This window comes from Pontibacter sp. T17, assembly GCF_057219875.1.
Window position 1 is genome coordinate 684,839 of the sequence record NZ_JBXVVW010000001.1, and the last position, 225,916, is coordinate 910,754.

Below are 225,916 nucleotides of genomic sequence, written 5' to 3' on the forward strand. Positions count from 1 at the left end.
CAGGAGTTCCCAACCGCCGCCGACCTTGACGCAATCGTGCCCGACCGGCCCGTCTATCTCGTCCGCGTAGACGGTCATGCCGCTGTGGTCAACACCGCCGCACTCCGCCTCGCTGGCATTTCCCGCAACACACAGGACCCCCAGGGCGGCCGCCTCCTCCGCGACGCCAAGGGCAACCCCACCGGCTTGCTTGTCGATGGCGCAATGGGCCTCGTAGGGGGGCGCCAGCCACAGCCAACCCCAGAGGCCGATTCCCTCGCCCTCGAAAAAGCAATGGCGCACCTGCGTTCCCTCGGCATCACCAGCATCCACGATGCTGGCATTCCGTACAGCACCTATAAGCTCTACCGTTCGTTTGCAACCCAGGGCAAACTCACTACCCGTATTTATGCCATGATTGGCGGTGCTGGCGAAGCCTTCGACCAGATTGCCGCCGACGGCATCCTGCCCTCCTTCGCCAACGACCGTCTCTCTGTTCAGGCCGTCAAGCTCTATGCCGATGGCGCACTCGGCAGCCGGGGCGCCGCATTGCTGCACCCCTACCACGACGAACCCGGCAAAAAGGGCCTCCTCTTCTACACCGACGCTCAGATGCAGGCAATGGTGGATAAAGTGGGCGGCAAAGGCTACCAGCTCTGCATCCATGCCATCGGCGATGCCGCCAACCGTCAGGTGCTCAATGCGCTGGCTTCCGCGCAGGAGCGGTTCCCCAGTCTTCGCAACCGCCGAAACCGTGTCGAGCACGCCCAGATTGTCGACACTGCCGATATCCCCCGCTTCCGCCAGCTCGGCCTCATCGCCTCCATGCAGCCCACCCACGCCACCAGCGACATGAACATGGCCGAAAAGCGCCTCGGCAAGCCCCGTATGAAGGGCGCATACGCCTGGCAGACCTTCCTGCGCCAGGGCACCGTCGTGGCTGCTGGCTCCGACTTCCCTGTCGAGAGCGCCAATCCCTGGCTTGGTGTCTTTGCGGCCGTCACCCGCATGGATACCCTTGGTATGCCGCCCGGCGGCTGGTATCCCAACGAAGCCCTCACCGTAGCACAGGCACTCCGCGCCTTCACCCTCGATGCCGCCTATGCGGGCCATCAGGAAAAAGCCCTCGGAAGCCTTCAACCTGGCAAGTGGGCCGACTTCATCCTCCTCGACCGCGACCCCTTCACCATCCCTGCCAAAGACCTCTGGCAAACCCTCGTACTTGAAACCTGGGTGGCAGGCCAGCCCGTCTTCCAGCGTTCCGAGTAGGTTCGCACAAAACATTGTGTAACACAGAGGCCCCCATCAGGGGGCCTTCTCGTTTTTCAGCCCACGCGTCATCCCGCGCCACCCCCACCACGTCATTTCGAGTGGAGCGAGAAATCTGCTTTTGACCTTCGCAGAAGGCCTCAACACAGCCCTTTTACCACATTCCCTCACCGCGCTGGTCATCTCGCGAGGCCCTTGGGTCGAATAGGTCAATTCAGTAAGCGGCGCAGTAAACGCAAACAGGCCCCAACGGGGCCTGTTTGGTAATCAGGGAAGCTCAACTCATGTCGTTCTGGCTCAGCCTTCCACCTGCTTCAGCAGCGACTCAATGCGCGCTTTGCGGTCGGCGGGGGCCAGCTCCAGCGACTTCTTGTACCACACGACAGCATTTTTCTTGTCGCCCATGAACTGATACCCCTGGCCCACCCAGGCATTGTAGCGGTAGTTCTTCGGCTCTTTCTTCACCAAGCCCATCAGCATCTCCAGCGCTTCGGCGTGTTTGCTCTTGTCGGCACCACTCAGGATGGTCAGCGCATGGTTGCCCATTTCAATGGGCGTGGCCATAGTCAGCGCTTTGGCTTTGGCTTCAGCAGCACCGGTGGCATTGCCTTTGCGTTCCAGAAACTGCGACTTCAGCATCAGGTTTGAAAAGTTCTCCCGCACTGCAATCGACCGGTCCAGCAGCTGGAGGGCATAGTCGTCATCCAGTTTCTCGTTGTAGAGGAACAGGGCCGCATTGTAGCCTGCTGTCCAGCCCCAGTAGGTTTCATTCCGCATCTGCTTCTTGAAGCTCGCGAGTACCTGCTCTTTGTACGCCACCGAGATCCTGACGGGTACTGCCACCTTCTCCCACCGCAGCTCCAGCGTAGTGAAGTCTTTGCCGCGTGCGGTGAATACATATTCCAGATACTCGTGGTTCTCAATCGTTCGTGGCGTTACGTCCACCCGCAGGGCGTCTTCTTTCTCGTCATAGAAGAAGCTGCCCCAGCTGTCTTTGAACTTTGAGAATATCACCGTCCAAGCTCCTTTTTCACGCGGAATCATGTGCAGGCCATAGGTGCCGGCTGCCAGCGGCTTGCCTTCTACCAGAATGTCCTCTGTTGTCGTGAAGGTCGTGTTGGCATTAGCTCCGGCACGCCACACGGCATCCCATTTTTCCAGTTGTCCAAAAATCTGCCGTCCATTTACTGAAGGGCTGTTGTAGTTCACCGTGAGCGTTGTAAATACTACCTGCTGGCTTACACTCGCTTTGGGGCTGGCATCGGGCAGCACAATTGGATATTCAAACTGCGCATGCACCTGCGGGGCGCCAGCGGCCAGGGCCAATGCCACCAGTGGGGCGCCAAAAGTGCGGATAAGTGTTTTCATCGTAGTCTTCTGAGAGTGGATTTAGCTTTCGGCGATACTAGCCATTGTGTCAATTGCATCTTATCGAACAACGTTGTTTTACGTTAACGCCTCTGTTAAAGTAGGTTAAGGCATCCTGGAGCCCTGCCGAACAACTGTTAGTACGTCTCGCGCCATTCCTGTATCTTCGGTTTCTAAACTTCCCCGAATGAACAGTATCGGTCGCTTGCTCAGCTGGATATACACTGTGTGGTTTGGCCTCGTATTCGTAGTGCTGATGGTTCTGTTTACGCCGCTTTTCCTGATCTCGGCACTATTCGGCACCCGCGCCAATCTCGTCGGCGCTACCACACTGATGCTCATCTGGTTCCGCCTGGTATGCCTCCTCACTTTCATGCGCACGCGTATTGTCGGCCGTGCCAAGGCAAAGGAAGCCGGTACCTGCGTCTGGGTTGGTAACCACAGTTCCTTCCTCGATGCCATCATCGTCAAGCTCGCCCTCCAGTACGGATTCCTTCCGCTTGGTAAAAAGGAACAGGCCAAAACCCCCATCCTTGGCCTCATCTACAGCCGTAACGTCATCCTTATCGACCGCTCCAGCGAGGCCAGCCGCAAGGAAAGCATGGACATCATGCGCCGTTACATGGAGCAGGATTACTCCATCCTCATTTTCCCCGAAGGCACCATGAACCGCACCGAGTGGCTCGTGAAGCCGTTCTACGACGGCGCCTTCCGTCTCGCCATCGAGATGCAGAAGCCCATCTGCCCCTTTGCCGTGGTGGGGGCCCGCCAGCTGATGCCCCGTGGCAGCCTCCGCGTCACGCCCGGCCTCATGCAGGTCCACTTCTGCGACCCCATTCCCACCACGGGTATGACCCTCGACGACATTCCACGTCTCCGCCAGATGACCTATGAGGCCATCTACCGCATGATGGACCTCCACTCAGGCCCCGACTTCATCGGCAAGGGCAAACCCATGCCCCTCTTCGAAAGCGCCGACAAGGAGAAACTCGCCGACGGCAAGCCTTCCAGGGCTACTTCCGCAGCCTGAAAATTCCTTCGCTCATCCACACCGCCTGTCCGCCTACGGTCACGGCTTCTACTGCGCCCTGTGTTTTTCGGGCAGTAATCGCCAACTGGCTGGGGCGTCCCATCTCGTAGCCCTGCTGCACTGTCCAGCCCAGTTCGCCGTCTGTTTCGGCATTCAGGCTGCCCAGCATCCCGGCAAAGGCTCCACAGGCACCGCCCGTGGCAGGGTCTTCCGGCACGCCAATCACCGGCGCAAACATCCGCGCCCGGTAGGTAGCAGCTTCGATAGGGGTGTAAACAAACAGCTTCTGCGCCCAGCCGGGCACCATCCATTCGTCATAGCGGGTCAGGTTCAGGCGTATGCGCCCCAGGGCCTCCAGTCCTGTCACCTCCACCATTGCAAACGGCACCCCCACCGAGGCAGCTCGCAGCGGTGTGTCGGCAAGGTCGCTTTCGGTCAGGCCCAGCACCTCTGCTGTCTGGGCACGGGTCAGGTGCAGCGGGCGCACTTCCACCGGCACGCGGTTTTCCAGTCGCGCACTTCGCAGGTATCCCTGGCTGTCTGTCGTAAATCGTATCCCAATCGGTCCTACGCCTTCTTCCACTACGATGTCGGTTGTGTCGCTGGGGTGCAGGTTCACCAGCCCCAGCCAGTTCATCACATAGGCAGATCCCACAGTGGGGTGCCCGGCAAAGGGCAACTCGGCCCCCGGCGTGAAAATCCGCAGCCGGTAGGCAGCTTCGGCGCTCGTCGGCTTCAGGAAAAAAACCGTTTCCGACAGGTTCAGCTCCCGTGCTATCTGCTGCATCTCGGCGCTGGTCAGCTGGGCATTGCCTTCGGTGTCGGTGAAAACGGCCAGCGGGTTGCCGCCGAAGGGCGTGTCGGTAAACACGTCGCAGGTCACGTAGGGTAGGCGTATCATGCTGCCAAGTTCTGTCTTCTGGCATAAAATGCAACAGGCCACCCGAAGGTGGCCTGTCAGCGTCAACCAACTCCCAATCGCAGAAACACAGCCGGGCATGGCGTCCCGGGCTGCGGCGCTGCCTCGGAGGTCAGCGGTCCAGCGTGGCCAGTTTTCCCAGCACGCGGTCTATATCCGGTAGCGCTTCGTACAGCTCCTCGAAGCTCGAAATCACAAAGTAGTGGTCCTGGTAGCGGTCTTTGTGAAAGCCAGTTGCCATCACCGTCTGTGCGTCAAACGGTATCCGCGCGGGCACCTCGCCCAGTGCGTAGGCCGTTTCGCCCACCGAGCTCAAAATACCTGCACCGTAAATGCGCAGCCCCTCCTCGCTCTGCATCAGCCCAAACTCCACGGTGTACCAGTACAGCCGTGTCAGCATCTCCAGCAGTGGCGGGTGTTGTACATACTTCAGCGCCACCTTCGCCATCCCTTCCAGAAAGGCCGCAAAGTGGGGGTCGGCCAGCAGCGGTACATGCCCAAATACGTCGTGGAACAGATCGGGCTCTTCCAGGTAGTCCAGCTGATCCATCCGTCGGATCCAGTCTGTCGCCGGGAAGATCCGCCGTGACAGCAGCTCAAAAAACAGGTCGTCGGCCACGATGCCGTCTACAGCCAGCAGCCGGAAGCCAGTCAGCGCCTCCAGGCGGTCGCTCACTGCTTCAAAGTCGGGCACGGCATCCGGCGTAAAGCCCACTACCTCCAGCTTGTTCAGGAAGGCCGGGTGCGCTTTACCCTGTAGCAGCACCGATTGCCGGGAATACAGCAGATTCCATACCTGGTGGTCCTGTGCGGTATATACAGCAGCAGGACGTTCAGCGAGGGTGGCGAATGCGGTGGCAGTTTCAGCTGCCGTTTGTTGATGCAACAGGGTTTGCATTGGAAAAGTGGGTTTGTAAATGAAGTAGGCGTTAAAAACAAAACACCCGCGTCGGAAGGCCGGCGCGGGTGTTTCGGTGTATGTGATGTTTGTTACAAACGTGTTCCGAATTCCCTGCCGGCAGGCGTACCCTTGGAATAATAGTTATAGGATACAGGAGCACAGCAAATACACATGGGCGCAACACATACAACGCCCACGCCACCCTGTAGGGCGGTAAACGCGGTGTTGAACTGGAATGCGTTTGCGGTCATGTATTACTTCAGGAATACAGCGCTAAGGTAGGGTGCGCTTTTTCACAAAAGCAAGAGTCCCTGTAAATTTTTTATTTTTGTAGTGGCATTCAGCCCTTTTGGCTGATTTGTTTACGTTTACAGTATATCCGGCGGCCACTGCTTCGGCCTGCCACGCTGTCTCCCCACAGCTCCTTCCGCTTTCAGAATGGATTACCACAAGAGCCCTACGCCGCTCGGCCTTCGCGAATACGGCCGCAGTGTACAGAACATGGTTGAGCACCTGCGCACCATCGAAGACATAGACCAGCGCACCGCCATGGCCCACGAAATTGTCCGCGTCATGGCTACCATCGCTACCCCCGACCGCGAGAAAGCCGACTTCCACAAGAAGCTCTGGGATCACCTCTACCGCCTTGCCGGATACAACATCCAGCTTAACGGCCCTTATCCCGCGCCTGCACCCGAAAGCGAACGCCCCAAATACGAGCGCCTCGCATATCATGTCCGTAAGAGCCGCTTCCGCCAGTATGGCCGCAACATCGAGATGATGATCGAAAAGGCCCTCGCGATGGAGCCCGGCCCCGCGCGTTCGCACTACGAGCGCATCGTTGCCACTTACATGAAGGTGTCGCTGCTCAGCAAGGCTGGTGGCAGCACCGTGGCCGATGGCTCTCTCTCAGATCAGGTCGTCTTCGACCACCTCGCCACGCTATCCGGCGGTCAGATCCGCCTCAACGCCAATGAGGTACAGCTCATGAGCGCCCAGCAGATCATCTCCCGCGCCAGCATCAGCAGTGCCAGCCAGCCCCTTTACACCCGCAAGAAGAAAAAGAAGGTGGTAGTGTCTGGCAGTGGAATGTCGCGCAGCAGCAGCAGCGCCATGGGCCTCAAGCGCAAGAAGCGCCGCCGCTGAGCCACTCTTCCCACTCCACGTCATTTAGAAGGTTGGCGTAGCCTTCCTGAGAAATCTGCTTTTGGCCTTCGGAGAAGGCCGCTTCGTCCAGGATTTATGCGAGGTTGCCCCGCTTCCAATTCTGTTCAAAGGAAAGTGGCAAGCCGCCTACAGGTATATTTCTCGGTACGTTCGAAAGGACGTTGTGGGTTGATGTCTCACATCCCCCAGAAACAGAAAAGCCCCGGTCATCCGGGGCTTTTGCATTACCTGTCAGGAGGTTACTTCGCGTTCTTCACGAAGCGTTCCAGCCAGCTGTCCATTTCCCACAGCGTGTGCAGGACGCTCTCGCGCGCCTGGTAGCCGTGGCTTTCGTTCGGCAGCATCACCAGGCGCACCACTGCCCCGTGGCCTTTCAGCGCGGCAAAGTAGCGCTCGCTCTGAATCGGGAACGTGCCCTGGTTGTTGTCCATCTCGCCGTGAATCAGCAGCAGCGGCGTCTTCATCTGCGGCACAAAGTTGAACGGCGACATGTCGAAGTAGATCTTCGAGGCCTCCCAGTACGAGCGGTCCTCGTTCTGGAAGCCGAAGGGCGTCAGTGTGCGGTTGTAGGCCCCGCTGCGCGCAATACCCGCGGCAAACAGCTTGCTGTGTGTCAGCAGGTTGGCCGTCATGAAGGCGCCATAGCTGTGGCCACCCACGGCAATCTTCTTGGGGTCGGCCACGCCGCGGCGTACTACCTCGTCCACAGCAGCCTGGGCGCTGCCCACCAGCTGCTGGATGTACGTGTCGTTCGGCTGGGCGCTGCCTTCACCTACGATGGGCATAGCCGGGTCGTCCAGCACGGCATAGCCACGCATCAGCCAGAACAGCGGCGAACCCCAGCTCAGGCGCGTAAAGCGGTACGGCGAGTCCTGCACCTGACTGGCAGCAGCGGCGCTCTTGAACTCCGTCGGGTACGCCCACATCAGGCAAGGCAGGGGCGAGTCTTTACCGGGCGTGAAGCCAGCCGGCAGATACAGCGTGCCCGTCAGTTCCACGCCGTCGGCACGCTTGTACTTGATCAGCTCTTTCTTCACCTGGCGCAGCTGCGGATACGGATCGGCAAAGCGCGTCAGCTGGCGCGGAGCTATGCGCTTCACCAGGTTGCGCACCCAGTAGTTCGGCACTTCCGTCAGGCTCTCCCGCGAGGTCAGGATTACCGTGCCGGCTTCGTCCAGTACGTCTACCACCGTCTCGTAGTAAGGGGCCTGCGACTGGAACAGGCGGGTCGTCTTGCCGGTCGCCAGCTCATAGCGGTCCAGGAATGGGCGGTCGCCTTCAGGGCCAGCTCCTTCGCCACTCAGCAGCATCTCTTTGCCTTTGTTTACCAGCTTGATCACCGCCCGCTTGTAGGGGCCCTGGTGCATCACGGGGCTGCCTTTGTCAGCATAACGGTCTTCCCAGGAGCGCTCAAACAGCACTTTCATGGCACCCGGCTTGGCAGGCGCAAACTGGCTCGTCCGGATCTTCGGCTGGCTCACCCAGAACTCGTTCACCATCGCCAGTTGGTCGTTGCCCCACATGATGCCCTGGTAGCGGTATTGCAGTTTCAGCAGTTCCTGCTTCGGCGCGGTAAAGGGGGCGGTCATCGTGTACACGATGTCGCGGTATTCGGTTTGCTTGGCAGGGTCGCCACCATCGGGTGCTTCGGCAAACACCAGCGTGGCGGGTGCATCGGCGCGCCAGCTGAAGCTGCGCATGCCCGGGGCCACCGCATCGCGGGCTCGGCTTTGTGCGTCGTTCAGCGGCAGGTTGGCCACGGTGGCTGCTGTTTTGCCACTACGGTCGGCTATCACCACGTCCGTTGGGAAACGGCTGGCGGGGACTGTGTAGCTGTAGGGGCGCTTCAGCGACATTACCAGCAGGTAGTTGCCATCGGGGCTCCAGTCGTTCCGCATGATGATGCCCTGAATCGGCAGGTTTTTCACGCTGCCATCCAGCGCCACTTCGGCCAGATGGGCCATGCCATGGTAGTCGAAACGCGCTTCGTCGGCAGGGTTCTTCAGCAGATCCTGAAAGGTGGGTGCCGGTGCGGCGCGGCCAGCATTCTCTTGTACGGCGGGACCAGTGGGCGTACGGTTGTCGGCTGGCGCAGGGCCACGGCTCGGCAGTACACGGCGAATCAGGATACTCTGACCACTGGGGTGCCAGCTGATGGGCGAGCCAAATGTGGCGTTCAGTACGGCCTCGGTCAGTTTGCTGGCTTTGGCGCTTGCCACGTCTATCACCCACAGTTCCAGACCAGCCTGGCGGTCGTTGTCTACTTCCTGAACAAAAGCGATATGCGTGCCCAGCGGGCTCCAGCTCACGTTCATCATGCGGGGCTCTGCGGGCAGGCCGGTTACCTCGCGGATTTCGCCCGTCGCTACGTCCTGCAGGGCAAAGCCGTTGAAGGTCGTCGCGCGGCTGGGGCCGTTCGTTCTGGGGTTCAGGCGCAGGCCAGCAATTCGCAGTTCGGGCTGGGCAATCTGCGCGATGCTCGGATAGGCCGCGCGCCGCAGGTGTAGCGCCGTTTTGCCGTCAGCACTGATCGATACCGCCGGCGTTGGGGCCGCGTCGGCCATCTGCAGAATCTCCTGTGGGGGAAGCTGATACGTAAGGGCGCCCGGCGCTTGTTGCGCATGCGCTGTGTAACAGCCCGCCGCCAGCATGCCTGCCACTGCCATTCGGAACAGGGAAGAAGTACGCATGGATTGATGGGATGGGTTAAAATCTGTCTGTCGCAACACGAGACCATACGGTCCCTGCGTTGTAAGCCAACAAAATAGCGCCGAACGCCCGCTTCTGGGTTTATCCAGCCTGTAACTTTCGGTCGTTAGAGATTTTTAACACTAGCCAGCGCCGTCTCATGGAATTCGCCAAGGGGAACAAGCCCGCCATCACCATCGCCGATACCCGCACCGCCATCGACCTCGAGGCCAAGTTCGCCCTCCTCGCCTGCTTCGATTTCGAGACTCTTCACCCCCAGCTCATCCACCTCCACACCAAGGAGTTCAGCGCTGTCTGCCCAGGCACCGGCCTGCCCGACATCGGTACTCTCGATATCGAGTACATTCCCCACAAGAAGGCGGTCGAGCTCAAGGCCCTCAAGTATTATCTCTTCTCCTGGCGCGAGGAAGGCATTTTCCAGGAGCCCGTCACCGATGTCATCTTCGACCACCTCTGGCGTGCCATGGAGCCCCGCTATTTGAAGGTTCGCATGCAGTACAACATCCGCGGCGGCTTCGATACCGTCACCACCGTCGAGAAGGGCGACCGCGCCATCCTCAACCCAGACGCCTTCCAGCGCATCTGATGAACTATCTGGGGCTTCTGCTCTTCCTTGTAGTAGGGCTGGGGTGTCAACACCCCGAGCGCAATCCCGATGCCTTTAACACCCGTTTTTCGCCCGCGCCCGACTTCCCTACCCAGGTGGGAGAGGTGCCACTGCCCGAGGGCTTTCAGCGTGTGGCCGTAGCCCCCGGCTCTTTTGGCGAATGGCTGCGGAAGCATCCCCTTGAGCCCGAAGGGACCCCCATTCACTTCTACAACGGAGAAGAAAAGCCCAATCAAGGGCAGTACGCCATTCTGAAACGCGACGTCGGCACCCGCGACCTCCAGCAGTGCGCCGATGCCGTCATCCGATTCTATGCCGAGTATCTCTGGGAAATGGGCCAGAAGAAGCGCATTGCCTTCTTTTTTACCAGCGGCCACCGGTTCAGCTGGGCGCAGTATGCCGCAGGCGTTCGTCCGGTAATTACGGGTAACAGCGTCCGGTTTTTGCAGCAGGCCAAGCCCGATTCCTCGCGGGCTGCCTTCCGCCGCTACCTCGATGTCGTCTTCACCTATGCAGGCACCCAGTCGCTCCCCAGAGAAGGCCAGCGCCTTGCCCGCTTCGAAGACCTCCTCCCCGGCGATTTTATCGTCTCCCCTGGCGCACCCGGCCATGCCGTGCTGGTGGTGGATGTCGCTGTCAATGTCAGCGGCGAAAAGCTGCTGCTTCTGGCCCAGAGCTTCATGCCTGCCCAGAGCCCTCACATCATCCTCAATTCCGAGCGCGATGACCTCAGCCCCTGGTACGCCCTGCCCGACCGGCCCGTCCGCTTCGAGACGCTTGAGTACTCGTTTGTGAACCCCACACTGGGGCGCTTCAACCTCACTCCCTGAGGCTCTTCTTCCTACGCAAACCGCTTTTCCAGCAGTACACGGCCACTGCCGCTGACCAGTGCGGGTATTTCCGGGTCGGGGCTGTTGGTGCGCCGCACAGCCTCATAGCCCAGTTTCTCGTAGGCTTTCAGGGCGCGGGCGTTGCTGTCCATCAGCAGTATCTGAGCCTTCAGCAGGTTGGGGCGTGTCGCCCTGAACTCCTGCTCCACCGCTTCTATCAGCTGGCCCAGCAGGCCCTTGCCACGGGCTTCTGCCCGCAGGTAGATCGAGTCCAGTTGCAGCGTGCCGGCTTCGCGCGGAATGTCTATCGTAGCCAGCTTTTCCATCCGCACCAGTCCTTCATGCCAGCGGGCACTGCCCACCAGAAACGACAGCAGTTGGGCTTTCAGCAGGCTGCTTGGCAGTCCGGCTTCGCCCTCCACCCAGGCGGCCAGCCCTCCCAGTAGGGTTTCCTGCCCCCCTGGGTCTTTCGATACCACCAGCCGGAAATTGGGATAGCAATATTCCTGCCCCTCTATCTCCTCGCCCGCAAGGTTCATCAGCAGCTGTTGCAGTTCCAGGTTGTTCAGGCCAAACAGCCGCTGGAAGCTCACTACCTCGGTGCCGGCGCTGTCGCTCTGCCGAATGGCTTCGGCCAGAAAAAACAGGTCGTCTTCGGTGGCAGCCCGAACGGTGATGGCGGCAGGTACTAGCATGACTGGCGGAATCGTGCCCGAAATAACGAAACACCCGCCGCTTCCGCCATCCCCCAGATGCAGTGAAAATCGGTCAACTCTTGCCGTGCTGCAACTCGCTGTGCAGTGCCAGCAGGTGCTGGTCTATCCGCTGCAGCAGGGTGCGCAGCGTTTCCTGCTCGGCCTCTGTCAGCGGGTCAAACATGTCGGCTGCCATTCGGCTCATTTCCTCGAAGGCGGCCAGTATCACCTGTTTACCACTGGGTGTCAGGGTAATGCGCTTGGCGCGCCGGTCGGCTTCGTCGGGCCGCTCGGTGGTCCAGCCGGCTTTCTGCAGCCGCCGCAGAATCTCCGTCCCCGTGGTCATCTCCGTCAGGTTGTGCTGTATCACCGCCGACTTCGTGGGGCTGCCCTCGTAATAGATACTCGCCAGAAACGTGAACTCCTCCTGGCTGCCCAGTCCCAGGTCGGCCAGCGCCGTCTTCGACAGTACCCGCCCCATCCGCCCGATTCGCCCGGCCAGTGCGGCCAGTTGTGCTGTCACTGGCAGGTGCGACGGCACACTGCCGCCCGACGGCTGTGACCCGGCTTCGGGCCATTTCGTATCCTGCACTGGTGCCGTAACTTCCGTGCTGACCGACGTATCTGCCGCTTGCTGCTGTAGCCACGCGCCAAAGCCCCCCGTCGTCGCCTCAGGGTGTTCGGCTTCGTAGGCAGCCCACAGATCTATCAGGTGCTGTAGCTTCTGGTATTTCATTCAATACAATTACGTAGCAATTTCAAATAAATTGCTTCTGTTTTGAACTAAACAGATGGGCCTCCGGTTCCGTTCTTGTTCTTCTCCTGTGGGAAACATGACAGCCCCTTCCAACGCTCCCATCGTGGCCGAGGTCCAGGCCGCCTCCAAGCAATACCGCTCGGGCGACACCCTCATCAACGCCCTCAGCCCCTCTGACCTCACCGTCCGGGCGGGCGAGCTCCTCCTCATTCTGGGGCCATCAGGTAGTGGTAAAACTACCCTGCTATCCCTGTTGGGCTGTGTCATTTACCCCACCCAGGGCCGCGTCATCATCAACGGCCAGGACGCCACCACGCTTTCCGAGCGTCAGTTGGCCAACCTCCGCCTCCAGAACATCGGCTTCGTCTTCCAGAACTTCAACCTCGTGATGCCCCTAACGGCCGAGGAGAACGTGCGCCTGCCTCTCCAGCTCTTGGGCGTACCCGCCGCCGAGGCCCGCCAGCGCGCCCACAAAGCCCTCGAGACAATGGGCATGCTGGACCGCGCCCAGAACCTGCCCAAGCAACTGTCTGGCGGCCAGCAGCAGCGCGTGGCCATCGCCCGCGCGCTGGTCACCGAGCCCAGTCTCCTGCTCTGCGACGAACCCACCGCTTCTCTCGACCCTCGCTCCATGGCAATCGTCATGGGCGAACTCCGCCGCCTCGCCGCCGCAGGCAAAGCCGTGGCCATCGTCACCCACGATATGCGCCTCCGCCCATATGCCGACCGCATCGTCTATGTCGTCGAAGGAGCCGTCACCGACCACGCTCCCGATGAAGCCTTCCATTAAGCGCCATCCACTGTCATGCTCCGCACTGTTGTTATGAAATACCCCCTGCTGTATCTGCTGCCGTCGGCGTTTGTACTGGCCGCCTGTGGCTCAAAGCCTTCCGCCGATGCCCCAGAAGGCCCGCCCCGTCAGGTGGTGCAGCCCGCCACCACCGACCACGTCGTAGCCCTCGGCCGCATCGAGCCGCAGGGGCGTATTGTCCAGCTTTCTGCCGAGGTAGCAGGCATTGTGGTGGCAGCACCCGTCGCCGAGGGACAGAAGGTAGCTGCACAGGCCGTGCTGCTGGAGCTGGACCACGACATACAGGACGCTCAGGTGCAGCAGGCCGCCAGCCGTCTTGCTACTCAGGAGGCCCAGATTGCCGCCGAGCAGGCCGCACTGGCCCGCGCTGAGGCCCAGCTTGCCAACCTCCAGCGTACGTTCGACCGCGTGCAGGCCCTGGCCGCCAAGGGCGCCGAAACCCGGCAGGCCCTCGACAATGCCCAGACCGACCTCACCGCCCAGCAGCAGGAGCGCGACCGCCTGCGCGCCCAGGCCGCTTCCGCCCGCCTCCGCCTCACCGAGCTCCGCGCCGATCTGGCCCTTGCACAGGCCCAGCGCCGCCAGCGCGCCGTGCGTGCCCAGCAGCCCGGTCAGCTCCTCCGCCTCGATGTCGTCCCCGGTGATGCCATCAGCGCCGGACAGGCTTTCGGCGAATTTGCCCCCGCTGGCCCTCTCACTGCCCTCTGCGAGGTCGACGAACTCTTTGCGGCCCAGGTATACCCCGGCGCCACAGCCTGGGTGCGCGCGCAGGGCCGACAGGATACCCTGGCGCAGGGCACAGTGGCATGGGTAGGGCCTTATTTGAAGAAAAAGTCCCTGTTCGCCGAAACCGTCGGCGATGCCGAAGACCGCCGCGTACGCGAGGTCCGCATCCTGCTTGAGGGCGATAAGCCCCTACTGCTCAACAGCCGCGTCGAGTGCCTCATCAGTCTTAAGGCACCTCAGGCACCCGCACCCGCCGCTTCCACTGACCGCTGATACCCTCACTTTCGCGCTTCCCATGCTACGCACAGCCCTCAAATTCATCGTCTACGACAGAGCCAAGAGCTTTGGGGCGCTGCTGGGCATCGTCATCAGCACCTTTCTGGTGGGCCAGCAGACGGGCATCTTCCTCTTCCTCACCAACGCCATGTCGGGCCTCATCGACAGCACTACCACCGATCTCTGGGTAGTAGACAACCGCACCACCAATGTGGCCGCCCTGGCCCCCATCGACATTCGCAAGATCCGCGAGGTCGCCAGCCTGCCTGGCGTGCGGCAGGTGCACCCGGTGGTCATCACTGGGGCGTCGGCCCGCTTCGCCGATGGCACTAGCGCGGGGGTGCAGCTCATCGGTTCCGAGGCGCCCACCTTCAGGGGTGGGCCCCTGCGCTTCTCCCGCGGCACCTACGCCGACCTCATCCCTGATGGTGCCGTCAGCTACGACCGCTACGACAGCAAGTCGCTTGGCGGTGCCACCCTTGGGGCTTCCTTCGAAATCAGTGGCCGCCGCGTTTACCTCGCCGCCGAAACGGCTGGTATTCGTGGCTTTGGCGCGCAGTTCATGTTCACCACTCTTGAGCGTGCCCGCTACCTCGGCAACTTCCCCGCCGACAAGGTCAGCGCCATCCTCGTCGACCTACAGCCCGGCGCAGACAGTGTAGCCGTCCGCGACGCCATCAACCGCACCGTCTACGGCGTGCGGGCCTGGCTCCCACGCGAGTTCGCCTCCACCACCAAGCGAACCGTACTCGGCAGCACGGGCATCGCCATCAGCATTGGCACACTGCTCATCTTCGCTGTCATCAGCGGCTTCTTCATTATTGGCCTCACGCTCTACTCCGCCGCCATCGACCGCATCCGCGACTACGGCACCCTCAAGGCCATCGGCGCCACCAACGGCTACATCACGCGCCTCATCATCACGCAGGCGCTGCTGTTTGCGGTGGCGGGCTTTCTGGTGGGCTATGTCTTCATCGAGCTGTTCCGTATAGGCGTGGGGTCGGGGGGCACCATCTTCAGCTTCACCTGGGGGCTGCGCCTGCTGTTCCTGGGCATTACCACCGCCATCAGTCTGGGCGGTGCCATTTTCGCCATCCGCCGCATCAATGGGGTCGAACCTGCCAGCGTCTTCCGTGGCTGAGGCCCATACCATCATCAACCGTATGCCGTCCATGCGTTTCTCCCATCTCCTGCCGCTGTTGGCTTTGTCGCTTGGCAGCGCCCTTTCTGCCTCGGCCCAGCCGCTTACGCTGTCCGATGCCCTGCGCACGGCCTGGCAGCAGCAGGCGCTCTATACCAGCCAGAAACTGCGCACCGCCATCACCGAGACCCAGCAGCAGGAAGCCCGCGCAGGCCGTCTGCCACAGGTCACTGCCTCGGCCGAGCTGCGCTTCAACCCCATTCTGGCCACCAGTATCGTCCCCAACTTCGCCGACCCCACGTCGGCCGAGCGCCGGGCCGTGCAGTTTGGCACCCGCTGGCAGGCCACTGCCGGGCTCACCCTCACGCAGTCGCTCTTCGACCCTGCCCTCAGGGGCCGCCTCCGCACCACCCGGCTGGATCAGCTTGCCGCTGACAACGAGGCCACCCGTCTGCGCCAGCAGGTGTACGAGGACGTCACCAAGGCGTATTATCAGGTGCAGCTCTATGATGCGCAGGTGGCCTTTGCCGCCGCCGATACCCGCCGCACCGAGGCTCTGCTGCAACAGGTAGATGCCCGCTTTGCCGAAGGCCGCGCCCTCCCCACCGACCGCGCCAACGCCCAGATTACCCATGCCAATGCCCGGCTGGCCCTGCGGCAGGCTGCCAGCAATGCCCGTCTCAGTCGTCAGTATCTGCTGTTGCAGATGGGGCTGGACACCGCCCGCGCCGCAAGCCTTCAGCTCGCCGACTCCCTGAACCCCCAGGCCCCTGACCTGCCAGCCTCCGCACCGGGGACACGCCCTGATGTGCTGGCCGCCCAGCTGGACCAGCAGCGCGCCGAGGCCAGCCTCCGCACCGAACGCCAGGGCTATTTGCCCAAACTCTCGCTGGTGGCCTATCTGGGCTCGGCGGGCTTTGCGCAGGACCTCTCGGTGTTCAACTTCGCCAACAACTGGTTTGGCACCAGCTACATAGGCGTTCAGCTGTCAGTGCCGGTGTTCGACGGTTTTGCCCGCGCCAAACGCTTGCAGGCCGAACGCCTGCGCAGCCAGATAGCCGTGGCCGAGCAGCGCCGGCTGGCTCAGCTCTCGGCCTATGAAGTGGCCAGCGCCACGCAGCAACTGGGGCAGGCGCAGGACGCTGTGGCTGTGCGCCGCGACAATCTGGTGGCCGCCACCGATGCCCGTAACGTAGTGCAGGAACGCCTGAACGCTGGCCGCGCACTTGCCACCGAGCTGCTGGATGCCGAAGCCGCCCAGCAGAATGCCCAGCAGCAGTACCTCCAGGCCCTGTACGATTACCTGTTGGCCCAGCTGCTGTTGCAGCGCGCCAGTGGTGCCGTACCCGCCGAGTAACTCCCGCCTTAAGCGTTCACTGGCCCTTGACCCACCGCCGCAAAGCGGTAACTTCGGGCTATGCGTAAGCTTATCGGACTCGTATTGGTAGCCGCTGGTGGCTACGGCGCCTACACAGGGTATCAGAAGTACAACAGCTTTGGCGAAGAGCTTTTGCGCGAGCTGTCAACGCAACCTCGTACCGAGCCCATTCTGCTCATGGTGCTGGGTGGGGTGGCCGTTCTGGCGGGCTTGTATCTGATTCTCAAGGGTAAATAGTACTTTACATCTTTCCACAATACCCCCACTCAAGGCCATGAACCTCGACGAAATCGTAAAGCAGATCAGCAGCCGCACCGGGCTGGACGAAGCCAAGTCCAAACAGGCCATCGCCATTGTGCTGGACAACATCAAGAGCAACCTCCCCGATGGCATCGCCAGCCAGATGGAAGAAGTGCTTGCAGGCAAGGGCTTCAGCTACGGCGAGTTCCTGAAGAGCAACCTGTCTGACTGGAAGGACAAGGCCGAAGACAAGCTCGAAGACCTGAAGGATGATGCCGCCGGCTTCATCAAGAAGATCTTCTAAGACCTGCGCGCATCCTTGCGCGCTTTCAGTGTAGCGGCGCGGGTGATGGCACCTGCGCCGTATTTGTTTTTAAGGCTGTCTACGGCAGTGGTAAGCGCCTGTTTTTCAGATACATCTTCCAGCAGGCTCAGCTGTGGGCCGCCTGGCACCAGGTGGCTCACCTGAATGCCCAGCAGGCGGATGGGCCGTTTCTTCTGCACGTTTTTCCGGAAGAGCGCCTTGGCCAGCGCCAGGATGTCGGCGTCGGCCTGGGTGGGCGGCATCTGCTGCTGGTGGGTGTGCGTCTCAAAGTCCGAGTACCGAATCTTCACTGTGAGGCAGGCGGCCAGGCGGGTGTCCTTGCGCAGGCGGTAGCCCACGCCCTCACTCAGGCCCACGAGCACGCTTTCCAGCAGTTCGGTGTCGGTGATGTCGGTGCCGAAGGTGGTTTCCTTGCCCACCGACTTCCGTTCGCTGTAGGGCTCTACCTCGCTTGCATACAGGCCATTGGCTTTCAGCCATATGCTTTTGCCGTTGCGCCCCAGCCACTGTACCAGCATCTCGGGCTCCAGCTGCTGGATGTCGCCGATGGTGTGCACGCCGTGTTGCAGCAGTACCTTGCCCGAGGCCTCGCCCAGCATGGGGATTTTTCGGATGGGCAGGGGCGCCAGAAAGGCTTTCTCGGTGCCGGGCAGTACCTCCCGCTGGCCGTCGGGTTTGGCGGTGCCGGTGGCAATCTTGGCTGTAGTCTTGGTGGTGGCCATGCCGAAGGAGCAGGGCAGGCCCAGTTCGGTGCGGATGCGCTGGCGAATGTGAGTGGCGTGGGCCAGCGGGTCGTGGAAGCGGTGCAGGCCGGTGAGGTCGCAGTAGAATTCGTCGATGCTGGCGGCTTCCAGTACGGGCACTTCCTCCAGCAGGATGTTGCGTACCCGCCGCGAATATTCGCCATAGAGGTGCATGTGGCCGCGCACCACGCGCACGTGGGGGCACAGTTTCAGCGCCTGGCCCGTGGGCATGGCGCTCCGCACGCCAAACGCCCGGGCCTCATAGCTGCAACTGGCCACTACTCCCCGGCCTTCGCTGCCGCCCACAATGACGGGTACGCCCACCAGACTGGGGTCCAGCAGGCGCTCCACCGACACGAAGAAGCTGTCGAGGTCCAGGTGCAGGATGCAGGGCGGGGTTGACATGGCGGGGGTTTAAGTTGGCAGGCGTACTTGTCTTTTTAGTGATTTTTCAAGTGGTTTGTGACCATGCAGTGTGTAAAACTGGGAGCATCACTCCTGCTGGCGTTCTTTTTTACAATTAACGTAGTAGAAGCCAGACAACTGGCGCTGGGGCAATCGTTCGCCATACCTCAGGATCGGCTGTTGCCGCTGGCGATGGTACATGTGCCCGAAGATAGCACCCTGCTGGTCGCACACCGGAGCCCAGAGGTAGCGGATTCCTGCTACCTGCTCTCGCGGTTCGACCAAAACTTTAAGAAACTGTGGTCGGTCAAGCTGTCGCGCCTCAGCGAAAACATCCGCATCGAGGGGCTGTACCGGGTTGGAAACGAGCTGATTGTACTTTACCGAGTACCAGACCGTATTTGGGCCACCAAAGAAGATTTCTGGATTTTCTTTTCCGAGCGCTTTGCCTTGGACGGTACACGCCGTGCGCCTTTGCGCCGCCTGTTCGACTACCCCCTGTCCGGCGGTCTCAGCCACGAGTTGTTCGTCAGCCAGGCTCCTTCAGGCAAGGTGTTGGTCTACACTCTGGCAACCAAGAAGGACAGTGCCCGGAATACCTATCTGGAGATTCCCTACTGTTATTTCGGCGAAACCGAGGCTTCGTCGTCATACGGTATCCTCAAGCATTCGGTTTCCATCTCCCATCTAGAGCAGGTGCGAATGGCGGTGGCCGATACTCATCTGTTTCTGCATCTCCGTTTGCAGAACCCCGATAAGAAATACACTGAACTGTTTCCACTTGCAACTGAAAAGCTGAACGACTTGCTTTTCGTGTATGACATGCCTTCGGCGCGGCTGATGTCTACGGCAACCATTGTGCAGAAGGAAGGCCAGACCGATGACCTCGTACTCTCGGTAGGCGCAGACAGCCGTTTGTGGCTCAGCGGCAATACCCGCTTCTATCATCCCTATTTCAAAGACTGGCAGGGGCAGATTTTCCTTCAGCCCTACCGTGCGGCCGAGGTGACGGGTACCCTCGTTCCCCGCAACTATGCATTCATAGACGGCAAGTCTTCCGAATGGGTAGGAGACATGATGCTGGAGTTTGCCCCACCACAGTGGCTGCCAAACGGCAAGGTATTGCTGATGGGGCAGCGGATTAAATCTTTTACCTATGACCAAAACCACTCGGCAAGATTCTTCCTTGGTGGGCTGTACGATATCATTCGCTGGCTGACGCCCATAGAAGAGGTGCCGTCATTCCGCCGCAATGTGGGTTATACCGACATCTTACATATTCGGCTGGACACTCTTTCTGGCAGTATGGACCTGCATACTGCGCCTGCGCGGCAGACAATTAATGATAACATCGAGAAATTTCATTTCGGCATACCCGTAGGAGATACTTATTGGGCAGTGTTCAGAGAAATTCAGGGCCCCAACTCCACCGAGATTTACAGCCAGCGCTTTCTGGCCGACGGCAAAGCGGAGAAGCGGCAATCACTGCCAGTGCCTTTCACCACCTTTGATGAGTTTGTGGTAGACAAGTGCCAGGTGATTGGTGAAGGCCGTGCGCTGCTGGTGTTCTATAACCGCATCCGGCAGGAGTACCGGGTGGTGCAGTGCACGGTCAAATAGGGGAGGCTTGAACCGTGCTTTCTGGGGCACAGGTGGCAAGAGATTGGGTCTTAAGCTGATTGTACGGTCAGTCAGCTTCTTGAACTGTAGATATGGTGAGACTTGGATATTGTTTGTTTCGATTGAATGACATGCGCATACTGAAGTTGGCGGCATTTGCCGCATTGTGGGGGGTAGGTACTGCCCAAGCCCAGACAATGATAGGGGAGCCAGTAGAGCTGCTCACCCGAATGGAAGACGGGATACGCATTGATACGCTGGGCACCGCAGACGGGGGCTTAGTTGTGCTGGTTCCGGCCAAGACAAGCGACAAGGTCGCAGACTTCTACATTCACGGCTACGACTCGGCACTGGGCGAGCGCTGGAAGGTGGGCGTGCCGAAACTGCCGAAAGGCATGTCCTTCAACACCGTGCTGACGTTGGACGGCAAGCTGTGCATTTTTTACAACTGGAGCTATCGGAAGAAGAACGACGAAGGCTTGCTGATGCAACAGTATGACGGCAAGACGGGTGAGCTTGTGGGGGCCCTCGATACCCTGGTGCTGATGAAAAAACCAGTTGGCAACGACATCAGCTTTCATGTGAAACGGCTGTCTAATGGGCGAATTATCGCCTATGGCAGGCGCACGGCCGTTGATCGGATGGTCGAGAGCCGTGGCCTCTCGCGATTCGACTACGTGATTCTGTCGCCGGGAGCGGGGCAGTCTCAGAGGGGTACAATGCGCTTTCACTTTTTGCCAACCGACTTTGAAGACTGGGGCTTTGACGTGTCGGCAGATGGGCGTACGCTCTATCTGCTGGCGAAACTGGATGCCGGGAAGGACCGTTATTGGCTGCTGGACCCAAAACTGGCCCATAACCTGAACCTGCTGTTGTATCAGCAGAACCTCGAAACGCAGGAGATGGACACTACCCGTGTAAGAGTAGAACTAAACAAACGCGCAGATGCATTTGTGAGGTCGCTGTCGGGCAACAGGGTGGCAGTGGCGGTGTACGCCGGGTTGGAGCGGGATGATGACAAATCCGATTTCATCCAGTTCTATTACGGGGCCTATCCGGCCGATTCGCTGCGGCATGAAGTCTATCCGGTGTTTCAGGAGGTGCGTATCCGCACACGTGAGGAGCAGAAGTCGAGCGGCAACCGCTGGAAACTGGGGGCCTATTACCTGCAACCCGATGGCTCGGTGTACATCACGGGGCAGAAGTACATAGATCCGCGCGCAGGCGCTGCGGGTGTGGCAAAGGGGATAGCAACAGGGGTACTGTTTGGGATGGGCGGAGTGGGAACGTCACAAACGACCGTGCCGGGACCAACCATTACAGCGAATACCCCCCATGGCCCTGTCAGATTCCAGGGCCCCCCCACATATGTATACTGGCATAATTACGACTACGACCAACCCGCTGCTGAGTACAACTACTACGACGCCTTCCAGATTTACCTGAACCCGGACAGCAACCAGTCGCGCCTGTCGCGGGTGCCCATCCGGCAGGTACAGCCGTCGCAGGACGAGCGGGGGTATTTCTCCATAGAGACGTCAACGCATGTGGCCTTCCTGTACCGGGAATTGCAGTCCAACGATGACAGGCTATACCTGGTGAAGGTGCGCAAGAGTGGCGAAGTAGAGCCGCGGATAGAACTGCTGGGAGGCCAGATGACCAGACGCGACTTTCTGCCAAAGCTGTCGCAGAAGGTTGGCGACAACAAGGTGATGCTTGTCCTGTATGACAGAGCAAAGAAAGGCTACGTTCTTTACCGAATGTCCATAGACTAAGGCGCCCTGTATTTTCACATAACCCCAGCCCCACTTCGGTGGGGCTTTTTGATGTGCGTCAGTAGCCGGGGCGTTTGCGGGGGCCAAGGATGGGCGCAGGGCTCCAGGGCTGGTTGGGGCTGGGTAGGTGTGCCTGTGGCTGTGATGGGGGGCCGCCATGGTCCGATAGGGCCACAAGCGCAAATCAATTTTTGCCCCACTGATTAGGGCGCTGTCTTACTTGCTCAAAACCGTCTGATAATTACATATTGCAGCATGAAATCATGGAAGTTTCTGCCGCTGTTGTTGTGCGGCTTTCTTGTGGCTTTTTCTGTGAGAGCTCAAGAAGTGATTATGGGCCCTTATTTGGTGGTGCCCCAACCCCAGAAGGCTTCGATTGGGGCAGCCTACTTTGAGGATGACAACAGCATGGTAGTGCTGTCGCAGCCTAAGTATGCTACGGATAACCGGTATCAGCTGATGCTGGTAGATTCCAACTTCAAGGAGGTATGGGTAACTCCTCTGGGCGTGTTCAGCAAAAACCAGAATGTGGAAGACCTTGCGGTCATTGGCCAGCAGATATACCTTTTCACGCGTGAGTACGACCCCTCCAAAGATGAGTTGGCTGTGTTCTTTGAACGCTTTGACCGGAAAACGGGCCAAAGTCTGGCCCCTAAACAGGAGCTTATTCGGGTCTACAAGGAACTGAAGGACCGCCAGATGTTCGTTTACAATAAGTTGGACGATGGACGTTTGCTTTGCTATGGCCGTTATGCCGATCGTCGGGTTGAGTATTTCGATCGTATGCTATCCATAGAGTACCGCCTCTTCAAACCGGGAACGCCAGAACCACAGACTGGGGTACTTTCGTTGCCCTTTCTTCCCACCCACTTCGAGATGGTCGACTTTAACGTGTCGCCCAAAGGAGAGCTGTTTCTGTTGGGATGCGTTGAAAATGAGCGGAAGAAGTACAATAGCGTTGTACGCGGGCTTACAGAAAAGCACACATACATTCTGCTGAGACATTCGCCGGAGGCACAGAAGACGGATACCATACTAGTAGATCACGGGGAACTGCAGATGGAGCAGGTATACTGTGCAGTAACCTCACTGAACCGTCTGGTCATTACGGGTTTCTCCAAGTTCAATCCGTTGAACACACGCTGGGATATGGCTGAGCTGTTCTACTACAATGCAGATGCTTCGGCACTGCCAAAGCGTATCGTGCTGAACCGCATTGGCCTCAAGAACCCGGGCGAGGTGACGAGTGGAGACGTACTTCGTGGGGCCAGTGCAGACTTCGGTGATATTTATGTAAAGCCGGATGGCTCGGTGTTTCTGACGGCCCAGAAGATTCGTGAGCCCATAAGGAGTAGTGCTATGACGGCGGTTGGGAGCTCTCCCATGACGATGACAGCAGCTGGGCCTGGCATCGGATTCATGTCGGGTGGTACCTGGATAACGGTAGGCGTACAGCCAGCCTTTTGGCAAGGCCGTCAGCAGCGGACCCGCCGCTCTATGACGGACTATTTCGAGGCGTATCTGATTCACCTCGGACCAGATACCAGCAACCATTCCGTGGTGGAAGTGCCTATAAAACAAAACCTGAACGGTTATCCAGACAAGTCTTTCTTTTCTTTTGAGCAGGGCAAGGCGTTCAACTTTGTGTATCGCCAGCTAGCAGGCAAAGATTTTACTTCGCTGTATATGAGGCGGATAGACGAAAACGGCAAGGTTGGTGAACCCCGCCTGCTGTTGAAAGGCTTTACGGCCAAAGAAGAATTTTTGCCCGACCAGTGCAAGCAGGTAGGTCCAAACGATGCCATTCTGATGTACTACCGCGACAGTGACAAGGCCTATGTAATAGCCCGCCTCTCGGTGATTCCCAAGTGACGGCGCAGCATCAACACACTTTGGTATTGACCAGCAGGCCCCACTTCGGTGGGGCTTTTCTGTGGGCGTCAGTAGCCGGGGCGCTTGCGGGGGCCGAGGATGGGCGCGGGGTTCCAGGGCTGGGCCGGTGTGCCTGTGGCGGAATCGGCAGTGAAAGCCGCAAGTTGGTTGGGCAAATTGGCTAAATTCTATCTTTGTCGCAGGTTTAATTTCCTTTATTCGTGCAGAAACTCATTACTGGGCTGGTCATATTTGCCAGTTTGCTCTGGGGCAATACCATACATGGTCAGTCTATCGCCATCCAGCAGGAAAGGGCAGACAACCTTGGTTTCATTTCCAGCGAAAGCGACAGCACGCTGATGATTCTGTCCAAGCCCAACTGGACTCTGGCTCCCATTTATCAGTTGGCGCAATACAACCACGAACTGGAGCAGAAATGGGTAACCAAGCTGGAGGCGCTGCCCAAAAACCGTGAGATTATAGACGTAGGGCAACTGGGCAAAGAATACTGGGTATTCTATCAGGAGAAGGACAACAAGAAGAAGACACTGAACCTGCTGCGCGAGCGAATTGGCGGTGATGGGCAGCGAATTGGAGGACGTGAACTGCTGATGGAGTCGGACATTGTGATGAGCAACCGATATCCGTTCCGCCTGCTGCAATCGGGAAAAGAGCAGCTGATGGTGTTTGCACAAACGACCGACGCGGATATTGTATATCCGAAGCGGGAGTCGGACCTGTCTTATCAGGTTTACACAGCAGGGCAGGAAACTCCTCAAAAGGGGAAGGTGCGCCTGCCTTTCCTGCGCACCGACTGCACTATTCAGCAGGTGCGCGTGCACAAGAACAAAATTTACGTTCTGTACCTGCTGATTCAGCGGGTCATTGGAGGCCGAGACTACAACTCGTATTTCAAGGGCGACACTCTCAACTCGCGCGGCAACTTTCTGCTGGCAGTTCAGGACCTGGATTCGGATTCTGCTCAGCATTACCGTGTAGAGACACTGAAAGGAATCAACAAGGTCCATTCTCTGAACTTTGCGATTGTAAATGATGAGAAACTGGTACTGGTAGGGTTTGCGGGAGACAACAATCCGGAAGTACTGCTTTACAGTCAGATTCAGCTGGCCAATCTGCCCAATCGTTTGCCCCTTTCTTACACCAAACTGGCAGGTACCCCCGCTGAAGCTATAGCCAAAGCCGAGCTGTTTGCCTGGATGTTCTTGTATAAGGATGTAATACTGGAGAAGGATGGAAGCATCGTTCTGTCGATAGACAAATTTGTTACGCCGCTGATGCGCCAGGGCACGCCTTATGGCAGCCTCGGGTTTTACGTGAATGGTATTGGTTTCGGGATCTCCTTTCGGATGCGGCCACCTGAGATTGGAGACTTCAATTTTCTGAATGCCTATGTAGTGCGGGTGTCGCCTGAGGGGACAATCCGGTCGTTGCAACTGCTGGAAAAGACCCAGAAGGGCCCCGGCTCAGATAAATCCTTCTTCGGGGTGATGTACAACGGCGACTTCAATGCATTTTACAGGAGCAGTTCGGCGGCAGACGCCAAGGGTATTTACCACGCGGTGGCACCCCGCGATGGCAGTGCAATTGTGCAAACGCGCGTGCTGCCTTACTTCAGGCTAATGGACACTTTTTTGCCTGAAGCATGTCTGCAATTGAACCGTTCGGCCTGTCTGCTGAGCTATTATCGAGATGAAGACAAGGCGGTTGTAATTGTCAAGTACACGCTGGCTCCATAGGGCACTCTCTCCCAATCTATCATCAGGCCCCACCTCGGTGGGGCTTTTTGTTGTGCGTCAGTAGCCGGGACGTTTGCGGGGGCCAAGGATGGGCGCGGGGTTCCAGGGCTGGTTGGGGCTGGGCAGGTGTGCCTGCGGTGGGTGGCCTTTGGGCGTTGCGAGCGGATGGGGTGCCAGCGCCGGGTTAGGCGAGGGTGGCATGCCGTTGGGGTAGACAGACGGGCTGGCAGCGGTAGTGGCGGGGGGGGGCGAGGCTGGTGCAACTGCCGCAGTCGACGCGTGCGCAGATGGCCTGTGTGAAGACGAAGCAGCAGCATCACTGGCCGCCGTCAGGGCTGCGGCGACTGCCGGGGTTGGTGTGCGCTGGGCGGAGGGCTTCATGGTCTCAGGTGCGTCGGCTGGGGCTGCAGTTTTGGCAGGGCGCTCAATCTGGCGGGCCAGTTGGGCGCACAGACGCGTCTGGGTGTTGTAGAGGCGCAATACCTGGGGCATCAGTCGAATGCTTTCGACTTCTGGACCTTTGCGAATGGCGTTGCCATGCTGCAGCAGATGGCCGCGAAGGGTATTGATTTGCAGTTCGAGGAGTTCTTCCAGGCGGGCCTGCAGAATCAGGGCGTTGTGATAGAGATGGTCGAGGGTGGCAGACATATGCTGCAACTATCACTCCGGCAAACTTTTGAACAAGGGGAAAGTCAAGAAAGTCGGAAAGTAACAGGCTGCCGGGGAACAGGTGGTGGGTACGGATAGTTGTATTTGGGGAGCCTTCTACGGAAATTGGCTCAGAACCAAACCTGACCCCATGAAACTGATGCGCAGTCTGTTGGCCGTTATGGCACTGTGGGTGCTGCTGACAGGCACGGCCACGGCCCAGACCGTTCTTGCAACCCTGTCGCTGGACCGTAGAGAGCCCCGCCCCGTGCTGTTCGAGTACGTCAGGGCAGACGAAGGACTGGTAACGATAGCTCCGCTGGACGACAAGAGCGACCGCGTGATGGGGCTGTTCAAGTACGACGCCCTGCTGAAGCGTGAGTGGGCCGTAAAGCTGATAGAGCGCAGCAGCAGCTACGACATTGACCATATCTCGGTGCTGGGCGACCGGATTTTCGTGTTTTTCACCGAGTACATTTCACGAGAGCACGTGGTAGTGATCACCTACCAGCAGTATGACCTGACGGGGCGCCCTGATGGGCCACGGGTTGAGCTGTTCCGGAGCCGGAATGAGCGGAACCTGCGGCGGGTAATCCGCTATGAGCGGTCATTGGATGGCCGCCAACTGCTGTGCATTGGCCGGCTCGACCGCCCCAGAGGCCGAGAGCAGGATGTGCCCCGCACCAAATTCAGCTTTGCCCTTATCGACAGCCGTACCCAGGAGATGAAGCAGGGCGAGATGACCCTGCCCTATTATGCCGAAGACCTGGAGCTGACCGAAGCACGCTTTACAGCCAAGGGTAACATCTTCCTGCTGACCGAACTGTACCCCACGCGGCACTTCTATGGCGACAGCGATGATATTGAGTATACCTACCTGCTGTTCCGCTTCGACCTGAACCGCAGTCGGCTGGAGGCCCTGCCGCTGAACTTTCAGGGCAAGTTCATTACCGAACTTACCTGCCGACCCGACCGCGATGAGAACCTGATTGTAACAGGTTTTTACTCCAACACGAAGAAGTCGAACATCGCTGGCGTGATCTATGGGCGGAGTGAGGCCAGCGACACCAGCCGCAAGGTGAACCTTACGTTCTCGCCGCTGTCGCCTGAGTTTCTGGCGCGCTTCATCTCGCCCAAGCAGGTAATGAAGGGCCGCGAGCTGTCAGACTATTACCTCGACAACGTGGTGCTGCGTTCTGACGGCGGTCTGATGCTGATGGCCGAGAAGTTCTTTACCTCCTACACCTCCTATCGCGATGCCTTCGGCTATTGGATGGGCAATACGCAGTATTTCTACAACGACGTGCTGATTATCTCGATGGGGCCGGATGGGCGAATAGAGTGGGCGTCGAACCTGCCGAAAGAGCAGGTGGGCATGAAGCAGGAGCAGCTGTCGTACGCGCTGTTTGTGGGCGCCGACAGGCTGTACTTCTTCTATCGGAACTATAACCAGGCCGACGGCGAGAACGTGTATTACAACACCGTGGACGAACAGGGCAATGTATCGGCACCGCGGCCATTCTTCCAGCGCTTCCGGAAAGCCGATGTTTTCTATCGCACAGCCGCCCGGCAGATCGACAACAACACAGGCCTGTTGGTGTACTACCAGATTGGCGACAACACGTTCAACGTTTCTAAAGTAGCCTTCTGATGGGTCAGGATTGGGAATGCCCGGCTGGTGGCACTACCTTTGCGTACCACCTTTGTCATGTTACCTGAACCCCTGGATCTGTTGGTTGCGGCCCTGCGCGAGCAGGAGATGTTCTCGGTGCCCCGCGTGGGTACGTTTGTACGGGAACGCCAGCCAGCACGCTTTGATGCGGCCACTGGCACCCTGCTGCCACCCTCGATGCAGCTACGCCTGGAGCCAGGCGAGCGGCATCTGCGCCCGTTCTACGATTATCTGTCGCGGCGCTATGGCCTGAACCGGGCCGATGCCGAGAAGGCCGTTCAGCAGCTGGGTGAGACGATTCTGGCCGAGGTGCGCGACAAAGGAGAACTGGTGCTGCCCGATGGCTCGGTATTGCGACCCCAGGATGGCCGGCTGGTGCTGTTGCAGGCCACCAGCGACCCCACGCAGGTAAACTATGGTCTGCCCACCCTGAAGCTGGAAGCCGAAGGGCCGGTGGTGGTGCCATCGGCTGCCGCTACCGAACTCCCCCCGGCGGCCCCTGTCAGCCTTCCGCCCCGGGAAGTGCCCGCCAGCCTCCCACCGCGCGAGAAGCCGGGCAGTGTACCCCCGCGCCCAAGCCGTGAGATGCCTGCGGAAACACCCTCAGCGCCTGCCGCCACCACTGGCGATACATCCGAACGGCCATCCACCATTCCCAAACGCGAGAAACCGGCAGCTATTCCGCCCCGTCCTGGGAAAACTGAGCCGGCGACTGGAAAGCAGGTCGCGGCATCCGGCAAGTCGGCTGCCAATACCGGAAAGGTGTCTCACGGTGGGACGCCGAAGTCGGCGGCGTTTTCGGGCGGAGCGGCACAGGTAAAAACTGCCAAGCAGCGCATGGCGGAACTGGAAGCCGAGGAAGAGGCCGAGCGCAAGCGTCAGGAGGAAGCTACCCGCAAGATTTCCAAGCAGCACAAGCGGCATTTGGACTCGGCGCGGCTGGTTAATTATCTGGGGCTGACCGTGATTTTCATGGCGCTGATTCTGATTGTGGCGGTGGTGATGAACCTGGAACGCATCAAGCAGCGGCTGAAAGTGCGCCACCCGTTCGAGGTGGATACGACGGCACTCAACCGCAAGCCCCCCGTTGCGCCCGACAGCGCGCGCCCAACAGTGAAACTGCCCACCGACAGCGTGATGGTGCCGCCGCCCCATCCACCCAAGCGCGAAGGCTATTGGCACATTATCGTGGCCCGGGTGGAAACCGAAGCCGAAGGCTTGGCCAAGGTAGAGGGCTGGAAGCAGAAGGGTTTCCATGATGCACAGGTGTTTCAGTGGCCCGATGGCAACTGGCGCATCAGCCTGATGCAGGCCGGGACCCAGAAGCAGGCCAAGGAGTTTCTGTTGCAGGCGAAAGGCCTTGGCGGCCCGGCAGATGCCTACATCAAAGAGTACAAGAAGCCCTAATGCAGAGGCAGGCGTAGCTACACCCCATGCGCATAACCCAAACCCTGCTGGACAAACTGGAAGCCCTGCTGGAAGCGCTGGGCTATCAGGTGCGTTATGAGAAAGGGACTTTCCGTGGCGGGCACTGCGTGCTGGACGACAAGCAGATTGTAGTGGTGAACAAGTTCTTCCCGCTGGAAGGTCGGGTAGGCACCCTGATGGAAGTGATAGCCAGCCTGCCATTGCAGGCGGCCACCCTGACGCCCGACCAGAACCGCCTGATGGAACAGGTGCGGGCCGAGGTGATGAAACAGCAGCGTGCCCGCAACAGTGGAGGTCAGGACACTCAACCCGCAACACCTTGAAAATTACCTTTCTCGGAACGGGGACGTCGCAGGGGGTGCCGGTCATCGCGTGCGACTGTTCTGTCTGTACCAGTGCCGACCCCCGCGACGTACGCTTGCGCAGCTCGGTGATGGTGCAGACCCAGGGCAAGACGTTTGTCATAGATTCGGGGCCCGACTTCCGGCAGCAGATGCTGCGGGCACGGGTGCAGCACCTCGATGCCCTGCTGCTGACCCACGGCCACAAAGACCATGTGGCAGGCCTAGACGACGTGCGGGCCTATAACTTCCGGCAGCGGCGGGCGATGGACGTCTATGGCGATGAGCGCAGCCTGAGCCAACTCCAGCGCGAGTTCGCCTACATTTTTGACGGGAACGACTATCCCGGCATCCCGAAGGTGGAGCTGCACCTGCTGCCCGATCACGCCCATCGCTTTGAGGTACAGGGCGTTGAGATACAGACAATCCCAGTGCTGCATTACCGACTGCCGGTCACCAACTTCCGGTTTGGAGGCTTTGCCTACGTTACCGATGCCAGCTATATCCCCGAGGCCACCCGGCCCTACCTGCAGGGGCTGGATGTGCTGGTATTGAATGCACTGCGCAAGGAGAAGCACATCTCGCACTTCAACCTGGAGGAGGCGCTGGAGATGATAGCCGAACTGAAGCCGCGAAAGGCTTACCTGACACACATCAGCCACCTGATGGGCCTGCACGCCGAGGTAGAGCAGGACCTGCCCCCCAACGTGCGCATTGCCTGGGATGGCCAGACGCTGGATCTGCCAGACGCCTGATGGGCGGTGTTCGACGTTATACCTTGAGGCTGCGCCAGTTGCCGCGGAGCAGATACCACCAGCAGCCCAGGGTCATGCCGATCCAATAGATGCCCTCCACCAGCCATACGTAGGTTTGGTCGTGCACGTGCAGGCCCCTCACCATCACCCAGATATAGAGGGTGTAGACGGCAATGAGCACCACTTCCATGCGGAAGGCAAAGCGGGTGGCACCTGTGCCCGTTGTTCCCTGCATGAGGGCCACCGCTGGGGCGCAGAAGATGAGCACTATGCCGACAATCCGCAGTGGTTCAATGGCCACAGCCGTGACGTCAGCTTCGGCGCCGTAAAGTTCCAGCACCAACTTGGGCATGGCGATAAGTATGGCTGCGACTACCAGTGAAATGCCCGTGCTGAAGACAATGACCCGCTTGAGGCCCGGCAGCACCAGGCGGTGTTTGCTCTGGCCGATCACGTTGCTGACGATGGCGTTGCCTGCCCCGGCGAAAGCCCAGGTAGGAATCATGCCCACCATGTAAATGCTGCGCACGACGCTGGCGGCTGCCAGATCGCGCGAGCTGATTTGCCCGATGAGAACAAAGAAAGCTGCCCAGGCTACCATGCTGATGATATACTGCAACACGGTAGGCAGCGACAGGTTGAGGTGTTGGCCAATGAGGTCGGTGTCGGCGGCGGGCAGGCGGAAGAGGTTGTATTGCTGCTTCTGGCCACGGAGATATACATTGCCAATCATCAGGGCCACACCGATGGACTCGGATGTGAGCGAGGCGATGGCCGACCCTTGGATGCCCATTTCGGGGAAGCCCCATTTACCAAAGACCAGGCAGTAGTTGAGCAGGGCATTGAGCGAGGCCATGGTGGCCACCGAGTACATGATGATTCGGGTTTGCCCAATGCCAGTGAAGAAGGCCCGGAACACCCAGAACAGCAGTGCTGGGAAGATTTCGTATGCGCGGATGCCCAGGTAACTGACGGTGGCGTCGCGGACGGCCGGGTCGTCGGTGAGGTGGGGCATAGCGAAATGCAGGCCCACGGTCATGGCCAGGCACATGAGCAGGGCGCAGGCAAAGTTGACGTACAGGGCCTGGTCTACAATGCCGCCTACTTCACTGTCGCGGCTTTCGCCAGTGCGGCGGGCTACAAGAATCTGGGTGCCGCTGGCCAACCCAACGCCCACGATGGTGAAGCTGTAGAAAATAACCGAGCCCAACGCACTGGCAGCCAGTTCTATCTCGCCCACGCGGGCCATGAACATGGTGTCTGTGACGTTGATGATGTTCTGTGCAATGCCCCCGAGCATGATGGGGTATGCGAGTGTCCAGATTTGCCGGAAGGAGATGTCCAGTTTCATTGGAGGTTCCCTTCGGCCGAAAGCCAGCCGAGGGCTTCTAGTTTTTCGGTGATGGCGGGCACGGGCAAGCCCATAACGTTGTAGAAACAGCCGTCGATGCCGGTGATGTAGCGCAGGCCCAGCCAGTCCTGAATGCCATAGGCACCAGCGCGGTCGTAGGGGCGGTAATGTTCGATGTAATGGTCGATGCCCTGATCGGTGAGCTTGCGTACGTTGACGAGGGAGCGTTCGGTGAAAGCATGAACTTCGTCGCCGCGGCGGAGGCAGACGCCCGTAAGGACGGTGTGGGTGATGCCGGAGAGGCCGCGAAGCATACGGCGGGCATCGTCGGCGTCCTCGGGTTTGTTCAGGATTTCGCCTTCCAGTACTACGACAGTATCGGCGGCCAGAATAATGGCTTCGGGGTGGAGGTGGGCCAGGTGGGTAGCCTTGCGGCTGGCCAGCATGGCAGGCACTTCCCAGAAGGGCATGTCAGCGGGGAAGTCTTCCGGCACATTGGTGGGGATGACCTCGTAGGTAAAGCCAGCCTGCTCAAGCAATTGGCGGCGGCGTGGCGAACTGGAGGCCAGTATCAAACGGGGTGTCATGTTCGGTGTCGTTGTTGGAGGCAAAGACCAGGCCGGTCAGTACCTTGGGGTAGAAGTAAGTGCTTTTGGGCGGCATGCGGGCGCCGTCTTCAGTGACGGCCAGCAGTTGCTCCATGCGAACGCCATTGACGATGAAGGCAAGGTTGCCAGGCAGGCGGCCATAGTCGGCAGCCCGGGTGTAGTCTTTGTGGTAAATGAGCTGGTCAGAGTGGCTTTGCAGGGAATAGGGCAGGCCCAGTGCCTGGTCAAAGGCAAAATAGTGCAGGACGGTATAGTCCAGCTGTTTGACCGAGGGCGGGAGGTCGAGCGGGTTGTCGGCGACGGGGTCTATGCCGGGCTTGAGGGTAAGCCGGAGGTGCTGGTTTCGGGCCAACAGGGCAAAGGTATAAGGCAGGTCAGTGATCTGCTGCCAGGCGGGCGTCTGGCGGTTGAGCAGCTGGATGTCGAAGAAATGGGCCAGGCGTTCGATGGCGTCGGGCGCATCGAGGCCGTCTGGCAGCTGGAAAACACGGTGCGTCGGCAGGATGCGGGCTTCGTCGGAAGCGGCATTGGTGAGGTACATGAGGTGGTAATGTACCAGGCTGTCGGCGGGGGTGTCGGGGTGTTCGCGCAGCCAAGCGTCACGGAAGGCTTCGGCTGCGGCCATGCGGTGGTGACCATCGGCCAACACAATGGAGCTGTCTTTCAGGTGCGCCACCATCTGTGCCACCTGCGCTGTATGATGAATGACGGAGAGGCGGTTTTCAACCCCCTGGGCGTCGGTGACGGTCATGAGGGGCGCATGCAGGTAGGTGTCGAGCAGGGGCTCGAGGGCAAAGCTGCGGTCGAGGTAGAGGCCGTGTGTAGGGGTGACCGACATGCGGGTGGCGGCCAGGAGGTTGGTGAGCTCCTGTGCGGCCTGCGGCACAATGTCTTCGTGATATCGGATGGCATTGGGTGTGCCGGGGCTGCCATTGAGCCTGACAAGTGCGATGAAACCCTTGCGGGTGAAGGGGGCTGGATGGCCGGGCAGGGTATACGTCTGGGCGTAGGGATAGATGCCGGGCAGGGCATCGTGCAGCAACACCCGCTGGCCTTTCCAGCGTATCAGCCGGTCGACGGCCTGCGCGATGGAGCGGGGTGCCGAGAGGTGGATGGTGTGCTCCTGCCGGTGGTAGAACTGTTTGAGGGCATGGGCTTTCTCCGTGAGGGGAGCCAGGAGGGGCTCCACCGCACCGATCTGATCGAGATTGTAGCGCCAGGCGCGGAATGGGCGCAGTAAAGCCATGCGACAGGAGAAAGGCCTGCAAACTTACGAAAGTCAGGCTGTTGGGCTAGGGGGCTGGCGTAAGCCGGGGGCCACTATTTGCTTAATAAGTGTTGTGGAGTGAAGTTGGTGCAGTCATTTTATAGTGCAACTGTCAGACTTTCTGTATTTTCGCGACGAAATTTACCCGCATACCGCCTTAACCCATCTGAGTCTGAACCACTCAAGCGGCATGTGGAACTGACTAAAGCTGCCTCTCTAGATGAAGAAATCCCTGTTTGGACTTGGGATGACTGTGTGCCTGTGTCTGGCAACGGTCATGACCCAGGCACAGACGCCCGCCTCAGAACCCGCGCGCTGGTCGCTGGGGGCACATGCGGGCGCCACCTGGTATTTTGGCGACATCGCAGGTTCGCCAGCTCCTATTGGAGGGCTGTCGGTGGGTTACACCCTTACGCCGGTACTGTCATTGCAGCTGACGGGCCAGTATGGCCAGCTCCGCGACAATGGCAAAGACCAGTATCGCCGCAGCTTCCGCAACAATTTTGCAAGCGGTGATCTCCGACTCAATTTCTCCCTGCACAAGCTGTTCCAGACCGATCGTCTGCTTCCCAAAACCATTCCCTACGTCTTCGGGGGTGTTGGCATTCTGGGCAGCCGCGTGACGGTTCTGACGCCGCCCAGTCAGCTGTCTCCCAACGAGGCAGAGAACTACCGAGGGGGCGACCTGTATTATATGGCGGGCGGCGGTTTTCAGTTTTTCCTTACCAACCGGCTGGATCTGAAAACCGAACTGGTGTATTGCTACACCAACACCGAGAAAATAGATGGGCATGATTTCAAGAGCCCTGCAAACCGATTCAATGACCAGTTCATCTACTTGTCCGTGGGCCTGAGCATCCGGTTTGGCAAGAACAAGACGCCACTGGAGTGGAGCCACATGGAGCGTTACACGCCCCCGGCGCAGCCGACCAAGCGTGAGCCCCGCCCCTGGTATTTCTCCGACGTGGACCGTGACGGCGTGGTAGACAGCCTGGATCAGGATAATAACACCCCTGCGGGTGTGCGCGTGACCACCAAAGGGGTGGCCATGGACACCGACTACGACGGCATTGCGGATTATCTGGATCCCTGCCCGCTGGTGCCCGGCGCCAACGGCGAAGGCTGCCCGCCGAAAGATTCGGAGCGGACGCCCGTAGAAAGCAGTGAGCCCGAAGGCCGCAAGTATTACATCATCGTAGCCTCGATGACGAACAAGGAGAATGCCAAGCGCGTGCTGGCGAAGTACCTGGGCCTGGGCTACAACGAGGCTCGCATCATCGAGAAGACATACCCGCAACTGGGCAGCGCCAACAACACATTCTATCGCGTAGCCATCAAAACCTACAGTACCCGCGCCGCCGCGCTGGAAGAGCTGCAGGTGCTGCGCCAGAAGATCGACGAAAAGATCTGGGTGTTCTACGAGTAAGCACCCTGACTGCCACCCACTACCGCAGGCCCCGGAGCACTCCGCAGGGCCTGCGGCTTTTTTAGGGCGGTTGAAATGCCAGAATGCGCGTAGATTGCGGGCTCGTTGTCCCTCAAACCACATGTCTATACGCAAGGAAGACGCGCTCGCCTACCACAGTACGGGCCGCAAGGGCAAGATTGAGATCGTGCCGACGAAGCCAGTGTCCACCATCCGTGACCTGTCGCTGGCCTATTCGCCTGGGGTGGCTTATCCCTGTCTGGAAATCGCGGAAGACGTACGCCGCGTGTATGACTACACCGCCAAGGGCAACCTGGTGGCGGTAATTTCCAATGGTACAGCTGTGCTGGGGCTGGGCAACATTGGCCCGGAAGCCTCCAAGCCGGTGATGGAAGGCAAGGCCATTCTGTTCAAGAAATACGCCGACATTGACTCGGTAGACATCGAGTTGAAGGCTTACACCGTAGAGGAATTCGTGGCGGTGGTGAAGGCACTGGAGCCCACCTTCGGCGGCATCAACCTGGAAGACATCAAGGCGCCCGAGTGCTTTGAGATAGAGCAGACGCTGCGCCGCGAGCTGCGCATCCCCATCATGCACGACGACCAGCATGGCACGGCGATCATCTCGTCGGCGGCGCTGCTGAACGCCCTGCGCCTGACAGGCCGCAACATGGGCGATGTGAAGATGCTGGTGAGTGGCGCCGGGGCTGCGGCCGTAGCGTGCATTCAGATGTACCTGGCGCTGGGCCTGAAGCGCGAGCACCTGCTGGTGATGGACAGCAAGGGCGTGCTGTCGAAAGACCGTACCGACCTGACCCCCGAGAAGCTGGAGCTGGCCACCGACCGCACCGGCATCGACACGCTGGAGAAAGCCTTCGAGGGCATGGACGTGTTTGTAGGCCTGTCGAAGGCAAACCTGGTGACGGGCGAAATGCTGAAGCGCATGAACCCGCAGCCCATCGTGTTTGCGCTGGCCAACCCCGACCCCGAGATTACATGGGAGGCGGCTTACGAGGCGCGGCCTGACGTCATTATGGCAACCGGGCGCAGCGACTACCCCAACCAGGTGAACAACGTGCTGGGTTTCCCGTACATCTTCCGCGGGGCGCTGGACGTGCGGGCCACCGAAATCAACGAAGCCATGAAAATGGCTGCGGCGCAGGCCATTGCCGAACTGGCCATGCAGCCCGTGCCCGAAATCATCAACCAGATCTATGCAGGCCGCCGCTTGCAGTTTGGACCTGAGTATCTGATACCGAAGCCGATGGACCCCCGTCTGCTGCCCGAGGTGTCAATGGCGGTTGCCAAAGCTGCCATTGAAAGCGGCGTAGCCCAAGCCGAAATCAAGGACTGGGAACACTACCGCGAACAGTTAATCCAGCGGCAGGGTCCGGACAAGGCCTTCCTGCGGTCGCTGACACTGAAGGCACGGCGCGAGCCCCAGCGCATTGTGCTGCCTGAGGCCGACAACTACAAGATGCTGAAGAGCGCCCAGATACTGACCGACGACGGCATTGCAAAACCGATACTGCTGGGCACGGAAGAGAAGATTCGGCAGCTGATGGCCGAATATGAGATTGACATTCCTGGCGCTGAAATCATAGACCCCGACCAGCGCCCCGACCTGCTGGACGCCTTCGCGCACCAGTATTACGAGAAGCGCATGCGCAAAGGCGCCACCCTGACCGAGAGCCGCCGTCTGGTGTGGCAGCGCAACTACTTCGGGATGATGATGGTGCAGCAGGGCATGGCCGACTGTATGGTGACTGGCCTGCTGCGCAACTACCGCGACTATGTGAAGCCTGTGCTGGACGTCATTGGCATGCAGCAGGGCAACGCCACCGCCTGCGGCCTGTATATACTGCGCAGTCCCAAAGACCTGTATTTCTTTGCCGACACCACGCTGAACCGCGAGCCCAACGAAGAGCAGCTGATTGACATCGCCGGGCTGGTGATGAACGCCGTACGCTCGTATGGTGTGACACCCCGCATGGCCATGCTTAGCTACAGCAACTTCGGCAGCAACCGCGATGCCATGTGCGTGAAGATGGCCAATGCCGCTGCCCGAGCGCGCGACCGCTGGCCTGACCTGGTCATTGATGGCGACATCCAGGCCAATTTTGCCCTGCGGCCCGACATGATGCAGGAGTTCTTCCCGTTCAGCGAGCTTGCCCGGACGGGGGCCAATACGTTCATCTTCCCATCACTGGCGTCGGCTAACCTGTCGTACAAACTGATTCAGGAAATCGCGCAGGTGGAGAGCGTGGGCCCGATTCTGCTGGGGCTGAAGCACCCAGTACACGTGTTGCAGATGGGTGCGTCGGTGCGGGAAATCGTGAACCTGGCCACCATTGCTGTGCTGGATGCACAGCGGATGAAGGGCTGAGGCGGCACAGTGCCCCCTGTTGCGCAAGAAGCGACAGTTGGGTGAGAATAATTTGCTGGTATTGAGGTAATCTGGAGTCGGCGTTAAGTAGCTGCGGCTAACTTTGGGCTGACTCCGGATATTTCCTCACACCATGAACTTACTACGACTGCGCAGTGCGCTGGCCCTGGGGCTGGTACTGCTGATGACGGCGTGTGCCACCGATCGGGTAAAACTGGAAGGCACCAACTTTACCGACCAAATAGAACTGAGCCAGAACCTGCGGTTTACCTTCACCGGGGACCTGGTGTCGGAAGCGCAGCTGGACCGCTGGGACACTACCCAGTATGTACAGTTTGAGCCAGCGGTAAAAGGCCGCTTCAAATGGACAGCAAAGAATGAGTTGATCTTCAGCCCGGTGGATGGCTTTCAGGCGAGCACTGACTACAAAGCCATGCTCACCGACGCTCTAGCCAGCCACGACAGCACGGGCAAGAAAAGCGTAGCCACGGAAGAACTGACTTTCCACACGCCGTATCTGGACGTAGTATCGTCGCAGGCGTACTGGACGCGTAATGCACAGGGCGGGTTACAGGCAAGGGTGCAGCTGCGGTTCAACTACCGGGTGTCGCCAGTGCAGGTGCGCGAACTGCTGACAGCTACTTACAAAGACCAGGCGCTGACGACACAGATTCTTGCCAGCGACGAGGCGGCCCGCGAGATAGAAGTTGCCATAGACGGCATCAAGGTCGAGGCACAGGAGAACCTGTCCATCACACTGGAAGTGAAGCCGGGGCTGAAGTGTGCCGAAAGTGAGTGGGTGAGCAAGGAAATCATCCGGCATGTGGTGACCTTCCCGATGTCAAACATGCTGGGCATCACCAACGTGGAGACGGAGTACACGGGCAACGAAGGCATCATAACGGTGTATGCCACGCAGGCACTGGTGGCCACGCAGGTGCGCCAGTACGTGAAGCTGTCGCCCAATGTGAACCACACAGTGGAGATTACCTCAGGCGGGTTCCGTATCCGGGGTGCCTTTGACATGGAGCAGAAGTACACGCTGACCATCGGCAAGGGGCTGCCCGGTGTGCTGGGCAACACGCTGGAGCAGGACTATGAGCAGACCATCGCCTTTACTGAGCCCGGCGAGGCCATTGCCTTTGCCAACGAGCGGGGCATGTACCTGAGCAGCAAGGGGGCAAGGAACATCGGCGTGCGCATCAACAACATCAACACCGTGAAGGTGAAGGTGGTGAAGATTTACGAGAACAACATTCAGGCGTTCCTGCGCAGTGGCACGCAGTATGACGGCTATTATGACAGCGACAACGACACCTATCACAGCGTACAGTATTACGAGACCGAGTATTACGGCGACGTAATCATGGAGCGGGAGTATGATGTGCGCACGCTGCCCCGCAGCAAAGGTGCCCATCTGCTGTCGCTGGACTTCACAGACCCCAAGGCCGACTTCAAGGGCATTTACGTAGTGGAAGTAGGGTCAAAAGACAAATACTACCTGCGGACGAGCAAGATCATCGCACTGTCTGACATCGGCCTGATTGCCCGGCGCAGTGGCAACGATGTGATGGTGTTTGCCAACAGCCTGATGACGGCCGAGCCGCTGAGTGGCCTGAAGGTGACTCTGGTGAGCAGCAATAACCAGAACATGTACGAGGCCAAGACCGATGGCGATGGCGTGGCAGTGTTTTCGGACATCGCGGCGCGGGCTCCCGGTTTCAAGAGCGCCATGATTTCGGCCCGGACCGAGGGCGGCGACTTCAACTACCTGCTGCTGGGTGCCAGCTACGTGGAGATGAGCCGCTTTGACGTAGGCGGCAAGAACATGGCCGGGCGCGACTACGATGCCTTCCTGTACTGTGAGCGGGAGATTTACCGCCCCGGCGATTCGGTGTACCTGAACGCCATTGTGCGGACACCCGACTGGAAGGCCGTAAAAGACATGCCCGTGCGTGTGAAGGTGCTGCTGCCGAATGGCCGCGAGATGACCAGCCTGCGGGGCGTACTGAACGCCCAGGGGGCTTTCAGCACACGCTTTGCCCTGCCCAGTGCCACCGTGACGGGCACTTACGAAGTGGAACTGTACTCTGGTAGCGACAAACTGCTGACTGCCAAGCCGATCAGTGTAGAAGAGTTTATGCCGGACAAAATCAAGGTGGTGACGAAGCTGAACCGCGAGACGCTGCAATCGAGCGAAGCATTGACGCTGAGCCTTCAGGCCAACAATCTGTTTGGGCCGCCGGCAGCAAACCGCAACTGGCAGGCAGAGGTAACGCTGAATCGGGGCGGATTTTCGGCCAAAGGCTTTGAGAACTATGATTTTACCCTGGCTGGTTCCTATCAGCTTGAAACCATCAGCCGTTCTGGCCAGACGGATGCCCAGGGTGCGGGCAGCACTACGTTCGACAATTTCGATGGGTACCAGAACATGGGCGTAATCGATGGCCGGGTCTATACGACGGTGTTTGACGAAAGTGGCCGCCCTGTGAACCGCAGCCAGCGTTTCCGGCTGTTCACGCAGCGGGTATTTTTCGGAATTGGTATGTTTGACATGTATGTGTCGCCGCGGGCGGCTTTGCAGATACCGCTGGCGGCAGTGGATGCCAACGGCAAGGCTACCCGTGCTCAGGCGCGTCTACAGGTGATTCGCAACCACTGGGAAACAGTAATAGAGAACTCCTATGGCCGCTACCAGTATCGCAGCCAGCGCCGGCAGCAGGTAATGGTAGACCGCCTGGTGGACCTGAATGGCAGTGAGACGAAATTTTCCTTCACGCCCAGCCAGGACGGCGAATACGAAGTGCGCTTGAGCAAGCCAGGCGCCGAACATGTAGTGACAAGAAGCTTTTACAGCTACGGCTGGGGCGAAACGAGTGGCGGCTTTGAAGTGAGCCCCGACGGCCATGTGCTGATTGAGGCCAACCGGGAGCAGTATGAGTCGGGCGACAAGGCCGAACTGCTGTTCAAAACGCCCTTCGAGGGACGCCTGCTGGTGACAGTGGAGCGCGACCGCGTTTTGGAGCATCACTACCTGACCACCGAGGGTAACGCCGCCAAGCTGAGCCTGTCGCTGACCGACGACCACCTGCCGAACGTTTACGTAACGGCTACGCTGATTCGCCCGATGGGGGCTGGCAGTGCCACACCGCTGATGGTAGCCCACGGCTACCAGTCGCTGAAAGTAGACCAGCCGAAGCGCAAGTTGCCCGTGCAGATAGTGGCTGCCGAAAAGAGCACCAGCCGCACGCGTCAGGTGATCAAAGTGAAAACTACCCCTGGGGCTGAGGTAACCATAGCGGCAGTGGACGAAGGCATTCTGCAGGTGAAAAACACCAAGACGCCAAACCCCTACGACTACTTCTATGCACAGCGTGCGCTGGAGGTGGAGTCGTTTGACCTGTATGCCCAATTGCTGCCCGAACTGCGCAGCGGCAGCAGCTACGGTGGTGACGGCTACGACCTGTCGCGGCGTGTGAACCCGCTGACGGACAAGCGGATCAAGCTGCTGGCATTCTGGTCGGGCCAGGTGAAAGCCAACGGCGACGGCGAAGCCACGCTGACGATTGACATTCCGCAGTTTGCTGGTGCCATCCGCCTGATGGCCGTAGCCTATGACGACGAGTCGTTTGGCAGCGGCGAGGCGGAGATGAAAGTGGCCGACCCGGTGGTGATCCGCACGGCACTGCCGCGCTTCCTGGCGCCGACCGACACCCTGCTGGTGCCTGTTACCCTGACGAACACCACCACAGGTGGCGGGCAGGCTACGGCAACCATTGCGGTGAAGGGTGCGCTGAAGGTGGTTGGCGCTGCATCGGCGTCGGTGAACCTGCCAGCCAATGCTGAAAATCGTGTGGTGTTCAAGGTGGCAGCAGCTCCGCAGATGGGCAGCGCCTCGGTAACAGTAACAGTGAAAGCCCTTGGTGGCACCTACACCGAGAAAGTAGACCTGCCAGTGCGTCCTGCGGGTGGCCTGGTTAAACAGTATGGCTCGGGCACGGTGGCACAGGGCCAGACGACGTCGCTGGACATGGCTGGCAGCGGGCTGATACCCAACAGCCGTGAAGGCAAGGTAGTGGTGGCCGCCAGCCCGCTGGTGCAGTTCAACCGAAGCCTCGATTATCTGCTGGGCTATCCCCACGGCTGTATTGAGCAGACGGTGTCGAAGGCGTTCCCGCAGCTGTATTATGCCGACATGGTGGAAGCCGTGGGCCGCACGGGCGACGACAAGCGCAGCGTAGCCTACGATGTGAACATGGCGATTGCCAAAATCCAGTCGATGCAACTGTATGACGGCGGCATGGCGTACTGGCCGGGCGGACAGGAGTCGGTGTGGTGGGGCAGCGCGTTTGCCAGCCACTTCCTGCACGAAGCCCGCCGCGCTGGCTACGATGTGAGTGACGCCGTGCAGCGTAAGCTGCTGGACTATCTGGAGCGTGCGGTAGCCAAGCGCGAGCTCTCGAATTACTATTACGCCGACGGCAGCTACAAGAGTCTGCCTCGCCGCGAGATTTTCTACAGTCTGTTTGTGCTGGCGCTGCAGGGCCGTCACCAGCAGAGTGTGATGAACTACTACAAGGCGAACCTGGAGCAGCTGGCGCCAGAAAGCCGCTACCTGCTGGCGGCCTCGTATGCACTGACGGGCGACATGGCCACCTATGGCCGTCTGCTGCCCACAGCCTTCAACGACCAGACGGTGGGTGAGTTTGGCGGCAGCTACGGCTCGCCGATCCGTAACCGGGCGCTGGCGCTGTACACCCTGTTGGAGGTTGACCCGAAGAACAGCCAAGTGCCCCAACTTGCCCGCATGCTGTCGGAGAACCTGCTGAAGGAGCGTTACCTGAACACCCAGGAGAGCGTATTCGGCTTCCTGGCAATGGGCCGCTTTGCCCGCCTGAACCCCGCCACCGATGTGGAAGGCAGCGTGATGCAGGGCAGCCGCACCGTGGGCGAAATTGACGGCGCCAAGCCAGTGGCCGTGCAGTTGGGGGCCTCGGGGCAGAAGGTGCAGGTGAAAGCCACCGAAGGCACGCTGTATTACTTCTACGAAGTGAGCGGCATAGACGCCACGGGCAACACCCCCGAGCAGGACAACAACCTGAAGGTGCGCCGGACGTTCTACGACCGCAATGGCTCGGTGATATCGGGCACGACCTTCCGCCAGAATGATCTGGTGGTGGTGCGGCTGTCGGTGTCGGCTACGGGCAACGACGCCGTAGAGAACCTGGTGGTGTCGGACCTGCTGCCTGCGGGCTTCGAGATCGAGAATCCACGTGTAACGGAAATGCCTGAGCTGAAGTGGATTTCTGACGCTGCCGTGCCGACCTACATGGACATTCGTGATGACCGGGTGAACCTGTATGCCAACCTGCCAAGCGGTGGGCGTACCTATCACTACTACTATGTAGTGCGGGTGGTGAGCCCCGGGACGTTCCGGATGGGCCCCGCCACGGCGGATGCCATGTATCGGGCCGACTTCACGAGTCTATCAGGTGCAGGCACCATCACGGTGTTGCCCTTCGAGGCTGGGTCAGGTAACTAAGCGTCATTGCCAGCAGAAAACAGCGAAAGGCCCCTGTCAAGGGGCCTTTCTTTATGTGGGAGGGGGGATTTCAGCGGTCGGTGGTGGGCGCGGGAATCTCCTGGCGCATGTCGATGATGCGCAGCTGCCAGCGGCGCTTTTCGCCGACACGGAAGGTGCGGTTGCCGGAGTTGAGCAGAAGCGTACCAACACCATAGCCCGCGGCGGCGCTGCCTACGGCTACGGGTGAAAAAACGTTGGGTTCTTTGCTGACGGCGCCGTTGATGCCCCGAACGGCCAGAAAGAACACAGAGCCGGCCTGGAGCATGCGGCCGAAAAGACGGGCGAAGTTGCCCTGGCTGCTGCGGTCTTTCCATTTGACGGCCTTGACCTCGGAGAGAGGGAACCCAGCCGTGAGGCCGGTGCGGTCAGAGCCAATGAAGAGGGAGTCGTTGCGGATGCCCTCGAGAGTGTATCGTACAAAAGTGCCTTCGCTGTAGAGCTTGACGCGGAGCTCGTCGCCGGGGTAGATGCGGAAACGCTTGAGGCGTGTCGCGTGGTCCACGGCGAGAAACTGGGTTCCGACGAGGCGAGACTGCGCTACAGCGGGGTAGGCATTGGCCAGCAGGGCACAGGCCAGAAACAGGGCGACCGGGCGGTACATGATGCGATGTTACACAAAAGCCCCGTGGAAAGGGTTCCGGGCTGAGTTAAAAGGGTGTTGGGGGTTCTGTGAGGGCAAAAGGGACACGAATAGTTGCGCGGAATTGAAAAGTATTAACTTTGGGCACTTTTTATACGAATCTACGCTTCAACCAACATGTCCGAAATCGCTGAAAAGGTCAAGAGCATCATCGTTGACAAGCTGGGTGTTGATCCCAAGGAAGTAACCATGGAGGCCAGCTTCGCCAACGACCTCGGCGCCGACTCCCTCGACACCGTTGAGCTGATCATGGAATTCGAAAAGGAATTCGGTCTCAACATTCCTGACGAGGCAGCCGAGAAGATCACCACCGTAGGCGACGCCGTTACCTACCTGGAAGCCAACGCCAAGAAGTAATCAGTTCAATCACCTCCTGTCAATCTTATCCCGCTCTGTATGCAGAAACGTCGAGTCGTTGTCACCGGTCTTGGAGCCTTAACGCCCATTGGGTTGACGACTCAGGCATACTGGGAAGGGTTGTTGGCAGGTAAGTCGGGTTGTGCGCCCATCACGAAGTTCGACGCGTCAAAGTTCCGCACGCAGTTCGCCTGCGAGCTCAAGGGCTTTGATATAGCGAACCATATGGACCGCAAGGAAGCCCGGCGATTGGACGAATTCAGCCAATACGCGATGGTGGTGGCCGACGAGGCAATAGCCGACTCGGGCCTCCAGCTGGAAAAGGAAGACCTCACCCGCATCGGTGTGATCTTCGGCTCCGGAATCGGTGGGCTGAAGACCTTCACGGATGAAGTAATTGGATTTACCGAGGGGGACAAAACCCCTCGGTTCAATCCTTTCTTCATTCCGAAGATGATTATTGATCTGGCGCCAGGCCACATCTCGATGAAATACGGGCTGCGCGGCCCCAACTACAGCTGCGTTTCGGCCTGTGCCACGGGTACCAACTGTATCATAGACGCCTATCTTCTGATTGTGCACGGCCTGATGGACGTAGCCGTAGCAGGGGGTGCCGAGGCGGCTGTGAATGAAGCGGGTATCGGTGGGTTCAACGCGATGAAAGCCCTGAGCGAGCGCAACGATGACCCCGCCACTGCCAGCCGGCCCTTCGACAAGGACCGTGAAGGCTTTGTGCTGGGTGAAGGCGCAGGCTGCCTTATTCTGGAAGAATATGAGCACGCCCGCAAGCGTGGTGCCAAAATCTACGCTGAGCTTAGTGGTATTGGCCTTTCGGCTGATGCCCACCACATGACTGCCCCTCACCCCGAGGGCCTGGGCGTAATCCAGGTGATGAACGGCGTGATACAGAGCGCTGGGCTGAAACCAACGGATATCGACCATATCAACACGCACGGCACCTCTACCCCGCTGGGCGACATTGCTGAGACCAAGGCCATCAAGCAGGTCTTTGGCGACCACGCCTACAAGATTCAGGTGAATTCCACCAAGTCCATGACGGGTCACCTGCTGGGTGCAGCAGGTGCGATTGAGGCCATTGCCACAGCGCTGGCGGTGAAAAACGACATCGTACCGCCGACCATCAACCATTTCACCGACGACCCGGACTGTGACCTGAACTACACGTTCCACAAACCGGTAAACCGTGTGATTAACGCTGCCATCAGCAACACCTTCGGTTTTGGTGGGCACAACACGAGTGTGCTCTTCACGAAGGTCAATTCCTAATCTCCCTGGTTCCAGGGCAGGCTCCATGCTGAACCTGCGTAGCATTTTCCGGCTGGGCCCCCGCCTCTCGGAGCGCGACCGCGAGCTTGTGCGCTTCGTCAGGCGCATCACAGGTTACCGTGCCAAAGACCCTACAGTCTATCGGCTGGCGTTTCGGCACATCTCCAAAGTAAAGAACGGCAAGAGCGCTGGGCACGAGAGCAACGAGCGGCTGGAGTTTCTGGGCGATGCCATTCTGGGCTCGGTGATAGCGGAGTATCTCTTCAAGAAGTACGTGCACAAGGACGAAGGCTTCCTGACGGAGATGCGTAGCAAGATTGTGAACCGGGCGTCGCTGAACGACATTGCGCTGAAACTTGGGCTGGACAAGCTGCTGGAGTACGATGTGTCGGGCAACTGGTTCAACAAGAGCATATTCGGTAATACGCTGGAAGCCTTTGTAGGTGCGTTGTATCTGGACCAGGGCTACCGGCCCACGCGCGACTTCATTGTGCAGCGGCTGCTGAGCATGTACGTCAACCTGGAAACCCTGGCCGAGAACGACACCAACTACAAGTCGCGGCTGATGGAGTTTGCCCAGAAGCATAAGATGCAGCCTGTAAGCTATCTGCTGATAGGCGAGAAGGCCGATGGCCCACACCGGCAGTTTACCGTAGCGGTGCGTATAGGCCAGGAAATGATGGGCTTTGGCACCGATGTGAAGAAAAAATTTGCTGAGCAGAAGGCCAGTGAAGCCGCATTGGCGCGCCTGAACGCGCTGGATGAAACGCGGTGAGGCGTTTCTACGTTACTACTACTCACTCACTCACGCGGCATTGCCGCCCCCGGTTTTGTCAAAATTTGCCGAGGCACTCAAAATGGCTCCTCTTTATGCTTTGTTGTGGCGCACGGCCATCGTGCTCCTCATTCTATTTCTGTTGGACCTATACGCCTATCAGGCGATAAGGACACTGACAAACGGTCTATCAAGCGTTCGGCTGCGCACGGCCCTGCGTTGGGCGTACTGGATCACCAGTGTGGGCTACCTGGCTACTGTAGCTGTGGCCATGTTCTTTCTCCTGGCGCAACGCAACGTCACGGGCAATCACTTCGGGCAACTGCTGTTTGGCGTGGGCCTGATGCTGTATCTGCCCAAGCTGATCATCATCATTTTCCTGCTGGGCGAAGACTTCGTGCGAATGTTTCGCTGGGTCATTGGCAAGCTGTATGACATATACGTGTCGTTTCGCAGCAGTGGCAGCACAGAGGCCGTAGCTGACCGCACAGATGTGCTGACGCGCAGCGAGTTCCTGAGCAAGTCGGCGCTGGTGCTGGCAGCGGTACCATTCGTGGGTATTGCCCACGGCATGCTGCGGGGGCGCTATGCCTACACTGTGCACAAGCATACACTTACCTTTCCGAATCTTCCGGCGGCCTTCGACGGCTTCAAACTGGTGCAGTTGTCGGATATCCACTCGGGCAGCTTCGATAACCAGCCTGCCGTGGCCAAAGGCGTAGAGCTGGCCATGCAGCAGGGGGCAGATGTTATTCTGTTTACGGGCGATATCGTCAATAACTCGGCCGATGAGTACGAACCCTGGGTAGAGACCTTCAAGCAGCTGAACGCCCCCATGGGCATGTACTCCACGCTGGGGAACCATGACTATGGCGACTACGTGAAGTGGCCTACTGCCGAGGATAAGAAAGCCAATCTGGAGCGGCTGAAGCAGCTACAGGCTGATACGGGTTTCCGGATGCTGCACAACGAGAACGTTGTGCTGGAGAAGAATGGCGAGAAGATAGCACTGGTGGGCGTGGAGAACTGGGGCAAGCCACCATTCCCGCAGTATGGCGACCTGGACCGCGCCGTAAAAGGTGCCGAAGATGTGCCATTCAAGATACTGCTGAGTCACGATCCCAGCCACTGGGATGCGCAGGTACGCAGCCACACTGGCAAGTTTGACCTGACGCTGAGCGGCCACACCCACGGCATGCAGTTCGGTATCGAAATACCCGGTATACGCTGGAGTCCGGTAAAGTGGCGCTATCCGCGCTGGGCCGGACTGTACCAGGAGGGTGATCAATATCTGTATGTGAACCGGGGATTCGGGTTTCTGGGTCTGCCGGCACGTGTGGGGATTTGGCCGGAAATTACCGTAATAGAGCTGAAGCGGGCCTGAGGCCCGCCGCCTAGCGGTAGATTTCGATTTTTACTTCGCCGTTGCGGATGAAGCCGCGATACATGCCTTCGGTATTGAAAGGCATGGCGATGTTGCCCTGCGCATCTACTGCAATAATGCCACCAGTGCCGCCTTTGGCACCCATAGCCGCAATGACGTCGCGGGCGGCCTGAGCCAGCGTCTGCTTGCGGTATTTCATGCGGGCTGCGATGTCGTAGGCCACTACTTCCCGGATGAAGAACTCGCCATGGCCAGTGGCACTGACGGCGCAGGTGGCGTTGTCGGCGTATGTGCCTGCACCAATCACAGGCGAGTCGCCTACGCGGCCGGGCAGCTTACGGCTCATACCGCCGGTGCTGGTGGCTGCGGCCAGATTACCCTGCTTGTCTACTGCTACGCAGCCTACGGTGCCGTGCTTGCTCTCCTGGCGGGTTTCGCCGGGCTTGAGCGGGGCTTGTGGCGCCACGCCAGTGGGGCGCTCCTGAAAATAGTCTGGGCCGACCACGTCGATGCCCTGTTCGGCAGCAAAGATTTCGGCGCCCTTGCCGATGAGCAGGACGTGGGGTGTGCGTTCCATTACGTATCGGGCCGCCAAAATGGGATTTCGTACGGTGGTGAGGCCCGCCACAGCACCGGCCATGCCTGTGCGGCCGTCCATGATGCTGGCGTCGAGTTCGGCGCGGCCTTCGGTGGTGCGCACTGCGCCCTTTCCGGTGTTGAAGACGCCGCTATCTTCGAGATGGCGGACAGTGACGGTGACGGCCTCGAGTGCGGTGCCGCCGGCTTCGAGAATGTCGTAGCCTTTCCGCATGGCTTCGTCGAGGGTTGCGCGGACCTGGGCCTCGCGCTCAGGTGTCATGTTGGCACGGGTGATGACGCCGGCCCCGCCGTGCACCACCAGCACGGGGCGTGCCGGACGGCTGCTGGACTGCGGATAGACGGAATAGGCCATAGCGAGCAGGGCCACCAGGAAGGCGGAGAAACGGATGGGCAACATAGTAGATGTCTGTCTGTAGCCTGAATATAGGAAAAGGGTGGGAAGTCGAGGCTTTCAGGAGGGCTTACGGCGGACGAAGAATCCCAACGCGCCCCACTACTTGTTATGCCGCTGATGTGGTATTCGGCTGTCTAGCGGCATGTTTTGTTAAAATGCTAATTATCTGAGTGTTTAAAAAAGACATGACCTAATTTGAAGTGCCAAAAAAGACCTATGAACTGATGAAAACTAAACTACTTATCGGGATGCTGGTGGTGCCGCTGCTGCTCTGGTGTGGCGGCGCAGCACTGGGCCAGACTACCAACGATTTCAGGACCGCCAATAGCGGCGATTGGTTCATTCCAGCCAACTGGGAGCGCTTTGATGGGGCTACGTGGGTAGCTGCCACCTATTTCCCCGGCAGCAATGTGGGGGCAGTGGAAACGGTTACCATACAGACAGGGCACGCCATGGATTTGGCCGTGAACCTGACCAACGCCACCAACAAGATTGCCCATCTGGTGGTGGACGCCGGCGGCAGCGTGGATGTGTCGGACGGGAACATCTATGTGATACAGATCCGTGGCAACCTGACCGTCAATGGGACCTTGGGCCGCAGTGCTGGTGACCTGTTTGTGGATTTCACCAACGGCGGTACCTCCACAGTGTCTGGCACGGGTACACTGAATGTCAGTGGCCTGGGACATCGGGTGCTGGCAGCCAACGACAGCAAAACCATCATAGTGGACCGTAACGCGAGTTTGCCGCTGCTGTACACCCGCACAGCGGTTGCGGGTATCGCCACTACCAATTTGACGGTAAATGCCAGCCGTACGCTCACCCTTACTGGAAACGCAGGCGTTACGCTGCTGTCGTCCAACGCTCTGGCCGATGGCGCCATCAACCAGGTGGGTGGCGTGTGGACGGTGAACGGCACGCTGGCTGTGAGCGGCATCCTGTATGCCTACAGCAACTCCAATACGGCGGCCTCAAAGGCTGTACTTCAGGTGGCAACGGGTGGCACCCTGCGCGTAAACACGCTGGATGCCTCGGCGAGTAATGCAGCATCGGCCGACCAGCACACGTTGGCCGTAGCAGACGGAGGCCTGCTGGAGATTACCAGTTCGGTGGCCAACAGCAACGGCACCGGCAATACGGTGACGCTTGGTGCCGCCTCGGTGGTGAGCTACAACTCGGCTGGAGGTCAGCTGGTGCTGCCGTTCCGCTCGGGTGCTGCCGATGTTACGTTTGGCCGCCTGCACCTGATAGGCGGTGGCGCGAAAACACTGGACGCCAATATCGCATCGGCCTCGACGGTGGTGGGTGCGGGCAATGTGAACCTGAACGGCAATCAGTTCAACATACCTGCCGGTGGAGTATTGCAACTGGGTGGGGGCAGCCTGTCGGCAGCGCCCACGTTTGCCGCCAGCGGTTCCATCCAATACCTGACCAGCCGCACGGTAGGCGTGGAATGGCCCGCCGCCCTGACGCTGGACACGCTGCGCCTGATTGGCGCCGGCCTTACCCTGACACTCGATGCCAACCGGAGCGTGGCTTACGGCCTGGAGCTTACGACGGGCAACACCATTGATCTGGCGGGCTTTGACCTGGGCCTGCTGGCCAGTGGCCGCCTGATAGGCGCTGACAGTCTGGGCTGGGCCTATGGCGGCACGTTCACCCGTGGCTTCAATGCGGAAGTAACCGCCGCCACCAAACTGCTGCCCATTGGCACGGCTACCGTGGCACGACACGCTCAGGTAGGCTTTGTAACCGGCGGTCAGCCTTCCACGGCTTTCAGCCTGACGGGCTCGTACCAGGAGTATCCTTCAGGCGTGATTCCGGGCATGGGCAACACGACCTTCCCGCTGGCCGCCACCACCGCGCTGGGCACCGACGACAACCAGATTGACGGCACCGACAACGTAGCTGGCCGCATGTGGACCCTCACCCCCGATGTGCCCCAGAGTGCACCCTATACGCTGGTGCTGCACCACAACGGTGACATCAACGGGGCCAACCCCGGCAGTGTGGTGCTGATGAAGCGCGACAACGCCGGCAGCGCCTTTGCAGCATATGGCGATGGCGCCAGTAACACAGGCACCACATTGGTGGCCACGGGTGTGACCGGCTTCTCGGAAATGGTATATGCCACGACGGAAGCTATCGTGCTGCCGGTTCGGCTGATCAGCTTCACGGCAGCCCGGGAGAGTGCCGGTGTGCGCCTGAACTGGGTGACCGCCAGCGAGGAGAACAACGACCGTTTTGAAGTGGAGCGCGCCATTGGCACGCCCGACCGGTTTGTGAAGGTGGGCGAGGTAGACGGCAACGGCACCACGCAGAACATCAGCACCTACACCTGGCTGGATGCCACGGCGCCCCAGGGTGGCCGGGTGTATTACCGCCTGAAGCAGGTGGACCTGGACGGCGCGTTTGAGTATAGCCCCGTGGTAGAACTGGAAGGCACGCAGGGTGGCCGCTGGCGCCTGGCCCCCAACCCAAGCACTGGCCCTGTGCAGTTGGTGTCGGTGAGCGGGGAGTTTGACTTCACGGAGCGGATTTCGGTGCTGGTGATGGGCCAGGACGGCCGCCTGCTGCTGAGCCAGCGCGGCACCGTAGCCCAGACGAGCATTGCCCTGGGCGACCTGTTTGCCAAAGCACAGGCAGGCCTGTACGTAGTGCGCATCCAAAGCACGCAGGGCGAGGAAACCCTGCGGGTAGTGCGGCAGTAGGTTTTCTTTAGGTAGATAAGCAGTGCACAGGCCCCACGAGGGGCCTGTGGTTGTTTAGGGGGGCGTCAGCGGAGGAAGGTGAGGCGGTTGGGGTGGAAGTTTCAATAGATTTCTTCGCTGCGCTCGTAATGGCGTGGCGGGAGAGGGGCTAAGCCCTGCCACAAACAAAAAGGCTCCCGTAGGGGAGCCTTGCAGTGTATAGCTGGGGGTGGGTTATACGGCGAAGCTTTCGCCGCAGCCACACTCGCGGCTGGCATTGGGGTTGACGAAGTGGAAGCCCTTGCCCTGGAGCCCGTCAGAGTAATCGAGCTCGGTGCCAGCGAGGTACAGAAAGCTCTTGAGGTTGACGCGCAGGGTGACGCCCTTCTCCTCGAAGAGCTGGTCGCCAGCCTGGCCTTCGTTGTCGAAGTCGAGCTGGTAGGACAGGCCGGAACAGCCGCCGCCGATGACGGAGACGCGCAGGCCAAACGTATCGTCAAGGCCCGACTCGGCGCGGAGCCGCTTGACGTGCTCGGCGGCCTTGTCGGTGATGGAAATACCGGTGTTCATGGGGTATCTGTGGGTGATGAGCCAACGGGCACGGGGCTCGTTGGATACATAACGCAGAAACGGGCCGCTTAGTGATGTTTGGGCTCGGGCAGGGGCTCGAGGCCTTTCTTCACGCGGTAGTCGTTGATGGCGGCGCGGATGGCGTCCTCAGCCAGCACGGAGCAGTGGATTTTCACGGGCGGCAGGGCCAGTTCTTCCACGATGTCCATGTTGTTGATCTGGGTGGCCTCGTCGATGGTCTTGCCCTTGAGCCACTCTGTGGCTACCGAGCTGCTGGCAATGGCCGAGCCACAGCCGAAGGTCTTGAACTTGGCATCGATGATGGTCTGGGTGGTGTCGTCCACCTCGATCTGGAGGCGCATGACATCGCCACACTCAGGAGCGCCCACGAGGCCGGTGCCTACGTTCTCCTTGCTTTTATCCAGCGTACCAACGTTGCGTGGGTTGCTGTAATGGTCGATGACTTTCTCGCTGTAAGCCATGGTATTGTTCGGATGTTAAGAGACGAAAGAAAAGAAACAGGAACGGAAGATGGGGAAAATCAGTGGGCTACCCACTCGATTTTGGAAAGGTCGACGCCGTCCTTGAACATTTCCCACAGGGGCGACATGTCGCGGAGCTGGTTGACCGCACGGGTAACGGACTGTACGGCGAAGTCGATTTCTTCGGGCTTGGTGAAGCGGCCGAGGCCGAAACGGAGCGAGGAGTGTGCGAGTTCGTCGGAGAGGCCCAGGGCCTTGAGTACGTAGCTGGGCTCGAGCGAGGCACTGGTGCAGGCCGAGCCGGAGGATACTGCGATGTCCTTGATGCCCATCATGAGGCCCTCGCCCTCGACATACTTGAAGGACATGTTGGAGACGTGTGGCAGGCGGTGCTGCTTGGAGCCGTTGATATAGGACTCTTCGATTTTGAGGAGTTCTGCTTCGAGTTTGTCGCGGAGTTTGGAGAGGCGGGCGGCGTCTTCGGCCATTTCGAGGCGGCAGAGTTCAGCGGCGCGGCCAAAGCCCACAATACCGGTGACGTTGAGGGTGCCACTGCGCATGCCACGCTCGTGTCCGCCGCCGTCCATCTGGGCGGTGACCTTGACACGGGGGTTCTTGCGGCGTACGTAGAGGGCGCCTACGCCTTTGGGCCCGTACATCTTGTGCGAGGTGAAGGCCATGAGGTCGATGCCGAGGGCATTGACGTCGAGGGGCACCTTGCCGACAGCCTGGGTGGCGTCGGTCATGAAGAGGGCGCCTTTGCGGTGGGCAAGGTCGGCAATCTCCTTGATGGGCTGGATGACGCCGATTTCGTTGTTGGCGAACATAACCGACACGAGGATGGTGCGGTCGGTAATGGCGGCTTCGAGCTCGTTGAGGTCGATGAGACCTTCGGAGTTGACGGTAAGGTAAGTTACCTTCTTGCCTTCTTTCTCGAGGTGGCGACAGGTATCGAGAACGGCTTTATGCTCGGTGGTGACGGTGATGATGTGGTCACCTTTCTTCTCGTACATCTCGGCTACGCCTTTGATGGCGAGGTTGTCGCTCTCGGTGGCGCCGGAGGTGAAGATGATTTCCTTGCTGTCGGCCCCGATGAGCTGGGCGATCTGCTCGCGGGAGTAGTCAACGGCTTCCTCAGCTTTCCAGCCAAAGGCGTGGCTGCGGCTGGCGGCGTTGCCGAAATGCTCGGTGAAGTAGGGCAACATCGTTTCCAGCACCCGTGGGTCGAGTGGCGTGGTAGCGTTGTTGTCCAGATATATAGGGGTTTTGAGCATGATTTCTGATTAGACTGAATTCAGACTGTAAAAGTAAACAACAAACGGGAACGGTGGGTTTCCCGAATGTCGAAAACATGATGGCCGTCATGTTTTGATGGGTCGAAAAGTTGTAAGCGGGTGACGGTTTGGGTTTTGTTGGCGGGTGCAGTAGCTTGCGAAGACAGACGGCAGGCCTGTGCCGCCGTATTTTTCTATGACACTACGCTACCCGACCCGACAGATACTGGCGGCGCTGCTGCCTCTGTTTCTCCTGACTGGCTGCGAGGACACCCCAAGCCAGCAAGCCGATGGCGAGACCGCCCCGCTGGACACCACGCTGAGTGCCGAGGCCCAGACGGTTGAGAAGCTGATTTACGCCCTGCCCGCCCCACAGCAGGCGCTGGCGCTGCTGAAAGTGGCAGGCGCCCGCTACGACGCCCGTCTGCTGAACTCGGAAGCGCAGGTGGTGAACTACCAGAGTGGCCTGAAGGCAGCCCTGAACATAGGGGTGTACAGCACCGACCTGGCCTATGCCAGCACCTTCAACCAGAGCCAGGTGGCAGTGAAGTATTTTCTGGCGGTGCAGAAGCTGGGCGACCAGCTGGGCATTGCCAGCGCCTTTGACGAAGGCGTAGTAGCCCGCGTGGACAAGTACAAGGAGAACCAGGACAGCGTCATCAAGATTCTGTCGCGGGCCTTTGAAGTGGCCAACCGCAAGCTGCAGAAGAACGGGCAGGACGAAATAGCCCGCAACATACTGGTAGGCGGCTGGGTAGAGGGCCTGTACCTGGCAACGGCCATCTACAAAGTGAACAGCCTGGAGCCGATAGGCCGCCGGATAGCGGAGCAGAAGCTGGCGCTGGACAACCTGATACAGCTGCTGGAGCGGAACAAGATCTCGGACGACTTCCGGCCCTACTACCAGCAGATGAAGGATATTCAGACGGCGTTTGGGCCCATCTCAATTGAGTACAACTTCAGTGGTACCCAGACCGACGAGAAGAAGCGCATTACGCGTATCAACAACAGTAACGAAGTGCGGTTTACCCAAGAGCAGTTGCTGGCCATCCACGAGAAAGTGGCGGCCCTGCGCAAAGCCATCGTCGCCTGACCGCCGTACTTTTCCCATCTCCCCATTCCTACTGACTGACCCACTCTATGGATATCTCCCGCTTACTGCGCCGCCGGCTGGCCTCGGTTCTTCTGGGTGGCCTGTTGCTGACGCTGCCCACGACGCTGTCGTCGCAGGGCCAATGCGATGACATAGCCGACGACTGCTCGGTGACGCTGTTCCCTTTCACGAGCAACGGCCAGTATTACCGTGCCCAGCTGTTCGAGGGCGAGAGCGCCCGCCTGAAACTGACGCTGTATCAGGGCATGGTGTACAGAATTGTGCCCTGCGGCAGTGCCGACGGCGAGAAGCTGATTTTCACGCTGTATGACAAAAACGGCAAAATGCTGTTCACGAACGAGAAGATTGACAACGTGAGCTACTGGGACTTCTCTTTTGGCGCGACTAGCGACTACACTGTTGTGGCGCGCTTCAAGAAAGGCCAGGGCTGCGCGGCCATTCTGGTAGGCTACCAGGATGAAGAGAACGACGAGCTGAACGTAGACTGAGCCAACTGGCAGGAGCGCAGGCTCCCCGGTAAAGGGTATAAGTGGCAGGCGGGCATGGCCCGCCTGTTCTCTTTTGGTGGGAGAAGGGCTAACTTCCCTTCAAACCAGAACCCGGATGACGTATCGCAGCCTGCTTGCATGGATGTTGGGAATGGGGCTTTGCCAGAGTGCGGCCCAGGCACAGACGGCCGACCCCTACCGGGAGTCGGGGTTTGTGCGGGTGGAGGCCGGTGCGCGTGCCTTTGACGAAGGGCTGGAATGGGGCTGGGCCGATGGAGTAGCCGTGCCCATGGTTCTGCTGGAGCGTGGTGCCGACCCCAGCACCGCCAGTGGCATTCGCCTGCGGAAAGACGCCGAGTGGCCCCCGCTGAACGGAGGACAGGTGAAGGCTGGTGTGCTGTATGTGCAGCAGTATGAAGTGACGGTGCGTGAGTATGCCGAATACATGGCGGTGGTGGTGTTTCGAGACCTGCCGCGGTACTTCGGGGGCGACACGCTGGTGTATCTGCAAGAGCAGGCCCAACGGGCCGCCGAGACCCGGCCCGGCTATGCGCCGCACCCCAAGATGCTGTGGAAATACTGGCGCGATGTGTGGCACGCCGGGGTGAAGGCCGGTGTAGTGCCGACGGCGGACATCTGGAAGGGGATATGGCCCGGCGACCAGCTGCCCAAGGCTACAGCCGACTACTTCGGCAGCCATGCCTATGACAATTACCCGATGGTGGGGCTGACAATGGCCCAGATGGAAGCCTATGCCGCGTGGCGCACCGAGCGGGTGGCGGCAGCGCGCAAAGCCAAAGGGAAGGCCGCGATTGGGGCGTTCAGACTGCCGACAGAGGAGGAGTGGATGGTGGCGGCGGGCAGTGGGCCCAACCAACCCATACGGTTGGCAACTGGCACGCTGGATGCCCGCAACAGCAAGCTGCTGCTGCTGGGCAACGGCCAGTGGGGACGGATGGGGCAACAGCCACCAGCGACAGCGTTTCTACAGATGAATGGCCTATATGCACCGACCCAGACGCGGCTGTATGACCTGGCCGGGAATGCCGCCGAGCTAACTGCCACCCCGTGGCAGGAGGTGAACCGCGGCAATGCAGGCCTGAAACCCGGGCCTACCCTGCCACAGGACCAGGACCAATGGGGCGTGCTGCGGGTGGTGAAAGGCGGCAGTTATGCTGACGACACCTTTACGTGGGTGATCGGCAGCCGGGGCTACCACAACACCCAGCGAGGTGATGGCCGGGTGGGGTTTCGGCTGGTGTATGAAGTGGCGGAGTGAGCGGGGGTAGAAACAAAAACAGCGGGTGAATTACCCGCTGTTATGTGCCCAGGACTGGATTCGAACCAGCACGCCTTGCAGCACCACCCCCTCAAGATGGCGTGTCTACCAATTTCACCACCTGGGCAAGGGTTTCAAACTTTGGCTCAAGTTACAACAGAAAAGGTCGGTATGCCGACCTGTCTGCAGCGCTTGCGCTTTTTCGTGATTCCTCTGGGACTCGAACCCAGGACCCTCTCATTAAAAGTGAGATGCTCTAACCAACTGAGCTAAGGAATCTCCAACAATTTCCCAGCGGGAATGGACGGCAAAAGTAGAAGGTTGTTTATTACGGCGCAACAGTTCGGCAAAAAAAATCGGAATAGATTTGTGACGCCTTAAGGAGCCCGACCGTGCATGGAAAACGAACTGACTGATCTTCAATTTGCTATACTGGACGCGCTGTATTTCGTGGAGCCGTTTGAACACATACTGGAAGAGGTGAAGGAGCCAGAGTCGCTGGTGGCGGCGGAGCTGCGGAACCTGATAGCCCTGCGCTGGGTGCAGCCCATGCGGTTTGATGAGAAACAGAACGACTACCTGCGCAGCCAGTATTACGACCCCGACAACCTGTATGCCTATCGCTACCTGGCGACGAAGGAAGGCTTGCTGAAACACACGGGCCGACGCTAGGCCCGATACCGTAACGACAACAGCCCCGAAGTGGGGCTGCTGTGCGGTAACATGGGCACGATACGGCCTCAGATGGTATCGAGGGCGTGCGAGAGGTCGGCGATGAGGTCTTCGATGTCTTCGATGCCGACGGACAGGCGGATGAGGGTATCCTTGAGGCCGGCCGCATGGCGTTCGGCAGCGGGAATGCTGGCGTGTGTCATGGTGGCGGGGTGACCAATTAGGCTCTCGACGCCGCCGAGGCTCTCGGCCAGAGCGAAGAGATGGGTGCCGGAGAGGACCTTGAGGGCATCTTCCATGCGATCGCCCTTGAGGGTGAAGGAAATCATGCCGCCGAAATCGCGCATCTGCTTTTTGGCAACGGCGTGGTTGGTGTGGGACTCGAAACCGGGCCAGTAAACCTTCTCGACCTTGGGGTGCTTGGCGAGCCAGTGTGCCAGGGCGCGGCCGTTTTCGCAGTGGCGCTGAATGCGGATATGCAGCGTTTTGATGCCGCGAAGCATGAGAAAGCAGTCCTGCGGGCCGGGGACGGCGCCGCAGGCGTTCTGGAGGAAGCGGAGGCGCTGGTGAAGGGCTTCGTCGTTGACGATGACTGCGCCCATGACGACATCGGAGTGGCCACCGAGGTACTTGGTGCAGGAATGCATGACCATATCGGCGCCGAGGGCGAGGGGCTGCTGGAGCGAGGGGGAGGCGAAGGTGTTGTCTACAGCCACCATGATGCCGCCTTTCTGGCGGGCAAGCGCCACCACGGCTTCAATGTCAACGATGCGGAGGAGTGGGTTGGTGGGGGTTTCCACCCAGATCATCTTTGTGTTGGGGGTGATGTGCGCGGCGATATTGGCGACATCTGACATGTCTACGAATTGGAATTTGAGGCCGAAGGGCTCGAACACGCGGCGCATGATGCGGTATGTGCCGCCGTAGAGGTCGTTGCTGGCGATGATTTCGTCGCCGGGGACGAAGAGCTTGAGGATGGCATCGATGGCAGCGAGGCCTGAGCCGAAGCAGGAGGCAAAGTTGCCGCCTTCGAGGGCGGCCAGGGCTTCCTGCAGGGCGTCGCGGGTGGGGTTTTGTGTGCGGGCGTATTCGTAGCCCTTATGGTCGCCGGGGGCAGCCTGCACGTAGGTGCTGGTCTGGTAGATGGGGGTCATGATGGCGCCGGTGGTGGGGTCGGGCCGGACGCCGGCATGGACAGCCTTGGTAGCGAACTTCATGTGTATGCCTCAGATTGGGGGAGTGACGAAATATTGGAGCCAAAGCTACGGGATAGAGTTGGCAAGTGTGTAAACTGGCAGCACTCAAACTCTGTGAAATGAAAGCGACGAAATGGACCCTGGTGGCGCTGCTGGCAGTGGCTGGCTGTGCGCCGAAAGAAGGCGAAGCGCCAATGATGGCGTCGAAGGACATGGCGGAGTCAGCTGCGGTGCCCGACACGGCCATGGCGGTGGGAATGACACCCGGGAATGCCCCTGCTGTGCCGCCGGAGCAGGATCTGGCTGCGATAGAGCGGAAGATGGTGTATACAGGCAGCCTGCGCATGCTTGTGGGCGACCTGAAGGCGAGTGGCGACAGTATTCGTGCCCTAATGAAAGGCTGGAAGGGGTATATCTCAAGCGAGCGGCAGTTCCGCGATTATGAATCGGGGAGCATGACGCAGGAGCTGGAGATGACGCTGCGGATACCCTCGCAGCAGTTTGGGGGTGCGGTGAACCAGCTGGAGCGCATGGGGAGTTACGTGAGCAGCAAGCAGGTACAGGCGAGCGATGTGACAGCTGAGTTTGCCGACACAGAGGCGCGGATACGGTCGCGGAAGGCGGCAGAACAGCAGTATCTGGAGATCATGAAGCGGGCCCGGACAGTGAGCGAGGTGCTGGAGGTACAGGGCCAGCTGCGGCAGATACGCGAGGAGGTGGAGGCAGCGGAAGGCAAGCTGAAAGCGCTGCGCAATGACGTTGCCTTTTCTACGCTGACCGTGACGATGTACGTGATGGAAACGCCCGGCGATGCGCCGAAGGACGGTTTCTGGTACCGGCTGACGTCGGGGCTGGGAACGGGCTGGGACGCCTTCGAGAGCTTCATCATCTTCCTGGTTTCGATCTGGCCGTTCTACCTGCTGGCAGGGCTAGGCGTGGTGCTGTGGCGGCGCTTCCGGAAGAGCAAAAAGGATGACAAAAGCGCCTGATCTGGTTTACACGCAATAGAAAAGCCCCGGACTCCGGGGCTTTCTGCTTTGTGTGAGGCTATGTGTCTTACTTGATTTCGAAGACGCCGCGGACTTCGACGCGGAACTTGATGGTGCGGAACTCGATGTCGCCTTCGCCGTCGGCCATGCCGCCTTCCATGCGGACGTTGGCCATGCGGTACATGGGCTGGGGCATGGGCTCCAGGCCGCTTTCGCCCATCTCGCTGATTTCGAGGGCGCCGCCTAGGGTTTCGCCGATGGACTCAACCATTGCCTTGGCCTTTTCGCGGGCAGCCTTGAGGGCAGCGAGGCGGAGTTCGGAACGGAGCTGGGCTACCTGCGAGTAGTCGAAGCTGGTAAGGCGGGCGGAGAGCACGCCACGGTCGTCGAGCTTGGCGAGGAGGTCGTTGATCTTGCTGAGGTCGGCCAGCTTGATACGGTACGCCTTGGTGGCCATGAACTCAGGATCTTTCTTGCGGCGCCAGGTAAGCTGCGACCCGCCAGTAGACTCGACGCGGAAGTTTTCCTTGGCGATACCCACCGCAGCTACAGCGGCCACCAGTTGCTTTTCCAGCGTTTCGATTTCTACCTTCTTGCTGCCATCCTTGTACTCCTGCATCACGATGGTGTAGTAGAGGATGTCAGGGGTGATTTCGCGCTCGGCCGAGCCAGTTACTTCGATGCGCTTGGCGGGGCGGTGGTGTTCCATGGCTGGTTGTTGGGCGTAGAGGGCGGGCGCGGCCAGCAGGGTAGCGGCGGCCAAGGCCCACTTGGTGAGGGAGAGTTTCATAGAGATGAATTTGGTTCGTCTGCGGGAGAGACGGCCAAAACTATGCCGGGGTTTAGCGCAGCGTGTGTTAAGAAATCTTACGCTGTGCCAACGTGCTGAGGGTGAGGCTAGCGCTTCTTGCGCAGGGGCGTCCAGCCACCGAAGGTATCGGGGAAACTGCGGCGCAGGGCGTAGACGCAGATGGGGACGAGGAGGAAGTAGGCGTAGATACGGTGCCAGAAGGCCTCGGGCTCGTCGGGGAAGAGGATGTCGCGGGTGAGGTTGGCGGCGGTGGCAAGCGCGACAAGGACGGCCAGAGCTTTTGCCCAGCGGCGGTCGAAGACAGAGGGACGGTGGCGGATAGTGGAGATGGCGATGGCGCGGGGGGTGTCGTCCTGGTTGAGGAGTTCGACCTCGGCAGTGAAGGCGGCCAGAAACAGCTGAAAGGCTTCGCGTTCTGACTGTCGGGCGGGCTGGATGATGAGGACGTCCTCGGGGTTGCGGAGGCCGATTTCGAGGTAGCCGAAGCGCCCAGCGAGGAGGTCGGCGTCTTCAGAGAAGTCCTCGACGTGGTCCCATTCATAGAGGGTCTGTTCGGGCTGGACGATGGAGAACCGACGGGCCGGGGACACCCGTTCCCAGATTCCCTGTTCGGTTATTTCGTATTCGAGGCGGCGTTCGAGCAGAATGGCGAGGAGGAGATAGCCGCCGATGGGCAGTACCCCTGTAGCGCCAACGAGCCAGGCGGTGAGGACAGGGTGTTTCCAGCCCCAGGCAATACCTACTGCCAACAGCAGCAAGGATGCCACCAGCAAGGCAGACAGCAGGAAGGTGTCGCTGGCAAGCAGGCGGCGGGTAGCAAAGCGGACACCGTGATGTGGGCTGGTGGCCATAGGCAGTAGCAGGAGAGGAGAACCAGTCACAAGTAACGCAAAAGGCGCGAAAGGCGCGGGGCGTTCTTGGCGGTATGGGGTCAGCTGTTACCTTTGGACATGTACCATAGCAGCAGCAAGATTGTAGACTGGACGCATGCAGCGCATATCCGGGCCAGCATTCGGATACTGAACCGGAAAGTGGTATTCACCAACGGATGCTTTGACCTTCTGCATCTGGGGCATATCGACTATCTGGAGAAAGCGCGTGCCCTGGGCGGCTTCCTGATCGTGGGGCTGAATACCGATGCCAGTGTGGGTGCGTTGAAGCCAGGGCGGCCGATACAGGACGAACACTCTCGGGCACGCATTCTGGCGGCATTGGAGTGTGTGGACCTGGTAGTGCTTTTTGGTGAGGAGACGCCGCTGGAGCTGATCAAGACCGTGCAGCCCGACATTCTGGTGAAGGGAGCCGACTACACCGTAGACACCATTGTGGGGGCGAAGGAAGTGCTGGCGGCTGGCGGCAGGGTAGAAACGGTGGAGCTGGTGCAGGGGTACAGTACCAGCAATATTGTAGCGAAAATCAAAAGCCAAGGCTGATGCGCCACTGGGGCTTGACACTGATGTTTGCTGGCACGGCAATGTCGGTGCAGGCGGGCAATGGGCTGGCACCGGGCATGGAGCCTCTATCTGAAAAGGCAGGACATACGCAATCGGCGGTTCCGCTGGCGCCGCTGATGGTTCAGGAGCGACTGGGCACAGACGCGTCTGCCCGCCTGGCCGTGGGAGGTGCGCCGGTTCCGGCCCCAGCAACTGGCAGCCATACTGACAGCGAAGGGCGGGAGGTGTTGCAGAAGCGACACGGCGGCCATCGGGATATGCGGCGGCAGGAACGGCCTGGGCATGCCCGCCGGGGCGTTCGGCTTGGCACAGGGCTGCTGCTGGGCCTGTTGGCCATCACATTGGTACTGGGGCTGATACTGCTGTTCTCGGTGTTGTGGCTGGCGCTGCTGCTGTTGCTGGTGGCGTCCTTGCTGTTCGGACTGGTGTTTGTGGTGGGCACGGCCCGCCATGAACGGCAACCTTACCGGTAGGGGTAGGGATTGGTGCACAATAGACTTTCCAGGGGTGCTTAGGACTGTCCCGGGCGAATCGTACAGCAGCTGTGTGCGCACCTGGATTGCTGATGGCGGTTTTTGGAGGCGGGTCAATGAGTCGCGATGGGCCTCTGTGAGAAGACATTAGGAGGTGGGCACTTATATGGCTAGTGCACCAGCAGAAGTTTTCTTTATTCGTTGATTTTGGCAATCTGATTGGATGTTGGTATTTAGTGAACTGGTTATCCATTAATCCAACTGTATGCATTTGACCAAGAAAATTGCTGTTTGGGCTGTGAGCGGGATGTTTTTAGTGCCAATGTTTGGCTTAATGTCAGTACCTGCACAGGCGAAAGTCCGGAGTGGTCTGTTGCCTGGAAGCGCCAAACCGGCGCAGCTGGAAACCCAGCTTCCCAATACACCACAGCCAGCGCCAGCACCAGCCCCTGTGCAGTGGGCAGCGCCAGCCGACAGCCAGAAAGTAGCCCCCACTGCTTCGGCCAGCCATGTAGCGCAGGAAGTCCCGGGCGACAGCGCTGCCGCGGCAACCGCGATGCTGTCAAAACTCAAGAAGCCGGATGGTCGTACACGGAAAGGGTTAGGTATCGTGCTGGCGATAACAGGAGTTTTGGGTGTGCTTTCTGCAGGCACTGGTGCTGTTTTGGCCTTGCTTGTTTACGGGGGCCTTGGCGCTTTACTCATTGTTACGGGTCAAAAAAAATACAAGCGCCTGAAGTCAGCACAGCAGGCAGAAGGCGCGGCCCCCTTTCAAGAGGTTAAAGGACGTGTGGGCCGCGGGGCGCTGTTGGGTATGTTCATCAGCCTGGCCTTGGCAAGTTTACTTCTGCTGATAGGTGTCATTGCGGAATTTTCTGGCGGCAATGTAACGGTGGTTGCCTCTGGCGGAGCAGTAGGGGTGTTCGTAGGACTCTTGCTTGCATTTGGGCTTATTCTGCTGTTATGGCGTAGTGCAGCATTCACCAAGGCCATGCAGGCAAACGGATTCAGCAAGCCGCGGAAGTGAGTGTTGGCAAGTCGTGGGGCTGGCGCACCTCTGGCTGACGGTTTCTTGCAGTTGAATTGATTTTTGTATCTAGGAATCTGGTTATTCACTGATACCTCTGTATGAAACTAACCAGTAAGATTGTCGGATGGGCTGTATGCAGTATGCTGTTGGCCTTTGGGCCGTATGGGGTGCGGGCAGGTGTAAGCCCCCTACCGCCGGCAACCCCAGTTGGCACCGATGTCATGGGCTCTCTTGGGGCAGGCGCCCTTTGGCAGACTGCCCAGCCCCTGCCTGCAACTGTTGCGGATACCCCGGCTGATGCGTTAAGTATGCCCTCTGCAACCCTGGAGGGGGCTGGTGTAGCAGCCAGCGGGCGCACTGTAACTGAAGCGCGTGCGGCCACAGAGAAAGCAGAGCGGAAGGCAGAACGCAAAGCCACACGGGCCAAACGACGGGCGGAAGTGCGTGATGGCTTTGCGTATCTGGTATTTGCGATTCTGTTTGCGATAGCTGGTATCTCTGTTCTGTTTGGAAGCGGTGGCAGCGCAGTATTTGCCATCGTTTCGCTAGGGCTGGCCGGGGCGTGTTATGCGCTGTGGCGATCGACCTCGAAGCAGACAGGGGAGTACAAGCCCCGTTTCGGGCGTACACTGCTGCTGATAGGCATGGTATTGTTTGCGATATTGATTTACATGTCCACCACCAAGCTGGTGTAAAACCCAAGGGGTGGATGCTGTGGGCACGGGAGTTGTGTATACTCGCAGGGCTGGCGGGTAGCAGTCTGTCAGCCTCAATCTGTGCACGACATGCAGCTATACCTTACACTCGAGGGGCAGATATACCAGATCGACACGGCGGAGGGGCAGCAACTGCACCTGTCGCTGCGGTTTGAACGGCCCGCGACAGGCGAACAGCCAGTGGTGGCCGCCCCCCAGCCGAGCACTTATGGGGTGCCCAAGGCGCATGCCCGGGCATATCAGGATGGAGAATTTGTGGGAGACACCCGCGCGGGTGGGTCGTGTAATTTTGAGCAGGTGACGCTGGTGCCACACTGCAACGGCACACACACCGAGTGTGTGGGGCACCTGACACACGAGCGCGTGTATATAGAGCATGTGCTGCGCGACGGCCTGTTCCCCGCGACGATCGTGACGGTGCTGCCAGAGGGGATGGAAACCACTTCCGAGACGACCGACCCCGCTCCCCAACCGGGCGATGTGCTGATAACACGGCGGGCACTGGAAGCAGCATATGCGGCAGCAGGAAGCCCTGGCAGGGGGTACCTGGAGGGTTTTTGTATCCGCACCCTGCCGAATGCGGCCGAGAAGGCAAGCCGCGACTATGGGGTGAGTGCACCACCGTACTTCAGCCGTGAGGCGATGGAGTGGGTGGTGGCACAGGGCGTGAAGCACCTGCTGGTGGATACCCCAAGCCTGGACCGCTTGCTGGATGCAGGGCGTCTGACGGCGCATCGGGTGTTCTTTGGGCTGCCCGCCGTGGAAGCTGCCGAGAGCCGGAGCCTGTCGGCGGCACGCCGGCCGATGCATACAGTGACAGAACTTGTGTATCTGGGTGAGGAGATTCCGGACGGACCGTGCATCTTGCAGGTTCAACTTCCACCTTTTGTGAGTGACGCGGCGCCCAGCCGTGTATTCCGCTATGGCCTCAACCCCGTCGTTTCGTGACCGCCTGAAGGCGGCCTATCAGTTTGGGCCCCGCTACCGCAAGCAGCGGCGCTGGCTGTTTGGCATACTGGCGGTGCTGGTGGTGCTGCCAGTGGCTTTTGTGGCGTATGTGATAGCCGACATGCCATCGCTGCGGCAGCTGGAGAACCCCAATACAGATCTCAGCACGCAGATTCTGAGCTCGGATGGTGTGCTGTTGGGCACGGTGTACAAAGATCAGAACCGGGTGACGGCGCGGTTTGCCGACCTGCCACTGCACCTGCAGAACGCGCTGATAGCGACGGAAGATGTGCGCTTCTATGACCACTCGGGTATAGACCCCAAGTTTGTGTTCATGGCGCCGTTCATGATTCTGAAAGGGGGGCTGCGTGGGGGGTCGACGATTACGCAGCAGCTGGCCCGGAACCTCTACAACGAGTCGGTTGGCTTTGACCGGAGCCTGTTCCGGAAGGTAAAGGAGGCCATTGTGGCGTCGTATCTGGAGCGGCGGTTTACGAAGCCGGAGATTCTGACGCTGTATTTCAATACGGTGAATTTCGGCGGCACGATCTATGGGGTACAGGCAGCCGCAAAGAAATATTTTGGTAAAGATGTAAAGGAGCTGACGGTGGAAGAGGGTGCCCTGCTGGTGGGAATGCTGAAAGCGACGGGCAGCTACAACCCAATCAAGAACCCTGAGGCTTCGAAGGGACGGCGAAATGTAGTGCTGTCGCAGATGGAAAAATACGGCTTTCTGACGGCGGAGGCTGCTGACAGCCTACGGGCCAAGCCACTGAACCTGGCAAACGTGACGGTGGGCGAGGAGCACAACGAGGGCCTGGCGACGTATTTCCGAACAGAGGTGCAGAAGTGGCTGAAAACGTGGTGTGACAAGCGCGGCCTGAACATGTACACCAGCGGGCTTCGGGTGTATACCACGCTGAATGCGCGGCTCCAGAAACATGCTGAAACAGCTACCCGCGAGCATCTGGCCAGCCTGCAGAAGGTGTTTGAAAAGCAGGTGAAGGGCCGGGAACCCTGGCGTGGAGGTGTTGACACAGGCGTAGTGCGCCGTGCCATGACGCAGAGCGCCTATTACTACACACTGAAGCAGGGTGGAAAAAGCGAAGCCGAAATCAAGCGGGCTTTTGGGCAGAAGCGCCCCATGCGGGTGTTTGCCTACAACAAACAGGGGTATCTGGACACGACGATGACGGCGTATGATTCGCTGCGGTATTACGCGCGGTTCATGCAGCCGGGCTTCATCTGCATCAACCCGAGCAACGGACATGTTCTGGCCTGGGTTGGGGGGCTTGACCAGCGCTACTTCAAGTATGACCACGTGCGTGTGAGCCGCCGCCAGGTGGGGAGCACATTCAAGCCGTTTGTGTATACGGCTGCATTTGACAATGGCTTTACGCCGTGTCAGGAAGAGCTGAACATGCCGGTGACGATCGAGTTTGACGACAAGGTGTGGTCGCCACGGAATGCAGACCGGGATATGGGCGGATACATGACGCTTCGTAAAGCGCTGGCGCTGTCGAAGAACCTGGTGACGGCACGGCTGGTGAAAGCACTGGGCCCACAGGTGGTGGCCGACTATGCGTACAAGATGGGCGTGACAAGCAAGCTGGATGTTGTGCCCTCGATTGCACTGGGTACGAGCGATCTGTCTGTATATGAACTGACCTCTGCGTATGCGACGATTGCGGATATGGGGCGGTGGCACGAACCGATCATGGTGACGCGAATTGAAGACCGGAATGGTACAGTGTTGGAGGAGTTTGTGGGCAACAGCCGCGAGGCAATCAATGAAGCGACAGCCTACATGGTGATAGACGGCCTGCGGGCAGTGGTGAACGAAGGCACCGCGGCGTCGTTGCGTTGGAGTTTCAACATCCCTGGGGGGGTGGACATGGGTGGCAAGACGGGCACCACGCAGAACCATGCCGATGGCTGGTTCATGGGGATTACGCCGAGCCTTGCCGCCGGAGTGTGGGTAGGCTGTTCGGACAGAATGGTGCGCTTCCCGACACTGGAGTATGGCCAGGGCGGCAGGATGGCGATGCCTATCTGGGGTAAGTTCATGAAACTGGCGTACGAAGACCAGGAGCTGAACCTGCCGAAGATACTGTTCCAGCGGCCCGCGTCGCTGGCGGTGGAGCTGGACTGCAAGAAGTTCAAGCGGACAAACCCGACACCAGAGTCGCCGAGTGGCCAGACAGGTGAGGCCGACCGCCCGCAGGCCCTGGACTTCAACAACTGACATGGGTGGCGAACTGCTGGCGCTGCTGCGCAAGGAGCTGATGCTGGAATGGCGGCAGAAGTCGTCGCTGGGGGGACTGCTGTTGTATGTGCTGAGCCTGGTGTTTGTGTCGGCGCTGAACCTGCGCGGCCTGAACGACCCCACTGTGTGGAACGTACTGTACTGGCTGCTGGTGGTGTTTGCGGCTTTGAACGCAGTGGCGAAAAGCTTTCTGGGCGAGACGGATGGCCAGCTGCTTTATCTCTATCAACTGGCGTCGCCGACGGCGGTAATATTGGCCAAGACGGTGTACAACACAGTGCTGCTGACGGTGTTGGCGCTACTGTCGCTTGGCATACAGATGGTTCTGCTGAAACAGCCGATGGAGAACCCGCTGGCATTTCTGGCAGCGGCGGTGCTGGGTTCGGTAGCGGTGAGTTCGACGCTGACACTGATATCGGCCCTGACACAGAAGGCCGGGGGCAAGCCCACCCTAATGGCTGTGTTGGGCCTGCCACTGCTGGTGCCCTGTCTGCTGACGTTGACGAAGATGAGCCATGCGGCCATTCTGGGTGTACTTCGGCTGGGCGATGTAGGCGTACTGCTGGGGCTTAGTGGCGTGGCGACGACGCTGTCGGTGGTACTGTTCCCCTACCTATGGCGTGAATGAAAAAGCCAGTGCGGTGTTACCCACACTGGCTCGGATCCAAACAGAACAATCGGGCAATTTTAGCGGGCTGCTGACGCGGGTGATCCTGCCACCGGAGTAGCAGCCGTTTGCTTGAGGAGTACTTCCAGCAGCTTAGCATTGAGCATGGCGCAGGTACGGCTGTTGAGTTTGAGGCGCTGGTCGGCGTAGAGAACGGTGCTGATACGCTGGCCATTGGCATTGTAGAAGTGCACCAGTGTTTCGCGCTTATCGGCTTTGGCTTCGGTAATCCAGAAGGGGCGGCCATCGACGGGGCCGTTCTGGCACTCGGCGGGGGAATTGGCGTCGCGCTGGGCGGGGGTCTGTGCCTGAGCGGTGAGTGCGAGGAGGGTGAGTGCACAAGCGGCAGCGAGCAGACGAAGTGTCGTTTTCATAACAGGGTGTGATAATTTGTGTGAGTGAGACACAAGGTTACCCTGTGAAAAGCAGTGAAAGGGGAAACTTCGATGGAAGGGCGAGAATCCTCCGGTTTCGACAACTGTGCTGCCGGATTCGGCATCAGCCGTTTAGCTGTCGGCGGAGGTATTCCTGCACGCGGTCTTTGAAGCTGCGGCCCACAGGAAGTGTCAGGCCGTCCAGCTGCACCTCAGTGGCGGAGATGGCACGGATGCGTCGTGTGGGCACGATGTAGGAGCGATGAATGCGCAGGAAGCGGTCGGTGGGCAGCTGTTGCTCCAGAGCCGAGATGGTAAGGTAGCTGACGATTGGGCCACCCGAGGTGTGGATGCGGATATAGTCGGACAGGCTTTCGACGTAGAGGATGTCGGCGTAGGGTATTGTATGGAGCTTTTTGTCGGCGCGCAGGAGCAGAATTTCAGCCTGCGGGGGAGCTTCGGGAAGCGGTTCGGGGGGTGTCGCCAGGCGGAGTTTGTCCTCGGCCTTCTGGACAGCGAGGAGGAAGCGCTCGAAGGGAATGGGCTTGAGGAGATAGTCGAGGGCATTGACCTCGTAGCTCTCGACAGCAAAAGCGGCATGTGCCGTGGTAAAGACGACAAGAGGCGGGTTGGCCAGTCCTCTGACGAGCTGCATGCCAGAAATCCCTGGCATTTGGATGTCGCAGAAGAGTAGGTCGATGTGCTGCGAGGCGAGGATGGCGAAGGCCTCCGGGGCGGTGGCGGCGGTGGCGGCGAGTTCGAGTGTGGGTATGCGGAGGAGGTAATGCCGGAGGATGTCGAGCGCGAGGGGCTCGTCATCGACGAGCAGACACCGGAGCGGACGACTTGTAGCGGGCATGGGTAAAGGTAAAAGAGATGGTTGTCAGGGGAGTGGGGCGGCCAATGCGGCAAAGCCACGGGGTTTCAGCTGGAGCTTGAGGGTGGCAGTGTAGAAGCCATCGGCTTCAGACTGTAGCAACTGGAAGTCCTTAGGGTAGAGCAGCTCGAGCTGCCGGCGGAGGTTTTCGATGCCGATTCCCTGGCGAGAACTGTCGGCTGGGCGCGTCTTTACCGGGTTCCGGGTCTCGAAAATGAGCATGCCATCGTCGGGGATACGGAGTGAGAGGTGAATCCAACGCTTACCGGGTTGTGCAATGCCAGCGTGTTTGAAGCAGTTTTCGGCCAGAGGGATGAGCAGAAGGGGCGAGATTTCCCAAGCGTCGGGATTGCCAAGGACCTCGAATTCGATGGCACGGGAGGCGTCGTAGCGGAGCCGTTCGAGGTCAAGGTAGTTATCGAGGAACTGGATTTCGGAGGCCAGTGGCACAGCGGGTTTGCCGGTTTCGTCGATCATGTGGCGCATGAGGCCGGAGAGCTTTAGGACCATCTCGGGTGCGCGGTCGCTCTTGGCAAGGGTAAGCGCGTAGAGGTTGTTGAGGGTGTTGAAGAAGAAGTGGGGGTTGAGCTGGGCCTTTAGGAAGCGGAGTTCGTTCTGGAGACGGTTCCGGTCTATCTGTTGCTGCGTCTGCTGTGCCTGGTAGGCCTCTTTTATTACCTTGATGATGGTGGTGAGGACGAGAATCTCGATGATGTGGGAGAGAATGGAGAAGTAGCGGAAGCGGGAGTAGAGGATTTCGGGGGTCATGGGCTTGTAGATGCCAATGTCTACGCAGATGCCAATGACTTCGCGCTGGAGAATGCCGCCGAGGAAAAGACTGCCAGCGACAGCAGCGCCATAGAGGAGGTCGTGTCGCGGCTTGAGCAGCCGAGGCATGAGCACCCGCAGATTCAGGTAGACAACGGCCATCTTGACAGGCATTTCGGCGGCCTGTACCAGAATGACGTTTTCCCAGGTGTTGACGAAACCGGCATAGAGGAACACGCGCCCGGAATAGTACAGGAGCCAAAAGCCGATGTGCAGCATCAGGCGATTTTGGAGGATGCGGGGCAGGGTAGCTTGCACGCGCTAAATATCAGAAAAGACCGCCGAGGGCTGGCAGGTGTTTCGACTAACGGCAGGAATGATGCCGGAAACAACAGTAATTGTTTTTGGGGAACCGAAACGGAGTGTTGGCTGTGTGCGGTACAGGCTTCGGCCCTGGCACGAACCATGGTTTCTTTCCGCACATTGCTGACCGCGCTGCTGATGGTGCAGGTGCTGAACCTGTCGCTATGTCTGCCTGCGCTGGCGATAGCAGACAGGGCGGGGCTGAATGCGGCAGATCCGACGGCCACGATTGACAGTTTTACCGAGCTGATGGCCGACCAACTTTCGGACGAATGCCCGATGGATGCCACCTCTGAAGAACCAGAGGGAGACCACACGGGTGGCGTGCAGCTGCTGAAGTTTCTGGTGCATGGGTGGCAGTTGTCGGTGCCAGGCCATGCAGTGGCCACGACCACCAGGCCAATCGACAGAACCGGTGCCGTAGTGGGCGGCAGCCTGCCTGCTCATCAGCCACCCGAGGGCTTGGCAAGTATGCGGCGGTAACGCCAGCCCCCGCCCCGCTGCAAGCGGCTGGCTCCGGTTTTTCTGTCACTTTACACTTGAAACGCTTTATACTGATGGGGGCGCTATGCCTGCCCCTGTTGTCGGCTGCGCAAACGGCTGCTCCTGACAGCGCACAAAAAGCCATTGCAGATTCGGTTTACATTGCTGAGGTAGAGGAGGTGCCCAATGCGCCTGCCAAAGTGCTGCATGCCGAGCCACTGTACATAGACCTGATACGCGACCTCGGTGCCCGCAAGGGTGAACGGGAGTGGAATTATGGATTGGAACTGCTGGACAATCAGCTGTATGACCGCTATCTGGGAATTGTGGAATATGAGTGGGCACCGGTGAACCGGTTGGGTGTAGAGGCCGAGCTGCAACTGGAGTTTTTCTCGCGCAACCGGCTGATGCCCCGTGATGAGCGCCCATTGCCGGAGAACCGTGTGCGAAGTCTGAAGCTGGCGGTGCAGTATACGTTTTTGGTGGCGCCGGAAGCGCAGACGAGTCTGGCGGTGGGATATCTGCATGAAGTAGAACTGCCAGGCTTTCAGTCGATTGCCCGACGTTCTGTGTTGCAAGAGCACATCTTCAGTCCGTTTGTGGTGGGCGCCAAACGCTGGGGCAACAACTGGCACACGCTGGTGTATACGGGCCCGCTGCTGTACCGTTTCACAGAGGCAGAAAGGGGTCAGCGCTGGCATACTGGCTATCAACTGAACACAAGTGCACACTACATGATAACGGGCACGCGGAATTTCGTGGGGGTGGAGCTGAACAAGCAGTGGGGCAGTGCCTTTAACATGGTGATCAGGCCACAGATGCGGGTAGGAATCTCGGACAACCTGCTGATGGGGATTGTTGTGGGTGTGCCAGTTGAGAAGTCGGACGCCCGGCTGAGTATGTTCCTCAGGCTGATCTGGGAGCCGCGTCATGTGCGACGAGGGCACTAGCGGTTGGGGACGGCCAGCGTGTGTATGGGCATGGTAACAATCCGGTGCCAGAGTTCGGCCACGATGCGCCACTGTCCGTCGGGCTGGCGATGCCAGAGGATGACGTACCGAAAGGCATTCATGTCGCGGCGGAGAATGGAGGCGATGCCTTTGGCCGAGCGTATGCCACGAAGCCAGGCGTTGTCGCCGTAAATCTGCAGGGGCTCATGAACGAAGGTGGCGTAGGTGGAGTCGGGGGTGGGATTGCGCTGCCAGTAAAGGCAGATAGCCTCCGGGCCACGTACGACGGTAGTGTCGGGTGGAAGCAGGCGGGCGTCTGGCGCAAAGGCGCGGCAGACGCCCGGCAGATTTCGTTGCAGATGGGCGGTGGCGTAGGCGTCGAAGGTGCGGAGAATGGCGATGCTGTCGGCCCGGGACGACTGGCCGCGGAGACCAATCGGAACGGACAGCAGGAGCAGAACGGCCAGGCAAGTGCGCACCCCCCAAGATAGGATTTGTAGCCGTAAGGGTATGCAAATGTGGCAGATGAGCATGTGAGTGGCGGTTTTCTGCCGAACTTGCGGCACCATGCTTCCCCACACCCCACTGATACTGGACGGCAAGGCCACGTCGGCCGCCATACGCGAAGAGCTTCGGCAGAAAGTACAGGCGGCTACCCACGCAGGCCACCGCCCGCCTCACCTGGTGGCAATCCTGATAGGGGACAATCCGGCGAGCGAGACCTATGTGGGCGGAAAGATCAAGGCGTGTGAGCAGGTGGGGTATCGGAGCACGCTTGAGCGCCACCGGCCTGATATAAGCCAGGCTGAACTGCTGGCACGACTGGCCGAAATCAATGCCGACAGCACCATTGATGGGGTGATTGTGCAGCTGCCGCTGCCAATGCACATATCGGAACATGCGGTGATAGAGGCCATAGCGCCTGACAAGGACGTGGACGGCTTTCACCCGGTGAACATTGGCCGGATGGCGAAGAGCCTTCCAGCTTTGCTGCCTGCCACGCCGTCGGGTATACTGGAGCTGCTGAAACGGTATCAGATCGAGACCATCGGCAAGGAGTGTGTGGTGATAGGCCGAAGCAACATAGTGGGCAGTCCCATCTCGATTCTGCTGGCGCGGAATGCCGAGCAGGGCAACGCCACTGTGACCATCTGCCACAGCCGCACGCGCGACCTGGCGCGGCATACGCGGGAGGCGGACATCCTGATCGTGGCATCGGGGCAATGTGAGATGGTGACGGCCGATATGGTGAAGCCGGGCGCCGTGGTGATAGACGTGGGTATACACCGTGTGCCCGCCCCAGAGACGAAGTCGGGCTTCCGGCTGAAAGGCGACGTAAAGTACGACGAGGTGGCGCAGGTGGCGTCGGCGATTACGCCGGTGCCGGGCGGCGTGGGCCCGATGACCATTGCCATGCTGCTGATGAACACCTGGGCCACGTATGCCGAGCGCATCCTGCTGGGCAAGTGATATCCCTGAGCCACAAGAAGAACGATGCTGCTGCTGCTGGAAACAAGTACGGACGTATGCTCGACGGGGCTGGCCGATAACGGCGTGCTGGTGGGCATGCAGGAATACACGGCAGCCAAGCTGCACACCCGGCTGGTGACGGCTACTGCCGAACAGCTGCTGCGCAACCTGGCGCTGACGCCCGGTCATCTGACGGGCGTAGCGGTAGCCGCGGGGCCGGGCAGTTATACCGGGCTGCGGGTGGGGGTATCGGCGGCGAAAGGGCTGTGCATGGCATTGGGCATACCGTTGATAGCCGTGCCAACATTACAGGCGCTGGCTGCACAGGCCGTGCCGCTGGCGGAATACCTGAACGCCGACATTGTGCCGATGCTGGATGCCCGACGGATGGAGGTGTTTGCAGCAGTGTATGATGCGCAACTGATGGAGCAGCAGGCGGCTGCCCCTGAGGTGCTGACAGCGGAGAGCTTTGCTCCGACAGCTGGCCGGAAGCGCATAGCCGTGGGGGATGGGGCGAAGAAGTTTGGGCCACTGGTGGCGGGGCAGGCTGCGTGGCTGGTGCTGCCGGAGGTGCAGGCATCGGTGCGGGGAATGGCCCAACTGGCGCATGCCCGCTGGGTGGCAGGCCAGCACGAAGATGTGATTCGGTATGAGCCGGAGTATCTGAAGCCACCGGCAACCTCGCGCCCGAAGCGCGAAGCCAGCGCAGAGTAAGTTTTTCACCGGGCGTTGAGGAAGCCGTTGAGTGCCTTTACGAGCGCGCGGCGGCTTTTGGCGTGCTTCATCCAGGAAGGCAGGCGGCTGATGAGGCTGGCATTGTGGTTGGGGGTGCGGCGGCGCTGGTCGGCAGAGATGTAGGCGAGCAGAAACGCGGCATGGGCGCGGTTGATGGCCCAGAGTGTGTGCCCCTCTACATCGGCGCGGAAGCGTAGCGTGCAGCCAAACCAGGCATCCTGGAGGCCCCCACGCAGGGTAGGCAGCAGCTGGCGGTATGGATTGGGCTTGCCGCAATGGCGGCAGTGCTGGCTGCGCTGATGGGTGGAAACAAGAAAGCTGTCGAGTCCCTTGCAGCCGCAGGAAATGCACTTCTCGCTGTAATAGAGTACAAAAGCACCGTACCAGGGCCCTTTGCCCATGCCTTGCGCCAATGCATTGTGGCCGCAATGCGTGCAGACAAGGCGAGCGGTGGTGTTACGACCGTCGGTGTGCCAAAAGCCGGGTGCCCAATGGGCAGGCTTTTCGACATGCACCCCGGCAGGTTTGTTGCATTTGGGGCAGATTACGGAAAAACCGTGTTCGTAAAATTGCTCAAGCCAGCGGTGGGACTCGTGAAAATCCATTTCTAAAGGTAAAAGGCGCAGACATATAGCCAATGATGGTGCAAGGTTGGCGCAAAGGATGATGTAAATTTCTGGATGCCTGCGACTTTATTCTCCGACCAATCGGCGTCGTACAAAGCTTTCCGGCCGGTGTATCCCGCCGCACTGTTCGATTGGGTAGTCGAGATCAGTCAGGGCCATGAGACGGCGTGGGATGTAGGGACGGGGAATGGCCAGGCTGCCGTGCCGCTGTCAGAGCGGTTTGTGCGGGTGTATGGCACAGATGCGAGTTCGCAGCAGCTGTCGTTTGCCGAGCCGCGCAGCAACATTGAGTATTCGGTGGCGCTGGCCGAGCAGTCGGGCCTGGCTACGGGTAGTCTGGACCTGGTGCTGGCGGCGCAGGCGGCCCACTGGTTTGACCTGCCTATGTTCTACACCGAATGCCGTCGGGTGGCGCGGCGCAAAGCACCGTTGGTGCTGGTAGGCTATGGTAATGCCCTGCTGCCAGAGCCGTTGCAGCGGCCTGTGCATCATTTCTATTCGGATACGATTGCGCCATACTGGGCAACTGGGCGCCGGCACATCGATACACATTACCGCAACCTGTTCTTCCCGTTCAAGGAGCTGCTTGCCCCCCACCTTTACATTGAGGATGAGTGGGACCTTGCGCACCTGCTGGGGTATCTGGAGAGCTGGAGTGCCGTAGCGGCCTGTCGCCGGAAAACAGGGGAAAACCCACTGGTGCCACTACAGGAGGAGTTGCAGAAGATTTGGCCCTCGGGAGGCTTTCCTGTGCGTTTTCCGCTGTTTATCCGTTCGACGATTCTGTAACTACTTAGGTTTTTTAACGCAGATGTGGTAGAAGTAAATGGCTAAGTGCGTACATTTCAACTTGATATGGAAACGCTTGCCCTGACCGAGGTAGTGAAGTTTATCGATGGCTCGCTACCGCACAGTGCCTGGACCCACGGGGCACACCTGCGTGTGGCGTGCTGGTTTGTGCACAGTTTTGGAAAGTCGATGGCGCTGCCGCTGGTGCGCCAGGGAATCGTGCGGCTGAATGACCGCCACGGAACGCCGAACACAGAAACCAGTGGCTACCATGAGACGCTGACGGTGTTGTACACGCGTATTATAGCTGACTGGTACAAGGCTGGGAATTTTCATCATTATCCTCAGGCGGCGATGCGGATAGAAGCCGAACTGGGCGATCGTGCGCTGCCGCTGCGTTTCTACAGCCGAGAGCGGCTGTTCAGTGTGGAAGCACGCCGAGGCTTTGTAGAGCCCGATCTGGCCCCGATTTCCTGGCCACTCCCAGGGGTCGCCGCAGCTTCGACACCTACATTTGCGACGGCGGTGCACTAAAGGGTAGCTGTTTGCGTTATCCCCCAACGCAAACAGCTAACTTTTACCTAGCATGAGCCAAAAAGGACGCGTCCTCGTAGCGATGAGCGGGGGCATTGACAGCAGCGTGACTGCCGCCCTGCTGCACGAAGAAGGATATGAGGTGGTAGGCATCACGATGAAGACGTGGGACTACGCTACGTCGGGCGGATCGAAAAAAGAGACCGGGTGCTGCAGCCTCGACAGCATCAACGATGCGCGCGAGATGGCCGTGAAGATGGGCTTTGCCCACTACATCATTGACATCCGCGAGGAGTTTGGCAACTACGTCATCGATAACTTCATAGAGGAATACCTGGCAGGCCGGACGCCCAACCCCTGTGTGCTGTGCAATACGCACATCAAGTGGGAGGCCCTTCTGCGCCGCGCCGACAAAATGGACTGCGAGTTCATTGCCACGGGCCACTATGCGCAGGTGCGCGAAGAGAACAACCGTATGGTGATATCGCGCGGCCATGACCTGTGGAAAGACCAGTCGTATGTGCTGTGGGGCGTGACGCAGGAGTGCCTGCGCCGGACGCGGTTCCCGGTGGGGGGCTTCGAGAAACAGCAGATACGGCAGATGGCGCTGGATATGGGTTTTGAGAGCCTGGCCAAGAAGCCTGAGAGCTACGAAATCTGCTTCGTGCCGGACAACGACTACCGCGGCTTTCTGAAGCGTCAGGTACCGGGGCTGGAAGAACAGCTGGCTGGCGGCAACTTCGTTCTGGCCGATGGCACCATCGTAGGTAAGCATCAGGGCTATCCCTTTTACACCATAGGCCAGCGGAAAGGGCTGGTGGCGATGGGCGAGCCGTACTATGTGACGGACATCATACCGGAAACGAACACGGTAGTGATAGGCAAGGAAGAAGACCTGTTCAGTAGCCGTTTTACGGTAAAGGGCGTGAACTTCGTGAAGTATGCCGAGTTGCCGGAAGAAGGGCTGGATGCACTGAGTAAAATCCGATACAAGGACGACGGGACGCCAAGTCGCATTTACCAGACCGGACCGGGCAACGTGGAAGTACGCTTTGCCGGCCCTGTGAAGAGCGTTACGCCGGGGCAGAGCGCGGTGTTCTACGAAGGCAACGACGTAGTGGGTGGCGGCTGGATAGACCGGATTGTGGAGTAGGGCTTACCAACCGTAGCAATAAAAGATGACCGGAGCAGGCAACCCTTGCTCCGGTTTTGTATTTATTACAGGTATAACCCCTTTGCACCCATGAACCTACACCAACTGAAACGAACAACCCTGATGGCTACCCTATGCCTGATGGGGTTGGGCCACGCTGCTCTGGCGCAGCAACCCTACAAGCTGCCAGCCCAACTGGAGCACCATCGGTTTCACCTGACGACGCAGAGCCCGGCTGGTAAGCCCACGCGCTGGTTTACCGACACGGGTGGCGGATTGTTTCTGTCGGCAGAGCAGGGCCAGCGACTGGGCCTGCGGTCAGACAGCATTGAGGTTGATGGTGGCAAGAAGATGGTATTGGCTACCTGGGCACAGCTGAACACGGATGCGCGCATTCCGGCACCTGGGCAGGGCCCCCGGAAGGGAATTCTGCCGGTGATGGCCCTTCCCGCAGGCCAGCCGCAAATGCCCGGTATGCTGGGGCAGGCGTGGTTCAATGGCCATGCGTGGCGGTTTGACTATGGCACAGGAGAGCTGTGGGTGGATGTGGCGCTGCCCAAGATGCCAGCGCACACCATCCCGCTTACGTTCAAGCCTACGCCACAGGGGCCGCTGGGCTTTCCGCGTATGACGATAGTAGTGGACGGCGACACACTGCCGGTGCTGTTTGACACTGGGGCTACGCTGTTTGTGTCGGAGAACTCGGCGCCTGCGTATGGCAATCTGCCTGTGGGCACAGAGGTGGCCACGAGCTTCATTATGGAAGATGTTTTCCGTAAGTGGCAGCAGAAGCACCCTGAGTGGCGTGTGATAGACAATGCCGACGACCTGATGCGCCGTATGGGCCGAAATGGGCCAATGATAGAAGTGCCGCAGGTGACGGTGGCTGGGCACACAGTGGGGCCCGTATGGTTTGCGCTGCGGCCCAATCCCAACTTCGGCCAGTTTATGAGTGGCTTCATGGATGCGCCGGTGGTGGGAGCAGTGGGTGGCAGCCTGTTCCGGTATTTCCGCGTCACGGCCGACTATCCGGCGGGCAAGGCGGTGTTCGAAAAGCTGTAGGCTCTGGCGATACTGCATGAAAAAGGCCCCGGGATACGGGGCCTTTTCTGTTAGGGAAGCGGGTGTTACTTCTTTTTCTTCTTGTCTTTGGGTTGCTCGGGGGCTTTGCCTGTAGCCCAGCCTTCGAGCCAGTAAGAAGCTTTGACATCGGCAGTGCGGACAAGCTCGCACTTGACGTTGACGTTTTTGCCCGTGAACTCGACGGTTACTTCCTGTGCGCCGGACTCGTTGCCGACGGTGAGGCGGATTTTGTCGCCGGGCTTGAGAGCGGCGATTCTCTCTTCGAGGTTAACGGAGGCAACCGGCTTGCCATCTACCTGCATGAGGAGCACGCGAGGAGAGAGGCCTGCTTTGGCTGCGTCGCTTCCGGGTACAATGCCCAGAATGGCCACGCCTTCGCCCTGGCGCTGGGTGCGGCTGATACCGAGGTTGCGGAGGCCCGCGTTCAGGTTGGGGGTGATCTTCAGCTCGAGGCCCATCGGTTCGAGGATGGACTTGTAGTCGAGCGGGGCAACGCCATCTACATACTTCTGGAAGAAGGCGGCGAAGGGTTGGCCGGTTACGGCCTCAGTGGCAATCTGGACGCCGTTTTCGGGGACACCCTGCCCCTTCTTGTAATACTCGTTGTAGAGCCAGCGCATGACATCGTCGAGCGACTTGGCGTTGTTGGTGACACGGCGGATTTCGAGGTCGAGCAGGAAGCCGACACGGAGGCCGAGGGGGTAGTAGGAAATCTGGGTGTGGGGATCCACATAGTTGCTGGTGGCGAGCCAGCTGTCCATACTGGCCTGTGCAGGCGAGATTTCGTACTGGGCGTAGTTGTTCTCGAGGCTGGTGATGTTGCCCGCGATTTCGTTGAGCAGGTTGTCGGGGGTGATGAGGCCCGCGCGGGCTACCATGACGTCGGCATAGTAGTCGGTGATGCCTTCGGTGAGCCAGTGGAGGCTGGTGTACTGTTCGGCGCGGTAGTCGTAGGGCCAGAGGGAGGCGGGGCGGATGCGCTTGACGTTCCAGAGGTGGAAGAACTCGTGGCTGGTGATGCTCCAGAGCGACTCGAGGCCCTCGGTGTTCATGCCAACTTCCTGCGGCATGGCGAACATGGCGCTGCGGCTGTGTTCTACCGCATGGCGAATGGGCATGGGCAGAAGGTAATAGATGAAGTCGTAGCGTTTGAAGGGAAGGTCGCCAAAGAGTGCTTTCTGGGCGCGGACGATTGCAGATACCTTGTCGGCGTAGACTTTATCGGCTTCGGCAGGAGCCAGCCAGGGGCCCTGGAAGTGGGCGGTGAAGCTGACGCCGTCTACCTCAAAGGAGATCTGCTTGAGGCTGGGCGAGAGGATGGTGGGGGAGTCGATGAAGTCGTGGTAGCTCTCGGCGGTGAAGTAGCCATGCTTGCCGGCCACAGGCTCGAGCTGGGACGCGACTTTCCAGTCAGCGGGCAGATTGAGGACGTGGAGGTTGACGGGGTCGTTCCAGCGGCCGTTCACATACATGAAAAGCTCGTGGGGGTTGAAGTAGGCCATGGTGGGGGTCACATAGGCCGAGCCAGCGTCCTGCACGTTGGCGTATACGGTATAGCTGATACGGATGTTGCCGCTGGTGGGGTTGGTAACGCGCCAGGTATCCTTGGTGACCTTGCGCACGGTGAGGGCATTGCCCTGTTCGTCAGTAGCGCGGACACGGTTGATGCCGGCAGCAAAATTCTGCATGATGTAGCGGCCAGGACGCCAGGCCGGCATGGAGAACTCGGTGTAGCCACCCTCGGCGGGGGCAGTGGTGAGGGCAACCTGATACAGACGCTGGGCGGCTTCGGGCCAGCTGAGCTCGTAATTGTAGGGCTTTTGGGCGTTCATGTGGCTGCAAAGGAACAGCAGGGGAAGCAAAGCGACGAGGGTTCGTCGCAGGAAAGACACAGACATTCCGTAGGAGTGGGTAAGGTGTGCGAAAGCACCTAAATTAGTGAATCCCTACACTAGTTTCTTTACCTCAAACCCATACACACAGACATGCGCATGTTTACCCGTGCTGTATCAACGGGCTGTCTGCTGGCGGGGCTTTCCCTGACGGCGGCAGGCCAGATTACAGCGCCCAACCCTTATCCACCGACGAGTGGCGCGGCCCGAATGGAGTCGGCGTCCCAGCGTCAACGGCTGATTACACAGTCGCGGGTGGGCAATATACAGGGCCGCAATGTGGGCCCGACCGTGATGAGCGGCCGGGTGGTGGACCTGGAAGTGAACCCCAGCGACCCCACGGAGTTCTACGTAGCGTATGCTACGGGCGGCCTGTGGCACACGACAGACAACGGCATTTCGTTCGCGTCGATTTTTGACAATGCAGGCGCGCCCATCTTCCTGGGCGACATCGCCGTAGACTGGAAGACCCGCCAGATCTGGGTGGGGACGGGCGAGAACAACAGCAGCCGGTCGTCGTATGCGGGTACGGGCATGTACTACAGCGACAACAACGGCAAGAGCTGGGCCTGGCGTGGCCTGCCCGAGAGTCACCACATCAGCCGCGTGGTGCTGCACCCGACCGACCCCAACACGCTGTGGGTAGCGGTACTGGGCCACCTGTACAGCCCCAACGCCGAGCGCGGGGTATACAAAAGCACCGACGGCGGCAAGAACTGGACACGCACGCTGTTTGTGAACGACACGACGGGCGCTGCCGACCTGGTGATAGACCCGAAAGACCCCAACACACTGTATGCCTCGACGTGGACGCGCGACCGCCGCGCCTGGCACTTCCGCGAGAGCGGCGCAGGCTCGGGTATCTGGAAGAGCACCGACGGCGGCAGCAACTGGACGCTGATTTCAACGCCGACGAGTGGCTTCCCGACGGGGCCGTTTACGGGGCGCATTGGCCTGGATATCTACGCAGGCAACAGCCAGGTGCTGTATGCTGTGGTAGACAACAACGCCCGGACAGAAGACCGCAGCGGTAAGCGGCTGGTGACCACCGAGAAGGTGCGCAACATGGACGCGGCTGCATTTGTGGCGCTGCCTGCCGACAGCATCACCGTCTGGATGGACGATGTGGGCTTTCCGCAGCAGTACAATGCCAAGGGGTTACAGGAGCAGGTGAAGGCTGGCAAGCTGACGCCCCGCGCCATTGCCGAGTTTCTGTCGGACGCCAACGCCGACCTGTTCAACAAGCCGATTCTGGGCGCCGAACTGTACCGCAGCGACGACGGCGGCAAGAACTGGAAGCGCACGAGCGACAAGCCCATCGCCGACCTGTTCTACACCTACGGCTACTACTTTGCCCAGGTGCGTGTGTCGCCGCTGGACGACAAACTGGTGTACCTGCTGGGTGTGCCGGCCATTGTGTCGGAAGACGGCGGTAAGACCTTCCGGGCGATGAACTCGGACAACTCGCACTCTGACCACCACGCCCTGTGGGTGAGCCCCACCAAGCGTGGCTACATTGTGCTGGGCAATGACGGTGGCGTGAACATCTCGTACAACAATGGCGGGGCGTTCATCCACTGCAACACGCCTCCTGTGGGGCAGTTCTACGCGGTGAATGTAGACAACGCCACCCCCTACAACATCTATGGCGGCCTGCAGGACAACGGTGTGTGGGTTGGCCCCAGCACTTACAGTCATGACCGCGGCTGGTACAGCGAAGGCAAGTATCCCTACGAGCGGATTGGCGGCGGCGACGGCATGCAGGTGCAGATAGACCCGCGCAACCGCAACGTAGTGTACACGGGCTACCAGTTTGGCAACTACGTGCGGCTGGACCGCAGTGGCAACAGCCGCCCCAAGCGCGTGACCCCCAGCCACACACTGGGCGAAAAGCCCTACCGCTGGAACTGGCAGACGCCGATTCTGCTGTCGCCCCACAACCCTGACATTTTCTACATGGGTGCCAACCGGCTGTTCCGCTCGTTCGACAAGGGCGAGAGCTTCCGGCCCATTTCGCCTGACCTGACACAGGGCGGCGCGAAGGGCAACGTGCCTTACGGTTCGATTACGTCGTTCGCGGAGTCGGGCCTTCAGTTCGGCCTGATTTACGCTGGCACCGACGACGGCCGTGTGCATGTGACCCGCGATGGCGGCATGCAGTGGCAGGAAATCAGCGCGGGGCTTCCCGCCAACCTGTGGGTGAGCCGCGTGGAGGTGTCGAGCCGCGACACGGCCACCGTGTGGGTGAGCCTGAATGGCTACCGTTGGGACCACTTTGAACCCTACCTGTACAAGAGTACCGACTACGGCAAGACCTGGACCCGCCTGGGCACTGACCTGCCGAAAGAAGCCATCAACGTGGTGCGGCACGACCCCGCCAACCCCAACCTGCTGTATGTGGGCACCGACGGTGGCCTATACGTGAGCCTGGACGGCGGCAAGACCTTCGAGGCGTTTCTGGGCGGCATGCCGGAAGTGCCAGTGCATGACCTGGTGATACACAGGGGCCAGAAGGAGCTGGTGGTGGGCACACACGGACGGTCGGCCTACGTGCTGCCGCTGGGCCATGTGCAGCAGCTGACGAGCGCGATTCTGCAAAAGCCCCTTCACGTGTTTGCGCTGGACAGCCTGACCCACAGCGACAACTGGGGCCGCAAGCTGTACACCTGGGGCGATGTGATGGAGCCCAAGGCGCAGCTGGTGTATTACGCTGCCAAAGGTGGTGTCGCCACGCTTACAGTGAAGAACGCTGACGGTATGGTGGTGCGCACCGTTACCGACACCGCCGAAGCCGGCCTGAACTTCCTGGCGTATGACCTGACGGCCGACGAGCGCGCTGCCACGGCCGCTCCCGCCAAAGGCAAGAAGCCTGCTGCGGCAGCGCCTGCCTGGAAGAAAGCCGAGAACGGACGCTATTACCTGCGCCCCGGGGGCTACACGCTGGAACTGAGCGTGAACGGCACGACCGTGAGCCAAGGGCTGGGCATCAAGGAGAACCGCCAGGCCGCGGCCCGCGCCCGCCGCCGGACAGGTCCCTGAGCTGGTAGGACCGACTGAGAACGAGAAAGCCCCGTCGCGAGACGGGGCTTTGTTGTACCCGTTGGAGTATGGTGATGGGGTTACTCAACGCCCCTTTATGCAGGATTATGCAGGATTATGCAGGATTATGCAGGATTATGCAGGATTATGCAGGATTATGCAGGATTATGCAGGATTATGCAGGATTATGCAGGATTATGCAGGATTATGCAGGATTATGCGTAACTATGCATAATTGTGCGTTTTTCTGCATAAGAAGTGGAGTGATGGAGACGCTTGGAAGGATGATCAGACGCCTGCGGGAAGACCGCAAGTTGACGCAGCAGGACCTGGCGGATTACGCTGCCGTAAGTGTGCGCTTCATTGCCTCGCTGGAAGCGGGACAGGAGAGCGCGCGGATGGACAAAGTGAATCAAGTGCTGGGGGTGTTTGGCATGGAACTGGCCCCCGTGCCGAAGAAGCGTGAGGTAGCCGATGCGTAGGGCACGGGTATATATGTACGACATGGAGGCAGGCGTGCTGGAAGAGACGGCTGATGGCTATCGGTTTGTGTACCATGCCGACTATCTGTCGCGCAAGGAGGCCACAGCGATAAGCCTGACACTGCCACTGAAAGCAGAAGCCTATGCCAGCCGCACACTGTTTCCGTTCTTCGATGGGCTGATACCGGAGGGTTGGTGGTACCAGATGCTGCTGAACATACGTAAACTGGACCGCCGCGACCGCTTTGGGCAGCTGCTGGCCAGCGGACGGGAGTGCATAGGTGCCGTAAGAATACTGGAAGAAGCGGAGGAGGCCAATGCCTAACTGCCTGTACTGCTATAAGCCCCTGGCGCCTACACAGGAGGGAGAATATCACCCTGCCTGCGCGAAGAAGTTCTTTGGCACGGCGGAGGTGCCTGTACTGCCCCTGCAGGAAGAACACCTGTATGAGCACGTGCTGGAGCAGAACATAGCGCAGCAGGTGTCGGTTACAGGCTTCCAGAAAAAACTGTCGCTGGAACAGACGGGAAGAGAGCTGCGGACGGTGCTGGACGCTGGCGGTGGGCGCTACATCCTGAAGGTGCCGAACCCGGAGTATGCCGAAATAGTGGAGTGGGAGCACCTGACGATGCTGATGGCGCAGGCTGCCGGGATAGCGACGGTGCCGTGTACACTGTATCGGCTGCCGGAAGGAAATCTGGCGTATCTGACCCGACGGATAGACCGGAAATGGGAAAAAGGGCAGGTGACGCGCATTCATATGGAAGACTTCTGCCAGTTGCTGGAATTTCCGGCAACGGAGAAGTACCGTGGCTCTTATGAGCGGATTGCCAAGAAGATTACGGCCAGTTCGGTAGTGCCGGACGAGAATGTGCTGTCTTTTTTCAATCTGGTGCTGTTCTCGTTCCTGACATTGAATGCCGACATGCACCTGAAGAACTTCTCGCTGTGGTATCCGCAGCCGGGGAGGCCGGAACTGGCGCCGGCATATGACCTGCTGCCCTCGCAGTTGATAGAACAGAAGTTCAGGAAAGAAGACGAAGAACTGGCGCTGACGCTGAACGGGAAGAAGAACCAGCTGAAGTGGGAGGACTTTGCAGCGGCAATGGGCGCGGTGGGCATACTGCCGAAGGTGCAGGAGAACCTGGTGAAGCGCCTGCAACGGGCCCTGCCCAAGTGGAAAGTGCTGATAGACCGCAGCTACGTTTCGGCGGAGAAGCAGGCGGCCTATTGGACGCTGATACACGAGCGGCTGGCCCGACTGACTGAGCGCTAGGGCATTTCTGGTGGAGAGCTGACCAATCCGGAGCGGTTCTTACGATATTTGCGGCCCTAAGCTGCTGTTATGACTGCCCCTTACAAACGCACGACCGTCACCGCTGCCCTGCCGTATGCCAACGGGCCGGTACACATAGGCCACCTGGCTGGCTGCTATCTGCCTGCCGACATCTACGTGCGGTATCTGCGGAGCGCAGGCAAGCCGGTGCTGTTTCTCTGCGGCTCGGACGAGCATGGCGTAGCCATCACGATGAAGGCGCGCAAAGAAGGCCTGACGCCCAAGCAGGTGATAGACAAGTACCACGGGCTGATGCAGCAGGCGTTTGCAGCGTTCGGCATCTCGTTCGACGTGTACAGCAGGACGTCGGCGGAGGTGCACCACGAGACGGCGCAGGAGTTTTTCCGGAAGTTTTACAACGAGGGGCTGTTTGAGGAGAAGACGACCGAGCAGTTTTTCGACCCCGAGGCGCTACAGTTTCTGGCCGACCGCTACATAGAGGGCACGTGCCCCAACTGTGGCTACGAGAAAGCCTACGGCGACCAGTGCGAGAAGTGCGGTACGTCGCTGAGTCCGCAGGAGCTGATTAATCCGCGGAGTACGCTGAGCGGTGCCAAGCCGGTGCTGAAAGAGACGAAGCACTGGTTTCTGCCGCTGGAGCAGTATCAGGGGCGTATTCAGGAATATCTGGACCAGCACACTGAGTGGAAGGTGAATGTGGCTGGACAGGTGCGCAGCTGGCTGGCCGATGGCCTGAAAGCCCGCAGCATGACCCGCGACCTCGATTGGGGTATTCCAGTGCCGATATCGGGTGCCGAGGGCAAGGTGCTGTACGTGTGGTTCGATGCGCCGATTGGCTACATCAGCGCAGCCAAGGAATGGGCGCAGAAGCAGGGCAAGCCCGACGCCTGGAAAGAATGGTGGCTGAAGCAGGCGAACCCTGCCGACAACGCCCGGCTGCTGCACTTCATCGGCAAGGACAACATCGTGTTTCACTGTGTGATATTCCCGGCGATGCTGATGGCCCACGGCGACTACATCTGGGCGGACAACGTGCCGGCGAACGAGTTCATGAACCTGGAAGGCGACAAGATTTCGACGTCGCGGAACTGGGCGGTGTGGGCACACGAGTATGCCGAGGACTTTGCCAGCGTGACGGGCGGCATTGACATGCTGCGCTATGTGCTGGCGGCCACGCTGCCGGAGACGAAGGACAGCGACTTCTCGTGGAAGGATTTTCAGACGCGGGTGAACTCGGAGCTGGTGGCAATTCTGGGCAATTTCGTGAACCGGGTGCTGACGCTGATCCAGAAGAACTATGGCGGGACTGTGCCTGCCGCCAGTGGCGTGCTGAAGGCCGATCTGCAAGCACAGATACAACCGCTGGTGGCAACCGCTACCGAGGCGCTCGAGAACTTCCGGTTCCGGGAGGGGCTGGGTGCCGTGATGGACATTGCGCGGATTGGCAACAAGTACCTGGCCGACAGCGAGCCGTGGCATTTGATCAAGACCGACCCTGAGGCGACGAAGGAAGTGCTATGGCAGTCGCTACAGATTGCGGGCCAACTGGCGGTGGTAGTAGAGCCGTACTTGCCGAATACGGCGGCTCGCCTGCGCGAACTGCTGGCTATTGGCACTGTGCCGGAATGGAAAGTGCTGACTGAGCAGGCAATACTGGTGCCTACCGGCACGCAGCTGCCTGCGCCAACCCTGCTGTTCCAGAAACTGGAAGACAGCGTGATAGAGGCTCAACTGGCGAAACTGGCCGCGGGCAAGCCCGCGCCAGTGGAAGCGCCGAAGGCAGAGGCCAAGCCTGCCGCTAAAACAGAGGCAAAGGAGGCCGCACCCAAAGGCACCATCCAGTATGACGACTTTGCGAAGCTGGACCTGCGCGTGGCGAAGGTGCTGGCGGCCGAGCGCGTGAAGGGCGCTGACAAGCTGCTGAAGCTGACTCTGCACGACGGCACTGGCGAGCGTACTGTGGTGAGCGGCATAGCCGAGCATTACACGCCTGAGGAAGTGGTGGGCCGCAAGGTGATGCTGCTGGCCAATCTGGCGCCGCGTAAGCTGCGGGGCATCGAGAGCCAGGGGATGATACTGATGGCGGAGAACGCCGAAGGGCGACTGGCCTTCATGACGCCTGCGGAGGACTTTGACGCCGGAAGTGCCATCAGCTGATGACCGGACGTTTTGGCATACAAACTGCTACCTTTGCTGCATGAAAGGTGCTCTGATGTTGCTGCTCTGCGCCCTGCCCTGCTGGACGCTGGCGCAGAAGGATTACCGGAAGTATGAGCCCGACCTGAGTGGCCTGCGCGAGCGCCCGGTGTTCGTAGACCCCATTCAGGAGGCCAAGCCCGTAGTGGCTGAAACGACGGCTGTGGTGGGCGACACCACCCGGCGCAAGGTGGAGGCCAAGATAGAAATGCCGCCCGCGGTGCGCAGCCAGCAGGAGCGGTACATGGCCAATTGGGCCGCCAAAACCGAAACCGACGGCTATCGTGTGCAGCTGTACAGCGGCAGCCGTGAGAGTGCCTACCGCGTTCAGGCCGACGCGGTGAACAACTACCCACAGTATCGGGCGGAGGTGTTTTATGACCGGCCGAATTTCAAGGTGCGGCTGGGCGACTTTGTGTCGCGGACGGAGGCGGACAGAATCTGCAAGCTGCTGCGTGCCAGCCACCCCGGGGCGTTTGTGGTGCCCGACAAGGTTCGCATTCCGCGCTGAAGCGTACCCCCTAAAAACCGAGCAGGACCCCCCGCGGGGCCCTGCTACTGCCTTAACAATCCTCAACTTGCGCGGTGAGCGCGCCAGCGCATCAGAGGTGGATGATCATCTGGCGGCTGAGGTCAGCCATGTGCTGAACCTCGAAGTATCCCTGGGCGGCACTGTCGTCACTGGTGATGGTGATGTGGACGCGGAAGCCCTTGGCATTTTCCAGTTTCTCGATACGGTCTACACGAGCGACCTGTGGGTGCCAGATGGGGGCAATCTCGCGGTGGTCGGAGAGGTCGGTGCGGCCGGTGAAGTAGTAGTCGGCGAGGAGGACAAACTCCTTACCGAGGAGCAGATTGGGTTCGCGAACCCAGCTGGGTTCTTCGGAAGTGGTGGGGTTGACAACTACCGAAGCAGCCTTGCTGGTGTAGGGAGCCAACAGCAGCGTGAGTGCCAGGAGCAGCCCCGACAGGACTACTACCAGGGGCATTCGGCGGGCGGCGGTGTGTGCGAGCGTTTTCATTGTATTAGCGTGTAAGCTGTAACAATGAGCCAAGCTGCACACCGGAGGTTGCTTCTGCCCCTGGGAATCTTTGTGAAAATGTGTTAAGTATTTCTACTTAGCCTTGTCCGGGCCACTTTCGATGGGTGCAGCAGTGGCTGGCAGGCGCGACCATTCATAAAACGACCCATCATACATGCTGACGGGTGCCCCTGTGATGCGCGCCACGAGGTAGCCCAATGCAGCGCGGCCCCCACTCTGGCAGTAGATGATAAGCGGCTGCCGGGAGCTGATGCCCGCAGACTTGAGTTTTTTCTTCAGCTGCTCGGCAGGGAGGAGTGGGCCGGACGAAGCGTCGGAAATGAAAAACTGGTAGGGCAGGAAGCGGGCACCCGGTAGGTGGCCCCAGCGCGGATTGTCCTCGGGGTCGTTGGTGCCGCGGTACTCATTATAGGAGCGGACGTCGAGCAGCTGGGTGCTGGAGCCGATGGCCCGGCGTACCTGTGTTGCGGTGGCCAACACGGAGCTGTCGGGGCGGATATCAGTCTGTGTGGCAGGGTAGGCGTATCGAACCTGTGTCAGGGGAAGACCTTCGGCGAGCCATGCCCCCAATCCGCCATCGAGCACTGCCACACGCCCTTTCCAGCCGGCGAACTCAAGGGTGAAGAAGGCGCGGGCTACTACTGTCCAGGAGGTACCGTAGACGACGATGTTGTGTTCGGGGCGGAGACCGACCACGCCGAGGAGAGAGTCGAGGTGGGGTTTGGGGGGCAGTTCGTAAGTTCGGGCATCGTTGGAGATGGTAAGGGCCTGTGGCGCGGAGGAGAAGAAACGGGCTTTGCCAATGTGGCCTTTCTGCCAGTGTTCGAGGCGGGGATCGACGTGGAGGACAACGAGGTTGGAGTCGTTCTGGTGTTGGAGCAGCCAGCTGGTGGACACCAGCGGCGGCAGCTGGGCATTTGCTACCAGGGCTGGCAACAGCAGGAAGAGGATAAAGAAGCGTTTCATCTGAGTATGAGTGATATGCTGCCAAGGTAAGCCCAAGGCAGCAGGGGGCAATCGCCGTTTGGAAAGGGTTAACAGAAGGCCATAGGCGCTGGCCTCCACCAACAGGTGAGGCGCAGGAAGAAGTGGGCATGTCCAAAGTCTGTGGAGGGCAGCCCCGCGGCAGGTGCGCAGAAATGCCGAAGTTGGGAGGGATGCGGAGTAAGTATGTAATGCTGCTGGGTGTGCTGGGGCTGCCAGCACTGTCGGCATGGAGCCAGCAACTGCCAGTGTATCAGTATCCGATACCGGAGAGCATTGGGCTGAGTGGCACGTTTGGCGAGCCGCGGGGTTCGCACTTTCACCACGGGATAGACATCCGGACGGGCGAGCGGATTGGCCTGCCGATACGTGTAGCGGAAGACGGGTATGTGTCGCGGGTGAAGGTGAGCTATTCGGGCTACGGCAAGGCCATTTACGTGCAGCACCCCGACGGGCGACTGACCATGTATGGTCATTGCGACGGCTTTATGCCAGAGATCGAGGCGGAGATACAGCGGCTGCAGCAGCAGAACCGCCAGTTTGACGTGGAGATCTTCCCGACGCCGGAAAAGTACCCTGTGAAGAAGGGACAGGTGATAGCCTACAGCGGGAACACAGGCGCCAGCGAAGGCCCCCATCTGCACTATGAGGTGCGTGACAAAGAAGAAAACATCCTGAACCCGCAGGCGTATCATCCGAACGTGCGGGCGCTGCGTGATGAGCTAGCGCCGGTGCTGAATGCGGTGGCCTTTGAGCCGCTGATGCCTGAAAGCCGGGTGCAGGGCCGCTGGGAGAAGTTCATCGTGACGCTGACAGGCAAGACGAAAGACTATCGCCGCGAGGAATTGATCGGTGTGTATGGCAAGGTGGGGGTGGAGTTCGAGGGCTTTGACCGGAGCAATGGCTCTTCGGGGCGGAACGGCGTATACAGCGCCACGCTGCTGCTGGACGGACAGCAGGTGTTTCAGATGCGGGCGGACCGGTTCAGCTTCGCGGACCTGCGCCAGGTGCTGCAGTTTGTAGACTATGGCCACTGGCTGAAGACCCGCACACGCTTTGTGAAGTGCTATCAGGATGAAGGCCTGACCGTTAGCCTGTTCTATGGAGTTGTGAACCGTGGGGTGATAGACCTGACGGACAATGCAGTACACGAAGTGAAGGTGATACTGGCCGACTTTCACGGCAACACGACCTCGGCGAGCTTTCGGGTGCAGAACCGTGGCGACGAACTGGTGCGTGAAGTACCCGTGGGCAAAACGGGCAGCATTGTGCAGCCATCGTACTATCTGCGGCACGGTCGGCTGGTGCTGCGGGGGGGGTTGCCCCCCAAGGCGGAAGAGGCCTATGTGCAACTGAAGTTGGCAGACGGTACGGAAGAGAAGGTGGCATTTACCTATGCCAGCGAAGGGGCGGCCTATGCCGTGGTAGCGCTGAACCCCACTCGGGTGCCAGTGCGCGCAGAAGCCCCATTCTGGCCAAAGCCGTTGGACCTGGGCTATGACGCCGTGGTACTGCCAGAGGCTGAGACCCTTCTGGACAAGTGGCAGGGTATGCAGGCAGTGTTCCCGGTGGGCAGTGTATTTGAGGCGACTGCCATAGACGTGCAGGTGCGGCCCTCGGAGACGGCGCGGATTCTGTCGGATATCTACACAATAGGAGACGGCCGTATGCCACTGAACAAGGCCTACAAGTTGACTCTGACAGCCACAGGGGACCTTAAAGTCTATCGCCCCGAGCAGGTGGTACTGGCGCAGATGCTGGGGCCAGGGCGCTACACCCGCCTGGGCAGTGAGTACAGAGTGGGTAATACTTTCACGGCGAGTGCCAGCAACTTTGGTACATATTGCCTGGTGGCCGATCTGGCCGGGCCGACGGTGCGAAACCTGAACTTTCGAGCGGGGCACTTTGTGGCGGCCCCCTACCTGAAGCTGCTGCTGACCGACGACATTGCGGGCGTGCACCCCTTCAAGCTGGAGGTAACACTGGACGGGCAATGGATTGCGCCAGAGTATTACAACTACCAAAATATACTCTATGTGCGGCTGAAAGGCCTGAAGCCGGGTAAGCACACGCTGGCCGTGCGTGCAGTGGACTACGCGGGCAACGTGACGACGAAGACGTATCCGTTCCTGACGCGATAAGGGGCATCAGCGGGCGGCGAACTCTTCCCATAGGATGAGCAGTTCGCTTGTGATCATGGCTGTGGCGCCCCAAAGGGGTGTTGCCGGGTGGACGTTCCAGCCAGGGACACGGGCGGAAGTGCCGTTGAATATCTGGCGGTCGACGTCCCAACGGCGTTCTGGACCAAGCAGACTGGGTAGGGGTACAAGAAAAGCCTCGTCCACTTCATCGGGATTGATGGCGAGTGGAGGGAGCGCGGGCAGCCAGGCCACGTACGGGTGTACGAGGCTGTTGCTGGGGGGCACGTAGAGTTGGCTGAGAGGTCCTACGATGTGGAGTTGATCCGGTGCGATGCCTACTTCCTCGGTGGTTTCGCGCAGAGCGGTTTCAAGCGATGACTCGTTGGGCTCCATGCGGCCGCCGGGATAGGAGATTTGGCCGCTGTGGGTATTGAGTTTGCTGCTGCGCAGGGTGAAGAGGAGCTGTGGCTGCTCTTCTTGTTCAGTAAGTAGCACCAACACAGCGCTCTGCTTCACTTTCTCGATGGGGGGCATTGCGCCTTTGCGCACTTCGGCAGCCAGGGGCGACATGCGTTGGTGGGCGTCCCAGCCTGGGAGGGGTTGTTGGAGGCGGTGGTTGAGGTAGGAAAGGAACGGATGCATGCGACGAGAAAACGAAGGCACCGGCCCCTGCCGTATAAATGAAGCAGGGCTACCCTGATTGTAGGGCAGCCCTGAAGAAGTTCCTGTCAAGAGGCAGAGAGGGGGGAGCTACTTGGTTTTGCGGGCAGGGATTTTGCGGCCGTTTTGGTTGAGAACGAGGCCAGTAATGCGGCCTTCTGCATCGCGTTCGATGTCGAGATAGGCATCGACTACCTTGAGAAAGAGGCGGTTTTCGCTTTCCACAAACAGAGGGTTGGCGCCTTGGCCGGTGGCCTGGGTAACGAGGCTGCCGTTCTCCAGACGGATAGCCAGCTCGAAGCCGGGCTGCACTTCATACACACCGACGTACTGTGCTAGTTTTTCGGCTGGCAACTCAATGGCCTTGCGCTGGACAGGGGCAGAGTATGGCAAGCCAAGGAGGGTCATGAAGATGAGCTGGTCGGGGCGGATGGGGCTGTACTCGCGGTTCTGGAGGACGACAAGAACGAAGTCGGCGGCGGGGACGCGGGCGATGACCGTGCCGAAACCATCGATGCCGCCGGTGTGCATATAGGCCTCCATGCCGTTGAGATTGGTTTTGACCCACCCATAGGCGTAGTTGCTACGGGCCGGAGTATACATACGTTTGTAGGCCTCCGGGCTGATGAATTTGCCCGCTGCGAGTGCGCGGTCCCAGCGATACATGTCGCCGAGCGTGCTGTAAAGGGCACCTGCGCCATCGGCTACGGCAGCAGTAACATAAGCTGCGGGTGTGAGGCGATCGCCGTTGCCGAGACGATATCCGCGTGCCATGCCGGTGGGCGGCGTAGCGGTGTGTTCATAGCCTGAGTGGTTCATACCCAGCGGCTTGAAGATGCGTTCCGCCAGAAATCGTTCATAGGGCATGCCGCTAGCTTTGGCCACGATGTAGGCCAGCATGACGTAGCCGGTATTGCAGTACTTGAAATTGGTGCCAGGAGCAAACTCGCGGGGAAGTTTGCGGGTGGTGTTGATGAGGGTCAGCTGGGTGAGCTGGGCTTCTGGCAGGGCCTTCAGGGAGTCGTCATACCAGGGTTGGTCGGTGAAGCTGGGCAGGCCACTTGTGTGGGTGAGCAACTGATGGATGGTGATGCTGTCGGCATTGGGATAGTCAGGAAGGAAGCGTGCGAGTTTGTCCTGTACTGACAGTTTGCCATCGGCCTCCAGCATCATGATGGCCATGCTGGTAAACTGCTTGGTGATGGAGCCCAGGCGATAGACCGTAGCTGGGGTGTTGGGGGTATTGGCGGAGATGTCGGCAAGGCCATAGCCTTTTTCCAACAGAATGGTGCCGCCCTTGGCAATCAATACTGCCCCGGTAAAGGCCTGCTGATTGGCATATTGTGTGAACAGTGAGTCGATTTTCCGGATGCGGGCAGGGTCGGTGGGCAGATCTGCTGCACGGGGTGGCTGCATCTGTGCGGCCAAGTGGCCTGTAATGGTGCAGGCCAGCAATGAAGTGAGGAGAAAATGCTTTTTCATGGGAGTGTTACCCCGTAAGGATTTTCGGGTGCATGAAAGGTTGCAGGGCTGGAACCTAAGGAGCGTTAGGCAGGTTGGCAGCAGGGGATGGCCTTTGTGCTATCTTTGCATGGCCTAGAGGTGAGAAGCGCTCGCCTTGGGGTATGAACCGATATACCGGTATGATACAGAACGCTACTGCCCGCGGAACCACCGCCATCAGCGCCCAGGAGATGATAGCCGACTATCGCCTGGCGTACAAAAGCCGTCAAACCAGCCTGTTGGGGCGCCGTGAGGTGCTGACAGGCAAGGCCAAGTTTGGCATATTTGGCGACGGCAAGGAAGTGCCTCAGATCGCGATGGCCAAGGCGTTCCGGAAAGGCGATTTCCGCAGTGGCTACTACCGCGACCAGACGTTCATGATGGCCATAGGTGCACTGACCGTGCAACAGTTTTTTGCGCAACTGTATGCCCACACCGACGTGCGGCACGAGCCTGCCAGTGGTGGCCGCCAGATGAACGGCCACTTTGCCACGCGTCTGCTGGACGACAATGGTCACTGGCGCAACCTGACCGACATGTACAACTCAAGCGCCGACTGCTCGCCGACGGCCAGCCAGATGCCCCGTCTGCTGGGCCTGGCACAGGCCAGCCGTCTGTACCGCGATCTGCCTGAGTTGCAGCACCTGACACAGTTTTCGTATCGGGGCAATGAAATAGCCTGGGGCACTATTGGCGATGCCAGCACCAGTGAAGGGCTGTTCTGGGAGACGATGAATGCAGCGGGTGTGTTGCAGGTGCCGATGCTGATGTCGGTGTGGGACGACGGCTACGGCATTTCAGTTCCGAAAGAATATCAGACGACGAAGGCCAGCATTTCGGAAGCACTGTCGGGCATGCAGGCGGGCGAGAAGGCAGGTCTGGATATCTACACCGTAAAAGCGTGGGACTATCCGTCGCTGATCGACACCTATGCGCGTGCCGCCTATCGTGTGCGCACCGAGCATAAGCCTGCTTTGGTGCATGTGATGGAAGTGACCCAGCCACAGGGGCACAGTACATCGGGCAGCCACGAGCGCTACAAGACGCCCGAACGCCTGACCTGGGAGAAGGAATATGACTGCGTGACCCAACTGCGCGCGCTGGTACTGGCCAATGGTTATGCCACCGAGGAGCAGTTGGCCGCCTGGGAGGAAGAGGACAAACGTGACGTGCAAGCCGCCCGCAAGGCCGCCTGGGAAGCCTTTACTGGCCCAATTAAAGACGAGGTGCAGGAAGTAAGTGAGCTGCTGGACCGTCTGGCAAGTGAGACTCACAGCCAGGAAGTGCTGAGCTACAAAGAAGAACTACAGAAGACAATTGACCCCATCCGGCGGGATATCATGGTGACGGTGCGCAAGGCACTCGTAGCCACTGCCGATCACAGTAATGCAGAAGGCCGCTCGGAGCTGCTGCGCTGGAAGCGCCAGCAGGATGCCCTGAACCGCGACCGCTACAGCAGCCACCTCTACAGCGAGAGCAACGAAAGCCCGATGTATGTGAAGCCCGTGCCGCCGCAGGTAACGGCACAGTCTAAAGTGGTGGATGGCCGCGAGGTGCTACAGGCGTGCTTCGACGCCGCCTTTGGTCGAGACCCGCGCCTGATGGCCTTTGGCGAAGACCTGGGCCGACTGGGTGACGTGAACCAGGCGTTTGCGGGCTTGCAGGAGAAGTACGGCGTAGCACGGATTTTCGATACCGGCATACGCGAGGCTACCATCATCGGTCAGGGCATTGGCCTGGCCATGCGCGGCCTGCGCCCGATTGCTGAAATCCAGTACCTGGACTACCTACTGTATGCCCTACAACTGATTTCCGATGACCTGGCGACGCTGCAATACCGCACCAAGGGTGGCCAGAAGGCCCCTGTGATTGTGCGTACGCGCGGCCATCGTCTGGAGGGCATCTGGCACTCGGGTTCGCCGATGGGCGCCATTCTGGGTTCGTTCCGAGGTCTGCACGTGTGCGTGCCCCGCAACATGACACAGGCGGCTGGCATGTACAACACGCTGTTCAAGGGCGATGACCCCGCACTGGTAATCGAAGTGCTGAACGGCTACCGTCTGAAGGAAACCATGCCCGAAAACATTGCCGACTACTGCCTGCCACTGGGTGTGCCGGAAGTGCTGCGTGTGGGTACGGATATCACCGTGGTGACTTACGGACCCAACTGCCGCCTGGCGCAGGATGCCGCCGACATTCTGGCACCGCTGGGTGTAAGTCTGGAAATCATTGACGTGCAGACCCTGCTGCCGTTTGACGTTCACCATCATATTGTCCAAAGCCTGAAGAAGACCAACCGCATCCTGTTCCTGGACGAAGACGTACCGGGTGGAGCAACGGCCTTCATGATGCAACAAGTGATGGAGAACCAGGGCGGTTACCGCTGGCTGGACAGTGCCCCGCGCACCCTGACCGCACAGCCCCACCGTCCGGCCTACGGCTCGGATGGCGACTACTTCTCGAAGCCCAATGTGGAGCAGATTCTGGAAGTGTGCCTGGAGATGATGAGCGAAGTGGATCCCGCCCGCGTGAAGCCCATTTTCCGCGGCTGAGTTTCTCTGTCCCAATAGAAAAGGAAAGCGCCCGGTTCATGCCGGGCGCTCTTCGTTTGTAGGGCAGGTGTGGATCAGGCAGGGTCGGGCAGCTTGCGCTTGTAGGTCTTCTCGAACTTCTTGGGCGTAAGCTCGATGATCTCGGCCTTGATGATTTTGACAGGCTCAACGGGGCGGTCGGCGGCGGAAGTCTTGACAGCGGCAATAGCGTCAACTACATCGAGACCGGCTATTACCTCGCCGAAGGCCGTGTACTCCATATCAAGGTGAGGAGTGCCACCTACGGTGGTGTAGGCTTCGCGGGCCTTGGGATTGGGCTGGGCCGAAGGCGTATTGCGGTAGGCTTCGAGCATTTCGCTCTCCATACGTTTGTAGAGGCGTGAGAGCGAGTCGCGGTTGGTGTATTGCAGCTGCATTACCTCGCGCGAGCGGAGGAAGGCCATACGGTTTGGCTCGTTGTAGAAGGTGCGGCTGAAGCGCTGCATGGCCATGGTGTCTACCTCACCGCCACGGAACTTGCGGCCCTGTACGATGTAGAACTGCGAGCCAGAGCTTCGGCGCTGAGGGTTGACATTGTCGCCGTTGCGGGCGGCGGCCAGCACTCCTTTGCGGTGGAAATACTGCGGGCGGATTTCGGCGTCAATTTCGTAGCCGGGGCCACCGGTGCCGTCATTGTTGGGGTCTGCATCCTTGCTGTTGGGGTCGCCACCCTGGATCATGAAGTCCTTGATGATGCGGTGGAAGCCGATACCATCGTAGAAGCCCGAGGCCACGAGCTTAAGGAAATTCTCGCGGTGCAAGGGGGTGTCCTGATACAGGTAGAGGGTAATGTCGCCAGCGGTGGTGTGCAGCACTACCAGTTTGATAGTCTGCTTGGGAGCAAAGCCCACGAGCGGCAGCAGGCCCAGCAGGGCCACAAGTGTGAGGGAGAACAGCTTTCGCATGCCCAAATATGCACAAAACTAACGTGGGAGGCATAGCCAAGTGGCCCAAGCAAGGAGGCCTAGGCGGAAGGTCCAGGCGGCGGTACGGAGCCAGTTGGTGAGCACCAGTGGTGAAATGGCGGCGGCATCGCCCGCGGCAAGACGGCCGTGGAGCGGCACGGAAACAAAGGCCGTGCAGACCCAGACGATGGCCAGCGCTCCCCCCGCTGCCCAGGGCACCCATGCTGGTACGACGGCAGGGTGGTAGGCGGTGAGCATCAGTGCGGCGATGACCTCGGCCAGCATGAGTGGGCCTACCAGTGGAGTGATGGCCCGCTGGTGCTGGAGCGCATAGGCAGGCAAGGCCTCGGGCGGGACGACGGCAAACTGGGGATAGACGACGAGCTGTACAGTCCAGATGAGGCCAGTGAGAACGGCTGCCAGCAGAAGGTTGAAGAGCAGGACGAGCATTTGCGCAAATGCGGGATGGGGTAGATGAAAGGTGCTAGATTCGCGTAATGGCTGAAATAGACAAAGAAGCAACAGAGGCGGCAGAACAAAGCTCCCCTCAAGGAGAGGAAAACAGCAGTCGGGGGGCGATCAGTTTGCCACATGCCCTTTTTGAGCGCGGCTTTGAGCTGGAAATGCTGATTTCGGGTGTACTTCTGTTTGGCGCTACCAGCCTGCCAGGTACTCTGGACGGTCTTTTCTCCTACTTGCTGGTGACGCTGCCATCGAGCACGATGCTGTTTACACTGGTGAACATGCTGCTTCAACTGCTGCAGGGGGTGACACTGGTACTGATAGTGGGTTTGGGGATACACCTGGCGATGCGGAGCCTGTGGGTCGGGGTGGTGGGCATTGAGTCCATCTACCCTAACGGCCCGATTGTGGAGCGGCTACGTGGGGGGAATATCTACAAGGAGCTTCAGAAAGAGGCTGGGTTCTTTGACCTGGACCAGCTGGAGCAGCGACTGGACCGCACCAGCCGTTTGCTCTTTGGGCTCATCTTCTGCCTGATTGTGATGTTCTGCGGCGGGATGATGCAGGCCGTATTGGCCCTAATGGCTTCAGTGCTGCTGGACGGGCTTCTGGATCTGGGCTTTGTGCTATCTTTTAGCTTTGGCTTTGCCCTGCTGTTCATCCCGGTCATGCTCATGTTCATGCTGGACCGCTTCGGTGAGCGCCTGCCAGTGATTCGGAACTATTACCACCGCCCCGGCTTCCGGGGAGTTGTCAAGGGCTATTACAGAGGCTACATGTATCTGTCGCTGCTGGCATTTGTGGTGCCGCTGTACAATACGTTGTACACCAATCTCACGCGTCGGGTGTTCCTGATGATAGTAGTGGTAGGTGCCATCGTATTGTACATGGGGGTGTTCAAGGGGCTCATTCGTCTGGAGCCGTTGGCGCTGGTGCCTGACAATGGCGGCCCATTTGAGATGAACAACGCCCGCTATGCGAATCGGCGCAGTGAAGACGAGCCGCTGTTCGGGGCGATGATTCAAAGCGAGGTTGTATCAGGTGCGTATCTCCAGCTTACCCTCCCATTTCAGGCGTCATTGGAAGATACCATCCTGGCACGAGACACTTCCATTCGCCCGTTTCGTCAACTGCCCATTGGGCTGATGGAACTGGTGCCAAGACTTGATGACACGGTGCAGGTGCGGAAAGTGTTGCAGAGCTACGGTACACTGTTTGAGGTTCGGCTGGATGCCGACTCGGTGCTGACAGACCTGCGTTTTCGGTTCAGCAAACTGCCAGGCAATGGGCAGCAGGTGTTGGTAGCGATGATTCCGGTAAGCCGCCTGAGCGAAGGGGAGCACCTGCTGGAGGTAAAGCCACTGTACGTGACAAAGCGATCGCCAAACCAAATTCCTTTCTGGGTGTCGCGGATGCCGACACGCGAATAATGGGAAGGCGTGATGTGCCGTTATACTTGTCAACTATCCTCCTCGACACGATATGAACCTGAACTTCGCCGACATGTTTGGCAAAATCCAGCAGATGCAGGATGAAATGAAGAAGATGCGCGAGCGTCTGGACGACATGACCGTGGACGCAGAGGCTGGCGGAGGCATGGTGAAGGTGATCGCCAATGGCGCCAAGCGTGTGCTGAAAATTCAGATTGACACCGCGCAGATAGGCGACGACAAGGAAATGCTGGAAGACCTGGTGACGGCTGCCGTAAATAAGGCGCTGGACAAGGCTGAAGAGCTGCACCGCACAGAGATGGCTAAAATGACCCAGAGCATGATGCCCCCTGGCATGAGTGGCCTGCCGGGTATGGACCTGTCGAAGTTTGGGCTGTAAGCCAGCCCCACAGGAAAGACAGAAGGCCACCGGAAGGTGGCCTTTGCTGTCTGGCAGAAGCGTTTAATCAGATTCGGTTCTTCACACCAATAATATGGAGGGCGGCCTCGGCGAACTCGTCGGATAGGCCCAGCACTTCCTTCATGTGCAGCAGGAAGGCTACTTCTTCTTCGCGGAAGTTGCCATCGGTAAATGCCAGGTCGATGGCGTTGACAAAGGCGGCCTCGCGCTGGCTTTCGTTGAGGGTCTCGGCAGCGGCGGCGAGAAGCTGATCGAGGCCTCCGGCATCGCGGAAGAGCTTGGGCAGCCGCTTTACAGCATTTACGAGGTTGATTTCGGCGAATGCCGGGCGGGATTTGAGGAGGTCGGACAGCTGGCCGATTTCGACATTGGAGAGGTCACCGTCGCTATGGCCGCAGGCGATAAGTACAGCGATGAAGGCTTCCGCGGGGCTCTCGAAGGGGGATGGCTTGCCGTTTAGGGCGACGGGCCGTCCGGAGGCAGGATCGATAAAAACGCTCATGGTAGGCAGTTGTTCAGGCTGTTAAGATACGACAGGAAGTGGGAGGACGGGCGTCTCAGGCATATCCGAGCCCCTGCTCGATGAGCTGGATGAACGAATGGATGATTTTGATGTGAATTTCCTGAATGCGATCGGCGTAGCCGTGGTGGGGTACGCGGAGTTCGATGTCGCACAAGGGGGCGAGTTTGCCGCCATTCTTCCCTGTAAGTCCAATGACAGTCATGCCTTTGGCGCGCGCGGCTTCGGCAGCCTTGATAACGTTGCCGCTATTGCCGCTGGTGGAGATGGCGAGCAGAACGTCGCCCTGTCGGCCGAGCGCCTCAACACCACGGGAAAAAACAAAGTCGTAGCCATAGTCGTTGCCGACACACGACATGTGCGAGGGGTCAGAGAGCGAGAGGGCAGCGATGGCCGGCCGATCGTTGCGGTAGCGGCCCGAAAGTTCCTCGGCGAAGTGCATGGCGTCGCAGAGTGAACCGCCGTTGCCGCAGGAGATGATTTTACCGCCGTTGCGCAAGGCTTCTATCATGGTATTGGCGGCAGCCTCGATGCGGGCAAGCTGTTCGGGTACAGCAAACGCGGTAAGGACGGCGGCGGCCTCGTCGAAATTGCCTTTGAGGATGTCGTGTGCAGTCATGGGCAGGCCAAACTAGGAAATCGGATTCCAAGTTCGGTAATTCGGCGTCGCGCGCCATCGGTTTGGTGTAGCGTAAATTGCGTTTCGCCTATTGCGTAGGTGGTTTTCCTATATTTGGCCAGATACTTGTGCCACCTCAGCGGTTTTTTGGCTCTATTTGGGCCGACTGCCCGCTTACAGATATCCTGTTAACCCCATCCCATCCGATGACACTTCGATTTACCCTGCACGTACGGCAGCTGTTACTGGCAGTCGCCACCTTGGTGGTGGTGCTACCCACCTCGGCCCACGCGCAGGTGAGCACTACCGGCAGCAGCGTCATTACAACGGCTGTACCCTTTCTGATGATTTCGCCGGATTCGCGCGGCGGTGGCATGGCTGATGCTGGCGTAGCCATCGCCCGCGATGCAAACTCTCTGTACTGGAACACGGCAGCGCTGGCTTTCACCGACAACAAAATGGGTGTGGCGCTGAACTTCACACCGTGGCTGCGCAACATCATCCCCGGGATCAACCACTTTTTTGTGCCAGGCTATTACAACCTGGGCGAGAAGGCGGGTGTTATAGGGGCCTCACTGACTTATTTCTCGCTTGGCCGCATTGAGTTTACCGACAATCAGGGTATTTCAACCGGTGACTATAACGCCAACGAATTTGCCTTTGCCCTTAGCTATGCCCGCAAAGTGACCGATCGCTTCTCGGTGGGGGTCAATATCAAGTACATCAACAGCAACCTGGCAGGTTCGCAGCAACTCGGTGGGGTATCTTACCAGCCGGGCGAATCGGTGGCAGGCGATCTGTCGTTTTTTTACGTGAAGCCACTGTCGGGCGCTGTTCTGAAGGAGTTCTCGTGGGGTATTCACATTCAGAACATCGGCGCGAAAATGAACTACTCTCGCGACCTCAATAACCGCGACTTTCTGCCTACCAACCTGAAGCTTGGTGCTGCCCTGCGGATGGATCTTGACGAGACGAATAAACTGACCGTAACGATGGACCTGAACAAGCTGATGGTTCCCAGCGACAGCGCTGGCCGCGCCAGCAAGTCGGTACTGGGGGGCATGTTCAGTTCATTTGGCGACGCTCCCGGTGGTTTCAGCGAAGAGATGCAGGAAATCTCGATTTCGACGGGTGCGGAATACTGGTACAACGACCTGTTTGCCGGTCGCATCGGCTACTTCTACGAAGCGCCTTCCAAGGGTGGCCGCCAGTATGTATCGCTGGGCGTTGGCTTCAAGTATGAGAAGATCAGTGTAGACTTTGCATTCCTCCAGCCCCTGAAGCAGAACAATCCGCTGCAGAACACCTTGCGCTTCAGTGTTGGATACAATATTGGACGGTAGTTCGTCCTTTTGTGGTATAAAACGGACTAACCCAGCCCCCAAACGGCTGGGTTAGTTGCTTATTGATGAAGTCTTTGTAAAATTGCTTAGGTGATTGTTCGGATAACTGGACAGTGCCCTGCCGCTCAACCTCTACCTGTCTGCTACTGTCTGCCAGAAATACCCTAAGCCCGCTGTGGCTGACGCTGAGTGTCTGCGCGGCGTTGCTGTGCCCAGTCCTGGCAGCAGCCCGAGGTGTGGCAACGCGGGATTCGGTGGAGATAGTGGCCCGCGACACAGCCGAATATGCCTCTGAAGCAGAGCTGGTAGTAGCGAGGCCCACCCTGGAGCGACGCTTTGTGCCAGTAGACTATGCAGCGGCCAGCCGTAACCAGACGCTGTATTCGCCAGGCCCAGGTCCCGGACGGCAGCGGAATGCCAAGCGTCGCGAGGCGACACGTGCGGCCAGCCGCAGAAACTGTGCGGTAGAGAGCGTTGATCAGGTGAAGTCGGGCCGTAGAGCGCGGCACATTCATACAGCAGCGTGTGGTCCGGCCTATTCCAACAGTTTTCGCTTCAGGGCGAGAAACAATGCCCGGCGGACGGATGCAGCAGACTGCGCGCCAGCTGCATCGTTGCGGTTCCAGCAGTGGTCAAGGCGTAACTCACGGCACATTCACACGGCGGAGTGCGGGCCTGCGTTCTCCCCACAGTTTCAGCAACGGGCATATTACAACTCTCGCTCAATCCAGACCAACGGCAGCGGCGTTTCCTGCAACCCGAACGATGCGGTGGTGGTGACCCCAATGGAGCGCCTTGGCAAGCGGCTCAAGTATCTGTTCACCAACCATAGGCGGCAGTGCGCCATCAATGGTATTTATGCCAGCCTTTCCATCGGCGATATGGTGGAGACTGAAGAACATGGCCGTGCAGTGGTGGTAGACTATGTGATCAAAGACCGCGTGATAACGCACGTGGAGTTCAAGGGTATGGAGCGGGGTGCCCGTGGCAAAGTGGTGCGGGAGAAGATACCGAGCATCCGGAATCTGGTAATACAGATCAAGAAAGGGAAGCGCAGTACGCTACAGGGTGATGGTCTTAACTTCCAGACGATACAGCTGGAAGCCGAGTATGAGACCATAGAGCTGAGCGCAGAGGAAACCAAAGCGCTGATTATTCAGCGGATGATAGAGCGTGGCCGATTTAACGATATTCTGAAAGTATACCCCGAGGAGCGGGCACACCTCGATGAGTGGCGGGCGAAATATCAGCCCAATCCCGCGAGCGCCAAGCTGCGCGCTTCGCGTTGAGTGCTTCACCGGGTTATTTCACGCGAAGCTTCTGGCCGGGGCGGAGGGCATCTGAACGGAGGCCGTTCAACGATTTGATTTTGGCGGTAGTGGTGTGATACTTCTGGGCAATGGTCCAGAGGCTTTCGCCGCTTTTCACGGTATGCCAGGCAGCAGCTGTGGCACTGGTGGCAGCAGGCTTTGTCTGCGGCTTCTGCGCGGGGGCTTTGGCCTGTGGCACGGGCAGGTTGGGTGCAGGATCCTCGTTGGTGGAGATGTCACGGCTTTCTACGGGGTAGCCACCGGTGTAGATGACGAGGCGCTGGCCTACGCGGATGATGTTGTTGCGCAGGTTGTTCCAGGAGCGGATTTTGGCAGTTGTGGTCCGGAACTTCTTGGCAATGGAGCCCAGAACATCGCCCCGGCGCACTACGTAGACGGTGCGCATGCGCGAGGTAGCAGTGACCTTGGGCCGGGCTACAGGAACTGGGGGCGGTGTCAGGAGCCGCTGGTTTTCGACGTCAGCAGAGGCGAGGGGCGCGGTTTCTGTAGTTGCATCGGCGGTGTCGAGGAGGGTGGCCTGTTGCAGGAGGTTGCCTTTCCATCCGGCCAGCAACGCATTGGTAAACAGCTCGCCCTTGACCTGGTAGCCAGAGTTGGTGAGGTGCACGCGGTCGCGTTTGGCAAGGTCCTGCTCGCGCCACTTGAGCATGGAATAGCGGCCACCTGCGACGGCATAGTAATCGTAGAAGGCGCAACCCAGCTGAAAAGCCACGCGTTTGGCGAGGCGTGACGCCGGCGCGCAGGCAGCTACATTCTGGTAGCCGCGGTAAATGTCCTGAGAGCAGGTGATGAGTATGCTGGCAGTGGGTGCTCCCTGCCGGATAAGTGCAATGGCACTACGGAGCTTGAGTTCAAAGTCGATGGCGTCGAGTCCTCCCAGGTAGTATTCGTTGCCCGAGATGTCTAGCACGACGAGATCGGGTTGGAGGGCCTGGAGGTGTTGAGGCATGAGCTGCTGGCGCAGAATGGCTGAGAAGCCCGCTCCGTTGATGCCCACGCTATGGTAGAGCACACCCTGATTGGCAGGGTTCTCCATGGTGAGGCCGTAAAGCTCGAAGTAGTTGCGGCTGCTGTCGCCCTGATTGGTAAACCATACCTCCAGTTTGCTGGGCATGAAGGGGAGCAGGGCTTCCACATAGGGCTGGGTGGTATCAGCGTTGCAGGAGACGACGATAGGGGGAGCGTCGTCACAATGGATTTTCAGGTCAAAGCTTTGGGCCCCTTTTCGACAGTAGATACGCAGCAGGGGAGAATCCTGTATGGTGGCCGGATCGTTGAAGATGAGGCGGAAGCCTGCATTTAGCTGGTTGGTGTAGCCGCTGGCACCATGAATGCCGAGGGGTAGCACGGGGTTGTTCTCGATGTTTCGTGCAGCAGCCCAGTTGCCGAAGGTCTGAGTGGTGTAGTCGTAGGCAGCGTGGGTATTGGCAATGGCATACGGGAAGACTGCACCACGCCCACCCCGGCCAAAAAGCTGCTGGAGGCGGTTGCGCACCCAGCCGGTGTAGATGTCGGCCTGAACATGGGAGTCGCCGATATGTACAACACGCACTTTCTGCTGTGAGGCCCGAGCAAGGGCCTGGTAGAAAGTTTTCATGGCATCGGCAGACACCCACTGCACCGCGTTACGGTCGTAACGGATGAAGGGATACTGATTGCCATAGGCAATCATTCGTTCGATTTCGGCGACGAGCCCGCTGGTGTCGCGCGTAACGGTGGCAGCAGCTACCTGTGCAGCATCGGGTCGGGCGTCCCGGGTGGCCAGAGGCTGCGCGTGGGCGCTGGATGCCAGCAGGAGTGCAGCAATGGCAAGGCGCTTGAGCAGAGGCATGGTCATTGGGGCGGGTGGTTCGAGGAGTTGGAGTCGGCGGCGGTTGCAGCAGAGGGCTGGGAGCGGCGTGGAGCCCTCCGCAGTTTGTACTGATCATATTCGTACATCAGCGCCTGGTACAGCCAGTTGGCCACCAGCCGCTGGCCAGGCGCTGAGAAGTGGGCAAAGTCGGTAGCTGCCAGTGGCACTTCGGCGTTCACCCAGCTGACGATAGCGTCTTTGCCCCCCATTGCATCGTAGAGGTCATAGAATGCAACGCCTGCACGCTGGGCGGCTCGTTTCTGGGCATCGCGTATTTTCTCAACAGTCGGGTAGCTGTGCCATTCGCCGTCGGTTTTGACACCCATGTCGCCGACACCGATGACGAGCAGCGAGGCGCCCGGTGCCAGTCGTCTGTAACGCATAAGCATGCGGTATACGTCGTCTTCGAAGAATTTGAAGCTGGGAACATCGTAGGGCACGATATTCCCGCCATACTGGAAGATGATGAGTCGGGTTCCCAATACGTTAACCTGCCGGGTAAGGAAGGCTGCGTCGATGCGGGCAAGACCGTTGCCACTGTGGCCCCGCAGGCCAAAGTTATCCACAGCGATGCCTCCTGACTCACCATCAAAGAGGAGGCCATAGACATCCGGTGTGGGGCCATCGAATGCCAGGTGAATGGGACGGTCGTTTCTGGCACCGGGTATGGTAGTGCGGATAAGGCCAATGGCCGGCCACAGGGTATCCTGCATCAGAATGCTATCGGTTTTTCCTTTGAGGGTGGCGGTGAGCCGCACAGGGTCAATGCTGTTGCCCCATAGGAGGGTAAGGCGCTCGTAGCGAAGACGCTTGACGGGCTCGAGCAACAACGTAGCCTGCGTCTGTGACCCTGGATTAACGGGTTTGGCCGCAGGTTTCGGGGTTTTGTTCTCGGTTTTGGCTTCCGGTTTTTCTTCCGGCTGAGGCGGGTTGGTGTCCTGAGTGGCTACCAAAATGCTGCCGGGAAGCGGCTTGCCTGGGGCAGCGGCTTCGGGAGCATTGCTGTCGGAAGCCGCACTGCGGGGGGTAGCATCAACCTTGCGCCCGTAACGGAAGACTACGCCCCCGAGGCTGTAAAAGGCAGATTTACTGCGATTCTGGAAAACGGTGAAGCGCTTCCAGTTACCGCTGGGAGTGCGCGTGAGGGCATGGTGTGTGGCGGGCTCGGTGAGCTGTACGTAGCCGATGCCGGTGCCACCAAAGCGCTTCTGGAAGGAGTAGCGGAGAAACTGGGTGATGCGGTCGCCTTCAATCTGTGAATCGCCGTAGTGGGCAATTCGGACTTTGGGCGGGCCCTGACGGCTGCTGTCGGCCTCCAGCCTGGCAAGCGACTCAAAGAAGGCGTCAAGGGCATATTTGCCCGAGGCGGAGTCCTGTGGGTTCTGAATGCGGATGCGTGGGGCAGGGGTGAGGTTGGTGCTGTCAATGTGCAGATTGAGGGGGCCTCCCTGTGCCAGCACGTCGGCAGTATCGAGCAGTACTGGATTCTGCTTGAGGATGTCCGCTACCAGTGAATCGGCCCTGACGGGGGCTTTGGGTGTCCAGTAAAAGGCGGAAGCAAAAGTGGGGGCTTTGAGGCTGAGTGGGCCTGCAGGCAGTTCCTGCCCATTCTGCGTGAAGACCCATACCATCAGCAGGGCTTCCATAGTAAGGAGCGTCAGAAGGGCGCGGGCGCCGGAGAACTTCATGGATACAACGACAGAAAGGCAGCCAGCTGCTGGCCACCCGTAAAGGTACGGAGTTAGAAGCGTGTGGGTGGCTTAGAGCCCTTTCTGGGTTGCGATGGCGTCAATAAGATCGCCTACGTTCCGCATCTTGACAACGTCCTTGAGCTTGAACTTGACGGCGAAGTGCTTCTCGACAGCTGCAATCATCTCGACGTGGGTCAGGGAGTCCCAACGGGCTACATCGGCAGCGGTGAGGTCGCGGCGGATGACGAGCGAGGGCTCTTTAAAGAGCGTTCGGAAGATGTCGGTGAGGCCGGCTTCGATATCAGCAGAGGTCATGGTTCGGCAGTTCGGTGAATGAGGGGGCAAACTACGCTGTTTTTAGCTGGGGGCCAGTGTGAAGGATAGGCGATGGCACAATAGGTGGCTGCAAAAGTTTTCCAATGGGTAGCTGATTCTTAACGTTTTTGGTTGTGTAAACTGTAAATGGCCGCAGGGCGGAGGGGGACGTATTTTTGGGGAATGTCGATTGCCTTGCCCCCGCCTATGGATGCCTGTGCTGCTTTTCAGCGCAGTGTGGAACAGTATGCCGTGCGCCCCGCCTTCCGAATCGATGGGCAGGACTGGACTTATGCCCAACTGGCAGTGCGCGTGGGTGGCATTGCCCAGTGGCTTAAGGCTAACGCCCCTAATGCCGGCCTGAATCAGCGCATTGGGGTGTACACTGGCAACGCGCTGGACACCTATGCCGCCCTGTTGGCGTGCCTCTGGGTGGGGGCTGCCTACGTGCCGCTGAACCACAAGTTTCCGGTGCAACGCAACCAGGCGGTGGCCGAAGAGGCAGGCCTGACACATGTGCTTTACGCCCGTGCCGACGACACCCTCAAGGCCTTGATGGAGCACTGCCCGCAGTTGATGGCAGCTGCTACTTCCAGTATTGCCGATGCAGCAATGCCACCAGCTCCGCCATTCGCATCCGATCGGGTGGCGTATCTCCTGTTTACAAGCGGCAGCACCGGCCGCCCTAAAGGCGTGCCTATTACCCACGCCAATCTGGGCCGTTTTCTGGCAACTGTGCTGGGAGAGAATGGATATGCCCTTGTGGCCGAAGACAGAGTTCTGCAGATGTTTGAACTGACGTTCGACCTCTCGGTCTTTTCGTTTCTGAGCCCCCTGTGTGTGGGGGCCTGTGTATGCACAGTGCCAGAAGAAGGCATTTCGTACCTGAACATCCTTACGACGCTGGAGGAAGAGCAGTGTACGGTGGCGCTGTTGGTGCCCAGTGTGCTGACGTATCTGCAACGGTACTTCGAGGAGATTTCGCTGCCGGTACTGCGGTTGTCGCTGTTCTGCGGCGAGGCACTGCCGCAAGCATTGACCGCTGGCTGGAGTCAGTGTATTCCCATCGCACGAATTGAGAACGTATATGGCCCCACTGAGGCCACCATTTTCTGCCTGCGCTATGCCTGGACGCCTGCCAGTGCCAGTGAAGCCCACAACGGTGTGGTACCTATTGGCGTGCCAATGCCGGATGTACCCGTGCGGCTGATGCGCGAAGACGGCAGCCTGAGCGAGGATGAAGGCGAACTGCTGCTTGGTGGTGGGCAAGTGACCCCCGGCTATTGGCAGAACCCTGGCAAGAATGCAGAGGCTTTTGTGGCAGTGGAGGGCGAGCGGTATTACCGGACAGGCGACCTGTGCCGTCGCACTGCTGCGGGGGTCTTTCTATACCTGGGCCGTACAGATGCCCAGGTGAAGATTGACGGCTACCGCGTGGAGCTGGGCGAGATAGAGCACCATGTGAGGGAGGTGTCGGGAGCGGGCAGCCTGGCGGTGGTGGCAGTGCAGAATGCCAGCGGCAGTACTACCCTGCATCTCTTTGTGCAGGATTGCCCAATGCCCACCGCCGATCTTCTGGCGGCCCTGAAGGAGCGCCTACCTGCCTACATGCAACCCCGCGAGGCCCATGCTTTGACCGCCTTGCCCCTGAATGCCAACGGGAAAATAGACCGGCCTGCCCTACGACGGATGGCAGTCGAAAACCATTGATGGCCTTGTAGCGACGCTGCGAAATGCGCACTTTTGAAGTGTGTTGACCCTCACTGTTATCGTAGTAGGCGCTGTGACCGGCGTAGCAGGCCTCATCTGGGCCATAGGCCACCTTTCGCGCAGTACAAAGGGCCCGATTGTGGAAGGCACCACTTTTTCAGCACAGGATGGATACCTGGCGCTGGAGCCGCGACTTCGTGGAATGATTGGGCTGGAAGGCGTGGCCACCACCGACCTGCGTCCCTCGGGCATCATAGCGGTAGGCGACGAGCGCGTGGATGCCCAGACCCGTGGCGAGCTGATACCGAAAGGATCGGCGGTACGCATCGTGGGGATACAGGACAACTTCCTGGTAGTGACAAGGATACAGGCCCCTGAGCTGAAAGCCTGATGCAGATACTGGGTGTAGTGCCTGCGCGGTATGCCTCTACCCGATTTCCGGGTAAGCCGTTGGCCGATATTGCAGGGGTGACCATGATAGAACGCGTTTGGCGGCAGGCCCGCAAGGCCAATGCGTTGACGCACGTAGTGGTTGCCACTGACGACAGGCGAATTTTCGATGCGGTACGTGCCTTTGGCGGCGAAGCCTGGATGACCCGTCCCGACCACCCCAGTGGCACAGATCGGCTCATGGAAGTGGCCAGCCACCATCCGGGCTATGATGCCTTTGTGAATATACAGGGTGACGAGCCGTTTCTTCGGCCCGACCAGATTGATGCCGTGTGTGGCCTGCTGTCTGCTGCTGGGCCAAGGGCTGAAGCCATCGGTACCCTTGTTCGGCCCATCACCGAGGCTGCCGAGCTGTTCGATGCCAATGCCGTGAAAGTGGTGCGAGGGACAAAGGGGCAGGCATTGTATTTCAGCCGAAGCCCCATTCCGCATTTGAGAAGTGAGTCGGATACCACGCTATGGCCCCAGCGACAGGCGTACTTTCGTCATTTGGGCATCTATGGTTACACCCGTGCCGCGCTGACTATGATAGCGAACCTGCCAATGGGGCAGTTGGAGCAGGCCGAGAGTCTGGAACAGTTACGCTGGCTGGAAGCTGGCCTGTCGATTCTGACTGCCGAGACTGATGACCAAACACCTGCCGTGGACACCCCTGCCGATTTGGAACGCATACTGACGATGCTGAAGACCGGTCAGCTGGTAGACCCCCTTGGATAGGCGGCCAGCGGTTTTTCCTGCCAGCTTAGTGCTAACCAGTGCCCAGCTTCGGGCCCTTCGGCTACCTGTGCTGCTGCACGGTAGCCTTGCACGAACACTACCTGCAGACCGGCACAGATTACCCACTGATAGGGCCGCAGGGCAGGGGATACTTTGAGGTCGGTAAGGATGTCGGACACCTTGCGCATGCCGGACATGCCTGCGGGTTGGAGCCTGTCGCCGGGCTGCCAGCAGCGAATGGAGAGCGGCCCCAACGCCAGTGCGGCAGACAGGTTGAGGGCTGGTGCGTCAGGCTTTTGTGTATTGAGATGCAGGGAGAGAGTGCCGCCGGGCCATTCGAGACTGCCAGTGTGGGGCAGTGGCTGTGGTGCCGGAGTTGGGGGCAGCGGCAGGCGGTGCAGAATAAGCACCCCCGCATGGTGCCATGCAGCCCACTGGTGGAAGGTGCGATGTGCCGACGGCCGTGCCATGCAGAGTGCAGCAGCCTCCTGGGCCTCTGAAGGCGAAAGCCCGAGCGTTTCAAGCGCAAACAGGACGGCGGTGAGGGCGGTATCAGGGTCTGTTTCGGTACAGGCGGTCTGCCACTGGAAGGCAGCTTCGGTGGCAGTGACGGTGTACCATCGGGCCAGTAGCGGCGCCAGCAGTTGGTGCAGGACCTTTACCTGCCGCTGGGCAGTGGTGGTGCGCTCGGTCAGCTGTTCGGCAATGCGGGGATTGAGTTGCTGGAGAGCGGACAGTACGTTCAGCCGGATGAAGTTGCGGTGGTAAGAGCCGTCGGCATTGGACTTGTCTTCACGCCAGGGCCATTGGTTTTGCTGAAGCCAGTGGCGGAGCTGCTGGCGGGAGAGCGCCAGCATGGGCCGGAGGATGTTACCGTGACGGGCAGGCAGGGTTTTGAGGACGGTTTCGCCGTTGCCGCGAACAAGATGCAGCAGAACGGTCTCGGCAAGGTCGTCGCGGTGGTGGGCGGTGAGGATATAGTCATAGCCGTTTTCGGCGGCGGTTTGTGACAGCCACTGGTAGCGAAGCCAGCGCGCCGCTTCCTGGATCGACTGGCCACGTGCAGTTGCAACCGCCTGGGTGTCGACCTGGTGGGAGAAGAAGGGGGCCCCCAACTGGTGGGCGAGCTGCTGCACGAAGCTGAGGTCGGCATCGGCATCGGAGCCGCGTAGCCCGAAATGCATGTGGGCGATTGCAAATGGCAGGTTCAACTGGGCCAAGGCATGGGCGAGAGCCACAGAGTCGGCGCCCCCGCTGCAGGCCAAGAGGAGCCTGTATGAAATCGAAGTGTCGGCCAACTCCTTAAGACTCTTTAGGATGGCTTCAGGAATCTTAACGGTTGGCGTGGGCATCGTGGCGCTAGTTTTGTTCCCCTCTCTGCTGTAGAAAAAACCTTTCACAAGGTACACACTCCTCATCTCACACTTGAAAAATGGTAACCAACCTGGAACAGCTGCTGGGCTCCTATAACTGGAGTTCCCTGGAGCATGCCTGTGGCCTGGCAGATGATTTGCCAGACGTGCTTCGGAAGGCCTGCGGCGGCAACGAAAGCGAACGCAATTCAGCATTTCACAAACTGTCTTACCTGCTGGTACACGAGCATTCGGTGTATACGGCGACGGGCCCGGCCGTAGAAGTGCTTTGCCGGATGCTCAACTGTGAGCAGTGCCCCGTTCGAGCGGATGTGCTGCTGCTGCTCTCCCGCATCTCCACCTGTAAGACCTATCTGGAACTGTATGCCGAACACCCCCATGTAGGGCGCCTGCTGCAGGACGACCCTCAGTATGCATTCCGTGCCGATGCAGAAACCCATACGGTGCAGAAAGTGCGTGGGGTATTTGCCGATAACCTGCTTGTCTTTATGCAGATGCTGGCAGAAGGCACGTATGACGTACGCCGCAATGCAGCCTTTCTGCTGGCCAATCTGAAGTCTCATCAGGCGGTTTTGCGGCCTGCACTTTCACGGCGGTTGCACGCGGAGTCTGACGTTCTGACCCAGGCAAGCATCCTGCTGGCGCTGGGCGACCTGAAAGAAGACGCAGAAGTGTTTCAGCCCTTCCTGATGGAAGAGCAGCCCATTCTGCGTTGGGCGGCCGCGGTGGCCATGGCCCGCAGTCTGCGGCGGTTGACCTCAGAAGATGTGACGGTGCAATTGACCGCCAGTCTGTTGCAGACCGAAGAATTGCAACGGCAGTATGACGAGCTGCCGTGGTCTTACGACTGTACCGAGGTTGGTGAGTTTACCAGCAATGCCCTCTTGATGGCAGGGGTATCCATCGGCGAGGTATTTCAGCCCTTGCTGGAAGGCTTCTACAGCGTAGATAATCCACTCACCTGCATAGATATAGCCGGAGCCATGCTTCATTTGGCAACCGAAGGGAAGCCTGTGCACAGGGAGGTACCTTTCCTGCGGCTGTGCAGCACACTTCAGCTGATTCTGCGGCATCTGGCATCGGCCAACCTCTTCTGGACATTTGCCGCCAATGCCTCGGACCTTATGCGGGGCTACGGCCTGCCCAGTCGCCGCGAGCAGTTGCTCTCCTACGTACACAATCGTGAAATGCCGGTGTTGGTGTAGGCAAACGAGTTAGTTAGGTAGTTGAAAGCATGAGGCCCGCATTTGCGGGCCTTTGCTGTTTCTGGAAGCGTTGGTGGCCGCTCAGTTGACGGGAATGCGGAGCATCTGGCCAGGGCGAATAGCCGATGAGGCGGTCATACCGTTGGCGCGCCGGATGGCTTCGACGGTCACGTTGTTGTGTTTGCGGGCAATGTCCCAGAGGGTGTCGCCAGGCTGCACGCGATAGGTTTGGTATCCGCCAGTAGGGGCCTGTGCTGCCGAGCGGGCAGCCGTAGCGGCGGCGGGTGAAAGATTTTGACGTTGAGGCAGGTACAGCTTGAGGGTCTGGCCCACTTCCAGGTTGGTATCGCGGGCATTGTTCCAGGCCATCAGTGCATTGACATCCACGTTATAGGCTTTGGCGATGATGGCGAAGGTCTGTCCTCGGCGCACCACGTGTTTCACTAAGCGGCTGTTCTCGGGTACGCTGTCGTAACGGCGGCCAACGAGTGCCAGTTCACTGAGCTCGCTGCTGCTAAGCTGCTGCTGTGGTGTAGCGCCAACGCGGTAAATGCTGTCGGGATACTGGGCAAAGAAGTCGGCGACTTTGCGGGGTACGCGCAGCGTGAAAGGCTTGCTGCTGTAGGGCACTACGTCCATACGCAGAGCAGGGTTCATGTCGCGCAATACCTGAACATCCGTCTGGGTGATGGCGGCAATCTGCTCCAGCTTGATTTCCTTGCCACTGACTTTCACAGAGTCTTCGAAGCCGAAATCGAACCATTGGGGTTTGATGTTGTGCTCGGCGTAGTAGTTGAGGGCGTAGGTGGCGGCAATGTAGCTGGGCACATAGCCACGGGTCTCGCGGGGCAACAGCTGGATGATTTCCCAGTAGTTGGTTTTGCCGCCGGCCATGCGGATGGCGCGGTTGATGCGGCCGGGTCCGCAGTTATAGGCTGCGATGACAAGGTGCCAGTCGCGGTAAATGCTGTAGAGGTGTTTGAGATACTTGGCAGCGGCAACGGTGCTCTTGTAGGGGTCCATCCGCTCGTCGATGTAGCTGTCGATGCGGAGGTTGTACATTTTGGCGGTGCCGTACATGAACTGCCAGAGGCCCACGGCAGCGGCGCGGCTGCGGGCACGGTTGTTGAAGGCGCTCTCGATAACGCAGAGGTACTTCAGTTCCAGCGGAATGCCTTCGCGCTCAAACACTTCTTCGATAATGGGGAAGTAGATTTCCTTCTGGCCCACCAGCTTGGATACCAGACCGCGCAGGCGAACGGTATAGGCGTCGATGAACTTCTGGACAGTGGTGTTGTAATCCAGCGGCACTACACTTGGGAGTTCGCGGAGGCGCTGCGCCACCTGCTCTGGGGTGTAGACGGGCGTGGAGTCGGGGTGAAAGTTATATCGGTTGGCACTGCTTTCGATGCGCTGACGCGTTGCAAGCCTTACTTCGCGATCGTAGGAGATGAGAAGGCTGTCCATCATCTGCACGATGTCGGCCGCTTCGGCATCGGTCAGGGGCGTAGTTTGGGTTGGCTCCTGCATGCGGCCTTTGGCGTTCACAGGGCTTGGATTGGCCTGGGAATAGGCCAGCGCAGGCAGTGACGCTGTGGCGACGGCTATCACCAGCCCCAGGCGTTGGATTCGATTGGTAAATAGGACGAAAGGGTTCAACGCCTGTTTCATGCGGTCAGTTTGGTTCGTTGTCAGTTACTTACGAAGATACAACAGCCTGAGCAATCTGCTGTGCAAAAGCGAAGAGCTTGGGCTCCTGGAATTCGCCGGCCAGAAGATGCATGCCCAGTGGCAGCCCTTCTGAGTTGTTGCCTACGGGCAAAGAGAGGGCAGGCATACCCGCAAGGTTGGCATGTACCGTGAAAATGTCAGAGAGGTACATGGCAATGGGGTCATCACTCTTTTCGCCGATGCGGAAGGCCGGTGTGGGCGTGGAGGGCGACAGCAGGAAATCGTAGCGGCTCAGGAGATCACGCGTTTGGTCGCGGATGATGCGGCGTACTTTCTGCGCTTTGGTATAGTAGGCGTCGTAATAGCCACTGGACAGCACGAAGGTGCCCAGCATGATACGGCGCTTTACCTCACTCCCGAAACCCTCAGTACGCGAACGACGATAGAGCTGTTCGAGGGGCATGACACCCTCGGCGCGGTAGCCGTAGCGGATGCCGTCGAAGCGGGCCAGGTTGCTGGAGGCTTCGGCGGTAGTGAGGATGTAGTAGGTGGGGACGAGATACTCGAGAATGGGGAACTCGACTACGTCTACCGTGTGGCCCTCGGCTTTGAGGTGGTCAACGAGGGTCTGGCTCGCCTGGCGGACGTCGGCAGAGAGGCCGGGCGAGTTGATTGCGTCGCCCAGCACGGCAATACGATATTTGGCACCACTGGCAGCATTTGGCACCATGGGGGCTACCGGTTGGGTGCTGGAAGTATTATCGTTCTCGTCGACCCCGGCCATGATTTCGCACAGGAGCGCGGCGTCTTCCACACTGTTGGCGAAGGGTCCAATCTGGTCGAAGCTGCTGGCGTAGGCAATGAGGCCGTAGCGTGAAATGCGGCCATAGGTAGGCTTCATGCCTACCAGGCCACAGAACGCGGCGGGCTGACGGATGGAACCGCCGGTGTCGCTGCCGAGCGAGGCATGGCACATGCCTGCTGCTACAGCTGCGGCTGAACCGCCGGAGCTGCCACCGGGTACGCGATCGGGATTGATGGGGTTGCGAACAGGTCCAAACGCACTGTTCTCGTTGCTGGAACCCATGGCAAACTCGTCGCAGTTGCACCGGCCGATGATGATGGCTCCTTCATTGATGAGACGTTGGAGGGCCGTGGCGGTGAAGAGCGAGGAGAAGCCGCCCAGGATGCGCGAGGACGCAGAACTGGCGTGGCCCTGGTAAACGATGTTGTCCTTGATGGCGATGACCATGCCCGCCAGACGGCCGGCTTTGTCGAGGCCGTTCTGCTGGATACGCTGGTCCATCTCGCGGGCCTGCTGGAGCGCCTCGTCGGCATAGACCTCCAGAAAGGCATTCAGATGGGCCTGGGCAGCGATGCGGTCAAGGTAGTGCTGTACGACGGACAGGCAGGTGTGTTTGCCCGAGCGGAGATCGTTGTGCAGCGCGGCAAGCGTGTGGTGCAACCTCACAGGTGGAGCCGGGAATTACTTGTTCTCGGGAGTTTTTTCAGCGGGCTTGCTGGCTTCCTTTTCGATGTCGTGGCGCACGTTGTTGGCGGCGTCCTTGAACTCGCGGATGCCACGGCCAAGGCCACGGGCAAATTCTGGAATCTTGTTAGCGCCGAAGAAAATCAGGATCGCTACAAGGATAAGTATGATTTCAGTGGTGCCGAGTCCGAACATGGCGGTAAGGGAAAAAGTCCGTAAAGGTAAGATTATCCTTAGTAACGCCACCCCACCTGCATTTGAGATAGCGGAGGCGTTAAATAAGGTGAGTTGAAGGATGAAAAGTGTAGGTTGAAGTTTGCGTAAACGGGCCTTGAGTGGGGAAAAATGGCATTTTAACAGCGCATTAAGGCTGTTGGGGTGGGGGTTTGCGTTGGGTTTGCGACATTTGCCGTCCGTTGTTCGTTATGCCAACGAACAAGGAACACGCGACGCCCCATGAACAAGAAAGGAATCATTGTACTGCTGGTGCTGGCTGTTTTCACAGCCCTGCTGGTTGTCAATCTGGCAGACAATGTCAGCACCTACACCGACTTCAAGACTGCCGAGGAGAAAACCGGGCAGGAGGTACACATCGTGGCCAGCTGGGTGCGGCGCGACGAAGCAAAGTATAACCCTGCCAACGACCAGTTTTCGTTTTATCTCCAGGACTCCTCAGGGCGGGTACAACTGGTTCAGTACAACGACCCTCAGCCCGCCAACTTTGAGCAAGCACAAAAGGTAGTGGTCATAGGAAAAATGGATGGCCAGGTATTTCAGGCCGACAAAATTCTGATGAAGTGCCCCAGCAAGTACAACGAAGGCAAGCTGGAAACCATAGAGGTGGCCCCCAACACGCAGCCGATTCACCACAAAGAGAACGCCGACTCCTCGGCCGCCCACTAACCCCTGCGCTCAGAAAACATGGAGTGGCTTATCAATGGCACTACCGGGTTTGTCCTGACAGACCTGGCGTTTGTTTCCGCCCTGGTGGCGAGTGTGGCCTACTTTGACCAGCTGTCGGGGCGGCCACAGGTCCGGGCCGGTGTGGGCACCTGGGCCTTCCGGGTGCATGCTTTTTCGGTGCTGGGCATTCTGGCTACCATTCTGCTGTTGCTGGGTACACACCGCTACGAGTATCATTATGTATGGAGCCACAGCAGCAACGAACTGCCGCTGCACTTCATCATCTCGTGCCTGTGGGAAGGGCAGGAGGGCAGCTTCCTGACGTGGATGGTATGGCACGCGGTGCTGGGTCTTATTGTACAGGCCACGGCTCCGCCCGCGTGGAAGGCCGGGGTAATGGCCGTGATTTCCAGCATTCAGATTCTTCTGGCGACGATGATACTGGGCGTGCAACTGCAACAGACCACGCTGGAAATCGTAATAGCCGCCGCCACTGCGGGAATTCTGGCGCTGCTGGCTCCAACACTCTTGGGCAAGGAGCCGGCGAAACGCGAGTCGCGGGTGGTGTGGGGCAGTCTGATGCTGCTGACCGTGCTGCTGTGGCTGAACATGACCCGCAGCCAGACCGGCTTCCTGACGGGTGGTAATCTTTCTTCGCCAGCGTTTCTGCTGGAGGCAGTATTCCTGGCCGTAGTGACAGGGCTGTTCCTGCGCTGGGTATGGCGCAGCCGCCCGGCACTGAGCACAGGGCTGCTGGGCGCATTGCTGCTGCTGGTGGCCTGGGCCGCAGGTTTTGCCGAGGTGGGCACCCTGAAGCTGGGCAGCTCGCCGTTTGTGCTGCTGCGCGATGCTTTCCCCGATGAAGCGATCTTCAAGACCAATCCGGACTTTGTACCTGCCAACGGCCGCGGGCTGAACAGCCTGCTCCAGAATTACTGGATGGTGATTCACCCGCCGACGCTGTTCCTGGGGTTTGCGCTGACGCTGGTGCCGTTCGCTTTTGTGCTGACGGGGCTGGTGAAGCGCGACTATGCCGGCTGGATCAAGCCCGCCGCACCGTGGATGATTGCCAGCACTGCCATTCTGGGCGTGGGCATCATCATGGGGGGCTACTGGGCCTACGAGACACTGAACTTCGGCGGCTACTGGAACTGGGACCCCGTGGAGAACGCCTCTTTGGTGCCGTGGCTGACGGCGGTAGCCTCGCTGCACGTGGGGCTGGCGTATCGGCATGGCAAAGCCCACCTGCGGTCGGCGATGCTGCTGGTCATTGCCACATTCCTGCTGGTGCTGTACTCTACCTTTCTGACGCGCAGTGGCATACTGGGCGACGCCTCGGTGCACAGTTTCACCGACCTGGGCCTCTCGGGTCAGTTGCTGACGCTGCTGATGGTATACGTAGTGTTCATCAGCCTGCTGATGGCTTATCGCTGGAACGACCTGCCTGAAAGTGGCGAGAAGCCATTCTGGTCGCGGGAAATGTTTCTGTTTCTGGCGGCGCTGACGCTGACGTTCTCGGCGGCCATGATCTCGGTAGTGACGTCGCTGCCGGTGTTCAACAAGATATTTGGCAGCAATCTGGCGCCTACGGGCAAAATCCAGTTGTTCTACTATAAGTGGAACGTGTGGTTCGGCATCGGCATCGCGCTGCTGTCGGCGCTGGGCCAGTTTGTGTTCTGGACGAAAATAGAGCGCGAGACCTTCCTGAAGGCGCTGTACCGACCCTTTGCGGCGGCGGCGCTGGCCTCCGTCGTTGTGATACTGGGCCTTTGGGCCACGGGCTGGGAGTTTGCCTACCGCAAACCTTTCCAGCTGGCAGGGCAGGCGCTGTTGGAGAAAGGCGGCGTGGGCAGTTGGCTGAGCTTTGCCGGCTATGCGCTGCTGCAGGTGGCCGACGAACTGCTGCTCTTTGCAAGTGTGTTTACCATACTGGCCAACCTGGATATACTGATCATGCTGGCGCGGCGTGCCGGTGGCGGTAAGCGCATTGGCGGCTCGCTGGCACACATAGGCTTTGGCCTTATGCTGCTGGGTATTCTCTTCAGCAGTGGCTATGAGTCTACTGTGAGCCTGAACTTCTCTCCGGGCGACCTGGGCGAGGCGTTCGATGAGGAATCGAAGCGCGACAACGTGCTGCTGGTGAAGAACAAGCCCAAGTATGTGGCGGGCTATCAGGTGACGTATCTGGGCAAGCGGCAGGCCGAAGCGCCTATAGAAGAGCTGGCTGTAGTATCGGAAGAAGCGCAGGGCCTGAAGGTGGCGTTTGACGATGCCACCGGCGAACGCTATGCACTGGAAGTGCCGTGGGAGTTTTTCCGGATGCCTGCCGGGGCTGCCCTGCTGGTCAAGCCGTTGGAACCCAATGGCAAGCCCGAACCCGACCTGGCCAAGCTGCATAAGTTTGTAGAAGAAAACCTGGGCATCATTCAGCCGAAGATGATCAATGGCCGCAGCAAGTACCTGCTGGAGTTTCTGCCATTGGACGCCGAGACGAAACAGGCTGACACGAGCCGCCGCTTTGTGCTGCAACCCGAAGCCGAAGTAAGCGAGCGGATGGGGCTGGTGCTGCACCCTGACCGGGAAATCTGGCTGGGGCGCGACCTGTACACCTACGTGTCGTCCATTCCGAAGGAAGAGGCAGACACAGCCGCCCGCAAGGTGGAAACCACAGACCTGCGGCTGGCCAAGGGCGACAGTGCCCAGTTGGAACGCGGCGTGGTGTATCTGGACGATATCGTGAAGGTGGATGGCCTGAAGGAGTATGCCGGGGCTGACGCCGTGCTGCGTGCCAAGCTGCGCGTGGTGGCGGGTGGCATTACTTACACCCCCTCGCCCATGCTGATTGTGAAGGGCCACGATGCCCAGCACGTGGACGCGTCGCTGGAGAAGCTGGGGCTGAGCCTGAGCTTCGAGGGCATAGCGCAGTCGGCCAACGGCTTTCAGCTGGTGCTGCGCGCCAGTCAGGTAGTAGAGCCCGACGACTTCATCACCTTCAAGGCGATACACAAACCGTACATCAACCTTCTGTGGCTGGGCACCTTTGTCATGACCTTCGGCTTTGCGGTAGCCATCTACCGCCGGGTCCGTGAGGAACGACTGGGACAGCCCGCAGAGCCACTTACGTGAAGTCATGTCCAGTCCTGAATCGGTCCTCCCTTCCCTACGTTTCCCGCTTCCTATGTCCACCTTCGAACTGCCCCGCGGTGCCTCGTTTGCTGTCATCGGCTCGGGCGCGATGGCTGTCAACCTCACTGCGGCGCTGCTGCGGCAGGGCTACCGGCTGGCGCAGGTGTATTCGCGCACCGCTGCCAGCGCCGAACAGCTGGTGCAGCAGGCCGGACAGGGGCAGGTGATTGCCAGCCTGGCCGCACTGAGCCCGGATTGCCGGCTGGTGCTGCTGGCGGTGTCGGACGACGCGCTGCCCGAGGTAGTGGCGCAATTGCAGGGGCTGTCACTGCCCGAAACGCTGTTTCTGCACACGGCAGGAAGTGTATCACTGTCAGTGCTGGCGCCGTTGGGCGAGCAGATGGGTGTTATCTGGCCCATGCTGACCCTGAGCCGCCACTATGCTGTGAGCCTGGCCGAGGTACCGCTGTTCTACGAAGGCACGGAAGTGAGCCGCGATGCGGTGGGGCGTCTGGCGCGGCAGCTGTCAGAGTATGTGTATGAGACATCGAGCGAGCAGCGGGGCCGCCTGCATGTAGGCGCCGTGATGGCCGCCAACTTCGTGAACTACCTGGTAGGCTGCGCTGGCGAACTGGCCGAGGGAGCTGGCGGTGCCAACTACCGCGTGTACCTGCCGCTGTTACAGGAAGTGGTGCGCCGCCTGGAGGAAATGCCGCCACATGAGGCCCAGACCGGGCCTGCCATGCGTGGCGACCGCAAAACGCTGGAGCGGCAGGAGGCCCTGCTGCAACAGAGCCACCCGCACCTGGCAGAGCTGTATGCCCTGCTCTCGCGCCAGATTCTTGAGCGCTATCACCCTAGCCGTTAAGGCTTGGGCGTAGGGATTACGGCCGTAATCTCGATTTCGATGAGGAAGCCCTCGGAGAGCGCCTGAACGCCGACCAGCGTGGACGCGGGTGCCATTTCGTCGGAGATGAACTCGCGCCGCAGCTTGCGCACAATCTGCTGTGTGCTGTCGTTCAGCCCCACCACATAGTAGGTGACTTTCACCACATTGGAGAAGTCGGCATTGACGCTGGCAAGGGCTCGCTTCAGGTTCTGAAATACCTGCCTGCCCTGGGTTTCCATATCGCCGGGGCCTACCATATTCCCCTGTTCGTCAAGCGCCACGTGGCCCGAGAACAGCACCAGCGTGCCACCCGTGATGGTAACTACAGGCGTGTAGGTAGTGGGGGCATAGTTGCCCTTGGGCTTGATCTTCTCGACAATGGGTTTCTGTTGTGCCAGGGCGGCAATGCTGAAGGCCAGCAGGATGAGCGTGAAGAGTGTTTTCATACAGCCAATTATACCCGGTTGGCACCAAAGGTTGCAGCAGACCTTCTATCTTGAGAAGACATTAACAACCTACCTACCTTACAACATGGACGCCCATTATATCCACCTTCTGCTGGCGCATGCCCCTGTAGTGGGCTATGTGACGGCTACCCTGATGCTGCTGTATGGCGTGCTGACCAAGCGGCATATTGTGATGCAGACGGCCCTGGTGCTGCTGGTAGTATTTGGCCTGTCGGTGCTGCCCACAAAAGCCACCGGCGAGGGCGCTGAGGAGAAAGTAGAGCACCTACAGGGCTTCGATGACAAAGCCACCCACAAGCTGATTCATGAGCACGAGGAGATGGCCGAGCGCGCTGTGATTCTGGGCATCGTCACGGCACTTGTTTCAGGGGCGGGCTTCTTTATGCTGCGCAAGGGCACCCTGCACGCGCAGAAGATGGTATGGGCAGCGCTGGCCATTGCCATTTTCAGTGGCATGGGCATGGCCTACACCGCGAACCTGGGCGGGCAGATTCGCCGTCCCGAACTGCGGAAGGATGCCCCCGCGCAGGCCCCGGCCTCCACTCATGAGGCCGAGGACAACGACTAGGCGAATACTTACGGCTTGTAGCCGCTGGCATTGAAAATCTCGAGGTAATCGACGCGCTGCACCAGCTGCGCCAGGGTTACCTCGGGGTGTGCCTCCATGTAGGCGTGTACGATGCGCCAGCCGATGAAGTGCCCGATTTTGCCGGGGCACTCGGGGCCAAAGGCTTTGGTGAACGGCCCCTCGAACATGTAGTCGCGGTAGCCGAACTCTTCCTGGTCGAAGAGCTTGGGCAGCAGGTGGTTCCAGATGGCCTGCTCGTTGGCGTAGGCAAATTTCATCTGGCTGCCTGCATAGCCAAAACGGATGGAGTCGGGCGACTCGCGGCAGGTCTGCTCCAGGAAATACTGCCGGATGCCCGCGCGCACCATTGCCTCAATCAGCTGAGGGCGCGTACCGCGCTTTATCTGCGGCAACAGGCGGTCCACCCACAGACCCATCAGGTTCACAGGGATATGCTGGGGCGTCTGGCGGGCTTTGATGTAACGGGGCAGCAGCGGCGGATAAAAGGCGAATTCCTCACCCATGAAATAGTGCAAGCCGATGCCCATGTATTTGTCAGAGAGGAAAGAAGGGTCGTAAGTGACCTGCCATTCCTCATGATAGCCAGTGATGTAAGTACGGAAGGGCGGGATAGAAGCATTGGGGAAGGCCGCCTTCATACGCTGAAGAGGCTTGAGGATGAGGGCACCGAAGTCGTAGTTGGTGGGGTAGCGCTTCAATACCGAGTCGATGAGGGCCTGGGTATTGCGGTCGTTGGCAAAGCGTGCCAGTTCGGGTGCCAGTGCTTTCAGGGGTACGGTGGTGTCGCCATTGGCCAGCAGTTCGTAGAAGAACCGGCTTTCCATGACGGCTTCAAAAGGCGGCAGCAGGTCTTTGGGCTTGGTTTTGAGGGTATCGGCCAGGCGGCGCATGTCCAGCTCCGAACGCCGGATGCCGAGCGTCAGGGGCGGCAGCTGCTCATTCTCAATGACGGGTGGGGTGGTGCCGTCCTGCTGGGTTTTGTTGCAGCTGGCTAGGCCCAGCGCCACACCGAGCGACAGGATCAGTGCGAGATGGGAAGGTCTTTTCATGTGTGTGAGCAACAGAAAGGGGGAGTTGCCTCCCCCTGCGAATATCGAATAAGTGGCTCAGTAAGCGCGGGCAAAAAGCACGCGACGCTTGCTGGGTTTGCCCGTGAGGATACACTTGCCGTCTTCTTCGGGCGCGCCGATGGGGATGCAGCGAATGGTGGCTTTGGTCTCTTCCTTGATGCGGGCCTCGGTTTCGGGGGTGCCGTCCCAGTGTGCCATGAGGAAGCCGCCGGGGGCATCGGCGCCCTTGCCTTCGTCGAGCAGGCGCTTGAACTCGCTGTAGTCGTCCACTTTATAGGTGCGGCTGTCAAGGCGCAGCTTGGCTGCGTTGAAGAGGTCGGTCTGGGTCTGCTCCAGCAAATCGGGTATACCCGCGATAACAGCATCCAGCGGCCGTACTTCCTTATGGCCGCTGTGACGGATGGCCACTTCAATGTTACCCGCCGCGAGGTCCTTGGGCCCGAGAGCCAGGCGCACAGGCACACCTTTCTGCTCCCACTCGGCAAACTTCCAGCCGGGGCGCTTGGTATCGTCTGTGTCTACTTTCACGCGCACACCTGCTTTTTTCAGTTGGGCCGAAATCTCGTCGCACTTACCCAGCACGGCAGCTTTCTCCTCGTCGCTCTTGTAGATAGGAACAATCACCACCTGAATGGGGGCAAGGCGGGGGGGCAGTACCAGGCCGTTGTCGTCGGAGTGGGTCATGATGAGGGCGCCCACCAGACGGGTGCTGACGCCCCAGCTGGTAGCCCACACGTGCTCGCGCTTGTTCTCGCGGTTGAGGAACGTTACGTCGAAGGCTTTGGCGAAGTTCTGGCCCAGAAAGTGGCTGGTGCCTGCCTGCAGGGCCTTTCCGTCCTGCATCATGGCCTCGATACAGTAGGTTTCGAGGGCGCCGGCGAAGCGTTCGCTGGGCGACTTGATACCGCGAATGACGGGCATGGCCAGGGTGTTTTCGGCAAAGTCGGCATAGACGCCGAGCATGCGTTCGGTTTCCTCAATGGCTTCTTCGGCGCTGGCGTGGGCGGTGTGGCCTTCCTGCCACAGGAACTCGGCTGTGCGGAGGAACATACGGGTGCGCATTTCCCAACGAACGACGTTGGCCCACTGGTTGATGAGCAGGGGCAGATCGCGGTAGCTTTGCACCCAATCTTTGTAGGTGCTCCAGATGATGGTTTCGCTGGTGGGGCGCACAATGAGCTCTTCCTCCAGACGGGCTTCAGGATCCACTTCCACGCCTTTGCCATCAGCAGTAGCGCGCAGACGGTGGTGGGTTACCACAGCGCATTCCTTGGCAAAGCCCTCTACGTGCTCGGCTTCACGGCTGAGGAACGACTTGGGAATGAACAGGGGGAAATAGGCATTGACGTGGCCTGTTTCCTTGAACATGGCATCGAGAACGCCCTGCATGCGTTCCCAGATGGCATAACCGTACGGCTTGATAACCATACAGCCGCGCACGGCCGAATTGTCGGCCATGTCGGCGCGCTTTACCAGTTCATTGTACCATTCGGAGTAGTTCTCGGCACGGGTGGGCAGTTTGTCGGCCATGGAAGAGCAGCAACGGTTGCTGTGCTAAGTAGTTAAGGGATGTTAGGAAGTAACCAGTTTTTGGCCCATGCAACGTTTATCCTATTGAAACTGTCTTACTTTAGGAGGGTAATTGCAGGAAGCCATTAAACCTTCGGCACGAATTTCGCTCAAATTCCTATAGAAGCACGTAGACGTTCCTCATTTAAGGCCGACTATGAAAAAGTCCCTAACCTCTGTGCTGGCATTTGCCGCACTGGCCACTTCGGTGAGCCTGGTGGCGTTGCCGGCGGTCCTGCATGCGCAGGACGATGTGTACGCTACGCCAAGTAAGCGGCGCAGAGATGCCGAGCGGGTGCGCGAGCGGAATCGGAGCCGTCTGGAAAGCTTTCAGCAATCCAACGAACCTGCCCGTCGATACGAACCTGCTCAGCAGCAACAGCCTGCGCAGCAGCAGCCTGTCTATGACAACAGGTCATCGGACAACGACGCTGACAATGGCTATCGTTCAGATTACTACAGCGAGCAGTCTGCTGCCAGCGAGAACCAATACCTTGGTACTACTTCATCGTATCAGGCATACGGTGCCGGTCGCCGTACTGACGCTGAGCGCTATGCCGACTCTCGCGACGAGAAGTATCGCTACAGCAACCGAGGCGAGGACGAGTATTACGGCGAGGACGAGGAAGACTATTATTACTCTGCCCGCCTGCGCCGCTTCGACAATACCTGGGCTTACCGGAACGGCTATTACAGCCGGCCAGTGGTCTACTACCGCCCTGTGATTGTAGTGCCCAACTACTGGTATGATCCCTGCTGGGGGCCATCGTACTACGCTCCGGGTTGGGGCGGCGGTTGGGGTTGGAACTCTGGCTGGGGCTGGGGCGGCGGCTGGTCCGTCTCCATTGGCTGGGGCTGGGGTGGCGGCTGGGGCCGTCCGTGGGGCTGGAACCGACCCTGGGGCTGGGGTGGCGGTTGGGGTGGCTGGGGCGGTTACGGCGCTGGCTACAACAATGGCTACTGGAATGGCTATTGGGACGGCTACTATGGCGGTGGCTGGGGTGGCGGCTGGGGTGGCGGCTGGGGCCGACCCGCCTACAGCGTACACCAGGTTGGCAATACCCCCGGCCGAGGTGTCTATTTCCAGAACGTGAACAATGGTCGCCGAATCTATTACGCGCCGGGCAATAATGGCCAAGGTGGTAATGGCAACAACGGCAACAGCTGGCCTGGTGCAGGTGGCCGTCCTACCCGCGGTGGTGGGGCGCCCAATACACCTACTTCTCCTGGCGGTGGCACTACCTATCCGAACAACCCTGGTGGAGGCACCAACGTGCCTCCGAACACAGGTGGAGGCCGTGGCCGTGGTGGTCAACGTCCGGCTGATCCGCAGCCCGACCGTGGCAACGACGACGCTGCAGGCCGCGGGCATGACGACGGCACTTGGGCACCCGGCAACGTAACGCCCGGCAATGGAGGTAACACCACCAGCAACCCCGGTCGTGGCCGTGGCCGCGACAACAATCCCGGCAGTGGTTACAACAACAACATTCCTTCCACCCCGGACAACGGTGGGTATAACAACCCCGGCCGTGGGCGTGGAGGCGACAGCGATTACCGCCCGCAGCAGCCAGATTACAACAACAACACGCCCCGCCCCGACTATACCCCCGGCCGTGGGCGTGGTAGAGGCGACGATGGTGGCTACCGCCCGCAGCAACCGGACAACAGCAGCCAGCCGCGTCCTGACTATAACACCCGGCAGCCGGACTATAATCCCGGTCGCAGCCGTGGCCGTGGCGACGATGGTGGCTATCGACCACAGCCCCGGAATGAGCAACCTGCCTCTCGCCCCCGCTCTGAATGGGGTGGTGGCAACAGCGGCAGCGGATCGTGGGGCCGCGGTTCCTCGCCCAGTGGCTCTTCTGGGAGCTGGGGCGGGTCGCGCAGTGGCGCTCCCTCTGGGGGTGGCAGCGCGCCTTCAGGTGGTGGCGGTGGCCGAGGCCGTGGTCCCCGCTAATCTGACTTCGTTGACCGATTAAACCTTTTCTGAGCGCAAAAGTCCTTGAGGTAACATTCACCGAGGACTTTTGCCGTGTTTTGCACGCTCACTACCCCTCTCTCACCTAGTACCCTCTTCATGAAACGATCTTCGTTCCGACTGTTGCTGGCCCTGACCCTGACGGGTGCGTTGCCAGCAGCTGGCTGGGCCCAGACAACGATCGAGGCCCTCCGTTTTTCCATGACTTCGCCTTCGGGCACTGCCCGTGGTCTTGCGCTGGGTGGCGCCATGACTGCTGTAGGGGGCGACTTCTCAGCGGCCACACTGAATCCGGCAGGCCTGGGTCTTTACCGTCGCACGGAACTCGTTATTTCGCCAGGCTTCCGCAACATCGAGAACAGCACTGACTATCTCGATGGCCGTGCCAGCGACAACCGCTTCAATTTTGGCTTTGCCAACATGGGTCTGGTCATCAGTCAGCCGATGAACAGCCGGGGTGGCCTGAAGTCATGGGCAGTGGGTATCGGCTTCAACCAGCAGTACAATACCCATCGGCGTACCTCGGGGAATGCCTACAACGCCTACAATACTATTGGCGATTTCTTCGCAGGGCAGGCCAATGGCCTCACCTCAGGCCAGCTGGATGCCTACTCCTACGCCGCCTGGCGCAGCTATGCCATTGACAATGTGAAGGATTACTACGCAAATGGCAACTATGCTTATCTGACCGACAATCTGTACGAGGCCGCTTTCAACGAGGCCAATGTGCAGCAGAGCTTCAACATTGTAGAGCGTGGCCGCACCAACCAATGGACCATCTCGGGTGCGCTGAACTTCGACGATGAATTTTTTGTGGGCGTCGGTATCGGCATCATGGACTTCAACTACCGTCAGGAGCTGCAGTACAACGAGACCGATGTCACAGGCTACTACAACGATCCTTTTTACGGTAACCAGTTTGCCACTGCCGACTCGGTGCAGTACCGGATCGACTACTTTGACCAGCGTCGTGTTTACGGTGCGGGCGTAAACCTGACGGTAGGCTTCATGTACCAGCCACTGGACTTTGTACGCATCGGGGCCTCCATCCAAACGCCTACCTATGCGTCAATGACGGTGGAGTACAGCCCTGAGATGTACCTCTACGACCGTGCGGGGCGCCGCAACCCCAGCCCTAACGCCAGCCCCTCCGACAATATTCAGGCAGGGTCCTACAACTATTTCATGACCACGCCTTTCCGTGCGAATGGGGGTATTATGTTCCTGTTGGGCGAGTATGGCCTTATTACGGGCGATGTAGAGTATACCGACTACCGAAACTCTGGCTACGACCCGCCAACTGACGGTACGGGCAACAACCTGACTTTCCGCGCAGAGAATGACGCCATTAACCGGCTATATACCAGTGCGGTGAACTATCGTGCCGGGGCCGAATTACGCCTGGAAAGCTTCTATCTCCGGGGCGGCTACGCCCGTTACGGCAGTCCGTTGAGTGCAGAAGGCCGCCGTTATGCCGACATGACCACCTACAATTCGGCTACCGGGGATGTTACGTTCCGCGATTTTGACGCCTCACGGGAGATGGTCAGCGGGGGCATCGGCTATCGCAAGCGCCGTTTCTCCTTGGACATTGCCTATACCCGACAGCGTGTACCGGAGATGTTCAACCTGTACAGCACCCCGGATGTAGCCTATACCTCTGGCTTTTCTGGCGGCGTTCCCTCCGCTATTCCCATCGATTTCAGTGGCGGCATCAACGGCGGCGGCTTGGGTGCAGGTTATGCCCCCAAGGCACTCACGAGCCGCATCATTCACTCAGTGGTGCTGACTCTCGGCTTTACGCTGGAGAACTGACAGCCCCGGTCTTTTCGTTATAGGAGCATGCAAGCAGACCCTACACTGGTGAACCGCGTGGCGCAAAGCGCGCTGGTTACGCTGAATCTGGAGGACTATCGTCCGGCGGGCGAGGTAGCAGCGCTCGACATACAACCCCAGTTGTTTCAGGGGCTCATCCTGCGCGAGAAAGACTTCCGGGAGTTTGTGAAAACACACGACTGGGCGCAGTATGCTGGCAAACACGTGGCGGTGTTCTGCTCAGCCGATGCCATCATACCTGCATGGGCCTACATGCTGATAGGCACGGCACTATCGCCCTACACTTCCAGCTATCTGCTGGGCACACCTCAGGAGCTGGAAGGCGAACTGTACCGCCGCGCATTTGACGCAGTGGATTGGAGCCAGTACGCCGGCGAAAAGATTGTGCTGAAAGGCTGCGGAACAGTGCCAGCCTCCGCGTATACCGATGCTGTGCGCCGCCTGATGCCCCATGCCGATAAACTGATGTATGGCGAGCCCTGTAGCATGGTTCCCCTGTGGCGCCGCCCCGCTGCCAAAGACGCCTGATACTCGTCGCCGATGGAATAACTGCATTCATGCCCGGCCTTCAGCGCCGGGCATGCAGCTTTCTGGCATTTACGTTATCTTTATCAAAACCTATACTGACAACTGCAATGGGTCTTTTCAATTTCATTCGTGGCCAACTGATCGAAGTGATCGAGTGGGTCGACGATTCGCGCGACACCGTGGTCTGGAAGTTTCCTGACCAGGACAAGGAGATCAAGATGGGTGCCCAGCTGACGGTACGCGAAAGCCAGGTCGCCATCTTTGTAAACGAAGGCCGCATTGCGGATGTATATCAGCCGGGCCGCTACGAGCTGGTGACGCGCAACATGCCGCTGCTCACCACGCTGCGCAGCTGGAAGTTCGGCTTCGATTCGCCCTTCAAAGTAGATATCTACTTCGTCAATACACGGCAGTTCAATGGTCTGCGCTGGGGTACACCTGCGCCCATCATGGTGACTGACCCCGAGTTTCCGTCGGCCGTGCCGGTGCGTGCTTTCGGTACGTTCGGCTTCCGTGTCACGGACGCTGCGGTGTTCTTCAAGGAATTCGCTGGCACAGACGCCCACGTTACCACCGACGAACTGCTGGAGAACTTCCGCAGCCGCGTAGTATCGGCCTTTGGCTCGGCGCTAAAAAAGGCAGGCAGCTCACTCAACGACATCCACGCCCACGCGCATGATCTGGGTGAAAAACTGCTGCCCATGCTGCAACCCGACTTCCAGTCGACGGGTCTCTCGCTGCTCCAGTTCAACGTGGAGAACGTGAGCCTGCCCGAGGAAATCCAGAAGGAACTGACCCGCCAGGACATGGACGCCCGCAAGATTCGCCGTGTGTCAGGTGCCCAGTTGGAGCAGGACATGCAGCGCAAGATGCAGGAGAACATGCTGGAACTGCAGAAGCTGAAAGCGCAGGCCGAAATGAGCGGCAGCGTGGAAGACATGCAGAAGTTCATGCAGTTTATGGCTGCTCAGGGCATGGCCATGCCTGGCACCCCTGGTGCTGACAGCAACTCCATGATGAAGACCATGATGGAAATGGGCATGGGCATGAATATGACCCAGCAGATGATGCAGATGATGCAGCAACAGCAGCAAGGTGGTGGCGCTGCTGCGCAGCCCGCCGCCAAGGGTGGCCAGTCGAAAGACGAGATCATGAAGCTGCTGAAAGAGCTGGGCGAACTGAAAGCCGCAGGTATCCTCACGGACGAGGAGTTCAACGCCAAGAAGGCCGAACTGCTGGCCAAGCTCTGATAACAACCAATTGGTACAAAAGGCAAGGCGGGGACCTCACAAGGCCCCGTCTTTTTATTTGGCGCCTCGCAGCTTTTTGGCATTTTGAGGGCATGCATTGGCCAAAAACCGCCTTCACTATACTTTTTTTGCTGTTTTGTACAGCAAAGGGTGCGCGCGCCCAAGCAAGCGAGGTGGCATTCTGGCAGTGGTTTGCCGCAAACGAGGTAGCCTTGCGCACTGCCCAGGCAGACCATCCGTTGGCCCGGCAGGTAGCCACCGAATTGCGGAAGGTGCATACAGGGCTTGCCTATGAGTTTGGCACGGCGCCGGATGGCCGCCGGCAGTTTGTGGTAAGTGCCGATGGACAGTCTGCCCTGTTTCCAGTGGTACTGCGGCTGGTGCGGCAGTCGCCAGAGATGGAGCACTGGCAGGTGGTGGCGTTTCGGCCCCGCATTGGCACCAGTTACGGTATCAAAACCGACCGGGTGGCCCTGCGGCCCGAGCAGATCTGGTTCAGGGCCACCCGCGAGGAGACAGGGCGTGTGCGTCTGGCGGTGTACGTTCAGGGCTATGCCGACCAACTGGAAGCCGAAGTGCGTGGCGCCCTGGAAGTGCTGCTGCAAGCGGCCCTGGGCGAATATGATGCTGCCACGCGTCTGGGGTCGGTCGTATTCTATCCTCTGCCGGGCGACCCCCATAAGGCGGGCCTCGCCCCCTTTCAACAGCTGCCCGCCGCGGTGGACAGCCTCCAACCTGCCTCTACTACCAACGCTCGATAAACCATGCGAACCCTGATTCTGCTCCTGACACTGGGGAGCCTACCCGTGCTGGCTATGGCCCAGCACTGGAGTGTATCCTACAACAAGAAGGAATTGGTGCGCTCTGTCAGTGGTGGCGACGCGCCACTACAGGTGGAAGTGAAGCGCCTGAAACGTGATGACTACTTCCGGCTGGTGCTGGCCGCCGACTCGGGGTGTCCTGCTCTGCAACGGTATGTGTTGCAGACCGCCCGCGGCGACTCGCTGCGCGAGTTCCGCTTCCGGGGCGTGAAGGAAGAAACCGGCGTCGTTATCAAAGCGACCGATATCCTGCGCTGGCGACGGCAGATTACAGGCAAAACCGTATTGTGGTACACCCCAGAATTGGGCGAGCCCGTGCGGGTGGCCGAGCTGGTGATTCTGGCAGTAGAAGACTGAGGCTGGCGTTCCGCTTATTCGCCACTGGTACCAAACGAGGTGCCTACCGCCCGTGCTGCTTCAATAAGTGGATGGTTGGCGGGCACCAGGCGCTGCTTGTCTGCACTGCCGCCGATGGGGGCTGTTTCCAACTGGTTGTTGCGCAGCACCACCAGCTTGCCGAAATCGCCGTTGGCAGCCATATCTACTGCCTTTTTGCCAAACTGGGTGCAGAGAATACGGTCCAGTGCGGTGGGTGACCCGCCGCGTTGCAGGTGGCCCAGCACTGTGACACGCGTTTCCAGACCCGTGCGTTCCTCTATTTCCTGTGCTACCACCCGGCCCACACCGCCCAGCCGGATGGGGTCGGCACTGGTGGCTACCACGCGGTCTACCGTCTGGGTGCCGCCTGCGGGCGCCGCACCTTCGGCCACTACCACTATGGTGAACTTCTTGCCGAGTTGGCTGCGCTGCTTCACCTTGCGGCACACGGCCTCAATGTCGTAGGGCAGTTCGGGCAGCAGGATGATGTCGCCACCGCCAGCTACGCCGCCATACAGGGCCAGCCAGCCACTGTTGCGGCCCATTACCTCCAGCACCATCACACGCTTGTGGCTCATGGCGGTGGTGTGCAGGCGGTCTACGGCCTCGGTGATGATGGAGACAGCGGTGTCGAAGCCGAAGGTCTGGTCGGTGCCGACGAGGTCGTTGTCGATGGTTTTGGGCACTCCCACCACATTCACGCCGCGGTTGGCCATCTGGTTGGCGATGGTAAGGGTGCCGTCGCCGCCCACGCAGATGAGCGCATGCAGGCCGTGACGGTGGTAGGTGTCTACACACTGCTGGCTCACGTCTTCCTTCACGATGGTGCCGTCGGGCAGCTGGCGGGCGTAGCCAAAGGGATTGGCTTTGTTGCTGGTGCCGATGATGGTGCCCCCGAGGGCTAGAATGCCACTGGCGCTCTCATAGTTGAGCGGCATGTGACGGTCGAAGATGAGGCCCTCGAAGCCGTCTTCAAAGCCGATGACTTCCCAGCCATGCTCCAGTATGGCGGTTTTGACGACAGCGCGGATAACTGCATTGAGGCCGGGGCAGTCGCCGCCGCCAGTGAGGATGCCGATACGTTTGCTCATGGAGGAGAAGTGCTTTGAAGTGTGGCTGCAAACTAGCGAAAGGCTGACGGCCGTGGCAACTCCCGCAGAGAGGGTAGGCGGCCACCAATTGGCAGGCTGTTTCAGTCGTTTGGCCCTCAGCGTGGTAAATACCTGGCTGCATCTAAACTATTTCGTGGCAGGCGGCGTAAGTAAGGCAGTTGTTTGCCTGAACACGGAAAAGCATGTCATACTCCCCAGAGAAGCCTCCACTCCCCCGCCGCACGTTCGGCCGAAAAGGACTGCTGGCCGCGCTGCTGGCGGTAGTGTGTCTTTCCCTGGTAGGGGTGGTGTTCTGGCAGCAGGAGCTGAAGTTTCTGCTGCCTACGCCTCGCCCTGTACAGCTGGTGCAGCGCCCGCTGGGTGCCGAAGTGCACCTGCCCGGTGCATTGCAGGGTTACAGCGGCAAGCCTACACTGCTGCATTTCTTCAATCCGCAGTGTCCCTGTTCACGTTTTAATCTCGACCATGTTCGCGCCCTGCAGGCAAGGTATGGCTCAGATCTACAGATAGTTGCGGTGCTTCAGGTACCTACCCGCGAGGCTGGTGATGAAGCACGCACCAGGCTGGGCCTGCGAGTGCCGGTGGTCTATGACCTCGACGGCTCCATTGCCGACTCTTGCGGCGTGTATTCCACGCCCCAGGCGGTGGTACTCACGCGCGAAGGCAGGCTCTTTTACCGGGGCAACTACAACAAAGCCCGCTACTGCACCGACCCCGGCACTGAATACGCGCGTCTGGCGCTGGATGTGATGATGGACCGGCCCGATGCGCCCAAAGCACTGTCGGTGCCAGCCGAGGCGGGTATTGCCTATGGCTGTCAGCTGCCCAGCGACGTGGACGCTGCTGCCGAGCAGAACTGGCTGGACGCCATTCTCAAGTAAGAAGCCAGCAGGGGATATCAGATAACACCCTTGAGCAGGTAGAGCAGCAGCCCCACGGCGCCGCCTACCAGTGTGCCATTGATACGGATGAACTGGAGGTCGCGGCCCACCTGAAGCTCCAGCTTCTCGGTGAGGGTGCGGGTGTCCCAGCGGGCTACCGTGTCGGAGATGAGCTGGCCGATGCTGTCGCGCTGGCTTTCGGCTATGGCGATGAGAGTGGAGCGGGCAAAGCCGTCGAGCCGCTGGCGCAGGTCGGGGTCGTCGAGCAGGCGCTGGGCCAGTTTTTTCAGGGCTTCTTCCACCTGCTGGCGTATGACCGAGTTTTCGGCGGCAACATCTTCTTCCAGCTTGCGGCGAATGCCCTCCCAGAGGTTCTGCAGATAGGTGTTGGCTTCTGGGCTGTCCAGCAGGTTGGTTTTGGCCTGCTCCAGTCGCAGCCGCAGCGTTTCGGAATGCTTCAGCTCTTCTATGAAGTCTTCCAGCAGCAGGGAGAACTGGTCGCGGAGGGGGTGGTCGGGCCGGGCATTGACTTCCTGCAGGGTCTGCTCCACGCCCGTTACGATCCGGTTATACACCTGGTTGTCGATGAATCCAGGTACGTACCAGGGGCTTTCTTTTTTCAGCCGCTCGCGGATAAGGCGCTTGTTGTTGGCGAATGCTTTTTCGCCGAGTTTCAGCAGTTCGTCCAGTACGTCCTGATGTTTGCCTTTGCTGGTAACAACGGTTAGCAGCTGCCCCAGGAGGGGGGCAACGTCCAGCTTGCGCAGCTGGGTGTCTACGGTTTTGGCAAGGGCATCCTGCACCTGGGCTTCGTGCAGCATCTGCATCAGGCCGGGCAGGCTGTTGGCGAGTTTGCCAGAGAGCAGACGCACGTTTTCGGGCTCGGCCAGCCACTGCTGCGCGCGATCGGACACCGAGAGTTTTTCCAGCCGTTGGCTCAGCACCTCGGTGGAGAGAAAGTTGGTCTGGACGAAACGGCCCAGACTCATACCGATGCGTTCTTTTTTCTCCGGGATGATGGCGGTGTGGGGAATGGGCAGGCCGAGTGGGCGGCGGAAGAGCGCCGTTACGGCAAACCAGTCGGCCAGAGCGCCTACCATTGCTGCTTCGGCAAAGGCGTTGATAAATCGCACCCAACTGGGCAATTGCTGCTGCCAGAGCTCGGTGGCAAGAAACAGCAGCGCCATGCCAATGAGCAGTCCGGTGGCGATACGGGCCATGTAGCGCAGGCGTGCGGCGCGTTCGGCGTCAGTAAGGAGAGGCGGCGAAGGTACAGACGGCTGGGTGTCGGCGGGGTGGGTCAGCATGTCGGGGCCAAGTTAGGCGGAGTAAAGACACCGGAAGCGTAGAGGCGTTGCGTTGCCACAAATGCGGGATTAGGTAAAAATACCGACTAACCGTTAGGTGTTTTGGGCCTTTCTGGGCTTATTTTGTATTGCACAACAACTACCTCTCCTGCTGCCATGATTGCTACTCCCCCTTCTTCTGCTGATTCGCAGGAGCTTGCGCTAGGTCAACTGCTGGCCACACTGGATGCACGTGTGCCCGGCGCGGAACTGCAGCCCGAGGTAGAACAGGAACTGCTGCAACAGGCCGACCAGTTGAAATTGCCTGCCAGCATCGCTAACGCACTGATTGATGCGCATCTCTGGGCCAAAGGCCATCCGGGTGTTTTTGGGGGTGAGGCCCTGGAACCACTGGTAAAGGAACTGGCCCGCCATGGTCAGCACTCCGATTCCATCGGGCAATTTGTGGATGAAGTGGGCTTACGCCTGAGCCTGCCAGCCCATGCTGGGGGGTATCTGTTGAAGGCTGAAGCAGCCCTGCGCCAACAGGCCTATGAACTTGCCCGCGCGAGTGTTGAAAGTCTGGGCAGTGCCCTGGCAGGCAATACCGAGGGTGTTGCGTTCCTGACACGCAAACGCAACGAGGTGGAAAGTGCCGAGAAGGCAGGCAAAGCGCTGGCATACATGACAAGCGGCAGCAGCACAGCACCTGCCGCACAAACCCCGCCCCCCAGCAGTGGTGGCGGCTATAGTGAAGCCATACTCACCAGTCTGCCCTCAGGCTCGTTCTCGTTCAAGGAGGCTGGGCTGTTCAGCCATGCCGGTGGGTATCATTGGTATACCCAGGCGGCATCGGGCGACAAAAAGCTGCTGCTGATAGACGGCGTAACCTATGATCCTGAGAAAATCCAGTCGCTGTATTTCAGCCCTAATGGCAGCCGCTATGCGTTTGTGAAGCTGCTGGCGGATGGAAGGGCACAGCTGATGGTGGATGGCAAGGAGAGCGAGGTATTCGAGTCCATCAGCCAGCTGGCATTCAGCAAGGACGGCAAGGGCTTTGCTGCGCTGGGCGTAAACAGCAGGCAGATGTTCCTGCTGGAACAGGCACCCGGGGGCAAGCCCGTGGTAACAGGCCCCAAATCGGCTACGCGTGAACTGGTGTTCAACCCCACCAACAACCAGCTGTCATACTTTGCCTACAGCAACCGCTTATGGGAGCTGCAACACCCCGGCCAGCGCCATGAAGGCTATGCCGCAAGTGGCGAACTGCAATACAGCCCTGACGGCCAGACTGTAGTGTACTGGGCGCGCAAGGGCGCCAAGGTATTTGCTGTGGTGAATGGCGTGGAGCAGGAGGAGTTTGATGGCGTTGGCGAATTCACCTTTGGGGTCAATGGCAGCCAACTGGCATATCTGGCCAACCAGCGCGGGCAACTGTGCGTGGTACACAATGGCAAGCAGGGGCCAGTGTTTGACCGCATCCGCCGCATCAGTTTCAGCCGCGATGGCAAGAACGTAGCCTACATGGCAGGTGATACCGCCAGTGAGTCGGTAGTGTTGGGGGTTTCGCCACAGAAGGCCTACGAACGCATTCACACGTTTGCCTGGGGGCCTGCCAAGAACATGGCGCACGCCTACATTGCGGGCCAGGGCGGCAAGAAGGTGCTGGTGCACAATGGTCACACCGGCTCGGAGTTCGACGAAATGGTGCAGCTGTGCTACCACCCCGAGCGCGACTCGGTGGCCTTTGTGGGCTATCGCGACCGCGAGTGGCAGGTATACCACGATGGACAGGGCAGCGATACCTACGCTGGCGTTGACGACCTGCAGTTTACCCCGGATGGCTCCAAGCTGATATGTCTTGCCCGCATCAAAGGACAGGGCACGGCACTTGTAGTGAACGGCAAAGCAGACAAGCCCTACGTGCAAGCCAAGAATCTGGTAGCGAGCAAAGACGGCAGTCGTCTATTGTTTTTGATGAAGCAGCCTGAAGGCTGGTATCTGCAACACGGCTCGTTCACGGTGAACACCAAGCCCTTCCATGAACTGCTGTCGCCCCTGCGCTATGACGATCAGAAGAACGAGTTCTATCTGCTCGTGCGGCGCGACCAGGACATACTCCGCATCACCTACTGAGCCCTGAGTCCCGGCTAGGACAAACGCCAAGCGCAAACTATCTTGAGGCAGCCGCCCAATGGCGTTGTTGTCTATGCGTTTGTTTTTACTGTTTTGTCTGCTGGTGCTGAATGCAGTACCCTACTTATCTGCTCAGAAGAAAAAGCCCAGTGCACCTGTTGCGCCCACCACGCCTGCACCTGTTGAGGATGTAATTGCAGGTCGTACACAAGCCATGAAACGGCTGGACGGGTTCATGCCGCTGTATTGGGACCAGATGACGGGCAAGCTGTGGCTGGAGATTGGTCAGTGGAATACAGACTTCCTGTATCAGGTATCGCTGCCGGCAGGCGTTGGCAGCAACGACATCGGGCTGGACCGTGGCCAGCTGGGCAGTTCGCGGGTGGTACAGTTCCGAAAGGTTGGGCCAAAAGTGCTGCTGGTGCAGCGCAACCTCGACTACCGCGCATCGGCGGCCGACACGCTGGAGCAGCAGGCCGTGGCCCAGAGCTTTGCCGAGTCGGTCATCTGGGGCTTCGAGGCTGAGGCTGTGCAGGACCACCGCGTACTGGTAGATGCTACCGCCTTCTTCCTGCGCGACGCCCACGATGTGGCGGGTGCTCTGCGCGGCAGCAACCAAGGCAGCTACAATGCCGATGCCAGCCGGTCGGCGCTGTACATCCCCCGCACTCGTAACTTCCCCGAGAACACAGAAGTAGAAGCCACCGTTACCCTGAGTGGCGGTGGTGCTGGCGCCTGGTTGCGCAGCGTAACCCCCACTGCCGGGCATGTAACTGTGCGTCAACACCACAGCTTCATCAAACTACCCGAACTGGGTACTTATCGCCCCCGGAAGTTCGACCCCCGCGCGGGCTATTTTGCCGCCGACTGGTTCGACTACTCCACGCCCTTTACCGAGCCCATCCGTCAGCAGGTGATCTGCCGCCACCGACTGGAGAAGAAGGTGCCCGGTGCTGCGCCCAGCGAAGCAAAGGAGCCCATTGTGTACTACCTGGACCCCGGCACGCCCGAGCCCATCCGTACGGCGCTCATGGACGGTGCCCGCTGGTGGAACCAGGCGTTTGAGGCGGCAGGCTACATCAACGCCTTTCAGGTGAAGCTGTTGCCCGCCGATGCCGACCCCATGGACGTTCGCTACAACACCGTGCAGTGGGTGCACCGCTCCACCCGTGGGTGGAGCTACGGCGCTTCGGTGATAGACCCCCGCACGGGCGAGATACTGAAAGGCCATGTGACCCTGGGCTCGCTGCGGGTGCGGCAGGACTACCTGATTGCCAGTGCCCTGCTGGCTGCCCATGCCGATGAGGTGCCCGCTGACGGCCCCCAGCGCGAACTGGCACTGGCGCGCCTGCGGCAACTGGCTGCCCACGAGATTGGCCATACCCTTGGGCTGGTGCACAACTACTACGCCAGCGCCCCCGGCCTCACCTCGGTGATGGACTATCCGCACCCCCGGTTCCGCCTGGAGAACGGCGAGGTGCGCATGGACAACGCCTATCGCGAGGGGATCGGCGAGTGGGATAAAATTGCCATCCGCTATGGCTACAGCGACTTTGTGGGTGCTGAGCCAGAGAAGGCCGACCTGGACGCCATTCTGCTGGAAGGCATTCGCAACAACTGGATACTGATATCCGATGCCGATGCCCGCGACCCCGGTGGCGCACACCCACAGGCCCACCTGTGGGACAACGGTGCCGATCCCGCTGTCGAGCTCAACCGCCTGATGGAGGTGCGCCGGGTGGCGCTGGCAAAGTTTGGCCAGGCCAACCTGCGGAAAGGCATGCCCTGGGCTACGTTGGAAGAGCAACTGGTGCCGCTGTATCTGCTGCACCGCTATCAGGTAGAGGCTGTGAGCAAGGTAGTGGGCGGGCTTGATTACCGATATGCCGTGAAAGGCGACCGCCAGATACTGCTGGCTCCCGTGCCCGATGCCCAGCAGAAAGCTGCACTCGCAGGGTTGATTGCTACGCTTACTCCTCAGGCGCTCACGTTACCCCCGGCACTGTTGGATCTGATTCCGCCCCGGCCGCTGGGCTATCCGCGCGACCGCGAAACGTTTCGGGGCCGTAGCGGACTTGCTTTCGACGGCCTGGCCCCAGCAGAGGCTGCCGCCGGAATGGTGGCGCAGTTGCTGCTGCACCCAGCCCGTGCCGAACGCCTGCTGCAACAGCCCGCACGCTTCCGCAGCACAGTGAGCCTGGAGGCAGTGTTGGATGCACTGTGGAAAGGCACCTGGCAGCAGACGATGGTGGCCGATGCCCAGCAGCAGAATACCCAGTGGACTGTACGCTTTGCGGTGCTGCGCCAGATGATTGCCTTGTCGCGCGACACCAAGGCCAGCGATCTGGTACGCGCACGGGTGGCCGCTCGCCTGCGCGACTACAAGACCCAACTGTCTTCGTGGCAGAACCAGACGGGCGACAGCGTGCAGAAAGGCTATTACGCCCATGCCATCAGTCTGATGGATGCTGCGGGTAAGCCCGAAAAGACCGAGGCTACCGCCGCTGCCCCCGATGCACCGCCCGGCGCCCCCATAGGCATGAACGATACCTGGCTGCTGGGCTGCGAAGAATAGCGGACATGCAGAACTTCACAGTAGCCCGGCTACCCGTGGGCCAATACCCACCAACGGATCTGCTGCTGCTGGCCGACCCTGATTCGAAGGCAATTGCCCGCTATCTGCCCGCCAGTGCATGTTTTGTAGGAGAAGTGGCTGGTAAAACGGTCGCCTGTGCCGTGCTCTCCGAGCCCGAGCCCGGGGTGGCTGAAATTGAGAACATCGCAGTTCGGCCCGACTGGCAGGGCAGGGGACTGGGGCAAGCCCTGCTGAAAGAGGTGCTGGCCTACTGCGCCACAAACCAGCGTTTGGAGGTTCGGATTGCCACGGGCAACTCCAGTATTGGGCAGCTGTATCTGTACCAGAAACTGGGCTTTCGCATTGTGGGCATTAACCCCGACTACTTTGTGCGGAACTATACAGCGCCCATTTGGGAGAGTGGTCTCCGCTGTACAGACCGTGTACTGCTGGCAAAGCAGCTATAGCCTCTGCTGCTTTACCGCGCCTTGACCTTTACCAATTGCTGTACCCGACGGGCCGTAGCGATTACCTCGTTACGGTCTGCGCCGGTTACGGTGATGTGGCCCATTTTGCGCATGGGGCGTGTTTCCTGCTTGCCGTACAGGTGCAGGTGCACACCGGGCATAGCCAGTGCTTCCTCAATGCCTTCGTAGACAGGCGGGCCGCTGAAGCCCATTTCGCCCAGCAGATTCACCATTGCGGCGGCAGCAAATGGCTCGGTGCTGCCCAACGGTAGGCCCAGTATGGCCCGCAGGTGCTGCTCGTATTGTGAGGTAGCGTTGGCCTCGATGGTATGGTGGCCGCTATTATGGGGTCGGGGGGCTACTTCGTTGATAAGTATGCGGCCCTCGTGGTCCAGGAACATTTCTACGGCCAACAGGCCCACAATGCCCAGTGCCTCGGCGGTGCGGCGTGCGATGTCTTCGGCTTCGGCAGCCTGTTCGGCGGTGAGGGTGCTGGGGGCAAACAGCAGTTCCACGAGGTTGGCCGTTGGATGAAAGGCCATTTCTACCGGAGGGAACGCTGCCACCTCGCCGGTGGCGCTGCGGGCCACGATGACAGCGATTTCGCGGTCAATGGCTACACACTGCTCCAGCACGCAGGGCGCATCGAAGGCTTCATACAGGTCGGTGGGGCTGGCAATCTTCATGACGCCCTTACCGTCGTAGCCGCCTTTGCGGGTTTTCAGGATGCTGGGGTAGTGGAGGGTGGCGGGGTCCAGTTGGCGTGGATGCTCCACCAGTTGAAAAGGGGCAGTTGGCAGGCCCTGTTCCTGGTAGAACAGCTTCTGTGCGCCTTTGTCCTGTATCAGCGCAAGCACGTCGGGCTGAGGATAGCAGCGTACGCCGCGACGCTCGAGTTCGCGGTAGGCTTCAAGGTTGACGTGTTCGATTTCGATGGTGACGAGGTCGCAGGTTTGGCCAAAGGCCATTACGGCGTCATAGTCGCGGAAGCTGCCATGGTCGAAGCGGGTGGCCAGTGGACCTGCAGGCGCTAGGTTCTCTGCGTCAAGCACGGCAGTGTGTACGCCATAGCGGTGGCACGCAGGCAGTAGCATGCGTCCCAGTTGGCCGCCTCCCAGCAGGCCAAGACGCAGTTCGCGGTAGAAGTAATGGGGGGCAGAGGGTTGGGCAGCCATGCTGCAAAAGTAGTGAGCGGCGTGACGGTAGTGAAAAAACAGTCTTTCCGTTGGTTCTTCGGCCCGGTTAAGATATTTTAGCGACAATACCGGCTCATCTTCCAAAAGACTGCAAACTGCCAATGTCAATTCTCTACACCCTCCAACGCCCCTTCCGCGGTTGGATGCTCACGCTTGCGGGTGCTGGCCTCCTGCTGGCTTCCTGCTCGGGCGGCAACTCCGGCGCCACTGCTGATGCCGAGGCCGACACGCTGAAAATGAAGCTGCCCGAACAGGCCATGCTTCAGGTGGAAAGCGTAGTATACACCGTGCCCTCACCGCTGGAAATGGCCAACCTGATGAAGAAGGCTGGCACCAAGTACAGCGCCGCCATGCTGTCGAACCCCAAAGACGTATCGAAGTACAGCACCACTGCCAAGCAGGCCCTCAACCTGGGCATCTACGGTGCTGATCTGGGTTACGTTGCTTACTTCAACCAGTCGGATGCCGCGGCTCAATACCTGAAAGCTGCCACAACCCTGGGCAATGGCCTGGAAATTTCGGGTGCTTTTGAAACCGCCCTGCTGGAGCGCGTACAGCGTAACCTCAACATCCAGGACTCTCTGCTCTACATCATCACCGAACAGTACGAAGCAGCCGAAAGCCACCTGAAAAGTGTAAACCGCCCCGATGTCGCTGCTCTTATTGTGGCTGGCGGCTGGATTGAAGGTTTGTATCTGGCTACCCAGCTCGAGCGCAGCCAGCCCAGCGAAATGGTGCGTACACGCATTGGCGAGACCGTCATGTCGCTCAACAGCCTGTTGCCCCTGCTCCAACAGCACAAAGACAACCCTGAAATTGCCAAGCTGGCTGAAGAACTGCTGGCGCTGCGCAAAATTTACGACGCAGTCAAGATTTCGTACGGTACCGAAGCCCCCAAGGTAGACAAGAAGTCGAACCCTGATATGGTGGTAGTCAGCACCGGAAACAACAGCAAGGTTGAAATCAGCGTAGAAACGGTTAAGGCCATTACCGAGAAAATAGCCGCCATCCGTAAGTCCATCACCGCCTGATCACTGCTACCATGAAGACGCTCGTTCTCACGCTTTCGCTCCTGCTGGCCAGTCTGCCGCAGGCTGTCAATGTATACGCCAACTGCGGCAACTCACTGGAAAAATGCGCCAAGTCCAATCCGGGTTCCATGGCCGGCTTTACGCTGGTAGATGCTGCCTATGAAGACTTGGACACCAAGGGGGGCAAGATGAAAATCACGCTGCATGCTGGCAATACCTATCGTTTCCTGGCCTGCCCTCCCAACGACAACGTGTCGCTGGTGCTGGTGCTTCAGGACGGTAAGGGCAACATCATCGCCCACAACATGACCGAAGACCAGGAAGGTGTATTCAAGATGATGGAAGTGAACTGCACTTCTACCGCTGAGTACATGCTGGTGCTGCTGCCCTTCCGTGGCACAGGCTGCTGTGGCGTTATCTACGCCATGAAGTAATAGGGGTTTCCCCCAATTGTATCAGAGCCCACTCCGCACAGGAGTGGGCTCTGTGCTTTAAGGGAAGAAATGGAGCGGCAGGGTTGGCAGGCTGACGGCTGGGGTGTATTTTGTACAGGTCTGGCGCAGCATTGCCGCGGCAGGCACTTTCCCCTCTGTGTTTCCATGTCTGAAAAACTGCTCGATGGCCTCATGCACCTGTTTGCCATACTCGCCCGGGGCGATGGCAAGGTAACCGAAGATGAAGTGCGTGTGGTGGAGTCGTTTCTGCGGCAGCAACTGAACCCTCGTGCCGCAGAAAAGTATCTGACGGTGTTTCAGCATTATGCCAAGCTGGACGAGACCGAGGACCTGCACAGAGTGGCCACTGAGGCTGGCCGCGAGCTGACCCAGAAGCAGAAGTATGCCGTGGTGGTGCAGCTGATGGAGCTGATACATGCCGACAATAAGGTGTCGCGGCGTGAAGCTACGGCTACCGCCATCGTGGCCGACCTGTACCATGTGCCCAAGCTGGAGTTTCAGGCGCTGGAGATGTTCGTCTTTCGGGCCGACCCCGAGAACCTCCGTATTCCCAATCTGCTGCGCATCGGCGAGCCCATTGCCGGGCTGGAGAAAGAGCACCTGATTATCGAGACCACTCCCTTTGACGGCTACATCTCGGTGTTGCGCGCCGAAAGCGTGGATGGCTATCTGGTGAAGTACAACGGCAAGGGCGAACTGCTGATGAACGGGCAGCCCATTGTGCCGGGCCGGGTGTATTTCATGCCGCCGGGCAGTGTGTTCCGAAAGCAGCACCACCGGCCCATCTATTACTCAGACATCATCGCTTGTTTCCTCTGGTGCGAGACGCGACCCAATCTGTCATTCGAGGCAAGCGATCTGGAGTATCGGTTCAAGGGTGGCAAGGTGGGGCTGCACAACATCAACCTGCGCGAAAAGAGCGGCGCACTGGTGGGGCTGATGGGTGCCAGCGGCAGTGGTAAAAGTACCCTGCTCAATGTGCTGAATGGTAATCTGGCGCCCAGCAGTGGCAGTGTCACCATCAATGGCATAGACGTGCACCGCAGTGGCAAGGCGCTGGAAGGCGTCATTGGCTATGTGAGTCAGGATGACCTGCTGGTGGAAGAACTGACCGTGTACCAGAATCTGCAATTCAACGCCCGGCTGTGCTTCGCCGACCTGACCGAGGAGCAGTTGCACGACCGCGTGATGAAGATGCTGAGCAGTCTGGGCCTGGCTGAGATCAAAGACATACCCGTAGGCAACCCGCTGAACAAGAAGATCAGCGGCGGGCAACGCAAGCGCCTGAACATTGCCTTGGAGCTGATTCGCGAGCCCTCGGTGCTGTTTGTGGATGAGCCGACGTCGGGCCTCTCAAGCCGCGACTCGGAGAACATCATGGACCTGCTGAAAGAGCTGGCCCTGCGGGGCAAGCTTGTGTTCGTGGTCATTCACCAGCCGAGCTCGGACATCTTCAAGATGTTCGACAAATTATACATTCTGGATGTCGGCGGCTGGCCCATCTACTATGGCAACCCCGTGGAGGCGGTGCTGTACTTCAAGCGACAGGCCGAACTCATCAACTCGGACTACGCAGAGTGTGGCGAGTGCGGCAACGTGAACCCCGAGCAGATCTTCAACATCATCGAGACGAAGGTGCTGGACGAAGACGGCAACTTCACCGACGAGCGCAAGTACAGTCCACAGGATTGGAATCAGGCGTTCCAGAAGCAGGTGGCCCTGCCCGATGTGCAGCGCATCAGCACCCCGCCGGAGAAGAACCTGGCCTTGCCCCCGCGCTGGCGGCAGTTCTGGGTGTTTACCCTGCGCGATGTGCTCTCCAAGCTGGCCAACCACTCGTATCTGGTCATCAACTTTCTGGAGGCGCCAGTGCTGGCCATTGTGCTGGCGGGCATCCTGCGCTATGCCAGCCACGACGAAGCCAGTACGTCCGGCTACACGCTATATGACAACATCAACCTGCCCGCCTATCTGTTCATCAGCATACTGGTGGCGCTTTTCATGGGGCTGACGGTGAGTGCCGAAGAGATTCTGCGCGACCGCAAGATCCGCAAGCGCGAGGCCTTCCTCAACCTCAGCCGCTCGGCCTACCTGACGAGCAAGGTACTGGTGCTGTTTGCCATCTCGGCTATCCAGACGGGCACCTTTGTGCTGATTGGCAACCTTATCATGGGCGTGCCAGACATTGGCCTGGCACATTGGATGGTGCTGTTCAGCGCCAGTTGCTTCGCCAACCTCATGGGCCTGAACATCTCCTCTACATTCGACTCGGCCGTAACCATTTACATTCTGGTGCCCATTCTGCTGATTCCGCAGATCATCCTCAGTGGGGTCATCGTAAAGTTCGAGAAGCTGAATCCCCTGCTGTCGTCCGACGGACAGGTGCCGCTGATAGGGGACGTGATGGCCAGCCGCTGGGCTTATGAGGGGCTGGCGGTAAAGCAGTTCCGCGACAATGCCTATGAGCAGAACTTCTACACCGACGAGCGGACCTTCAGCCAGGCACAGTACAAGCTGGCCTTCTGGCTGCGCAAGCTGGAAGGCAAGCTGGCGCTGGTGGAAACCAGCCACGGCAAGCCTGGGCAGGAGAAGGCGGTGGCCGATGCACTGGCCTTGATACAGGCCGAATTGCGGCAGGAAGTGGCCCGCTTCAAAGGCCAGGACTTCCCTGTGCTGGATCAGCTGACGCCCGAGCAGTTCAATGCAGAGGTAGCCAAGGGAACAAAGGCGGTGATTCAGTCACTGTCTGATTACTATACCGAGCGCAGCCGCAAAGCCGAGACCAGCAAGAATACCCGGATTGCTGCCCTGACACAGGACAGCACGGCTGCTGCCGAGTTTCTTGCGCTGAAGATGCAGCACCACAACAAGGCTGTGCAGGACCTCGTCACCAACCGAGACGACGAAGTGAAGATTCTGGAAAGCGGCAACCGCCTGATTCAGAACTCCGACCCCGTCTACAATGATGTGCCGCTGGCGGGCCGAGCCTGGCTCGATTACCGGGCGCACTTCTTTGCTCCACGAAAGCCTTTCCTGGGCCAACTGTGGGATACCTTTGCCTTCAACCTGGTGGTCATCTGGTTCATGACCAGTGTGCTGTGCGTAACGCTCTATTACGAGAGCTTCCGCCGCGGCATCGAGCGGGTAGGGCAACTCTTCAGCAAGACACGCTAAGGGATCAGCTAGTTGGTTAGTCTCGTGCTGCGGCTGGGGTGCTGCTTTCGGCCAGCACTTCGATGCGCTGAATGCGCAGGCGGTCCATCGTCTTGACGCGCAGGGTCCAGCCGGGTATTTCCACGCTGTCCCCCACAGCAGGTACGCGGCCCATGCGTTCCATCACATAGCCGCCTACGGTATCGGCATCGGCCTCGATGTCGCGCATCTGCAACAGGTGTGTGAGGTCTGACAAAAGCAGGCCCGCGTCAATGTTGTAGCCGCCTTCGATAGTGAGGATGGGCTGGGCCTCGTAGTCGAACTCATCCTGGATTTCACCCACCAGTTCTTCCAGCGCGTCTTCCATGGTAACGATGCCCGAGAGGCCGCCATATTCGTCTACAACAATGGCAAAATGGCTGCGCTGGCGCTGAAACTCCAGCATCAGCTTTTGGGCCGGCATGTTTTCGGGTACGAAGATAACGCGGCGGGCAAGGGCAGCCAGCTTGGGGGCAGGTTTGTTATCCAGCAGGTAAGGCAGCAGGTCTTTCAGGTGAATGACGCCCACTACATTGTCGAGGCTGTCTTCGATGAGCGGAATGCGGGTTTTGCCGCTGCTTACAGCCACCTTTACGGTTTCCTGCAGGGTGTGGGTGGTGCGAACGTACACCACGCGGCCACGTGGCACCATGATTTCGCGGGCCACGCGGTCTGAGAACGACAGGACATTGGTGAGCAGTTCGCCCTGCCCCTGCTCAATGACACCCTCGGCAGCCGAACTGGCCGTGATGTGGTACAGCTCTTCGGCCGTTACACCCATGCCATGGCCCTGATGGGCATCTATGCCGAAGAGGCGCAGCACGGCATTGCTGCTGGCATTCAGCAGCACAAGAAACGGATAGAAAAGGTAGTAAACAGCACGCATGGGCACTGCCACAAACAGGCTGGTGCTCACAGGCTTTACCAGCGCCATGGTTTTGGGCGCTACCTCGCCGATGACGATGTGCAGAAAGGAGATGAGCGTGAAAGCGATGCCAGTACTCCAGGCATGAATGGCGATGGGCTCGGTGAGGCCCACCTGTGCGAAGACAGGCTCCAGCAGGTCGGCCACGGCGGGCTCGCCTACCCAGCCGAGGCCCAGACTGGCCAGCGTGATGCCCAACTGCGTGGCGCTGAGATAGGGGTCCAGGTTACGGACGATGTGGCGAGCCACCCGCGCGGTGGGGTTGCCCTGCTCTACCAGGGGCTCCAATTGAGATGCCCGCACTTTCACCAGTGCAAACTCGGCGGCTACGAAAAAGCCGTTGAGCAGGATGAGAAGGGCCGCAAGTAACAGCAGCATAGTGGCACAAAGCTACGCAGAAACCCAGCGGGAGTGTCAGTCAGGCAGCTCCATACGGATACGCCACTGCTTGGGCAGGTAATTGTTGAGCCTGCCACCGGGCAGCACTTTGGCAAAGGCCAGCGGGTGACCTTCATGGCAGATGGCGGCAATGCCCGCGGGGGCGTCTGCGGTCACGGTTTCCTTCTTCAGGAAGCGCAGGGTGGTGTCGTGGTCCAGCTCTACAGTGGGCAGGGCGGTGTTCAGCCAGTGGCTTAACGCCAGTGCATGGGCCGGAATGAAGTCTTTGCCTTTGAGTTCGCCCAGGGGCAGTGCGGGTTGCAGGAAGCCCGCGGTGGTGTGTGCCAGTGCATGGAGGGCGTCTTCGGCAACGGCGCTGTGCAGCCCCAGCAGCAGCTCGGCTTTGGTGAAGATTTCCAGTTCGGCGGGCGCCAGAAGGAACGGGGCAGCCGCAGAAGGCAGTCTGGCGGGCTGGAGGTTCAGCTTGCGGGCGCGCTCGTCAGCTGGGGCAGGGGCCGTGGTGCGTTGCAGTACACTCAGGAAAAAGCCTTCGGCCTGTACGAGGTGAGGCATGGCCTGGTATCCCAGTACGTCGCCGGCGTCGCTATGCAGGGTCTTCCAGCCTACGGTGTTCAGCAGCGGCAAGGGCACCAACCGCCAGCGGCCCGAAGCCAGCAGCGCCGTTATCTGGGCTTCGTTCTCTTCTGGCGCAAAGGTGCAGGTGCTGTATACGAGCACCCCGCCTTCGGCCACCAGTTCGCCAGCCGTGGCCAGTATGTCGGTCTGACGGGCGGCGCAGGCGGTTACGGCCTCGGGGCTCCATTCGCCGATGGCGCTGTGCTGTTTGCGCCACAGGCCCTCGCCCGAGCAGGGGGCGTCGGTTACGACGAGGTCGAAGAAGCCTGCCAGTTGCCGGTAGTCTTCGGCTTTGCCAGTGGCCACCAGCACGTTGGGGTTGCCCCAGCGCTGGATGTTTTCCTGGAGAATGGCGGCGCGATTGGGCACGGCCTCGTTGGCGATGAGCAGACAGTCTGCGGGTAGCTGCGAAGCCAGCAGGGTGGTTTTGCCGCCAGGGGCAGCGCAGAGGTCCAGCGCGCGGGTTAGTGGGCGCAGGCGGGCGGCTTCGGCTACCGCGAGCGACAGGGCCATGCTGCCTGCCTCCTGCACATAATAGCACCCCGCGTGGTACAGCGGGTCGAGGGTGAAGATGGGGCGCTCGGCCAGATAGCGGCCTTCGGTACACCACGGCACGGCGGGTGCATCGGCAAAGCAGGCCGAGGGCTTCTGGGGGTTCAGCCGGATGGAGACAGGCGGCGGGGTTTCCAGCGCGGCCACAAAAGCCTCCCACTCACTGCCCAGGCGTTGCTGCATTCGGACGGTGAAGGCGGACGGGAGGGGGAGGGCCATGTCGCAAAGGTAGTGAAGGTGCTGCGAAAGGGTACGATTCGGCAGAGCGATAGGCCATTCTGTCAGATGTGGTGCGGGAATGGCGTCCGGGGCTGACACTCTTGCAGGTGGGCGCGGAAAGCGTCTGCTTGGCACTGTCATTGAGGAGAGGTGATTCGTCGGTACCGTGCAAGCACCCCACCGACACCCGATCCATCAACCACCTACGCTCCAACGCTACTGAATATGGGTAAGATTATTGGCATTGACCTCGGCACCACCAACTCGTGTGTCGCCGTCATGGAGGGCAACGAGCCCGTGGTCATCGTAAATGCAGAGGGCAAGCGCACCACCCCCTCGGTGGTAGGCTTCATGCAGGATGGCGAACGCAAAGTCGGCGAGCAGGCCAAGCGTCAGTCCATCGTCAACCCCGAGAACACCATCTTCTCGATCAAGCGCTTCATGGGCCAGACCTACGACGAAGCCCGCAATGAAGTAGACCGTGTGCCCTACAAAGTAGTGCGCGGCGATAACAATACCCCCCGCGTGAAGATTGCCGACCGCATGTTCACGCCCCAGGAAATCAGCGCCATGATTCTTCAGAAAATGAAGAAGGCCGCCGAAGACTACCTGGGCCACGAAGTGAAGGAAGCCGTTATTACGGTACCTGCCTACTTCAACGACGCACAGCGCAAAGCCACCAAGGAAGCCGGCGAAATCGCAGGCCTGGAGGTGAAGCGTATCGTAAACGAACCGACTGCTGCCGCTCTGGCCTATGGCATGGACAAGCTGGGCAAGTCCATGAAAGTGGCTGTGTTTGACCTCGGTGGTGGTACGTTCGACATCTCGGTGCTGGACTTGTCGGAAGGCGTGTTCGAGGTCCTGTCTACCAACGGTGATACCCACCTGGGTGGCGACGACTTCGACCGTGTCATCATCGACTGGTTGGCCGACGAGTTCCAGAAGAACGAAGGCGTGGACCTGCGCAAGGACCCCCGTGCCCTGCAGCGTCTGAAGGAAGCTGCCGAGCAGGCCAAGATCGAGCTTTCGAGTCAGAGCCAGGTGGAAATCAACCTGCCCTACATCGTACTGGACCCCGTAGCGCCCAAGAACCTGATTCAGACGCTGACCCGTGCGAAGTTCGAGCAACTGGCCGACAACCTGTTCCGCCGTTGCATGGAGCCCGTACGCAAGGCCCTGTCCGATGCCAAGCTCCAACCCAACGACATCCATGAGGTAATCCTCGTCGGGGGCTCTACCCGCATCCCCAAGGTGCAGCAGATGGTAGAAGACTTCTTCGGCAAGAAGCCCAACCGCAGCGTGAATCCCGACGAAGTAGTGGCACTGGGTGCCGCCGTACAGGGTGGTGTACTCGCAGGCGATGTAGCCGGTGTACTGCTGCTGGACGTGACCCCGCTGAGCCTGGGTATCGAAACGCTGGGCGGCGTGTTCACCAAAATGATTGAGGCGAACACCACCATCCCTACCCGCAAGTCTGAGACCTACAGCACGGCCAGCGACAGCCAGCCATCCGTAGAGATTCACATTCTGCAGGGTGAGCGCCCGATGGCTGCCGACAACCGCTCGCTGGGTAAGTTCCACCTCGATGGCATTCCGCCCGCACCGCGTGGTGTTCCTCAGATTGAAGTAACCTTCGACATCGATGCCAACGGTATTCTGTCAGTGTCGGCTAAGGACAAGGCTACCGGTAAGCAGCAGAACATCCGCATCGAGGCTTCGAGTGGCCTTAGCAAGGATGAGATTGACCGCATGAAGCGCGATGCCGAAGCCAACGCCAGCGCCGACGCCCGCCGCAAGGAAGAAGTAGAAAAGCTGAACAATGCCGACAGCCTGATTTTCAGCACCGAAAAGCAGCTGTCTGAGTACGGCGACAAGATCTCCGAAGGCAACCGCAAGGCAATTCAGGAAGGCCTGGACGAACTGAAGGCTGCCCATAAAGAGAAGAACCTCGCAGGCATTGACGCCGCCATGCAGAAGCTGAACGCTGCCTGGAACAACGCCAGCCAGGAAATGTACGCGGCACAGGCACAGGCTGCCCAGCAGGGTGGTAACAGCGCCGCTCCCGGTGCCGATGCCAACGCCGCCGGCAACGACGTGGCCGATGTAGACTACGAAGAGGTGAAAGACAACAAGTAACCTCTCTTCGCATACCTCCCTCTCACGCAAAGGAAGCGCCGGTTTATGCCGGCGCTTTTTGTTTGCATAAACGACAGAAATTGTACGTCATTTGTCGTACAGTACTGGAGGTGATTATGTCCCGCGTAAAAGAAAAAACAAGTGTTAAGAAGTCGGTGACCGCAAAGAAGATGATTGCGGATGCGCTGAGGGTTGGAGGCAAAGGCGATGTTCTCCGGGAATCGGGAGAAGTAAAGCGCAAGCAGGCAGAAGTCCGAAAAGCAAAGGCGGTGCGTTCGGCGCGGCTGGAGGCCCGGGTGTCAGCCGAGCACAAGGCGCTGATAGAGCAGGCGGCCGAACTTTCAGGGCTCACGGTGTCCGAGTTTGTAGTAAGTCAGATTCTTCCAATAGCCCGAAAGGTGGTTGATACGCAACTTGTCATCCAGTTGTCGCTGGACGAGAAGCGGCGGATGCTGGAGTTGCTGAAAGACTTTCCGGAGGAGGCGATTGCCCGCCGCGAAGCCGCCCGCCTGAAAGCCCAACAGCCCATCATCCTGCCAGAGGAATCGTTGGCGGCTGAAGCTGCTAAATATGGTATATATAGAAGATCTGACACCCAATCATCATCGGAGAAGGTTTGATTGTGGCAAGCCGGCTGTAAACGATTTCCTGCGCCGGTACAATGCCTTGGATACTGCCGGTGGTCAACCATCCAGGGAGACTGTAGAACCTGCACAAGCAGCGCCGCTTTTTGGCATCTTTACAGCTTCCCACCCCTCCGCATGCAACACGTAGACACTCCGCAGAAGCCTGCCAAGCGCGGCCTCAACCTCCTCGACAGCACCATGGTCATCATGGGCTCCATGATCGGCTCGGGCATCTTCATCGTTTCGGCCGACATTGCCCGTACGGTGCACAGTCCCGGTCTGCTCATCCTGGCCTGGGTGGCATCGGGTGTCATCACGCTGCTAGGCGCCATCAGCTACGGCGAACTGGCTGCGGCCATGCCCAAAGCTGGCGGGCAGTACATCTATCTGAAAGAGGCCTATGGCCCCATGATGGGCTTCCTTTTCGGCTGGACGGTGTTTACGGTGGTTACTACTGGGGTGTTGGCCGCCGTGGCAGTAGCCTTTGCCCGCTTCACTGGTGTGTTCATCGACGTCTTCTCCGATGGCAACTACCTCTTCAAGCTCACCGACACCTGGGGCATTACATACCAGCAGGTGCTGGCGGTGGCCGTGCTGGTTGGCCTCACGCTGTTCAACTTCCGTGAGGTGAAGTCGGGGGCGCTGCTCAACAACGCCTTCACTTTCGGCAAAATAGGCGCACTGGTACTGGTACTGCTGCTGGGCATTTATGCGGGCATGGCGGGGCTGGGCGACTGGTCGCGGTTTACCTTCAGCACCACCGGCACCACCGAGGCCGTGACGCTGGCCGTGTTTGCTTCGGCGCTGGTAGGCTCGCTCTTCTCATCCGACGCCTGGAACAACATTACTTACACTGCGGGTGAGGTGGAGAACCCCAAGCGCAACCTGCCACTGAGCCTGCTGCTGGGTACGGGCAGCGTGTGCGCGCTGTACCTGCTGGCCAACTTCGCTTACGTATACGTCCTGCCGCTCGATACCATCCAGTCTGCCCCTTCTGACCGTGTGGGAACCGCCCTGATGCAGACGGTTGTGGGCGATGCCGCCACGTACATCATGGCCGCACTGGTGATGCTCAGCACCTTTGGCTGCGTACACGTGTGTATTCTGGCGGGTGCGCGCCTGTACTATGCCATGGCCAAAGACGGCCTGTTTTTCAAAAAGGCCACGGAGCTCAACCGGCATGGTAGTCCTGCTCCATCGCTGGCCATGCAGTGCTTCTGGGCGTGTCTGCTGGTGTTCAGTGGCAACTATGGCCAGTTGCTCAATTACGTGATGTTTGCCCAGCTGCTCTTCTACGTACTGACGGTAGTGGGGCTGTTTGTGCTGCGCGTGCGCCGCCCCGAGATGGAGCGCCCCTACAAAGTGGTAGGCTACCCGTTTGTGCCGCTGCTGTACATCCTGCTGGCGGGCTTTACCTGTGTCTCCATTCTCGTCTACCGCTGGGAGGACGCCCGCTGGGGGGCTGTAATTGTCCTGCTGGGTATCCCGGCCTACTTCTGGTTCAAGCGGAAAGGCGTGAGCTCCTGATTTGCCTTTAATGAACTGACCATACATGCTTCACACCCTTCGCCAGCTACTGAGAAAGACTGGATTTGACATCGTTCGGTTTGACCCCTCCTGGAACCCGACCGAGCGGCTGCCTGCACAATTGGCAGCGCACAACATATCCGTGGTGCTGGACGTTGGAGCCAATGCAGGGCAATTTGCCAGTGATCTCCTCAAAAAGGGATACACAGGCCGTATTGTCTCATTTGAGCCGTTGCCAGAGGCGCATGCAGAACTGCTTAAAAAGAGCAGCCAGTACAGCAATTGGCAGATCGCGCCACGAATGGCACTGGGTGCGCAGCCTGGCACCCTCGTGCTGAATGTCGCAGGCAATGGCGTCAGCAGTTCGCTGCTGCCTATGCTGGATAGCCATGCTTCTGCTGCGCCGGAGTCGCGTTACGTAGGCCAGGTGCCGACGGAGGTGCAGACGCTGGATGCTGTATTCGACACATATGTCAAACCCACAGACCGCGTTTTCCTGAAGATAGATACACAGGGCTTTGAGTACCAGGTGCTGCTGGGCGCACAGCAGAGTCTGGCCCGCATTCAAGGCTTGGAACTGGAACTGTCGCTGCTACCGCTGTACGAGGGACAAAAGCTGCACCACGAACTGTCTGAGTGGGTGGAGGCACAGGGCTTTGAGCTGTGGGGAATGCTGCCCGCGTTCATCGAGCCCAAAAGTGGCCGTATGATGCAGATGGATGGCATCTTTTTCCGCAAGCCTTAGTAAGACAACGCCGTCTGATATACCTGGGAATAGCGGCCTGCAACCCGACTTTCCGCATACTGCTGCTCTACAAACTGTCGAGCTGCCGCACCCATTGCCGTGGCCCTGTGCTGAAGTAAGGCAGCAGCAATGCGCTGTGCAAGGGCGGGAGTGTCGTTGAGCGGGGCCAGGCAGCCTGTTACGCCATCCTGCACCATTTCGGGTATGCCTCCTATGCCAAAGGCTGCCACGGCGGTACCGCAGGCCAGTGCTTCCATCACCGTGTTGGGGAGGTTGTCTTCCTGCGAGGTCGTTACGTAAAGGTCGGCCGCGGCATAGGTGGCTACCAGGTCGGCGCCCCGGCGGCTACCCAGCAGGTGTACTTCGTACCCTTCGGGCAGGCCGGTTTCGGCTTTCAGCGCGCCAAAGAATGCGATGCGTGGAAGCTGCTCAGTCGGTATATGTTGGCGCAGTTCCTCCAGCAGCCGCAGGAAGTATGAATAGCCTTTGCGCGGGTCGTTGAGGTTGGAGGCGCCAAAGAGCAGGAGCGGGCGGTCTGTTGGTATCCCCAGTCGTATGCGGGCCTGGTCTTTGTCCTGCGGGCTGAACCAGCTGGTATCAATCGGGTTGGGAATCGCTGTTACGGAGTGTCCCTGCGCCAGACTGCTGCTGGCGGCCAGTCTTCCCAGCCATTCGCTGCAAGTGACAATGTGGAGGGGCTTGGTGCTGTAGGCTTTCTGTTTGCGCAGCCAGATGCTGTGCGACAGGTCGTTGGCAGCGGGGTTCCGCAGAAGGGGGCAGTTGCCGCAACCAGTCTGATAGTGCTGGCAGGTATAGGAGTAGTGACAGCCCCCGGTAAATGCCCACTGGTCGTGGAGTGTCCAAACCAGCGGCTTGGCCAGGGCGTTCAGCCGGCCAATTTCCTCTATGGACAGAAAGCCGTGGTTTACCCAATGCAGGTGTACTACATCGGCCCACTGAACCAGCGGGTGATGATGGATTGAGAAGCCAAAGCGGGCCGGGCTGAACTGGAAAATAAGCCGGCGCTGCTTCACGGCGGGCAATGTCAGCAGCCAATCGGCATAGCGGCGGAAGCGGCCCCAGCGCTGTGCGCCATCGGTTTCGGCTATGGCAGTTACATCGTCATCTTGGCCGGTTTTATCCATCACCAGCATGCGCACCTCGTGGCCGTACTTCTGCAGCGCCATCATCAGGCGGTGGGCGGCAATGAACGCACCACTGTGCAGATCGCCCGTGCTGAGGAGAAGGATTTTCATGGAGTGGGGAGACGAAGGATACGGCTGGCCGGGCCACGCAGAATGGGGGGCAGTGCTTCCAGCGCCCATTGCAGCTCCTGCTGGGCAAAGCTGCGGAACAGCAGCAGCAGCAGCAGTGCTGCCGTTGCCATCCCCACTACCAAAGCGGGCAGTGCAGGCCACGCCAACCGAAGCAGAATAAGTGTGGGTGGCAGGAAGGCGGTCGCTGCCAGCACCAGAAGCAGCGGTATGCGCCATTGGTAGGCCGTGGCGCCCGTCAGCCGTGGCCGTATCCACAGCCAGTCGGTCAGGAAGAGTAAGGCCAGAGCCAGCACTGTATTTCCAATTGCCAGCGTCAGAGGGCCCAACGAGGCAAGTGCAAGTGATGCGCCGAGGTGTAGAAGCGCCAGCAGAGCTGAGAATGCAAATAGCTGCGGCATATGCCCCAGGCTCAACAAGAGCAGCCATGGCAGACTCAGCAGGGTACGCAAGAGCGCATACAGGGCCATGAGTTGCAGCAGAGGGATGGCTTCTTCCCAGCCAGCGCCCAACGCAATGCGGAGAATGGGCCCAGGAAAAGCCAGCATTGACAGGTAGATGGGAAGGCACAGGACAGTAAGCATACGCGCAGCAGAGTCGAAGGCCGAGCCAAGGGCCGCGCGGTCACCCTGCAAGCGCGACAGCACCGGAAAAACAAGCCGATGCAGCAGAGGTGCAAGAATCAGCAGCGGGCGCATGGCGATGTCTTTGGCCGCCCCATACAGGCCAAGTGCGCGAAGGTCCAGCACACGGCCTAGTATCAGCACGTCTATGTAGCTGCCCACAATACCGGCAAAGGAGGCTGCCAACTGCCAGCCGCCAAAGCCTACAAAAGGCCGAACATCGGCCCAGGCAAAATGCCAGTATGGCCTGTACTGGTTGCGCCCTGCCCAAAAGAACAGCGCGGCCTGCATCGCCTGCCGGGCCAGCAGGGAAATGGCAAATATCTCGGCTCCCAGCGTAGTGATGAGCGCCAGGCCCAAAGCCACAACCGTGGAGACAGCTGCGCCCACTAGTTCGATGCGGGCCAATGTGGCAAAAGCAAGGCTGCGTTGCAGCAGTGCTTTGTATTGTTGGCCGAAGGGAATGCAGGCCAGTGCCGCTGACGCCCATAGGAGCAGGCTTGACAGAGCGGGCTGATGATAGGCCGAGGCTATGACTGGTGCTGCAAGTGCCAGCATCAGAGCCAACAGCAAACCTAGGGCCAGATTGAACCAGAAGAGGCTGTGCTGCTGACGCAGTTCCAGCTTTTCCTTCTGTACAAGGGCATTGCTGATACCAGCATCAGCTAACAGCAGCACAATGGCAAAAACCGATTCCAGAAGCGCACGGAGGCCCAACGCCTCTTTGCCCAGCCAACGGGCCAGCAGAAACAACTGCAACAGTTGGAGGGCCGTACCCAACAGTGCAGCCAGACCAAGCCAGCGCGCACCTTTCAGGGTGGCTGTACGCAAGGATGCTGAAGGTTCTGCAGACAAAGTGGTCAGCCGATTCGTGTTGCCTGCTTCAAGCTAGCAATCGTCTGGCGTTCGAAGGCATCGATATACGATTTGTTGCTGGCATTGATGATCCGGCAGCCCAGCCAGTCTGCATAGGCCCGCATAAGGTGGTAGCTGCGGAAGGTCTTGCCTATGCCCATGAACCAGGTGTCAATCCGGTGGCGGGCATGTACTTCAGCCCGCATTTTTACGGGAACGCCTTTGCTGGTATTGGAGTAGAAGTGTACGTCGTTGTAGGTGGGAAAGCCGTCTTCGTCCAGATGCACCGTTTCGTGCCAGCTGTGGTCGGCTCCCAGCAGATAGATCGTCGGGAAGCGCATGGCCAGTGCTGTGATGATACCCCCGGCCAGCACGTTGGGCAGCGACGGCGTGCCCCAGCCTGCGGCCCACAGGTGGTGCCGGAACCAAGACATACCGTTGATTACTATGTGGTTGAAGAAATGTACCCGGATGTTTGGGTTGTGAGCCAACAGCATCTTCAGGGCGGGCGCATTACGCCCTGTGTAGGGCATGTGAATGGTCATAGGCCAGGATACGCGGTCGCGTATGCACTGGAACGTCTCGGCGATGTTGACTTCCACACTGGGCTCGGCCGGATTGATGGGCGTGCCTGTCATGTATCTCCAGAAAGCGTCGTCCACCATCATGTAATGGCGGGGCTTCACTTTCTCGAACCATTCGGTGCGGGCAAACAGGTTTACGGCAAACACCTCATGCTGCAGAATCCAGTCGAGATGCTGCTCAAGGTCCTGCTTCAGGCTGGGACCGTTTGCCAGTATGACTGCGCTGGGGCGAGTGCGGGCGGGGTATGCTTTAGGCCATTTGGCCCTGAGCAGAATCTTGCCGAGGCTGACGACACTTTTCAGTGGGTCCAGTAGGAAATGGGAGGCCAGTTCCATGGAATGTTCAGCCCTCTACCACTACACCCATGCGCGAGAACTTGTCAATGCGCTGGCTGATGAGCTCTTCCGTAGGCAGGTTGCGCAGGGTGCGGATATCGCGGAGGATACGCGCCTTTACCTCGCGGTACATCTGGGTGGGGTTGCGGTGTGCACCGCCCAGAGGCTCGGGAATGATACCGTCAATAATCCCCAGTTCGAAGTTGTCCTTGGCCGTGAGGCGCAGGGCTTCGGCAGCACGCTCTTTATAGTCCCAACTGCGCCATAGGATGCTGGAGCAGCTTTCGGGGCTGATGACAGAGTACCAGGTGTTTTCGAGCATGTAAACACGGTCGCCCACGCCAATGCCCAATGCCCCGCCAGAAGCACCTTCGCCAATGACGATACAGATGATGGGCGTACGCAGCACGGCCATCTCCATCAGGTTGCGGGCAATGGCTTCGGCCTGGCCCTTTTCTTCGGCATGAAGGCCGGGGTGTGCGCCCGGGGTATCGATGAGGCAGACAACAGGCTTGTGGAACTTCTCTGCCATCTTCATCACGCGCAAGGCTTTGCGGTAACCTTCAGGGTTCGCCATACCGAAGTTGCGGTATTGGCGGCTCTTGGTGTCGCGCCCTTTCTGTTGGCCAATGAAGAAGATGGTTTCGCCATTCACATCGCCTATACCTGTAATCATGGCGTGGTCGTCCAGGCCGGTACGGTCACCATGCAGTTCGTAGAACTCGTTGCAGATGGCGTAGATATAGTCAAGCGTGTAAGGGCGATTGGGGTGGCGGCTCAGCTGAACGCGCTGCCACCCAGTGAGGTTGGCATAAATGCTCTCTTTCAGTGAGACCACTTTCTGTTCGATTTCGGCTATCGTGGCCGACATGTCAACGCGGTTCTGGGTCGCCAGAGCTTTCATCTCTTCGAGCTTGGCTTCCAGCTCCACAACGGGTTTTTCGAAATCCAGCGTTGGTTCCAAGGTGTCGGTATTAGTCCGAGAAATAGAAACGGGTGTGCAAGATAGCACACCCGTTTCAATCTGAGGCGGATGAGAACTTTTTGATTTGATAATCAAGAGAGTACGGCTTCCATTCGGCTGCGGATGGCCACTTTGGGTAGCGCCCCTACTTGTTTGTCTACTACCTGGCCATTGCGGAAAACGAGCAGGGTGGGCATGCTGCTGATCCGGAAGGCCATGGCGGTCTTGGGGTTTTTGTCTACATCGAGCTTGGCAATGATGAAGCGGTCCAGGTATTCAGTGGCCAGTTCTTCCAGACCAGGGGCCATGGCCAGGCAGGGGCCACACCAAGCAGCCCAGAAATCAACCAGCACCGGTATGGTGCTTCGTAGAACCACTTGCTCGAAATTCTCGTCTGTGACTTCTACAGTGCGGTTTACAACATTCTGTTGTGACATGGCATCAGGCATTAGAGTTGAAAGAGTCCTGTTGGGAGAGGAATTGCGTGCTAGCAAGGAATGTGCAAAGTACCCTTAGGGTTTCTTAAGAAAGCCTAAGGGAGGCGCAAAGGCGGAATCTTACAATGAGCTGGAAATAAAAACGGGGGCCGAGCCCCCGTTACTCAATACGTTGGGTGCATGCCCTCAGGACATGATGGTATCCAGCTTGGTTTTCAGCACACCCTTGGTAGTGCTGCCCACATGCTTGTCAGCCACTTTGCCGTCCTTGAAAAAGATGAGTGCGGGAATGCTGGTGATGCGGTATTCGGTCGCCATGCGGGCGTTGTCGTCTACGTTCAGCTTGCCAATGATGGCTTTGCCTTCATATTCCTGGGCCAGTTCCTCAATGGCCGGACCCATTGCCAGGCAGGGACCACACCAAGGGGCCCAGAAGTCAACGAGAACGGGCGTTTTGCTGTTGATGACCACTTCTTCGAAGTTGGCGTCGGTGATTTCTACGCTGTGGTGAGCCATAGTCGTGTGAATGATTTTGAGGGGTACGGTTGTCGGTGCAAAAGTAGCACACCCCTCCAATAACGACAGGGATGTGGGTAACGTTCAACATCCACACGATGGGTCTGCGCAGGGGCATTCGATGGTGGGAACCAGCTTTGTGTACTTTTGCGCCCGTGAATCCGGAAGTGTCGCAAGTTGTGCCCAAAGTGGCGGTTGTAGTCCTCTCCTACCAGAGTGCCGACTGGCTGGAGCAGTTCCTGCCGGGGATAGTATCCACGGCGGCGGCGCGCCCGGCGGGCGATACGGAGGTATGGGTAGTGGATAATGCAAGCACCGACCGTACGCCTCATTTGCTTGCCGAGCAGTTTCCAACCGTACGGGTACTGACCCTGAAGGTGAACAGGGGCTTTACCAATGGCTATGTAGAGTCGCTGCCGCAGATACAGGCGCAATACTACGTCCTCATCAACAGCGATGTGGAAGTAACGCCCGGCTGGCTGGACGCGCCCGTAGATCTGCTGGACAGCCGCGCCGATATTGCCGCCGTGCAGCCCAAAATCATGGCATGGCGTCAGCGCGACAGCTTCGAGTATTCAGGTGCGGCAGGGGGCTACATGGACGTATTCGGCTATCCGTTCTGCCGCGGCCGGGTGTTTCTGACCGTGGAGCAGGACAAGGGCCAGTACGACGACGCCCGGCCTGTGTTCTGGGGCAGTGGCGCCTGTCTGTTCATCCGCGCCAAAGACTACCACGAGGTGGGCGGCCTGGACAACACATTTTACGCCCACATGGAGGAGATTGACCTGTGTTGGCGCCTGCAGAACCGTGGCCGGCAGATCTGGGTGTGTCCTCAGAGCACGGTATACCACGTGGGGGGCAGTATCATCCAGTACAACAGCCCCCAGAAAATCTTCCTCAACTACCGCAACGGCTTGGCCATGCTGCTGAAGAACGCCCCGGGCTGGCCGTGGCTGCGCATCTTCTGCCGCCTGTGCCTGGACGGCGTGTCGGGCGTGAAGTCGCTTACCGACGGGCACTGGCGCACCACGCTGGCCATCTTTCGGGCGCACATCGGCTTTTACCAGCGCGTGCCTGCCATCCTGCGCGAGCGCAGGGCGCAGGGCCCCAAGCGCCCCCGCAATGCCATCAAAGGCTGGGCGGGCTACAGCGCGGTGTGGAAGTACTACGTTCGCGGCATGCGCACCTTTTCGCGTATTGACGGCACGGTGAAGGGCGCCTGAAAGCTGAGGTAAATCAGGTTTTCTGCTGCGGCTTCTTCATCATTCCTTCACAAACGGGGCGCATCTTTGTGACATGCAAACAAAGCGCATTGGCGTAGTGCTGTTGAACATGGGTGGCCCGGTGACGTACGCGTCTGTCAAGCCGTTCCTGTTCAATCTGTTTTCCGACAGCGATATCATCAAACTTGGAGGCGGCATTGCCCAGAAAACCCTGGCAACGCTCATCAGCACCGTGCGTGCGCCCAAAGTGGGTGCCAAATACCGGCAGATCAACGCCTGTGCCAACGGATGTGGCGGCAGCCAGTACTGCCCCAACCACGGCAAGCCCAGCGACGCCTGTTCGTCGCTGAACCCCTGCACCGAACTCCAGCGCAAAGCCCTGGAGCAATACCTGCAGGCGGCATGGCCCCAACATTTTGTGCGCGTCTACACCTGTTTCCGCTACACCGAGCCCGGTACGGCTCTTACCCAGCAGTTGATGCAGAAAGACGGCATCACCGATGCCATCCTGCTGCCGCTATACCCGCACTTCTCGTACACCACCACTGGCAGCAGTTTCCGCGAGTGGACCACCCAGCGCGATGCCCTCAAGGCTACCTGGCGTGAGCACTTCGTGCGCAGCTACCCCACCGATTCGCTGTTTCTGGCTGCCCTGAACCAGCGCATTGACGAGGCTCTGGCCGAACTGCCCGCCGACATCCGCCCCGCTGCACACCTAGTGTTCACGGCACACGGCACACCGCTGGCTGAAGTAGCTGCCGGCGACCCCTACACTGCCGAGATACGCGAGACGGTGGAAGCCGTGATGCGACTGCGCCGTTCGCAGGGCAAGGAGGAGCAGCACTGGCTGGGTTTCCAGAGCCGTGTGGGCCCCGCCAAGTGGACACAGCCCAACACCGAAGACCTCGTATGCCGCCTCGGCGACTATGGCATCCGTCACGTGGTAATGATTCCCGTGGCCTTCGTTACCGACCACATTGAGACCACTTTTGAGCTGGGTATCGAACTGAAGGAAGCCACCGAGCCGCATGGTGTGCACACCATTGGCATTACCAAGGGGCTGAACGACCACCCGCAGTTCATTGCCGCGCTGGGCCGTCAGGCCGCGCTGGCGCTGGGCGAATCGCTGGCCGTAGCAGAGGAGGTAATGGCATGAAGTGGGAAGCCAGTCGTTTTGTAGCGGTGGGAGTAAACCACCACAAGGCGCCCGTTGCCGTGCGCGAGGCCTTTTACCTGAACGAAGAGCGCCGGAACGCTTTATTGGCTGAGGCCCGTGCCGCGGGCTTGGAAGGCGCTGTGCTGCTGAGCACCTGCAACCGCACCGAGCTGTATGCCAACACCGACGCCCCCGAACTGGCCGCCGAACTGCTGCTGCGCTACGCCGGTAAGGAAAACGCCAAGCCTACCGAAGCTGAGTTTCAGGCATTCGGTTTCGCTGACCTCGGCCATGATGCCCTGCGCCACTTCTTTGCCGTAGCCTGTGGGGTAGACTCTCTCGTGCTCGGCGACCTCCAGATTGTGCAGCAGGTGAAGCAGGCCTTCAAGCACACCGTAGACGCAGGCAATGCCAACGGCTACCTGCACAAGCTGATGCAGCACGTGCTGCGGGCACACAAGCGCGCCCGTACCGAAACCGCCATCGGCCGTGGGGCTGCCAGCACTGCCCATGCCGCCATTCAGCAGTTGAAGGAATCGCTGGGTGCCGCCCGCCTGTCGCAGAGCCATGTGCTGCTGGTAGGGGCCGGCAAGATTGGCAAGGTGACCTGCGCCAACCTGAACGCCCACGGCGTGCGCCGTATCACGGTGCTGAACCGCGGCATTGCCCGCGCCCAGCGCCTTGCCAGTCGGTTCGAGGCCCATGCTGCCCCGCTGTCCGACCTTGCCGCCCAATTGCAGGAAGCTGATATCGTGTTCGTGGCTACCGGCGCCGAGAACTACATCATCACACCGGACATGCTGCCCGCCGACGGCCGCCAGCGCACGCTGGTAGACCTCTCGGTGCCCCGCAACATAGACCCCGCCTGCACCCAGTTGGAAGGCATTACGCTGGTAGACATGGACACCCTGCGGCAGGCGCAGGATGCCGCACTGGCCCAGCGCGAAGCAGCGCGGCCGCAGGTGTTGGCCATCATTGAAGAAGAAATTCAGGCGTTTGAACAGTGGCTGGCCGTGCAGCGGCTGGGGCCCACCATTCGCGCCCTCACCGAAAAGTTCGAGGAAATCAAACGGCAGGAACTGGACACCCTGCGCCACAAGCTGCCCAAAGATGAGCTGGCCCGCGTAGAAGTGGCGGCCAACCGTATCGTGAGCAAGATTGTGGCCCATAGCGTGGAAACCCTGCGCAGCGACCCCGCCAAGGGGGCCGAAATGGCTACGCTGGTGCAGCAGCTGTTCCAGCTCAATGTTTGATTTTCCGCTTTTCCTTTCCCCAGGCATATGCACCTGAATCTGCGTATCGGCACCCGCGACAGTCGGTTGGCCCTGTGGCAGTCGCACCATGTGGGCCGCGCACTGCGGCTCCGCGGCCATGCCTACGAACTCATAGAGATCAAAAGCGAAGGCGACCTGGACCTCTCGCGCTCGCTGGCCGACCTCGGTACGGAACTGGCAGGCCGGGGCGTGTTTACCAAAAGCCTTGACGACGCCCTGCTGGACAAGCGCATAGATCTGGCCGTGCACAGCTGCAAGGACATCCCGACGAGTCTGCCCGCAGGCCTGGCCATTGCGGCCGTGCTGGAACGCGAAGACCCCCGCGACGTGCTGGTAGTGCGCAATGGGCTGGACTTCCTCAATGATCCCGATTATCCGGCCATCATCGCCACGGGCAGTGTGCGCCGCCGCGCCCAGTGGCTGAACCGCTACCCTAAGCACCAACTGGTGGACCTGCGTGGCAACGTCACTACCCGCCTGCAGAAACTGTATGAAGGCAACTGGGACGCCGCTGTATTTGCCGCCGCAGGTCTGAAGCGTCTGGAATTGAACGCCGACATCGCCACCTACCTCGACTGGATGCGCCCTGCTCCCGCACAGGGTGCCATTGCCATCGTCACCCGCGAGGATGACACTGCCCTGCGCGATATTCTGATGAGCCTGCACCACAGCCCCACCGCCCGCGCAGTTGAGGCCGAGCGTCAGATGCTGGCGGTGTTGGAAGGCGGGTGCAGTGCCCCTGTGGGTGCGTTGGCCCGTCTGGACGGCAATCAACTGATTATGGACGGCACGCTGGTGGGTACCGATGGCCGCGAGCGGCTGGACGTAACCGTCTCCGGCCCAGTGGAACAGGCCCGTGCGCTAGGGCAGCAGGCTGCAGAGCAGTTGTTGGCAAAAGGTGGCGCATCTTTACTTCCCATACGACCTGCCCGCTCATGAGTGCTGCTACCCCCAAAACCGTTGTATTCCTGCGCGAGCCCTCGGTCGACGACCTGGCGCTGGCCGAAAGCCTGAACCTGCGCCTGGCTGCCTGCCCATTGCAGGTGCCGCAGTTTTTTCCGCCCGAAGACCTGGCGGCAACCCTGCGCGACAGCAAGGCCGAGGCTGTGGTCTTCACAAGCCAGCATGCGGTAGAAGCACTGGCGTTGGCGATGGAGCAGTTTGGCCCTCTGCCGCTGCCCCAGATGGTGTTTGCTATTGGCCCGGCTACCGGCGAGGCGCTGGAAGACCTGGGCATTACGCCCATGCTGCCCGACGAAGCCACGGCTGTGTCGATGGTGGACCTGCTGCGCCGCTACCGGGTTCGCTCGGTGCTGCACCTGGCCGGTGCCCGCCGCCGCCCTGAGATGAGCCTGGGCCTGAAGGCCGTAGGCGTAGAGCTGACAGAAGCCGTGGTTTACCAGATGGAGCGTCTGCCTTTCCAGCTGCCGGGTCGTTTTGATGCCGTTGCCTTCTTTGCGCCCAGCAACGTAGAGCAGCTCTTCAGCCTGCCCGAGGCCAATCCCGTATTCGAGAAACCATGTCTGGCCATTGGCAAGACCACGCAGGCCACTCTCCGCGACTTCGGCATCCCCACCATTCTAGTGTCCAAGGAACCCACCTCGGCCGGGCTCATCCGCCTGGCTGCTGACTATTTCGCCCAATCCGACCGTTACCGCGCATGACCTCTGCTGTCCCCTCTTCGGCCCTGAGTGTGACTCCCGGCCTGCAAAACGACCTGCTGCTGCGTGCCCTGCAGGGGCAGGAAGTGCCACGCCCTCCCGTGTGGATGATGCGTCAGGCGGGCCGTTTCCTGCCCGATTTCCGCGCCCTGCGCCACCAGTACAGCTTCTTCACCCGCGTGGAGACGCCCGAACTGGCCACCAAAATTACCCTCATGCCTGTGGAGCAGGTGGGGGTGGATGCCGCCATTCTGTTCTCCGACATTCTGGTGATTCCGCAGGCGCTGGGCTTTGAGGTAACGATGAACGAAGGCGAAGGCCCACGTTTTCCCCGCCGAATCGAGCGCGCCGCTGATGTGGATGCCATTGCGCCCGTAGATGCCGAGGCCAAGCTGCACTATGTGATGGCTGCCATCCGGCAGATTCGACAGGAGCTCAATGGCCGTGTGCCGCTCATTGGTTTTGCCGGGGCTCCCTGGACACTCCTCTGCTACATGGTGGAAGGCAGTGGCTCTAAGGAGTTTGCCAAGGCAAAAGCCTTCTGCTACGCCGAGCCCAAGGCCGCCCATGCATTGCTTCAGAAGATCACCGACGCCACGGTAGACTACCTCAATGCACAGATTCGCCACGGCGCGCAGGCTGTGCAGGTGTTCGATACCTGGGCGGGGCAGCTGAACCCCGCCGACTTTGCCACCTTCTCGCTGCCGTATCTGCAACAGATTATGGAGCGCGTGCAGGGTGCCCCCCGCATTCTGTTTGCCAAAGACGCCTGGCACAGCCTCGACAAGCTGAAGGCTACGGGTGCCAACGCACTGGGTATTGACTGGCACACGCCTGCCAGCTTTGCCCGCCAGCAGGCCCCTGGCATCACCCTTCAGGGCAATTTCGACCCCAGCCTCTTGTACGCGCCCATTCCAGAAATCCGCAAGCGTGCCCACGCCATGATACAGGAGTTTGGCCCACAGCGTTATGTGGCCAATCTGGGCCACGGTATCCTGCCCGATGTGCCTGTAGACCATGCTAAAGCCTTCGTACAGGCCATTCAGTCGTGGCCGAATCCGTAACTTGCCCTCTCTTACCTGCTAACCCACATGCCCCGCGTTATCTCCCTCCGCGACCGCTTCGTTAACTACGTACACAGCCTGCAGGATACCATCTGCGAACAGCTGGAAGAACTGGATGGCCGCGCGCGGTTTCATGAGGATAAATGGCAGCGCGAAGAAGGCGGTGGGGGTGTGGCCCGTGTTATATCGGGTGGTAAAGTGTTTGAAAAGGGTGGCGTGAACACTTCGGTGGTATATGGCAATGTGTCGGAGGCCCTGCAGAAGCACATGAAAACCGGCCCGGGCTGGTTCTTCGCTACCGGTATTTCGCTGGTCATCCATCCGGCCAGCCCCATGGTGCCTACCGTACATGCCAACTTCCGCTACTTCGAGCTGCGCGACGAAGACGAGCATGGCCCCATTCGCGACGCCTGGTTTGGGGGTGGTACAGACCTTACACCCTGGTATCTCTGGGAAGACGATGCAGAGCATTTTCATACCGTTCTGGCGTCGGCCAGCGACGAGTACGACCCCAAGTTTTACCCCACCTTCAAAGCCTGGTGCGACCGGTATTTCTACCTGCCCCACCGCAAGGAGACCCGCGGCATAGGCGGCATGTTCTTCGACTGGCTGCGCGAGGAAGAAGGCTATACCCTTGAAGACCGCTTTGAGTTTGTAACGGGCATCGGCGATGCGTTCCTGGATGCTTATACGCCTATTGTGGAGCGCCGTGCCGGCGAGCCCTTCGACGAACGGCACCGCTACTGGCAGGAGATTCGCCGCGGCCGCTATGCCGAGTTCAACCTTTTGCACGATCGGGGCACGCAGTTTGGCCTCCAATCTGGCGGGCGCACCGAAAGTATCCTGATGTCGCTGCCACCCCGTGTGCGGTGGGACTACAACTTCCAGCCTGAGGCTGGCACCCGCGAAGCCTTCCTGGTGAGCGTGCTCAAGAATCCACGCGAGTGGGCCATCCGCGAGGAAGAAGAGGACGAGGACTAATAGGCGTCTTCCCCGTTACGGATTACTGGCCCTCCAGCATCCGTACCAGCAGCTTGATGCCGGGCTTCACTGCCTGCGCGGTGGTAAGGTCGTTGGCTTTCAGCACTTCGGCTGGTGTCATACGAAAACGCTGGGCAATGGCTTCCAGTGTATCGCCCTTCTGTACGGTGTAAAGAGTGAACTGGCGGCTGACGGCATTGGTGCTGACGGCGGGTGCGGGGCTTTCATCAAAGCTTACGACATGCGGGTCTGGCAGGTTGCGTTGCAGATTGTCCCCCGTTGTATTGCCCACAGATGCCGTAGCCTGTTGTGCCGGGCTTTCTTCCTGCGCTATGGTTCGCGGATCGGGTAAGGGAGTAGTGCGCTGCTGAGGCGGCGTTGTTTCCTGTACTAATGCTGGCTTGGGAGTGCCCAGCGCATAGATGGTAGGGGCTACGCCTTCGGGTGCAGTCACTTGTAAATACAGCCGGCGGCCAGGTTCCAGCGGGGCATCGCGGTGCAGGTGGTTGCGCCGCGCCAGCAGATCGGACGACAGGTTGTAGAACGCCCCAATGCGGATAAGCGTCTCGCCCGGCTGTACTATGTGATACTGCACCTCGCGGCTGCCTACCAGCAGCACCAGTCGGCCCTCCGCCAGCTTCTCGCCGGGTTTAATGCCAGGGTTGTAGCGCAACAGCTTTTTGGAATCGGTTTTCAAGCGTTTGGCCAACTGGGCAATGGTTTCGTCGGCATGTGCATAGGCAAATGCCTTGTTGAGCGTAGGCTCCTGATCAAGTGTGGGCGCGGCGGGTGTCGGCGCTTCGGGTTTGGCGACAGGTTTTTCCTGCTGCGGGGTGACTGGCTGCTTTACAGGGGGCACTGGCTGGTTGCGAACGGCCAGACGGTCGGCTGGGGCCAGCAGCTTGCCTTTGCCTTCGCGCGTAATCCGGTCGTGGATGTCGGCGCGAATGCGGGCCCAGCGTTCGGGGTTGGGCGCCGGAATGACATCTAGGTTTGGATCGGGCTTGTGCGGCGTCTTGTAGGGCACGGCCACGAAGTACGTAACGGGTCGGCCTTTGGGCAGGCTGCCCCAGCCACGCAGCAGCCAGGTGTTGTACTTCCGCAGTTCGGCCAGCGATAGGCCCGAGACTTTCACCAGCGACTGTACATCAGCCACTTTCTCGGCCGTGCGGGCTTCCAGCCGAAGGGTGGGGTGGGCTTTGGCCATCGTTTCGCCAAACACCAGCTTGTGGGCTATGGCTTTGAGCGCATACCAGTGGGTGTTGCTGGTATCGATCACCATTTCGTCGGCCCCCACCAGTTCGGGGTGGGCAAAGGGCAGGGTGCCGGAAGTGCCGTTCATGTACGAGGTTACGGCATACACCCAGTTTTCATAGGCCACATAGGCCCGCGTGAAGTATTGGGCTGCCCCCAGAGTGGCGCGGGTAATGTGGCGGCGTTCGTCTACGGTCTCACCTACATGCAGGCCCATTTCTACGGCAGTTTCATATTTGAACTGCCAGTAGCCCACGGCGTTGCTGGCACTCACGGCATTGCCCAGCAGACCACTTTCCTGTATCACGATGTACTTGAGGTCTTCTGGCATGCCTGCGTGGCGCAGGGCATCTTCCACGTAGGGCATGTAGAGCACGGCCCGCTCGGTGAGGATGGCCAGCGTGGGTGCGTGGCTGCTCAGGCGCTTCACCTGCTGGCCTATGTAGTGTTTGGCGCCCGGCAGCAGGCGCAGGTGCATGCCACAGAAGGTCAGCGTGTCGGGCACGACGGGTGTCGTCTGGGCAGTGCTCGTTAGTGGCAGCAGAAGCGCAAGAAGCAGGAGCAGGCGGGGCAGCATGGCAGGCAGGTACAGTCTGGGCCGGGTAGTCAGCAGCGGGGCAGAGGCTTAGCGTTTGCGCAGCAGATAAATGCCGTCGCGTACGGGCAGCAGCACCCGATCGACCCGGTTGTCGTTCGCAATACAAGTATTGAACGAACGGAGCGCCTCGGTGGTCCTGTTTGTCAAAGACTTATCTACTACTTGGCCGCTCCACAGCACATTGTCTGTTAGTATCAGGCCGCCGGGGCGCATGCGCGGCAGCAGGGTCTCGTAGTAATGCGCGTACGATTCCTTGTCGGCGTCAAGGAACAGCAGGTCAATCGGGTGTTCGGTTTGCAGGGCGGTCACCATCTGGCGGGCATCGCCTACATGCTGGCGTATCCGGTTCTGCAGGCCCGCTTTTTCGAACCACTTGCCCGCAAATGCGGCCAGTTCCACGTCACGTTCCAGCGAGTGCAGTGTGCCATCGGGATGCAGCCCCTCAGCCAGGCAGAGCGCACTGTAGCCAGTATAGGTGCCTACCTCCACAATGGTGCGGGGCTGTATCAGTTTCGACAGCAGGCTCAACAGACGCCCCTGTAGATGGCTGCTGAGCATTCGCGGATACATGGCTTGCAGGTGTGTTGCCCGCCGCAATTCATACAGTAGCGGCGGTTCGGGCTCGGTATGCGCGTCGGCATATTCCTCTATTTCCCTGGGCAGGAAGTGCATGCCACAAAGGTACGCTGTGGGTATGCAACCTGTCCGGCGTTTCTCGTTTATTCAGGGTATGAAACGCACGTCTTCTGTTCAGCCGCCCATTCACTCCACTACGGTGCTGGGCATCATCCACAATGGGCAGGTGGCTTTGGGCGCCGATGGCCAGGCGACAATGGGCAACACGGTCATCAAGGGCAATGTGCGCAAGGTGCGCCTGCTGCCCGAAAGCAGGCTGCTGGTGGGCTTTGCCGGCTCTACGGCCGATGCCTTTACGCTGCTCGAGCGTTTTGAGGAGAAGCTGAGCAAGCATGGTCGCAACCTGCGCCGTGCGGCCATTGAACTTGCCAAAGACTGGCGAACCGACCGCTACCTGCAGAAGCTGGAGGCCATGATTGTGGCCATGAGCGAACACGAAGGGCTTATCATCAGTGGCACAGGCGATGTACTGGAGCCCGAACACGGGGTGTTTGCCATTGGCTCGGGCGGCATGTATGCCTACTCTGCTGCCTTGGCTCTGAAGCGTCATGCCCCCCATCTGAGTGCCGAACAGATGGTGCGCGAAGCCCTTTCCATTGCAGGCGATGTCTGCATTTACACCAACCACAACGTGGAAGTGCTTACGCTATCCTGATGGGTGCAACGCTGCAATGTCTGGTACGCCGCAAGGCCGTAGCTGCCACTCCAGAAGAAGTAGTGCGCCAGACATTGCTGGCCGATCTGCTGGCCGCCGGCTATCCCTTGCAGCTGATTGCAGTGGAGCGGCAGGTGAAGTACAACGGACTGGCTAAGCGGTTCGATGTCCTGGTGTTCAGCCAACAGGGGCGCCCATTGGTGCTGGCCGAATGTAAAGCGCCAGACGTTGGCCTCTCGGTGGCCCAGATGCGACAGGCACTAACCTATAACAGCCAGTTTGGAGCCCGCTATCTCCTGCTTGATGCCGGGGCTCAACGTGTGTGGTATGACCTGACTGCCGGTGCTGTTTCGGTGCTGTCTGTTTTGCCCCCATTTTCGGCTATCTGACTGCCTCGGGCGCAACCCAGGGCCGTTTTGGGCGCTCTTTCGTACAGGTAAGCGTTAATGCTTACGGTTTCTCCCGCACACGCCGCTTTTGCGGGCTATATTTGCACCGAGTTATGCCAGATACTGTGACAACCGACGAGCAACGCGAGAAGCTTGCCAAACAGCAAGCCGAGATTGCAAGTCTGCACCAGATGGTCGAAGATCTGCAGGACGAGCTGCGTATCAGCGAGAAGCGCCATCAAATGTTCGAGCATCTGCTGGAACAGGAAAAGGAAAAGGCTGAAGCTGCCCAGCGAAGGGCCGACGAACTGCTGCACAACATTCTGCCCAGCTCTGTTGCTGCTGAGCTGAAAGAGCACAACCGCGTGAAACCCCGCCGCTATGACAGCGTGTCCATCATGTTCATGGACATCAAAGGGTTCACCGGCTATGCCGAGAAAATGGAGCCTGAGGCCCTGGTCGAAGAGCTGGATTTCTGTTTCCAGAAGTTCGATGAAATAACCGAGCGCCTCCGGCTGGAGAAAATCAAAACCATTGGCGATGCCTACATGTGCGCTGCGGGTATTCCAGAACCCTATCCGCTGCACCCTGTACATGCGGCCTTGGCAGGTCTGGAGATCCAGGCCTTCATGCGAAAGGTGTCGGATGACAGGGTTGCCCGCGGAAAAAACAGCTGGCAGCTGCGCCTCGGCATTCACACGGGTGGGCCGTTGGTGGCAGGCGTCATTGGTAAGCGCAAGTTTGCCTACGACATCTGGGGCGACTCCGTCGTCACCGCCAGCCGTATTGAGAGCAAGGGCGAGGTCTTTAAAGTCAACGTCTCGGCTAGTACCTATGCGCTGGTAGACCCGTTCTTTGAGTGCGAATACCGCGGCCTCATCGAGGTGAAGAACAAAGTTGAGCCGATGGGTATGTACTTTGTGCATCGAATCAAGCCGGAGTACAGCGCCGACGACGCTGGTCTCGTTCCCAACGAAGCCTTCTGGACCGCGGTAAAGGCTGCCTTCCAACCCGCTTAACACACCATCAGCATGTCGCAACCACTGGTAGGAATCATCATGGGCAGCAAGTCGGATCTCGGCATCATGTCCGAGGCTGCGCGTGTGCTGGCTGAAATGGGTGTCGCCAGCGAGGTGAGCATCGTGAGTGCCCACCGCACCCCCCAGCGTCTTGTCGAGTACGCCACAAAGGCCGAAGCGCGAGGGCTTAAGGTAATTATCGCCGGTGCGGGTGGTGCGGCTCATCTGCCAGGTATGGTGGCAAGTATGACGGTGTTGCCTGTCATTGGCGTACCGGTAAAGAGCCGCAACAGCATCGATGGCTGGGACTCTGTGCTGTCCATCCTCCAGATGCCTGGGGGCATACCAGTGGCTACGGTTGCGCTGGATGGTGCCAAGAACGCAGGCTTGTTGGCGGCTCAGATATTGGGAGCCCATGATGCTGAGATACGCTCTCGTTTACATGCGTATCGCAAGAGCCTGGAAACTGCGGTACTGGAAGACGCCAGTAGAATTGCCAGCCAAGGCTGGGAAGCAGTCTTGCGCGATGGTAAATAACGGACTGGCATTCAGGCGCCTGTCGCGGTCTTTACTTTTCTTAACAGCTAGGTAATTTTCAGTAAGGCTTAACGCCTATTTTTGGACTTTACTATTGAAGCCATGAACATAAACAACGCTGTAGACAAGGCCTTCGAAGGCAAGTCGCTCAAGGAACTGGTGAACGCACCTGTGTCTGCTCTTCAGGGTGTTTCGGACAACGATGCCAAGCTGCTGAAGGAGGCTTTCGGCATTGACACCATCGGTGAGCTGGCCAAGAACAAGTTCTTCCGCCGCGCAGTAGCTATCGTAAACCTGGCCGAGACCGAGGCGTAATAGCCCGCTGGGTCCTCGCAATATCTGCCCAACGATTTGGCCCCGCATCCAGACTGTGTCTGGAACGGGGCCAAATTACTTTCAGCGGCTTGGAAAAGCGGCCATATCTGAATTATTTTGCCTTCCATTCATCGTCTGTCGGATACCGTTTTGGTATCTGACGTTTTCAACCGAAGTCTGCGATATGCCCACGGTCTACATCGACGGTAAACCATTCGAATACGAAGGCAAGGACGTACTGCTGAAGTACGCTCTGGCTCAGGGAGTTGAAATCCCCTATTTCTGCTACCACCCTGCCATGTCCTCGCCCACCAACTGCCGTATGTGCCTGGTGGAAGTAGGCTTCCCGGTGAAAAACCGTGAGACCGGCGCTGTGGAGCTGGAAGCGGATGGCTCGCCCAAGATTGCCTGGGGCCGTAAGCCAGTCACCAGCTGCAACACAACCCTTTCGCCCGACATGTACGTGCGTACCAACCGCACGTCGCCCACTGTGGAGAAGGCTCAAAAAGGTGTGCTGGAGTTCATGCTCATCAACCACCCACTCGATTGCCCTATCTGCGACCAGGCCGGCGAATGCCCTCTGCAGATCTGGACCTTCAAGTATGGCCCAGAAGGTAGCCGTTTTGAGGTAGACAAGGTGCACAAACCCAAGCGTGTAGAGCTGGGGCCCAATGTGATGCTGGACGCCGAGCGTTGCATCAACTGTACCCGCTGCGTGCGCTTCACCGAAGAGATCAGCAAGACCGAACAGCTCTCCATCCAGAGCCGTGGCGACAAGAACTTCCCTGCCACCGCTCCCGGCAAGTCGTTTGACGACGCCTACTCGATGAACGTCATTGACATCTGCCCGGTAGGTGCCCTCACCAGCTCTGACTTCCGTTTCAAGGCCCGAGTGTGGGAGATGAACTATACCCCCAGCGTGTGCACTGGTTGTTCCAAGGGGTGTAGCATCGACGTATGGGCCCGTGATAACCAGGTTCTCCGCCTTACTCCGCGCCACAATCCCGCTGTTAATGACTACTGGATGTGTGACGCTGGCCGCCTCGACTACACCCGCTTCAACGAGAAGCGTATCAGCGGAGCCAAGCTGAAGGGCGATCTGCCCATCGAGTTTGAAGCTGCCCTGCTGAAGGCTGGCGAAATGCTGCAACAGAACGCTGGTAAGGTTGTGTTTGTGGGTTCGGCCTACGCCAGCTTCGAAAGCAACTATGCCCTCAAGCAACTGGCTGCCAAGGCCGGTGTGAAGGATGTATACGTAGTGCCGCACACGCAGCAGGGCTGGGGCGACAACTTCCTGCGTCAGGACGACCGCACCCCCAACATGGCCGCCTGCGAACTCCTCGGCTTCACCAAGGTGTCGGTCGATGACCTCAAGTCCAAGGCCGCAAGCGCCGCACTGGTATACGTGATGGAAGACGATGCCGTGTCTGCCGAAATGGTAGCCGCTGGCAAAGCTGTAATTGCGCATGCCTATCAGCACTTCGTAGGCTTCGACAAGGCCGAAGTAATTCTTCCCGCTGCCACCAGCGTAGAGGCAACCGGCGTTTACGTAAACCACAAGGGCATCCCGCAGATTGCGCTGCAGGCAAAGCAGATTCGCCGCATGACCCCCGAAATGTGGATGGCCCTGCCGAAGAGCCGTCTGGATGCCGGTGGCGTGGCTATCGACAACTGGCGCCACCCCGAGAACGTGGTTGATTGCCTGCCCAGTTGGCTCATCCTCTCCAAGCTCGTAACCGACATGGGCGGCGACTTCGCCTATGCCGAGCACAGCCAGGTGTTCAGTCACATCCAGGGCCAGTTCCCTGCGCTGAAAGACCTGAAGCTGCGTAAGCGCAACCGCAAGGAGAGCTTCAAGCAGAGCCAGTTCGAGTTCGCTGTAAACACTGAAGTGCCCAAGATGGCTTCGCTGCCACTCTGAGGCATCGGTTTCGATAAATGAAGAAGGGCACCCAAGCGGGTGCCCTTCTTCGTAAGATGGCGATTGCCAGCCGTCTAGTTTTCTTCCTGGCGGTAGATGTGTTGGATACGGTTTTCCAGTTCCTTCAACGCCGTTTTGTCCATCAGAAGGTTGTCGGCATTAAGCTCGTCATATTGGGTAGTATCCAGCGCAGATGCCTGGTGGGTTTCCGGCTTGAATTCGGTTCGCATCGTCACCTCGAAACGGCCTTTGTACAGCAGTACAGTAGTTTCGTCCAGGTCGGCCACACGGTAGAAGAACACCTTGCGTACACCACCATAGTCAATGGTATCTTCAATGGCTATGACATCTCCTGGTACCAGGTTTTGGAGGTGCTCCTGGCGTTTCTGCGCATCAAAATGGGCACTGATGCCACCTGCCAACAGACAGGCTGCAATGAACAGGGCGCCAATGTATTGATGCCAGCCCCAGCCTGCTTGCTGCTTCAGCTGGCGCAGTTTCTCCTGGTCGGTGGTGGGCAGGTAGTCAGGGTTGATTCGCACCACATTGCCCTGGTGCAGGAAACCAGGAAAGCGACGGGTAGTGGGCCACAGTGGAATGAAGCCACTGCCTGTCAGATAGCGCTGGTAATAGCGCACTTCCAACTGTGTTGCAGTGATAGGGGTGATGATACCGCGCAGCACATAGCTTTCGGGCACATTCTGAACAAAAACGCTGTCCTCATTGAGGACAGCGTGGTCATGACGGAAGGTCATTGGCTATTATGAAGCTGGGGGCAATCAGTTTTCAGGTGTGGCGGGGTAGATGTGGGGTATCTCGTCGCCATCGTTCATCTGTACCAGTTCAGCTTTGCCATAGCGTGCTGTCAGGCCCTCTTCGGTCGAGTAGTTCTTTTCGTCGTAAACATAAGGGCGGCCATCGGTTTCACTGAACGAGCCGTCTGTCTCCAGATAGAAATTGTTGAAGAGAACATCTACCGAGTCGCCTTTCACGGCCGTTACGCGGGCATACTTGAAGTTATTGTAACCCACCTTTTCGCCCGCTTCCTTAATGACAATGATGGAGCCCACTGGCGGGTTGTTCAGCAGGTCTTTGCGCGAGGAGCTGTCCATGCTGGAGCCAATTGCAACCCATACAATCAGTGCCGCAATGATGGCCAGCCCGCTGAAAAGATGGTAGCCTTTGCTTGACTGTGCTTTCAGTTCCTCCACTTTGGCGCGGTCTTCGGGGCTCAGGGCGTTTTCTTTGATGGTGTACAGGTCGTCGCCGTCCTTGAAGCCTGCCAGTTTACCTGAAATGGGAAACAGCGGAATCCAGAACAGCGAAGCATAGCGCTGATAGATATTTACTGCTACACCCGAAACCGGGGCATGTGCTTCTGCCTCTTCGCCAGCGGCAGGCTCAGCTGCGGTCAAGCTTGTGAGGACAACAGAGTTAGAACTGAGCTTGGAGTAGTTGGTACCGTAAACGATAAACATATCCTGTAGTTGGTAGTAGGGTTTGTACTACGAACTTACTACAGAACTGCTTACCCTGACCAGTTGATCCCAGAATCAGTTTTCGGCAGGTTCGTAAACCAGTAACGAAAGTTTTTGGCGTTCAAGATATTCCATGGAGGCTTCCATGATATCCATGGAAGTGAGCGCCTCCACGTGCTTGATGGCTTCGTCCAGACTGTAGGTGTGGCCAAAGTCCAGTACATCTTTGGCTTGAGCTACCATCTGGTTGAAGAGGCTTTCCTGGCCAATCAGCATGGCTCCGATAAACTGCTTCTTTACCCGGGCCAAAGCCAGGGTGGTGAGGGGCTGCGAGCATAGTTGGCGGAGTTCTTTTTCTACCAGTGATATCACTCGCGTAAGCTGCTTTTTCTCGCATCCGGCATATACCCCCCACACCCCACCATCAACGAACGGCTGGTAATAGCTCTGGATATTGTAGGCCAGGCCATGCTTCTCTCGGATGTTGAGGTTGAGACGGCAGTTGCTGTGTGGGCCGCCCAGCAGATGTTGCAGCACCAGGAAGGCAACAAATCGTTTGTGTTGCAAAGGGTAGGCCGGTCCGCCCAGCAGAAAATGTGCCTGCTGAATGGGCTTGGAGTGCACCTGAGTATCGGGTTTGAACCGATGGGAGACCTTGCGGACCGGAGTTTCGCCCTTTAGGCGCGGCAGCGTTTCGACATAGCGCAGTGCCAACTTCTCTACCTGGGCCAATGCAGGGGCGCCATACACTGCCAGAACGGCACGTTCAGGGGTATAGTGGTTTCGGTTGAAACTGCGAAGCCGGGTATGGCTGAATTTGCGGATGCCCTCCTTGGTGCCCAGCACGGGATGCGCCAAAGGGTGTTTCCCAAAGACCATCTCCTCAAAGGCCTCAAAGATGGATTCCTCAGGATCGTCCTGATACATGTCGATTTCCTCGCTGATAACCGTTTTCTCTTTCTCAATCTCCTTGGCGGGCAGGACACTGTGAAAGGCGATATCAAACAGGAGTTCTATAGCACGCTCGGTATGCTCCTGGGTAACGGTGGCATGGTATACGGTTTTCTCTTTGGTGGTAAAGGCATTGAGTTCGCCACCCACGCTGTCGATACGAGAAAGGATGTGAAAGGCTTTGCGTTTCTGGGTGCCCTTGAACACCATATGCTCCAGAAAGTGGGCCATGCCATATTGATCGGGGCTTTCGTCGCGGCTGCCTACATCAAACACCAGCGCACAGTGTGTGAGCCGGGTGGCAGGGAATGGTTTGTGGAGCATCCGGAGGCCTCCGGGTAACATCAGCAGCGTTTCTTCCATGTAGTTACGTAAACGTCAAAATAGACGTTTGGTGTCAATCGCCAGCGGAATTGTAGTGTATAAAAGCAAACAGGCCGCGCAAGGCGGCCTGTTTGTAGCAGTAAGGGCGAATCAGTGGTAGTTGTGCATCAGCGATTCGCGCAGATACGGGTGATTTGCCGGTACCAGACGAGCCTTGGAGAGGCGCCATGCGGTTACAAGCAGGAAGGCGGCGAGGAACATCAGCCACATGCCGATTTCCATCAGACCGATGCTGCCGGCGCCCTTCATGGTGCCGGGGAAAATCATGATGAACAGGTCAAGCCAGTGGCCTACCAGCACAATGCCGCAAATAACCGCGAGGTACTCGTAGTTGCGCTTGCTGCTGTGCGTCATCAGGCCGATAAAGGGCACAATGAAGTTGATTGCAGCAGTAGCCCAGAACCATACGCGGTAGGCGCTGTTGGGGTTAATGCGTTCCCAATAGTAACCACCTTCTTCAGGGATGTTGGCGTACCAAATCAGCATGTACTGGCAGAACCAGATGTAGGTCCAGAAGATGCTGAAGGCGAATACGAACTTGCCCAGATCATGGAGATGGCTATCGTTGAAGGCAGGCAGGAAGCCATTCTTCTTCAAGTAGATGGCAATCATCGTGAGCAGCGACAGTGCTGTTACAAAGAGCGTAGCAAACACGTGTACGCTGAACATGGTGCTGAACCAGTGCGTATCAATGCTCATGATGAGATCCCATGCGGCCAGCGACATCGTGATGCCGAACAGGAAAATGAAAATGGCCGAGAGCACGGTCTGCTTGCCGTACTGGTTAAGGCCAGGCTGCTGGTCTTCTGCAAGCGAGGACTTGCGGATCATCCAGGCGAAACCAATCCAGATGGCAAAATAGAAGACAATGCGAATGATGAAGAAGGGAGTATTCAGGAAGGGCTGCTTGCCTTTCAGAATCTTGTCACCTTCAACGGCTGCGGTATCCATCCAGTGGTAGAGATAGTGGCCACCCAGAAGGGCTACCAATAATACGCCCACAGCGGCAAACACCAGCCAGCCATTCATGGCCTCAAGAATGCGGCGGACGATAACGTACCAGCCGGCGTTGGTGATGGTGGATACGGCGATGAAAAACAGCGCAAGGAGAGCTGCACCACCAAAGTACACATTGTTGAGCAGGAAGTTAGCCCAGAAACGGGTAACCCAGGTGGGGCCGTGATGGCCTTCGGCTCCATGCCCGCCATGGTTGTGTGCAGCAGGTTCGTTGCTGCGTACATCCTGCGGCGAGTTGTTGAGGCCGCCGGGCCCTTTGGCAGCGCCATAGGTTTCTCCAGCGAGCACTTCATGACGAGAGCCAGTGGTATACGTTACCGTCTGCTCGTGATAAGGGTGGTCCTTGTCTCCCTGGTAGGCGAAGAAGGTGCCAACAAGGAAAAGGAACAGGCCTACGCCCAGGAGGATGAGAAGGTTGCGGCGAGTCTTTTCAGGCAGGCTGAACTTCTCTACAATCGCTGGAGCTTCGTGATGCGATCCGTGTGCCATGTCGCGAGTATCTGGTAGGTTCTGTCAGTCGGGTAATAATTACTTGGCAGCAGTTTCGGTGGCTGCGGCAGGAGCGGCGGGGGCTTCCAGTGGGTCGGGCAGGTTGAGGCCCTTGCGCTGAAGTTCCTGTACATACAGAATCACCTGCCAGCGCTCGGTGGGATTCAGCTGGGAAGCATGGCTGCCCATCTGGTTGCGGCCGTAGGTAATGCTGAAATACATTTTGCCGACTGGCAGATTCTTGTGCGAATCGTCGTAGTAGGAGGGCACACCTGCGAAGGGGCCACCGGCAGCAACCGACACCTTGCCGGCACCGTCGCCGTTGGTGCCGTGGCAGTGCTGGCAGTATTGTACGTAGAGGTACTTGCCTTTTTCGCGGGCGTCCTTGCTGTCGGCAATGGGGTTGGTGAGTTCACGGCCCGCCTGCTCGTAAGCGTCGGGATTGTTGGCGTATGGGAAGTCATATCCCATTTTGCCACGGGCGATGGTACCAGCCACCGTCGACATCAAGTTTTTGCCGTCGCGGGTGTAGGGGTTTTTACCCATTTGGGAGTAGGGGTCCGCCGGAATGGTGTGGTACATGTCCGGGGCATATTCCATACCCGTTTTTGCTGGGTCGTGGCCTACATAGCCTTTATTGTCGGTGCTGCCACAGGCAGTGAGCAGCAGCATACCAGAGCAGAGCAGGGCGAAAGATTTCATGCGTTGCATCGTGCGGGAGCTTAGTAGGCTACGGGTACATCAAGTTGGGATTCACGCACATCCAGGGCACCAGTCTCATTAAAGAGCTGGCGAAGGGCGCCATCGCCTTTTTCCTGGGTCTTGTTTACCAGAATGACGAAGCGGTCGTCGGTCTGACGGATGTCGGCGAGCTGAGCTTCTGCACCTGGCTTCAGACGGCTGGCGTAGAGATATACACCTACCATCCCCAGCGAGGCAATCAGAACGGTGAGTTCGAAGGTTACCGGGATGAAGCTGGGAATGCTGACATAGGGCTTACCGCCAATGTCAATAGGCCAGTCGATACCCAGCATCCACACCTGCATGAACAGGGCCAGTGAGAAGCCAGTGAAGCCAAACCAAAAGGCGGCTTTAGGCAGGCGTGAACGGCGCAGGCCCAAAGCCTGGTCGATGCCGTGGATGGGGAAGGGCGAGAATACGTCGGTGATCTTTACTCCTTTGCTGCGGATGTGCTCTACGGCGTGGAGTACTTTCTCCTCATCGTCGTAAACACCGATCACGAAGTTGTCTTGTTGGCTCATAGCGTGTTGTTGCGCTAGGGGTGGGTAGTTCAGGCGTTTGCGTCAGGAGATTTGTAAGCAGCTTTGAGAGCAGCGCCACCAGCCAGAGGATGGTCGGCGGGGAACTCAACATGCTCTTCGGCAGCGAGGTCACGCTTCATTTTCTCGCCCGACACCTTGGCAATCATTTTCACTTCAGCCATGGCAATAACGGGGAGGAACCGTGCAAAAAGCAGGAAGAGTGTCATGAAGAGACCCATCGTGCCCACATAAATACCTACTTCTACCCAGGTAGGGCTGAACATGCTCCAGGAGGAGGGGAGGTAGTCGCGGTGCAGCGAGGTAACGATGATCACAAAGCGCTCAAACCACATACCGATATTCACTACGATAGAGAGGAGCCATACCGTTACCATGTTCTCGCGTACCTTCTTGAACCAGAAGAGGTGAGGAGTGATAACGTTGCAGGTGATCATCGTCCAGTATGCCCAGGCATAAGGGCCAAAAGCGCGGTTTACGAAGGCAAACTGCTCATAGGGGCTACCCGAGTACCAGGCGATGAAAAACTCGGTGCCGTAAGCCAAACCTACCATCGAGCCAGTCGCCAGTGTGATGTAGCACATAGCATCTATGTGCGTCTGGGTGATGTAGGCGCCGAGGTTCAGCACTTTGCGGGTGATGATCATCAGCGTCAGTACCATCGCGAAGCCGGAGAAGATAGCACCAGCAACGAAGTAAGGCGGGAAGATGGTGGTGTGCCAGCCGGGGATTACCGAGGTAGCAAAGTCAAAGGATACAATGGTGTGTACCGAAAGTACCAGTGGCGTAGCCATGCCAGCGAGAATGAGCGAAACGCTCTCGAAGCGCTGCCATACCTTTGCCGAACCATTCCAGCCGAAAGCGAGGGTGCCGTAGATAGCCTTGGCCCACTTGCCAGTAACGCGGTCGCGTACAGTGGCAAGATCAGGGATGAGGCCTACGTACCAGAACACCAGCGAAACGGTGAAATAGGTGGAGATGGCAAATACGTCCCACAGCAGGGGTGAGTTGAAGTTCACCCACAGAGAGCCGTGCATATTTGGCACAGGAAATACCCAGAACAGGAGCCAGGTACGACCGGCGTGAATGGCTGGGAACAGGCCCGCGCACATTACCGCGAAGATGGTCATGGCCTCAGCCGCACGGTTGATGGAGTTACGCCATGATTGGCGGAACAGCAGCAGAATGGCGGAGATGAGGGTACCCGCGTGGCCGATACCTACCCACCACACGAAGTTGGTGATGTCCCAGGCCCAGCCGATGGTCTTGTTCAGACCCCACGTGCCGATACCTGTAGTAACAGTGTAAAGAATACAGAGCACACCGATGGTGGCAACCAGGCCGCTGACAGCCAGCGCCAGGAACCAGATTTTCGGCGGCTTGGTCACAATCGGCCGGACCACGTCGTCCGTGATCTGGGTGTAGGTTTTGTCGCCGGTGACAAGCGGCGTACGAAGGGGTGATTCGTACATGGCAGATTCCTATTGAATGACGGGTGTCCGGTTAGGCTTGGGTTGCTTCCTTGTTGCGCACTTTGGTTTGGTAGCTGATGTGCGGGAGGGTTTTTACTTCCTCCAGTACATGGTAGCTGCGCTCGGTGTTGTACACCTGAGCAATGCGGCTTTCGGGATCGTTGAGGTCGCCGAAGATGATGGCGCCCGAGGGGCAGCTCTGGGCACAGGCGGGCTGTACCTGCTCGTCGCTTACACGACGGCCTTCCTTCTTGGCTTCCAGTTTGGCGGCCTGAAGACGCTGCACGCAGAACGAGCACTTCTCCATGACACCGCGCGAGCGAACAGTAACGTCGGGGTTGAGAACCAGACGACCCAGTTCGTCGGTGGCAGGGTTGTACGTGAACGCAGTACCGTGTATTTCCTCATTGAGGGTGAGGTTGCCACGGTCGCGGCCATAGTTGTCCTGCTTGGCGTAATCGAACCAGTTGAAACGGCGCACCTTATAGGGGCAGTTGTTGGCGCAGTAGCGGGTACCGATGCAACGGTTGTAGGTCATCTGGTTGAGACCTTCGCTGCTGTGGGTGGTAGCCAGTACGGGGCACACGGTTTCGCAGGGGGCGTTGTCGCAGTGCTGGCACAGCATCGGCTGGAAAACTACTTCGGGCTGTTCGGCGCCCTGCTCCATGGCAACAGCGTCGGTACCAGCTGCTGAGAAGTAGCGGTCAATGCGGATCCAGTGCATTTCGCGGCCACGGCGCACTTCGCTACGGCCTACTACCGGTACGTTGTTTTCTACCTGGCAACTGATGACACAGCTACCGCAGCCCGTACAGGCGTTGAGGTCGATGGCCATTGCCCAGTAGTGGCCGTTTTTGGGGTGTTTCTCCCACAGCGAGATGAGCTGGATTTTCTCTTCGTTGCCGGAGTAAGGATTCTTGTGCCATTCGGCCAAGGTGGTCTCCTTCACGATATTGCGGCCCATGATGGTCTGGTGCGACTGCGTCAGCGCCAGCTCGTAGGTTGCACTGGTCTTGGTCAGTTTCACGTCGCCGGTGGTGTAGCGAACCGTGCCGCCAACTACCGAGGTGAAGACATAGGCGTTCTTGCCCACTTCCAGCGCGGCTTTGGCAGCCTTGGTGCGGCCGTAGCCCAGGGCGATGCCCACCGTGCCACGTGCCTGACCCGGCTGTACGTAAACGGGGAGTTCTACTTCGGTCTTGCCGTTGCTCACTTTCACTACGTCGCCCATTTTAAGACCCTGTTCTTCAGCGTCTTTTACGTTGACGGCTGCGTAGTTGTCCCATACAGCTTTGGTGATGGGATCGGGGAGCTCCTGAAGCCAGGGCAGGCCAGCCAGTACGCCGTTACCGATGCCTACTTTCTCATAGGCAATCAGCTCAAGGCCTGTAGCAGGCTTGGAGCCAGCCAGTGCATTAGCGGCTTCTCCGACACTGGGGGCTGCATTCTTGGTGAGACCAGCGGTGAGGCTGCCAGGAACGGCTGCCTTGCGACTGGCACTGGCAAAGCCATCGTGGAGCGACTGCTGCCAGAAGCTTTCGAAGCTGCCGGACGCAAAGCCTTTCCAGGTATTGCGGATGTAGTCGTACGGCTTGGTGGTGTTGCCAGCCCATACGAGGATGCTTTCAAGTGCCTGACGGGTGTCGAACAGCTGCTGGATGGTGGGCTGCACAATGGCCAATTGACCTGCAACAGGCTCGGCGTCGCTCCAGCTTTCCAGGAAGTGGCTGTCGGGTACGATATAGTCGCAGTGCTGTGCGGTTTCGTCTTCGCGCTCAGCAAACGATACTTTCAGGGCTACGTTTTTCAGCGCAGCTTCGAAGCCAGCGGCATCGCCCCAGGTGTAGGCAGGATTGGTGCCATGGAAAATGACAGCACCTACGGTACCTGCCTTCATGTCGGCGGCCAGTTGCACCATCTGCTCGTCGCGGCCCTGACGAATCATCAGTGGCTTGTCGGCCTCAATGGTGTTGCTGTAGGCATCTACCATCTTGTTGATGGTGTTGACCAGCACCTGTACGCTGACGTCATTACTGCCGCAAACCAGCAGAGCTTTGCCCTTGTTGTTCCACAGTTCGTTGGCAGCCATGCTGATGGCATTACCTGCCAGTTCCAGTTTGGCTGCGCTGTAGGTAGGCTGGCCAGCTTTTGCAGCAATGGCGTTGTAGAGATTCAGCACCAGCAGGCCTTCCTGCGAGGGGCGGATGGGGAAACGGTAGTCGGCGTTCGATCCGGTGAGGCTCAGGTGAGACTCGAACTGGAGGTGGCGCGACATTTCCTTCTGGTCTTTCGAGAGCTTGCGGCCTTTGATATAGTCGCGGCTGAACTGTGTTGGGGTGAGCCAGGTGCCAAGGAAATCGGCATTGATGCCCACAATGGCCTTGGCCTTTTCGAAGCGGTAGGAGGGAACCAGCGCGGTGCCCAGCGAAGCCTCGTTGGCAGCCAGCATGGCCGACGAAGAAACAGCGTCGTAGGCAACGTAGCGTACCTTGTTGTTGTAGCGCTTGTTCAGCTCTTCGAGTGCAGCGAAGAAGCTGGGGCTGATATTGCTCTGCGATACTACTGCGATGGTTTTGCCAGCAGCGGCTGCATCCGACAAGCCCTTGGTGATGGCAGCATCGAGCGAGTCGTAGCCGATTCTGGCCCAGCCATTGCCGCTTTTCTTCACAGCATTCTGCAGGCGGGTGCTGTCGTATAGGCCGAGGATGGAAGCATGACCACGGGCGCTTACACCACCACCAATGCCATTGCCTGTGCCGTTGAGCGGACTCTGAGCGTTGCCTTCAATCTTGATGGGGCGACCATCACGCACTTTCACCAGTACGTTCAAGGCTTCCTGACCATCATAGAAGGTGCTGGCGTAATAGTTGGGTACCGACGGCACCATATCGTCCGGGGTATCCACATAGGGGACTGCATACTTGACAGGGGTCTTGTTGCAGGCAGCCAGTGTGGCCGCGGTGAGGCTGAAGCCGAAGAACTTCAGAAAGTCACGGCGGTTGGACTGCAGGTTCCCGCCGTCGGCAAGAATCTCGTCCACGGGAACGTCCCGGCCGAACTCGTTCTGGGCAGCCTCGATGGCAGCGGGATCCTGCTTCAGATCCTCGATGCTCTTCCAGTATCGCTTGGTTTCCATGGTGTTTCTTCTGGGGCAGCGCTAGTTGTGAGGGACTGGGACTAGATCAATAGTGGCACTTGGCACATTCAAGACCGCCGATCGTTTCTACCGTGATGGGCTTCTCCGAACCGGCCAGATCCTGGCGTACCTGGTGATAGTAGGGGTTTTCCTTGAACTGCACCGGTGTTTGACGGTGGCAGTTGATACACCAGCCCATTGACAGGTCGCTGTGCTGGTACACTACGTTCATGTTGGCGATGTCGCCGTGGCAGGTGGTACACTCTACCTTGCCCACCTTTACGTGCTGGGCGTGGTTGAAATACACAAGGTCGGGCAGGTTGTGAATACGGACCCACTCGATGGGCGTGCCTGAGGTATGAGCTTCACGCACCTTGGCGATTTCCTGCTGGTAGTTGATGCCGTCAATGATTTTGGGCGAGCCGTCTTCGTTGGTGCCGTTCAATTGCAGGCCAGTGTGACAGTTGGCGCAGATGTTGGTGCCGGGAATTGTGGCACTCTTGCCGCGTTCTACACCGATATGGCAATAGTTACAGTTGATGCCGTACTGGCCAGCGTGCACTTTGTGGCTGAACAGTACAGGCTGAATGGGAGCGTAGCCCTGGTGCAGACCAACACCGGTAGCGGTTTTAACCGTGGCACTAGTTGCGATGATGACAATCGCGAGGACAACGGTCGTCATGATGAACCGGTTCTGGAGCAGACCTTTGAGGCTGATGCCTACACCACCTGCGGTAACCTGACTGCCACTTTCCTTGGCGCGGATGGCATTTACCAGCAGCGCAATGACCAGTAGCAACAGGAAAGCGATGATTACCAAAATGCCAATCAGCACAAAGAGGCCCTTTGTGATAAGGCCAGAACTGACAGAGTCTTCTGCGCCTGCCGCGGCACCGGCAGCAGCGCCAGGAGCGGGTGGGGGCGTTTTCTTGGCTTCTTCATCCACATAGGCGATGATGCTCAGCACGTCGTCCTTGGAAAGGCCTTCGAATGCCTGCATCTGCTGCTGATTGTACTCGTTGTAAATCTTTACAGCGTACTCGTCACCCGCTTTCACGAGCTTCTGGCTGTTTTGAACCCAGCGGACCAGCCAGTCTTCACTGGGCACGCGGTCGCGCACACCAGCCAGAGCGGGGCCAATCAACTTTTTGTTCACGGCGTGGCACGAGGCGCAATTGCCCTTGAAGAGCTTTTCGCCGGCGGCGGGGTCGACGGCGGCCTGCGATTGCACGGCTGGCAATACCACCAGTGCGAGTGCCAGATAGACAAGCTGCGTAATCCTGCGGATCATATGCTGCGATGGTAGGGGCTGCGGATATTCCCGAACATGACCTGACAGCAGGTGTGGACGGGGCATGATGCAAAGGTAGCGGAAGCATCCGCTGGCGCTTTACGGTTCAGCTCGCCATTCCAACCGTCCGGGGACATATTCAGGAGGTTCGTTGAGAGTACAGTGAACATGGGAAAAGGGCAGTATTTTCCCACGAAACGGGCGCAAGATAGCAACCCCCCCTGTTAGTGCAAAGGAGATTTCCCCGGCCATTTTCCAATGCAGGTTATTTTGAAGCAGTCTAAAACCGTTTCCGAGGGGTGGGCTGCGGCGTTCGCTTACGCCTTTACACTGCCTTTCGGGTGTATGTTTACAGTGTGAGAATCGTTCGTCAACCATTTCCTGGTGCTGCCATACTGGCCCCTTTCCGGCAGGCCGACGACAGGGGCAGCTTCACCAAGACCTTTCATGCGGCTCAGTTTCAGGCATTGGGCCTGCGGGCCGACTTTCGTGAGTCCTACTATTCTGTTTCTAACCCGGGCGTTGTGCGGGGCATGCATTTTCAGTTGCCGCCTCATGACCATGCCAAACTTGTGTATTGCGCAGTGGGCGCGGTCAGCGATGTTTTTATTGATCTCCGTTCTGGCGAAACCTACGGTCATGTAGGCACCGAATTGCTCTCGGCCAGCAATGGGCTGATGCTTTACCTGCCTCCCGGCTTTGCACACGGCTTTCAGGTATTGGGTACCGAACCCGCTGTGATGGTGTATATGACCACCTGTGAGTACAATCCGGCGTCAGACGACGGTATTCGATGGGACACCTTCTGGCACGACTGGCCTCTGCCCGTAACGGCAGTATCAGAACGGGACCAGAATTTTCTGCCTTTCACTGATTTCAACACACCGTGGTAGGTGTCAGGCAGTAGCAGCGTTTTCGTACGCCTGTTCCAGCAGTGGTTTCAGCTCTTCGTATGCCATAAAGCCTCGGGCCAGCAGCTGCGTTTCTTTACCCTGCTTCAACACAAGCGATGGAAAACTGGTGGCCCGCATTTCCTGCGCAATTGTAAACTCTAAAAAAGTGGCTCCCCGAACAGAGGGGTCTTTCAGTTTCTCGGCAAAGCGATAGGGGTCGGCGCCATGCTCCAATGCGATGGAGGTGAGAATCTCCGGCTTGTTAAGGTTGCGGCCATCTCGAAACAGAGCTGTCTGGAGGGCATAGCTGAACCTGAGCGTCGCTTCGCCATGAAACCCCAGCTGCTTGTAAGCTGTAAGCGCAATACTCGGTGGCTCGGAATTGAAGAGGTAAGTGCCTTCGGCGATCATCTGACGAAAGGCACGGCCAAAACCGACACCTGTCTGCGCCTCCAGAAAGGAGAGCGAGTCGGTCGAATTGGCATAAACCTGGCTGATGGGCTGCACCCGGCTGCCTAGCGACATCCCGCCTGCCAGGGCCTCGAAGGCAAGACGGCCCGAGAACTCTTTGGCCAGCCGATGCACCGTGGGTGCAAAGCCGTAGCACCAGCCACAGAGCGGGTCCTGCACGTAGAGTACTGCAAGTCCAGTTGAGTTGGTCATGCTACCTAAACTTCGTGAGCGTCCGAAAGGTGCCCAAGGGACGCCACTTGGTGTACCTTTGCGGTATGCGTGTGGTTGTTGTAGGGGCCTCGGGCCTCGTCGGAAGCAATTGTCTTAACCAATGGCAAGCAGAAACAGCGTGGACAGTAGAAGGTACCTTCTTCTCCTTTTCAACCGGGGGAACGGTGTTTTTTGACACACTGGATGCGCTGAACCCACGTAATTTTGATCTGAAAGGCTTCAGGCCCGACTGGATTATACATTGCGGGGCACTTACACATGTGGATCACTGCGAGCAGCACCCAGAGGAGTCATGGACGGCAACGGTGAAAAGTACGCTCAACTTGATTCAGCTTGCGAAGGAGACAGGTGCGCGCATGGCTTACTTCAGCACAGACTATGTGTTTGATGGCGCGCGTGGGCCCTATCGGGAGACCGACACCGTGAACCCTCTCAGTGTCTATGGCCGCCATAAGCTGGAAGCCGAACAGGCGGTACTGGCCGAACTGCCCGACAGTCTGGTGCTGCGCATTACCAATGTATATGGCGACGAAGCCAGAGGGAAGAACTTCATCGCGCGGATTGTGGCACAATTGCGTGAGGGCAAACAACTTGCACTTCGCCTACCGCTGGACCAGTACGCCACCCCTGCCAATGCTTGGGATATTGCCAGAGCGTTACGCCGACTGATGGAGGACGGCCGGAATGGGGTGTGGCATATTGCCAGTACCGACTTCATGAACCGGTGCCAGCTTGCGCAGCGAATCGGACGGCGATTCCCGCAGGGGCAGCTTATCATTGAGCCTGTTACCACGGCTGTCTTACAGCAACCGGCACTCCGCCCGCTCTTGGGGGGACTGATCAGTGAGAAGTTGATTTCCGCCTATCCCGACCTATACTTCAGTACAGTAGACGATTATCTGGACAGCCTGGGGCTTTGATATTGGAGCAGTCGCTGGGCCTCCAATAAAACCAGTTCCTGTTGTACAAGGCGGCGCAATGCATCATGTTCTGTTGGGTTGATGCTCCGCCAGAGGCTGCCCACACGAATGACGCTGCGTGGGCCGAAACCGGGAAGCAGCATGAAATCAGTAGGTTCTACCGCACGCAGTTCGGCGGCGAGTATGCGGAGGTCGCTGGGGTGAAGGTATACCTCGGTATGGCCCAACTGCAGCCGATACTGCTGCCGCAGGGTATGGAATCGCAATGAGATGGGCATTGTAGGGTGGGTGATCTTCAAGTTCCATAGTTGTAACCCTTTTGGGTCAATATATGTTCTAACAGTTAAATGTTTCTGGCAAAATGGTGCTGGCTGCTAGCTATTTAGTGTAGAGGATTTCATAGGTCTGAATCATTATATAAGCCTCGGAGATGAGGTTGGCCAGCAGGCACATGTCTTCGGGCGAAAGCGCATATCGCGCTTCCCCAGCCCGGATTACCCCAATGGGCCCACATTCGGCAGTATCCTGAAACTGGTCTGTCGGGAATGCCGTCAGGCAGTCGCGTAACTGCATCATCTCGGCCAGCGAGAAGGAAAGAAACAGGTTACCAAAAAGCAGCTGCAGATGAGCGCAGCCAGCACATAGCCTGATAAACCCCTTTGAGGTCGACGCCAGCAGCAGGGGGGAGTGAGCGGAACACATGCAGCAATATTAATTAGAATGAGACTAAATAAATAAAAATCCTTTAGCCATTTCCTTCGAGGTGTGGTGGCAGGCGATACCTTTGCATTGTGGAATACAGGAACCTACAGGGCGAACTGCTTTCAGCCCTTTCGGCCATCGCGGAGGCAAACACCCGCAGGACACTGGTGCCCGGCACCGACTATCTGCCGGTCACGGGCAAGGTGATAGACGCCGCCGATCTGTTGCACGGCGTAGATGCTGTGCTGGATGGCTGGCTCACGACAGGACGCTACGCCACTACCTTTGAACGACAGTTTGCCGACTGGTTTGGCGCGCGCCATGCCATCCTGGTTAACAGCGGCAGCAGCGCCAATCTCTGCGCCTTTATGGCGCTTACCAGCCCCAAGCTGGGCGATGAGCGGATATTGCCCGGCGACGAAGTCATTACTGTAGCAGCAGGTTTCCCTACCACAGTCAACCCGCTCATCTCCTATGGCTGTGTGCCCGTGTTTCTGGACATACACCCCGGCACCTATAACATTGACGTGAGCAAACTGGAGGCGGCGCTCTCGCCCCGTACCAAGGCCGTGATGATTGCACACACACTGGGGAACCCATTTGACCTGGCTGCAGTGGCCGACTTCTGCAAGCGCCACAAGCTGTGGCTGGTGGAAGACAACTGCGACGCACTGGGCGCTACCTTCGCTATCCCTGGCCAGCAGGAGCGCAAAACTGGCACGTTCGGACATCTGGCTACGCTGTCGTTCTATCCGGCGCACCATATCACCATGGGCGAGGGCGGTGCGGTGCTCATCAACGACAAGCGCCTGAAGATGATCGTGGAGAGCTTTCGCGATTGGGGCCGTGATTGCTGGTGCGAACCGGGCAATGAGAATACCTGCGGCAAACGCTTCTGCTACCAACTGGGCGAACTGCCAACTGGCTACGACCATAAGTACATCTACAGCCACATCGGCTACAACCTGAAAGTGACCGACACGCAGGCAGCCATTGGGCTGAGCCAGCTGCGAAAGGCCGATGCCTTTGTGGAGGCCCGGCGCCAGAACCACGCCAAACTGACCGAGCGTCTGAAGCCGCTGGAGGAGTTCTTTCACCTGCCCGAAGCCACGCCCAACAGTAACCCCAGCTGGTTTGGCTACCTGCTGCGCATACGCGAAGACGTCAACCTGGACCGCACCGCGCTGACCCAGCACCTGGAACAGGCCAAGATTGGTACGCGCCTGCTGTTTGCCGGCAACCTGCTGCGTCAGCCCGCATACGCCGACATTTCCCGCCGTGTAGTGGGCGACCTGTCGCAAACAGACGCTGTGATGAACCACGGCTTCTGGATTGGCGTCTGGCCAGGCCTCAACGACAGCCATCTGGATTACATGACCGAGCAGCTGGCTGCTTACTGCCGCGCACCCCAGAAAGCCTGATGTGCCGCTTTCCCGCTAACTTGTACCCATGTTGAGGCGTATTCTCGTTTGGGCAGCACTGGCCATCGTTGTGACAGGCTGCAGCAGCACCAAACCTCCGCAGCCCCTGCCCGATGCCATGTCGGTCATTCGCAGCCGCAGCGACCTGACGTTGTTGGCCTATGCCTTGCAACGCGCAGGGTACGATGATGAGATTGCACAGGTGCCGGATATCACACTTTTGGCACCTGACAATGCAGCCTTTGCCGCGGCAGGTCTGGGCTCTACCGCAGCCATAGATGCTCTTCCCCTCGTTGACCTCCAGATTACCCTGCTGTACCATGTGCTGGAAGGCATTAAGCCTGCCAGTGGCCTGCGTAGCGGCTTGCGACTGTATACCCTGTATGCCGATAACACCGTGTCGCCCCGCAATCCGGCGGCGGTTGGCATCAGCCAAGAAGGCCCTGTGCGGCTGAACAACGAAGCCGAACTCGTATCTGCCGATGTCGAATCGGATAACGGGCTGTTGCATATCATCAATGCGGTGCTGACGCCTCCACCCGCTCCGGGCTCACTCTTTGACATTATAGAAGGCTATGCTACAGGAAGCAGCCCTAGATATACCATGCTGTACGTAGCACTTCGCGACCTCAACTCGGGCAGCGCAAATGCCAACGCGCTGGTCAGCAATTTTGCTGGCACAGCTTATACCCTGTTTGCCCCCACTGATGCAGCGTTTGTTGCGGCTGGCTATGCGGATACTACTGCTTTGAAAACTGCCATTGCCACCGACGCTGCTGCTGTATACACCATCATTGCCAATCACCTTGTGTCGGGTGCGCGCTTCTCGCCCAACTTCGTAACGGGGAACCTTACCACGGCGAATGGCGGCACGCTGGCCATAACAGCAGGTGCAGTCCCCACAGTAAAAAGCAACGGGATAGCCTCAGCTACCCCGTTCATTTCTCGTTTTGATATTGCGGCGCCCAATGGTGTGCTACATACGGTAGGTGTGGTGCTTACGCCCTAGCGGCTGGCGCGTTCCGGCACTGGCAATACATAGCTGGCCGATACTGTCTGGGCGGCGCCAGTGGTGTAGGTGGCTGGTATCTCAAAGCGCAGCAGCTTGATCAGGCATCGGCCTGCATCTCCTTTCTCACAATAATAGGCGGCGGCTTCAAGTGTCAGTTTGGGCGCTGAAGCACCACTTACTGGTACCGTGTACTGGATAAAGCCCTCTACTTCAGCGATGGTGGCATTGCCATTTTGCCCCACAATCTGGGCGTAGTTGGGGGCGTCGGCATTCAGTTTATAGCCTTCTGGCAGCTTCAGCCGGATTACTATGTTACCATTCGGGTTTACCTGCTGGGGCTCCACGGCCACCGTTTGTCCAAAGAAAGGCACTGATGTCGGGTTGCTGGCGGTGCGCTGAATCTCCAGCATGCTCAGGCGGCCCGGCTCCTGTAGCGTCAGCGTGCTCACACGGTCGGTGGCAGGATCATACACCCGGATCAGGCCATTGTTGGTGTCGGTGATGTAATACCTGCCGTTCAGGAACACAATGTCATTGGGCTCGGAGAACGTGGCTTCACTGGCCTTGCCGTCCTGCCGCCCTCGTTTGCCGGAGCCGAGCCACGATACCAGCGTCTTGCTGCTAGGGTCCAGCTTCTTGATCTTATGGTTGTAGGTGTCGGCTACCAGCACCACTCCGCCGTGATAATCCACGCCTATGCAGTGTTGCAGACGGGCTGAAGGATAGGTGCCGTCGATGTCGCCGAACTCAAATAGCCCTTCGCCAATGAGCGTCAGCACCTGTTCGTTCTCCACCATACGCACAGCACTCACCTCACTGTCGGCAAAGAAGATGCGGCGGCCATCGGTTGCCAGGCCGCTAGGCTGTGCCAATGCCGCCTGTTCACGGGGCCCATCAATGATATTCTCGCGGCCCGAGCCTGCATAAACCTCGGCACGGTAAGTGGTGACGTTCATGCGCCAGAGCTGGTGTGGGCCAGCCATGGCGATGTAGAGCTCGCCATTCAGCAGGAGCAGGTCCCAGGGAGAGTTGATGGCATCGGTGGTGCCGTTGGCAAAGTCGCCGTAGGTACGTGCCTGCTGCCCAGTACCCAGTATGGTTTTAACTGTACGTTTCTGTAGGTCTACTTCCCGGATGAGGTGATTCTCAGTGTCGGCTACGTACAGCACATCGCGTGTGGCGTCGTATGCCAGCCCCTGCGGCCGGAAGAAACTGGCTGTTTCAAAACTGCCGTCGGCTCGGCCTTCCTGCCCGCTGCCAATAATAGCTTCGATTTTGCCTTCGGGTGTGGTGACGATTATCCGGTTGTGGTTGCTGTCGGTGAAGAGCAGGCGGTTGCTTTTGGCATCGGCAATGATTTTGCCAGGATAGGCCAGCAGGCTGGCAGGCTGGCGGTTGCGTTCCAGCGCAAAAGTCATGCGCGTGGTGTTGAGGTTGCCTTTGGCGGCAAACTCGGCCCGTAACCCATCCAGATAGGGCTTAAGGCGATCGTAGATGCCTTCGCCACTGGTATTGCCCACGTACTTGCCATCGGGGTCGATGAGCACGAAAGACGGCCACGCACGGATGCCATACTGTTGCCAGAGGTAGAACTCATTGTCAACGATGACCGGGTGCTCTATGTCGTAACGCAGAATGGCCTGGCGGATGTTCTCGGCGTCCTGCTCGTTCTGGAATTTGGCGCTGTGCACGCCTACTACTACCAATTCGGGGTATTCGTGCTCCAGTCGCTTGAGATCAGGCAGTACGTGCATGCAGTTGATACAGCAGTAAGTCCAGAAGTCCAGCAGCACGATTTTGCCCTTCAGCTCAGCAAGGCTAAGTGGCTGATCGGTATTAAGCCAGGGTTTGCCGGTGGGAAAGGGCACGGCGTTGGTTTTGCCGGCAAAGGAATTAGGCATGGTGGGCGAGGAGGAACGGTTTTGGCAGGCAGCTGTCAAGGTGGCTATCACCACCAGCCCCAGCGCCAACATACAGGAAGCAATTCGGGTTCGCATCACCTGATATACGCTGGGGGCACTTTGTTTGGTTCAGCCGTAAACACAAGTGTCGGGCAGCCGACACCGCTGGATTGCTGTACCTTTGGGCTGTGGAACCCCTGCCCGTACCGCTGGACAAATTGCCCGACCTCGCGCGCCGCATGATGCCGGCTACCAAGAAGCTGTTTGCCCGCATCAAGCGCGACCGCCATCTGGCCGACCGCCTCGACGACCAGCTGCACGACATCCACTTCGAGGTCTTTGACCGTACCGACTGTCTGGTCTGCGCCAACTGCTGCAAAACCACCAGCCCACGTATCACCGACCGCGACATTGACCGCCTGGCAGTGGCTACCCGCATGAAGCCCGGCGACTTTGTGCAGAAGTACCTGAAGATAGACCGCGACAACGACTGGGTGTTCCAGTCTACGCCCTGTCCCATGCTGGGTGCCGACAACTATTGCACTGTGTACGAAGATCGGCCCACAGCCTGTCGTGAGTATCCCCACACCGACCGTAAGCGTCAGGTACAGATACTGGACCTCACCGCACGTAATACCGAAGTATGCCCGGCAGTGTTTGCCATCGTTGAGCGGCTGAAAGAAGTGCTCGACCGCTAGCGGCGTCATTGGTACGCATGGGGCTTTCGCCTAGCTTGCGGGCATGATTCCCTTCCTCATCATCGGTGGTGGCGTAGCGGGCTTACAGGCATGCCTGGCGCTGGCCCGTCAAGGCCATTTTCCCGTATTGCTGGAAGCAGGGCAGGTGGGCCGGGGTACATCCTGGGCTGCCGCTGGCATGTTGGCCCCGGTGCACGAGATAGATCCCACCGAATTGCCTCTGTTGCGTGCCGGCCAAGCCAGCCTGAAGCAGTATCTGGCACTGGAAATGGAGCTGGCTGGAATGGGGTTGGACATAGGTTTGCGCAAGGAAGGCACACTGGAGGTGGTAGTAAGCCGCGAAGACCTGCCCCTGCTGCAACGCCAGTACGCCTTTATGCAGCAGCAGGGCCTGCGGGTAGAGTGGCTGGACAACAGACCCCTGCACGAACTGGAACCTGCACTGGCGTATTCTGTCCCTGCAGGCATACTGGCTCCCGACGATTGGCAGCTGGACAACCGTAAACTGGTGGACGCACTGGCGATGGCCTGTAGGTTGCGCCGCGCGGTGATACATGAGCGGGCCGAGGTGACCCAGCTGGTTCCCCACGACGAATACACCGAGGTATTGCTGGCCGATGGCCGTTCCTTCAAGGCCGATCAGGTGCTGCTGACCACGGGCGCTGCGCCGGTGCCGTGGGAAACGCCCACCAAGGTGTACCCCGTCCGTGGGCAGATGCTCTCGGTTGCTCCGCCACCCGAGGGGCTGCTACAGCGCGTAGTGCGTATTCGCACCAAGCCCTATGGCAATGGCTATGTGGTGCCCAAAGAAGACCGTATCGTCATAGGCAGCAACTCGGAGGAAATGGGCTACGACACCCGGCTGACGGCTGGCGGCCTCATGGACATCCTGCGGCGTGCCTATCTGGCGGTGCCCGGCCTCTATGACCTGCCCGTGCTGGAGACCTGGACTGGCCTGCGCCCGGCCACACTGCATCGCAGGCCAGTGCTGGAAAAAATAGCAGGCGCCCGTGTATGGGTGTTGAACGGCTTCTATCGTCACGGCATTCTGCTGTCACCGTTGATGGGCGAAGCCGCCTGCCGGGCATTGTTGGGACAGCCGCTGCCGCCAGACGCGGCCGCGTTGCTGCATATGCCTGCCTCCTCAAACTGATTCTCACCCTCAAGCGTTATATACTACAAGGAGGATTGAACCCATGAACCGACTGACATCCCTGCTGTTGCTGTGTCTGCCGCTGGTGGTTGCGGCGCAGTCGCCCGCCGATGAGGCCGCCCGGCCACAGGAACAGAAGCCTATTCCGACAGCCACCGATACCACACCCCAGTTTGTGCCGGGGATCTACTATTCTGTTGAGGAGTTTTTGGCCAGCTCCCCTCGTGTGCGTGCACTGCGTATAGATGGTGCAATGTCCAAGGTGGGCGAGAAGCGTATTGCCTATGTGGCGGCCTCGGGCAAACGGGCGTCGGTAAACTCGATGGACATCTGGGGCTACAGCGATGGCATCGGTATGTTTGTGCGGGCCATCAACCCGCGCAATCCCAAAGACTTCGGCGGTTTCTTCCGCCTGTTGACACTGGCGCAGCTATCGCTGGCCGAGAATCCATTGGCGGTGTACGAGCAGGCCCGCCTGCTGGAAAGTGCCCAAAGCCAGTCGGCGGGCAATAACAACCGTCCTGCTATCAATACGGGCCTCAATGTTGGCATGGGTATGGGAATGGGAATGGGAGGCTACAGCGGCTTCGGTATCGGCTCTCCTGGCTTTGGGTGGGGCCGTTCGCCCTGGTGGTATGACCCTTTCTATGGACCTTATGGCTATGGCTACGGCCCAGGAATGTATGGCCCGGGGTATACCAACCAGCGGCCACCTTCCAATCAGGTATCCGGCTCTACAGGTATACCCTCCACACAGCTTGAGAAGCCTCTTTTCTTCATTTACATGAAAGACGGAATGGTGCGCTATCTCGATGGTATAGCCTTTCCTGCCTTCCTGCGCCAAAATGACCCGGAGCTGTTCGAGGCCTTCAGCCTGGATGAGCGCCCCGCTGGCGACCGCAAAAAGCTGTTGGAGTACTACACCAAGTTCAACCGGCGCCACCCCCTGGCCGGCCGCTGATGAAGTTGCCTTAGGCAGTATATTACAATTGCAATCCGCTGTCCATCATGCGTCTTTTCTTCCTAGTGCTGTTCTGTGCCATCGCAGGTGGTATTTACGCCCAGACTGTTCCCTCAGGACTGCGATTCGAGCCAGGCATTTACCGCTCGGTAGAAGAGCTGAAAGCAGGACGGCCAGGCATACGGGCATTGCGTATTGATGAGCCCGAGCTGAAGGCCGCTTCGCGTACCATCCGTTACATCGCGGCCGATGGCAAGAGGGCCTCCATAGCCAGTATGGAAATCTGGGGTTACAGCGACGGAATCGGTCTATATGTACGCCGCATGTTGCCCGATGACCCAAAGGAATTTGCAGGCTTTTACCGCACGATGGACTACCAGACGCTGATGCTGTGCGCTCGGCCCGTCAGCCTCATGGCGTCACGGCCTAACAGCCAGGCTCGCCCGGCTACGCCGATTACCGCGCCTCAGAATCCTAACCAGGGAATATCGCGGAGTCGCAATGGACCGGATGGTATTTCCTCTGGTGCAGGAACTCTGACAGACATCTCTATGCGGACGCCTCCTGCACAGCGCCGCCCCTCAAATGCAGTGTACGGCAATGTGGCATATCCTACTGCGGAGCCCGAAGGCCTCTACTTCTTCATAGACCTGATGACGGGCATGGTGAATCGGCTGGATGGCGTCTACTTCCCTGCTTTTCTCCGGACCCATGACGATGCCCTCTATCAGGCCTACATCCTGGATGAGCGCCCCGCTGGCGATCGCGTCAAAATGCTTGAGTTTCTGCAGCGCTTTAACGACAAGCACGCTCCGCCGGAGCGCTAGCAGGTGCCCATTGCGGGGCCAAGTGGCTTTTCCCACTACCTTTGTGGCCCATTGCCATGCAGAGTGCCCAGCCCCTTATCAGCGTTGTCTCCATCGCCTTTCGGAACAGGAATGGCCTGGAGCAGACGCTGGACAGCCTGAAGCAGCAGACTTTCCGGGACTTTGAGTCCATTGTTATCGACGGAGGCTCGAACGATGGCACCCGCGAACTGCTCGAAACCCGCAGCGCTGATATTGCTTACTGGTGCTCTGAACCCGACAAAGGCATTGCCGATGCTTTCAATAAAGGCGTGGCCAAAGCGCGCGGCCAGTGGGTGTATTTCCTCAACAGCGGCGACTACCTCTGTAATCCAGAAGTTCTCTCGGCAATTGCAAATCGGCTGATAGCCCTCCCCAGCTCGGTAGATGCACTCTGCGGGCGCATTCAGTATGTGCTCTCCGATGGTACGCGCGCTGATATTGTTGGTCGCCCCTTTCGGCGCTGGCAGTTCGAGTGGGAGATGACCCAGCCGCATCCTGCGTTGTTCCTGCGACGTTCATACTTCAGCGATTACGGGCTGTTCGATTCAACCTTTCGCCTGGCAATGGATTATGAATTGCTGATGCGGAAGCCCAGGTTAAAGGTTGCGACTGTGCCGCTGGTGGTTGCTTACATGGATTCCACTGGGGTCAGCAACCAAAACTTTACTGCCACCAAGCAGGAAGTAATGATAGCCCGGAAGAAGCACCGGGGAGGTCCCTGGTGGGTGCATTGGCTGCTTTTTCGCGCGTCGCTGTTCAAATACTGGCTGAGTCGGCTCTATCGGCGCGTGTGAGTTTTACGTGTATCTCTGTCCGATATGAAAGTTCTCCTAATAGGTCGCCCCAATCTGTTCACCAATCCCGGTGGCGATACCACGCAGATTGAGAACACAGCCCGGTGTCTTCGTAAACTGGGTGTTACAGCAGATGTAACCGCAGCGCTGACCCCAGCCCCTGATTACGCTGCCTACGATCTCATTCACTATTTCGGCCTCTTCGCCCCCAACTTCGCCGACTACCATCAGGAGGGTGCCCGCAAAGCAGGAAAGCCATTTGTGCTCAGCACTATCTTTATGGAGTACTGGGAGTATGAGTCGCAGTATGAGGAAAACACGCTGAAGCGCTTGCTAACAAGGGTACTGGGGGCTCATGGCATTGAGTATGTAAAGACCGTAGGACGAAAGGTGCTGAATGGCATGCCTGTTGGAAGTCTTTACTACCTGCTGCGTGGACAGAAAGCCACAACTCGCCGCGTCATTGAGCGGGCGGCACTGTTACTGCCCAATTCGGCCAGCGAATACCGCCGGGTACTGCGTGCCTATGGCATTGAGCGGCCTTATCGTGTAGTGCCCAACTCGGTGGATGCCGAGAAAATACAGGCGGCTGCGACCAATCCCGACGAAGCGTACCGGGGCGCTGTCGTGTGTGCCGCGCGCATCGTAGGCTTTAAGAATCAGTATCGTCTGATACAGGCCGCCAACAAAATTGGATGCCGCCTCTACATCATTGGCGATGCCAGCATGAACACGCAGGACTACTATGCCCGCTGTAAGGCTATTGCGGGGCCAACCGTCACCTTCGTGCCCAAGTTGAACGCTGAGACGCTGTATCGGGTGTATGGCGCAGCCAAGGTACATGCCCTGCCCTCGTTCTTCGAAACAACGGGCTTGTCGTCAATTGAAGCGGCTACTGGTGGATGTGTCCTTGTCGTCTCTCGCAAAGGCGATCAGGAGGAATATTTCCAGAACGATGTGTTCTACTGCGAGCCGGAGAATATCGATTCTATTGCCGAAGCCCTGAAGCAGGCGCTTGCGGCCCAGCCCTCCGAAACGCTGCGTGCGCGTATCCTGAAAGACTACACCTGGGACCGCACCGCCGAGGAGACACTCGCCGGTTACAAACAGGTGTTGGGCTGATTCGGGTTAGGCGTTTTAGTCCCGGCTTGCTGGTACTACCTAAGGGTTTTGCTCATTTTACTGAGCCGTCTGCATGCTTGTCTATCGTTTGTATGCCCGCTTTTTTTGTGTTTAAGTATCTGAATATCAATTGATTGGTATTTAATCGGGAGGGAATGTAGCACGTGTTGGAGCTTGTATACCCCGTGTATACACCCAATCGGCAGGAGGGGGGCTGGGGCCCGCTACTTTTGTTTCGTCGGAAGGGCGCCAACAGCCTGACCCACAGAAAACAATGACTACTGAACTCCTCCGAACCATGGACTCCAGTCAAGCACTTTATCTTCAACTGGACCCGCCGCAACAAGTGCGGGCCGAGTATGCCCCGACTGGCATACTGCTGCGAGCCAACATGCTGATGGCCGAAATTATGGATGGCCTCTATGAGAAACTGGAAGGTCGCCACCACGGCCAGCTGCTGGAAGCAACCGACGCCGACATTCAGGAAGAACAACTGTGGTCTGTCTTGCGCGCAGGCAAAGCCCAGCGTGTGCGCGAACGCTTTGTGGACGTCGAGGGCCGTGTGTGGCAAATCACCAGTATCTATCAGCCCGTTACGGACAACACAGGTACGGTTATCCGTGTACTTCAGGTAGCTAACGCTACGGTACTTCCGCGCTGAGGCGCATATCCAGGACGCTGCCCTGCCCTTTTCAGACTAAGGCAAACAAACTGGGGCGCGTCCTGCAAAGAGCATGCAAAGGCTCTTACAGCGCCATAATCACATCTTCCAGGCGCTCTTCTTCTTTCAGATCCAGTTTTTTGCGCAGCCGGTGGCGAGCTACGTTCACACTGTGCGGGGCGATGCCGGCAATCGAGGCGATGTCCTTGCTGGCCAGGTTCATGCGTATCAGCGCACAGAGCTTGCGTTCGCTGGCCGTCAGGTCGGGATAGCGCTCTTGCAGGCGTGAGAAAAACGTCTGGTGTACATTTTCAAAGAACACCAGGAAGTCGTCCCAGCGGCCATCCATCTTTTCATCTGCGGTGATGTTGCTCAGTGCTTCTGAAATCTTGTCCTGAGCGCGGTTCATCTGGCTCTGAACGGCCTTCAGATAGTCGCGCAGGTTTTTCAGGTGCTCGCCTTTGTGCACCAGTTGAAGTGTGTAGCCTGTCAGCTTCCGGTTCAACGCCTGCGATTCTTCCACCGATTCCGACAGCCGCTCATTGGTGGTGCGGAGGTCGGTAATCAACAGGTTGTTCTCTTCTCGCAGACGAATGATGTCGACCGCCTGGCTCAGTGCCTGCTTGAACTCGGCCAGCACCCAGGGCTTGGTGATGTAGCGAAAGATGCCACACTCATTGATGCCTTTGATTACCACTTCCACGTCACTGTAGGCCGTTACAATGAACTTTACCAGCTCGGGATAGTCGTTGGAGATGGATTTCAGGAAGTCGGTGCCCGTCATTTCAGGCATGCGCTGGTCGGTCACCAGGATATCAATCCGGCGCTCGGCCAGTACGGTTCGCGCCTGTTGGGGAGTAATGGCGGTGAATACGTCGTATTCCCTCAGGAATTGCATTTCGAATACCGACAGATTGCCGGCGTCGTCGTCGAGGTAGAGTAGGGAGTATCGGCGCATGTATTGGGGTGAAGGAGTTCAGGATAGGGGCGGGAAGTGTCAGGCCAGGGGGTAAGAGGTGGGTAACTGATTCGGGATGAAAATGCGGAAGGTGGTGCCTTCGTTGGGTTGGCTGGCTACGTCGATACGACCGCCATGCTGTTCGATAATACCATAGCTGATGAAAAGACCCAGTCCGGTGCCTTTTCCGATTTCCTTGGTGGTGAAGAAAGGCTCGAATACGCGGTTGAGTACCGCCGGAGGCATACCGGTGCCAGTGTCTGAAATCTCTATCTCAGTGCCATTCGCCAGTCGTTGGGTGCGGATACGGAGTACCCCCTGGCCTTTTTCAGTGGCCTCAATGGCTTCTATGGCATTGTTCAAAAGATTCATGAACACTTGGTTCAGTTGGCCAGGATAGCACTCAATTGCTTGAAGGGAAGAGTCATACTCCTTTTGCACCTCTATGCGTGAGTGCTTCAGTTTGTTCCCCAACAGCAGCAGGGTATTGTCCAGGCCTTCGTGCAGGTCGGCTTTCTTGCGCTCGGCTTCATCCAGGCGCGAGAAGCTCTTGAGGCTGCGCACAATGTCTGCGGTGCGGGTGGTGCCAATTTTAATGTTCTCAACCAGGCTGGGCAGCTTTGCCCGCAACACGTCGAAGTATGTTTCGTCGCGGCGCTTACGGATGTCGGCCAGTTGCTGCTTCAGGCTCTTGGCATCTGTGACGGTGTCGAGCTGGGTGTACAGATCGGATATCTCCAGCAGGGCATGCAGATTCTCTGCCACGGCATCTACGCCACCATGTACAAAATTGATAGGGTTGTTGATCTCGTGGGCAATGCCGGCTGTCAGCTGACCCAGCGATGACATTTTCTCGGCATGTACCAGTTGACTCTGGGCTGCCTGCAATTTTGAGAGGGTCGTGCGCAGCTCGGTGCGGGCACGCTCCAGCTCCAGGTTGTATTCTTCCAGTCGCTCGAGGTTCACCCGCAGTTCTTCGCTTTGGCTTTGCAGCTCCTCGCTCTGCGCCTGCAGCTCCATATTCTTGTCCTGTATTTCAATCTCTACCTGCTTGCGGGCGGTGATATCGCGGGCATAACCTACCACGCCAGTTATGCCCTCCTTGGTGCGAATGGGCGCAAATGTGAGTACATAGTAGCGGGTTTCGCCTGGCAGAACGTCGTAGGAAATCTCTCTGGTGAGGGGTTTGCCGCTCATAGCCTGGTCTATGTAGGCTTTGTAGCGGGCCCAGTCATCGTCGCGCGAGGTTTCGTACAGAGGCATTCCAGCTTTCAGCTGGTGCCCCATTACCATGAAAATCTGCCGGGTGGCGTTGTTGAAGTGCACCAGGCGGTATTCGCGGTCCAAGGCAAAGATGAAGTCGTTGGTCGCGTTCATGATCGACTCGATCTCGCGGGTACGCCGTTCTGCCTCCAGTCGGGCATCGCGCAGGTGCTCCTGGGCTGTCTGCAGTTCTTCCAGATTCGAGCGCAGTTCTTCTTCCTGTGCCTGTAGTGCCTGCAGCAGCTCCTTGCGCTCGAATGTCGTTTCTATGTGCATTACCGTGTCGGCCACGGCGGTTGCAAAAGCCTTTTCCTCGGCAAACCACTTTCGGGGGCCGCCTTTGTGTTCCAGACACAGAATGCCAATGAGCTTGCCGTGCCGATAAAGCGGAATGTCCATCAGTGCGCCAATACCATACTCCCGGAAGTATGGTGTAAAACTCCTGGTGTAGGTATTGTCAAACACATCGTTCACGAACATGGGCTGTCCGCTGTAGATGCGCTCAAAGTAGACGGGATGGTCGGCGGCCTGAAGGGTCAGGCCACTGTTGATGTGCCCAAACTCATTGTCGTAGTGGAAGTCGGAATACAGGTTGCCTTCGCGCATAAACCACAGGCTCATGAAATTGGCCTGAAGCGCTTCGCAGGCCAATGCGGCTACAAAGAGCCAGCCGTCTTTCAATGTAGGCAGGGTAGAGCCAGTGCCAGTCGCCATTTCAGACAAGCCTTCCTGTAGACGTTCGAGGCGTGCCATGCGGGCATCGTCTTCCTCCTCCTGCTCTTTCTCGGCGGTTATATCGTTGGAGACGCCTACCACGGTTTCCAGGTTGCCAGCTGCATCGTAGGCCAATGGGCGTTCCACCGCCCGCAGCCAGACATAGTGCCCAAGCCGATGCAGATAGCGGAATTCAAAGCCGATGATGTCTTCGGGAGCCGCGTTCTCATATAGTTCCAGGTTGCGCTCCAGAATTGGCAGGTCATCAGGATGCACGCGCGCGCGCATGTCAGAGGGGGCCATCTCCTGGAATTCTGAGCTGGAAATCCCCAGAATTTCGCGCACGGCCGAGTTGCCAAATTCGTATTGCCCGGTACGCACATTGCGTACATACATCAGACTGGGCGAGGTATTGGTAATCGCTTCAATGAGTTGCGCCTGACGGTCGGTTTCGGCTGTCAGTTTGGCCATGGCCTGCACTTCGGCCATCTTCTGGTCGTGAATGTCGGTAACAACCCCTAACACCAGATGCGCATCAGGGTAGTGGCGTGCCCGCGACCGGAAGAAACGGTAAGTGCCAGGAACTACCTCGAAGCGGTAGTCGAACTCAAAATCCTGGTTGTTCTTCAGGCTGTCGTAGAAAATCTGCTGGAAGGCTTCACGGTCGTCATCGTGTATCCGGCCAATAAAGTCTTCATAGCTTTCAGTGCCCTGTTTTTGCGTCAGATTCATCAGACGGGCACTGTGTGGGTCGCCCGTCAGGAATTTCGTTTCAGTGTCGAACGACCATAGGCCCACTCTTGCCGCCGCCAGCGTCAGCTGCATGCGGTCGTTGGCTTCTGCCAGCATGCGGTCGGTCGCAAGGCGGTCAGTGATGTCGACGATTGAGTTGAGCACCAGGGTTTCGCCTTCCAGGGGCAGATACGTTCGCGATACTTCCAGCGGCACCTCATAGCCCTGTCGATGAACGGCATAGGCGCGGCGTTTGGTTTCCCCCTCCTCGGCCAGCAGGTCGGTGAGGTGCTCGGCTTCGTGGGGCATTATCAGGTCGTGCAGGGTCTTGCCCTCCAGTTCCTCGCGGGTGTAGCCCAACTGCTCCACGAAGGCCCTATTAACCATCAGGATGCGGTCGTCGCGGCGTACCATCAGTCCCAGTGGCAGGCTGTCAATCAGCAGTTGGGCGCTGACAGGGTACTCACCTTCGGTAGCCACCACCAGGGTGCCTTCCCAGATGTTCTCAGTCACCGCAAGCAGCGCCCATCGCAACTGGAATGAACGTACTTGGCCGTTCGGCAGGGATAGAATAACAGGATGGGTACCTTCCTGTGGCTGGACGGGCCCTTTTGCAAGAATGCCCTCGTTCCATAGGCGGCCAGTCCATTGGGCGCGGTCTCCACCCAGAAGGTGCATCCAATAATCGGTGATGTCCAGCACCTTGCCCTGCTGCACCAGCACACGGCAGGCAGGTTGCTTTCGGAATGCAGTGCGGTACAGTTCTTCCATAGACAGGCCTCGTCCCTCTCAAGTTACACCCCAGCCAGTTACGGAAATAGGCATGGGTGGTAAAAAAGAGTAGCGTCGGCCCTTTCGCTGTCAGATGGTGCTGATGCGGAATCTTGCTATATTTTCAGTTATAAATCGTTGCCTATGAGTCGCTTTGTTCTGTTTTGCATCATGGTTGTCACGGCGTGTACTGCTCCCGAGTCAAGATTGGCTGATGGCGCAGATGCCGACACGGCAAGGAGCCGCGATACCACATTGGCAGTAGCTGTTGGCGACCCGGCCGCCCAAACGGACAACGAGGATCCAGGTGGCCCAGCGTTGGGTACCCATCCCACTGACACGCCGCTGGATGTCAACTGCCTGCCCAGTGGCGGCGCACTCTGTTTCGATTTCTCCCGGTTGTCGCAGCAGAAGCGGATCACAGAGGCCAGTGCCCAGTCTGGTCTGCGGAAGGGCATCGAAGCGGCGGTGGCTCTGCTGCCTACCAGCGTCAGGTTGAATTTCCCCACATCTGCCGAGCCATTGGACATTCATGAACACGACTCGGTGCTTTGCCTCAATGGACAGAAGCTGGCAGTATACCTGTTCCGGTCGCGCCAGAAGCTGGAGATTCGAGGCGCTGTGGTAAGGTTGTCGGGGAGCGAGCCGGCATTCGTGGTGCTGTATCTGGATCCGACATTTGAAGGAGGACAGATAAACCGCACCTTCTCCCAGCTGATGGGCACAATGCTGCTGCGAAAGGTTTATGCCTATGAGCCTGCCACCACCGGCGACCCATTTGAGCAGACGACTCCGTTGGACGAAGTGGAACTGGGAAGCTGAGGGGTTCAGCCCCCCTGGCGGGCATGTACAATTTCCAGCTGGTCGCCAGCCGACAGTGTTACCTCGGCCCAGCGGGCGCGGGGCACTACTTTGCCATTGAGGGCCACCGCAACACCTGGCTGTCCTTCCTGAATGCCGCGGGTCTTCAGCAGCGTAGTCAGAAGGGTTTTTTCCTCGATTTCAGTGGATGTGCCGTTTAACTGAATGGTAGGCATGGCGGTTGGCTGGGAAAGCTGCGGTTATCCTTTCTGCGACAGATAGTCGGCACCCGTTTTGGCAACGACTGAGGCAATGGGCTCGTAGGCAAAGTCAAAAGCTTTTACGAACCGGTTGTTGTCATAAGTAGAAACGGAGGAAGACGTGCGGATGGTCTCGGCAGTTATAAGTGGGGTGGCGCCTGTCAAGGCTGCAAGTGCGCCAAAGAAGTACCCCGCAACGAGGCCAGGATAGTAGGGTATGGCATAGCGCGGGGCTTTGCGGCCTACACTGTGGGCAATTGCAGTGAGAACTTCTCGATAGGGTAGGTTTTCGGCGCAGAGGATAAACCGCTCTGCTTCGTTGTAGCGGTCGTCCTGTACCAGCAGGCGGGTGGCACGGGCCACATCGGCCGCTCCCACAAAGCCATTGCCGCCCGTCGGATAGAAGGGCATTCCCTTGTGCACCGTGCGAAACATCTTGGCCGAGCCTTCAGCCCAGTTGCCAGTCCCGAAGATAATGGTAGGGTTGACGATAGCGGCTTTCAGCCCCTCTTCCACACCACGCGCCACTTCTTTCTCGCCCAGGTACTTGCTGTAGCCATACCAGGAGTTGCGCGACGATTCGGTCCAGCGGCTGTCCTCTGTATAGGTGCCTGCAAACTGCTCGGGGCGGCCCAGTGCGGCCACACTGCTCACATACACCAGCTTCTGCACGCCGGCCTCGAGGGCGGCATTAATCAGATTGCCCGTGCCGATACCATTGGTCAAGCGCAGCAACTCACGGTCGCGGGGTACAAAACTCACGACGGCTCCCGCATGAATAATCCGGTCTATGCCTCGGACTACATCCTGAAGTGTGCCTGGGGCTTCCAGGCTGCCCGCTGCTATTTCTACACGGCCCGTCCATTGCGCAAGGACGGGGTGCTGCAGGTTACGGGCCATTACACGCACCGGAAGGCCCTGGGCCAACAGCTCTTCTACTATGTAGCGGCCCAGAAAGCCTGTTGCGCCAGTTACCAGAATCATCGTGTGCAGTAGAACGTAATAGAGTGGGCCGGCAATTGGTTTCCCAACAGCTTGTTAAGGCTGTTGGGGCCTTGGTAGGTGCCGTTTAGCTTTGGCAAAACAACATCCTTTTAACGCCGAACGCAATTATCTGTCGTTTCTGGGTGTTGAATGTCTGTCTTTTGCTCACCTATCCCCATTCCATACACAATGAAAAAGTTGTTTGTCGCAGCCAGCCTGATGCTGGCAGGTGCCGTAGCCGTACAGGCACAGGAAGCGCCCCGTGCTGGCCAGCAGGCTCCTGCAAGCCCTGCTGCTGAAGCTAAGGGCACGCTTGTAGCCGTAAAGTACAACAGCCCCCGCAAGAAGGGCCGCACCATTTTTGCAGCCGATGGCCTGGTTCCCTTCGGTAAAGTGTGGCGTACAGGTGCCAACGGCACCACCCGCATCACCTTCACCCAGAAAGTGAACTTCGGCGGCCAAGTAGTGGAAGCTGGCGAGTACGGCCTCTTCACCATCCCTGGTGCCAACGAATGGGTGGTTCTGCTGCAGAAACCCTATGGTGGCAATCCCTTCCAGTTCAAGGAAGCCGATGCGGCAGTGCGTGTAGCCGTGAAGCCCGGTAAAGCTGCTGAAACCGAAAACTTTACCATATCGGTGGTAGCTGTGAAAGAAGGAGAGCACCTGGTAATCCAGTGGGACACCGTAAAGGTTGAAGTGCCCGTACTGAAGGCCCAATAACCAACGGGTATTGCTAACTTGACAACTGCTGGCTCGTCTGGGCCAGCAGTTTCTGTTTCCATAACTACTAAAACTCCCCAGCGTATCATGAAACGTATTGTATTGCTCTCGGGCGCCCTACTGTTGTGCGGCAGCCTGGCCTTTGCTCAGCAGGAGGCTCCCAAGGCCAAGAAGGAAAAGCCCAAGAAGGAAGCCAAGGCCCCCAAAGCCAAGGGTAAGGCCAAAGAGAAGAAAGAAGAGAAAGGCGAACATGACAACCACCAGATGGGCGGTAATGGCCAACAGGGTGGTCAGATGCAGGGTGGCCAGCAGGGCCAGCAGGGCGGCCAGCAGGCGCCCCCAGCCAGCCCCCCAGCCGAAGCCAATGGCAAACTGCTGATGGTGAAGTACTCTTCACCTCGTATGAAGGGGCGTAAGATTTTTGCTGCGGATGGTCTGGTGCCCTACGGCAAAGTATGGCGCACTGGCGCTAATGCCACCACTCAAGTGGTAATAACCAAGAAGATCATGTTTGGTGGACAGGCGGTAGAGCCCGGTTCGTATGGCCTCTTTACCATACCTGGTGAAGGCCAATGGACAGTAATGCTGACCAAGCCATACGCCAACCGTCCTGATTTCAAGGAAGCTGACGTAGTAGCACGTGTGACAATTACGCCCACGCAGCTTTCGACTCCCAAGGAAGAGTTCACCATACTCGTGCAACCTATGGGCGCTATGGAGCATATGCTCATCCAGTGGGACCGCACCGAGGTAAACATCCCGATTGTCGGTGCAAACTGATCAGCGTCAATTGTGCGTAAAGAGAAAGGCCCGCAGCAGTGCGGGCCTCTTTGTTTGGTGAATAGGCCCAGCCTTATACCCGGAACCTGAAGCGTTGCTCTGGTAGAAAGCCTTCCTGCTCGAAGCGAATGCCGATCTCGTCAGTAATCAGCGTCAGGTTGCCCGACTCCAGCCGGATGATGGACGTACGGATCCATTCCTCGAAACTATCGGCAATGCGTTCGCGGCGGGGTTCATCGTGCCACACCAGAATGATCTGGCCCATCTTGCCGCCGTTGGCAGTGTCAGGGTCCAGGTCTATGCAGTGGTGGTTACCTTGGCCATCAAAGGTGATGGGAATCCAGGCGGGGTTCCACCAGCCGTCGCGGATGCCTCGCGCGGGCTCGGCCTGCCAGTCGCGGAAGCTGCCCATGTTGTAAACCTCGCGCCACAGTTTCCACTCGCGGGCTACTTCGCCAAGCGGCAGCAGCTGCCAGTTGCCTATTACCCCTACTGCTTTGCCATTCTGCCCATCATGATGCGCAACCCAGCTCCGATAGCCATCGGGCAGGCGCATGGTCAGTATCTGCTCAACGTCGGCTATCATGGTAGCCGAGGCCCCATGCCGCAGGTCGGCAAAGGTCTCTGGCAGGTTTTCCTGCAGAAAGGCATCCAGCCGTTTCCAGATGTCGGTCATGGGGAGTAAAGGCTTCGTAACCCCTTCAAGTTAGACAGCGAAAAGACGCAGTGCAATGCCCTTTCAGCACCGGGGCGCTGCCGATTTGCTATTTTTACTCCTCGTTATAACCCTCCGGCCTTACACGACCGTGGAAATCAGCTTCTTCTTTCGGCCCATCGATACCGACTCCTTCGAGGTGAAACCTGGGGGAATTCCGCAGCACATGGGCTCTATGGTGGACTTCTACGAAACAGCCTTTCCAAACTGGCTGGAAGCTGACGTCGTGCTGATAGGTGTGCCCGAAGACCGCGCCAGCCTGTCGGGGCAGGGGGCCGCAAAAGCCCCCGATCGCATTCGTGAGTATTTCTATCAGCTGGCTGCGCCCACTGCTGCCATTAGGGTAGTCGACCTCGGTAACCTCACTTACAAGGAAGATATAGACGAGGTATACGAGGCGCTGAAGTATGTAATGACCACTCTGTTCAAAGCTGGTAAAACCGTTGTGGTGCTCGGCGGCTCGCAGGACATCTGTTACGGTGTTTACCAGGGCTATGAGGCGCTGGAAACGTTTGTGGAGTACACCTGCATAGACCCCCGGCCCGATATGCTCGACGCCGAGATTGTGCTCTCCAACCACAGCTTCAATAGTGCCATCTTCACGCACTCGCCCAACTATCTCTTTCATTTCTCGTGCCTGGGCACCCAGATGCACTATGTGACCGAGACCGAGCGGAAGACGCTGAAAGCCATGAATTTCGAAACGGTTCGGCTGTCTGAGCTCAACGATAACATCCGACTGGCCGAACCGCATTTACGGCACGCGCACATGGTGAGTATGGACCTTTCGGTCGTGCGGCAGGCCGACGCTCCCGGCACCAGTCAGCCCAGTCCGGCGGGGCTCTCCACCGAGCAAGCCTGCCGCCTGGCTCGCTTTGCAGGTATGGGCTATCGCACCAGTTCGTTCTGTGTGACGGAGGTAGTGCCCGAGGACGACCCCGGCGAGCAGACCTGCCACCTGGCGGCACTCATCGTCTGGTATTTCATCGAGGGGTTCTACAACCGCGTGCCCGACGAACCCAAGGCCGATCGCAGCAACCTCCAATGTTATCGTGCTACCCTGCACGGCAGCATCCACGAGATCATCTTTTACCGCAGCGCACTCACCGACCGCTGGTGGATGGAAGTGCCAAGCCCACAGGCTCTGCGTAACAACCGCGGGCCTACCACGCTCATTCCCTGCGCCGAGGCCGACTACCACATGGCGCTGCGCAACGAAATCCCAGAGCGCTGGTGGACCACCCACTACCGGTATCGGTAGGTTTACGGGCGACGTTTAGACCATTTGGGTTATTTTGTCTTAATAGCACCAGCCTCGCTTGGTCTGAAATGTACAATAGGGGTATGTTCGCGTCCTAAACCGATTCTACCTCAATGAACTTCAAAAAACTACTGGGCTCTGCCGCACTGGTTGCGGCAGTTGTATTAACGGGCTGCGACGACTCCTCGCCCAGCGCAACGCCTGAAGATATGCTGTACATCGCAGAGGCAGGCACGGGCAATGTGTATCGCATGCCTAAGAACGGAGGCCGTATTGACACCCTGTTTCGCACGGCTGACGGTTTGAATTCTCCCAACGACCTAATAGTAGATCCTGCCAGCAAAAAGCTGGTCATCTCCGACTGGGGTGGTTTCTACATGGTGGGCAACCGCGATGGCAGTGGCTCGCTTAACAACCCATTCGCCGGCTCAGATTTGGTCGATGAGCCACAGGCGCTTGAAGTGCTCAGCGATGGCCGTTTCATCGCATTGGATTCGGATATCGGCATTTTCATCGCAAAGCCGGATGGTTCGGGTGCAGACACCCTTTTCTCAAATCGGACTGGCATTATGAGCTGGGGTATTGCGGTTGATGTAGACCGTCGCCAGATTTTCTGGAGCAACTACGATGACATCTACCGTGCCAACCTGGACGGAACAGGTGTGCCCGTTCGTATCGCTACGAACCCGACGGTTGATGGCGTCAACCTTATGACTTTCAACAAAAAGACAGGCAAGCTGTATTTCACCGATTACCAGCTGAACGGCCTTTTTGTCATCAATACCGACGGCTCAGGATATACCCGTCTGGCCACCATTATCGAGGCTTCCGGCATGGCTCTCGACGAAGACGATCAGGTTATCTACGTAGGCTGCGACGATACCAACCGCAAAATCTACAAGTACTCACTGAAAGATAACCGTCTGGACAGTCTGAACGTATCGTTCACTGGCGTCTCGGGCCTGCATATCTACTAAGCAGTACAGGTATCTATAACAAAGCGGGCCACCCTCAGGGTGGCCCGCTTTGTTAAGTGGCGCCAGGGCAATCAGGCTTTCACAACCTTTAAAGCTGCCTGCGTCTGCTCGATGCCCGCATCGTCTACATCCAGATGCACCACCATGCGGATGTGGCCAGGAGGGCCGCCTGCCAGGATGCCTTTCTCTTTGAGCTGGCCCAGAATTGCGGTCTTGTCTACGCCCGTCTTCGGGCGGAACAGCACCAGATTGGTTTCCACAGGCAGCAGTTCTTCCACCCAGGGCAAACCTGCTACGGTTTCGCCCAGTGCTTTGGCGCGGTGATGGTCATCGGCCAGGCGCGTCACCTGGTGTTCAAGCGCATAGAGGCCCGCCGCGGCCAGCATACCCGCCTGACGCCAGCCACCGCCCATTACTTTACGCAGGCGGCGGGCCATGGCAATGTCTTCTTTGGGGCCCAGCAGCAGCGAGCCAACGGGCGCACCCAGCCCTTTGCTCAGGCAGATGGAGATGGTGCGGAACACGCGGCCGTAGTCTTTGGCACTTTGCCCGGTAGCCACCAGCGCGTTGAACAGTCGTGCGCCATCCAGGTGCAGCCGCAGGCCATGCCGGTCGGTCACGGCCTTGATGCGCGCGATTTCAGCAAAATCGTAACAGGCCCCGCCACCCCGGTTCGCGGTGTTTTCCAGGCTTACCAGTCGGCTGACGGGGTGGTGAATGTCGTCGGCATTGATGGCAGCCTCAACCTGCTGGGCAGTGATTCGGCCACGATTGCCAGCCAGCAGCCGCACCGACGCTTTGGTGTTGTGGGCAATGCCCCCGCCTTCGTAGAGGTAGATATGGCTCTGCTGGTCGCAGATGACCTCCGACAGTGGGCCGCAGTGCACCCCAATGGCAATCTGGTTTGTCATGGTGCCGCTGGCGCAGAACAACGCCGCTTCCATGCCAAAGAGATTGGCGGCATATTCCTGCAGCTGGTTCACCAGGGGGTCTTCACCATATACGTCATCGCCTACCTGGGCGCGCTGCATGGCGTCCCACATGCCCGGTGTGGGTCGGGTAACGGTATCGGAGCGGAAGTCTACGAACGGGTTTGTCTGCATGACTGCAAAATGCACAGGCGTTGCAAACTCTGAAACCCATCTGGTGCCTTTTCTGCTACTTTGCCTCTGTGAAACGCGTTGGTCTATACGCAGCAGGCACGCTGACGGGGGCGCTGGCGGGCTGGCTGTACTGGAAGTACCTAGGTTGCCTCACGGGTACTTGCCCAATGAAGTCTAGCAAACCCTTCATGACGCTCTATGGTGCTGCAGTGGGTTTTCTGCTGACGGGGCTGCTGCTGGATGTATATGACTGGTGGCAGCAGCGCAGGCGTTCACGATAAGTCAGCTATCGCTTTTCTGCGATACCTTCACCCACTGTATGGCACGAGGGCTGGCCTCCAACACCGTGAAGTGCCACTGGCCCAGCGTAATCTGCTGCCCGGCTACCGGTATGGCACCAATCTGCTCGAGAAGCAGGCCTCCCAGTGTATCTGAGTCGCCGCGGTGTTCGTCGAAAATCTCTTCTGACACACCCAATACACGCGATAGTTCGTGCAGTGATATACGGCCCTCAAAGCGCCAGCTGTGCTCGTCCAGCTTCTCATAGGGCTGGTGCGACTTGTCCAGCTCATCTGAGATATCTCCGAAAATTTCTTCCAGTATGTCTTGTAGTGTCACAATGCCTGCTGTGCCGCCGTATTCGTCAATCACCACTGCGATGTGCTGCCGCTTCTGCTGGAACTCATCGAGTAGACGGTGTATCTTCTTGCTTTCGGGAACAAACAACACTGGGCGCACCACCTTGTGCCAGTCGGCATCGGGCTGCTGATACAGTGGCAGCAGGTCTTTCACGTACAGAATGCCCTTGATGTTATCCAAGGTCTCCTCGTATACAGGAACCCGAGAGTAGCCGTATTCCTCCACCCGTTTGGCCAGTTCGGCCATTGAGAGCCGCCATTCCACCGCTTTTACGTCGACGCGTGCACGCAAGATGCTGCGTACGGCAATGGTGTTGAGGTTGGCCAGCGAGCGTAGCAGGTCGGCGGTGGTTACGCCTTCGTTCTCCTGCTCCTGGGGTTCGTGTTCTTCATCGCGGTCTTTTTTCTCGCGCCGCAGTTCCAACAGTGGGTCTTGGGGGTGGGTTTTGCTGACCGCCAGCGCGTACAGCGCAGCAAACGGATAGCAGATCCACATCCAGACGCCAACGGGGTAGGCAAGAATCTGCAGCCCCAGCAGTGCTTTGCCGGTGCCAAGGAGCCGCATGCCCAGGCCATGCGCCAGTACCAGCGCAAGCGACAGGGCTACAAATGCCAGAAGAATAACCCAGGGGGCTGCCATGGTGCCTCGCTGTACGAACGCCCAGGCAGCAGCGCCCAATGTCAGCGTCAGGGCAAGGCTCAACAGCAATTGAGCCAAGCGCAGCGAAGCGAACACCGTCATTGCGCGTGGACGCAGGCGCAGCAACAGCGGCGGGTTTACATGTGGGTGGTCAGGCATCAGGGCCGCCCACTGCGTGCGCTTCAGGCCAAAGAAACCCGATTCAAAGCCTGAGAGCAGCATCAGCGCCAGCCAAATGCACAGAAAAGTAAAACCGAGGGGTAGTGCGGGGCTGTCAGCCACTGGCAGCGAGGCGGCTACCTGGGCTGTCGGCTCCGCCAGTAGTGTCAGCAGGCCCGACGGGTAAGGGTCGGCAGGTTCCAAGAATCAACGGTTACGTGGCCCCGCAGCAGTAGTGGACACAAAGCCACCGTCAGTTCTGCTTGCAGGAATACTGCAATAATACATAGGCGGGCGGGCTGGCGCAAATGCAGAACTGCCTTGCATCTTTGTGCGGTGAAGTCAGAAGCCGTATTGGTAGTGGGAGGCGGCCTTGCGGGCAGCTTTGTAGCCGCCCGCCTGGTGCAGTTGGGTGCCACCGTTCATATGGTAGACGACCCGCGCCCCGGAGCCGCCTCTGCTGTAGCGGCAGGGTTGTTCAATACCGTCACGGGTCAGCGCGCCGCTCGTACCTGGATGGCCGATGCCTTCACCTCTGCGCTGTTTGAGTTTCTGGCCGACCCAGCATTCACTCCTCTCGCGCAGTTCTGCGAGCGCAGGCCAATCTACCGCCCATTCCGATCGCCTGCTGATTACAACGACTGGTGTGGCCGTGCCAGCCTGCAGGATGTTGTGCAGGGCCAGCCCGGCTACTTCGAGCCCGCAAGCCTGCCCTATCGCGCCGAGGTATTGCATAATCCATTGGGCGGCCTGTGGGTTCAAGGACTGGGCTGGATGAACGTGCCCCCTTTCCTGCAACTCCTGCACCAGTTGTTGGCACAGACGGGCCGATTTAGGGTATCTGCGACCCCCTTTCAGTATGCCGAAATGGAGCCTGGCGAGGCGGTTCGTTGGCAGGGGCAGCGTTGGCAGGCGGTTGTGTTTGCCGAGGGCGTGGGCGTCAACCAGAATCCCTTCTACCCGGCGCGACGGCTTGAGCCCCTCAAGGGCCAGATTCTCACGGTCGAGATCCCGGGTCTGGCGTTGGATTGTATTCTTACCGGGGGGCTTTACCTGATTCCCCTGGGAAGCGACCGCTATGTGCTGGGCTCCACCTATGAGAAGCAGTTTGCCCACGCCGAACCCACCCCCGAGGGCGAAGCTGAGCTGCTACACGACCTCGCTGAACTGATTCCGCAGCTGCCAGCCACTGTGGTAGCCCATCGGGCGGGGCTGCGCCCCACTACTCCTGACCGCCGCCCGCTGCTGGGGCGCCACCCGCAGTATCCGGGTGTGTGGTTCTTCAATGGGCTGGGTACCAAAGGTATCCTACAGGCACCGTATTTTTCGCAACTGCTGGCCCAAAGCATTCTGAAACATGCTGTTTCATGGCCCCGTGAGGTAGACATGGGCCGCAAGTGCTTTCAGGTGTAAGGGGCCCTGATAGCCTACTTCTTCCGGGTCAACACAAAGGCTGCCGACAACTGTAACTGGTGTACCACGTCATTGCCCTCGCTGGGCCCCAGTTCGCCAATGTTGTCGATGTAGTCAGAGTTCAGGCTCATGAAGGTGTAGTCAAAGCCCAGCGTGACCGATGGATTGAGGCGATAGGTGACGCCCAACTGTAAGGGGAAGAATACACCGCCAGGGTTATAAGTCTCTCCGATGGCTCGGGTGTTCACCTGGTCCTGTAAGCTGGTGCCATTGGCATCGAACGTCTTGTACTGGATGAGGCCAATCCCTACGGCAACGTGGGGCCGCCATTTGCCAGTGCGCAGGATGCGGGCCCGCAACATAAAAGTGAAATAGAAGAAGTCGCTTTCGACGAAGGTGTTGGGCTGAATGCCGCTCACAGCAGGCAGTCTGGGGTCGTCGGCAGAGATGCTACCGTAGCCAAAGAGAGCCATAGGTGTTATTCGGCGCTCTGATTCCAGCATGGCTGTGAGGGCGATACCTGGGCGTGGCGTCTGAAAACCGCGGCGAGTGGTGAGGTCGCCATTGTACCAGAACATCGGCAGGCCTATGCCAATTTGCAACTGCGTACGGCGGTCGCGGGCTAGCATATCGGTTTGTGCACTGGCAAACGTGGGCAACAGTAGCACTAGCAGAAGCAGGCGGTATGGCATGGTGGGTTACTGGTACTTCGGGGCTCTTTTCTCTACGAACGCCTGAATCATCTCCCGGAAGTCGGGGCTGTCCAGAAACGCAGCGTTCCAAACGCTTACGTAGTCCATGGCGGCATCTGGCCCGTGTTCCTCTACGTATTCCAGTACCTTTTTTGTGCCACGCAGGGCAATGCCGCTGTTCTGGGCTACCTCGGCGGCCAGTTGCAGGGCGGCGGTCTTAAGAGCTTCAGCGTCAGGATACACAGCTGAAACAAGGTTCATGCGCAGGGCTTCGTCGGCGGTGAAGTCGCGGGCGGTGAGTGCCATCAGGCGGGTGTTGGCCTGTCCGATGATGCCGGGCAGGCGTGAGAGCACCCCCATATCGGCCACGATGGCTACGCGGGCCTCGCGAAGGCTGATTTTTACATCAGCGGCGGCAATGCGCAGATCGCAGGCGGCAATCAGGTCAAGCCCCGCGCCTATGCACCAGCCATGAGGGGCGCCTATCCACACTTTGGGGCTTTTCACCAAGGCGGCCATGCCTTTCTGCATACCCATAATGTGGTGCATCAACTGCTCGCGGATGTCTGCGGTGCCCCCATGCAGAATAGGCTGCGACTCCTGGTAGAAGCTGAACAGGTCAAGCCCGGTGGAAAACTGTTCTCCTTTTCCCATGACGATAACCGAGTAGAGCGCGGTATCGGCATCCAGCATCTGTACCAGTTCGGGAAGCTCGCGCCAGAATGCGCCATTCATGGCATTGCGCTTGTCGGGGCGGTTGAGCCATACGATTGCCGTGCGCTGGGCTTCGTGGCGTTCGATTTCGAAGAAGGAGAAAGTGGTTGCCATAGGGGCAAGTTAGGAGGCTGAAAGAGCCAGAGCAAAAGCCACACCGGGTTGGGAATGAAAATGGAAGGCCAGCCTTTCATTGGAGGCTGGCCAGCAATCAATCAGGGGTTCTGAGAGGGTTATTCGCTCCTAAGGGCTTCAGAAGGATTGCTGTTGGCGGCACGCCAGGCGTTGCCGACTATGATGACCAGCGTCACGAGCAAAGTAGCTGCCAGGCTGAGGCCCAGCGCCAGCCAGGGAAAGCTCACGCGGTTGGCGAAATCGGAAAGCCAAAGCTCCGACAGATACCAGGCGCCTCCCCATGCCAGCACATTTGCCAGTAGCACAAGTTTTACAAAATCAGATGCCAGCAGGCTCAGGATGTCGGTGCGAGTAGCGCCCAGCACCTTGCGAATGGACATTTCCTTGCGCCGTTGGCGGGCAGTGTAGGCCGACAGACCCAGAATGCCAAAGCCTGAAAGCAGCATGGACACCAGCGCAAAGGCCCCCATGATTTGTGTAAAGCGGGTTTCGGCTCGGTAATAGCGTTCAAACTGCTCCGAGACGAATTCTGGCTGAATCGGGGTGCTGGGCACCAGGCGTTTCATAACAGCCTCAATGTGGGCCTTTGCTTCGGTTGCCTGATCTCCCCTGATTCGGATGTTGGCTGCGAAGAAATCGCGGTGCATGTTGGTGCCAACAATCATTAATGGCATGACGCTGAAGCGGGCTTTACGCATCTGTATGTTGGGGATTACCCCAATAATGACACCTTTTTCGGCGGAGGAGTCGGTCCAGCGCCAGCCTACTACCCGTTTACCCAGGGCTTCTTCCGGCGACCAGCCCATCGCACGGGCATATGCTTCGTTCACAATCAGGCTGTTGGTGGTGTCTGAGGCCCGGGCTGGGTCAAAGTCACGCCCTGCAATCGGTTTCACTTTCAGGGTGCTTAGCAGATAGGGGTCGCCCTGCCACCATTCGATTTCCACCCGTTGCTGCTCACTGGCGCCTTCAGCCCACATGAATGTGGTGTTGCCATTGTTGGCTACCGGATTGTTGGCCATCGAAACCGCCTCCACGCTGGGGTGAGTCATCAGTTCGCGGCGCAGTTGGTCGTGCTGGAGGGGGCGGTCGCTGCTCATGTAGAAGTACATCAGCGTGGAGGCGTCGTAGCCTTTGTCCAACCGCACCATGTATTGCAGCTGTGTATACACTGTGTAGAAGAATACGGCCAGCATTGCGGTAATGGCAAACTGCGACACTACCAGCCCTTTGCGAAGACGTGCATGGCCTACTCCCAGGTTGCGTTCTCCTTTCAGTGTTACCACCGGTTTGAACCGTGAGAGGTAAAGTGCAGGGTAGGCCCCGGTAACCAGTACCAGCAGCAACAGTAGGGCAGAAAGACCCATCAGGGCCGTCGGCTCCAGCAGCATGCGGGGTGCCAAGCTGCTGCCCACTACTCCGTTGAACCATGGAATGATTGCCTGCAGCACAAACAGCGCCAGCAGCGTAGCCCCTCCAATCACCAGCATGGCCTCGCCCAGAAACTGGGCCAGCAGTTGGCCACGGTGGGCGCCCAGTACTTTGCGTACGCCTACCTCGCGGGCACGACGACCTGCCCGGGCCGTGGCCATGTTGATGTAGTTGATGCTGGCAATCAGCAGCAGAAAAATGGCTACCGCGGCCATGCCATAGGTGATGACGGCATTTCCAGTGCGGCCGCCAACTGCGTATAGGTGAGGGGTGAAGTGCAGTTCACTGAAAGGGCGCACGTAGTACCGGATGCCAGCAAAGTCGGCCCCCTGCTGGGCATGGGCAATCTTGTCTATCTGCTGCGACAGCGCAGGGGTATTAATGCCGGGCTCCAGGCGCAGGTAGGTCTGGAACGAATTGCTGCTCCAGTTTTTCACCCAGCCATCTTGGTTCCTGTCGTCTTCCAGAATGCGAAAAGGAAGCAGATAACTGAACGTGAAGAGGCTGTTGGCAGGCACGCTCTTCAATACAGCGCCGACCTTCAGTGGCGTACGCCCATCCATCAGCACGGTTTTTCCAATTACATCCGTACTGCCAAAGAACTTCAGTGCGGCTTGTTCCGTCAGTACAATGGATGTTGGATCTGCCAGCGCCTTACGGGCATTGCCTCGGATCTCGGGAAAATTGAAAACATCCAGAAAGCCAGGATCTACCAAGGCGCCCTGCTGGTCCATCAGGTCGCGGCCTTCAGCATTGAAAGTCCGGTATTGGCTTGAGTGGCGACTCCAGTACTTGATGCCCGACAGCTCGGTGGCTATTTGCGGGGCCATCGGGCCTGGAACAACGCATATTTGGCGAGTTCCACTGGCCGAGTTCTGTTCGTTCATCAGCGCATAGATCTCTTCGGGCTGGTGGTGGAAGTTGTCGAAGCTGTGTTCGAACTGGACATTCAGCAGCAGGGCAAACGCGCAACCCAACCCAAGGCCCAGCCCAATCAGGTTGATGACTGTGTAGAGCCTGTCGCGCCACAGGTTACGCAGGCCTGTCAGAAAGTAGTTGCGCAGCATGGAGATAAAAGAGAGTGTAGAGTGATTACAGCCAACCTTCAAGTGTTATGCCAGTATCTTAACTATCTTATCAATAATCAGTTATGTAACGTTGCTGGGGCAGAGGCGTTCGCCAGCGTACACTTGACGTACGATTTCGGACAGGCTGGAATTGAACCAATCGCCACTGTTTACGTTATTTGTTTAAACAATTATAAAAATGACTCGCGCTGTCACTGCTCTTTACCCTGCCGCTTCAAACAAAATGGGGCCGGGCGTTGTGATGCAGAACCCCATGCCCTATGGCGGGATTCGCAATATCGGCCCCTTTGTCATGATTGACCATCTGGCGCCGCTGTTGATGCAGAAGGGTTACCGCTTCCATATCCCTCCACACCCACACAAGGGCTTTGCTGCGGTGAGCCTGTTGATCTCTGGTGGCATTGAGCACCGCGACAGCATGGGCAGCCATGGCCGCCTGAGCAGCGGTGCCATCCAGTGGATGCACGCTGGCGGGGGGGTGCTGCACTCCGAAACCCTCTTCAACCCCACCGACGGCCCCCTGCACCTGGAGAACATCCAGCTGTGGGTCAACTCCCCGGCGGCCCACAAGTTCGAGAAGCCCAGTTACCAGGACACTGACGGTGCCGACATTCCTGTATCCGAGGGGCCGGGCCGCAAAGTGCGGGTGTATGCAGGCCAGTACAATGAGGTGCTGGGCCCAGTAAAGCCCCTCACCGAAATGGTGATTGCAGTGGGAGAACTCGAAGCTGGCGTAACCGAATCTGTGCAGCTGCCCACAACTCACGAAACGGGCCTCTATGTTCTGCGCGGAAAGTTGCAGATTGGCGACACCACTATTGCCCAGCATGTGCTGGCTACGGTGGATGCCACCACCGAGATCCTCAGTTTCACGGCGGTGGAGCCTACGGTTTTCCTGCTGCTGTCTGGCGTGCCCATCAACGAACCCATCGTAAGCCATGGGCCTTTTGTTATGAACACACCTCAGCAGATCCACGATGCCATTCTGGAGTACCAGACTGGTAAAATGGGCACCATGTGACGTTTTGTAGCGCGATAGTAGACGAAGCAGAAGGCGGGGCGATGGGTAATCCATTAACTTGGAGAACCATCCTTACCCCCTTCAAGCATGAACAAACGGATACTCTCCCTATTGGTGGGTTGTCTGGGCGTTGCCAGCGTGTGGGCACAGCCTCGGGCTGGACGCCCGGCTGCTACAACGGCCCCAGCAGCCCAGCCTTCGGTTTCGACGGCCTTGCCTAAAGATGCCTGGCGAAATATTGGCCCCTTCCGCGGTGGGCGCAGTCTGGCAGTCGCCAGTCATGCCAGTATGCCCTACACCTATTACTTCGGCGCAACCGGCGGCGGCGTATGGAAGACCACCAATGGCGGTGCCGACTGGTCCAACATTTCCGACGGCTCGCTCGGCAGCAGCAGCGTAGGCGCCATTGCCATTGCTGAATCAGAGCCCAACACCCTCTGGATTGGCACAGGCGAGCGCGACATCCGAGGTGATATCTCTCCCGGCGATGGTGTATACCGTAGCCTCGACGGCGGCAAAACCTGGCAGCATATGGGCCTGAAGAATGCTGGCATGGTAGCCCGTATTGCCATTCACCCCACCAACCCCAATGTGGTGTACGTAGCCTCGATGGGGCAGCTGTTCGGCGCCAATGCCAAAGGCGGAGAGCGCGGGCTGTACCGCACCACCGATGGCGGCGCCACCTGGAAACGCATCCTTACCGCCGGCGACACCACTGGTGCCGTACATGTGGTGATTGACCCCAGCAACCCGCGCGTGGTTTACGCTTCGCTGTGGAATGCATGGCGCAGCCCCTGGAGCATGAGCAGTGGCGGCGCAGGGTCTGCCCTGTACAAGAGCACCGATGGCGGCGACACCTGGACCAACCTCTCCACCAAGCCCGGTATGCCCAAGGGCCTCCTCGGCAAGATTGGTGTCAGCGTCAGCCCCCTGAACCCCAACCGCGTGTGGGCCATTGTTGAGAATGACAATGGCGGCGTATTCCGCAGCGATGACGGCGGCGATACCTGGACCCGCACCAACAGCGAGCGCAGCCTGCGCCAGCGTGCTTGGTATTATACTCACATCATCGCCGACCCTCAGAACGTGGATGCCGTGTATGTGCTCAACGTCAACTTTATGAGGAGCACAGACGGTGGCCGCACCTTCTCGTCCATCCCTGTAGGGCACGGCGATACACACGATCTGTGGATAGACCCCACCAACAACCAGCGCATGATTCTGGGCGACGACGGCGGGGCTGAAGTCACCTACAATGGCGGTCAAAGCTGGTCGGAGCTGGACCTGCCCACAGGCCAGTTTTACCACGTGACACTCGACAACGCCTTCCCGTACAACATCTACGGCGCCCAGCAGGACAACAGCTCTATCGGTATTCCCAGCCGCACCTTTGGATGGGGCATTGGCAACAAAGACTGGTTTGAGGTAGCAGGTGGCGAAAGCGGCTACATCGCAGTTGATCCCCGCAACAACCAGATTACCTATGGCGGCAACTACAGTGGCTACATCGAGCGGCAGGATCGCCGCCTGGGCCAGAGCCGCACCATTGACGTTTGGCCCGAGAATCCGATGGGCAGTGGCGCTGGGGCAAACAAGTACCGCTGGCAATGGACTTTCCCCATCTTCTTCTCACCCCACGACCCTGGGACGCTGTATGTCAGCTCGCAGTATGTGCACCGCACCACCAACGAAGGCCAGAGCTGGGAGACCATTTCGCCTGACCTGACCCGCGCCGACAGCACCAAACTCGGCCCCTCTGGCGGCCCTATCACAAAGGACAATACGGGCGTGGAGTATTACGCCACCGTGTTTGCCCTGGCTGAAAGCCCCATCCAAAAAGGTCTGATGTGGGCAGGCTCAGACGATGGCCTGATTCATGTGACACGTGATGGCGGCAAAAACTGGACGAACATCACGCCACGCAGTCTGCCCGAGTGGGCGCTCATCTCCATCATTGAGCCCAGCCCCTTCGACCCCGGCACGGCCTATGTGGCTGCTACGCGCTACAAGAGTGGCGACTTCGCTCCCTATCTGCTCAAGACTACCGATTACGGCGCAACGTGGACAATGATCAACACAGGCATACCTGCTGGTGCCTTTACCCGTGTAATCCGGTGCGACCCAAACCGCAAAGGGCTGCTGTATGCTGGCACAGAAACGGGTATGTACGTCAGCTTTAATGACGGTGCCAGTTGGCAGTCGCTCCAGCAGAATCTGCCTGTGACACCCATTCACGATATCGCTATCCACAAGGAAGAGAAAGATCTGGTTGTAGCTACGCATGGCCGTGCCTTCTGGGTATTGGACGATCTCACGCTGCTGCACCAGCTGTCTGATGACATCGCCAAAAAGCCAGTGCACCTCTACACCCCGCGCCGTACCTGGCGTGTAGGTGGGGCTTCATTTCCCTCCAACAGCGTAGGCCAGAACCCTGCCAACGGCGTGGTGCTGAACTATTGGCTGGCCGAGGACATGAAGGACACCCTGAAAATCGAGTTCTTCGATAGCCGCGACAGCCTCGTCATCAGCTTCAACAGCAAGCAGACTCCGCAGGGCAGGCCCGTAACCCCCAGCCGCGAGTTTTACGAGCGTCCTGACCAGCCGCGTCAAGGTGTGCCCACTGCCAACAAGGGTCTCAATCGCTTTGTCTGGAACCTGCGCTATCCTACTGCCGAGGAAGTGCCCGGTGCCATCTACTGGATTGGCAGCACTGCTGGCCCCAAAGTGGTGCCAGGCACCTACAAAGTGCGGCTCACTGTGGGTAAGAACGTGCAGGAGCAGCGTTTCGACGTGAAGGTAGACCCCCGCCTCACAGTATCGCAGGCAGACCTACAGGCTCAGTTTGACCTCCTGATGCGCATCTACAACAAGGTGAACGAGACCAACAAGGGTATCAACCGCCTGCGTGAGGTGCGTAAACAGCTCAGCGCTGCCATCGAGCGCATTCCGGCTGGTGCTGCCCGCGACACCGTCAGCAAAGCCGCCAAGCGCCTGCAGGACGGGCTCGGCCGCGTGGAAGATGCGCTCATCCAAACCAAAATTCAGGCTGGACAGGATGCCCTCAACTATCCCATCCGCCTGAACAACAAGCTGGTATCACTGCTGGGGGTTGTAGGCTCGGCCGATGCCCGCCCCACCGACCAGTCAGTGGCCTTGTATGAAGACCTTGCCCGCCGCATCGATGTACAGCTCAACGCTCTCCGCGACCTGCTGGACAAAGAGGTGCCCGCGCTCAACGCCCTCATTCAAGCACAGAACGCCCCAGCCATTGCGCCCAAATAGGCTGCCAAAGGCAGGAAAACAGCAACGGCAGGTCTTCGGGCCTGCCGTTTTGCATGTACTGGCACAGGGTTTGCCGTTAAAAAATGTCAGCAGTGCGACGGTTAACAATCTGTTCGCATCTTGCCCGAACACATCAATCTCCGAAGGTGTTAGCATTGTACCTATGAAACGCTTCGCACTCTTCCTGAGCTTTCTGCTGGTGGCCGTATTGGGTCAGGCCCAGCAGGCTGCGTCGCTCCCCGTCATGGACGCTATGGCCCTTAAGGCGCGGCTGACGCAAAGCAACGCCACCCTCACCATCGTCAACTTCTGGGCCACCTGGTGCGGCCCCTGTATCAAAGAAATGCCCCACTTCGACCGGCTGGCCAAGGAGTACGAGGCCCGCGGCGTAAAGCTGCTGCTTGTCAGCCAGGATTCCCCCCTGCACATTGACAGCAAGGTGAAACCCTTCCTCGCCAAGCGAGGCTTCGCTTATGAAACCATCGTCATGCGCACCGAGAACGCCAACGAGTGGATTACCATGATAGACCCCAGCTGGTCTGGCTCTATCCCTGCTACCCTACTTGTCGGGCCTGATGGAAAATTTCTGTCCTTTCACGAGGGTGAGTTCACTTACGAAACCCTCAAAGCCTGGGTAGACAAGTACCTGCCCGTTCAACCCTGATTCTTTCCTGCCACTTCTAACCCTCCATTCATAAATGAAATCTCTGTTTTCCTTTCTGACAGCCATAGTGCTTGTCACATCACTGGCCTTTGCCCAGGGCCTTAAGGTAGGCGATAAGGCTATTGGCTTCCGCCTGAAGAACATCGACGGCAAGGAAGTGTCGCTGGCTGACTACAACGGCAGCAAGGGCGTCATCGTCATCTTCACCTGCAACCACTGCCCCTATGCCAAGGCATACGAAGAGCGCATTGTGGCGCTTGACAAGCAGTTCCGCTCGCAGGGCTTCCCCGTGGTGGCCATCAACCCCAACGAGCAGACTGTAGCCGACGACAGCTATGCCAACATGCAGACGCGCGCCAAGGAGAAGGGTTTTACCTTCCCCTACCTTGTTGATGCCACCCAGGAAATTGCCCGTGCCTACGGCGCTACCCGCACCCCACATGTGTACCTGCTCCAGCGTGAGGGCAATGAGTTTGTGGTGCGCTACATCGGTGCCATTGACAACAAGTGGGACGACGCTGCCGGTGCCAACGTGAAGCACGTGGAAGATGCCATCCGCGAGCTTCTGGCTGGCAAGCCCGTATCCACTGCCGAGGTAAAAGCCATCGGCTGCACCATCAAGTGGAAGAACAGCTGAGGAGGTTCATCCGTAATATGTACACGGGGCTGCCATATGGTGGCCCTCTTTGTTTTACAGGGAATTACGTGCCTTTGATGCGCGCCAGCATCGAGGTGGCCACACGGGCACTGGCCCCTTCGTTGCCCAAAACAGTGCGAAGGTCGGTGTAGTCCTGCTGCATGCGGCTGCGGTAGCTGGGGTCTTCCAGCAGCTTCTTCAGTTCTGCGCCAATGGTTTGGGCGTTCATGTCGCCCTGCAGCAGTTCCTGTATCACCAGCCGGTCCAGTATCAGGTTGGGCAGGGCAGCAAACTTGATTTTCACCAGCAGGCGGCCAATGAAATACGACAACGGATTGGCCTTGTAGCACATCACCTGCGGTACGCCGAAGAGTGCTGTTTCCAGCGTGGCGGTGCCGCTGGTCACGATGGCCGCGTGGGCCAGCCGAAGTAGGTCGTAGGTGCGGTTTTCCACCAGTTTCACCCCGGTGTTGCCCAGGAGTGGCAGGTAGAAATCGCGGGGCTGGTGTGGGGCGCCCGCTACCACAATCTGGTGGCTCTGGCGATAGGGCGCGGCGGCCTCCAGCATGGCTGGCAGCATGTTTTTGATTTCAAAGCGGCGGCTGCCGGGCAGCAGCGCCAGTATGGGACGGTCGTCTAGCAGGGCATCGCGTTTCAGGTAGTTGGGGTCATCCTGCACCTGGGAAATAGCGTCCAGCAGCGGATGACCATGGTACTCCGATGCTACCCCCCGCTCGGCAAACCACGCTGGCTCGAACGGCAGAATTGGGTAGAGACGGTCGCAATACGCCTGTAGCTGCTTGGTTCGGCCCGCTTTCCAGGCCCACACCTGAGGCGTAATGTAGTAGAACACCCGGATGCCGTGCGCCTTACAGAATTTGGCAATCCGCAGGTTGAAACCCGGATAGTCTATCAATATCACGGCGTCTGGTTTCCACGCCAGTATATCCTGCTGTATACGGGTGATGAGCCGCAGGATATCGGGCAGGTGCCGCAGCACTTCCAATATGCCCATGTGGTTGTCTTGGGCATTGTGGCGTGCCAGTTCTACCCCTGCAGCCTGCATCCGGTCGCCGCCCATGCCCCTGAACAGGGTGTTAGGCGCCTGGGCCTTGAGGGCCTTCACCAAGTTGGAGCCATGCAATTCCCCGCTTGCCTCGCCAGCTATGAGGTAAAACTTCATCCTGCAAGATAGCGTCTCTATCCGGCAACGCAGGGCCTCTGGGGTGTTCTCCCAGCGTTATGCACGGTTTAAGTTTCAGGTTATCGTCACCCCACCTGCACATTCCGGCGGGCATGGGCGTTATTTTCTTCCACGGGCATTGGTAGCGCCTGCCGGGGTGCTGTACTTTAGCCTTTGCACGTTGCCGCCCGCTGCCACACATGGAACGACTGATAGAACCCGAACTGCGCGACATTGGACAACTGGCCCAGGACATGGGCCGAAAGACGCTGGCGCTCTTCCGGCAGGCCGTCGACATGGCCACTGACCCGTCTGTGGCCTCGGTCACCAACCTGAAGCAGCGCCGCCGCTCCGTTGCCCGCGACGAGCTTATGCTCCAGCGCCGCAGCGTCACGGCTTTCACGCTCCACCAGCCCGTAGCCGATGACTTCCGCCGCCTCTACGCCTGGATGCGCATTGGCTCGCTGTTGGAGCAGATTGCCCGCAGTGCCTACAGCCTGGCCAGCAAGCTCGGCCATGTACAGGGGCCGTTCCAGAACGAGTGGCTGGAGAAAATCGAGTTCAACACGCTCTCCAAGCAAGCTCTCGACAACCTCGATGGCGCACTCGAATTGGCGTTCGGTTCGCAGGAAATCGAGGTTAATTCACTGATTCAGCGCGATAAGCAGATCGATAAGACAATCGACCGTATTTTCCCCCGAATCATTGCCCAGATTCAGGAGCAGCCCGAGCGCGCTGAAGACTTCATCAAACTTATGCGCGTGCTCAAGCAGTTTGCCAAGGTCAGCGAAATGTCGGTACAGATTGCCGAGGAGTCGGTCTTTGCCACCGAGGGCGAGCTTTTCCGCCACAAGAAATACCTGCGCCGCACAGGTGAAGATTTGTAATCCACTGTCTAGTTGCATGTAATACGACAACAGCCCCTTTTCCAAGGGGCTGTTGCTCTTTCAGGACATAAAGCTGCTTACTGCGCAGAGGGCATGGGGCCCAGTACGTCGGTAATGGTGTGCAGCTCCACGGGGCCCAGCTTCATTTTCTGTAGCTCGGGCACCACCTTCTCTTTGTCGCCTACGATGATGATCAACACGTTGCTGGGGTCTACATACTTGGCGGCCACAGCAGCAGCCTGTTGGTGTGTTACACCCAGCACATTGCTCACGTAGGTGTTGAAGTAGTTCTCTGGCAGGTTGAACTGCACGCGCTCGTTCAGTTCGCCTACCAGGCTCTGTACGCTGGCAAAGCTGCTGGGGTAGCCCAAGGCTACGTAGTTGCGCGCCTTGCTGGCATCCTCGGCTGTGATAGTGCGGATGCCCTTCAGTTCGTTGAGGAACTCCTGTACGGCTGGGGCGGTCTTGTCGGTCTGTACAGCAGCGGCTGCCAGAAAGGTGCCGAAGGTCTGCTGCATGTTGAAGCCCGAGCGTGCGCCATAGGTATAGCCGTTTTTCTCGCGCAGGTTGGCGTTCAGTCGCGAGGTAAACGAGCCACCCAGAATGGTGTTCATCACAGTGATGGCATAATAGTCGGGGGTGTTGCGCACCACACCGCCACGTACCACGCGTACTTCGCTCTGTACAGCACCGGGCTTGTCAATCAGAATGATTTTGCGGCCTTTTACCTGCTTGATGGCGGCGATGGGCGTACGCACAGGGGCGGCACCGCCAGTCCACTGGCCCAGCGAGGCTTCCAGCGCAGCTTTAGCCTGATCTACGGTCAAGTCGCCAGCTACAATCACATAGGCATTGGCAGGCACAAAATACTTGGCATGGAAGGCCTTGAGGTCGTCGATGGTCAGCGCCTTGACGGTAGCCTCGGTGCCAACACTGGTACGGCCATACGGGTGGGCATCGCCAGCGAGGTACTTGCCAACCGCCTGCTGTGCAATGGCGCCGGGCTGGTCGTAGGTGCTTATCAACTGAGTGATGGTCAGCTTGCGGCGGCGCTCAAGTTCAGCGGGGTCAAAGCGTGGGCGGGCTACCAGATCGGCGGTCAGCTCCAGGCCCTGCTTCAGTTTGGATACAGGCGCAAACAGGTTGATGTAGCTGTTTTCCAGGCCCGAGCCAGCCGACAGGGCGATGCCAAGGAAGTTCACTTCCTCGTCAAACGCCAGGCCATCGCGGCTACCGGCTCCGCCATTGCGCATTACCAGCGCGGTAAGGCGCGAGAGGCCCAGTTGGGCAGCGGTTTCGTCGGCTGAACCCGCTTTTACAGCAATCTGAAGCGCCACCAGCGGCACGTCGTGCTTCTCCATCAGGTACACTTTCAGCCCATTGCTGAGGGTGAAAGCCTGGGTGGCAGGAA

200 protein-coding genes and 2 tRNA genes (2 of these 202 cut by a window edge) are annotated in these 225,916 nt (G+C 58.9%); 119 read left to right on the forward strand and 83 right to left on the reverse strand.

Annotation, left to right across the window (positions count from 1 at the left end; genetic code table 11):
- On the forward strand, positions 1–1,248 hold the 3' portion of the coding sequence (locus AC2D8O_RS03190) for an amidohydrolase (protein WP_484677341.1). The gene continues 444 nt to the left of window position 1, outside the view; the window shows 1,248 of its 1,692 coding nt (coding positions 445–1,692); its start codon lies beyond the left edge, outside the window; it ends in the stop codon at positions 1,246–1,248.
- 297 nt (positions 1,249–1,545) lie between these two features.
- Here the strand turns inward: AC2D8O_RS03190 and AC2D8O_RS03195 are convergent, their stop codons facing one another.
- On the reverse strand, positions 1,546–2,616 hold the full coding sequence (locus tag AC2D8O_RS03195) for a DUF2911 domain-containing protein (protein WP_484677342.1): 1,071 nt from the start codon (positions 2,614–2,616) through the stop codon (positions 1,546–1,548).
- A 187-nt stretch (positions 2,617–2,803) separates the two neighbouring features.
- On the opposite strand from AC2D8O_RS03195, the gene AC2D8O_RS03200 reads away from it, so the two are divergent.
- A complete protein-coding gene (locus AC2D8O_RS03200) occupies positions 2,804–3,646 on the forward strand; it encodes a lysophospholipid acyltransferase family protein (RefSeq protein ID WP_484677343.1) in 843 nt (280 codons plus the stop codon).
- On the opposite strand, the gene AC2D8O_RS03205 is transcribed toward AC2D8O_RS03200, so the two are convergent.
- Together AC2D8O_RS03205 and AC2D8O_RS03210 are read right to left on the reverse strand one after the other, a co-directional pair.
- The gene (locus AC2D8O_RS03205) at positions 3,630–4,547 is read right to left on the reverse strand and encodes a PhzF family phenazine biosynthesis protein (RefSeq protein ID WP_484677344.1); all 918 of its coding nucleotides are present in this window, start codon (positions 4,545–4,547) and stop codon (positions 3,630–3,632) included. The genes AC2D8O_RS03200 and AC2D8O_RS03205 overlap by 17 nt on opposite strands.
- A gap of 130 nt (positions 4,548–4,677) precedes the next feature.
- Positions 4,678–5,463 (reverse strand): phenylalanine 4-monooxygenase, encoded by a 786-nt coding sequence (locus AC2D8O_RS03210; RefSeq protein ID WP_484677345.1) that lies wholly within the window; start codon positions 5,461–5,463, stop codon positions 4,678–4,680.
- Positions 5,464–5,904: 441 nt separating this feature from the next.
- On the opposite strand from AC2D8O_RS03210, the gene AC2D8O_RS03215 reads away from it, so the two are divergent.
- Positions 5,905–6,612, forward strand: a complete 708-nt coding sequence (locus tag AC2D8O_RS03215) for a DUF4290 domain-containing protein (protein ID WP_484677346.1) — start codon at positions 5,905–5,907, stop codon at positions 6,610–6,612.
- 260 nt (positions 6,613–6,872) lie between these two features.
- Here the strand turns inward: AC2D8O_RS03215 and AC2D8O_RS03220 are convergent, their stop codons facing one another.
- The gene (locus tag AC2D8O_RS03220) at positions 6,873–9,323 is read right to left on the reverse strand and encodes a S9 family peptidase (protein ID WP_484677347.1); all 2,451 of its coding nucleotides are present in this window, start codon (positions 9,321–9,323) and stop codon (positions 6,873–6,875) included.
- Positions 9,324–9,481: 158 nt separating this feature from the next.
- Here AC2D8O_RS03220 and queF point away from each other — a divergent pair, with 158 nt between their 5' ends.
- Both queF and AC2D8O_RS03230 read left to right on the forward strand, forming a co-directional pair.
- On the forward strand, positions 9,482–9,928 hold the full coding sequence (queF, locus tag AC2D8O_RS03225; protein ID WP_484677348.1) for a preQ(1) synthase: 447 nt from the start codon (positions 9,482–9,484) through the stop codon (positions 9,926–9,928).
- A complete protein-coding gene (locus AC2D8O_RS03230) occupies positions 9,928–10,779 on the forward strand; it encodes a DUF4846 domain-containing protein (protein WP_484677349.1) in 852 nt (283 codons plus the stop codon). The genes queF and AC2D8O_RS03230 overlap by 1 nt, the downstream gene beginning before the upstream one ends.
- 11 nt (positions 10,780–10,790) lie before the next feature.
- Here AC2D8O_RS03230 and AC2D8O_RS03235 read toward each other — a convergent pair whose 3' ends face one another.
- Complete coding sequence (locus AC2D8O_RS03235) at positions 10,791–11,474, reverse strand: GNAT family N-acetyltransferase (RefSeq protein ID WP_484677350.1); 684 nt, start codon at positions 11,472–11,474, stop codon at positions 10,791–10,793.
- A 73-nt stretch (positions 11,475–11,547) separates the two neighbouring features.
- Positions 11,548–12,210, reverse strand: coding sequence for a MarR family winged helix-turn-helix transcriptional regulator (locus tag AC2D8O_RS03240; protein WP_484677351.1), 663 nt, complete (start codon positions 12,208–12,210; stop codon positions 11,548–11,550).
- Between the two features lie 97 nt (positions 12,211–12,307).
- On the opposite strand from AC2D8O_RS03240, the gene AC2D8O_RS03245 reads away from it, so the two are divergent.
- The 6 genes from AC2D8O_RS03245 to AC2D8O_RS03270 are packed head-to-tail and all read left to right on the forward strand — an operon-like array spanning position 12,308 to position 17,107.
- Positions 12,308–13,021, forward strand: coding sequence for an ABC transporter ATP-binding protein (locus AC2D8O_RS03245; protein ID WP_484677352.1), 714 nt, complete (start codon positions 12,308–12,310; stop codon positions 13,019–13,021).
- 33 nt (positions 13,022–13,054) lie between these two features.
- On the forward strand, positions 13,055–14,041 hold the full coding sequence (locus tag AC2D8O_RS03250; protein ID WP_484677353.1) for an HlyD family secretion protein: 987 nt from the start codon (positions 13,055–13,057) through the stop codon (positions 14,039–14,041).
- 22 nt (positions 14,042–14,063) lie between these two features.
- A complete protein-coding gene (locus AC2D8O_RS03255; protein WP_484677354.1) occupies positions 14,064–15,185 on the forward strand; it encodes an ABC transporter permease in 1,122 nt (373 codons plus the stop codon).
- Complete coding sequence (locus tag AC2D8O_RS03260) at positions 15,178–16,542, forward strand: TolC family protein (protein ID WP_484677355.1); 1,365 nt, start codon at positions 15,178–15,180, stop codon at positions 16,540–16,542. Before AC2D8O_RS03255 ends, AC2D8O_RS03260 begins: the two co-directional genes overlap by 8 nt.
- A gap of 60 nt (positions 16,543–16,602) precedes the next feature.
- Entirely contained in the window at positions 16,603–16,800 is a 198-nt protein-coding gene (locus tag AC2D8O_RS03265; RefSeq protein ID WP_484677356.1) for a DUF3185 family protein, read from the forward strand.
- A gap of 37 nt (positions 16,801–16,837) precedes the next feature.
- A complete protein-coding gene (locus tag AC2D8O_RS03270; protein ID WP_484677357.1) occupies positions 16,838–17,107 on the forward strand; it encodes a hypothetical protein in 270 nt (89 codons plus the stop codon).
- Here AC2D8O_RS03270 and dinB read toward each other — a convergent pair.
- Entirely contained in the window at positions 17,104–18,276 is a 1,173-nt protein-coding gene (dinB, locus tag AC2D8O_RS03275) for a DNA polymerase IV (RefSeq protein ID WP_484677358.1), read from the reverse strand. The genes AC2D8O_RS03270 and dinB overlap by 4 nt on opposite strands.
- Before the next feature lie 63 nt (positions 18,277–18,339).
- Between dinB and AC2D8O_RS03280 the strand changes: the two genes are divergently transcribed.
- The 4 genes from AC2D8O_RS03280 (at position 18,340) to AC2D8O_RS03295 (ending at position 25,300) form a co-directional block, all read left to right on the forward strand.
- Complete coding sequence (locus AC2D8O_RS03280; protein WP_484677359.1) at positions 18,340–19,896, forward strand: hypothetical protein; 1,557 nt, start codon at positions 18,340–18,342, stop codon at positions 19,894–19,896.
- Positions 19,897–20,027: 131 nt separating this feature from the next.
- Positions 20,028–21,671 (forward strand): hypothetical protein, encoded by a 1,644-nt coding sequence (locus tag AC2D8O_RS03285; RefSeq protein WP_484677360.1) that lies wholly within the window; start codon positions 20,028–20,030, stop codon positions 21,669–21,671.
- Between the two features lie 312 nt (positions 21,672–21,983).
- The gene (locus AC2D8O_RS03290) at positions 21,984–23,543 is read left to right on the forward strand and encodes a hypothetical protein (RefSeq protein WP_484677361.1); all 1,560 of its coding nucleotides are present in this window, start codon (positions 21,984–21,986) and stop codon (positions 23,541–23,543) included.
- A gap of 221 nt (positions 23,544–23,764) precedes the next feature.
- Positions 23,765–25,300 carry a hypothetical protein gene (locus AC2D8O_RS03295; protein WP_484677362.1) on the forward strand — a complete coding sequence of 512 codons (1,536 nt, stop codon included), beginning with the start codon at positions 23,765–23,767 and terminating at the stop codon, positions 25,298–25,300.
- Between the two features lie 57 nt (positions 25,301–25,357).
- Here the strand turns inward: AC2D8O_RS03295 and AC2D8O_RS03300 are convergent, their stop codons facing one another.
- Positions 25,358–25,948, reverse strand: coding sequence for a hypothetical protein (locus AC2D8O_RS03300; RefSeq protein WP_484677363.1), 591 nt, complete (start codon positions 25,946–25,948; stop codon positions 25,358–25,360).
- Positions 25,949–26,099: 151 nt separating this feature from the next.
- On the opposite strand from AC2D8O_RS03300, the gene AC2D8O_RS03305 reads away from it, so the two are divergent.
- The 4 genes from AC2D8O_RS03305 to AC2D8O_RS03320 are packed head-to-tail and all read left to right on the forward strand — an operon-like array spanning position 26,100 to position 30,144.
- Positions 26,100–27,599, forward strand: a complete 1,500-nt coding sequence (locus AC2D8O_RS03305) for a hypothetical protein (protein WP_484677364.1) — start codon at positions 26,100–26,102, stop codon at positions 27,597–27,599.
- A gap of 57 nt (positions 27,600–27,656) precedes the next feature.
- On the forward strand, positions 27,657–29,027 hold the full coding sequence (locus AC2D8O_RS03310) for a hypothetical protein (protein ID WP_484677365.1): 1,371 nt from the start codon (positions 27,657–27,659) through the stop codon (positions 29,025–29,027).
- A 26-nt stretch (positions 29,028–29,053) separates the two neighbouring features.
- Positions 29,054–29,371, forward strand: a complete 318-nt coding sequence (locus tag AC2D8O_RS03315) for a hypothetical protein (RefSeq protein WP_484677366.1) — start codon at positions 29,054–29,056, stop codon at positions 29,369–29,371.
- The gene (locus AC2D8O_RS03320; RefSeq protein ID WP_484677367.1) at positions 29,368–30,144 is read left to right on the forward strand and encodes an MBL fold metallo-hydrolase; all 777 of its coding nucleotides are present in this window, start codon (positions 29,368–29,370) and stop codon (positions 30,142–30,144) included. Before AC2D8O_RS03315 ends, AC2D8O_RS03320 begins: the two co-directional genes overlap by 4 nt.
- Before the next feature lie 16 nt (positions 30,145–30,160).
- Here AC2D8O_RS03320 and AC2D8O_RS03325 read toward each other — a convergent pair whose 3' ends face one another.
- From AC2D8O_RS03325 to AC2D8O_RS03335, 3 genes are read right to left on the reverse strand one after another with little or no spacing between them, the layout of a single operon-like run.
- Positions 30,161–31,495: an MATE family efflux transporter gene (locus AC2D8O_RS03325; protein ID WP_484677368.1), complete on the reverse strand. Its 1,335-nt coding sequence runs from the start codon at positions 31,493–31,495 to the stop codon at positions 30,161–30,163.
- On the reverse strand, positions 31,492–32,082 hold the full coding sequence (locus AC2D8O_RS03330) for a Maf family protein (protein WP_484677369.1): 591 nt from the start codon (positions 32,080–32,082) through the stop codon (positions 31,492–31,494). The genes AC2D8O_RS03325 and AC2D8O_RS03330 overlap by 4 nt, the downstream gene beginning before the upstream one ends.
- Positions 32,027–33,349 carry a DUF1015 family protein gene (locus AC2D8O_RS03335; RefSeq protein WP_484677370.1) on the reverse strand — a complete coding sequence of 441 codons (1,323 nt, stop codon included), beginning with the start codon at positions 33,347–33,349 and terminating at the stop codon, positions 32,027–32,029. The genes AC2D8O_RS03330 and AC2D8O_RS03335 overlap by 56 nt, the downstream gene beginning before the upstream one ends.
- Before the next feature lie 241 nt (positions 33,350–33,590).
- Between AC2D8O_RS03335 and AC2D8O_RS03340 the strand changes: the two genes are divergently transcribed.
- The 3 genes from AC2D8O_RS03340 (at position 33,591) to AC2D8O_RS03350 (ending at position 42,724) form a co-directional block, all read left to right on the forward strand.
- On the forward strand, positions 33,591–34,796 hold the full coding sequence (locus AC2D8O_RS03340) for an outer membrane beta-barrel protein (protein WP_484677371.1): 1,206 nt from the start codon (positions 33,591–33,593) through the stop codon (positions 34,794–34,796).
- A 121-nt stretch (positions 34,797–34,917) separates the two neighbouring features.
- Positions 34,918–37,182 carry an NADP-dependent malic enzyme gene (locus AC2D8O_RS03345; RefSeq protein ID WP_484677372.1) on the forward strand — a complete coding sequence of 755 codons (2,265 nt, stop codon included), beginning with the start codon at positions 34,918–34,920 and terminating at the stop codon, positions 37,180–37,182.
- Positions 37,183–37,315: 133 nt separating this feature from the next.
- Positions 37,316–42,724 carry an alpha-2-macroglobulin family protein gene (locus tag AC2D8O_RS03350; protein WP_484677373.1) on the forward strand — a complete coding sequence of 1,803 codons (5,409 nt, stop codon included), beginning with the start codon at positions 37,316–37,318 and terminating at the stop codon, positions 42,722–42,724.
- A gap of 70 nt (positions 42,725–42,794) precedes the next feature.
- On the opposite strand, the gene AC2D8O_RS03355 is transcribed toward AC2D8O_RS03350, so the two are convergent.
- On the reverse strand, positions 42,795–43,367 hold the full coding sequence (locus AC2D8O_RS03355; protein ID WP_484677374.1) for a hypothetical protein: 573 nt from the start codon (positions 43,365–43,367) through the stop codon (positions 42,795–42,797).
- Positions 43,368–43,523: 156 nt separating this feature from the next.
- Between AC2D8O_RS03355 and AC2D8O_RS03360 the strand changes: the two genes are divergently transcribed.
- The 4 genes from AC2D8O_RS03360 to AC2D8O_RS03375 all read left to right on the forward strand — a co-directional run bounded on the left by AC2D8O_RS03360 (position 43,524) and on the right by AC2D8O_RS03375 (position 47,209).
- Positions 43,524–43,763, forward strand: a complete 240-nt coding sequence (locus tag AC2D8O_RS03360) for an acyl carrier protein (protein WP_484677375.1) — start codon at positions 43,524–43,526, stop codon at positions 43,761–43,763.
- Positions 43,764–43,802: 39 nt separating this feature from the next.
- A complete protein-coding gene (fabF, locus tag AC2D8O_RS03365; protein ID WP_484677376.1) occupies positions 43,803–45,050 on the forward strand; it encodes a beta-ketoacyl-ACP synthase II in 1,248 nt (415 codons plus the stop codon).
- Between the two features lie 25 nt (positions 45,051–45,075).
- Complete coding sequence (rnc, locus tag AC2D8O_RS03370; protein ID WP_484677377.1) at positions 45,076–45,825, forward strand: ribonuclease III; 750 nt, start codon at positions 45,076–45,078, stop codon at positions 45,823–45,825.
- Positions 45,826–45,907: 82 nt separating this feature from the next.
- Positions 45,908–47,209, forward strand: a complete 1,302-nt coding sequence (locus AC2D8O_RS03375) for a metallophosphoesterase (protein WP_484677378.1) — start codon at positions 45,908–45,910, stop codon at positions 47,207–47,209.
- Between the two features lie 10 nt (positions 47,210–47,219).
- Here the strand turns inward: AC2D8O_RS03375 and AC2D8O_RS03380 are convergent, their stop codons facing one another.
- Positions 47,220–48,206, reverse strand: coding sequence for an isoaspartyl peptidase/L-asparaginase family protein (locus AC2D8O_RS03380; protein ID WP_484677379.1), 987 nt, complete (start codon positions 48,204–48,206; stop codon positions 47,220–47,222).
- A gap of 221 nt (positions 48,207–48,427) precedes the next feature.
- Here AC2D8O_RS03380 and AC2D8O_RS03385 point away from each other — a divergent pair, with 221 nt between their 5' ends.
- Positions 48,428–50,914 carry a hypothetical protein gene (locus tag AC2D8O_RS03385; protein WP_484677380.1) on the forward strand — a complete coding sequence of 829 codons (2,487 nt, stop codon included), beginning with the start codon at positions 48,428–48,430 and terminating at the stop codon, positions 50,912–50,914.
- A gap of 213 nt (positions 50,915–51,127) precedes the next feature.
- Here the strand turns inward: AC2D8O_RS03385 and AC2D8O_RS03390 are convergent, their stop codons facing one another.
- The 3 genes from AC2D8O_RS03390 to AC2D8O_RS03400 all read right to left on the reverse strand — a co-directional run bounded on the left by AC2D8O_RS03390 (position 51,128) and on the right by AC2D8O_RS03400 (position 53,219).
- Positions 51,128–51,463, reverse strand: a complete 336-nt coding sequence (locus AC2D8O_RS03390; protein ID WP_484677381.1) for a HesB/IscA family protein — start codon at positions 51,461–51,463, stop codon at positions 51,128–51,130.
- 68 nt (positions 51,464–51,531) lie between these two features.
- Complete coding sequence (gene iscU, locus AC2D8O_RS03395) at positions 51,532–51,945, reverse strand: Fe-S cluster assembly scaffold IscU (protein WP_484677382.1); 414 nt, start codon at positions 51,943–51,945, stop codon at positions 51,532–51,534.
- A gap of 59 nt (positions 51,946–52,004) precedes the next feature.
- Positions 52,005–53,219 (reverse strand): IscS subfamily cysteine desulfurase, encoded by a 1,215-nt coding sequence (locus AC2D8O_RS03400; protein ID WP_484677383.1) that lies wholly within the window; start codon positions 53,217–53,219, stop codon positions 52,005–52,007.
- Positions 53,220–53,415: 196 nt separating this feature from the next.
- Here AC2D8O_RS03400 and AC2D8O_RS03405 point away from each other — a divergent pair, with 196 nt between their 5' ends.
- The 3 genes from AC2D8O_RS03405 to AC2D8O_RS03415 all read left to right on the forward strand — a co-directional run bounded on the left by AC2D8O_RS03405 (position 53,416) and on the right by AC2D8O_RS03415 (position 56,100).
- The gene (locus AC2D8O_RS03405) at positions 53,416–54,312 is read left to right on the forward strand and encodes a hypothetical protein (RefSeq protein WP_484677384.1); all 897 of its coding nucleotides are present in this window, start codon (positions 53,416–53,418) and stop codon (positions 54,310–54,312) included.
- A 47-nt stretch (positions 54,313–54,359) separates the two neighbouring features.
- Complete coding sequence (locus AC2D8O_RS03410) at positions 54,360–54,821, forward strand: hypothetical protein (RefSeq protein ID WP_484677385.1); 462 nt, start codon at positions 54,360–54,362, stop codon at positions 54,819–54,821.
- Positions 54,822–54,936: 115 nt separating this feature from the next.
- Complete coding sequence (locus tag AC2D8O_RS03415; RefSeq protein WP_484677386.1) at positions 54,937–56,100, forward strand: formylglycine-generating enzyme family protein; 1,164 nt, start codon at positions 54,937–54,939, stop codon at positions 56,098–56,100.
- 45 nt (positions 56,101–56,145) lie between these two features.
- On the opposite strand, the gene AC2D8O_RS03420 is transcribed toward AC2D8O_RS03415, so the two are convergent.
- Both AC2D8O_RS03420 and AC2D8O_RS03425 read right to left on the reverse strand, forming a co-directional pair.
- Positions 56,146–56,227 (reverse strand) — tRNA-Leu (locus tag AC2D8O_RS03420).
- A gap of 78 nt (positions 56,228–56,305) precedes the next feature.
- A tRNA-Lys gene (locus AC2D8O_RS03425) sits at positions 56,306–56,379 on the reverse strand.
- A gap of 117 nt (positions 56,380–56,496) precedes the next feature.
- Here AC2D8O_RS03425 and AC2D8O_RS03430 point away from each other — a divergent pair.
- A complete protein-coding gene (locus tag AC2D8O_RS03430) occupies positions 56,497–56,772 on the forward strand; it encodes a hypothetical protein (protein WP_484677387.1) in 276 nt (91 codons plus the stop codon).
- Positions 56,773–56,840: 68 nt separating this feature from the next.
- On the opposite strand, the gene AC2D8O_RS03435 is transcribed toward AC2D8O_RS03430, so the two are convergent.
- Entirely contained in the window at positions 56,841–57,989 is a 1,149-nt protein-coding gene (locus AC2D8O_RS03435; RefSeq protein WP_484677388.1) for a cystathionine gamma-synthase, read from the reverse strand.
- 98 nt (positions 57,990–58,087) lie between these two features.
- Between AC2D8O_RS03435 and AC2D8O_RS03440 the strand changes: the two genes are divergently transcribed.
- Positions 58,088–58,957 (forward strand): DUF4349 domain-containing protein, encoded by an 870-nt coding sequence (locus tag AC2D8O_RS03440; protein WP_484677389.1) that lies wholly within the window; start codon positions 58,088–58,090, stop codon positions 58,955–58,957.
- Positions 58,958–59,024: 67 nt separating this feature from the next.
- On the opposite strand, the gene AC2D8O_RS03445 is transcribed toward AC2D8O_RS03440, so the two are convergent.
- On the reverse strand, positions 59,025–59,747 hold the full coding sequence (locus tag AC2D8O_RS03445) for an SIMPL domain-containing protein (RefSeq protein ID WP_484677390.1): 723 nt from the start codon (positions 59,745–59,747) through the stop codon (positions 59,025–59,027).
- Between the two features lie 107 nt (positions 59,748–59,854).
- The gene (locus AC2D8O_RS03450; RefSeq protein ID WP_484677391.1) at positions 59,855–60,619 is read right to left on the reverse strand and encodes a hypothetical protein; all 765 of its coding nucleotides are present in this window, start codon (positions 60,617–60,619) and stop codon (positions 59,855–59,857) included.
- Between the two features lie 99 nt (positions 60,620–60,718).
- Between AC2D8O_RS03450 and rfaE2 the strand changes: the two genes are divergently transcribed.
- The 7 genes from rfaE2 (at position 60,719) to AC2D8O_RS03485 (ending at position 67,283) form a co-directional block, all read left to right on the forward strand.
- The gene (gene rfaE2 / locus AC2D8O_RS03455) at positions 60,719–61,201 is read left to right on the forward strand and encodes a D-glycero-beta-D-manno-heptose 1-phosphate adenylyltransferase (protein ID WP_484677392.1); all 483 of its coding nucleotides are present in this window, start codon (positions 60,719–60,721) and stop codon (positions 61,199–61,201) included.
- Positions 61,201–61,695: a hypothetical protein gene (locus tag AC2D8O_RS03460; RefSeq protein ID WP_484677393.1), complete on the forward strand. Its 495-nt coding sequence runs from the start codon at positions 61,201–61,203 to the stop codon at positions 61,693–61,695. Before rfaE2 ends, AC2D8O_RS03460 begins: the two co-directional genes overlap by 1 nt.
- Before the next feature lie 334 nt (positions 61,696–62,029).
- Positions 62,030–62,722, forward strand: coding sequence for a hypothetical protein (locus AC2D8O_RS03465; protein ID WP_484677394.1), 693 nt, complete (start codon positions 62,030–62,032; stop codon positions 62,720–62,722).
- A gap of 101 nt (positions 62,723–62,823) precedes the next feature.
- Complete coding sequence (locus tag AC2D8O_RS03470; RefSeq protein WP_484677395.1) at positions 62,824–63,420, forward strand: hypothetical protein; 597 nt, start codon at positions 62,824–62,826, stop codon at positions 63,418–63,420.
- Positions 63,421–63,510: 90 nt separating this feature from the next.
- Positions 63,511–64,389 carry a cyclase family protein gene (locus AC2D8O_RS03475; protein ID WP_484677396.1) on the forward strand — a complete coding sequence of 293 codons (879 nt, stop codon included), beginning with the start codon at positions 63,511–63,513 and terminating at the stop codon, positions 64,387–64,389.
- Positions 64,364–66,634: a penicillin-binding protein 1A gene (locus tag AC2D8O_RS03480; RefSeq protein WP_484677397.1), complete on the forward strand. Its 2,271-nt coding sequence runs from the start codon at positions 64,364–64,366 to the stop codon at positions 66,632–66,634. Before AC2D8O_RS03475 ends, AC2D8O_RS03480 begins: the two co-directional genes overlap by 26 nt.
- Before the next feature lies 1 nt (position 66,635).
- The gene (locus AC2D8O_RS03485; protein WP_484677398.1) at positions 66,636–67,283 is read left to right on the forward strand and encodes a heme exporter protein CcmB; all 648 of its coding nucleotides are present in this window, start codon (positions 66,636–66,638) and stop codon (positions 67,281–67,283) included.
- Positions 67,284–67,342: 59 nt separating this feature from the next.
- On the opposite strand, the gene AC2D8O_RS03490 is transcribed toward AC2D8O_RS03485, so the two are convergent.
- The 3 genes from AC2D8O_RS03490 to AC2D8O_RS03500 all read right to left on the reverse strand — a co-directional run bounded on the left by AC2D8O_RS03490 (position 67,343) and on the right by AC2D8O_RS03500 (position 69,659).
- The gene (locus AC2D8O_RS03490; RefSeq protein ID WP_484677399.1) at positions 67,343–67,696 is read right to left on the reverse strand and encodes a hypothetical protein; all 354 of its coding nucleotides are present in this window, start codon (positions 67,694–67,696) and stop codon (positions 67,343–67,345) included.
- 124 nt (positions 67,697–67,820) lie between these two features.
- Positions 67,821–68,555 carry a LytR/AlgR family response regulator transcription factor gene (locus AC2D8O_RS03495; protein WP_484677400.1) on the reverse strand — a complete coding sequence of 245 codons (735 nt, stop codon included), beginning with the start codon at positions 68,553–68,555 and terminating at the stop codon, positions 67,821–67,823.
- A gap of 24 nt (positions 68,556–68,579) precedes the next feature.
- Positions 68,580–69,659 carry a sensor histidine kinase gene (locus tag AC2D8O_RS03500; protein ID WP_484677401.1) on the reverse strand — a complete coding sequence of 360 codons (1,080 nt, stop codon included), beginning with the start codon at positions 69,657–69,659 and terminating at the stop codon, positions 68,580–68,582.
- A gap of 147 nt (positions 69,660–69,806) precedes the next feature.
- On the opposite strand from AC2D8O_RS03500, the gene AC2D8O_RS03505 reads away from it, so the two are divergent.
- Entirely contained in the window at positions 69,807–70,187 is a 381-nt protein-coding gene (locus AC2D8O_RS03505) for a hypothetical protein (RefSeq protein WP_484677402.1), read from the forward strand.
- Positions 70,188–70,243: 56 nt separating this feature from the next.
- Positions 70,244–71,137: an HAEPLYID family protein gene (locus AC2D8O_RS03510; RefSeq protein ID WP_484677403.1), complete on the forward strand. Its 894-nt coding sequence runs from the start codon at positions 70,244–70,246 to the stop codon at positions 71,135–71,137.
- On the opposite strand, the gene AC2D8O_RS03515 is transcribed toward AC2D8O_RS03510, so the two are convergent.
- The gene (locus AC2D8O_RS03515; protein ID WP_484677404.1) at positions 71,134–71,616 is read right to left on the reverse strand and encodes a YybH family protein; all 483 of its coding nucleotides are present in this window, start codon (positions 71,614–71,616) and stop codon (positions 71,134–71,136) included. The genes AC2D8O_RS03510 and AC2D8O_RS03515 overlap by 4 nt on opposite strands.
- A gap of 88 nt (positions 71,617–71,704) precedes the next feature.
- Here AC2D8O_RS03515 and folD point away from each other — a divergent pair, with 88 nt between their 5' ends.
- Both folD and tsaB read left to right on the forward strand, forming a co-directional pair.
- Positions 71,705–72,607: a bifunctional methylenetetrahydrofolate dehydrogenase/methenyltetrahydrofolate cyclohydrolase FolD gene (folD, locus tag AC2D8O_RS03520; RefSeq protein WP_484677405.1), complete on the forward strand. Its 903-nt coding sequence runs from the start codon at positions 71,705–71,707 to the stop codon at positions 72,605–72,607.
- A 24-nt stretch (positions 72,608–72,631) separates the two neighbouring features.
- On the forward strand, positions 72,632–73,321 hold the full coding sequence (gene tsaB, locus AC2D8O_RS03525; RefSeq protein WP_484677406.1) for a tRNA (adenosine(37)-N6)-threonylcarbamoyltransferase complex dimerization subunit type 1 TsaB: 690 nt from the start codon (positions 72,632–72,634) through the stop codon (positions 73,319–73,321).
- Between the two features lie 5 nt (positions 73,322–73,326).
- Here tsaB and AC2D8O_RS03530 read toward each other — a convergent pair whose 3' ends face one another.
- Positions 73,327–73,947, reverse strand: coding sequence for a hypothetical protein (locus AC2D8O_RS03530; RefSeq protein ID WP_484677407.1), 621 nt, complete (start codon positions 73,945–73,947; stop codon positions 73,327–73,329).
- 75 nt (positions 73,948–74,022) lie between these two features.
- On the opposite strand from AC2D8O_RS03530, the gene AC2D8O_RS03535 reads away from it, so the two are divergent.
- The 4 genes from AC2D8O_RS03535 (at position 74,023) to AC2D8O_RS03550 (ending at position 77,506) form a co-directional block, all read left to right on the forward strand.
- Complete coding sequence (locus AC2D8O_RS03535) at positions 74,023–74,757, forward strand: class I SAM-dependent methyltransferase (protein WP_484677408.1); 735 nt, start codon at positions 74,023–74,025, stop codon at positions 74,755–74,757.
- Between the two features lie 66 nt (positions 74,758–74,823).
- Positions 74,824–75,291, forward strand: coding sequence for a hypothetical protein (locus tag AC2D8O_RS03540; protein ID WP_484677409.1), 468 nt, complete (start codon positions 74,824–74,826; stop codon positions 75,289–75,291).
- A 52-nt stretch (positions 75,292–75,343) separates the two neighbouring features.
- Positions 75,344–76,444, forward strand: a complete 1,101-nt coding sequence (mnmA, locus tag AC2D8O_RS03545) for a tRNA 2-thiouridine(34) synthase MnmA (RefSeq protein ID WP_484677410.1) — start codon at positions 75,344–75,346, stop codon at positions 76,442–76,444.
- Between the two features lie 90 nt (positions 76,445–76,534).
- Positions 76,535–77,506 carry a hypothetical protein gene (locus tag AC2D8O_RS03550; protein ID WP_484677411.1) on the forward strand — a complete coding sequence of 324 codons (972 nt, stop codon included), beginning with the start codon at positions 76,535–76,537 and terminating at the stop codon, positions 77,504–77,506.
- A 65-nt stretch (positions 77,507–77,571) separates the two neighbouring features.
- On the opposite strand, the gene AC2D8O_RS03555 is transcribed toward AC2D8O_RS03550, so the two are convergent.
- Positions 77,572–79,359 carry a M61 family metallopeptidase gene (locus AC2D8O_RS03555; RefSeq protein ID WP_484677412.1) on the reverse strand — a complete coding sequence of 596 codons (1,788 nt, stop codon included), beginning with the start codon at positions 79,357–79,359 and terminating at the stop codon, positions 77,572–77,574.
- A 153-nt stretch (positions 79,360–79,512) separates the two neighbouring features.
- On the opposite strand from AC2D8O_RS03555, the gene AC2D8O_RS03560 reads away from it, so the two are divergent.
- From AC2D8O_RS03560 to AC2D8O_RS03585, 6 genes are all read left to right on the forward strand, one after another.
- A complete protein-coding gene (locus tag AC2D8O_RS03560) occupies positions 79,513–82,458 on the forward strand; it encodes a WD40/YVTN/BNR-like repeat-containing protein (protein WP_484677413.1) in 2,946 nt (981 codons plus the stop codon).
- Positions 82,459–82,742: 284 nt separating this feature from the next.
- Positions 82,743–82,940, forward strand: coding sequence for a helix-turn-helix domain-containing protein (locus tag AC2D8O_RS03565; protein ID WP_484677414.1), 198 nt, complete (start codon positions 82,743–82,745; stop codon positions 82,938–82,940).
- On the forward strand, positions 82,933–83,265 hold the full coding sequence (locus tag AC2D8O_RS03570) for a HipA N-terminal domain-containing protein (RefSeq protein ID WP_484677415.1): 333 nt from the start codon (positions 82,933–82,935) through the stop codon (positions 83,263–83,265). Before AC2D8O_RS03565 ends, AC2D8O_RS03570 begins: the two co-directional genes overlap by 8 nt.
- The gene (locus AC2D8O_RS03575; RefSeq protein WP_484677416.1) at positions 83,258–84,217 is read left to right on the forward strand and encodes a type II toxin-antitoxin system HipA family toxin; all 960 of its coding nucleotides are present in this window, start codon (positions 83,258–83,260) and stop codon (positions 84,215–84,217) included. The genes AC2D8O_RS03570 and AC2D8O_RS03575 overlap by 8 nt, the downstream gene beginning before the upstream one ends.
- Positions 84,218–84,286: 69 nt before the next feature.
- Positions 84,287–86,395 (forward strand): methionine--tRNA ligase, encoded by a 2,109-nt coding sequence (gene metG, locus AC2D8O_RS03580; RefSeq protein ID WP_484677417.1) that lies wholly within the window; start codon positions 84,287–84,289, stop codon positions 86,393–86,395.
- 40 nt (positions 86,396–86,435) lie between these two features.
- Entirely contained in the window at positions 86,436–86,945 is a 510-nt protein-coding gene (locus AC2D8O_RS03585; protein WP_484677418.1) for an SPOR domain-containing protein, read from the forward strand.
- A 91-nt stretch (positions 86,946–87,036) separates the two neighbouring features.
- Here AC2D8O_RS03585 and AC2D8O_RS03590 read toward each other — a convergent pair whose 3' ends face one another.
- Together AC2D8O_RS03590 and AC2D8O_RS03595 are read right to left on the reverse strand one after the other, a co-directional pair.
- A complete protein-coding gene (locus tag AC2D8O_RS03590; protein WP_484677419.1) occupies positions 87,037–87,456 on the reverse strand; it encodes a hypothetical protein in 420 nt (139 codons plus the stop codon).
- Between the two features lie 93 nt (positions 87,457–87,549).
- Positions 87,550–88,443, reverse strand: a complete 894-nt coding sequence (locus AC2D8O_RS03595) for a sulfurtransferase (RefSeq protein ID WP_484677420.1) — start codon at positions 88,441–88,443, stop codon at positions 87,550–87,552.
- 191 nt (positions 88,444–88,634) lie between these two features.
- On the opposite strand from AC2D8O_RS03595, the gene AC2D8O_RS03600 reads away from it, so the two are divergent.
- Positions 88,635–90,602 carry a M23 family metallopeptidase gene (locus AC2D8O_RS03600; RefSeq protein WP_484677421.1) on the forward strand — a complete coding sequence of 656 codons (1,968 nt, stop codon included), beginning with the start codon at positions 88,635–88,637 and terminating at the stop codon, positions 90,600–90,602.
- 6 nt (positions 90,603–90,608) lie between these two features.
- On the opposite strand, the gene AC2D8O_RS03605 is transcribed toward AC2D8O_RS03600, so the two are convergent.
- Together AC2D8O_RS03605 and AC2D8O_RS03610 are read right to left on the reverse strand one after the other, a co-directional pair.
- Positions 90,609–91,244, reverse strand: a complete 636-nt coding sequence (locus AC2D8O_RS03605; protein WP_484677422.1) for an NUDIX hydrolase — start codon at positions 91,242–91,244, stop codon at positions 90,609–90,611.
- A gap of 108 nt (positions 91,245–91,352) precedes the next feature.
- Positions 91,353–92,744, reverse strand: a complete 1,392-nt coding sequence (locus AC2D8O_RS03610) for a serine hydrolase (protein WP_484677423.1) — start codon at positions 92,742–92,744, stop codon at positions 91,353–91,355.
- Positions 92,745–92,887: 143 nt separating this feature from the next.
- Between AC2D8O_RS03610 and AC2D8O_RS03615 the strand changes: the two genes are divergently transcribed.
- Positions 92,888–95,317 carry an alpha-ketoacid dehydrogenase subunit alpha/beta gene (locus tag AC2D8O_RS03615; RefSeq protein ID WP_484677424.1) on the forward strand — a complete coding sequence of 810 codons (2,430 nt, stop codon included), beginning with the start codon at positions 92,888–92,890 and terminating at the stop codon, positions 95,315–95,317.
- 74 nt (positions 95,318–95,391) lie between these two features.
- Here AC2D8O_RS03615 and AC2D8O_RS03620 read toward each other — a convergent pair whose 3' ends face one another.
- On the reverse strand, positions 95,392–96,261 hold the full coding sequence (locus AC2D8O_RS03620) for a peptidylprolyl isomerase (protein ID WP_484677425.1): 870 nt from the start codon (positions 96,259–96,261) through the stop codon (positions 95,392–95,394).
- 18 nt (positions 96,262–96,279) lie between these two features.
- Complete coding sequence (locus AC2D8O_RS03625) at positions 96,280–96,711, reverse strand: hypothetical protein (RefSeq protein ID WP_484677426.1); 432 nt, start codon at positions 96,709–96,711, stop codon at positions 96,280–96,282.
- A gap of 134 nt (positions 96,712–96,845) precedes the next feature.
- Here AC2D8O_RS03625 and AC2D8O_RS03630 point away from each other — a divergent pair, with 134 nt between their 5' ends.
- Positions 96,846–98,153: a hypothetical protein gene (locus AC2D8O_RS03630; protein WP_484677427.1), complete on the forward strand. Its 1,308-nt coding sequence runs from the start codon at positions 96,846–96,848 to the stop codon at positions 98,151–98,153.
- A gap of 52 nt (positions 98,154–98,205) precedes the next feature.
- The gene (locus tag AC2D8O_RS03635) at positions 98,206–98,553 is read left to right on the forward strand and encodes a YbaB/EbfC family nucleoid-associated protein (protein WP_484677428.1); all 348 of its coding nucleotides are present in this window, start codon (positions 98,206–98,208) and stop codon (positions 98,551–98,553) included.
- Positions 98,554–98,620: 67 nt separating this feature from the next.
- On the opposite strand, the gene AC2D8O_RS03640 is transcribed toward AC2D8O_RS03635, so the two are convergent.
- Both AC2D8O_RS03640 and lpcA read right to left on the reverse strand, forming a co-directional pair.
- Complete coding sequence (locus AC2D8O_RS03640; protein ID WP_484677429.1) at positions 98,621–99,076, reverse strand: tellurite resistance TerB family protein; 456 nt, start codon at positions 99,074–99,076, stop codon at positions 98,621–98,623.
- A 55-nt stretch (positions 99,077–99,131) separates the two neighbouring features.
- Positions 99,132–99,713 carry a D-sedoheptulose 7-phosphate isomerase gene (gene lpcA, locus AC2D8O_RS03645; protein WP_484677430.1) on the reverse strand — a complete coding sequence of 194 codons (582 nt, stop codon included), beginning with the start codon at positions 99,711–99,713 and terminating at the stop codon, positions 99,132–99,134.
- 206 nt (positions 99,714–99,919) lie between these two features.
- On the opposite strand from lpcA, the gene porV reads away from it, so the two are divergent.
- Both porV and AC2D8O_RS03655 read left to right on the forward strand, forming a co-directional pair.
- On the forward strand, positions 99,920–101,056 hold the full coding sequence (gene porV, locus AC2D8O_RS03650) for a type IX secretion system outer membrane channel protein PorV (RefSeq protein ID WP_484677431.1): 1,137 nt from the start codon (positions 99,920–99,922) through the stop codon (positions 101,054–101,056).
- Positions 101,057–101,292: 236 nt separating this feature from the next.
- Entirely contained in the window at positions 101,293–102,345 is a 1,053-nt protein-coding gene (locus AC2D8O_RS03655) for a hypothetical protein (RefSeq protein WP_484677432.1), read from the forward strand.
- Between the two features lie 13 nt (positions 102,346–102,358).
- Here AC2D8O_RS03655 and AC2D8O_RS03660 read toward each other — a convergent pair whose 3' ends face one another.
- The 3 genes from AC2D8O_RS03660 to AC2D8O_RS03670 all read right to left on the reverse strand — a co-directional run bounded on the left by AC2D8O_RS03660 (position 102,359) and on the right by AC2D8O_RS03670 (position 106,245).
- The gene (locus AC2D8O_RS03660; RefSeq protein WP_484677433.1) at positions 102,359–104,224 is read right to left on the reverse strand and encodes a LysM peptidoglycan-binding domain-containing protein; all 1,866 of its coding nucleotides are present in this window, start codon (positions 104,222–104,224) and stop codon (positions 102,359–102,361) included.
- Positions 104,221–105,927, reverse strand: a complete 1,707-nt coding sequence (locus AC2D8O_RS03665) for a GDSL-type esterase/lipase family protein (RefSeq protein WP_484677434.1) — start codon at positions 105,925–105,927, stop codon at positions 104,221–104,223. Before AC2D8O_RS03665 ends, AC2D8O_RS03660 begins: the two co-directional genes overlap by 4 nt.
- 72 nt (positions 105,928–105,999) lie before the next feature.
- Positions 106,000–106,245 (reverse strand): acyl carrier protein, encoded by a 246-nt coding sequence (locus tag AC2D8O_RS03670; RefSeq protein ID WP_484677435.1) that lies wholly within the window; start codon positions 106,243–106,245, stop codon positions 106,000–106,002.
- A gap of 183 nt (positions 106,246–106,428) precedes the next feature.
- On the opposite strand from AC2D8O_RS03670, the gene AC2D8O_RS03675 reads away from it, so the two are divergent.
- The 3 genes from AC2D8O_RS03675 to kdsB are packed head-to-tail and all read left to right on the forward strand — an operon-like array spanning position 106,429 to position 109,122.
- The gene (locus AC2D8O_RS03675) at positions 106,429–107,955 is read left to right on the forward strand and encodes an amino acid adenylation domain-containing protein (protein WP_484677436.1); all 1,527 of its coding nucleotides are present in this window, start codon (positions 106,429–106,431) and stop codon (positions 107,953–107,955) included.
- A 40-nt stretch (positions 107,956–107,995) separates the two neighbouring features.
- The gene (locus tag AC2D8O_RS03680; RefSeq protein WP_484677437.1) at positions 107,996–108,346 is read left to right on the forward strand and encodes an NfeD family protein; all 351 of its coding nucleotides are present in this window, start codon (positions 107,996–107,998) and stop codon (positions 108,344–108,346) included.
- On the forward strand, positions 108,346–109,122 hold the full coding sequence (kdsB, locus tag AC2D8O_RS03685) for a 3-deoxy-manno-octulosonate cytidylyltransferase (protein WP_484677438.1): 777 nt from the start codon (positions 108,346–108,348) through the stop codon (positions 109,120–109,122). The genes AC2D8O_RS03680 and kdsB overlap by 1 nt, the downstream gene beginning before the upstream one ends.
- On the opposite strand, the gene tilS is transcribed toward kdsB, so the two are convergent.
- Entirely contained in the window at positions 109,098–110,474 is a 1,377-nt protein-coding gene (gene tilS, locus AC2D8O_RS03690) for a tRNA lysidine(34) synthetase TilS (protein WP_484677439.1), read from the reverse strand. The genes kdsB and tilS overlap by 25 nt on opposite strands.
- 80 nt (positions 110,475–110,554) lie before the next feature.
- On the opposite strand from tilS, the gene AC2D8O_RS03695 reads away from it, so the two are divergent.
- Complete coding sequence (locus tag AC2D8O_RS03695) at positions 110,555–111,700, forward strand: HEAT repeat domain-containing protein (RefSeq protein ID WP_484677440.1); 1,146 nt, start codon at positions 110,555–110,557, stop codon at positions 111,698–111,700.
- Positions 111,701–111,781: 81 nt separating this feature from the next.
- On the opposite strand, the gene AC2D8O_RS03700 is transcribed toward AC2D8O_RS03695, so the two are convergent.
- Genes AC2D8O_RS03700 through AC2D8O_RS03710 form a run of 3 tightly spaced genes read right to left on the reverse strand, consistent with a single transcriptional unit; the run spans position 111,782 to position 115,055 of the window.
- Positions 111,782–113,371: a lytic transglycosylase domain-containing protein gene (locus AC2D8O_RS03700; protein ID WP_484677441.1), complete on the reverse strand. Its 1,590-nt coding sequence runs from the start codon at positions 113,369–113,371 to the stop codon at positions 111,782–111,784.
- Between the two features lie 28 nt (positions 113,372–113,399).
- Positions 113,400–114,842, reverse strand: coding sequence for an Asp-tRNA(Asn)/Glu-tRNA(Gln) amidotransferase subunit GatA (gene gatA / locus AC2D8O_RS03705; RefSeq protein WP_484677442.1), 1,443 nt, complete (start codon positions 114,840–114,842; stop codon positions 113,400–113,402).
- Between the two features lie 15 nt (positions 114,843–114,857).
- Complete coding sequence (locus AC2D8O_RS03710; RefSeq protein WP_484677443.1) at positions 114,858–115,055, reverse strand: Sec-independent protein translocase subunit TatA/TatB; 198 nt, start codon at positions 115,053–115,055, stop codon at positions 114,858–114,860.
- Between the two features lie 261 nt (positions 115,056–115,316).
- On the opposite strand from AC2D8O_RS03710, the gene AC2D8O_RS03715 reads away from it, so the two are divergent.
- From AC2D8O_RS03715 to AC2D8O_RS03725, 3 genes are read left to right on the forward strand one after another with little or no spacing between them, the layout of a single operon-like run.
- A complete protein-coding gene (locus tag AC2D8O_RS03715; protein ID WP_484677444.1) occupies positions 115,317–115,763 on the forward strand; it encodes a cytochrome c maturation protein CcmE domain-containing protein in 447 nt (148 codons plus the stop codon).
- Positions 115,764–115,781: 18 nt separating this feature from the next.
- Positions 115,782–118,889, forward strand: coding sequence for a cytochrome c biogenesis protein CcsA (gene ccsA / locus AC2D8O_RS03720; RefSeq protein ID WP_484677445.1), 3,108 nt, complete (start codon positions 115,782–115,784; stop codon positions 118,887–118,889).
- Between the two features lie 52 nt (positions 118,890–118,941).
- On the forward strand, positions 118,942–119,757 hold the full coding sequence (locus AC2D8O_RS03725; RefSeq protein WP_484677446.1) for a Rossmann-like and DUF2520 domain-containing protein: 816 nt from the start codon (positions 118,942–118,944) through the stop codon (positions 119,755–119,757).
- Here AC2D8O_RS03725 and AC2D8O_RS03730 read toward each other — a convergent pair.
- Entirely contained in the window at positions 119,754–120,224 is a 471-nt protein-coding gene (locus tag AC2D8O_RS03730) for a RidA family protein (RefSeq protein WP_484677447.1), read from the reverse strand. The genes AC2D8O_RS03725 and AC2D8O_RS03730 overlap by 4 nt on opposite strands.
- Positions 120,225–120,309: 85 nt before the next feature.
- Between AC2D8O_RS03730 and AC2D8O_RS03735 the strand changes: the two genes are divergently transcribed.
- Positions 120,310–120,813 carry a hypothetical protein gene (locus AC2D8O_RS03735; RefSeq protein WP_484677448.1) on the forward strand — a complete coding sequence of 168 codons (504 nt, stop codon included), beginning with the start codon at positions 120,310–120,312 and terminating at the stop codon, positions 120,811–120,813.
- Between the two features lie 8 nt (positions 120,814–120,821).
- On the opposite strand, the gene AC2D8O_RS03740 is transcribed toward AC2D8O_RS03735, so the two are convergent.
- Both AC2D8O_RS03740 and proS read right to left on the reverse strand, forming a co-directional pair.
- Entirely contained in the window at positions 120,822–121,883 is a 1,062-nt protein-coding gene (locus AC2D8O_RS03740; RefSeq protein ID WP_484677449.1) for a gliding motility protein GldB-related protein, read from the reverse strand.
- 57 nt (positions 121,884–121,940) lie between these two features.
- The gene (proS, locus tag AC2D8O_RS03745) at positions 121,941–123,434 is read right to left on the reverse strand and encodes a proline--tRNA ligase (protein WP_484677450.1); all 1,494 of its coding nucleotides are present in this window, start codon (positions 123,432–123,434) and stop codon (positions 121,941–121,943) included.
- A 196-nt stretch (positions 123,435–123,630) separates the two neighbouring features.
- Here proS and AC2D8O_RS03750 point away from each other — a divergent pair, with 196 nt between their 5' ends.
- The 6 genes from AC2D8O_RS03750 (at position 123,631) to AC2D8O_RS03775 (ending at position 130,246) form a co-directional block, all read left to right on the forward strand.
- The gene (locus AC2D8O_RS03750) at positions 123,631–125,433 is read left to right on the forward strand and encodes a hypothetical protein (RefSeq protein WP_484677451.1); all 1,803 of its coding nucleotides are present in this window, start codon (positions 123,631–123,633) and stop codon (positions 125,431–125,433) included.
- A 120-nt stretch (positions 125,434–125,553) separates the two neighbouring features.
- A complete protein-coding gene (locus AC2D8O_RS03755; protein WP_484677452.1) occupies positions 125,554–127,269 on the forward strand; it encodes an OmpP1/FadL family transporter in 1,716 nt (571 codons plus the stop codon).
- A 27-nt stretch (positions 127,270–127,296) separates the two neighbouring features.
- Positions 127,297–127,818, forward strand: a complete 522-nt coding sequence (locus AC2D8O_RS03760; protein WP_484677453.1) for a DUF2480 family protein — start codon at positions 127,297–127,299, stop codon at positions 127,816–127,818.
- Between the two features lie 107 nt (positions 127,819–127,925).
- Positions 127,926–129,068 carry an SPFH domain-containing protein gene (locus tag AC2D8O_RS03765; RefSeq protein ID WP_484677454.1) on the forward strand — a complete coding sequence of 381 codons (1,143 nt, stop codon included), beginning with the start codon at positions 127,926–127,928 and terminating at the stop codon, positions 129,066–129,068.
- A 173-nt stretch (positions 129,069–129,241) separates the two neighbouring features.
- Positions 129,242–129,829: a hypothetical protein gene (locus AC2D8O_RS03770; RefSeq protein ID WP_484677455.1), complete on the forward strand. Its 588-nt coding sequence runs from the start codon at positions 129,242–129,244 to the stop codon at positions 129,827–129,829.
- Positions 129,830–129,832: 3 nt separating this feature from the next.
- The gene (locus AC2D8O_RS03775; protein WP_484677456.1) at positions 129,833–130,246 is read left to right on the forward strand and encodes a hypothetical protein; all 414 of its coding nucleotides are present in this window, start codon (positions 129,833–129,835) and stop codon (positions 130,244–130,246) included.
- 14 nt (positions 130,247–130,260) lie between these two features.
- Here AC2D8O_RS03775 and AC2D8O_RS03780 read toward each other — a convergent pair whose 3' ends face one another.
- Positions 130,261–131,358 (reverse strand): 6-phosphofructokinase, encoded by a 1,098-nt coding sequence (locus AC2D8O_RS03780; protein ID WP_484677457.1) that lies wholly within the window; start codon positions 131,356–131,358, stop codon positions 130,261–130,263.
- A gap of 203 nt (positions 131,359–131,561) precedes the next feature.
- Here AC2D8O_RS03780 and AC2D8O_RS03785 point away from each other — a divergent pair, with 203 nt between their 5' ends.
- Positions 131,562–132,260: a TlpA family protein disulfide reductase gene (locus AC2D8O_RS03785; RefSeq protein WP_484677458.1), complete on the forward strand. Its 699-nt coding sequence runs from the start codon at positions 131,562–131,564 to the stop codon at positions 132,258–132,260.
- Positions 132,261–132,277: 17 nt separating this feature from the next.
- On the opposite strand, the gene AC2D8O_RS03790 is transcribed toward AC2D8O_RS03785, so the two are convergent.
- Complete coding sequence (locus tag AC2D8O_RS03790) at positions 132,278–133,567, reverse strand: DUF445 domain-containing protein (protein WP_484677459.1); 1,290 nt, start codon at positions 133,565–133,567, stop codon at positions 132,278–132,280.
- 156 nt (positions 133,568–133,723) lie between these two features.
- Between AC2D8O_RS03790 and AC2D8O_RS03795 the strand changes: the two genes are divergently transcribed.
- From AC2D8O_RS03795 to AC2D8O_RS03805, 3 genes are all read left to right on the forward strand, one after another.
- Complete coding sequence (locus AC2D8O_RS03795; protein ID WP_484677460.1) at positions 133,724–135,682, forward strand: hypothetical protein; 1,959 nt, start codon at positions 133,724–133,726, stop codon at positions 135,680–135,682.
- Positions 135,683–135,755: 73 nt separating this feature from the next.
- Positions 135,756–138,257, forward strand: a complete 2,502-nt coding sequence (locus AC2D8O_RS03800; protein ID WP_484677461.1) for a zinc-dependent metalloprotease — start codon at positions 135,756–135,758, stop codon at positions 138,255–138,257.
- 5 nt (positions 138,258–138,262) lie between these two features.
- A complete protein-coding gene (locus tag AC2D8O_RS03805; protein WP_484677462.1) occupies positions 138,263–138,724 on the forward strand; it encodes a GNAT family N-acetyltransferase in 462 nt (153 codons plus the stop codon).
- Positions 138,725–138,735: 11 nt separating this feature from the next.
- On the opposite strand, the gene AC2D8O_RS03810 is transcribed toward AC2D8O_RS03805, so the two are convergent.
- Entirely contained in the window at positions 138,736–139,899 is a 1,164-nt protein-coding gene (locus tag AC2D8O_RS03810; protein ID WP_484677463.1) for a 5-(carboxyamino)imidazole ribonucleotide synthase, read from the reverse strand.
- A 122-nt stretch (positions 139,900–140,021) separates the two neighbouring features.
- On the opposite strand from AC2D8O_RS03810, the gene AC2D8O_RS03815 reads away from it, so the two are divergent.
- The 3 genes from AC2D8O_RS03815 to AC2D8O_RS03825 all read left to right on the forward strand — a co-directional run bounded on the left by AC2D8O_RS03815 (position 140,022) and on the right by AC2D8O_RS03825 (position 144,580).
- Positions 140,022–140,951 (forward strand): hypothetical protein, encoded by a 930-nt coding sequence (locus tag AC2D8O_RS03815; protein WP_484677464.1) that lies wholly within the window; start codon positions 140,022–140,024, stop codon positions 140,949–140,951.
- An 11-nt stretch (positions 140,952–140,962) separates the two neighbouring features.
- Complete coding sequence (locus AC2D8O_RS03820) at positions 140,963–141,385, forward strand: hypothetical protein (protein ID WP_484677465.1); 423 nt, start codon at positions 140,963–140,965, stop codon at positions 141,383–141,385.
- Between the two features lie 165 nt (positions 141,386–141,550).
- Positions 141,551–144,580: an ATP-binding cassette domain-containing protein gene (locus AC2D8O_RS03825; protein WP_484677466.1), complete on the forward strand. Its 3,030-nt coding sequence runs from the start codon at positions 141,551–141,553 to the stop codon at positions 144,578–144,580.
- Between the two features lie 16 nt (positions 144,581–144,596).
- Here the strand turns inward: AC2D8O_RS03825 and AC2D8O_RS03830 are convergent, their stop codons facing one another.
- Both AC2D8O_RS03830 and AC2D8O_RS03835 read right to left on the reverse strand, forming a co-directional pair.
- Positions 144,597–145,901 carry a hemolysin family protein gene (locus AC2D8O_RS03830; RefSeq protein WP_484677467.1) on the reverse strand — a complete coding sequence of 435 codons (1,305 nt, stop codon included), beginning with the start codon at positions 145,899–145,901 and terminating at the stop codon, positions 144,597–144,599.
- Between the two features lie 36 nt (positions 145,902–145,937).
- On the reverse strand, positions 145,938–147,308 hold the full coding sequence (locus AC2D8O_RS03835) for a methyltransferase RsmF C-terminal domain-like protein (RefSeq protein ID WP_484677468.1): 1,371 nt from the start codon (positions 147,306–147,308) through the stop codon (positions 145,938–145,940).
- A 225-nt stretch (positions 147,309–147,533) separates the two neighbouring features.
- On the opposite strand from AC2D8O_RS03835, the gene dnaK reads away from it, so the two are divergent.
- The 4 genes from dnaK (at position 147,534) to AC2D8O_RS03855 (ending at position 152,342) form a co-directional block, all read left to right on the forward strand.
- Positions 147,534–149,444, forward strand: a complete 1,911-nt coding sequence (dnaK, locus tag AC2D8O_RS03840) for a molecular chaperone DnaK (RefSeq protein ID WP_484677469.1) — start codon at positions 147,534–147,536, stop codon at positions 149,442–149,444.
- A 155-nt stretch (positions 149,445–149,599) separates the two neighbouring features.
- Positions 149,600–150,064: a type II toxin-antitoxin system TacA family antitoxin gene (locus tag AC2D8O_RS03845; RefSeq protein WP_484677470.1), complete on the forward strand. Its 465-nt coding sequence runs from the start codon at positions 149,600–149,602 to the stop codon at positions 150,062–150,064.
- Positions 150,065–150,205: 141 nt separating this feature from the next.
- Positions 150,206–151,597 (forward strand): APC family permease, encoded by a 1,392-nt coding sequence (locus tag AC2D8O_RS03850; RefSeq protein ID WP_484677471.1) that lies wholly within the window; start codon positions 150,206–150,208, stop codon positions 151,595–151,597.
- A gap of 25 nt (positions 151,598–151,622) precedes the next feature.
- On the forward strand, positions 151,623–152,342 hold the full coding sequence (locus AC2D8O_RS03855) for an FkbM family methyltransferase (protein WP_484677472.1): 720 nt from the start codon (positions 151,623–151,625) through the stop codon (positions 152,340–152,342).
- Here AC2D8O_RS03855 and AC2D8O_RS03860 read toward each other — a convergent pair.
- The 6 genes from AC2D8O_RS03860 to trxA (AC2D8O_RS03885) form a co-directional block, all read right to left on the reverse strand.
- A complete protein-coding gene (locus AC2D8O_RS03860) occupies positions 152,339–153,598 on the reverse strand; it encodes a glycosyltransferase (protein ID WP_484677473.1) in 1,260 nt (419 codons plus the stop codon). The genes AC2D8O_RS03855 and AC2D8O_RS03860 overlap by 4 nt on opposite strands.
- Positions 153,595–155,070, reverse strand: coding sequence for an oligosaccharide flippase family protein (locus AC2D8O_RS03865; RefSeq protein WP_484677474.1), 1,476 nt, complete (start codon positions 155,068–155,070; stop codon positions 153,595–153,597). The genes AC2D8O_RS03860 and AC2D8O_RS03865 overlap by 4 nt, the downstream gene beginning before the upstream one ends.
- Before the next feature lie 29 nt (positions 155,071–155,099).
- Complete coding sequence (locus tag AC2D8O_RS03870) at positions 155,100–156,014, reverse strand: hypothetical protein (protein ID WP_484677475.1); 915 nt, start codon at positions 156,012–156,014, stop codon at positions 155,100–155,102.
- A gap of 7 nt (positions 156,015–156,021) precedes the next feature.
- On the reverse strand, positions 156,022–156,978 hold the full coding sequence (locus AC2D8O_RS03875) for an acetyl-CoA carboxylase carboxyltransferase subunit alpha (protein WP_484677476.1): 957 nt from the start codon (positions 156,976–156,978) through the stop codon (positions 156,022–156,024).
- A gap of 92 nt (positions 156,979–157,070) precedes the next feature.
- On the reverse strand, positions 157,071–157,415 hold the full coding sequence (trxA, locus tag AC2D8O_RS03880; protein ID WP_484677477.1) for a thioredoxin: 345 nt from the start codon (positions 157,413–157,415) through the stop codon (positions 157,071–157,073).
- A gap of 186 nt (positions 157,416–157,601) precedes the next feature.
- Positions 157,602–157,931: a thioredoxin gene (trxA, locus tag AC2D8O_RS03885; protein ID WP_484677478.1), complete on the reverse strand. Its 330-nt coding sequence runs from the start codon at positions 157,929–157,931 to the stop codon at positions 157,602–157,604.
- A 155-nt stretch (positions 157,932–158,086) separates the two neighbouring features.
- On the opposite strand from trxA (AC2D8O_RS03885), the gene AC2D8O_RS03890 reads away from it, so the two are divergent.
- The 7 genes from AC2D8O_RS03890 to hemF all read left to right on the forward strand — a co-directional run bounded on the left by AC2D8O_RS03890 (position 158,087) and on the right by hemF (position 165,290).
- Entirely contained in the window at positions 158,087–159,154 is a 1,068-nt protein-coding gene (locus AC2D8O_RS03890; RefSeq protein ID WP_484677479.1) for a glycosyltransferase family 2 protein, read from the forward strand.
- A 73-nt stretch (positions 159,155–159,227) separates the two neighbouring features.
- A complete protein-coding gene (gene hemH / locus AC2D8O_RS03895; protein WP_484677480.1) occupies positions 159,228–160,310 on the forward strand; it encodes a ferrochelatase in 1,083 nt (360 codons plus the stop codon).
- Entirely contained in the window at positions 160,307–161,563 is a 1,257-nt protein-coding gene (gene hemA / locus AC2D8O_RS03900) for a glutamyl-tRNA reductase (RefSeq protein ID WP_484677481.1), read from the forward strand. The genes hemH and hemA overlap by 4 nt, the downstream gene beginning before the upstream one ends.
- Before the next feature lie 27 nt (positions 161,564–161,590).
- Positions 161,591–162,523, forward strand: coding sequence for a hydroxymethylbilane synthase (gene hemC, locus AC2D8O_RS03905; RefSeq protein WP_484677482.1), 933 nt, complete (start codon positions 161,591–161,593; stop codon positions 162,521–162,523).
- Positions 162,520–163,248 carry a uroporphyrinogen-III synthase gene (locus tag AC2D8O_RS03910; protein WP_484677483.1) on the forward strand — a complete coding sequence of 243 codons (729 nt, stop codon included), beginning with the start codon at positions 162,520–162,522 and terminating at the stop codon, positions 163,246–163,248. The genes hemC and AC2D8O_RS03910 overlap by 4 nt, the downstream gene beginning before the upstream one ends.
- Positions 163,245–164,309 carry a uroporphyrinogen decarboxylase gene (gene hemE, locus AC2D8O_RS03915; protein ID WP_484677484.1) on the forward strand — a complete coding sequence of 355 codons (1,065 nt, stop codon included), beginning with the start codon at positions 163,245–163,247 and terminating at the stop codon, positions 164,307–164,309. Before AC2D8O_RS03910 ends, hemE begins: the two co-directional genes overlap by 4 nt.
- A gap of 27 nt (positions 164,310–164,336) precedes the next feature.
- Entirely contained in the window at positions 164,337–165,290 is a 954-nt protein-coding gene (gene hemF / locus AC2D8O_RS03920; RefSeq protein WP_484677485.1) for an oxygen-dependent coproporphyrinogen oxidase, read from the forward strand.
- Between the two features lie 22 nt (positions 165,291–165,312).
- Here hemF and AC2D8O_RS03925 read toward each other — a convergent pair whose 3' ends face one another.
- Positions 165,313–167,121, reverse strand: coding sequence for a LysM peptidoglycan-binding domain-containing protein (locus AC2D8O_RS03925; RefSeq protein ID WP_484677486.1), 1,809 nt, complete (start codon positions 167,119–167,121; stop codon positions 165,313–165,315).
- Between the two features lie 48 nt (positions 167,122–167,169).
- Positions 167,170–167,814: an O-methyltransferase gene (locus tag AC2D8O_RS03930; protein WP_484677487.1), complete on the reverse strand. Its 645-nt coding sequence runs from the start codon at positions 167,812–167,814 to the stop codon at positions 167,170–167,172.
- 58 nt (positions 167,815–167,872) lie between these two features.
- Here AC2D8O_RS03930 and hslV point away from each other — a divergent pair, with 58 nt between their 5' ends.
- The 6 genes from hslV to AC2D8O_RS03960 all read left to right on the forward strand — a co-directional run bounded on the left by hslV (position 167,873) and on the right by AC2D8O_RS03960 (position 172,614).
- Complete coding sequence (hslV, locus tag AC2D8O_RS03935) at positions 167,873–168,433, forward strand: ATP-dependent protease subunit HslV (protein WP_484677488.1); 561 nt, start codon at positions 167,873–167,875, stop codon at positions 168,431–168,433.
- On the forward strand, positions 168,433–168,822 hold the full coding sequence (locus AC2D8O_RS03940) for a type I restriction enzyme HsdR N-terminal domain-containing protein (protein ID WP_484677489.1): 390 nt from the start codon (positions 168,433–168,435) through the stop codon (positions 168,820–168,822). The genes hslV and AC2D8O_RS03940 overlap by 1 nt, the downstream gene beginning before the upstream one ends.
- 113 nt (positions 168,823–168,935) lie before the next feature.
- Positions 168,936–169,841, forward strand: coding sequence for an adenylate/guanylate cyclase domain-containing protein (locus AC2D8O_RS03945; protein ID WP_484677490.1), 906 nt, complete (start codon positions 168,936–168,938; stop codon positions 169,839–169,841).
- A 12-nt stretch (positions 169,842–169,853) separates the two neighbouring features.
- Positions 169,854–170,378 (forward strand): 5-(carboxyamino)imidazole ribonucleotide mutase, encoded by a 525-nt coding sequence (purE, locus tag AC2D8O_RS03950; RefSeq protein ID WP_484677491.1) that lies wholly within the window; start codon positions 169,854–169,856, stop codon positions 170,376–170,378.
- 102 nt (positions 170,379–170,480) lie between these two features.
- On the forward strand, positions 170,481–170,693 hold the full coding sequence (locus AC2D8O_RS03955) for a hypothetical protein (RefSeq protein WP_484677492.1): 213 nt from the start codon (positions 170,481–170,483) through the stop codon (positions 170,691–170,693).
- Positions 170,694–170,877: 184 nt separating this feature from the next.
- A complete protein-coding gene (locus AC2D8O_RS03960; protein ID WP_484677493.1) occupies positions 170,878–172,614 on the forward strand; it encodes an NADH-quinone oxidoreductase subunit G in 1,737 nt (578 codons plus the stop codon).
- A gap of 74 nt (positions 172,615–172,688) precedes the next feature.
- On the opposite strand, the gene AC2D8O_RS03965 is transcribed toward AC2D8O_RS03960, so the two are convergent.
- From AC2D8O_RS03965 to AC2D8O_RS04005, 9 genes are all read right to left on the reverse strand, one after another.
- Positions 172,689–173,369: a hypothetical protein gene (locus tag AC2D8O_RS03965; RefSeq protein WP_484677494.1), complete on the reverse strand. Its 681-nt coding sequence runs from the start codon at positions 173,367–173,369 to the stop codon at positions 172,689–172,691.
- A gap of 24 nt (positions 173,370–173,393) precedes the next feature.
- Positions 173,394–174,092, reverse strand: coding sequence for a hypothetical protein (locus tag AC2D8O_RS03970; protein WP_484677495.1), 699 nt, complete (start codon positions 174,090–174,092; stop codon positions 173,394–173,396).
- Positions 174,093–174,167: 75 nt separating this feature from the next.
- Positions 174,168–175,406 (reverse strand): M16 family metallopeptidase, encoded by a 1,239-nt coding sequence (locus AC2D8O_RS03975; RefSeq protein ID WP_484677496.1) that lies wholly within the window; start codon positions 175,404–175,406, stop codon positions 174,168–174,170.
- Between the two features lie 111 nt (positions 175,407–175,517).
- Complete coding sequence (locus AC2D8O_RS03980; RefSeq protein WP_484677497.1) at positions 175,518–176,933, reverse strand: quinol:cytochrome C oxidoreductase; 1,416 nt, start codon at positions 176,931–176,933, stop codon at positions 175,518–175,520.
- Positions 176,934–176,972: 39 nt separating this feature from the next.
- Complete coding sequence (locus AC2D8O_RS03985) at positions 176,973–177,635, reverse strand: c-type cytochrome (RefSeq protein ID WP_484677498.1); 663 nt, start codon at positions 177,633–177,635, stop codon at positions 176,973–176,975.
- Positions 177,636–177,655: 20 nt separating this feature from the next.
- The gene (locus tag AC2D8O_RS03990) at positions 177,656–178,195 is read right to left on the reverse strand and encodes a DUF3341 domain-containing protein (RefSeq protein WP_484677499.1); all 540 of its coding nucleotides are present in this window, start codon (positions 178,193–178,195) and stop codon (positions 177,656–177,658) included.
- A 29-nt stretch (positions 178,196–178,224) separates the two neighbouring features.
- Positions 178,225–179,685: an NrfD/PsrC family molybdoenzyme membrane anchor subunit gene (nrfD, locus tag AC2D8O_RS03995; protein ID WP_484677500.1), complete on the reverse strand. Its 1,461-nt coding sequence runs from the start codon at positions 179,683–179,685 to the stop codon at positions 178,225–178,227.
- 31 nt (positions 179,686–179,716) lie between these two features.
- The gene (locus AC2D8O_RS04000; RefSeq protein ID WP_484677501.1) at positions 179,717–182,821 is read right to left on the reverse strand and encodes a TAT-variant-translocated molybdopterin oxidoreductase; all 3,105 of its coding nucleotides are present in this window, start codon (positions 182,819–182,821) and stop codon (positions 179,717–179,719) included.
- A 46-nt stretch (positions 182,822–182,867) separates the two neighbouring features.
- Positions 182,868–184,178: a c-type cytochrome gene (locus tag AC2D8O_RS04005; protein ID WP_484677502.1), complete on the reverse strand. Its 1,311-nt coding sequence runs from the start codon at positions 184,176–184,178 to the stop codon at positions 182,868–182,870.
- A gap of 290 nt (positions 184,179–184,468) precedes the next feature.
- On the opposite strand from AC2D8O_RS04005, the gene AC2D8O_RS04010 reads away from it, so the two are divergent.
- The gene (locus AC2D8O_RS04010) at positions 184,469–185,005 is read left to right on the forward strand and encodes a dTDP-4-dehydrorhamnose 3,5-epimerase family protein (RefSeq protein WP_484677503.1); all 537 of its coding nucleotides are present in this window, start codon (positions 184,469–184,471) and stop codon (positions 185,003–185,005) included.
- A 3-nt stretch (positions 185,006–185,008) separates the two neighbouring features.
- On the opposite strand, the gene AC2D8O_RS04015 is transcribed toward AC2D8O_RS04010, so the two are convergent.
- The gene (locus tag AC2D8O_RS04015) at positions 185,009–185,668 is read right to left on the reverse strand and encodes a DsbA family protein (protein ID WP_484677504.1); all 660 of its coding nucleotides are present in this window, start codon (positions 185,666–185,668) and stop codon (positions 185,009–185,011) included.
- A 65-nt stretch (positions 185,669–185,733) separates the two neighbouring features.
- On the opposite strand from AC2D8O_RS04015, the gene AC2D8O_RS04020 reads away from it, so the two are divergent.
- Positions 185,734–186,609: an SDR family oxidoreductase gene (locus AC2D8O_RS04020; RefSeq protein ID WP_484677505.1), complete on the forward strand. Its 876-nt coding sequence runs from the start codon at positions 185,734–185,736 to the stop codon at positions 186,607–186,609.
- On the opposite strand, the gene AC2D8O_RS04025 is transcribed toward AC2D8O_RS04020, so the two are convergent.
- Both AC2D8O_RS04025 and AC2D8O_RS04030 read right to left on the reverse strand, forming a co-directional pair.
- Positions 186,585–186,887, reverse strand: a complete 303-nt coding sequence (locus AC2D8O_RS04025; protein ID WP_484677506.1) for a hypothetical protein — start codon at positions 186,885–186,887, stop codon at positions 186,585–186,587. The two genes, AC2D8O_RS04020 and AC2D8O_RS04025, sit on opposite strands and share 25 nt — an antisense overlap.
- A 100-nt stretch (positions 186,888–186,987) precedes the next feature.
- Complete coding sequence (locus tag AC2D8O_RS04030) at positions 186,988–187,311, reverse strand: DUF6686 family protein (protein WP_484677507.1); 324 nt, start codon at positions 187,309–187,311, stop codon at positions 186,988–186,990.
- An 89-nt stretch (positions 187,312–187,400) separates the two neighbouring features.
- On the opposite strand from AC2D8O_RS04030, the gene rfbH reads away from it, so the two are divergent.
- Together rfbH and AC2D8O_RS04040 are read left to right on the forward strand one after the other, a co-directional pair.
- Complete coding sequence (gene rfbH / locus AC2D8O_RS04035; protein WP_484677508.1) at positions 187,401–188,732, forward strand: lipopolysaccharide biosynthesis protein RfbH; 1,332 nt, start codon at positions 187,401–187,403, stop codon at positions 188,730–188,732.
- Positions 188,733–188,760: 28 nt separating this feature from the next.
- Entirely contained in the window at positions 188,761–189,741 is a 981-nt protein-coding gene (locus tag AC2D8O_RS04040) for a fasciclin domain-containing protein (protein ID WP_484677509.1), read from the forward strand.
- Here the strand turns inward: AC2D8O_RS04040 and AC2D8O_RS04045 are convergent.
- On the reverse strand, positions 189,738–191,645 hold the full coding sequence (locus tag AC2D8O_RS04045; protein ID WP_484677510.1) for a thioredoxin-like domain-containing protein: 1,908 nt from the start codon (positions 191,643–191,645) through the stop codon (positions 189,738–189,740). The genes AC2D8O_RS04040 and AC2D8O_RS04045 overlap by 4 nt on opposite strands.
- A 188-nt stretch (positions 191,646–191,833) precedes the next feature.
- Here AC2D8O_RS04045 and AC2D8O_RS04050 point away from each other — a divergent pair, with 188 nt between their 5' ends.
- From AC2D8O_RS04050 to AC2D8O_RS04080, 7 genes are all read left to right on the forward strand, one after another.
- Entirely contained in the window at positions 191,834–192,343 is a 510-nt protein-coding gene (locus AC2D8O_RS04050) for a YkgJ family cysteine cluster protein (protein WP_484677511.1), read from the forward strand.
- A 43-nt stretch (positions 192,344–192,386) separates the two neighbouring features.
- The gene (gene thiO, locus AC2D8O_RS04055; protein ID WP_484677512.1) at positions 192,387–193,496 is read left to right on the forward strand and encodes a glycine oxidase ThiO; all 1,110 of its coding nucleotides are present in this window, start codon (positions 192,387–192,389) and stop codon (positions 193,494–193,496) included.
- Positions 193,497–193,539: 43 nt separating this feature from the next.
- A complete protein-coding gene (locus tag AC2D8O_RS04060; RefSeq protein ID WP_484677513.1) occupies positions 193,540–194,457 on the forward strand; it encodes a hypothetical protein in 918 nt (305 codons plus the stop codon).
- A gap of 47 nt (positions 194,458–194,504) precedes the next feature.
- Positions 194,505–195,284 carry a hypothetical protein gene (locus AC2D8O_RS04065; RefSeq protein ID WP_484677514.1) on the forward strand — a complete coding sequence of 260 codons (780 nt, stop codon included), beginning with the start codon at positions 194,505–194,507 and terminating at the stop codon, positions 195,282–195,284.
- A 56-nt stretch (positions 195,285–195,340) separates the two neighbouring features.
- On the forward strand, positions 195,341–196,099 hold the full coding sequence (locus AC2D8O_RS04070) for a glycosyltransferase family 2 protein (RefSeq protein ID WP_484677515.1): 759 nt from the start codon (positions 195,341–195,343) through the stop codon (positions 196,097–196,099).
- Between the two features lie 24 nt (positions 196,100–196,123).
- Positions 196,124–197,221: a glycosyltransferase family 4 protein gene (locus AC2D8O_RS04075; protein ID WP_484677516.1), complete on the forward strand. Its 1,098-nt coding sequence runs from the start codon at positions 196,124–196,126 to the stop codon at positions 197,219–197,221.
- A gap of 274 nt (positions 197,222–197,495) precedes the next feature.
- Positions 197,496–197,882 (forward strand): hypothetical protein, encoded by a 387-nt coding sequence (locus tag AC2D8O_RS04080; RefSeq protein ID WP_484677517.1) that lies wholly within the window; start codon positions 197,496–197,498, stop codon positions 197,880–197,882.
- 85 nt (positions 197,883–197,967) lie between these two features.
- Here AC2D8O_RS04080 and AC2D8O_RS04085 read toward each other — a convergent pair whose 3' ends face one another.
- Positions 197,968–198,840: a response regulator gene (locus AC2D8O_RS04085; protein WP_484677518.1), complete on the reverse strand. Its 873-nt coding sequence runs from the start codon at positions 198,838–198,840 to the stop codon at positions 197,968–197,970.
- A 39-nt stretch (positions 198,841–198,879) separates the two neighbouring features.
- Positions 198,880–202,320, reverse strand: coding sequence for a PAS domain S-box protein (locus tag AC2D8O_RS04090; protein WP_484677519.1), 3,441 nt, complete (start codon positions 202,318–202,320; stop codon positions 198,880–198,882).
- 144 nt (positions 202,321–202,464) lie between these two features.
- Between AC2D8O_RS04090 and AC2D8O_RS04095 the strand changes: the two genes are divergently transcribed.
- Positions 202,465–203,142, forward strand: a complete 678-nt coding sequence (locus AC2D8O_RS04095) for a hypothetical protein (protein ID WP_484677520.1) — start codon at positions 202,465–202,467, stop codon at positions 203,140–203,142.
- A 5-nt stretch (positions 203,143–203,147) separates the two neighbouring features.
- On the opposite strand, the gene thiS is transcribed toward AC2D8O_RS04095, so the two are convergent.
- Both thiS and AC2D8O_RS04105 read right to left on the reverse strand, forming a co-directional pair.
- On the reverse strand, positions 203,148–203,357 hold the full coding sequence (gene thiS / locus AC2D8O_RS04100; RefSeq protein ID WP_484677521.1) for a sulfur carrier protein ThiS: 210 nt from the start codon (positions 203,355–203,357) through the stop codon (positions 203,148–203,150).
- 24 nt (positions 203,358–203,381) lie between these two features.
- Positions 203,382–204,365, reverse strand: coding sequence for an NAD-dependent epimerase/dehydratase family protein (locus tag AC2D8O_RS04105; RefSeq protein WP_484677522.1), 984 nt, complete (start codon positions 204,363–204,365; stop codon positions 203,382–203,384).
- 189 nt (positions 204,366–204,554) lie between these two features.
- On the opposite strand from AC2D8O_RS04105, the gene AC2D8O_RS04110 reads away from it, so the two are divergent.
- Both AC2D8O_RS04110 and AC2D8O_RS04115 read left to right on the forward strand, forming a co-directional pair.
- Complete coding sequence (locus AC2D8O_RS04110; protein ID WP_484677523.1) at positions 204,555–205,085, forward strand: DUF2911 domain-containing protein; 531 nt, start codon at positions 204,555–204,557, stop codon at positions 205,083–205,085.
- Between the two features lie 87 nt (positions 205,086–205,172).
- Positions 205,173–205,865, forward strand: a complete 693-nt coding sequence (locus tag AC2D8O_RS04115) for a DUF2911 domain-containing protein (RefSeq protein WP_484677524.1) — start codon at positions 205,173–205,175, stop codon at positions 205,863–205,865.
- Positions 205,866–205,938: 73 nt separating this feature from the next.
- On the opposite strand, the gene AC2D8O_RS04120 is transcribed toward AC2D8O_RS04115, so the two are convergent.
- On the reverse strand, positions 205,939–206,541 hold the full coding sequence (locus AC2D8O_RS04120; RefSeq protein ID WP_484677525.1) for an SMI1/KNR4 family protein: 603 nt from the start codon (positions 206,539–206,541) through the stop codon (positions 205,939–205,941).
- Between the two features lie 130 nt (positions 206,542–206,671).
- On the opposite strand from AC2D8O_RS04120, the gene AC2D8O_RS04125 reads away from it, so the two are divergent.
- The gene (locus tag AC2D8O_RS04125) at positions 206,672–207,841 is read left to right on the forward strand and encodes a formimidoylglutamase (RefSeq protein ID WP_484677526.1); all 1,170 of its coding nucleotides are present in this window, start codon (positions 206,672–206,674) and stop codon (positions 207,839–207,841) included.
- A 113-nt stretch (positions 207,842–207,954) separates the two neighbouring features.
- Positions 207,955–208,818, forward strand: coding sequence for an SMP-30/gluconolactonase/LRE family protein (locus AC2D8O_RS04130; protein WP_484677527.1), 864 nt, complete (start codon positions 207,955–207,957; stop codon positions 208,816–208,818).
- 71 nt (positions 208,819–208,889) lie between these two features.
- On the opposite strand, the gene AC2D8O_RS04135 is transcribed toward AC2D8O_RS04130, so the two are convergent.
- Both AC2D8O_RS04135 and AC2D8O_RS04140 read right to left on the reverse strand, forming a co-directional pair.
- Positions 208,890–209,921: a threonine aldolase family protein gene (locus tag AC2D8O_RS04135; RefSeq protein ID WP_484677528.1), complete on the reverse strand. Its 1,032-nt coding sequence runs from the start codon at positions 209,919–209,921 to the stop codon at positions 208,890–208,892.
- 282 nt (positions 209,922–210,203) lie between these two features.
- Positions 210,204–211,562, reverse strand: coding sequence for a hemolysin family protein (locus AC2D8O_RS04140; RefSeq protein ID WP_484677529.1), 1,359 nt, complete (start codon positions 211,560–211,562; stop codon positions 210,204–210,206).
- A gap of 132 nt (positions 211,563–211,694) precedes the next feature.
- On the opposite strand from AC2D8O_RS04140, the gene AC2D8O_RS04145 reads away from it, so the two are divergent.
- Entirely contained in the window at positions 211,695–212,771 is a 1,077-nt protein-coding gene (locus AC2D8O_RS04145; RefSeq protein WP_484677530.1) for an NAD(P)/FAD-dependent oxidoreductase, read from the forward strand.
- Between the two features lie 14 nt (positions 212,772–212,785).
- On the opposite strand, the gene AC2D8O_RS04150 is transcribed toward AC2D8O_RS04145, so the two are convergent.
- The 3 genes from AC2D8O_RS04150 to AC2D8O_RS04160 all read right to left on the reverse strand — a co-directional run bounded on the left by AC2D8O_RS04150 (position 212,786) and on the right by AC2D8O_RS04160 (position 216,810).
- Complete coding sequence (locus AC2D8O_RS04150; protein ID WP_484677531.1) at positions 212,786–213,463, reverse strand: outer membrane protein; 678 nt, start codon at positions 213,461–213,463, stop codon at positions 212,786–212,788.
- Positions 213,464–213,469: 6 nt separating this feature from the next.
- Positions 213,470–214,291 carry an enoyl-CoA hydratase-related protein gene (locus tag AC2D8O_RS04155; protein WP_484677532.1) on the reverse strand — a complete coding sequence of 274 codons (822 nt, stop codon included), beginning with the start codon at positions 214,289–214,291 and terminating at the stop codon, positions 213,470–213,472.
- 119 nt (positions 214,292–214,410) lie between these two features.
- Positions 214,411–216,810 carry an FtsX-like permease family protein gene (locus tag AC2D8O_RS04160; RefSeq protein WP_484677533.1) on the reverse strand — a complete coding sequence of 800 codons (2,400 nt, stop codon included), beginning with the start codon at positions 216,808–216,810 and terminating at the stop codon, positions 214,411–214,413.
- 199 nt (positions 216,811–217,009) lie between these two features.
- Here AC2D8O_RS04160 and AC2D8O_RS04165 point away from each other — a divergent pair, with 199 nt between their 5' ends.
- The 4 genes from AC2D8O_RS04165 to AC2D8O_RS04180 all read left to right on the forward strand — a co-directional run bounded on the left by AC2D8O_RS04165 (position 217,010) and on the right by AC2D8O_RS04180 (position 222,435).
- Entirely contained in the window at positions 217,010–217,852 is an 843-nt protein-coding gene (locus AC2D8O_RS04165) for a pirin family protein (protein ID WP_484677534.1), read from the forward strand.
- An 87-nt stretch (positions 217,853–217,939) separates the two neighbouring features.
- Complete coding sequence (locus AC2D8O_RS04170; protein WP_484677535.1) at positions 217,940–221,134, forward strand: WD40/YVTN/BNR-like repeat-containing protein; 3,195 nt, start codon at positions 217,940–217,942, stop codon at positions 221,132–221,134.
- A gap of 253 nt (positions 221,135–221,387) precedes the next feature.
- Positions 221,388–221,798 carry a TlpA family protein disulfide reductase gene (locus AC2D8O_RS04175; protein ID WP_484678266.1) on the forward strand — a complete coding sequence of 137 codons (411 nt, stop codon included), beginning with the start codon at positions 221,388–221,390 and terminating at the stop codon, positions 221,796–221,798.
- 34 nt (positions 221,799–221,832) lie between these two features.
- Complete coding sequence (locus AC2D8O_RS04180; protein WP_484677536.1) at positions 221,833–222,435, forward strand: thioredoxin family protein; 603 nt, start codon at positions 221,833–221,835, stop codon at positions 222,433–222,435.
- 64 nt (positions 222,436–222,499) lie between these two features.
- Here AC2D8O_RS04180 and lpxB read toward each other — a convergent pair whose 3' ends face one another.
- Positions 222,500–223,618: a lipid-A-disaccharide synthase gene (gene lpxB / locus AC2D8O_RS04185; protein WP_484677537.1), complete on the reverse strand. Its 1,119-nt coding sequence runs from the start codon at positions 223,616–223,618 to the stop codon at positions 222,500–222,502.
- 200 nt (positions 223,619–223,818) lie between these two features.
- On the opposite strand from lpxB, the gene AC2D8O_RS04190 reads away from it, so the two are divergent.
- Entirely contained in the window at positions 223,819–224,505 is a 687-nt protein-coding gene (locus tag AC2D8O_RS04190) for a PhoU domain-containing protein (protein WP_484677538.1), read from the forward strand.
- A gap of 77 nt (positions 224,506–224,582) precedes the next feature.
- On the opposite strand, the gene AC2D8O_RS04195 is transcribed toward AC2D8O_RS04190, so the two are convergent.
- On the reverse strand, positions 224,583–225,916 hold the 3' portion of the coding sequence (locus tag AC2D8O_RS04195; protein WP_484677539.1) for a M16 family metallopeptidase. 124 nt of this gene lie beyond the right edge of the window; 1,334 of the gene's 1,458 nt are visible here — the last part of the coding sequence; its start codon lies beyond the right edge, outside the window; the stop codon is at positions 224,583–224,585.

What these genes read in the sequence shown, in the direction of transcription:
- AC2D8O_RS03195 (WP_484677342.1), bottom strand. Translation starts at nt 2,616, where the DNA reads ATGAAAACACTTATCCGCACTTTTGGCGCCCCACTGGTGGCATTGGCC.
- AC2D8O_RS03200 (WP_484677343.1), top strand. Translation starts at nt 2,804, where the DNA reads ATGAACAGTATCGGTCGCTTGCTCAGCTGGATATACACTGTGTGGTTT.
- AC2D8O_RS03205 (WP_484677344.1), bottom strand. Translation starts at nt 4,547, where the DNA reads ATGATACGCCTACCCTACGTGACCTGCGACGTGTTTACCGACACGCCC.
- AC2D8O_RS03210 (WP_484677345.1), bottom strand. Translation starts at nt 5,463, where the DNA reads ATGCAAACCCTGTTGCATCAACAAACGGCAGCTGAAACTGCCACCGCA.
- AC2D8O_RS03215 (WP_484677346.1), top strand. Translation starts at nt 5,905, where the DNA reads ATGGATTACCACAAGAGCCCTACGCCGCTCGGCCTTCGCGAATACGGC.
- AC2D8O_RS03220 (WP_484677347.1), bottom strand. Translation starts at nt 9,323, where the DNA reads ATGCGTACTTCTTCCCTGTTCCGAATGGCAGTGGCAGGCATGCTGGCG.
- queF (WP_484677348.1), top strand. Translation starts at nt 9,482, where the DNA reads ATGGAATTCGCCAAGGGGAACAAGCCCGCCATCACCATCGCCGATACC.
- AC2D8O_RS03230 (WP_484677349.1), top strand. Translation starts at nt 9,928, where the DNA reads ATGAACTATCTGGGGCTTCTGCTCTTCCTTGTAGTAGGGCTGGGGTGT.
- AC2D8O_RS03235 (WP_484677350.1), bottom strand. Translation starts at nt 11,474, where the DNA reads ATGCTAGTACCTGCCGCCATCACCGTTCGGGCTGCCACCGAAGACGAC.
- AC2D8O_RS03240 (WP_484677351.1), bottom strand. Translation starts at nt 12,210, where the DNA reads ATGAAATACCAGAAGCTACAGCACCTGATAGATCTGTGGGCTGCCTAC.
- AC2D8O_RS03245 (WP_484677352.1), top strand. Translation starts at nt 12,308, where the DNA reads ATGACAGCCCCTTCCAACGCTCCCATCGTGGCCGAGGTCCAGGCCGCC.
- AC2D8O_RS03250 (WP_484677353.1), top strand. Translation starts at nt 13,055, where the DNA reads ATGAAATACCCCCTGCTGTATCTGCTGCCGTCGGCGTTTGTACTGGCC.
- AC2D8O_RS03255 (WP_484677354.1), top strand. Translation starts at nt 14,064, where the DNA reads ATGCTACGCACAGCCCTCAAATTCATCGTCTACGACAGAGCCAAGAGC.
- AC2D8O_RS03265 (WP_484677356.1), top strand. Translation starts at nt 16,603, where the DNA reads ATGCGTAAGCTTATCGGACTCGTATTGGTAGCCGCTGGTGGCTACGGC.
- AC2D8O_RS03270 (WP_484677357.1), top strand. Translation starts at nt 16,838, where the DNA reads ATGAACCTCGACGAAATCGTAAAGCAGATCAGCAGCCGCACCGGGCTG.
- dinB (WP_484677358.1), bottom strand. Translation starts at nt 18,276, where the DNA reads ATGTCAACCCCGCCCTGCATCCTGCACCTGGACCTCGACAGCTTCTTC.
- AC2D8O_RS03280 (WP_484677359.1), top strand. Translation starts at nt 18,340, where the DNA reads ATGCAGTGTGTAAAACTGGGAGCATCACTCCTGCTGGCGTTCTTTTTT.
- AC2D8O_RS03285 (WP_484677360.1), top strand. Translation starts at nt 20,028, where the DNA reads ATGCGCATACTGAAGTTGGCGGCATTTGCCGCATTGTGGGGGGTAGGT.
- AC2D8O_RS03300 (WP_484677363.1), bottom strand. Translation starts at nt 25,948, where the DNA reads ATGTCTGCCACCCTCGACCATCTCTATCACAACGCCCTGATTCTGCAG.
- AC2D8O_RS03305 (WP_484677364.1), top strand. Translation starts at nt 26,100, where the DNA reads ATGAAACTGATGCGCAGTCTGTTGGCCGTTATGGCACTGTGGGTGCTG.
- AC2D8O_RS03310 (WP_484677365.1), top strand. Translation starts at nt 27,657, where the DNA reads ATGTTACCTGAACCCCTGGATCTGTTGGTTGCGGCCCTGCGCGAGCAG.
- AC2D8O_RS03315 (WP_484677366.1), top strand. Translation starts at nt 29,054, where the DNA reads ATGCGCATAACCCAAACCCTGCTGGACAAACTGGAAGCCCTGCTGGAA.
- AC2D8O_RS03325 (WP_484677368.1), bottom strand. Translation starts at nt 31,495, where the DNA reads ATGAAACTGGACATCTCCTTCCGGCAAATCTGGACACTCGCATACCCC.
- AC2D8O_RS03330 (WP_484677369.1), bottom strand. Translation starts at nt 32,082, where the DNA reads ATGACACCCCGTTTGATACTGGCCTCCAGTTCGCCACGCCGCCGCCAA.
- AC2D8O_RS03335 (WP_484677370.1), bottom strand. Translation starts at nt 33,349, where the DNA reads ATGGCTTTACTGCGCCCATTCCGCGCCTGGCGCTACAATCTCGATCAG.
- AC2D8O_RS03340 (WP_484677371.1), top strand. Translation starts at nt 33,591, where the DNA reads ATGAAGAAATCCCTGTTTGGACTTGGGATGACTGTGTGCCTGTGTCTG.
- AC2D8O_RS03345 (WP_484677372.1), top strand. Translation starts at nt 34,918, where the DNA reads ATGTCTATACGCAAGGAAGACGCGCTCGCCTACCACAGTACGGGCCGC.
- AC2D8O_RS03350 (WP_484677373.1), top strand. Translation starts at nt 37,316, where the DNA reads ATGAACTTACTACGACTGCGCAGTGCGCTGGCCCTGGGGCTGGTACTG.
- AC2D8O_RS03355 (WP_484677374.1), bottom strand. Translation starts at nt 43,367, where the DNA reads ATGTACCGCCCGGTCGCCCTGTTTCTGGCCTGTGCCCTGCTGGCCAAT.
- AC2D8O_RS03360 (WP_484677375.1), top strand. Translation starts at nt 43,524, where the DNA reads ATGTCCGAAATCGCTGAAAAGGTCAAGAGCATCATCGTTGACAAGCTG.
- fabF (WP_484677376.1), top strand. Translation starts at nt 43,803, where the DNA reads ATGCAGAAACGTCGAGTCGTTGTCACCGGTCTTGGAGCCTTAACGCCC.
- rnc (WP_484677377.1), top strand. Translation starts at nt 45,076, where the DNA reads ATGCTGAACCTGCGTAGCATTTTCCGGCTGGGCCCCCGCCTCTCGGAG.
- AC2D8O_RS03375 (WP_484677378.1), top strand. Translation starts at nt 45,908, where the DNA reads ATGGCTCCTCTTTATGCTTTGTTGTGGCGCACGGCCATCGTGCTCCTC.
- AC2D8O_RS03380 (WP_484677379.1), bottom strand. Translation starts at nt 48,206, where the DNA reads ATGTTGCCCATCCGTTTCTCCGCCTTCCTGGTGGCCCTGCTCGCTATG.
- AC2D8O_RS03385 (WP_484677380.1), top strand. Translation starts at nt 48,428, where the DNA reads ATGAAAACTAAACTACTTATCGGGATGCTGGTGGTGCCGCTGCTGCTC.
- AC2D8O_RS03390 (WP_484677381.1), bottom strand. Translation starts at nt 51,463, where the DNA reads ATGAACACCGGTATTTCCATCACCGACAAGGCCGCCGAGCACGTCAAG.
- iscU (WP_484677382.1), bottom strand. Translation starts at nt 51,945, where the DNA reads ATGGCTTACAGCGAGAAAGTCATCGACCATTACAGCAACCCACGCAAC.
- AC2D8O_RS03400 (WP_484677383.1), bottom strand. Translation starts at nt 53,219, where the DNA reads ATGCTCAAAACCCCTATATATCTGGACAACAACGCTACCACGCCACTC.
- AC2D8O_RS03405 (WP_484677384.1), top strand. Translation starts at nt 53,416, where the DNA reads ATGACACTACGCTACCCGACCCGACAGATACTGGCGGCGCTGCTGCCT.
- AC2D8O_RS03410 (WP_484677385.1), top strand. Translation starts at nt 54,360, where the DNA reads ATGGATATCTCCCGCTTACTGCGCCGCCGGCTGGCCTCGGTTCTTCTG.
- AC2D8O_RS03415 (WP_484677386.1), top strand. Translation starts at nt 54,937, where the DNA reads ATGACGTATCGCAGCCTGCTTGCATGGATGTTGGGAATGGGGCTTTGC.
- AC2D8O_RS03430 (WP_484677387.1), top strand. Translation starts at nt 56,497, where the DNA reads ATGGAAAACGAACTGACTGATCTTCAATTTGCTATACTGGACGCGCTG.
- AC2D8O_RS03435 (WP_484677388.1), bottom strand. Translation starts at nt 57,989, where the DNA reads ATGAAGTTCGCTACCAAGGCTGTCCATGCCGGCGTCCGGCCCGACCCC.
- AC2D8O_RS03440 (WP_484677389.1), top strand. Translation starts at nt 58,088, where the DNA reads ATGAAAGCGACGAAATGGACCCTGGTGGCGCTGCTGGCAGTGGCTGGC.
- AC2D8O_RS03445 (WP_484677390.1), bottom strand. Translation starts at nt 59,747, where the DNA reads ATGAAACTCTCCCTCACCAAGTGGGCCTTGGCCGCCGCTACCCTGCTG.
- AC2D8O_RS03450 (WP_484677391.1), bottom strand. Translation starts at nt 60,619, where the DNA reads ATGGCCACCAGCCCACATCACGGTGTCCGCTTTGCTACCCGCCGCCTG.
- rfaE2 (WP_484677392.1), top strand. Translation starts at nt 60,719, where the DNA reads ATGTACCATAGCAGCAGCAAGATTGTAGACTGGACGCATGCAGCGCAT.
- AC2D8O_RS03460 (WP_484677393.1), top strand. Translation starts at nt 61,201, where the DNA reads ATGCGCCACTGGGGCTTGACACTGATGTTTGCTGGCACGGCAATGTCG.
- AC2D8O_RS03465 (WP_484677394.1), top strand. Translation starts at nt 62,030, where the DNA reads ATGTCAGTACCTGCACAGGCGAAAGTCCGGAGTGGTCTGTTGCCTGGA.
- AC2D8O_RS03470 (WP_484677395.1), top strand. Translation starts at nt 62,824, where the DNA reads ATGAAACTAACCAGTAAGATTGTCGGATGGGCTGTATGCAGTATGCTG.
- AC2D8O_RS03475 (WP_484677396.1), top strand. Translation starts at nt 63,511, where the DNA reads ATGCAGCTATACCTTACACTCGAGGGGCAGATATACCAGATCGACACG.
- AC2D8O_RS03480 (WP_484677397.1), top strand. Translation starts at nt 64,364, where the DNA reads ATGGCCTCAACCCCGTCGTTTCGTGACCGCCTGAAGGCGGCCTATCAG.
- AC2D8O_RS03485 (WP_484677398.1), top strand. Translation starts at nt 66,636, where the DNA reads ATGGGTGGCGAACTGCTGGCGCTGCTGCGCAAGGAGCTGATGCTGGAA.
- AC2D8O_RS03490 (WP_484677399.1), bottom strand. Translation starts at nt 67,696, where the DNA reads ATGAAAACGACACTTCGTCTGCTCGCTGCCGCTTGTGCACTCACCCTC.
- AC2D8O_RS03495 (WP_484677400.1), bottom strand. Translation starts at nt 68,555, where the DNA reads ATGCCCGCTACAAGTCGTCCGCTCCGGTGTCTGCTCGTCGATGACGAG.
- AC2D8O_RS03505 (WP_484677402.1), top strand. Translation starts at nt 69,807, where the DNA reads ATGGTTTCTTTCCGCACATTGCTGACCGCGCTGCTGATGGTGCAGGTG.
- folD (WP_484677405.1), top strand. Translation starts at nt 71,705, where the DNA reads ATGCTTCCCCACACCCCACTGATACTGGACGGCAAGGCCACGTCGGCC.
- tsaB (WP_484677406.1), top strand. Translation starts at nt 72,632, where the DNA reads ATGCTGCTGCTGCTGGAAACAAGTACGGACGTATGCTCGACGGGGCTG.
- AC2D8O_RS03530 (WP_484677407.1), bottom strand. Translation starts at nt 73,947, where the DNA reads ATGGATTTTCACGAGTCCCACCGCTGGCTTGAGCAATTTTACGAACAC.
- AC2D8O_RS03535 (WP_484677408.1), top strand. Translation starts at nt 74,023, where the DNA reads ATGCCTGCGACTTTATTCTCCGACCAATCGGCGTCGTACAAAGCTTTC.
- AC2D8O_RS03540 (WP_484677409.1), top strand. Translation starts at nt 74,824, where the DNA reads ATGGAAACGCTTGCCCTGACCGAGGTAGTGAAGTTTATCGATGGCTCG.
- mnmA (WP_484677410.1), top strand. Translation starts at nt 75,344, where the DNA reads ATGAGCCAAAAAGGACGCGTCCTCGTAGCGATGAGCGGGGGCATTGAC.
- AC2D8O_RS03550 (WP_484677411.1), top strand. Translation starts at nt 76,535, where the DNA reads ATGAACCTACACCAACTGAAACGAACAACCCTGATGGCTACCCTATGC.
- AC2D8O_RS03555 (WP_484677412.1), bottom strand. Translation starts at nt 79,359, where the DNA reads ATGAACGCCCAAAAGCCCTACAATTACGAGCTCAGCTGGCCCGAAGCC.
- AC2D8O_RS03560 (WP_484677413.1), top strand. Translation starts at nt 79,513, where the DNA reads ATGCGCATGTTTACCCGTGCTGTATCAACGGGCTGTCTGCTGGCGGGG.
- AC2D8O_RS03565 (WP_484677414.1), top strand. Translation starts at nt 82,743, where the DNA reads ATGATCAGACGCCTGCGGGAAGACCGCAAGTTGACGCAGCAGGACCTG.
- AC2D8O_RS03570 (WP_484677415.1), top strand. Translation starts at nt 82,933, where the DNA reads ATGCGTAGGGCACGGGTATATATGTACGACATGGAGGCAGGCGTGCTG.
- AC2D8O_RS03575 (WP_484677416.1), top strand. Translation starts at nt 83,258, where the DNA reads ATGCCTAACTGCCTGTACTGCTATAAGCCCCTGGCGCCTACACAGGAG.
- metG (WP_484677417.1), top strand. Translation starts at nt 84,287, where the DNA reads ATGACTGCCCCTTACAAACGCACGACCGTCACCGCTGCCCTGCCGTAT.
- AC2D8O_RS03585 (WP_484677418.1), top strand. Translation starts at nt 86,436, where the DNA reads ATGAAAGGTGCTCTGATGTTGCTGCTCTGCGCCCTGCCCTGCTGGACG.
- AC2D8O_RS03590 (WP_484677419.1), bottom strand. Translation starts at nt 87,456, where the DNA reads ATGAAAACGCTCGCACACACCGCCGCCCGCCGAATGCCCCTGGTAGTA.
- AC2D8O_RS03595 (WP_484677420.1), bottom strand. Translation starts at nt 88,443, where the DNA reads ATGAAACGCTTCTTTATCCTCTTCCTGCTGTTGCCAGCCCTGGTAGCA.
- AC2D8O_RS03600 (WP_484677421.1), top strand. Translation starts at nt 88,635, where the DNA reads ATGCGGAGTAAGTATGTAATGCTGCTGGGTGTGCTGGGGCTGCCAGCA.
- AC2D8O_RS03605 (WP_484677422.1), bottom strand. Translation starts at nt 91,244, where the DNA reads ATGCATCCGTTCCTTTCCTACCTCAACCACCGCCTCCAACAACCCCTC.
- AC2D8O_RS03610 (WP_484677423.1), bottom strand. Translation starts at nt 92,744, where the DNA reads ATGAAAAAGCATTTTCTCCTCACTTCATTGCTGGCCTGCACCATTACA.
- AC2D8O_RS03615 (WP_484677424.1), top strand. Translation starts at nt 92,888, where the DNA reads ATGAACCGATATACCGGTATGATACAGAACGCTACTGCCCGCGGAACC.
- AC2D8O_RS03620 (WP_484677425.1), bottom strand. Translation starts at nt 96,261, where the DNA reads ATGCGAAAGCTGTTCTCCCTCACACTTGTGGCCCTGCTGGGCCTGCTG.
- AC2D8O_RS03625 (WP_484677426.1), bottom strand. Translation starts at nt 96,711, where the DNA reads ATGCTCGTCCTGCTCTTCAACCTTCTGCTGGCAGCCGTTCTCACTGGC.
- AC2D8O_RS03635 (WP_484677428.1), top strand. Translation starts at nt 98,206, where the DNA reads ATGAACCTGAACTTCGCCGACATGTTTGGCAAAATCCAGCAGATGCAG.
- AC2D8O_RS03640 (WP_484677429.1), bottom strand. Translation starts at nt 99,076, where the DNA reads ATGAGCGTTTTTATCGATCCTGCCTCCGGACGGCCCGTCGCCCTAAAC.
- lpcA (WP_484677430.1), bottom strand. Translation starts at nt 99,713, where the DNA reads ATGACTGCACACGACATCCTCAAAGGCAATTTCGACGAGGCCGCCGCC.
- porV (WP_484677431.1), top strand. Translation starts at nt 99,920, where the DNA reads ATGACACTTCGATTTACCCTGCACGTACGGCAGCTGTTACTGGCAGTC.
- AC2D8O_RS03660 (WP_484677433.1), bottom strand. Translation starts at nt 104,224, where the DNA reads ATGACCATGCCTCTGCTCAAGCGCCTTGCCATTGCTGCACTCCTGCTG.
- AC2D8O_RS03665 (WP_484677434.1), bottom strand. Translation starts at nt 105,927, where the DNA reads ATGAAGTTCTCCGGCGCCCGCGCCCTTCTGACGCTCCTTACTATGGAA.
- AC2D8O_RS03670 (WP_484677435.1), bottom strand. Translation starts at nt 106,245, where the DNA reads ATGACCTCTGCTGATATCGAAGCCGGCCTCACCGACATCTTCCGAACG.
- AC2D8O_RS03675 (WP_484677436.1), top strand. Translation starts at nt 106,429, where the DNA reads ATGTCGATTGCCTTGCCCCCGCCTATGGATGCCTGTGCTGCTTTTCAG.
- kdsB (WP_484677438.1), top strand. Translation starts at nt 108,346, where the DNA reads ATGCAGATACTGGGTGTAGTGCCTGCGCGGTATGCCTCTACCCGATTT.
- tilS (WP_484677439.1), bottom strand. Translation starts at nt 110,474, where the DNA reads ATGCCCACGCCAACCGTTAAGATTCCTGAAGCCATCCTAAAGAGTCTT.
- AC2D8O_RS03695 (WP_484677440.1), top strand. Translation starts at nt 110,555, where the DNA reads ATGGTAACCAACCTGGAACAGCTGCTGGGCTCCTATAACTGGAGTTCC.
- AC2D8O_RS03700 (WP_484677441.1), bottom strand. Translation starts at nt 113,371, where the DNA reads ATGAAACAGGCGTTGAACCCTTTCGTCCTATTTACCAATCGAATCCAA.
- AC2D8O_RS03710 (WP_484677443.1), bottom strand. Translation starts at nt 115,055, where the DNA reads ATGTTCGGACTCGGCACCACTGAAATCATACTTATCCTTGTAGCGATC.
- AC2D8O_RS03715 (WP_484677444.1), top strand. Translation starts at nt 115,317, where the DNA reads ATGAACAAGAAAGGAATCATTGTACTGCTGGTGCTGGCTGTTTTCACA.
- ccsA (WP_484677445.1), top strand. Translation starts at nt 115,782, where the DNA reads ATGGAGTGGCTTATCAATGGCACTACCGGGTTTGTCCTGACAGACCTG.
- AC2D8O_RS03725 (WP_484677446.1), top strand. Translation starts at nt 118,942, where the DNA reads ATGTCCACCTTCGAACTGCCCCGCGGTGCCTCGTTTGCTGTCATCGGC.
- AC2D8O_RS03730 (WP_484677447.1), bottom strand. Translation starts at nt 120,224, where the DNA reads ATGAAAACACTCTTCACGCTCATCCTGCTGGCCTTCAGCATTGCCGCC.
- AC2D8O_RS03735 (WP_484677448.1), top strand. Translation starts at nt 120,310, where the DNA reads ATGGACGCCCATTATATCCACCTTCTGCTGGCGCATGCCCCTGTAGTG.
- AC2D8O_RS03740 (WP_484677449.1), bottom strand. Translation starts at nt 121,883, where the DNA reads ATGAAAAGACCTTCCCATCTCGCACTGATCCTGTCGCTCGGTGTGGCG.
- proS (WP_484677450.1), bottom strand. Translation starts at nt 123,434, where the DNA reads ATGGCCGACAAACTGCCCACCCGTGCCGAGAACTACTCCGAATGGTAC.
- AC2D8O_RS03750 (WP_484677451.1), top strand. Translation starts at nt 123,631, where the DNA reads ATGAAAAAGTCCCTAACCTCTGTGCTGGCATTTGCCGCACTGGCCACT.
- AC2D8O_RS03755 (WP_484677452.1), top strand. Translation starts at nt 125,554, where the DNA reads ATGAAACGATCTTCGTTCCGACTGTTGCTGGCCCTGACCCTGACGGGT.
- AC2D8O_RS03760 (WP_484677453.1), top strand. Translation starts at nt 127,297, where the DNA reads ATGCAAGCAGACCCTACACTGGTGAACCGCGTGGCGCAAAGCGCGCTG.
- AC2D8O_RS03765 (WP_484677454.1), top strand. Translation starts at nt 127,926, where the DNA reads ATGGGTCTTTTCAATTTCATTCGTGGCCAACTGATCGAAGTGATCGAG.
- AC2D8O_RS03775 (WP_484677456.1), top strand. Translation starts at nt 129,833, where the DNA reads ATGCGAACCCTGATTCTGCTCCTGACACTGGGGAGCCTACCCGTGCTG.
- AC2D8O_RS03780 (WP_484677457.1), bottom strand. Translation starts at nt 131,358, where the DNA reads ATGAGCAAACGTATCGGCATCCTCACTGGCGGCGGCGACTGCCCCGGC.
- AC2D8O_RS03785 (WP_484677458.1), top strand. Translation starts at nt 131,562, where the DNA reads ATGTCATACTCCCCAGAGAAGCCTCCACTCCCCCGCCGCACGTTCGGC.
- AC2D8O_RS03790 (WP_484677459.1), bottom strand. Translation starts at nt 133,567, where the DNA reads ATGCTGACCCACCCCGCCGACACCCAGCCGTCTGTACCTTCGCCGCCT.
- AC2D8O_RS03795 (WP_484677460.1), top strand. Translation starts at nt 133,724, where the DNA reads ATGATTGCTACTCCCCCTTCTTCTGCTGATTCGCAGGAGCTTGCGCTA.
- AC2D8O_RS03800 (WP_484677461.1), top strand. Translation starts at nt 135,756, where the DNA reads ATGCGTTTGTTTTTACTGTTTTGTCTGCTGGTGCTGAATGCAGTACCC.
- AC2D8O_RS03805 (WP_484677462.1), top strand. Translation starts at nt 138,263, where the DNA reads ATGCAGAACTTCACAGTAGCCCGGCTACCCGTGGGCCAATACCCACCA.
- AC2D8O_RS03810 (WP_484677463.1), bottom strand. Translation starts at nt 139,899, where the DNA reads ATGGCTGCCCAACCCTCTGCCCCCCATTACTTCTACCGCGAACTGCGT.
- AC2D8O_RS03815 (WP_484677464.1), top strand. Translation starts at nt 140,022, where the DNA reads ATGTCAATTCTCTACACCCTCCAACGCCCCTTCCGCGGTTGGATGCTC.
- AC2D8O_RS03820 (WP_484677465.1), top strand. Translation starts at nt 140,963, where the DNA reads ATGAAGACGCTCGTTCTCACGCTTTCGCTCCTGCTGGCCAGTCTGCCG.
- AC2D8O_RS03825 (WP_484677466.1), top strand. Translation starts at nt 141,551, where the DNA reads ATGTCTGAAAAACTGCTCGATGGCCTCATGCACCTGTTTGCCATACTC.
- AC2D8O_RS03830 (WP_484677467.1), bottom strand. Translation starts at nt 145,901, where the DNA reads ATGCTGCTGTTACTTGCGGCCCTTCTCATCCTGCTCAACGGCTTTTTC.
- AC2D8O_RS03835 (WP_484677468.1), bottom strand. Translation starts at nt 147,308, where the DNA reads ATGGCCCTCCCCCTCCCGTCCGCCTTCACCGTCCGAATGCAGCAACGC.
- dnaK (WP_484677469.1), top strand. Translation starts at nt 147,534, where the DNA reads ATGGGTAAGATTATTGGCATTGACCTCGGCACCACCAACTCGTGTGTC.
- AC2D8O_RS03850 (WP_484677471.1), top strand. Translation starts at nt 150,206, where the DNA reads ATGCAACACGTAGACACTCCGCAGAAGCCTGCCAAGCGCGGCCTCAAC.
- AC2D8O_RS03855 (WP_484677472.1), top strand. Translation starts at nt 151,623, where the DNA reads ATGCTTCACACCCTTCGCCAGCTACTGAGAAAGACTGGATTTGACATC.
- AC2D8O_RS03860 (WP_484677473.1), bottom strand. Translation starts at nt 153,598, where the DNA reads ATGAAAATCCTTCTCCTCAGCACGGGCGATCTGCACAGTGGTGCGTTC.
- AC2D8O_RS03870 (WP_484677475.1), bottom strand. Translation starts at nt 156,014, where the DNA reads ATGGAACTGGCCTCCCATTTCCTACTGGACCCACTGAAAAGTGTCGTC.
- trxA (WP_484677477.1), bottom strand. Translation starts at nt 157,415, where the DNA reads ATGTCACAACAGAATGTTGTAAACCGCACTGTAGAAGTCACAGACGAG.
- trxA (WP_484677478.1), bottom strand. Translation starts at nt 157,931, where the DNA reads ATGGCTCACCACAGCGTAGAAATCACCGACGCCAACTTCGAAGAAGTG.
- hemH (WP_484677480.1), top strand. Translation starts at nt 159,228, where the DNA reads ATGCAAACAAAGCGCATTGGCGTAGTGCTGTTGAACATGGGTGGCCCG.
- hemA (WP_484677481.1), top strand. Translation starts at nt 160,307, where the DNA reads ATGAAGTGGGAAGCCAGTCGTTTTGTAGCGGTGGGAGTAAACCACCAC.
- hemC (WP_484677482.1), top strand. Translation starts at nt 161,591, where the DNA reads ATGCACCTGAATCTGCGTATCGGCACCCGCGACAGTCGGTTGGCCCTG.
- AC2D8O_RS03910 (WP_484677483.1), top strand. Translation starts at nt 162,520, where the DNA reads ATGAGTGCTGCTACCCCCAAAACCGTTGTATTCCTGCGCGAGCCCTCG.
- hemE (WP_484677484.1), top strand. Translation starts at nt 163,245, where the DNA reads ATGACCTCTGCTGTCCCCTCTTCGGCCCTGAGTGTGACTCCCGGCCTG.
- hemF (WP_484677485.1), top strand. Translation starts at nt 164,337, where the DNA reads ATGCCCCGCGTTATCTCCCTCCGCGACCGCTTCGTTAACTACGTACAC.
- AC2D8O_RS03925 (WP_484677486.1), bottom strand. Translation starts at nt 167,121, where the DNA reads ATGCTGCCCCGCCTGCTCCTGCTTCTTGCGCTTCTGCTGCCACTAACG.
- AC2D8O_RS03930 (WP_484677487.1), bottom strand. Translation starts at nt 167,814, where the DNA reads ATGCACTTCCTGCCCAGGGAAATAGAGGAATATGCCGACGCGCATACC.
- hslV (WP_484677488.1), top strand. Translation starts at nt 167,873, where the DNA reads ATGAAACGCACGTCTTCTGTTCAGCCGCCCATTCACTCCACTACGGTG.
- AC2D8O_RS03940 (WP_484677489.1), top strand. Translation starts at nt 168,433, where the DNA reads ATGGGTGCAACGCTGCAATGTCTGGTACGCCGCAAGGCCGTAGCTGCC.
- AC2D8O_RS03945 (WP_484677490.1), top strand. Translation starts at nt 168,936, where the DNA reads ATGCCAGATACTGTGACAACCGACGAGCAACGCGAGAAGCTTGCCAAA.
- purE (WP_484677491.1), top strand. Translation starts at nt 169,854, where the DNA reads ATGTCGCAACCACTGGTAGGAATCATCATGGGCAGCAAGTCGGATCTC.
- AC2D8O_RS03955 (WP_484677492.1), top strand. Translation starts at nt 170,481, where the DNA reads ATGAACATAAACAACGCTGTAGACAAGGCCTTCGAAGGCAAGTCGCTC.
- AC2D8O_RS03960 (WP_484677493.1), top strand. Translation starts at nt 170,878, where the DNA reads ATGCCCACGGTCTACATCGACGGTAAACCATTCGAATACGAAGGCAAG.
- AC2D8O_RS03965 (WP_484677494.1), bottom strand. Translation starts at nt 173,369, where the DNA reads ATGACCTTCCGTCATGACCACGCTGTCCTCAATGAGGACAGCGTTTTT.
- AC2D8O_RS03970 (WP_484677495.1), bottom strand. Translation starts at nt 174,092, where the DNA reads ATGTTTATCGTTTACGGTACCAACTACTCCAAGCTCAGTTCTAACTCT.
- AC2D8O_RS03975 (WP_484677496.1), bottom strand. Translation starts at nt 175,406, where the DNA reads ATGGAAGAAACGCTGCTGATGTTACCCGGAGGCCTCCGGATGCTCCAC.
- AC2D8O_RS03980 (WP_484677497.1), bottom strand. Translation starts at nt 176,933, where the DNA reads ATGGCACACGGATCGCATCACGAAGCTCCAGCGATTGTAGAGAAGTTC.
- AC2D8O_RS03985 (WP_484677498.1), bottom strand. Translation starts at nt 177,635, where the DNA reads ATGAAATCTTTCGCCCTGCTCTGCTCTGGTATGCTGCTGCTCACTGCC.
- AC2D8O_RS03990 (WP_484677499.1), bottom strand. Translation starts at nt 178,195, where the DNA reads ATGAGCCAACAAGACAACTTCGTGATCGGTGTTTACGACGATGAGGAG.
- nrfD (WP_484677500.1), bottom strand. Translation starts at nt 179,685, where the DNA reads ATGTACGAATCACCCCTTCGTACGCCGCTTGTCACCGGCGACAAAACC.
- AC2D8O_RS04000 (WP_484677501.1), bottom strand. Translation starts at nt 182,821, where the DNA reads ATGGAAACCAAGCGATACTGGAAGAGCATCGAGGATCTGAAGCAGGAT.
- AC2D8O_RS04005 (WP_484677502.1), bottom strand. Translation starts at nt 184,178, where the DNA reads ATGCCCCGTCCACACCTGCTGTCAGGTCATGTTCGGGAATATCCGCAG.
- AC2D8O_RS04015 (WP_484677504.1), bottom strand. Translation starts at nt 185,668, where the DNA reads ATGACCAACTCAACTGGACTTGCAGTACTCTACGTGCAGGACCCGCTC.
- AC2D8O_RS04020 (WP_484677505.1), top strand. Translation starts at nt 185,734, where the DNA reads ATGCGTGTGGTTGTTGTAGGGGCCTCGGGCCTCGTCGGAAGCAATTGT.
- AC2D8O_RS04025 (WP_484677506.1), bottom strand. Translation starts at nt 186,887, where the DNA reads ATGCCCATCTCATTGCGATTCCATACCCTGCGGCAGCAGTATCGGCTG.
- AC2D8O_RS04030 (WP_484677507.1), bottom strand. Translation starts at nt 187,311, where the DNA reads ATGTGTTCCGCTCACTCCCCCCTGCTGCTGGCGTCGACCTCAAAGGGG.
- AC2D8O_RS04040 (WP_484677509.1), top strand. Translation starts at nt 188,761, where the DNA reads ATGTTGAGGCGTATTCTCGTTTGGGCAGCACTGGCCATCGTTGTGACA.
- AC2D8O_RS04045 (WP_484677510.1), bottom strand. Translation starts at nt 191,645, where the DNA reads ATGCCTAATTCCTTTGCCGGCAAAACCAACGCCGTGCCCTTTCCCACC.
- thiO (WP_484677512.1), top strand. Translation starts at nt 192,387, where the DNA reads ATGATTCCCTTCCTCATCATCGGTGGTGGCGTAGCGGGCTTACAGGCA.
- AC2D8O_RS04060 (WP_484677513.1), top strand. Translation starts at nt 193,540, where the DNA reads ATGAACCGACTGACATCCCTGCTGTTGCTGTGTCTGCCGCTGGTGGTT.
- AC2D8O_RS04065 (WP_484677514.1), top strand. Translation starts at nt 194,505, where the DNA reads ATGCGTCTTTTCTTCCTAGTGCTGTTCTGTGCCATCGCAGGTGGTATT.
- AC2D8O_RS04070 (WP_484677515.1), top strand. Translation starts at nt 195,341, where the DNA reads ATGCAGAGTGCCCAGCCCCTTATCAGCGTTGTCTCCATCGCCTTTCGG.
- AC2D8O_RS04075 (WP_484677516.1), top strand. Translation starts at nt 196,124, where the DNA reads ATGAAAGTTCTCCTAATAGGTCGCCCCAATCTGTTCACCAATCCCGGT.
- AC2D8O_RS04080 (WP_484677517.1), top strand. Translation starts at nt 197,496, where the DNA reads ATGACTACTGAACTCCTCCGAACCATGGACTCCAGTCAAGCACTTTAT.
- AC2D8O_RS04085 (WP_484677518.1), bottom strand. Translation starts at nt 198,840, where the DNA reads ATGCGCCGATACTCCCTACTCTACCTCGACGACGACGCCGGCAATCTG.
- AC2D8O_RS04090 (WP_484677519.1), bottom strand. Translation starts at nt 202,320, where the DNA reads ATGGAAGAACTGTACCGCACTGCATTCCGAAAGCAACCTGCCTGCCGT.
- AC2D8O_RS04095 (WP_484677520.1), top strand. Translation starts at nt 202,465, where the DNA reads ATGAGTCGCTTTGTTCTGTTTTGCATCATGGTTGTCACGGCGTGTACT.
- thiS (WP_484677521.1), bottom strand. Translation starts at nt 203,357, where the DNA reads ATGCCTACCATTCAGTTAAACGGCACATCCACTGAAATCGAGGAAAAA.
- AC2D8O_RS04105 (WP_484677522.1), bottom strand. Translation starts at nt 204,365, where the DNA reads ATGATTCTGGTAACTGGCGCAACAGGCTTTCTGGGCCGCTACATAGTA.
- AC2D8O_RS04110 (WP_484677523.1), top strand. Translation starts at nt 204,555, where the DNA reads ATGAAAAAGTTGTTTGTCGCAGCCAGCCTGATGCTGGCAGGTGCCGTA.
- AC2D8O_RS04115 (WP_484677524.1), top strand. Translation starts at nt 205,173, where the DNA reads ATGAAACGTATTGTATTGCTCTCGGGCGCCCTACTGTTGTGCGGCAGC.
- AC2D8O_RS04120 (WP_484677525.1), bottom strand. Translation starts at nt 206,541, where the DNA reads ATGACCGACATCTGGAAACGGCTGGATGCCTTTCTGCAGGAAAACCTG.
- AC2D8O_RS04130 (WP_484677527.1), top strand. Translation starts at nt 207,955, where the DNA reads ATGAACTTCAAAAAACTACTGGGCTCTGCCGCACTGGTTGCGGCAGTT.
- AC2D8O_RS04135 (WP_484677528.1), bottom strand. Translation starts at nt 209,921, where the DNA reads ATGCAGACAAACCCGTTCGTAGACTTCCGCTCCGATACCGTTACCCGA.
- AC2D8O_RS04150 (WP_484677531.1), bottom strand. Translation starts at nt 213,463, where the DNA reads ATGCCATACCGCCTGCTTCTGCTAGTGCTACTGTTGCCCACGTTTGCC.
- AC2D8O_RS04155 (WP_484677532.1), bottom strand. Translation starts at nt 214,291, where the DNA reads ATGGCAACCACTTTCTCCTTCTTCGAAATCGAACGCCACGAAGCCCAG.
- AC2D8O_RS04160 (WP_484677533.1), bottom strand. Translation starts at nt 216,810, where the DNA reads ATGCTGCGCAACTACTTTCTGACAGGCCTGCGTAACCTGTGGCGCGAC.
- AC2D8O_RS04165 (WP_484677534.1), top strand. Translation starts at nt 217,010, where the DNA reads ATGACTCGCGCTGTCACTGCTCTTTACCCTGCCGCTTCAAACAAAATG.
- AC2D8O_RS04170 (WP_484677535.1), top strand. Translation starts at nt 217,940, where the DNA reads ATGAACAAACGGATACTCTCCCTATTGGTGGGTTGTCTGGGCGTTGCC.
- AC2D8O_RS04175 (WP_484678266.1), top strand. Translation starts at nt 221,388, where the DNA reads ATGGCCCTTAAGGCGCGGCTGACGCAAAGCAACGCCACCCTCACCATC.
- AC2D8O_RS04180 (WP_484677536.1), top strand. Translation starts at nt 221,833, where the DNA reads ATGAAATCTCTGTTTTCCTTTCTGACAGCCATAGTGCTTGTCACATCA.
- lpxB (WP_484677537.1), bottom strand. Translation starts at nt 223,618, where the DNA reads ATGAAGTTTTACCTCATAGCTGGCGAGGCAAGCGGGGAATTGCATGGC.
- AC2D8O_RS04190 (WP_484677538.1), top strand. Translation starts at nt 223,819, where the DNA reads ATGGAACGACTGATAGAACCCGAACTGCGCGACATTGGACAACTGGCC.